Source organism: Legionella rubrilucens, assembly GCF_001468125.1.
Taxonomy (GTDB): domain Bacteria; phylum Pseudomonadota; class Gammaproteobacteria; order Legionellales; family Legionellaceae; genus Legionella_C; species Legionella_C rubrilucens.
On sequence record NZ_LNYT01000020.1, the window covers coordinates 411,295 to 641,980 of the forward strand.

A 230,686-nucleotide genomic window follows, 5' to 3' on the forward strand; every position below is an offset into this window, starting at 1 on the left:
AACTACACCCATGTGTTTGCGGAATACCTTGAAAAAATCAATCCGCAAAACTACATCAGCACCATGGCGAAGGTGAAGCGCAAAGGGAAAATTTTCGTTGATTACCTGCGTAATCAGCGCGGGGCCACGGCCATTGCTCCGTTTTCAACGCGAGCAAGGCGGCATGCACCTGTTGCGGTGCCTTTGCATTGGGAGGAGTTAAGCGGGCGATTTGATGATCATTTTTATACTATTCATACACTGCCAAAGCGGCTTAAGCAACTAAAAAACGATCCCTGGGCGGATTTCTGGACACTTCAGCAAGCCCTGCGTATTGAAAAGTAGTGGCAGGCATTCAGGATTGGCCAGGGTGTTATGCTGTGGTATTCTCGCTCTTTATCAAGGCACAGGGAGCGAAAGTGACGACCTTACTGATTTGTCTGTTTATTGCGGCATTATTACCCTATCTGTCAAAACTGGCGGTGGTCTATGCCATCAAAAAAGAAGGCCGCTACGATAATCATCATCCTCGCCAGCAACAGGCCGGACTCATCGGGTTGGGTGCTCGGGCTGTGGCGGCGCATCAGAACAGCTTTGAAGCGTTGCTGGTTTTTTCCACAGCGGTTCTTGCAGCATTAGCGACTCAGCATACCTCAACGGTTAATCAATATTTAGCCATCACCTTCATTGCGGCAAGGCTGGCCTACCATGCCATTTATCTGTTGAATTGGTCAACATTACGATCCACCATCTGGTTCGTGGGATGGTTGTGTTCTATCAGTATTTTATGGAATTGCATTCCTTAAAGACTCTGTAGACAGGCCTCAATGGCCTGTCTACAATCCCAGCCAGCGTATAAAATGGGCGGTGGTTTTCAGAGTCGCCGTGGGGCGGCTATCAAAAGAAATCAGGTAATCGTCCGTGCCCGGGTTTTCCCCGTTGTCGTCTCGTTTGCTAATGGCTTTAATCTTTCCGAGATTCATCAGTTTCATTTCGGTGATGTAATAGCCGCGCAGGCGTTTTACCTCGGGAATGACGAAATAAAAGTGGCTGAAATCAGATAAAGGCTCCTGTGTGTTGCCGAGCAGAGTAATGAATTCATCCTGGCTTAAGGCAATGTATTCAATTTTATCAATTTGTCTTCTCAGCATGCGATCCAGCGGCGGCGGGCGATGAAAAAATCGCAGGTAATTATCGGCAGTAATCACTACAATCGGTTCATTTTCTTCCCGTTGATTGTTTTTATTGAGGTCTAAAAAAAGAATTCCATCGCGCGTTTCATGCTTCGGCGGCAACAGGTTTTCTTCAACCGTCTGAATGGCGCTGCGGCGCACGGGTGAGAAATTGTCGCAATTTAAAAATTTGGATTTGAGAAACCAATTGTCGCTGGGGTAATAAATCACCATAAGGGAATTGTCCTTAATGGTATCAATGATGGGTTTCGCTAATTGCATGGGCAAAGCCGGGCACCCCCAACTGCGGCCTGCTCGGCCGTATTTTTTGATGAAATTCTCGTCGACATACCAGCCGCTGTGCATGACTAAGTAACGGCCAATGGCATTGTCATTAAAACCCTGATCAAGTCCCGCAAGGCGTAATGACAACCCTTCGCGCCCGTAATAAGCCTGTTCGGTTTTATAAACCCCAATACTGCTGGCTTTGCTGTCGTACTGGTTGGAAAAGTATTGTGTCAACAGCGTACCGGAGCGGATGCCATGGGAAACGTAAGTATGAAACAGCAATTGATTGGTGCTTAAATCAAAAACCCAGAGCCGTTTTTCGCTGGAAGGCAAAGAATAGTCAATGATCGTTAACACCGGGTTGTGTTCAATGTGATAGGTATCCAGGCATTTTAAGGTCGTCAGCACTTTGTTAATGACGGCTTCACTGAGGTGTGGGCTTTGCTGACGCAGGAGCGCATGAATGCTTTGCAGGGTGTGCCCATTGATCGGCGGTTGATTGTTGATAATGGAAATGACTTCGCTCAACACCGGTTCTTCCGCCGGCGTGGTTCTTTCTTTAAGAAACTGCAGAGAGGTCAGTGAGAAACAGGGGAATGTCACTGCCAAAAGCAATAACAGGCTTTTTCTCATGGGAATTCCTTGGTCTATACTTTCTTATTCTTCCTCGTTATAACTAACTATAGCTCAAACTATTTAGGGGTGCGGGATGATCGATGCTGCGAAAATAGTGGAAGGGATACATGCTTTAGGGGAGCTTAGCTTTAATAACAAAGTGCTTTGCGGCATGGAGCCCCTCTCGGCCAAAACCATCGAGGAGGCACGCGGGTTATTTTCTTTCGTTATCCCTTTAAGTCATGAGCAATTCAAGTCCTTTAAGACGCAGTTTGGCGAAGACCGTTTTTGTGAATACAGCATTTCCCTCGATATCAGCGCCTACGCGATTAAAGATCACCGCGGGCGTGACGTACTGGCCATTAAACAATCACAAAGCAAATTTACCCACAATCAGCGTTTAACCCTCTTCACGGTGGAATACCTCGATGATAAAAAGGTGCAGAAAACCCATTACATTGCCAAAAATAAACACGAATTGAATGACGCATTCCGTGCCCTGCGTCTTCAACTGCCCATTCAGCAGATTGAAGAAAAACTGAAGCGTTATTACCGTCTGCGAGCGAAACCGCATCCCAGTTCCTTCTGGGGCAAGGAATGGGGGCTGGATAAATACACTACGCCTTATAGTGCACCGGGGGGAATTGATGCGGTCACGGTCGATGCTTTTTGCAATCACATGACCCATAAAGCTTTATCAGCAGCCCTGGTGCTTGATGTGGGCGGCGGCAAAGGAAGGCTCGCTGATAAATTATTGCGTGAAGCCCAGCGCATGGGCATCGAGCTTCACTATATTTTAATTGAACCGGATCTGTCTCAATGCGAGGCCGCCGAAGCATTACTCAAAACCTATCCTCAGGTGTTGGTTTTCCATGGTACCCTCCAGGATTTTAGGACCAGCCTGAATGATAAGGGATTTGAGGATGAGTTACGTCAAGCCCGGTTTGACGAGCAACGCGTCAAAGGCGGTGTGGATTTAATCATTTCCTGCGGAGGCCCCTTAAACAATCAAGTGGTTTCCTACGACACGGCCTACACCAATGCCTGTGATTATTTAGCGATGTTGGCCGAGGGGGGAGCCGTGATTGCAACGGGACTGACGTCCCTGCTGTTATCGAAAAAAAACCTGGAGTCCATCGGTTTTCAGGTTGAAAACTGCGTGGCGGCCAAGCGCAATCAAACCATCAGCGAGAGCACGACCTACCATCCGGCCTATGTGATGATCAAGCCTGACCAGGACCCGATCAGGCACGAGGTCGCGAGTCCCGCGAAATCGTACGGTTTCCCGGTTGATGAATGGTTAAACCATCCCGTAGTTTTTTAAACTCGGTGGCTCCTTTTTATCCTGCTGGTCTTTCCCTGGGGATGAGAAAAAAGTATTGTCAAAACGGTAAATTACTTGGTTTGACTCAATCGTGTCTTTTTCCGGCAGGATTTCGTCTTTCTCATGGGTGTTTTCAATACCCAGGGACAGGTGAAGGGTGCGGGGATGGGTGGTGGCGGCTGTAATGGATCGGCAGTCAAGATGAGATACAAACTCCCTTCCCAGGACAGTTAAGTTTTTCAAAGTGGTCCCCGCGTTGTTTGCACAACTGACGGCAAGAACAAGATTAGCAAAAAAATCCATGTTCAGTTCTTCCCTTAACTCTTTGGGCAATACGGGAGAACCGGTGTTTTTACATAAAACCGCAGCGAAAAGTAAAAATTGCCCAGTCAGGCCACTAATGGAGCAAGTTGAAAGCAGAATATCATTAAAGAGGACGTTGATTTTTGTGGAGAGGCTTTCCAATTTAGGTTTGCAGCGGACCAACTCGGCTTGGTGAGCCAGCTTAAGCAAAGTTTGGTAGAGGGTTTTTCTATGCCAGCGTTGGGGGGATTTATCGTCTGACGTCAGCTCTTTGTCAAAATCAAAACAATCGGCGATGTCCTTAATTAATTCAGGGTCATAGCCCAACTCATGGGCAATGGTGGTGAAAACGTAAGCGGACCGTGGACTATAGGTGGGATCATCGTCCCAGCTTAACTCATTGGTTCGCCCGCTTCGCAATAAAAAGCCGGCTAACTGAAGGCAACTCTGTTCTTTTGTGCCGAGGTTTTTGGCGAGGGTCTGTACTTCATCGCGTCCCCATTGTTTTAGCAATGCCAACCCACTTTGCACCAGGATCATGGTGCGTAATCCAGAGGCGGTGCCGTGATTGATGTGAAAGGCAATGCTGTTGTAACGCACCTCATAATTTTGAGGGTCATCCAGGTAAGGGTGTTCAATCAGTTCCTGCGATAACTGTTGCCATAACAAAGACGCAGGAGCATTTTGATCTTCCCAATAGAATTTGAATTTTGAAAGATCGCTGTAACTAACGATCACCGGGTATTTTTTTTCTTTGGATAAAGTCAGTTCCTCTGGAAAATCAATGTGCTTCTTTTGTTGATAGAGCAGAATGTTAAGCAGACGGGCCTCGTCATCACGGGACAAATCCAGTAAGACAGGCTCAACCTGGATTGGAATAAAGGGCCTGAACAAACCGACATCGGAGGCAAACTGGCGAACCTTCCCCTGCAGGTCATCCATCTCCTGTTGAGAAAGATAACGTGTAAAGTGATCATTCACGCGTAGCTCAAAAATTTCCGTAGTCAAGCGGCGAGTCTGAATTGTCAGCATAATATTAAGGCCCCAGAAAAGGAAAAGGCAATTTTACATTATATGCGCAGAGTGTGCATGTGTTTGTCCAATTGCCTGTCTTTGTTAATCAGGATACCCAGTGGATTGAGCGGTCATCTCACTCTCTGATTCTGACGTGGAGTGAGGGTTATCCGTGGTGGCCTCGCTTTCAGTCGGGGTAAAGAAATCAAAAAACCACTCATCCGATACGTCCACTTTCTTTTTAGGATTAACCGGCGTTAAGGGAATCTGAACGCGGGTCAGTGTGCTTAAGACATTAAACGAATAAGACGCTTTTTCATCTTTAAGCTCAACGGTTTTCTTAACGCCCTCGGTAGGACCTGTGTAAGCCATTTTTGCCATTGCCGCTACTCTGTTTTTCAGTGTATCGTGGAGTTCTGTCTGCATATTGACATGGTTATGGACCTGAATGAGTTTTGCAATGTCGGGATTAATCACCTTGGACACCAGCAGGCGAACCTGCAGTCTATGATGATTGGGCGCTTCCTGCTCAGGTGTTTTCAATTTAATCAAAGTGTCTAATGCGCTGGGATTGCTCGGGTCGTAGATGCCGTTTTCTTTGGAAATGTAGGCTATCTCATCCACCAGATGATGAGGAATCATGAACTGATAAATAACCCCCTGGCTGCCAAAAGTTGGATCATTGACCAACTCATAAAAGTCATCCACCAATTGTTTACGCAAATGGTCGTGACCTACCAGTAATTGGACCTTATCCAATAAATCATGAATGATTGTTTTAAAATCCAGGCGAATGACCGAACTGTTGTTGTAGAAATAATCCACGGTGGACTCTTCAGAAGCGAAATCGGCGTTTTGCCACAGGCTTGGGCTGCAGGATAACAGATTCCAACTGATGTTCTCACTGTTGTCGACCGAGCGTCCATCACTCATTTTGCTTTTAACTTCTTCAATTTCCGTGTACATCTTACCGCGTGGTTTTGAGTGGAAATCCCTTAACCAGGCGACATGATTGGCTCCCTCGGACAGCTTTTTCAATTCACGGCAAAACAGGTCCAGAGCATAACTGGCTTTGGTGGTGGCATGGTAAATGCTGACATGGGTTTCCGACAACTGGTGTTCTTCTTCAATGCAGGCTCTGGTAGGAATGGCCTGAATGCTTTGAGGGGTCCAGCTGTCCTTCGTCAGAATTTTTTTAGTGTCGGAGTGACCCCAGATTAAAAATTTACCAGTTGTGCTGCGTTGAAAGGGGGTTACCTCGTCGGGCTTTGATTCCTTTTCTTTTTTCAGGGAGGAAGCGCTCTCTTCTGTTGAATAAGTATGCTCGTCCGATTCTATCCATAAGGCTGTGGCAGACGTAAAGCCTGGGAAAACAGCAGGATGGATTTCAAGCAGACGGTAATACGTGTCGCGTAATTCATTGGCCGATTTAGCCGCCAGGACCTGGTTCCCGGTCATGGACAGCATCATGCCTCTTCGTGAGGTTTTTAATTCGCTGAAGGATTGAGTGACCCGTTCACGTAAACTGCCGTCAGTGATGGGCGCACCGGTTTCGGCACACAATTGGCCTGCGTACAACAACAGGCTGTCGGCCAGGTTTCCGATGTCGTTTTTCTGATCCAGCACTTTGTTGAGTTCCCCAACAATGGGTTCGCGTTGTTGGGCATAGCCATCCATATTGACCCGGATTAAATCGCTTTCATGGCTTAATTTTAAAATGCTCGTGAACAAATCAAGCTTATTGCGGGTCTGTTGCATGATATGATCCGGCAAAGGATTAATGTGTTCGTTTTTGCTATGGTAATCAAAACAAAGGGTGATTAAGTCAACAATCGCTGTATTAAACCCCAAATCAATAGCGACCTGCTTGAAAATGACGGCTGAGCGTTGGCCGTAAGTCGCGTCATCCTTCCAGCCTAATTCATTCGTTCGTCCTGAGCGGAATAAGAAGGCAGCCAGTTGCAGACAGGCTTCTTCTTCGCTTGTCAGTGAATTGGCCGTTTGCAGAGTGACAGCATTGCCTTGCTTCTTAATAAGCTGTAAGTAGGCAACGGATAATTTATCCTGACGGATGCCATGACACGTGCCATGGTTAGTATGGTAAGCGATCACATTCTGACGCTCGATATAATCTCTGGGATCATCAACATAAGGTGTTTCGATAATATCGGCAGACAATACCTGGTAAAGCATGGTTTTTTTATCGAGGGATTGGTTTTGCCAATAGTTTTGAAACTGGCTAAGGTTACGATAGGAAAAAAACACTGGGTTGTCTTGAGCAGAGGTTGCCAAATGCTGGGGAAATTTTACTTTACGTTTACCGTGCCCTGTTTCCAGCAGGTTTTTTAAGTGCTCTTCCTGGGATTCATCCATGTCCTCCAGCTCATATTCGGACTGGGCTGTTAAAGTGATTGTTTGTGATGGTTCGTCTAAATTAACCAATTCCTGTTGGAGGAAAAACGCGTTAACCCCCTCACTGAGAGAGGATAGTTCACTGAGCTTTGCGTAGCGGACAAAATGCCCATCAATATGAAGTTCAACCAGATTACTGTTTTGCGCATTGGCGATAATTTTTAGTAACATGAATCCCGGGTCCTGTGTTAAAAATACAACTTCTGTCCAAAAATAGTACTATTTATTCCTTAATGAAATATTAAGGCAAATGGAAAATGAAAAAAAAATCGCCACAGGGTGCTGTTTATCCGCGGTATGGGGCCGGTTATTTCATGCTTTATCCATGCCGATGTGCACCCATTAAAGGCCCATGCACTTAGGCCTGCACTCGCAAGTCTCCTTCATCCATGGTCCTGATGGTTGCCCGTCTGCGCGGCCAACCATGTGGAAATTAGCACAGGCTTAATTTCAATCAGGGTGGCGCCAAGCGTCTATAATTAAACTGAGAACGTTTAAGGCCCTCCATGATCACCAAAGAGCAGGCGAAACAGTTATTGACAAATTACGGCAAGGCACTGCAGGCATTACAGGATAATATCCCTCGCATGAATACACCCTCTGGCTCTTTTTCCCCGGGACGTGCCGATGCTCAAATCATTCCTAATTTGCTGCAGGTCCTTCAATGCATAGCGACGGGAACGCCGTATAAGCCCACGGACTTTGTTAAAGGATTACCCGCTATGGATCGGAGCGGCAGAGATCCCCAGGCGGCTTTTGTTGAGTTGTCCAAACAATTGAATGGCCCTTTTCTCAATTATTACGCCCGCATGCATCCTGAACGTACTCAGTTAGTCTTTGAGCTGGCTAATTTCCATCACGAGGTGGCGCAACATGCCACCAAAATTCTCAGGGAAAAAGACACCCATAAGGCCTGTACGGAAGTGCTCGCTAAAATCAAAGATTTTATCGAGAAACATCCGAATGTTGATGGATTGCAAAAAATGAACGCGATTATGGATAAAAACACGTCCAGTACGGCGAAGCTCGCTGAAATCATTGCGTTAGCGAAGGACAAAAAATCAGATTCGGCATTGACTAAAGCGTTTCACGAAACATTCAGAAAACGGGATCCGGCAGTTGAAGCGTTCTATCAGGACATTGCAAAATTGGATATAAAAAAACCACGCGGCTTGAAGGATTATGTCGACCTCTCTGAGAATCCGCACGTCCTGGATAAAGTGAACAACAAGCGTTATTGATTGATGCTATACACCTGACTGTATCCATTAGCTGACTGTATCCATTAGATGAATGCTCTCTTTGACAGCAAATTGATCACAAGGTACTATTTTGCGCTTTTGGTCAACCTGGTGTCCCTATGCAAAATAAAGTCGAAAGCAGTGTGAATGATGGCATTCGCTGTCCCCTCACCGGTAAACCCTTTCGCCATCCTGTCCTGGCTTCCGATGGCCATCATTATGAGTTGAAAGCCCTGAATGAACGACTGAAAGCGGGGCACAGGAATGGTTATCAGGACCGCGAAGCGATTTTTTTTGCCAGTTATGATTTACCGCTTCGAAATGATCTCGATATCATGGATTTACCCGATCGGTATGACGAGTATGAACGCCAGCCTTATCTTGAGCAATTAACAGAACGCCTGGGTGCACCTTACAAACCGTGGAAGCAGGATGCCTATAAGGCCTTTTTAACAGCGGATGCTCTCCTTTTGATGGTCACTGCCCTGAGTCTATTCAAAGAATGCCGGACGTTAAACGCGGATAGTCTGCTCGTGTTGATGCTGGCAAGCAGTATTCTCGACTATTGCATTCGCCTCGGGAGCGGTCACCAGTACGGTCTTGGCGATGGGTTAAGAAAATTACCCGGTTTCCTCTGTTGGATGGGAGAGGTGCTCAGTAGCGTCGATCCTGATGAACACGAAAGTATTTTTCACCTGTAACGGGATTCATTCCATGAAAAAAGACCTTGCGCGTACTACAATTTGCTGCCCTATTACTCATGAGCCGATGCGTCATCCAGTTTATGCTTATCCCCATCACTATGAATTGTCCGCTTTGCTGGATTGGTTTAAGGAGGGGCACAGGACTTCGCCCTTAACCCGGGAAAAAGTGACTTATGTCATTTATGATAAAGAGCTCAAACGGGAACTGGATACGCTCAATCCAGCGGATCGTTATCAGGAGTATGATGGCACGGCGGCTTTTAAAGAATTGCAGTCCTGTTTAAATCATCCTTACGATCCTTACCGCCAGGAGATGAATAAAACCGGGGCGTTGTTGTTTTTCACCGCCGCTTTTTTTGCCCTGCTGATGAAAACAATGGGCAGCAAAGACGGGCAGGCGCCGCAGGCTGATTTGGCGGATCTGTTCTTGTGCCTTTTTCTGGTGGCAGGTTGCCGCTCGCTGTACAAAATGGTGGAACACCGAGCTCCAGGTTTTTTCAGGCCGCCGCCATCCATGGCGCATGCCCAATCTGAAACCGCACTTGATCTGAATGAAGGGGGGCCGGTAGCATTCAACGTCAAGAATAACAGCTGACTCTTTACTTAAAGAAAAAATCCTGTTAAGAAACAAAGTTTTAAAAAAGGAATTTCGCCATGAACAGGATGTTAAAAGCCAATCTCGCCCTGGTGAGTATACTCTGGGCTGCTGCAGCGCCAGCAGCCGTTTATTTTAATCTGGGGGCCGGTGGTACGTTTTCCTCAACCAGCGATAGTTTTACCGGCAATTCAACCACGGTATTGTATGGCCCGACCGCCATAGGCACCAGTTTATTTTCATTGCCGAATGTGAACTGGCGTAATGAATTAACGAATGGTTTTGATTTAAACGCGGCCCTCGGTTATCGCTTGAATGAAACCTGGCGAGCCGATGTTGAATTTTTATATCAAAACCTGACGCGTCACAATCAAGGCAGTTACGACTGGCAAGAACAAAATCCCCTTACCGGGGCAATCTATGCACGACAGGCCAATAACCCCATCAGCGACAAAAGCAAGCGGGCTCATGTGTATTCGCTGCTGACCAACATCGCTTATGATTTAAACCATCATGGTCAATGGACTCCCTTCTTCAATGGTGGGGTGGGTGTGGCCTGGTTGCAATCGGGTCGGGTAAAAACCAATAACATCATCAATATCGATGATCCGGCCACGCCCCTGATTGAAACCGCGCCAGCGACGCAAACCAGTCCTTCCCTCTATGGTACTGCATTCGCCTGGCAGTTTAAGACTGGCGCCGCTTACGAGGTCAATGATAAAATCACCGCGATCCTGCAGTACCGTTTATTGGGCACATCCAGTTTCAAAGCCAGCGGCAGCGTAATTACCAGCAATCCCGGTACTCCGGGACAGGCTTCGTTTTACATTGCCGAACATGCTGTTAAAGGCTTGCTCACTCAAGCCATTGAACTCAATCTGCGATTCAATGTCTGACATGAAGGCCGGGTCACGGCCTTGATTGTTAAAACATGCCATTGCTGTTGGCGGCATTCTCAGGGATGCTTTGCACAACGTCCCAATGCTCGACAATTTTATTATTTTCCAGCCTGAAAATGTCGATGATGGCCTGGCCGCGAGTCCCCGGCTCTTTGATGGAATGGACATGTAGAATGACATAATCCCCTTCCGCCATGACCCGTTTGATTTCGCTGTGTGACTGGGGGTAGGTGCTTTTCAGGTACTCAAGGTATTGCTTGAAGCCCTCGATACCGTCTTTCGCCAGGGGATTGTGCTGGATATACCAGGGGCCCATGTACGTTTCTGCGGCGGCAAAATCCTTGTCATTAATGGCCTTTTGGTAAAACCGGGTCACGACCTCTTTATTTATTTCCTGTTCATTTTTTGCAGCAAAAGCCAGACTGGAAGCGGCCAGGCAGAGGGCCAGCGATAAACATTTTTTGCTCATGTTATTCTCCTTTATTTATTGATTAAATCGATTATAATTGCCTTTTTTAAATAAAAAAGCGTGATTTTTTGGGTAAAACAATCAGTTTTTTTGATTAATTAAAGGGGCGCAATGGCTAAAATTACTCTGGAACAGTGGCGGGTTTTGCAAGCCGTGGCGGACGAAGGAACCTTTGCAAAGGCCGGGGAAAAACTGCATAAAAGTCAATCAAGTATCAGTTACACCGTGGGTAAATTACAAGACATCCTCGGTATTTGCCTGTTTGACTTGCAGGGACGAAAGGCTGTGCTTACCGAGCAGGGCCTGCATATTCTTAATTTGTCGCGGCAATTAACAAGGGCTGCCAGGAGTCTGGAACAGAGCGTTCACCAGTTTAAATCCAGCTATGAAAAAACATTGCGTCTGGCGGTGGATGAAATTTTCCCACCCGATCGCTTATTGCAGGTTTTAAAAGCCTTTGGCCGTCAGAATACCCATACCCGTATTATTTTAAATCAGGGGTTGTTATCCGGACCCAGCGAAGCATTAGAGCAGGGTGAGGCCGAGATGGTTATTGTCTCTCGTATTCCTGAAGGCTACATGGGTGAGAAGTTAATGGAAATTAATTCCATTCCCTATGCGCATATTGACAGTCCCCTGCATCAAAAAAACATAGGCCTTGAGGAACTTTGTGAGGAGCGATACATCATCGTTCAGGATTCGGGACGGCATAAAAAAAGGAATGAAGGCTGGTTAGGCTCGGAATTTCACTGGAAGGTCAGTTCCATGGAAATGAAAATTCAGTGCGTGGCGCATGGCATTGGTTTTTCCTGGTTGCCTGAAGCGCTGGTCGCGGGTAGAAACTTACCCATTAAACCCCTGCGATTACCTCAGGATAATGTACGGACTTACCCCCTGTATCTGGTGCATCACAATCCCCAGAACATGGGGCCTTCCGCACGAGTGCTCACCGACCTCTTCAGGCAGTACAGTCAATCGCCCGTTACCGTAAATTCAATTGACAGCCGGCAGGGAATACAATAATTTTACCAGCCTGTTGCGGGAGTGCTGCACAAGGATATTTGAATGAAGCCGCTTTATGTTGATCCGGATATTAGAAAAGCGTCCACGCTGTCTTCGGACTTTTATACTTCAACCGACTGGTTTGAGCAGAGCAAGGAAAAAATTTTTGCGAGAACCTGGCAATTTTGTCTGAGTACGGAGGCTTTACGGCTTCCCGGTCAATTAGTGCCCCATACCCTGCTGCCTGGCTTCCTCGATGAACCCTTGCTGTTTGCGCGCGATGAGCAGGATGCTTTGCACTGCCTGAGCAATGTCTGTACCCACCGCGGTAATCTTCTGGTTGAAGCCCCCTGTACCGTCATGCAGAAAATCAAATGTGCCTACCATGGCCGCCGCTTCAGTCTCTGCGGCGACATGCTGCACATGCCGGAATTTGAACAAACGGCGAATTTTCCTTCTGAGCGCGATAACCTGCCTGCTATTCCCTTTGATGCTCTGGAGCCGTTTTTATTTGCTTCGTTGTCCCCTGCGGCGCCGTTTAAGGAGGTTTTTGCCGAAATTCGCGAGCGTTTATTCTGGCTGCCCATGGAAAACATGCGCCTGGATATCCATCGTTCGCGGGATTATCTGGTTAAGGCTCATTGGGCCCTGTACTGTGAAAATTACCTTGAAGCCCTGCATATTCCCTTTGTCCATCATGGCTTAAGGCAGGTCATTGACTGCACCACGTACACCACCGAACTTTACCGTTATTGCAATTTGCAATTGGCGCTGGCCGCCAATGGCGAGGCGAGTTTTAACTTACCAAAGGACGCGCAGGACTATGGCAAGGAGGTGGCGGCTTATTATTACTGGATATTCCCCAACACCATGCTTAATTTCTATCCCTGGGGATGCTCAGTGAATGTGGTCAAACCCATGGCGCCTGATTTAACGAAAGTCTCGTTTCTAACCTTTGTGCTTGATGAGAATCAATTGGGTAAAGGGGCAGGAGGCGAGCTGGATGTCGTTGAGCGGGAAGACGAAGCGGTGGTGGAGGCTGTGCAAAAAGGGATACGGTCACGTTTTTATGATAGCGGCCGTTTTTCACCGACCAAAGAACAGGGAACTCATCATTTCCAACGCCTGCTTTGTGAATTCCTGAATGACTAACTAAGGACAGTGATGCAGGATGCGCCATCACAACCGGGTTTGCAGCGTCAGCTGAGTGCCCGTACGTTAAGCATGATTACCTTGGGCGGCTCCCTGGGTACCGGTATTTTTTTAGCCAGTGGCAATGCCTTGTCGCTGGCGGGTCCAGGCGGTACGTTGCTGGCTTACGTGATCATGGGCATTATGGTCTATTACCTGATGAGTGGTTTGGGGGAGCTTGCCGCCTACATGCCGAGTTCAGGTTCCTTTTATGTGTATGCTTCCCGTTTCATTGATCCTTCCTTAGGTTATGCGCTGGCCTGGAATTACTGGTTTAGCTGGCCCATCACCATTGCGTCTGAAATTGCAGCCTCCGCCTTGCTGATGAATTTCTGGTTTCCTGGCAGCCCGCCGCTGTTGTGGTGTGCAACCTTTTTAGTGTTGGTGATTGGCTTTAATGTGATTTCCACCAAAGCGTTCGGTTTGGCGGAATACTGGTTTTCGTTCATCAAAATCACAGTCATCATTCTGTTTATTGTTGCGGGTTTTGCCATGATTGCCGGTCTGACCGAATACCAGCCAGCCGGGTTTAAATACTGGTCTATTGGCGACGCGCCGTTTCATGATGGCTGGCTCGGTGTTTTAAGTGCCTTTGTTGCTGCTGGTTTTTCATTTCAGGGTACGGAATTATTAGGGATCGCCGCAGGCGAGAGTGACAATCCAGGGGTTAATGTACCTCGTGCGGTCCGATTGGTATTCTGGCGGATTCTATTGTTCTTTGTTTTATCGATTTTAATTATCAGCCTGCTTGTCCCTTATACAGCCGAACAATTGACGGTTTCTGATGTGTTGATGAGCCCCTTCACGTTTGTGTTTCAGCAAAGAGGCATTGCTTCGGCCGCGTTACTGATGAACGGTGTGGTGTTGATTGCCATTCTTTCCACAGCCAATTCCGGTTTGTATGTCTCAAGCCGTCTGCTCTGGTTTCTTGCCAGTGAAGGCCATGTACCCAGGTCTTTTGCCAAAGTCAATCGCCGCGGCGTACCTCTGCGGTCCCTGGCTTTGACCAGCAGCATTGCTTTGCTGGCTTTCTTATCCTCGCTCTACGGTAGCGGCAGGGTGTATTTCTGGTTACTGAATGCCGGCAGCCTGTCAGGATTTATTACCTGGATGGGTATTGCCGCCAGCCATTACCGCTTCCGAAAAGCCTATCTTCATCAGGGGAGGGATCCAAAGAAGCTGCCTTATCTTGCCAAAGGGTATCCTTACGGACCTTTGTTTGCCTTCGGTTTATGCCTGTTGATCATCGGCAGTCAGAATTACAAGGCGTTTATCGGGCAGGCCGTTGATTGGCAAGGGGTTGTCATTTCCTACCTTGGCGTTCCCTTGTTTTTAGGCGTATGGCTTAGCCATAAATGGCTGAATCAAACACGATGTGTGACCCTGGCCGCCTGTCGCTTTGATTAAGAGGCGATTTGTCAATGACGACTGAGCGGGGTAAAGTTTAATTTTAGTATTGCATCAATGGATTGCTGCATGAATGGTGTTCTTCAAACCCGACTGTTTCTCTGCCTGCTGGCCTTTACCATTTTTCCCCTGCAAGCCGAGGAGGTGCCGCTTTGCAGTGGGGATAACCGCCTGTTGTCATTGGTCGACAGGCCTTCCGAAGCTTTAAGCGCCTGCATTGTCCCTGCCAGGTCTTTACTCATTGAATCCGGGTATACTTACCAGCAAGTCACACCCAATGGTTTCAGTCAAAATGTGCCGCAGATGGAGTGGCGGTTCGGTTTAGGAGGCAATACCGAGTTCGATATTTTACCCCCGACTTACAACTGGCAATCAACGCCCCGCCAGGTCGGCTACAGTTTTGTGACATTGGGAGCTAAACGCATTGCCTATTATGACGATCATCAGTTGGTTACGCTGCAGGCGGCTATTTCGCCCCCCTCAGGAGGTAAAAATTTTGGCGGCCGTAAAAATGGCTACACAGTGAATGGCATTTACAATTACAGTTTTGATTCAGGATTAGGGATTGCGGCGCAAGTGGGTTTTGCTTCATTCGTGACTCAACCGGTGGATGGGAATCAAAGCTACCTCAGCATGAATCCACTGATTCTTGCAGGATGGCCATTACAGGATAAAATTAACGTGTATGTCGAAGCCTATGCCCAAAGTCGCACAGCGCCCAATCAGGGTTGGGGCGTGAATGCCGATGCCGGGGTGGTTTTTCTGGTGACAAAAAATCTGACGGTGGATGTGGTTTACAACCAGCGTTTCCATGGCGCTTTAAACAGCCTGGAACGCTCCTTTGGCGGCGGTCTGGTCATTGGATTTTTCTAGTTGGCCCTGGCGTTTTCCAAAGGACCATGAATTAATTCATCGCCATCCTCTTTCTTTAATGAAATAAAAACAGCCACGGAGCATAAGGTTAATATCCCTAAGGCGATAAATGATTCATGAAAGGTTTTAAGGCTTAGGATGACTTCCTTGTTACTGGCTGCAAAAATCCGTACCAGAACGGCAGCCACCGCCACCCCGAAACTTTGTGCGAGCTGCTGGGTCGTGCTCATGATGCTGGTGGCTGCACTGATGTCATCGGGGGCGAGATTGGCATAAGCTAAGGAATTCATGCCGGTGTATTGCAATGAGATCAAAAACCCGTAGGCGAAAGTCAGGGTGGTAATAAGGTAAAGGGAAGTCTTTTCATTGACTAAGGCAAAGGAAAACAGCCCCAGGGCTACCAGTACCGTGTTGAGGATTAAAAGTTTCTTGTAGCCAAAGAGCCTCAGAATCGCAAGCGACAAAGGCTTAACCAGTAAAACCCCTAAGGCTATCGGCGCCAGAAGAAGCCCCGAAAGCTCCGGTGAAAATCCAAGGCTAATCTGAAAAAGGAGGGGAAGCAGAAAGGGGATACCGCCAAACCCAAGCCGTGCAAGAAGATTCCCCGTGATGGAAACCCGAAAGGTGCGCAGGCGAAGCAGACTGACCTTGACCACCGGGTGTGTTTTATTGCGCGAATGCCAACTGTAAAATAACAGCAGCAGCACCGCCACGGCCAGAGTCAACAGCGAATGGGAGTTTCTTGTGTGGGATTCGCTTAGCGTGGACAGGCCAAAGGTCAGCGTGGCCAGTCCACTGCCAAACAGGATAAACCCGATTTTATCGAGACTGGGCACCGGCCTTGGCGGCATAGATGGCAGCAATTTCCGGGCAAGGACTAACGCCAGCGCACCGATGGGCGCATTCACCCAGAATATCCAGCGCCAGGAAAAATGACTGGTGATGAAACCGCCAACAACTGGACCCAGCATCATTCCTATCGCCGCCACCATAACCACAATACTCATTTTGGCAACCAGTTCGTGGCGCTCGCAGGTACGGATAATGATCAGACGACCCACGGGCATGGTCAATGATCCACCCAGTCCCTGCACAATACGGGCTACAATCAATTCCGGCAGGCTTTGGGTAAAGCCACACCAGATGGAGCTTAACGTGAACACGCCAATGGCACACATGAAGACTTTTTTAACCCCGAATTTATCCGCTATCCAGCCGCTGATGGGAATAAAAATAGCCAGGCTGAGCAGGTAGCTGATCAACGCCAGTTTTAAATCGATGGGATAGACCTTAAGGCTTTTGGCCATCACTGGAATGGCGGTGTTAATGACCGTGGTGTCCACCGATTCCATGAACAGGGCAAAGGACACCAGCACGAGGATAAGATTTTTTCTCATCATAACCAGCTTAGCGGGCAATGACTGCCGCCGTCATTCGTGAAATACAGGTTTGTTTACCCTGCTCGTTGTAAATGGCAATCTGCCAAACCTGCGTTGTACGCCCCAAATGCACGGGCGAGGCGACAGCCGTGACCAGCCCTTCCTTCACCGAACGAAGGTGGTTGGCGTTGATTTCCAGCCCCACACAATAAAAGTGCCTGATATCAATCACGGCATTGGCTGCGGTACTGGCCACGGTTTCTGCCAGCACCACATTGGCGCCGCCATGGAGAATGCCGATGGGTTGCCGCGTACGCTCATCCACGGGCATGGTGGCAGTAAGGTAATCCTCGCCAATTTCGGTAAACTGAATGCCCAGTAACTCAGACAGGGTGTTATTGCCGCGGCGATTCAAATCGTCAACACCAAACTCGTTGTACCAGATGGCCATTTTCATCTCCACTTCTTTGTAAAATAAGCATAAACTCTAATACTACGCAAACCAGTAAGAAATTCCTATGACTAATCCATCGTGTATGCGCTGTTTTGTTGCAGGCAAAGTGCAGGGAGTATGGTACCGGGCCTCCGCCAAAAAGGAGGCAGTCAGACTGGGTATTAGCGGATGGGCACGTAATCTGAAGGATGGACGTGTAGAAATTTTTGCCTGTGGGGACGTGGATAAACTCGATCTGTTTTATGCGTGGATAAAAAAAGGCCCGCATTTAGCCCGTGTGCAAGAGCATAGTCGTGAAGACCTTCCCTGGCAGGATTATCAAGGATTTGATTCGTTTTAAGGTGATTGTCATGAAACAATTTACACGTACTTTTCTGTTGGCTTTAGTCTGGTTTTCCTTGTTAGTGGTTCCGTATGCCATTACCTTCTATGTTTGTTACAGCGGTCTTTGTGGTGGGCCGGGTATTGCGTCCCATTATGTCTCCATCGTCGGCTATTACATCTGGCTTTACCCTTTGATTGTTTTCGCCAGCCTGTTTTATGCCCGCAGATTGAATAAAGCATCACGTCCTGACAAGTCCATTATGGCGCTGTTAATTCCGTTTGTCTGCCTGTTGCCGCTCCTGTATGTGATTTATCATACGGGCAGCCAAGCCAACTACAATAAGTTGCAGGCCAATATGTATAATATTCAACCTGATGATTTTGTCTGTGCACCGGAACAATTTGTCAGGCACCCCAAAAGCAATCCGTATCTTGATGACATTTTTTATTTTTTTGAGGGCAAACGCGGTCATTATGGCGTGGCATGGAGTATTTATTCCTACCCCACACGCGAAGCACTTGCCGCAGCATTAAAAGAAAAAGGGATTGATCTGGCGCAGTGCAAAAACCCCAAAGGACAGGGGGTATAACCCCCAGACTCTACTGGCTCTTTGACGATTGTGGAAAAATCACGCGAAATCCTGGCTCAAGAATTTGCCCGAGAGGATTTTTGGATATCTCACTGTCAAACACACGTTGACGCAGCCAGAGTAATTGCTGAAAACTGGCATCAACACCCCGTTCTGTGCGTAACAACTGCCGCACCGACTGGCGATAGTGACGAATAACGTTCTGCCATTCATTGCTGTTTTTCATTGTGAGAAAACGAGCTAATTGCCTGCCTGCAGCCAGGTGTTCAGCCTTGTTTAAATTCACAATAAATTCATCCTGCCAACCTGACTTATTCTGTAACGGCAGACGGGTTAAAAGTTCACAGCGTGTTTTGGAAAACACAGGATGCTGATAGTCAATCATCAGTACCGCCTGAACGAAGTGCTTATCAATGATTTTATCCAGAAGCATCTGGCGAATGGCCTGCTGGTCATTATAGCCCTTAACCGGTGTAAGCCAGGGATGATCAGCATCCTGTAAGGACGTTTCGGGAAAATGCATACCCCATTGATTCAATAAGGAGGCATACCGGGGCGTGGTTAATGAGGACTTGATCTGACCGAGCAAGGGATTGAGCCAGAACGCCGAAGGGATAGAAACCCGGGAATTTTTAAAACTGGATTCGAGATTAATTTCAGTGGTACAAAAGAGGGGTCGAAGCTGTTCCTGTAAACTTAAGTGCTTGACAAAATGTCGCATTTTATCGGATTGACGCAGTTTCTTCATTCCTTTTTTGGCATCGTTTGCCAACAAACTGGCTTCGCTTACCTGAAACAGCAGGACGGTGGTTTCCTCATCAAGTCGATTGGGTGCGAACTCCAAAGGTCGGGATACTGTCCACCAATCATTGTGAGGCGCATTGATTTCCTTAAGAATAGGGCCGCCTGAATTATGGCAGGCCGAGCAGCGCATACGCTGGCCGAAATGGGGTTGATCCGGAGGGTTCTGGCGGTATAAAAAACGGTTGTCGCGATAAGCATCTTTCGAATTTCCACGATAAAACCAGCGGGTTTGACCGCCTTCAATCCCCCGTAATTCATAAAAATTATACAGCGCTTTTTCGTTATCCCAGGCGATAACTTCTATCACTAATTTGCCCGTTTCAGCCTGTTGATCAAGATGAATGAGCCCTTCTTTCTGGTCGGTGAAATAACCAATAAAGAAATCACCGTGCCCTACTGAGGTACCATCCCGCATCGAACCAAAAATGGAAGTAAAGAAGCTGAAGCTGCCTTGTGCAGGATTGTTGCGGCCACGGTTGGCAACCAGACTTATTTGCTGATTCAAGCCATTGTCACGCAACAGGGAAGTGAAAGCAGTAATCGTTTCAGGGCAAGAGGCGCTCGATGAAACCAGTGAAAATAAAGGGTCGTGTTGGATGGCCAGGGTATTATTCTTGAAGTAAATCGGGCAGTGGGCGTGACTGAGGGATACAATACTCAGCAAGAAGAGCAGGTGTTTCTTCATCTTTTTCAATGCAAGATAATAATAGGCGTAATGTATTGATTATTAAGTGGTTAGTAAAGCATTAATTTTTTATTTTTGAAGCTTAAAAAAAGCAATAAAGGCTGTCCTGTTTCTACGGGAGACGCCCATTTGATCTATAATTATAAGAGTAGTCGCTTTGCTGTACGATAATGGTTAAAGAACTGATTGAACAAGGGGCTATTTCTTTTTCTGTAAAAAATCAAGCTATAAATTACGCAGAAAACCATCGCATCCTTCACGACGAGGTGCCGCTTGGCCTTGCCCTTTTTTTTAATCGTCTTGCCCGAGCCGAATCGTTAACCACCGATGAATTGAATGGTTTTTTTGCCGAGCTCGCGGCCATTGAAAAGTGCAGGATGGCCCTGCACGATCTCTTCATCGGTCTGGTTAAAGCCATGGCCGTGAATTATTACCTGTCGATTGAGCCCACCATGACGGCGTTGGTTCAACGGATAGAAACGACGATACAGCAGGGTTTGCCTTTGCCGGTTATGAACGAGGACAAATGGCAGCAGTACCTACCTCTGTTAAACTACCTGCTGCTTACCCGCGATCCCCGTCTGCAACTGGTTAACATCACCCCGACCATGGATTTTCCTGGACAGACGCCCTATGCGAATCAGATCATTCAGTATGATTTGGTCTTTGCCTTTAATGCGTTAGCGTTATGCAATGTTTTTTTAACCCATAAACCCTATTCGCATTGGGATTTGACCAAGCCGATTTTGCCGCCTGGTTTTAAAAAAACCACCAAAAACATGGCGAACCCCAACGAGTATTTTCCGTATAAAAAACGGTTCAAAATACATGAAGGCCGCGTGGGTGACACCTTCTTTTATGCAACCGATGGCAAGAAAATCCTCTGCACCCAACTCCAAAGCCGACGCCATTACAAACCCGATAAAGGAAACAACCTGTCTTCTCACACGTAATCTGCCAGAGCCGCGCTCCCTTGTAAATGTTAATGATAATCATTATCATTTAATTTTGCCCTGAGCCTATGCTTTGATGTTGAAAAAAATTGCCTTGGGAGGTTTGTTTATCCTGTCGGCCAGTTCAGATGCCGCCTTGCCTCATCCGTTTCAAAATGAGCGATTCGCTTACCAGGGGCATGTGTTTTTTAATGTCAGTGATTCAGCACTGGCAGGAGAGCGTTATTTACTCAATCAACAATTATCCAATGTCAAGCTTGAGTCCGATTGGGCTTTCTCTGAAAAAAGCCAGATTAAGGGCTTGTTGATTTACAACACCCTGCCCACGCCAGTCACCCCCGAATTGTATTTTGAGCAACTCTACCTGGATTTGCACGAGCCCGCCCTGGCCAGGTTTTACTTCAATGCCGGTAGAAAATGGCTTCCTTTCGGCAGTTATAAAAATGACCTGATTTACAAGCCTTTGACCAAGGCCATGGGTCAGACGAATGAGGATACGATAATCATGGCCTTTGATAACCGCTTTTATGGCAGTGTGTCGCTGTTTTCGCCTCACTCACGTGTTCGTTCTTCAAGGCTTGATTATTATTACAATCTCAATACAGGTTGGCACAATGACGATTACGATGTGGGTTTCAGTTATCTCTATTCATTCGCTGAGAGTCAATTGTTTCAATACAACAAAGGATTTGGAGGTTACCTGTTTTCGACGATCAATAGCCATGTGCCGGCAGGCGCGGCTTATGTGAATTGGCATTATCGCAGCTATTCAACCTACCTGACCTTCATTTCGGCTTTGCGGCCCTTTGAGAGCAATGAACTCGCCTACCAGAACAAAGGCGCTGTACCCAAGGCTTTGAGCGTGCAAGGCGGTTATGAGTTCCAGGTCAGGGCGGTTCAAGCCAAAGCCAGTGTTTTTTATGATCAATCCTTTGAGGCCCTGGCCTTGCAATTGCCTGAGAAACGAGCTGGAATCGGTCTGGCATTGTTTCCAAAGCCTTACCTCACCCTGCAGTTGCAATATTTTAAAGACATTAATTACAAGCAGTCTGTGATGGCTTCAGGGCTTAATCGGCCGGTTAGAGGTTACCGTGGCAATCGGGATACGTTTGCCTTGCAGGCTATAGTGAATTTTTAAATGGAAGGCATGGTTCCCCCGCTGGCGCGGGGGATGACTGAGAATTGCGCGACCCTATACGCGGCATTGAGTGGTCATGACGCCCACTTGTGCAAAGGCCGTTTTAAAGGTTTTCAAATCCAGTTTCAAATCGTTTGCGGCATACAAAACACCGCAAGCCCCATTTTTGAAATCGGTGGTTGGCGTCCAATAACGGGTGTTGGCGATGACCATGGCATGGTAGGCTTTTTTGATGCCGATTTTTTGGGATAACAGATAAAACGCTTTGTTAAATACGCCGCTGGCCGTGTGAACAATGAAACTTTGCTGGTCCTGTGGATCGGCGATGCGTGATTTGGCGAACGCCACCAGTTCGGGGTAACTGATTGCGCAATAGCTGCCGCTGCTGCGAGCAATTGTCTTATCCAGACAATCCGCCGAACTGCCATCCGAAGAAGGATAATCCATAAAACGCAATGCTTTACCAAAAGAATCCTTCACGATAGTCTCACCAATCCCCCAGGTCACTGCCGTGGGATTTAAATTGGTTTTGCTGAATAGCAAGGGATTTTTTTCTAACAGGTAAGCGCGGGTGGCCTGACCTCCCATATCCGATAAGGACTCATTGAGCGCTCCGGATTGATCATGGTATTCAAGACCCGCGTGTTGCTCGGTAAAGCCATGGGTAACCTCATGTCCGGCGACATCAAGCGAAACCAGGGGATAAAAATCGGTGCCATCGCCAAATGACATGGCCTGACCATCCCAGAACGCATTGTCATAACCGTCACCGAAATGAACACGCATAACGAGAGGTATGGGCTTGCCTCGCGTGTTCTGCAAGGCATTGACACCGTACCAGTCTTGGTACATGTCAATGATGGTATGACCGAAATAGTAGGCATCATCCGTAGGCGAATAGGCGCCGTTGACTGTTTCTTCGATGTTGGTATTGCAGGGATATTGATAGGGAGTCATGATTTTGTCGTCCCAATCCCACCTGGAATTTAAATTAACCAGGCGTACTTTCGAATCATCCATGATGCAGGTGTCGCCGCGCTGAGTCACTTCCAATGCCGGCAAGCCGTCTTTACCATACCAATACTCATGAACTTTCTCATTTCCTCCAGGGCCGGTATCACCGTAGGTTTTGACATCGTTCCATTGACTCAAAACAGCGCCGGATTGTGCGTCAATGACAAAGGTCGGCTGCGCCGGTTTGTTGCCCTCGACGGTCTTAAAGGCAACCAGATAAACCAGACGGGGCGTATGGGGTTCTTCCATACGGATTTGTAATTCATTGCGAATGGGGTGGAGTTCACCGGTATGGGTGGTTTGATAGTCTTTTTTCGCGACCTCAATAGCCTTATCAGCACTGAATGCGGGTTGAGTGTTTAAGTCTAATTCGTTAATCAGCTGGCCGTTTACTTCTCCCTCGGCATTGGCCGCCAGCGCGGTGGTCGTTGATTTGGCAACCATGACCTGGGCGCCAATCACCGGGATTCCCTTGTAGAGTTGCTGAAAACGGGTAATGGTTTTGTTGTTTGCCTGTGTTTGGCTGACTTGTTGCAAGGCATTGTCCTGTGGCGCCGCCTTTTTAGCGGCGGAGACGTTGGCTTGAGGTTGAATGAGGGAAAAGGGTTTTAAACTGGAAAGCGGCGCCTGATAAAGGTCTACGGCGTTACTCGCCGTTAATACAGGGGAGGCGGTACCAAGCGACAAAACGGCTATTTTTTTTAACATATCTAAATCCAAATCAATAGTTAACGCACCCATCATGGCATAAAGGATGACCATGATGCAATAATGTTTATCAGTCTATTCTGTGGAATGATGTTTACTGCCCAAGGACAAAAGCCTGTTGGTGTAAGCAATGGCTAAGGCTGAGATCAGCAGGGTAAGATGAATAAGAACCTGCCACATGACCTTGTCATTGGCCATCCGCGACGGATCAATGAATGTGCGCAATAAATGAATGGATGAAATGCCGATTAACGCCAGGGCCAGTTTAATTTTCATAGCCCCTGCGTCAAGATGATCCAGCCATTCCGGCTGATCGGGATGGGCATCCAAATCAAGACGCGAGATGAAGGTTTCATAACCGCCCATGACCACCATGATGAGCAGGTTGGCAATCATGACCACGTCAATCAGGCTTAATACGCCGAGCATGATTTGATTGTCATCCACCCCATTTAAATGGCTGACAAGATGGTAAAGCTCAGCAATGAAACGGTAGACATACGTGGCTAAAATAACAATCAGGCCGAGATACAGGGGCGCCTGAAGCCAGCGGCTCATAAAAATAAAGCGGCCCACCGCTTTCTTCACTGTGTGCATAAAGACAATACCCATAAGAACTGATAAGGTCTTTATAGTACTGCCTTTAAACGGGGATTGGCCAGTTTTTTAGTAAAAAATTAGAGCAGATAACGAATAACTGCTATCTTTCTATAAACAGACCGTGAAGTGATGATCATGCACCAGATTACGCTGACCTATGATGAATCCATGGTTCGTAAAGCCATTTTCCGCTTCTGGAAAAGAACGGTTGGCCTGGTCTATCCGGTTGCTCTGATCATGATGACCTTGATTTTCTTGATTCTGCTTTATCAGGGCAACCGTTCCTGGTGGATTGGGGCGTTAGGGGCGGTCCTCCTTATCAGTTTTTTAATGATTTTAACCCTCTACCTGGTGCATTTTCGTAATGCCTGGCATAAATTCAGGGAAATGGGCTCGCCCGTGGCGTCGTTTATTGTGGCAGAAAACAGCGCAACAATCTCTTCCAGCGCCGGCACCAGCACCTTTCCCTGGTCCGCCATTAAAGAAGTATGGCGCTATGATGATCTGTGGTTGCTCTTTTTTTCAAAGAGCCAATTCATGACTTTTCCAAGCGCACAGGTCAGCGAAGAAGTCCAGGACTACATCCTTCACCACATTCAACAGGCGGGAGGCCGTATTGACTAGGCGCGCGGCAGGTGTCTCGCGATATCCCGGGTCAGGAGAGTCAGGTTATTGTTCATGCTGGTGACCATGGTATTGGGGTTCACCACGGGCAACTTCTCCGTGTAGGCTACTTTGTATTTTTTAAAGGGTTCATCGCCTTTATAAATCACATATTCAGCCTGTAAAATGCTTTGTCCTTGTGCGGTCACTTTGTATTGGGAAATATCGACCTGCAATTGATAGTTGGGTTTGAATTTAATATCCCAGGGCGCCAGTTCAACAAGAGCACCAGACAAAAAAGTGGACAGATTGGTTTTAATGACCCGCTTGACATTGCCCCGGACCTCTTCTGCCCATTGAAAATCTTCCTGTAATTCACTGAGGTTAGGTGTGTAATAAATACTTAACTGCGGTTTATCAAGGTAATCCGGTACGCTGACTCGTTCGATCCCCAGCCTGACATGGATGTATTGATTGCTTTGATTCACCGGCCCTGAAACCGGATTCAATACATAATAGGACGGATCTTTGCTGCGCGAACAGGCGGTAAGAATCAGACTTGCACTGAGGAGTAGTCCTAAGGTGCGCTTCATGATTTACCCCGCAGCAGGGATTCAGGGTGACGGGAGAGGTAATCGCTTAAGTTGCGCACCGAATAAGCGGCTTTGGCTACTTCCCTCATGCTTTCATTAAAGTAGACAAAGGTCCCCGGCATGCGTTCGGAGATGGCGATGGCTAATTTATCAATGCTGGCCGCCATGTCCTTAATAGCGACAATGGTGTCTTTGAATTCTTTGGAACGAATTAAATTACTGATATCGCGTAAGGTCTTACGTGCAGCGCGCAAGGTATCATTGGCTGTCATGTCGTCTTCGTTAGACGTTTCGGTTGGGAACATTGAATAGCCGTGGAAGGTTCGAATCAACGGCGTTGTTCTCTGTTTGTTTTCCGAAGGCACCAATTCAATGCTGGCTGTGCCGGTGAGGATATTGGGCGCGGTGATTGTCGCCACGATGCCGTTATCAATCAGGATTTGAATGGGGTTGTCTTTCTGGACGAAGGACTTTTCGACGAAAAATTCAACATAAACTGGAATGGCCACATTGGATTTGGATTTATTCGCGGTCAATTCGATGCGTTTGACCTCACCGATTTTAACGCCGCGGTACGTGATGGGGGAGGTCACATTCAAGCCGTTTAAGGAGCCCTTGAAAAACATGGTATAGGTTTCCACTTTACCATGCATGTATTCTTTGTACATAAAAACCAGACTCAGCGCAGCAAGCACGATGGCGCCAAAAACAAATATGCCAATTCCTATGTAGATGCGTTCCTGACGTTCCCTGGGCATGCTTTTCCTTACCGATGGCTATGAGAGATATAATTTTAATATAACGCTGACAGTAATTAACCAAAACAACCCGCGTGTAATGATGCGTGACACGGCTTTTCTCGTAGGTAATATTCTATTGGCCACATCATAATAATAATAACCTGCCGTGAAACTGGCAATGGTTGCATAGAGGATAGTCTTACAGAGTGAATTCAATAAATCAGCCAGAGTAATGACATCGCTCAAACGGATTAAATACTCGTTGATATCCGCCTTGAGGTAATAATAGAAGGTTAAAAAAATGCTGGTTAAAAATCCTAAAGAGACATAGGTATAAAGCAGCAGCGCCGTGACATTGAATCCGGCGACAAGGGGAATGATGTTTTCAAGCAACACCTTTTGCGGATCTTCATGGAGGCTTGGGTGATAAAAATCGATGAGGTTCAAACCGCACTGAGTACAAAGAACAAAGCCAATAGTTAATGGGGCGAAATCATGAATGACGGTATTCTGGGCAATCAGCATGCCTTGATGCTGAAGGTTATACGAGGCCAGCATGTAGTGAATACTGACGGCAAGGGAGGTACCCATCAACATGCTGACAAAAAGCAGGGGAATCACGACCCAGGTTCCGGCTCGCAAGGTTGCAATAAAGGATTCGCGCCAGGTGATGGCGTTCCAGTTACACAGCAGGCTATAAAAAAAATGACCCAAAAACACAAAGAAGAACACAGTGGATTGCAATAAGGCGCCTGCTTTTTCGCCAGTGCGTTGAAATAGAATCAATGCCATAAAATCCCTTGACTATCCTTAATCGGCAAAATAACACCCCCATAGTACACGTGAGTGCCTGATTATTCAAAGGAACATCGGTGCGACCGGGATGACAGGTAATATTCAACAGGCTTAAATCAAAAAACCGTTTTGCTTAGCGATAGGAGCCGATAGTCAAAGGGAGCGTCAATTTTTCTAGCTCTGCTTCTTCCTCCGCTGGCTTAAAAAAGGCAGTGTCCTTGACCGTGGTTAAGGTGAACAGAAATTTACTTCGGGTGGAGGGGCTGTTTATTACGCCAAGCGTTGCGTTGGCGTGTATTTCCTTTGGCGCCACAAGTTCAATCTCCCGGTTATGAATGGCCTCACAGACGGTGGCTTTTTTTTCCACAATGCTGGTGAGGCATTTTTTTTGGTATTTACAGTAATCATCGGCTTTTATTGATTGATAATAATGGTAGCCTAAATAGAGACTGATGAAACCCGCTATGCCAATACCAATGAGAAAACCCGCCGGTCCAATGGTCATGCCCGCAACGGCGGCGGCTTCAAAAGCGGTTAAAACCGCGTTGACCCCGAGAAAATAAGTGCCGAATAAGGTCGTGCAGATTAACGCCGTAGTATTGACCGCGTCGCGAATAAGCAGGGCACGGTTTTTGTTGATGTACTCAGGGATCCGTTGTGTCTTGATAGCCAGGCCGTTTCGTTCAAGCAGCAGATCGGCTGTTTTGTTTTTTAACGCATAAAGGCAGCAATATTTTTTATTTTTAAGTTCGTCTCGATGCAACTCTTTGTAATTGGCATAAATAAACAGGCCGCCCATTAAGAGAGAGAGCAGGGCCATAATGCCTGTACTTATCAACAGGGAAATAACCCCCAGGGTCACGACGCCAATAACGCTCCATAACAAGATCAAGGGATAGCTTGAGGAATCAGTCAGCGGGAGGGATATGGCTTGCAGCAGTTTATTCTTACGACGCATTTTCGGAGCTATCCTGTGCCCGTAGGCAATCAGGGCATCGACGGTTCCCTCGTCCAGAAACTCGTAAAGATCATTTAACTTGTTCGAGTTTAATAGTTGCCGCAACTCACTGTTATTTAATTGATTTAATTCCGACATGGTTATCAATTAACCATCAAGGTCATGTAAGTGGCTTTGCCATTATTCAGTATTTGCCAGGTCATTTCAATAGTGTAAAGGGGGGGGAGCCGCATAGCACGGCTCCTCTGACTTATTGAAGCGCGGGGGTTGCATTGAAGGAAACGTCTTCCTGCGCTTCTTCTTCCTCCGCACTGACATAACTGCGACCCATGATTTCGCAGGCGCGTTTTTTGTCCTTTTCTTCAAGATAAGCCGCAATGGCTTCAACCGGATTTTTATAAACGTCGTCTTCCTCTGAGTCATCCGTTGCCAGGGTATTGAATTCCATGGGGCATTGGCTTTCAATTTTCCAATTGTCCACCATCGCCATGTAGAGGGTATTCAAGAGGACTTCGCCCTGCCTGATTTGGTCAAGCAGGGTGACCTCATACTGATTTCTGGGAATAGAGAACAGAAAGCGCATATACCCTTTCCAACCCGGAAGCTCCGTCAGTGGTTCTTTGGGGGCTGGGGTGGAAAAGGCCTGATAGCTGGAGCGGATAAGCGCAATGAGCGCCTGGCGGTAAGATTCATAGTGGGTTGGTAATTCGGCATTGATAAATAACCACTCCAGGCGCTGGAGCCGTTTACAAAGCGTTCGGATTCGAGGCAAATGTTCCTCAGGCAGCGTCACCCGTCGTAAGGTGTCTTCCGAGAGGGCTTCGATTTCCTGAGGAGGGAGAGTCCAGCGTAACTTCACCGCGGGATCGGTGCCGTCACGAAAATGAACGATTGTTTTATCCGACTTCTGATGGGGTGTCAAAGGGCCTTCGCTGTGGAGTGCAAGAGGCTCCATGATGCCGCTGTAGCGGGGGATGGTAGGATGTTTGCCATTTTCCGTCAGCCGGGCAATCTGGCTGGCAGTCAATACCCCTTCCAGCAGGCGTATTGCCTGAGATTTGCAGGTATGAGACTGGCTTAACGAAGGGCCTGACCAGGTCAGCGAGGGATTGATTTCAAAGGGTTTTAAACGCGGCTCGCGGCCCTCATTGCTGGCGCGAATCTTTTCAGTTTCATAAATTAAGGCGGACCATTTTTCGTAAGCATAGACTCGCTTTTTATCGGCGGCCTTTAATTTAAAAAATTGGGCGGTTTCCTGAATAGTGTCTTCCTGCTCCTGCATCATTTTTTGGCATTTAGCCTGCAAGGCAAGGAACTGTTCCATCGTTAATTCAAAAGTAACGCCGTGCATCCCGGAACCAAAATCCATGAACCGGGTTTCTTCCGGACGAAGCATGCCGTGATTGCCATTCATATCCACATCAAATCCGACAAGCAGCTTGAGTTTCGCTGTCCAGGTATTGCGTGTGGTGGTGGGGACGCCATAAAATCCATAAGTATTGACAACCTCTATAGGCGCTTGATTGCCTTGCAAATCATCCCATTGAGACAGAATAAAGGCGCTATGCCATAAAGGATTGCTGGTTTCGGTATCGAAGGCACAATAAGTCACTAAATATTTCATTACATCATCCTTAATTAGTTGTGGAGCCCGATCAGGTACGGAGCTTAATCGATGACTTTAAACCGCAAAAGTTACCCCCATCGATTACAATATCATTGAACCTTATTTTTTGACAATGGTGGTTATTTGATCAGAGTTGGCAGTTAATTTCCCTGCCAGGGGCAAAAGATAAAGCAGCAGGGGAATTTCAAGATAGGCATGAAAAAGGGCAGCGATGCCATAGACTTGTCGGGTGACTGAGAAGGCATAGAAGAAAAAGGCGGTGAATAATACGAAAACGGCCAGTACTGGTAAATGAGCAGACAATGTCATGCCGGCACGGTTTGGCAGCACCCGCAGCACAAAATAATAATGAATCATTTGCAGATAAACGGCTGCCGCAAACCAGGCGATGGTCAGGGTGTTGTAAGACGAGTTCAGGATGTAATGAGACAAGAACTGGTGGATTTCCTGATGAGAAAAAACAGGCGCATCGACCGTCAGGAAAAGAGCCAGGAGAAAAACAGCGCAAGGATTGACAATAAAAATAATCCAGGCTCGCGATGATGCTTTTTGTACTGACAGAAAGCCCCAGGGGGTCAGGTTATGTAAAAAAGCGAGAATAACTAAAAGCAGGGCTGCATTGAAAATCAGCAGGCTTGTGAACACCGCCAGGACGAGACTGGTCAGCCAGTGGGTGCTGTAATAAAGGCACAGAAATAAAAGAGAGAATAAACAAAAAAGTTCGAAAAGCGTCATCCCGGGAAGAGGGTGTATCAGATGAAACATTTTCACAATGACTAAGAAAGAGAGTATGCTTACCACGAGAATCATGAACGACGCGGGTAACTGCGTGGCAATGTGTTTGCGGATATAAACCAGTTCGTAATAGACATGAGGCGCCCCCAATAAACTGAGGGATAGCAAGTAGGAGCTAAAAGGAAAAATGGATGCTGACAGCATAAACATGACCACCACACTGCTCGTGACTGTATTGTGTGAGTTGGCTGCTTTTTTACTGATTATCAAACGCTTTGTCCCCAAAAAAGAATTCTGGCTATGGATAGCCTTTATTATAGGATTAAACTGTGTGACCAATCCATTGGCCCAGATAGCCTTTAATTATCTGGAACAGACAACGCATGCACCGACCCTGAGCTGGATCATGACTGAGGCGGCTGTCATTCTGGTCGAAGCCCTGCTGATTCGTATTGCCATGTTAAAGCCGCTGAAATCGGGCCTCGGTTATTCCCTGATCTTAAACGGCAGTTCAATTATTATCGGAGAACTATTGTGCTGGTTAAAATTATTGCCTGCCTGTGCCTGATGCTGGCTTCGGTCACGTCGGCATACGCTGATTTGATTGAGCCATCCATTAATGTGAACTTCGTGGAAGGGTACTTTGGCGGCTTCGGAAAATTATCCCTGTCGGCGGTTGTTTTCGGTATTGCCGTGATTGTGCTGGTCGCCGGATACATCCGTAAAAAAAGGTAGCCGCAATCAGCGGTGTAAAAACCTCCCTCATCCCCGTTTTGACTTTTCCTCAAGCGTTGTGATGGGCGACCAGGAACCTGTTTCTCATTTGAGGCTTCACCGATTATGCAGTAAACGGTGTCTCATCTGCTCAAAATGCTACAGACTGCCAGGGTGTCCATTGGCTTGCACAGGGGGCTTCTTGATCGTTCTCGGTTTGTTGAAATCGAATAAAGGCTTCTCGCCTGGCTGTATCAAAAACCACGGTGTAATAAGTGACGCTGGGATCACTTTGATAGTGAGGATCGGTGCCGCAATAATGCACCGTCGCACCGGGAACGGCCTGCAGGGTATTGAGTTCTTTTTCCATGATGCCCTTGAGTGTCTCTACGGAGCTGTTCTGTCGCGCCCGGGCCAATTCCGTTAGATGAAGGTAACGTTCGGCCGAGAAACTGGGCGTCTGCTGGCCATGGTCGTGGCCCAGGTAGAGCGGCCAATTCAACAACCGAAACGTGTTAGCGGCCACCAGGAAGTCCCTGTTATTGTCCAGTTCCGGTTCAACAGTCTCTGCCTCGCCGGGTTTGCGTGAACGAATTTTAAACACATCTTCCGGGAGTTGATCGAGGGGATAATGCCCCTGGACTTCATTATACGGCGAGGCTTCGAAGGACAGCAGATCATTTTCTTTTGGACCGGCAATATTCACCAGGTAACCAAAATCCGGCGCCGTGTGACGGACCCAGTTAGACAATTGATCAAACTGACTTGTCTTAAACATTTGAATCAGCATCTGACCGAAATAAGTTCGTCTTTGAAACACCTTGTACTCATTGCCAACACTGGCCCCGGCATTGATGGCCATAAAATAACCCTGGTCATTCATGAACGTCGCGGCGGAAATCAGGCCCGGTTGCCCAATGCTCATGACGCGATGAGGGTAACGATCGTTGTCCTGGTGTTCAAAAAGAATAACCTGGGGGTAGCGGGTGGTCATGGCCAGATAGTCTCTGGGGTAATCGAAATTACGTCCTGCCATCACCGCTTTATCCGTTAAAGCCAGAAAAGAGCAGGAATCAACAGAAGGACCGTTCTTAAATTCTTTGGCGAAGAGAGTCAGAATAATGCTCTGATCAAGGAAAATAAAATCATCGATGGTCAGACCATGGGTTTTGGCAAAATCGCTGTTGGCCTCGCCCTGTATAAATTCATAAAGTTCAGGCGGGTAGCGCAGTCTGGCTTGTTTAAGCCACATTTTCACCAGGCGTTCGAATTTCCGTTTTTTAACCGGATCATCGGGGTAAAGACTCTGAATGGATAAGGCTTTTTGCGCAATCAGTTTGTCTGCCGTTTTTTCGGCATATTGTATGCCCATGTCATAAAACGAACCGTGAAGTTCAAGGCGCTGCACAGTCGTTTGACCATACAGGTTCAGGCAGGGCATCAGGCAAAGCCAGGAGATTAAAATCCTTTTCATTGGTTTCATCCAAAAGACAATGGCGGGCATTTTAACGAAACGGCGCAACACCCGGGAGAGGTATAATCTACTTCTATAATTAAAGAAAAAGCAACAGGGATAGTCTTAATGAAACGGATTGTGATTTGCTGCGACGGCACCTGGAATTTGCCCGATGCCATGTTTAATGGGCTGCCGTTGAAAACCAACGTTACAAAACTCGCTGAAGCTGTACTGTATGATTACAAAGGCATTCAGCAGATGATGTTCTATGACACGGGTATCGGCACGCATGGCAACGCGTTCATCCGAATTTACGATGGCCTGACCGGCTATCGCTTATCGGAAAACATGCTCAAGGCCTATCGTTTTCTGGTGCAGAATTATGATGACGGTGACGAATTGTTTCTATTCGGTTTCAGCCGCGGTGCATTCACGGTGCGGACCTTAGCCGGTATGATTCGCAATTGCGGCATTTTACGGCGTAATCAGATCGATAAAATGGATCAGGGCTTTAAGCTTTACAGTGCCCGTACCTTGTCGTCTCATCCCCGTCTGGTGGAATCGACCCTGTTCCGCCGTTCCTATGCGGTCAGGGATCGAACGCCGATCCAATTCATCGGGGTCTGGGACACTGTGGGCGCATTGGGCAACCCCTTGTTGCTTAATGGTATTTTAGCTCCCCGCTACCGTTTTCATGATTATAAATTAAGCAGCATGGTGAACCATGCATACCATGCGGTGGCCATTAATGAACAGCGGCGACATTTTCAGCCGGCCTTGTGGGAAAAAGATAAAAACGATACCCAGCAGACCATGGAACAGGTGTGGTTTGTGGGTGTCCATTCCGATGTCGGCGGCGGCTATAGCGCCACCGGTCTATCGGATATTGCGCTTCAATGGATGGCGGATAAGGCGAGGCATGCGGGTCTCGGGCTGTCTGAACTCACCATCAAGCCTGATTTAATGCAGCCCTGCGCTAACTCGCGTACCGGCCTGTACCGGCTTATCCCGCCCTATTCCCGGCCAATCGACCATCCGGCGGGGGAAGGAAAGGAAACCTGTGAAATGCTTCATCCTTCCGTTTTGCAGCGTTACAAGTCCGATGCGGACTATCGGCCGGCCAATTTACTGCAATACCTGCAAAAAAACCCGCAATTGTTAAATTAATATTGTTTTATCCCCCTTACAAAAATATCATGGGATTTCATCCATAAAGGAGTAAGGGATGTTTGACAGGGTAAAAGGATTTACAGGGGCGCTGCTGGCCGGTCTCAGCTTTTTTTATTGTTACCTTTAACACACGCTAACCCGCTGGATTATTACATCCAGCGTGAACGGGCACCGTCATTGCCTTTGGCTGAGAAAAAAATTCATGAAGGCCGTTTCCAGCAATGGATTGATCATCATCACCATGATCGGGGGACATTTACCCAACGTTACTATGTGGATGAAAGCTTTGCTGCTGGACACGATGCGCCTGTTTTTTTCTACATATGTGGTGAGGGGGCCTGTGAAAAACGTCATTTACAGGGTGCCATACGGCATTTTGCTCAACAGTTTCATGCCCGGCTGGTGGCTTTGGAACACCGTTATTACGGCGAAAGCCATCCTTTTGCCACGCTGTCCACGGCAAACCTCCGGTATTTATCCACCGATGCCGCGTTGGATGACCTGGCTAATTTCCAGCAACGCTTGAGCGAACAGCGGCAATGGACAGGCCGCTGGATCGCGTTTGGCGGTTCCTATCCCGGTTCGCTGGCAGCCTACTATCGTTTGAAATATCCGCAGCTTGCAGCAGGCGCCCTGGCATCTTCTGCGCCAGTGATGGCTAAAAGTGATTTCATTGAATACGATGCGCACGTGACGGAGGTCGCCGGTTCCGATTGCGCGGGCAGAATGCGGGAGGCGGTACGAGTTATCGAAGCGGCCTTGAAAGACCCCATGCGCCTGCAGGCAATCAAACAGATGTTTGGTGCCGAAGACATCAAAGAGAGTGTCGATTTTATTTATGTCGTCGCTGATTTGGGTGCCATGGCGGTTCAATACGGCATGCGCGACATGTTCTGTGAACAGTTAGCCTTGCCTGAAAAAACGGTTTTAGAGAACTACGCGGCTTTTGCCCAGGCTATTTTTAACCATTATGGCATCACCGCTGTCGAGCTCAGTGCGCAGGGCGCAATCAGTGAGGACGCGGCTGATTACAACAAAGCGTTTGGCCTGCGTGCCTGGCTTTATCAATCCTGCAGCGAATACGGTTACTGGCAGAACGCTCATCCGAATCCAGACAGGTCAACGCGATCCAGACTCATTAATGCTGAATACCATCAAATGCTCTGTAAACGGTTGTTTGGTCTTACGCAGCCTGCCAACACGGACAGGATGAATACCGCCTATTACTTTCCCTTGATGGAAAGCAGCATTGATAACATTCACTTCACCAATGGCGAACAGGATCCCTGGTCTTTGTTATCCTTAGCCGAACGCAACAACAATGCCGGCAATCCCGGGTTGACTTACAGTTTGATTTCAGGCGCCTCGCATTGTGACGATCTGGTCGCGCCGAGTGAAGCCGATTCAGACGCCCTGATTCAGACGCGTGAACGGACAGCCTTATTGTTGAAACACTGGCTGACAAGTTAAATTCAGGGTGAACTGGGATTGTCTGGTTGTCGTTAAATGCTATCACTGAGGGACGCTGCTCTCAGTGCCTCAGGACACGTATTACATGGAGAGAATAATGGCAAAAGTACTTTGCGTTTTGTATGATGATCCGGTCACCGGCTACCCTCAACACTATGCCCGTGAGGGTATTCCCCGCATCAGCCATTACCCTGGCGGCCAAACCTTACCCAATCCCGAGCGAATTGATTTTAAACCAGGCGAATTGCTGGGCAGTGTCTCTGGCGAGTTGGGTTTGCGCACTTTTCTTGAAAGCCAGGGTCATACTCTGATTGTCACGTCGGATAAGGACGGTCCCCATTCCCGTTTTGAACAGGAATTGCCGGATGCTGACATCGTTATCTCTCAACCATTCTGGCCGGCTTACCTGACGTCAGAGCGTTTGGCCAAAGCCAGGAAATTAAAATTAGCGATAACAGCCGGTATTGGTTCCGATCATGTGGATTTGAGTGCGGCCATGGCCCATGGCATTACGGTGGCTGAAGTGACTTACTCCAACAGCATCAGCGTGGCGGAACACGTGGTGATGATGATCCTGACGTTAGTTCGCCATTACATCCCCTCCTACCAGCAGGTTATTGACGGCGGATGGAATATTGCTGACTGTGTGACACGGTCTTATGATCTCGAAGGCATGGCAGTGGGTTCATTGGGTGCTGGTCGTATTGGTCTCGCTGCCATGCGTCGTTTAAAACCGTTTGACGTAACGCTGCACTATACCGATTATCACCGCTTGCCTGACGCGGTGGAAAAAGAATTAGGCCTTGTTTACCATCCTAATGTGGAGTCCATGCTGCCACACTGTGACGTGGTGACGATCAATGTGCCCCTGCATCCTGAAACAGAACATCTGTTTGACGATGAACTGCTGGCTCAAATGAAAAAAGGGGCGTACCTGATTAACACGGCACGAGGAAAGATTTGCGATCGGGATGCCATTGTTCGCGCCTGCAAGTCAGGACAGCTTGCCGGCTATGCGGGTGATGTCTGGTTCCCTCAGCCAGCACCGCAGAACCATCCCTGGCGTTTCATGCCTCACCATGCGATGACCCCCCATATTTCCGGCACCTCCCTGTCTGCCCAGGCCAGGTATGCAGCAGGAACGCGTGAAATACTGGAGTGCTGGTTGGCGGGCCGTCCGATCCGTGACGAATACCTGGTGGTGAATCAGGGACGTTTGGCCGGTGTCGGCGCTCATTCCTACACGGCGGGTAAGGTGTCTGTGGGGGTGGAGTAAAAGAGTGCATGGTTTCGCGCCATCCCTGGCTAAACGACGTCAGGGAGGCCGTTGCATGAAGTTGTTTCCTGTTTCTCGTCAAACGAGCAGAGTCAGCTATACTATGGGAATTGATTAAAACGTCTTGCTTTAAGCCGGCTGCGGCTTTATCGACCCAATGAATTCAGATTGCTTATGGTGTGGGAAAAATTAACCCGTGATTTTTATAACCGCGACACGGTGGATGTGGCTCAATCGTTGTTGGGCCACTACCTCATTCACCGTGTGGGGGATGAAGAGCGTGTCGGCAAAATCGTTGAAGTAGAGGCTTACCTCGGTCAACGGGATTTGGCCGCGCATTCCTCACGCGGCATCACGCCGCGCACGCGCGTGATGTTTGGTCCTCCCGGGTATGCTTATGTTTATCTCATCTATGGCATGTACCATTGCGTCAATGTGGTGACTGAGCCGGAAGGGCAGGGTACGGCGGTGCTGCTGCGAGCGCTTGAGCCCATTCAGAACCTTGCCAGCCGCACGGAGGGCCCTGGCCTGCTTTGCCGGGCCATGGGAATAGACAGGCAGTTAAATGCCCATGACTTGTTGAGTGACAATTTCTTTGTCGCTAAAAATCCTGCGGTTGAATCCTTTTCCATTATCAGGACCCCCCGCATCGGTGTGGATTATGCGAAAGAATGGGCAAAAGAGGAACTGCGTTTTTACATTAAAGACAACCCTTTCGTTTCCCGGCGTAAATAACGCTGACAAACCGCAATACCTTGGTTATGCTAGTGATTTAATGATTAGTCAGGACAGCCATGGAATCAGGTTATTTGTTGGTATTGGGGTTTTGCACCTGGACGTTGATTTTATTGTTCAGTATTGGTTTATTGCGTGTCAGTCTCACGGTAAGCGGTCAACGACGCGCCAATGCGTTTTCTCCTTTTGGCGATGATGTATCGCCGTTTGCCAATCGCTTATGCCGCGCCCATGCCAACTGTTATGAAAACCTCCCCGTGGTTGTAGGCGTGGTCTTTGTAGCCGCCATGACCCAGCAACTGTCTGTTATTAATCCCCTGGCGCTAACTTGTTTAACCTTGAGGGTATTGCAATCGATTGTTCATGTGTTGTCGACCCGTGTCCTGGCTGTGCTCGTGCGATTTTTATTTTTTGCAGGGCAGGTGTTTATCCTTTTCTACTGGATTATCCGCTTGTTCAGCCAGTCGATAGGCAGCGTTTAAGACGGTTGCCAAAGCATGAAATTAACGATTTTTCTGAGTTGACGGCGTATTAAATACGGCTAAAATGGGTCATTCAAATGAGGAGATGATCGATGCCGTTAGCCACTCTCGATATTCATGGTCTGGTCAGGGAAAAAACAAAGCTTGCTGTTGATCAATGCGGTTATGAGCAATTGCGAAACCATTGCCTTGAGGTCAGACCTTTAGATTCCGTTATTCAGATGGTAGCTCATCTGCTCATTACTGAATGTGAAAAAGATAAAAACGAGAGTAAGGAATTGCTCACGCAGGCTTCCTTTAAACAACAGGAAGAACAAGACAGGATAGAAGAGGTTAAGGATAACCTTGAGGCCACGAAGGACAGGGCGTTGGCTGAATCCTTATCCCAGACGCTTAACCACTTGAACAAACAAATCAGCCAGGGAAAAAGTCATCTTGAAACCCTTCGTTTACGTCATCAGGGAATAAGTAATCAACTGCTTGAGCTGAACAGGCAGATAAGTCAACTGGAAGAAAGCGCTCAGCACAGCCATGGCCACTCGACGGGTGCGCATCATCACGGGCATGCCGCGACTACCCATCACCACGATCACACGCCGCTTGTTCATCATCATGCTCATGCCGTTGTAAGCCATTACCCTGCTGAGGACTGGCAGACATTGACCTCACGGCGTAGTCATCTTGAAGGTCAATGCCGCAACGCGGAGCTTGACGTGTTCAGCGCAAAAACCACCCTCAGTCAATTAGAGGCAGCCTATGACAAAAACAGAACTGAATTAACAGAGATTATTCCTCGACGTCAAAAGGAGAGGCATCAGCGCAGTGTTGACCGGGAAACCCGGACAAAAGCACGCAATGAAGGCACAATGAATCAGCTATCCGAAAAAAAACGCAAGGAACTGGAAAAGGACATTCTGTTTTGCAATAAAAAACTGGAGCAAAAGAAAGAGGACCTTTTAAAAACAGCCACTGAGATCAGTTATCGCTGCTGCATTGATGTCCTGCGTTATGATGCCGACCTCAGCCGACTCGGTGGGCAGCAAAAACCTTTGCTGTGCATTGCCGAGACAATGAAGACCTACCTGCACGAAAAAGAAAAAGAGAAGCACGAGAGGATGAATCTTGAGCAAGCAGAGTCGCTTTACAACACCTTGAGGCAGGCATTGGCAAATGCCAGAAACCGCCTGCAGAGTCTTTTGCAATCCAACCCGCAATTGCTGAAACGAAATGAGCAATTGGCGGCAGAGAATGAGGACTTACGTGCTCAGGTTGCACGGCGGGAACCGGTGCGTCGTCGAACCCTTGTTGCCTCAACGTTTGCTTTCTTCGCTGCGGCTCTTGGCATTGGCATTCCTTTCGCCTTGCCATTGACAACGCTGCCTGTCGCTGCCGGCTTATGGCCCCTGCTGTTTATACCGGGCGGAGCAGCCGCGCTGGTATTGGTGGGTTTGCTCATTACAGTCCTGGTTTATACGCTAATGAATAATGCAAGCCAGAGGCAACTTACAGAAAAAGCCAGCGAAATGAGGCAAAACACCCAAACCTTCCAGGATCAGGCAAAGGAAATCAGTGAACTTAAGGAGAAAAAAATTCCTGATCTGGAGGAGGAGGTTAACAGGAGCTATTTAAGCATCAATGAAATCAAAGGCAAAATAAGCTTGCATGCTGAAACAGCCGCCTTCTATCACAACAAAGCGGGCCAGATACAAGCCATGGATATGCCGTTTGCCGCCAATTCAGAGCAGTTTTTCGCCCTCCCCGTGCAGGGTCAATACGCCCCTTCAGCACCGCCGGTTGATTCGTTGGGTATGGACTAAAAACTGATTTTGGCTATCGCCGGTTGCATGGCAATAGCTGGCGATTAATACCCAAAGGTAGATTTGTCGGAGTAGGTTGGATTCTTGTCCAGGTCGCCCACTTCAGGGACAGGATTCTGTGCTTTGTCAGCTTTCCTGCTCGGTATTTCGGGATCAGCGCTTGACTGGGAAGCTGATTTTCCTTTGGATTCCAGGTACTGAGTGCTGGATCTTACTTTTCCGTCATAGCCTGTTTTTCTCAACCCTGACATCTGTTCATTGGCGGCTCGTTCTTCTGGCGTTTCAACGCGGGATGACATTAAGCCAACGGTCATGAGATTAACCGCGTCAGGGGAAATCAGGTGAATGGCGGCGAGAAATTTCGCCACGTACAATAGCGGATTGAAACCGCGTGTCTCTGCATCACTGGTAACGGCGGTGCCAGTGGCCATTTCAACGTTATCGTGTTTGGTGCGTGTACTGCCATAGGTTTTAAAAAACGCCAGTTTGTCCTCTGGGGAGTCATTATAACCCAGCAATACCCCTGTGTCGGCGAACTGCCGGCGCAATGCGGCACGTTGTTCGTCAATTTCACCGGCACGATCGGCGGCACTCATGCAGCCGCCCATCAACGTGCCGATGCTTTCAGCCAGCAGCCCCTCATAGTTGGCTTTGGCAATCTCTTTTCTGTCGGCTAAATGCTTGATGTAGGAGGGGGCGTTAAGCGGAAAAGCGAGAATAGTGAATACTGTGGCAAGCGTCCATAAGACAAAACGCGTGGTCCAATTGATTAGATGACCAATCACCGGAACGGTGTCGCGAACGTCGCGGGTAAAATTGGAAATCACACGACGCATGGAGCCAAACCAGGTTTCATGCACGGTGCACTTTAATTCAACTGCGGCTTGCAGGCTTAAATTAAGCGTCTCACAGTTAAGCTCGCTGAGATCGCCGGGCAGAGGGTTGTTTCGCAGGTAAGTGCTGAATTGACGAACTGCCGTCTTGACTTTTTCTCCCCGGTGTTTATGAGGTGTAAGCAGCGAATGGTCGCGTGACTTTAGGAAATCGATAATAATGCTTAGGTTGTCATTGTTCAGTTGCTGGTTGCACTGTTCAAAAAGCACGACAGCATTATTAATCAATTGGCGGGCGTGATTGACATCCTTATTGCGAATCCGGGCACGCGAATGCCACATGTTCACGCAATTGTTGGTTTCCAAAAGACTGATCTTGACTTCCCGGTATTGATCATACGGGTAGGTAGTAAGCAATTTTCCCCGCTGACCCGATGGGCCCTCGTATACCTCAATTCCGTTGTCTGTCTGCTTGATTAACGATTTGTTTAAGATCAAAACCTGATGGGGTTTTTCTCTCTTACAAAGAATCAGGCTTTTCGACAACATGGTACGAACCGCCTCATTGGCTTCCTGTTTCGCATCGATGACACTGCCGTCAAAACCACTGACGGCTTTGGTTTGATCAGGGGATAATGTGACTTCATCGCCGATTAATGTCTGATGAAGAATAGTTAAAGGGATGGAACGATTGTCAGCATCCTGGAATAAACACCCCCAATTGTCCATAAAGGTCGTGACTTCCTGTGCCAGGCGAACTCTACTGAAAAGCTGCAGGTGATTGAAATCGGTCAGTTTCTGGCGCTCGATGGGATTTTTTATTTCGAGTGGGTCGGTAATGGCCATGCGTACATGGTGTCCCATGTGCACCAGGCGATTATTGCCATCGACAATAAAGTCGGTGCAATCAAAGGCATTGGCTGGATTGGGGGTAAAACGCGTCATGGGCGTGGAAGACAGGGAAGCAAGCTGTTCCTTGTTGTCATCAAGGAATTTCTTAAACCAGCTGCCGGCCATGTTGTCGTGGTTCAAACCCAGCTTCTCGGCAAAATCGTGAAGCCACATCCGATCTTTTGTTTGCCATAAATCCAATCGGCTATCGCCTCCCCTTATGCGGAATTCGGAGGGGCCAAAGGTCATCGGTTCGGCGTAGCGAAGCATGGTATGAGAAGAACCTTGCGCTTTTCTTTCTATACTGCAATGCGCAATGCAAAGATCCCGTTTCCAGACAAAATCACGGACTAAGCCAATGGCTTTTTCAGCATGGCTGCGTTTCGTAACCACATTGTATTCCACAAGCAGCGAAGCTAAGGCTGCATTAAACCGCTTTAATTCTTTCATGGCGGCGGCAATTTGTTTTTCACCTTCCAAATCAGCTCCATGATTGGCCATTTGATTTTTGAAGTGGAAAATAAGCGTCATCAGAGCGTCTATCGCCTTTTGATCAGGATGCTCAGTCAGTAATTGCAGGGCGCCCTGGCTGTTTCGAAGTCTAAGAGGAATCGCGTGCTTTAATATTTCAATTACCGCATTGGCCGAATCAATGCCCCGGGCGAAAATATCAGAGACATCGCTATTAAAATTCTTTTGTCGATTGGGATCGAAAACACGGATGGTTTTTTTGCCAAAGGCCGAGTTTTGTTTAAACTTGATTTCCACGGATTTGGTATTCAGATGCGCTTTGCGTACATCAATCAGGCGGTTCTGAAGTCCGGTTAATACTGCCTTAAGGTGTTCCGGTTTATCATTGGATGGCGGCAACAGGGGGACTGCGCTGGGTGCCATTAATCTTATCCAGCGAAACTGTGCATCGTTTATTTTATCTTCAAATTGAATACTGGCTACCGCTTGCCGTAACTCCAGAGCCTGCTGTTCAGTTAATGGCATGTCTGATGTTCCAAATTTGCCCATGGTATGTACATAAAATACCATACTTTGCTTAGCTGATTATTAACAGAGGTTATCAATGGGTATTTTTTTTCATTGTTCCGTATCGAAAACCCGCTATGATAGGATTCTTTCACAAGGAGGTTCACATCATGGAAAGCAGGGTACGGCGTTTAGCCTGTTTATTGATTTTTTTGGGCACACTGACGGCGCAGGCTTCTCCTCCAATCGCATATACCGACACAGGGAAAGGCCCGGCTCTGGTTTTTATTCATGCATTTCCAACGGATAAACGTTTATGGATTCCGCAACAATCCTTAGCCAGCCACTTTCGTGTCATTAGTCTTGATCTGTGGGGGTTTGGTCAATCCCAATCCGTCAGTGGCGAAGCCGTCAGTATGAGTGAGTATGCGGATGAGGTGGCCTTGCTGCTTCAACACCTGCGGATTAAAAAAGCCATTCTTGCCGGAGAATCCATGGGAGGCTATGTCGCTTTGGCTTTTTTGAAAAAATACCCGCTTAAGACGGCGGGTTTGATCTTATCGGACACACAGGCGGTTGCGGATACTGTACCCATGCAGGAAAAAAGAGAACAGGCCGCTCAGGACATCCTGCAGCATGGAAACAAAGCCTTTATCGAGGGGTTTTTGCCCAAGGCATTATCAACTCATGCCTCGACGGCATTGCGCATGTGGCTCCACAATGTCTTATCGGCGCAGCCACCCGAGGCCTTGGCCTCGGCATTACGCGGCATGGCGGTACGAGACGATTCAACCCGGCTTTTGGCTGAAACGGACTTACCGGTGCTTTTCATAACCGGCGCGGAGGATACCTTGATTTCACCTGAGCAAAGCCGGACCATGCAGACCATCACCCGGCAGAGCAGGCTTGTGGTAATTGAAGAAGCAGGTCATTTGGCGAATCTTGAAAAGCCAGCGGCGTGGAGTCAGGCGGTAATCGATTTTTTTGTGCCCTCCACCCGTGTTGAAGGCGATAAAAGATGAATTCTAAAGGGCTTTGGTGTAACCTAAGCCCGAGAAAACAGGAGAAGACAGGATGAGGTAGATGACGGCGTATACGGTGTATATGCTTCGCTGTGAAAATGGCAGTCTTTATACGGGCTACACGACTCATCTTGAGCGTCGCTACCAGGCCCATCTGGCAGGAAAATGCAAATACACCCGCAGTTTTAAACCAGTCGAAATTGCTGCTCATTGGCAAGTCTTTGACAAATCCGCCGCCCTAAAGCTTGAGCGTTTTATCAAGACGCTGTCGCGTCAGGAAAAGGAAGCCTTGTTGACGTTGCCCAGTCTTTGTCCATTCATGACTAATATCCCGGATAAACGGGAGGTTGAGGAAAGCTGATGAATCAAAAAGTGTTTGTAAACCGCATTTTGAATATGAAGAAAATCAAGTACATTGGTCTGGATATGGACCATACCTTGCTCCGTTACAACACCAAAAAACTTGAAACGCTGGTTTACACACTGGTTGTGGAAAAATTAATCAGCCACAACCATTATCCTGCAGCTATCCGAACGTTTCGGTTTAATTTCGATGATGCCATTCGAGGTCTGGTGATTGACAGCAAAAATGGCAACCTGCTTAAACTGAGCCGGTATGCGGCCATTCGCCAGAGTTATCATGGCACCCGTCCCATCAGCTATGCTGAGCAGCAGGAAATTTACCGCAGTATCTATGTGGATTTAAGCGATGCCAATTACAAGGCTATCGATACCTCCTTTTCGATTGCTTTCGCTGTGTTGTACAGTCAGTTGGTTGATTACAAGGATGAATACCCCAATCAGTTGCCAAGTTATCATGACATTGCCATGGATGTGCTGAAATACGTTGACATGGCGCATGCCGATGGCAGCCTTAAAAAAGCGATCAGTGAAAACCTTAATGAGTACGTCATCAAGGACAAGGACGTGGTGGAGGGACTTCAATGGTATATCCGCCATGGTAAAAAGATTTTTGTACTGACCAATTCCGATTATTTCTACACCAAACTGATGCTTGATTACGCCATTAATCCCTTTCTCGACGAGGGGAAAGACTGGACCAGTTTGTTTGAGTTTGTGATTACTCTGGCGAATAAACCGCGGTTTTTTTATGACAACCTCCGTTTTTTACACATTAATGCGGCAGACGGCAGCATGACCAATTTGAATGGGCCGATTGTCCCTGGAATTTATCAAGGCGGCTGTGCTAATAAATTCACCCATGATCTTAACTTGAAGGGCGATGAAATTCTTTACATCGGCGACCATATTTATGGCGATATTGTTCGTTTGAAGAAAGATTGTAACTGGCGTACGGCGTTGGTAGTCGAAGAATTGGGCGATGAAATTGAGGCTCAGGCCAACGCTTTGCCGACCACGCTAAAAATCGGTGAAGCCATGACTGTTAAAAAAACGCTGGAGCAGCAGTATGTGGAGCTCTGTACCCAACGCATTGATGAGCACTCCAAAGCCTTTGATGAAGACATCAATGAGTTACAGAAAAAATTAACCGCCATTGATGCGGAGCTGGCGAAACTTCTGCAGGAGCAGCATCAATACTACAATCCCAAATGGGATCGGGTTTTCCGTGCGGGTGCTGAGGAAAGCTATTTTGCCTACCAGGTGGATCGTTTTGCCTGCATTTACATGGCGAAGTTGTCTGATTTGTTGGCGCATTCACCCATCACCTATTTTCGCGCCAATCGCAGACCCCTGGCACATGACATCGATTTTATCGCGGCAACTCCCACGGCGGATAAATACCCCCCGCGCTAGGCAAGACTGCCTGCTGTAATCCCTAACCTCGACTCACCGCCCTCTCAGGAGGGCGAAGCGACGCCAATGGTGCTGTCGGGAGGGTCGAATCATGCGCTGCAGTCATCAACTATTTATTTTTAATCAATCACTGGCTATTAATTCTTCCTTAATCTGTCTTTGTTATTCTAAACGCCTAAAGGGTGTTGCGGGTATTGGTCATGGCGGGTTATAAGGGTTTAGGTAATGGCGCTACGGAACGTATATTAGAGAAAAATTTCTCTCATACACAAGTTGCTGCGGGCGATGACCTGAATCAATCATTCAAATATTGCATAGAAACAATCGATGACGACAACCAGCTTCTCGTTATTTTGACGCCCATCCATTTGATCCCTAATCAACAGGATATTGGCAGTGTACTCACGGGCTTCCGACAGCGCATTCCCGAGTTCCAAACTCGACAGCACCGTTTTCATGTTCTCGCCGGTGTCGTCGGCAACGGCGTAACCGAACGCCACATTGTTAGCATGTATGTGCCGCCCAATGGGGATATTCATTTTTTTGATCCTAAGGCAAGCGATCGGGAAAAATTTTTTTCGGATAAACTCATTGATCAGACGTTCAGCTGGCGTCGGCTGTTTCCTGCTTTATGGAATTCTTTGTCGCCAAGACCCACGTCGTCCTTTACTCTGTCTGATGGGGAGGACATCAACAGGCCGGCAGTTCATTTCGCCTTAGGCACCCAATCGTTTTATGACGGGGTTTCCTGCGGTTATCATCATGCGGCGCAACTGTTGGTGTTAAAACACCTCATCATGCAAGGCAAGCGTGTGACGGTTGACGCCTTACTGGACAAACTCCGCAATCCCGTCCATGAAAGCAGTGAGGCGCTCAAGCAAACCCCTTATGAATCGCAGGCTACGAACCGCTTTTTGGCATTCATGAAGAAAGCCTGGCTTGACACCTACCTGCCGGATAAAATCGAAGAAGAGCGTGAACCCCTGCATTTTGGCCATTATTTTATGGGTTGGCCTTCCCAAAAAGGCACTTTCCGTAAAGTGGTGTACTTCCTCACGCTGGGTTTTATTTTGAATCCCTTAATCAACGTGATCAAGCTGCCGGAACTATTAGCCAATGGCATATCGGAGTCGTTCAGTTTTCTTAAAAACAGTCTGATAAACTGGGCTCCGACCCATCCGGCGACGCAGTTTTTTCGTAGCGGCCTGTTATTAAGCACCATTGGCCTGCAGGGACTGTTCAAAGGCTTGTATTTTGCGATTCGCACAGTCACGTCTCCTGTTACCAGTTTTAAAGAGGCCTGGCGTATTCATCCCGCGCTGGGTATTTTAAGCGCTGTTGTTTCATTAACCGTTTATGCGGCTCTGGTTTACTTTGCCGCGCCTGTTGTTGTGCCAATCCTCATGGCAGCCGGCCCTGCCGCTGCCCCTGCTTTTAATGCGCTGGCTTACCCTCTGGTGCAGTTGTTTGGTTTGATCGGCGTGTCGCTGACGACAGGGACGGCGGCGGCCGGGACATTAACGCTGGGCGCTGTCATTGTTCAGGCTGGCCGATTATTACTGAATAAACTGGTTGATACCGTGGAAAAAAAACTTCCCAAAAAAGAAGCAATCCAAAAGCCCGTCCAGGATTCGAAACTTCCGAATGCCAGCAATGTCAACGAAGTGTTTAAGAAAAATGGAATTGAAACAACCAGTAAGGAAGAGAAGGATGCTTTTGTGCTTGTAAATCCTTCCAAGGCGCCAGTCGATGGCAAAAAAGGGGCTGCTCCTTCTGTAAAGTCTCTCGACATCGAGGAAGCGTCTGAGCCTTCAAAGCTCAGCGACCTGGGTGACCAAACTAGCGATTCCCTGGAGTCCGGTTGGGTTTTTTAACCCGCTTCAGGTAAGCCGATAAGGATTTTAACCACTGGAGCGTTTTCTGATATCCCCTGGTTCTGTCGGTGAAAGGCTTTAATCGCAGCAATTCATATTCGCGATAATACTGGCTGAGTTTGATCCTTAAGGCGGGAAACTGCTGCCCCAATGTCCGTAATTGATCATTTAACGTCGCGGGTGGGGCGACATCAACACCCAGGGCTTTAAAGCGTTTTTTTAATCTTGCGTATTCACGCGACAGGGGATCGTGGTACCGGTGCTGCTGCCATTGATAAATCAGGCTGCCGATCAATAAAAAGGCGAGCAGGGCCGCAATAGACGCCTTGAGCAGGGTTTGACCGTCCCAATGGTTGAGGCCCAGCTCCTTTAAGAAAGCTCGCTGGTTATCGTAATTATAAAAAAGCAGCCACCGCTCCCAAAAAAATTGCAGGGATTCGAGAAACAGCCCAGTCTGCGCAAGCCAGGGGAGCGATCCTCCCTGGGACCACTGCGAGGCGAGCGCGTTCCCCTGTTTGTCACGGATGGCCCGGTCAATCCGCTCGGGGGCAATGTAGAGTGTCGGATCCAGACGCCGCCATCCTTTACCCTCCTGCCAGTATTCAATCCAGGCGTGTGCATCATTCTGCCGCACGGTCAGGTAGTGGGACATGGGATTCCATTGTCCGCCATGATAACCCACCACCACCCGGGCAGGGATCCCCACCGCCCGCAGGATAAAGGCCACCGAACTGGCGTAGTATTCACAGTACCCCCTGCGCTGTTCAAACCAGAAATAATCCATCTGATGGAAGCGCCTGGGGTTGTTAACCGACAGACTGTACCAGAAAGGTTCGTTGTGAATGTACTGCTTCAATTGATTGATAAATGCCTCCGTATCTCCCTGAACGGCGGTGAATTGCTGCTTCGCAAAGGCGCGCAGTCGCGGATTGTTGGCAGACGGTAAATACGTGTTTAATTGCCTGTCTCTGGCAGAAATGGGCAGATAAAAGGGTCTTTTTTCAACGACGGCATAGGCAAACCGCTGATACACGTCGCGATCCCCTGGCTGCACCAGCCCAAGTCCTGGAGCATACAGCAGGTTGGGATTGGCAGCATAAGGGTAATCCTGGTAAAAAAGCCATTTTTTCTGGTGCGGCTCAAGCAGGATCTGATAGTCGGCTGTCTGTCCCTGCGGGATTTTTTCAAGGGGCGGAAAATAGGTGCTGTCCCGTTGGAGGGCAGTCCAGCGCCAGCCATCGTAGTGACTCAGCACAATGCCGCGCCAGTAGAGTGTGGGCAAAAAAGTCGGTTTAAACGTCACCCGCATAACGATTGAATCATCATTAAAAAGCTCATTCATTTTGTCAAGGGTCAGTTCTTCATTAAATCCCAATTGACCTCGTGACAGGGAGGGTACCTGCCAGAGGGGATTGGTTAATCGCGGAAAAAGATAGAAAACCAACAGCGTAATGGGAATGGCTAGCAACAGGTGTCTGATAACCAGTCTGCCGCCCAGGGCCCAGGGGGTTTCAGGAGCAAAGAGTTTAAGCATCAACAACAGATTGGCCAACACAGCGAGGAGAAGGTAAATAAAAATCCATAACTCCTGGTAAATGATGAGGTTAGTCAGGATTAAATAGAAGTTACAGAGAATGATGACGCGTAAATCGCGCAGGTTTTGCAGTTCCAGACTTTTTAAAGCCACAAAAAGCAGCAGGAAGCCAATAAAAAATTGCCCTGACCACAGGGTACCGTATTGCCAGAATAACAAGGCCAGGCATAGTGCAATCAAACCGAGTCTTATTCCGCTTGACGGCAACGGCACGGGATAATAACTCACCAGCAGGCGGTAGCCGATTGCACTTAAAATAATCAGCGACAGCAATACCGGCATGTTCATTCCATGCGGCAAATAACAGAACATCATCACCAACAGGGCCAGACGCAGTGTGGGGGTGTGCGTGGTTAAATCCATCAGTAAGCTGCCAGTTGGCGTAAGCACTGTTTTAAATGATTGGCACCCTGGGAGAAGGCGGTGCGAATCCCCCTTAATTCAAGCCCATACACCAAACCCTGCTGCTCAGCCTCAATTAGCCAATAACTGAGATGCTGTAATTTCTGTTCAATGTCCATGGCCGGCATGTCATCGAGTTTAAACAACCAAAGCCGGCCTTCCGGATTGCTCATTGTTTTAAGATACCAACCCTGGCCTCGAGCGGCAATCTTCCAGGCGATGCGATTAACCTGAACCCAGGGATTACCCACGGGCCTTAAATTTTCCAGATCCTCAATGCCCGTCTGGCTTATTTTATGACTACCCTCCTCGCTGGAGGCTGCTTTTGGCCAGAAACCGGGTGACACGGGCTCGGGGTAAACAGAATAGGTTTTGTCAAAAAAAACATACCCCCAGGTGCGGAAGAGACCAAAAGGAAAAACACTATGGAACTGGATGGGCGGCAGTGTAAAACAACCGCGCCTTTCGCCTGGCAGATAAAGTGTTAATTCCTTCCCCTCTTCAGGCAGGCAATCGATGGTTTGGTGTGTCTGAGGCGGTATGGCGCAGTGCAAACTGAAGCGTTGTCCATGTGCGCTTTTAACCAGCAGCCGCACGGCCACAGGTGAGCCTCTGGGGACATCGACAATCTCCGAGCTGGTAATGGTCAATCCTTTCAGGTTGGCATGGGTGGCCCAGGCACTGATCATGCCGATAATCGCTAAAAAAAACGTAAATAAAAAAATGGCGCTGATTTGGTAGTTGATGGCACAAAGAAACAAGGTCAACAGCACGGCCCCATAGGCCCAGCCAAAACCGGAAGGTAAAATGTAGAGATTGGCGTTTTCCAATCGTTGCGGCTCGCCGGGGGCATTGCGACGTCTTGCCCATTGAAACCAATACTGTTTGATGCGCTCGGTCATGAACGTGTTCAAAGTGGAACCTCAACCTGATTAAGCAACATTTCGGCTGGGGAATGCTGAATGTGGGCCTGTTTAATCACCAGGCGATGATTGACCACAGCCGGCATCACCGCCTGCACATCGTCAGGGCGCACAAAATCGCGCTCCTCGGTTCGGGCATAGGCTTTAGCCGCCCGTACAAGCGCCATGCCCGCTCGCGGGCTTAAACCATGATTAAACCAGCCCTGATGGCGGCTGGCGGCCAGAATGTTCTGGATGTAGTCCAACACGGTGTCGGCGACGTGCACTTGAAGGCTTTGTTGCTGCCAGGTCAGAAGCTGTTCAATGCTACTGACTGGCGGCTGTTCAAAAATTTTACCATTTTCTGGCAGTTTCAGCAGTTGCCGTTCGGCCTCAGGAGGAGGGTAGCCGATGCTTAAGCACATCAGGAAACGATCCAGCTGGGATTCCGGCAGAAAATAGGTCCCGGTCTGATGGGATGGATTTTGGGTGGCAATCACAAAAAAAGGTTCCGGCAGGGGGTGCGTGCCATTTTCCGTGGTTACCTGGCGTTCCTCCATGGCTTCAAGCAGAGCGCTCTGGGTTCGTGGCGTTGCACGATTCACTTCATCGGCAAGGATGAGTTGTGAAAAAATCGGGCCGGCATGGAAGCGAAACTGCTGCGTCGTTGCGTCAAAAATGGACACACCGATTAAATCACTGGGCAACAGGTCGCTGGTAAACTGAATGCGGCGGTATTGCATGCCGGTAAAGTGGGCCAGGGCATGGCTGAATGTGGTTTTGCCCATGCCCGGTATGTCTTCAAGAAGCAAATGCCCATTGGCAAGCAGGCAGCTTATCCCCAACCGAATCACCTCTTCTTTTCCGTAAAGGGCTTGGCTAAGTGCTTGTTCTAATTGTTTAATCATAGAGAAAATCATCCTGATTTCTTTACTATTAGTATAGAAAGAGTTGCCGGGCTTTACAGCCTGGCTTTGAGTAAAAAGTTTCAAAACAAGGTTGGCCTGCGTCTATACTAATAAGAATAAAAGGGTTTATTACGGCAACTCGACAGGACGTTATGGAAAAAAGAGCAGCTTTTAATCATCTGGCTTACGTACAGAAGGTTAGTCTATCGTGCCCAAGAATATTCTGAGAGCGCAGGTCAAGTTGCTTTATGATCAAATCCCCGTGGCCTTGTTCGGAGAATGCCTGGCGGTTACCTCCATTTGTGTTGCTTTATGGACTGTCTTTGACCAACGGGTGTTGATCGGTTGGCTGCTTTACATGTTCATTGCATCGGCCACCTGGCGGGGTTACATTGTCTGGCGTTACCGGCACCATTACGAAGCACGGAGCCAGAAAGCCTGGCTTACTCTGTTTGTGATTGGGGTATTGATTTCAAGCCTTGGCTGGGGATTTGCCGCCGGCGTTTTCATTCCGGTTGACAGTGTGTTTCAACAGAATTTCGTGGTGATCGTGCTGTTGGGTATTACGGCCTCGGCCAGTTCGTATTATTCCCCCATTCGCTCCGTGTACATTGCTTTCCTGTTACCGGCTGTTCTACCCTATGCGTTTTGGCTTTTTGCCCAGGGCGGGGATAATATTCTTCTCGGCTATTGCGTGTTTCTTTATATTTTCGTGATGCTTGGGTCCTCTCACTACTTGAATTCACTGGTGGTGTCCTCGCTGGAATTGCGTTTAACCAACATTGATTTGGGTTTTAATAACCAGCTTCTGGAAAAAAAGGTGGCGGAGCGTACTAATGCACTGGAAAAATCCTTTGATATCCTGCGTGCCAGCCTTGAATCGAGCGAATTTGGTGTGCTGGTGGTCGATAATCATGGCCATATTGAGTATTTTAACCAGACTTTTCTCGACATGTGGGAAATCCCTCAGAACGTCATCACGGGCTACACTTACCAGGATGTCAGCCAGCATATTTTATCCAAACTGGAAAACCCGGACGCCCATGCCCGAAAAATGCAGCATTTTCATGAGCAGTCAGCGCATGAGTGGATTGATGAGTTGACCTGCAAGGACGGTAAATTTTTTGAGCTCTATGTCAAGCCGCATGGCACGGACAAAGGCAAGGCCGGGCATATCTGGCAGTATCGTGACATCAGTGAGCGAAAACAGATGGAGCATCAACTGGCCTATCAGGCTAACCATGACCTCCTGACTAGCCTCCCGAACCGCACGCTGCTCTATGATCGCATTGAACAGGGTATCGTTTACGCGCAACGTTTTCAAAATCATTTAACACTGTTATTCCTTGATGTGGATAATTTTAAAATCATCAATGACTCACTGGGTCATAATGCCGGCGATCAATTGTTGCAGGAGGTTGCTGCCCGTTTAAAGGAGTGTGTGCGTAAAAGCGATACAGTATCCCGCTTTGGCGGCGATGAATTTGTAATCTTGTTCATGAACAGCCGCAGGGAAGACATCACCGTGCTTGCTGATCATATTCTCAATAAAGTGACGCAGCCGATTAAACTCAGTGGCCATGACATCGTTGTCACCACGAGCATTGGCATCAGCACTTACCCTCATCACGGCAAGGATGCCACGACACTGCTGAAAAACGCGGACATGGCCATGTACTTTGCCAAGCGTCAGGGGAGAAATAATTACCAGTTGTACGATGAAGAAATCAATTACCAATCGCAGAAGAAACTCGAAATTCAAAGCCAGATTCGCAATGCAATAAAAAACAAAGAATTTTTCATGCTTTATCAACCGATTATCCATATTGAAACCGGCGAAATCTGTGCCGTGGAGGCCCTGATGCGCTGGCAGCACCCCGATTTCGGCCTCCTGTTACCCAATGATTTTATTATTGCCGCCGAAGAATGCGGATTAATTGTTCCCCTGGGCGAATGGGGGATTAGGACGGCCTGCCTGCAGAATGCCGCCTGGCAAAAAATGGGGCTGCCACCTATCCGCATCGCCGTGAACGTGTCCGGCGTGCAGGTCAAGCGCGAGGGGTTTATCGATACGCTGGAGGATATCCTTAAACAATCCAGAATGGACCCGGGTTATCTCGAAATCGAATTGACTGAGAGCACGCTCATGGACAACACCAAGAAAATCATTTCCCTGTTACTGAAACTGGATTCCATTGGTATTGATTTTGTCATTGATGATTTTGGTACCGGGTATTCCAGCTTGAATTACCTGAAAAAATTCCCGGTAAACAAGCTTAAGATTGACCAATGCTTTGTTCGTGATTGCACCAAGGACAGCAATGATGCGTCCATCGTCGAGGCGATTATTGCCATGGGGCATGGGTTGAAGTTGAAAGTGATTGCCGAAGGGGTTGAAAACAAGGAACAATTGCAACTGCTTAAAAATCTCGGCTGTGATCAGGGGCAGGGCTATTATTTTGCCGAGCCCCTGAAGGCCGATGATTTTGCCGATCTGCTTCGCCAGAATACCCTGCGTGCGATTGCTTCGCGCTAGCCTTTAATAAGGTTTGCGGTAGGGTACATACACCGGTTCCCAGATGTGAGCGCGAATGAGTTTTTCAATGTCGGTCTCTGTTTTATAATCAGCCAATTCACTTTTGACTGCCTCTTTAGCCACAGCCAGAGCAACCTGGTAGGACACTTCCCGCACGTCGTCAAGCGGGGGCAACAGGTTGGCATTCGGGTTTTGCAGGGCTGGCGAGCAACCGGCCAAGGCTCTGGCGGCGGCCATGAACATTTTGTCCGTGACCCGTCTTGCCTGAACGGCGATCAAGCCAAGGCCCATGCCTGGAAAAATATAGACATTGTTGGTCTGATCGATACGGAAATCCTGACCGCGGCGTTTGATTACGCCAAAAGGGCTGCCTGTGCCAATCACGGCGCGATCGTCAGTCCATTGGATTAAATCCTGAGGAACCGCTTCACTGCGTGAAATCGGGTTGGAGAGCGGCATAATAATCGGACGCTCCACATGAGCGGCCATTTCCCGAACCAACTCTTCAGTAAACAGATTGGGTTGGCCGGAAACGCCGAGCAGGGCATTGGGATGCAAGTTGCGAATGACGTCTTTTAAGCTGATTTCAGCATTGTTTTCACATTGCCAGCCGGAAATGGCGGCGCGGGATTTTAACAGTTGCTGTTGGAAGGGCAGAAGGCCGGTCATGCCTTCAAGCAGTAACCCGTTTCGGTCAATCATGTAAATCTGAGAACGCGCTTGCGCTTCCGAAATGCCGTCTTCCACCATGGCGTGCACAATCAGTTCGGCAATGCCGCAACCGGCAGATCCGGCGCCCACAATGACAATGCGTTGTTCGCTTAGGCGAATACCGGTTACCTGAACGGCGGCAAACAAGGTGCCTGTGGCGACGGCGGCTGTCCCCTGAATGTCGTCATTGAAGGTGCACAGCTGATCGCGGTAAGTATTGAGCAAACGGGTCGCGTTTTGCAGGGCAAAATCCTCCCATTGCAGTAGAATATGGGGAAAGCGTTTTTTCAAGGCCTGAACAAAACGATCAACAAAGTCATCGTATTCCTGATCACGGACCCGTTCATGCCGCCAGCCCATGTACAGGGGATCCTGCAGCAAATCGCTGTTGTTTGTTCCGGTGTCCAGTAACACGGGTAAGGTGGACGCAGGATGAATGCCTGCGCAGGCACAATACAGGGCCAGCTTGCCGATGGGAATGCCCATTCCGCCTGCGCCCTGATCCCCAAGACCCAGGATGCGTTCGCCATCCGAGACAACGATGGCTTTGACATTATCAAAGCGAGGATTGGCAAGAATCATGTCGATTTTGTCGCGGTTCGGATAGGAAATGAACAAGCCGCGCGGACGTCGATAAATATGACTGAATCGTTGACAGGCCGAACCCACGACCGGTGTGTAGACAATGGGCATGATTTCAGTGATGTGTTCACAAAGTAAACTATAAAACAGTGTTTCGTTCGAGTCCTGAAGATCCCGCATGTAGATGTATTTTTCCAATTCACTGGTTTTGCTTTTAAAGGCTTCATACGAGCGGGCGCGCTGTTGGGCGAGGTTGCTTTCCTCAGGGGGCAAGAGACCGAATAATTTGAAATCCACCCGTTCCTGGTTGCTGAAACCGGAGCCTTTATTCAGGATGGGGTTGGTTATCAGGGCGAAGTCCGTGGTTTTAACTTCGTAATAGATTTGCCCATTGTCATCCGTTAATTGTTTATAGTCCATCGAATTCTCCCTGAATAATGGCTTTACCTTAAGTCTAGAGTTAAATGTTACTTTTTGTTTAATTTTTCAGTGATTTCTTCAACACTGGCCGGTGACCCGAAATACCCTCCCTGGCCATATCGGCAGCCCACGCGGATTAATTTTTCAACCGTCGCTTCGTCGGGAATCCCACAGGCCATGACGTTCAGTTCAAGGGCTGCTGCCATCTGAATGATGGTATGAACAATGCGTGTTTTCTTTTCATCCTGGACCATTTTTATAACAAAGGAGCGATCAATTTTGACTTCGCGTATGGGAAAATTGGTCAGGTAAACAAAAGAGGTGTAGCCCGTGGAAAAATCCTTAATGGCAATTTGAATGCCCATCTGCGTCAGCGGCATCAGGGTGTGCAAAGCACGGGCCTGATCACTCAGGCATGCCTTTTCAGTTAAGGCCAATTTCAGGTATTTTCCGTCAAGCTGGTGGGCCGTCAGCAAATCCTTAATCATCGTTACCAGTTCCGGATCGCCAATGTCCATGATCGACAGGTCGACTTCGCCGTAGATCGTATGGCCTTCTTTGTGCCAGAGGGATAATTGTTTGATCAATGTTTTTAACGAGAAAAAGGTGACTTTTTTGGCATAGCGGGTATCGTTCATTAATTGGAAGAGTTTTTCTTCATTTAAAATTGCCCAATCGGCCAAATCCAGTTTAACTGAGCCTTCGACGCCTACTATTTTTCCAGTGGCCAGTTCAAGATGAGGCTGGAGCTGGATAACAGCCTGTTCAGCATCCATGATTTGTTCAAATTCATCCAGCATTTCCCGATTAATGGTGGTTCTTTCCTGTATGTCTTTGTGATAGATCGCATAAGGTTTGCCTTCTTTTTTAGCAAAATAAATGCTGTCCGTGGCATGCATCATCAGCGTTTCGGCCTTGGTGCCGTGGGTAGGGTAAAGGGCGGCGCCGATGGTGGTCATGATGTTCATGTTAATGCCTTCAATCATGAAATTGACGGAGGTGTATTCCTGAATCCGATGCAGCAGCTCATCGATATCCTGATTGGGACTTAAGCGCGGCAGGAGAATGGCAAATTCATCATTCCGTAAACGGGCGATCACATTCATGCCCATGTAGGCTTCGAGCATAAAGGGTTCAATCAACAGGCTTTTTAATTTTTCGGCAAACTGTTTAAGAAAACTGTTGGAGTGAAATGTACCGAAACTGTAGCTGATTTCTTTGAAGTCACTGATACTTAACACAAAAACAGCCGCCCGGCTTTCCTGGTTTTCCTGTTCAATTTGAGTAATGGCCTGTTTGATCCTTTCCACAAACAGCTTGTAATTTGGCAGGTTAGTCAGGCTGTCGTGGGTGCTTTCGTATTTGAGTTTGATTTCAAGATCATCTTTTTTGCTGGTTAATTCCCGGGTTTTATCACGAAGGATGGTTTCAGCCTTGTGCACAAGACCATAGCAGAAGGATTGCCCCCAGTAAGCAAACATAAAGGGGGTGAGATCAAGGGCCCAAATGGCTGGATTGGTGGTTTGGGCTAAGACAATGCTCTCGAGGGTGATGCTGCCTGTGATTTGATATGCGACGATCAGTGTTGCGGTTAAAATACTTCCCATCGAAATCAGCAAGCCAAGCAGCGAATAGCGGTTCACATGGCTTTTCAAAACTTCCGAGTTGAGAATGGACATGGTGGAGTCACTTTTTCTTTTTCTTGATAACCTTATTTCGACAGGATTTAAAAAACCTTTAAAGTTGGATTTGCCTAAGCTTCCTGCGTGGGCAAATCCACGGAATTTACAGGTTTATGGCCGGGGTGGTGTCGAAGCGATGCGTTGCGGCATTGAGCTCGATGAGGTGACGTTCCAGCGTTTTTGTCCATTTTTTCAGGCTTTGACAGGTTTCAATTTTTTTCACCCTGAAAAAGTCAGGTTCAAGTCCCTGCTCCTGCAATTGCTTTTTTAACGCGTCATCAATGCCGGCCAATAAACAGCGTTTGACGCTGCTTGCGCAATTATTGACAATGAACGAGTAGGTTTGTTCTTTTTCCTCTTTCATGGCCTGCATGATTTTCCTTTCATCAAGGCCAATGGTGACTGAATCTGCTGCAGGTAAATAAAGGGTCAGATCCGGGTGGCGGCCGGTGGTGACCTGCGATTCCGCCCTGATGAATTGATTTTCGCGCAGGCTGAGATCAATGTATTGGGCGCGCAAGATTTTTATATCGTTCTCATTACGGCCATTGAGGCGAAGGACGGCGTCATCAAGCTGTTTCTTCAACTCATTCTCTTCCTGCTGACGTTGCAACAATTGCTTATCCAGGTTTTGACTATCGCACCGGTAATGTTTCTCCAACTTTTTCTGAGTGCGCAACAGCCCTTCTTCTTTGTGAACAAGCCGCTGCTGTTGCTTGGTCAGTTTATTGATTTCCTTGTTTAATGCCAGAAACTGCGCCATGGATTGGTCATCCCGTTGTTCAAGGTTATACAGATAACGATGGACGGTTTTTTTCCTGGTTAATTGCGTCTGAGTCTTTTGTTGCGCTTTTCGGTTTTTTTGCAACTCATACTGCAGTTGCTGCATCTCCTGTTTATGATTAAGATCCAGGGTCTGCTTTTGCTGAAGCAGCTTTTTTTGTTGCTCACGGTTTTCTTCCAGTTTGAGCTGGCTGAGTGGGAGCATGGCATGCAGGTCGGCGAATTCGGTGAGTTCCCGCTTTAATTTCTGCTGCAGCAGGCTGATCGCGTTGTCCTTTCGGTAGTGTAATGTAGGATGTTTGATAGTGACAGGTTGAGCTGCGGTCTCTTCAAGCAGCATGTCTTCAGTATGGGTTTTAAATTCCGGTTTAATCCCTTTAATCCGGGGCTTGCTGTCAGTTAGTTTGAAAAACAGGTGTGCGGCTTCTTTTAACAATTTGGGGCGTTCTTCAGGCCAGAAGCTTAGAATAAAGCTATTGCAGCGCACCCATTGAGGTTTATGGGAGGCATGGCCCTCTTTTTTATCATCCACCGGCACGGCAATGGTTTTTAAGGTGGCTTGGCCTTTAAGGGGTTCAAGAACCGTTTGAGAATAAGCAAAATGCGCTGAATTCTCAGTGATTTCAAGCTGAAGATTGGCATGCCCGATGTGTTCATTGTTATCCTGGGAAGCCAGTAAAGGCCCGAAATAACTGTGGGTGATGCGCTTACTAAATAATTGGGTGGTCGAAAGCCAGATGTTGACGGTAATCATAAATACAACTCGTTACACAAACCGCCTTATTGTAGCAGTTTTAGATTAAGACAATATTAATGCTGCCTGTCAGGCCGGTTCTTTCATCCACCGCGGGCTGGCCGACGATTGATAATGCATGAACCTGTCCAGTAAAGCCAGAGGTGACTGACCAACAAGAATCCCGTGACGGCAGCGGCTGTTAAAAAAACCTTCAGTGACGGCGTGATCCAGAAACTGAAGAAGCAAATCATAATAACCCGCGGTATTCAATAAGCCACAGGGTTTTTGATGATGGCCGAGCTGCGCTGAAACGACCATTTCAAAAAATTCATCCAGTGAACCGGCACCGCCGGGCAGCATGAGAAAACCCTCGGCCAGACTGGCGATTAATTGTTTCCTTTCGGCCATGGAATGGACGATGTGGAGCTCGGTTAAACGTTCATGAGCAATATCGACTTCAACCAGGGATTGGGGAATGACTCCGATCACTTTTCCTCCCTGGTTCAGAAGGCGATTGGCCAGAATCCCCATGAGGCCAACGGTTGCACCCCCATAGATTAAGGTGATGTTGTTATCAAACAGAGCATCCGCCAGCGCATTGGCCTGTTCGGCATAGACGGCTGAATGACCCAGGCTTGCGCCACAAAAAACAGCCAGCGTCTTCATTGCAAAAGTTCCTGTTAACAGCGATGGAACTGCAAGGATACAATGTTTGGCAGAAAGTCAACAACAGGGGCCCGGGAAAGTAAAAGAAAACATTTGATTTTATGGGAAAAAATCATTATCGTATCCCTTCGTTTTAGCTTGAAGGCCAGGTCCTCAACGTGTTGAAAACGCCGGATTTTGTTGACTTTTCTCAATTGTCCAGGGATGAAGCGGCTTGCTGGCTTCAGGAGTTCAACCTGCGGCTTACCGTCGATGAAGCCCTGACCATTCAGAATAAGCTGTTAAAACGTCCTCCTACCTACGCCGAATGCGTTCTCTGGTCCATTCAGGGCTCCGAACATTGCTCCTACAAAAGCAGCAGAAAACACCTCAAACAGTTCATTACCGACGCGCCGCATGTGATCCTTGGACCTAAGGAAGATGCGGGTATCGTGGCTGTAGCCGCCGACAAGGAAGGACGGCGTTACGGCATTGTCATGAGCCATGAGTCACACAATCATCCGTCGCAACTGGTGCCTTATGAAGGCGCGGCGACCGGTGTGGGCGGCAATGTTCGTGATGTGTGCTGTATGGGAGCCGAAGTGATTGCGGTCGCTGACAGTCTGCGATTTGGCCAGCGTCATCGGCCTAAAACCCGTTGGCTGGAACAGGGGGTTGTACGCGGCATTGCAGGCTATGCCAACCCGTTGGGTATCCCCAATCTGGCAGGCGATGTCGATTACGATGAAGGGTATAATGAAAATTGCCTGGTAACCGTCGTGACCCTGGGTGTTGTCCGCGAAGATCAGGTGATTCATTCCTATGCACCGCCCAATGCGGATGACTATCATTTTGTCCTGGTCGGCAAACCGACAGACAACAGCGGTTTTGGCGGCGCAGCGTTTGCCTCATCCAATCTGGACAGCGAACGGGAAGAAGAAAACAAGGGCGCAGTACAGGAACCGAATGCATTCCTGCAGCGTCACCTGCTGAAAGCCAATTATGCATTCTTTGCCTGGTTGCGTGAGCGCAACCTGATTGATCGCGTCGGATTTAAGGATTTAGGCGCGGGCGGCATTGCCTGTGCCAGCGTGGAACTGGCCGAAGCCGGCGGATATGGCGCTGAAATTGATTTGGAAACGGTGCCCACCAGCATGGCTAATCTCCCCCCCGCGGTCATCCTGTGTTCGGAAACCCAGGAACGTTTCATGTGGGTCGTGCCCAAAAGCCTTCTCCCCGATTTGCTGAGTCATTACAACGAACGCTTTGCTCTGCCGGAAATCTGTGATGGCGCCAGGGCTACGGTCATCGGCCGTTTGCGTCGGGATGATCGCTACCTGGTGCGTTATCAGGGCAAGAATCTGGTCGATGCCTGCTCGAGAGACATTACTCAGGGGATTTTATACGATAGACCCTACGTCAGCCGTCCATGCCATTTTTCCGAGGCGAACAGGCCTTCCAGTGACGATTTAACCGAGGTTCTGCTCCGTTTGCTCGCGCATGAAACCATTGCTTCAAGAGCCCCCATTTACGAAATGTACGATAAACAGGTGCAGGGGCGCACTGTTCTGGAACGGGGATGCGCTGATGCGGGTGTGATGGCCCCTTTCAATGAAGACAAATACCCGGAAGAAATTCAAAAAACCGGCATTGCTCTGGCGGTAGGACAAAATCCCAGGTTCAATAAAATCAGCGCCTATTGGGGCGCTGTCAATGCAGTCACTGACGCTGTGCGTAAGGTGGTCGCGACAGGTGCCTGGCCCTGTGCGCTCACCGATTGCCTGTGTTTCGGCAATCCTGAAAAACCGGAACAGATGGGGGAGTTTGTGGAGGCCGTCAAAGGCATAGCTGATGCGGCGGGTGCGGTGAACATGCTTGATACGGGGGCGAGTTTACCCATTATCTCAGGCAATGTGTCCCTTTATAACGAGTCTTCCGCAGGCGCTATTCCTCCAGGCCCTATGATCAGTTGTTTAGGTCGTATGCCCGATTACACAAGGGCATTGACCTGCGATTTAAAACAACAAGGTTCTGTACTGTACCTCATCGGCGAGCGGCGTCAACAGGGGGGCGGCAGTGTGTATGATGCCCTTCATCAATATTCAGCTACAGACCTCCCTCAGCCGAATCTTGCTGTTTTGCAGGCCGAATTACAGGCTGTTTATGAAGCGATTCAGGGTCAGTTGGTTCTTGCCGCCCATGCCATCACCCGCGGCGGCCTCGCGGTAGCTGTGGCCGAAATGGCGTTTAAAAACAACCTGGGCGTCGATATTACACCGCCTGCGGCCTCCGCATTAGTCCCTTGGTTATTCGCGGAAGAGGGCGGCTTTATTCTGGAGGTACCGCCGCAGCACGCCTATTCAATTGAACAATTATTTAAAGAAAGTGCTGTTCCCTGTGTCGCTATCGGCGAGACAACGGCTTCTTCGACACTGACAGTGCATTCAGCCATTCATTTATCCTTACACCTGGCTCGCAAGGCCTGGGAAAACGGTTTACGCGAAGGAGACTGTTGTGACAAGCATTGATTACAAAGCGGCTGGTGTGGATGTCGAGGCCGGTAACAGGGCTGTGCGCAGTATCAAAGCGGCCGTGGAGAGCACCTTTTCACCGCGCGTATTGACCGGAATTGGTCATTTTGCCTCGATGTTTGATTTAAAACCCTTACTGGAGGAGTATGAACATCCGGTCATGGTGCAAAGCATTGACGGTGTCGGCACGAAAATGATGGTGGCGAAACGGATGCAAAAATTTGATACCATCGGCATGGATTTAGTCAGTGCCACCACCAATGACATCATTGTCCTTGGCGCCAAACCCCTGACCCTGCTTGATTACGTTGCCAATGATAAACTCGACCCAGTCATTATTGAACAAATCGTGAGCGGCATGGTCGTTGCCTGTCGGGAAAATCAGATTTCACTGGTGGGTGGTGAAACCGCTGAAATGCCGGGTACCTACCTGCCCGGGGAGTTTGACTTAGTCGGTGTGATTACCGGCGTGGTTGACAAACACAAGGCGATTACCGGAAAAACCATCTGTGAAGGCGACACGGTGGTGACCTTCCCTTCCAGTGGGCTGCATACCAATGGTTACTCGCTGGCACGCAAACTGTTTTTTGGTGTTCTGGGGCTCGATGTCGACAGTTATCATCACGATTTGGGACGCACCATTGGCGAAGAATTGTTAACGCCTCATCTTAATTACACGCAACCCGTTCACCGTATTTTAGCGCAAGGCCTCACCATCAAAGGCATGGCCCACATCACTGGCGGCGGTTTATTGGAAAATATTCCGCGTATCCTGCCGCCGGGTTGCGGGGTGGAAATTGAAAAAAAACGCATCCCTCATTTGCCAGTTTTTGATGTCATGAAGCAGTTAAGCCGTTTGGATGATGAGCAAATGTTCCGCACCTTTAACATGGGTGCTGGCCTGGTTTTAATTCTTTCGCCTGAGGACTTGAACGCGGTCAGGGAAGTCCTGCAGAAATCCTACTCCCTGCCTGTCTATGAAATTGGCAAGGTCGTTCGCAGCCAGCAACAGGTGACCTTACTATGATACGGATTGGATTGCTGCTCTTTCCCGGTTCCAATTGCGAGCGTGAGACCGCAATGGCGGTAAAACGGGCAGGCATGAATCCGGTTGACGTGTTATGGAATGAACCGCCTGAGACCTTGCGGGCATTGGACGGCTTTATTCTGGTGGGTGGTTTTTCTTATGAAGATCGTTCCCGTGCCGGTATTATCGCAGCGCTTCAGCCCATCATGCAGGAAATCAAACAGCAAAGCCGCCTCGGTAAACCCATTCTGGGTATCTGTAACGGGGCGCAGATCCTCGTCGAGGCCGGGCTGGTACCCGGGTTGGTTGATGCCGAGGGGCAAATGGCATTGACTGAAAACCGGCGTATTCGCCAGGGCCGAATTCTCGGTACCGGTTTCTACAACGCGTGGGTTACCCTGCGTCTGAGCGAAGGTCATCAAGCCAATGCCTTTACCCGTCATCTGAATGCCAACGACAGGCTTCAGCTTCCCGTTGCGCATGCCCAGGGACGTTTTGTCATGCCGGATGGCTTATTGCAGCAGCTCATCACCCGGGGACTGAATCTGTTCCAATATTGCGATGCCGAAGGCCGGATTGTCGATCATTTCCCGGTAAACCCTAATGGCTCCGTCAACAATTTAGCCGCAGTCAGCAATGCCGCCGGTAACGTGTTGGCGATGATGCCGCACCCGGAACGTACGGTGAATGGCGATAAACTGTTGACCTCCATGCGCGACTACATTGAAACAGGCATTCGCTCTTCCGGTTCAGCCGATTGCCCTGCCAGGACGGTTTCACGACCTGATGCGGCTTATCGTCAGACAGCTCAGGCTCACCAATGCCTGGTGAAGTTAACCATCACGGACAACCAGGCCATGACCGTGCAGAAAACCCTGCAGGCGATGGGTTTTCCGGTGCGTGTCCATCGTTATGTGCACTGGGAGCTGGTTGGTCCTGACTCCGGGATGATGCAGGCAATTAAACAGGCTGGTGTTTTGTTTTGCGATCGAAAGGAACAGGAAATGCCTGCTGACGCAATTCATAAGACCAGGGCGCTGTCCTATTTAGTTCGAGCCAAAGACGATGTCCACGGTCAGGACATGCGGCAAACCTTGGTTGACCATTACGGTTTTGAGGCAGTGAAAACGGTTCATCACGGCATTGTCTGGCAATTTGAGAGTGATGAAGCCGATGTCACCACGCTGATTGATAGAATTCTTTCCACCAACATGATAGGGAATCCATACGCTCATGAATGCTATCGCTACGACGCCCCGTTATCAGGATGAAATTCGCGCCCAGTGGCCGTTTCTTCTCGATAAGACCCATTTGCCCATTAATCACCGCACCCAGGGCAAAGTCCGGGATGCCTATGACCTGGGTGAACATATTCTACTCATTACCACCGATCGCCTGACCGCATTTGACCGGCCCCTGGCGTTAATTCCCTGCAAGGGGCAGGTGTTGAACCTCACCAGTGCATGGTGGTTTGAGCAAACAGCCAGTCTGGTTCCCAATCATGTGATTGCTGTGCCGGATCCCAATGTGGTTGTCGCAAAAAAATGCCAGGTTTTTCCCATTGAATTTGTGGTACGAGGTTACATTACCGGGACAACGGACACGTCCTTATGGACCCAGTATCAAAAAGGCGTCCGTCAGTATTGCGGCATTACAATCCCTGAAGGCTTGAAGAAAAATCAAGCCCTGGAGCGGCCGGTACTCACCCCGACCACCAAGGAAAAAATTCATGATCGTCCCATTTCACCGGATGAGATCATTGCAGAAGGCTGGATGACGGAAGCGCACTGGTTAAAAGCCAGTGCGCTGGCGCTGAAGTTATATCAACGCGGTGTGGAATTGGCGGCTCAGCATGGATTGATTCTGGTCGACACCAAATACGAGTTTGGCGTCGATGACGCAGGCAATGTGCTGGTTGTCGATGAAATCCATACCCCCGATTCCAGCCGTTACTGGCTGGCGTCGTCTTATCAGGAGCGGCTGGCGGCAGGCCTTGAGCCGGAGAACATCGATAAAGAATTTTTAAGGTTATGGTTTGCCAAACACTGCGATCCATATCACGACAAAGAGCTGCCGCAGGCGCCCCAGGCGTTGGTTGAACAATTATCCGAACGGTATATTCAATTGTATGAAATGATTACCGGAAAGCCGTTTGCCTTTCCAACTCACGACGAACCGGTCGAGCAGCGCATTTTAAGAAACATTGCCCCTTACTTACGATAGGCGGACACTCATGTGCGGAATAGTAGGGATTTACAGCGTGGAACCCGTGGCTTCCGAGCTGTTAGACAGTCTGGTGCATTTGCAGCATCGCGGTCAGGATGCGGCCGGTATCCTGACCTGCGACCAGCGTTTTTATGTCAAACAGGGGCTGGGATTGGTGAGAGAAATCTTCACGCCCGAGAACGTTCAGTCCCTGCACGGCACCATCGGCATTGCTCACTCCCGCTATCCCACTGCAGGAGGATACAGCGAAGCCGATATTCAACCCCTGTGGATTGGCAGCCCGCGTGGCATTGCCTTAGCCCATAATGGCAACCTGTCCAATTACCAGGCGCTGGCCGATGAAATCCGGCTGAATCAATACCGCCATCTCAATTCCTCACTCGACTCGGAAGTGCTTTTACTGATGTTGGCTGATCAATTGGCCAAAGGGGCTTATGGCTATGAAAACGATGAAGCCTTTTTTGAATTACTCTGTGAGGCCGTGGCTTACCTTTTTGATCGGGTGCAGGGTGCCTACTCGATTGTCAGCGTCATTATCGGCAAGGGGCTGGTTGCTTTTCGCGATCCCCACGGCATAAGGCCCTTAGTCATGGGAAGCCGCGACAATCAGTCCGGTCATCAGGACATTATGTTTGCTTCCGAGACCACGCCTTTTTATGCGCTGGGATTTAAGGATGAAGGCGATATTGACGCCGGTGAAGTGGCTTTTGTCAGTTTAAGCGGGAAGGTGTACCGTCGGGTTATTCGCCGGAAAGACTTTCGACCCTGTGTTTTTGAATACGTTTACTTTGCCCGTCCGGATGCGACGCTTAATCATGTCAGCGTCTATCGGGCGCGTTTGCGCATGGGACAGAATCTAAGCCGGCAATGGCAAAAAAAATACCCGGATATTATCCCCGATGTCGTGATTCCGGTTCCATTTACTGCCAACACGTCCGCCATGGCGTTTGCGCATGAACTGGGTGTACGTTATTCGGAAGGGCTTTATAAAAATCCGTTTATTGGCCGCACTTTTATTATGCCTAATCAAAAGGCAAGAAAGCAGAGCATTGGTTATAAATTAACGCCGCAGCGAACTGAAATAGAAAACAAATCGGTGTTGATTGTTGATGACAGCCTTGTGCGCGGTACCACATCGCGCGAGATTGTCAAAATGGTCAGGGCGCTTGGGGCAAAGAATATTTATTTTGTCTCCACGTCGCCCGCCTTGAAAAACCCCTGCTTCAGCGGCATTGATATCCCTTCGCGCGGTGAATTGATCGCGGCCAACATGAGTGAAGCGGAGATAGCCCGTTTTATTGGCGTCGATATTCTGATGTACCAGACTCAGGAGGATTTAATCGAGGCTGTGACTCGACGTGGCCAGCATCGCATCAAAAAGCCCTGCATGGCCTGTATGGATGGCGATTATTTTTGCCCATCCATCACCCCGGCCAAAATGCAGCAATTGGAACAGCAACGGCAAAAACCACGTCTTGAACTAAAAGAAGAGGAATTGACCAGGTGAATATTCTCGTTATTGGCTCAGGGGCTCGTGAACAGGCTTTGATTCATGCCATGCACCGCTCACCGCTAACCCCATTGCTCTTCTGTTATGGGACATCATTCAATCCGGGTATTGGGCGTCTGACAAGCCATTATGCGTGCGGGGATATCACCGAAAGCGAGGCAGTGGTGACTCAGGCACTGGCATGGGGCATTGAATTGGCCATTATTGGTCCGGAGGCGCCGCTTGAAAAAGGGTTGGCTGATGCCTTGTGGCAGGCAGGTATTGCAGTCATCGGTCCTCGTCAAGCGGCTGCCCGAATTGAGACCAGTAAGCAGTTTGCCCGCAATTTAATGAAAAAACACGCCATCGCCGGTTTACCGGCTTACAGTCAGTTTGATTCCATGCAGGGTATTGAAGACTATTTAAGGTGTCTGGGCGAGGGGCAGTATGTCATTAAAGCCGACGGCCTGATGGGAGGCAAGGGGGTTAAGGTAGCAGGAGAACATCTGCACTTGCTGACTGAAGCCTTGAGTTATTGCCAAAGCCTTCTGGCTGAAGGTCAAACATTGATTATCGAGGAAAAATTAATCGGTGAAGAGTTCTCGTTCATGGCCTTCGCAGATGGCAAAAGCCTGGTGCCGATGCCGCTGGTCCAGGACCATAAGCGGGCTTTTGAGGGGGATAAAGGGCCCAACACCGGCGGTATGGGCAGTTATTCGGCGGCGGATCATGGCCTGCCTTTCCTGTCAACGGCTGACATTGAGGCGGCCTGGGCCATTAATCAGTCGGTTTATCATGCCTTGCAGCTTGAATTGCAACAACCCTACATTGGCTTTTGGTATGGCAGTTTTATGGCGACGGCACGGGGTGTGTCTGTCATTGAGTTTAATGCGCGGCTTGGTGATCCGGAGTCCCTGAATGTCCTCCCGCTGCTTGAAAGTGACCTGGTGGATCATTGCATCGCCATGGTGCAGGGCGAACTGAATGCCGCCGACGTGCGCTTCGCCCCGTATGCGACTGTGTGCAAATACGCTGTACCTCAAGGTTATCCGGATGCGCCCCTTAAACAGTTTCCAATTGATTGCAGCCTGATTCAGGATTCGTCTCATTTTTATCTGGCGGGGGTTCATCAGCAGGGTGATCAATGGGTGGCAACGGGGTCAAGAACCGCGGCCTATGTTGGAATTGGCGCGACATTGGCTGAGGCGGAAAAAAAAGCCGAATCTGAGATTGCCCGTGTCGCAGGTCCCCTGTATCACCGCCGCGACATCGGCACGCCGGAGCGGATTGAAGCCCGCATGGCTCATATGAACCGGTTGCGCCAGTCATGATCCGGCTTGGCATTCTGGGCTCAACTAAGGGAACCAATTTGCTGGCATTGCAGGAAGCGATAGCCAGCAAAAAACTGGCTGCACGGATTGAATTGGTCGTCAGTAATAAAGCCGAGGCCTTGATTCTTGAAAAAGCCAGGCATTCGGCTATCCCCTCCTTTTTTGTTGATCCCGCAGGCTTAACCCGTCCGGATTATGATCAGCAGCTTGATCAGGTGTTTCGCCGTTTTGAAGTGGAATTGATTGTTCTTATTGGCTATATGCGTATTTTGTCAGCCCCCTTTGTTCAAACCTGGCGGCAGCAGATCATCAATGTTCATCCGTCCTTATTGCCTGCTTTTTCAGGATTAATGGATTTGGACGTTCACCGCGCGGTGTTAGGGGCGGGAGAGAAACAAAGCGGTTGTACCGTGCATTACGTGACCGAAGACGTCGATGCAGGGCCGATTTTAATTCAGAAAACCTGTTCGGTTTATGCCGACGACACGCCGGACAGGTTGCGAAGCCGCGTGCAGCAGTTGGAAGGGCAAGCCCTCGTGGCGGCCATTGGTCGCATTGCAGCGAATGCATCGCAGGAAACACTTTATTAACTCATCAGGAATCGAACATGTCAACAATTCTAGTCTCACTGCTTATGGGCTCAAAATCCGATTGGACCATCATGGAAGAGGCCAGTTTAATGCTGAAAAAATTTCAGATCCCCCATGAAGCCCGTGCCTTATCGGCGCATCGCACACCGGAGGCTCTGAGTGAGTACATGCAGTCTGCCGAAGCGCGAGGGGTCGAGGTGTTTATCGCCGCCGCCGGAGGGGCCGCGCATTTACCCGGCGTGGTGGCCTCTAAAACCCTGCTGCCGGTACTGGGAGTACCTATGCCTTCATCAACGTTTCATAATGGCCTGGATGCTTTATTGTCCATTGTGCAAATGCCGGCTGGTATTCCTGTGGGTACCCTGGCTGTAGGTAAGGCCGGGGCCGCTAATGCGGCAATTCTGGCAGCCATGATCCTTGCCAATAAATACCCGCAGTACCGTCAGGCTGTCCGCGAACACCGTCAGGCGCAGGCCCGAAATGTATTGGAATGCGCTGAACTGGCAGACTGCCCGGCTTGATAAACCAGGAGCCAGCCGCTGTCAGGCTGGCTGTTATTCATCCACCCGGGTTAACGGCGGTAAACCCGGCTGAGCCGGTCGTGTCGGTTCCGGCCTTATGAGGATGGGCGGCCTGGGGCGGCGATCGTGTTGTCCGCCGCTGACCTGTTTTAAATGCTCTTTACTCAATTGGCCCTTTTTGGTTTTGTGCTTACTCATCATTGAACCCCTCATTCACTAAGACCCTTGACGGTGCCTGATTCTTGCTTCATCCACATACCGGGGTCTTGATCGATCCCGCCGCTCATGTGAACCCCCTGAGACTTGGCTTAATTCATCAGGATTGATGGATTTACTGGGCTTGTCTGTGGGTTTTTGTGGTTGACGTTTCATTTCACTCCCTCACTGCAAAGACTGTTTAAGTATAGAATATTTGCATTTAAATTGATCAATTAATGATCAATTAATGAGTTGACGCATAGCCATTTGCCGAAAAAGACCGTCTTCGGCCATTAATTGGGAATAAGAACCGCATTGAACCACCTCGCCCTGGTCCATCACCAGAATAAAGTCTGCTTTCTCAATGGTGGTCAGGCGATGAGCAATGACTACGCGGGTGATGTTGAGTTTTGCAAGGCTCTGGATGACGATAGTCTGGGTGACGTTATCCAGTGCACTGGTGGCTTCGTCGAAAAACAGCAATCGCGGTTTTTTCGCCAGCGCGCGGGCAATTAATACCCGTTGCCGCTGTCCGCCTGACAGTGTGCCGCCGCGTTCGGAAATGACCGTGTGCATGCCCATGGGCATTTTTTCAATATCGGCAGCAAGGCCGGCCATGTCGGCCGCGTCCCAGGCTTCATCCAGACTGAGCAGGGCGGAGCCTGCAATGTTTTCAAACAAGGTACCTGAAAGGAGCGTGCTGTTTTGCAGGACGACGCCGCATTGTTCGCGTACGCGTTGCACGTTGAGTTGTCTGATGTCGTGATCATCGAAAAAAAGATTGCCCTGATCGGCTTTTTCAAATCCAAGGAGAAGACGAAGCAGGGTCGATTTACCTGAGCCGGAAGGACCTGTAATTGCCACGTATTGGCCTGGATGAATAGTGAATGACACGTTTTTAATCACCGGTTGTTCTTTGGTATAGGAAAAGCGCAGATGGTCCACTTCAATCTTGCCCTTCAGAACCCCAGGATCCCGTTTGCCGGCATGGGTTTCAGGAAGGGCTTCAAGAATAGGGGCTGCCCGTTTCAATAAAGGAATGCTGTTAATCACCGTACCGGCGATGTCAGTCATGCCCAGCATGCCGGCGGTGAATTGTCCAAGGGTGGCATTAAACGCCAGAAAAAGCCCGAGACTCAGTGTGTCGGTACGATGCAGAAACTGGGTGAACACCACGACAGACAGGAGGGTTAAAAAGAAGCTGTTGAGACTGGATAACAAAGCGCTGGCGTGGTTTGCCCGGTAGGCGGCCTGTTTAATTTGGCTGTTTTTAATGGCCCACTGGGAAAAGGCGGTTTTTTCTCGTCCCGAGCTTTGAATTTTGCCAATGCCGCCAAGTAACTGCACCACCATGCCTGACAAGTCGCCCTGCAGGGTTTCCTGCTCTTTATAATGCCTTAACTGCCTTAAACTGATGAGCAGGGTATAGGCGCAAAGGATGAGAATGATGAGCGTCGCTGTGACGGCAAGCCTTACGTCGTAATAAAACAATAAAAGCAGGCTGAACAATGAAAATATGCCGCTGAGCAGGGAGTTAACCACCACACCGGCTAACAGTGTGCGGATATGGCTGATTGCCATGGCCCGCTGCGTCAGATCGCCGGTGGTGAATTGTTTGAAAAAAGTCACCGGCAGGCGGATTAGACGATCCCAGATGGCCACTTCCAGGTTTAAGTTTAACCGACTGCTTAATCGCAGGACGGTAATGGTGCGTACCAATTCAAAAAGACCAGCGGAAAAGGCGGCAATTAACAGTGCCAGAATAACTTGCTGCAATTGGTTGATGTCGCCTGCGGGAACGACCTGTTCGAAGAGAATACCAGTAAACCAGGGGGTTACCAGACTAAGCAGTGCGGCCAGAGAACCCACGATCAGCAGACGGACCAGATCGCGTTGACCGCCTCGAAAGGCAAACGGGATTAAATCTTTTATTTTCAAAGGTTTCTGCGGCAAGGGACAGTACATTTGCCAGGCTTCCTCGCCAAAAACAGCCGCTTCCCCCGGGGTGAGTTTTTTACTGATTCCCTGAACTGGATCAATCAACAGCAGGCCCCGGGTCAGGGTAGGCAGGGCGAGGTAATAGGCTTTATCATCCGGCTTTTGCAGCAGCAGCGGATGGGTGGCGCCGCGCCACCAGGCGCCGCTTAATTGCACGGGGCGGATGGCCATGCCCGTTTTCAGGTTGATTTCCTGAATCGCATCGACCTGAACATGCTCTGGAAGCGCCAGTTGATAAAAGGCGGCTGTGCGTTGGACACAATAGGTCAGCGTATCTTGCCGCCCGGTTTGAGCAACAGGAGGTTTGCTTCTCAGCGTGGAAATCATCGACAGATACGCCCGTTTCAAGCGATTGTTTTCTATTTTTTTCCTTTGCCGGGCGCGTTCTTCTTCCTGCTGCTCTAACCACTCACTGGCTTGAATCAAGACAGGAAGAATTGATTTAAAGAACTCTTTGGCGGCATTCACCCGTTGCGACGTGCCAATCTGGTTTTCGATGAGCAGGCTGACATTGCCATCGAAAGGGGTATTCTTAAGGTAATTAATAAAATGCTGCTGCCAGGACTTGATGGATGCCCTCTGCTTGTCTTTATTCAGCGAGGCATCTGTCACGGCCTGCAATTCAGCGTCTGTGCCGCAGGAAGCAAGGAACTGCCAGCCGGTTTCCGTTGAGCACCCTTTAAGCCCAGGAAGCACATCGCCCGGTTGGCAATGGCCGATAAGATAACGGCGATGTCGATAAGGGCCTTCGCCTGGAACAAGAAACAGATCAACATGGCCTTTGAGCACTCGGTAGTGCCTGTCGCTTTGCAGGAGATCCATTTCATGGAGAGGCCGATGGTCTGTCATCATCACGCCTCACTCGCCAATAGACGGCAATAAGCGCCTTTGAGCATCAGCAATTGATCATGGGTGCCTCGTTCAACCACCTGGCCCTGTTCAAGAACGATGATTTCATCGGCATCCCGTATGGTGCTTAACCGGTGCGAAATAATCAACAGGGTGCATCCCAGACGGCGTAAGGCGGTATCAATGGCTTTTTCCATCTGCGCATCCAGGGCAGAGGTGGCTTCATCCAGAATTAAAATGCTGGGTTTCTGCAGCATGGCGCGGGCGATTTCCAGGCGTTGGCGCTGGCCGCCGCTGAAATTGGAACCGCCTTCATTGATGACGCTTTCATAGCCCATCTCCCGTTCACCGGCAATCATGTCATGCATGAAGACGGCTTTGCAGGCATTGAGGATGTCTTCGTCGTCGATGGTGGGATCCCACAAGGTCAAGTTATCTTTTAAGGTCGCATGAAACAGGCTGATGTCCTGATCAACACTGGCGATGGAACGAACGCGAATAGCATTCGGGATTTGGCGTAATTCCCTGCCATCAATCAGGATGCGTCCTGTCCACGGCTCATAAAACCCCAACAGTAATTTACCAATGGTGGATTTGCCGCTGCCTGAACTGCCCACCAGCGCCAGGCGGCGGCCGGGTTGAATTTCCAGAGAAAAATCACGCAGCAGCGGCTCGGCGAGCGGGCTGTAGCCGAAGGTGACCTTTTCAAAGATCACATGGCCCGTTAATTTGGCTTCGGGGATATTAGCTTGTGCAGTCACCGGCTCGTAACGTTGGGCCACCGGATGGGAGGTGATGTCTTCCAGATGAAATAAATCGGCTGCAATATCCTGAATGGTGCCGGCGAGCATCACCAGCATTTTGACCGGCTGGATAAAGCTGCGGTATAAAATCTGAAAGGCGACAACAGTCCCGATGCTCAGTTGCCCTTCAATGGCTAACCAGGCCCCAAAGCAGAGGATGCCGGCATTGGTCAGCAAATCCAGCGCCATGGGGAGTGCGGCAAAGCAATCGCGCGTCCAGCTCAGTTGTTGTTCGGCGGTTAAATAATTGGCATGTATGCCGGCAAATTTCTTAAAAAAATCCTGCTCAGCGCCGGACGCTTTGTAAGTTTCTATCATCTGCAAACCGCTGATGGCAGTACTCATCAGTTTATTCTGCGCCTTGGTTTGCCGCTGGCTTTCACTGCTTCGCTTCTGGGCAATCACCAGCAGGGCGATGACATTGATCGCGGTGGCGAGTAACACCAGCAAGGTCAGCGGCACGCTGAGCAAAAAGAGGATCATCAGGTAAATCAACGCCAGAAGGAGGCTCACCATGTTGGTGCCGAATTGTTGCGAGACCAACGACGCCACTGAATCGCTGGATTGCAGGCGATTTAGAATGTCGCCAAGGTAGCGTTGATTAAAGAAAGACATGGGCAGGCGAAGTAAATGCCAGAAAAACGACGCGCCATTCACAAGTGCCATTTTCACTTCGAGCCGGCTTAACATAGTCCGTTGGTACCAGGTGAGCAGGGCGCTGAAAAAACCGGCAATCAACAAGCCCAGTAAAACGGGCCTTTGCCAGTGATTCAGTTGCTGAATGAGGACCTCATCAATGAAAATTTTGTTTAGCCCGGCAATGGCAATGCCTGGAATGGCGAGACTTAAGGTTGCAAGAATAATAAAGCCGACGGCTTCTTTGGAGTGGCGCAGGCGGGTCATCAGATTCGCGAAAATTTTAGGTTTATGCCCTGCCTTGACGAACTGCGGGCCGGGGGTCAGTTCAAGCAGCACGCCCGTAAACCCCTCATCAAATTCTTCAAGGCTTAATTTTCGTCTCCCATGGGCGGGATCATTGATGTAAACATGGTGTCTGCCGGTTCCCTCAAGCACCACGAAATGATTGAATTCCCAATGGATAATGGCAGGCAGGCGGCAGTCGTGAATGTCGGCGGGTTCAAGGCTGTAGGCTTCAACCACCATGCCATGCAGGACCGCTGCACGGTAAATATTGTCAGCACGGCTGCCATCCCGGGATACTCCGCAATCCATGCGCAGGACATCCAGCGGAATCCAGCGATCATAGTAAGCCAGAACAATGGCCAAGGCGACGGCCCCGCATTCCACGGCTTCCATCTGCAGAATGGTGGGTGTCCTTGGTATCGTTTTAAACCTGTTTCCCATGTCCATGCCTGTTAATCTATCCCCAGAAAGGTTTTAATGGCTGGAATGACCAGTGTAATCGGCGGCTGGGATTTGGTAATGATGTCAGCAGTGCATAAGGTGCCATTGGTAATGACCATGTTGGGTCCTTTTGACGTTGTCCATTGATAATGGCTTGGCGTATCGGCTTTCATCAGACGAACACGCACATACAATTGCGGCCCGCTTTGGCTGAAGTCCTCCACCAGCTTTTCGTTGGCCAAGACCGCCATCATGCTGCTTTGGCTGCTGGGAAAGCCAGCCACGTCTTCAACCACGCCGACAATACTGCCGTATTCCTGCTTTTTAACGGTACTGGGGACCACCTGAGCGGCCATGCCCCGCAGGACGACTTTACCCATGCTGGCCGGCACGTAAATGACGGCATCCACGGTTTCGGCATAAGGTTCGATATCCATGATTTTGCTGCCCGGCTGCACAATTTCACCGGGTTTGCCGATGATATTAATAATCTCCCCATCGACAGGACTTACAATAATGCTGTGGACTTTTAATTTTTTCATCAAAAAAGCAACATCCTGTTCTGCCTGTCGCAGGCGATTCTTCAATTCAATCAGCCGTTGTTGATTGGCCTCCACGCGTCGTTTAAATTCAATGATGTTGTCAGCGATTTTTTTGCTGATCTCGTCGCGCAACTGCAGCTCCTTAAAATAATTGCTTTTCAGTTCGGCGAGTTCCTGACGTGAAATCACTTTATCCACCAGCTTTTCCCGCTCCTCCAGTGCCGTTTTTAGAAATTGCAGATGAAGATTGGCATTTTCCAAATCGTTCGCCCAGTTTTTCCGCAGCGTTTCATTGTTCTGTTGTTCCAGTTTAAAATCCTTGTCAATGAAATGTTGCAAATCACTGACCTGTTTTCGCAGCGACAGGACAGTCTGCTGCCTGTTTTCGATGTCCAGCAGCAGGAGCGGCAATTTCAGGGTTGCCAATCGCTGCCCCGTTTTGACCACATCGCCCACCTGGACCTCCACGGTTAATAAACGTCCGGAATCTTCAGCAATGGCATCGTAGATTTTCTGACCGCCGCTGATGAGGATGCCATTCCCGGAAACCCGCGTATCGATGCTGCCGAACACGGACCACGCGGCAATCATGCCAAGCAGCAAAACCAGGGTGGCGAGAATAAGCCAGTTTAAGGGAGGGACAATACGAAAGAGCGTATCCAGTTTTTCCGGATTGTTCAGTCGTTTTAAACTTTTTTCACGAAACAGTTTATCCATCGCTATCCTGAATCATGGCCCTCTGTTTCAGTATATCCCGGATAGGCAATGATTTCGAATCGAGCACGCAGACTTTAGCGGATGCCGTTAGTTTTTACTGGGCGCGGTGGCTGGAAAGGGATTGGTGCCGGGTTTGAAATCGATGAGGTTGGCGCCTCCGGAAATGTCACGTAAATTGTGGTGAAGAATTTTTTTATTTTCTTTGCGGATGTGCTTGCCGGGTTTGTGTGATTTTCGAGACATACGGAACTCCTGCCAATACCAGTTCATCCCAAATTATAGCGCAGAATTGCCCGCTGTCCTTTACAGCCGCGGGTTGCCGCGATAGACTTGAATAATGAATCAAAATTCAAGAGAAGGGTCTATGTCACACGGCGGCGCACGGGTCGGGGCAGGTCGGCCGCGGGGGAAGGGGAAGTTTGGCGAGGCGACCAAATCGGTGCGTATTCCGGTGTCGCGGGTGGGTGAGGTCATGCAATACCTGAACAAGGGCCAGGCAGCCGTCCGTATCCCGCTGTATGCCAGTTCGGTCAAGGCCGGTTTTCCTTCACCGGCCGATGATTTCATCGAGCATTACCTCGATTTGAATGAACACCTGATTAAGCATCCTGCGGCTACTTTTTTTGTCAGGGCGTCGGGTGAATCCATGATCAATGCCGGCATTCATTCCGGCGACATGCTGGTGGTTGACCGCAGCATCGAGGCAGGGCATGGCCACGTGGTGATTGCGGCAGTCAATGGCGAACTGACGGTCAAACGGTTATCGCGGCTGCATGGCAAAACCCGCCTGCTGGCGGAAAACCCCGAATTCGCCGCCATCGATTTAACCCACGATCAGGATGTTGTGATTTGGGGGGTGGTTACCCACGTTATTCATGCGGTGCTCTGATGTATGCACTGGTGGACTGCAATAATTTTTACGCCTCTTGCGAGCGGGTTTTTAAACCGCACCTGATGGGCAAGCCGGTAGTCATTCTGTCGAACAATGACGGCTGTGTGATTGCCCGATCCAACGAGGCCAAAGCGCTGGGTATTCCCATGGGGGTGCCTTTTTTTAAAATTCAGGGCCTGTGCCGGCAACAGGGCGTCCATGTGTTTTCATCCAATTTCAGCCTCTATGGCGACATGTCGCGGCGGGTGATGTCGATTATCGAGGAAAGCTGGCAGCACGTGGCGGTTTATTCCATTGATGAAGCTTTCCTGGATTTAAAAACCTTGCCTCTGGAAGACCAGGAGCCTTTCTGCCGAGACCTGCAGAAAAAAATCCTGCAATACACCGGCATTCCGGTGTCCATCGGCCTTGCTCAAACCAAAACGCTGGCTAAATTGGCTAATTATGTCGCTAAACGCCGCCTGAATGTCCCGGTTTTTAATTGGGTTGGCCAAAACCACTGGCTTTCGCAGATTGAGATCGGTGACGTCTGGGGAATCGGCAGAAAATGGCATAAAACCCTCATTCAGCAGGGCATTCATTGGGCCAGTGATTTGGCGGCCTTGCCCCTGCAGTCACTCAGAGCCCGCTTTAATGTGGTGTTGCAGCGTACAGCCCTTGAGCTGCGTGGCATTCCCTGCCTTGGTTTTGAAGAAAGAGAGGAGCGAAAAAGCATTTTATCCTCCCGGTCATTTGGCTGCCTGCAAAGTGAACAGGACGTGTTAGCGCAGGCGCTAAGCGCCCATTGTGCCCGTGCTTATGAAAAATTACGACAGCAGCATTCTGTCGCCGGCTATCTCGGCATTTTTATCCGTACCAATCCTTTTCGGGCTGATCTGCCCCAGTATGCACCGTCCATGGGTGTGTGTTTGCCTCAGCCTACGGATGACTTGCGGGAATTGACGCGATGGGCCAAGTGGTGTCTGAACCGGATTTACCGTTCGGGTTTTCAATACAATAAAGTCGGCGTCTATCTGGGTGATTTGCAACGCCAGACTGTGCAGCAACTGGGGCTGTTTGATTCGTCGACCCCCCATCAACAGCAGCAGACCAAACGGTTTCTGGCGGTTTATGATGCGATTAATCAAAAATACGGCGGTCACATGATTCGTCTTGGTGCGGAAGGGCATGCCAAGCCCTGGGCCATGCGCTCCGCCATGCGCTCTCCCTGCTACACCACGCGATGGTCCGATTTACTTCTTGTCAAATAGCGGTTGACGCCGTTCAAGGCAAAGCGTAAAAATCATAGTTCACTTCAAATGCAGAGAAAAAACATGCTGAAACCAATGGTTGCCATGCTGTTAGTCACAATGGTCCAGAGCGCTTATGCAGCGACGGATCCCGTTAAACTGGAAGGCCGCTATGAATGCGGCGGCAAAGAAATCGATACCCATGCCGATTTTAAATGCAACATGTCCATTGAAAAAACCGGAGAAACTTACCGCATCAAATCGCTTTGTGACGATGGTTCCTCTTACCTTGGCACGGGCATTTATTTTCCCGAAAAACAACAGTTAACGTTAGTCTTTATTAATCCTAAGAAGGCAGCGGAAACCGGTGTTGTGGCGGCTGAAGTCAAACAGGATGGTTCCATGGCCTCCACCTGGACTTACCTGAATAAAACCAGTATTGAACATGGTTATTGCGTACGTGCCAAAACCTATGCGAAGCAATAAACGCTTAAGGGTTATTCGGTATTGACAGTAACGATTGCTCTATTGCATCAAATCCGTCACACTGGGAAAAATCATTAATTAATTAAGTTAGGGATGATCATGATTAGCCGGAAAGCTGTTTTTTCATCGCTGTTGGTTTTCACCATGGCGCCAACAGTTCCTCTCCATGCAAACATTGACGCTAGCGCACCAAAAACGAACCAGTACTGGTTTCCCAAGGCGCTGGATCTCAGTCCGCTTCGTCAGCATGATGCCCTGGAAAACCCGTTAGGTCCTGATTTTGATTATGCCAAGGCATTTAACGCACTGGATCTCAATGCTGTCAAAAGTGATCTCACCGCGCTGATGACTCAATCTCAGGATTGGTGGCCTGCCGATTTTGGTCATTATGGTCCTTTGTTTATTCGAATGGCCTGGCATAGTGCAGGAACTTACCGCATTTTTGACGGTCGCGGGGGCGGAGACGGTGGAATGCAGCGTTTTGCTCCATTAAACAGTTGGCCCGATAACGTCAGCCTCGATAAGGCGCGGCGTTTACTTTGGCCGATCAAGCAAAAATATGGGAATAACATTTCATGGTCTGACTTAATGATCCTGGCAGGCAATGTCGCATTGGAGTCGATGGGGTTTAAAACGCTGGGTTTTGCCGGGGGACGCATCGATGCCTGGGAGCCGGAGTTGGTGAATTGGGGTTCTGAGAGCGAGTGGCTTGCCAGTCATCGACAGACGAAGGACAAGGTATTGGATAAACCGTTTGCCGCAACTCAAATGGGACTCATCTATGTCAATCCCGAGGGCCCGCAGGGGAATCCCGATCCGCTGGCTGCTGCCAGAGACATTCGCGAAACGTTTGCCCGCATGGCCATGAACGATGAAGAAACGGTGGCTTTGATTGCCGGTGGACACAGTTTTGGTAAAGCACATGGTGCGGCTTCCGCAAAATATTTAGGCCCTTCCCCCGAAAATGCAGCCATTGAAGAACAAGGCTTTGGGTGGAAAAACAGTTATGGCACAGGAAAAGGAAAAGACACCATAACCAGTGGCCTTGAGGGTGCCTGGACGGTTTCTCCGGTACAGTTTACCCACAACTACTTAGACAACCTGTTTCGCTTCAACTGGGTACAAACCAGGAGTCCAGCGGGAGCCATCCAATGGATGCCCGATGATCAAAGTGCCTCCTCCCTGGTACCCGATGCTTCGGATGCAGCCAAAAGACATCCGCCCATGATGTTCACAACGGATTTAGCGCTTAAATTTGATCCGGCCTACAGCAAAATTGCCAAACGCTTCAGGGATAATCCCAAAGAGTTCGAAATGGCATTTGCCAAAGCCTGGTTTAAATTAACCCACCGCGATATGGGGCCGCGCTCCCGCTATTTAGGGTCGATGGTGCCTGAAGAAGTGATGATATGGCAGGATCCAATCCCGGCTGTTGATTATCCTCTGGTCGATGCGCAAGACATTGAGACGCTGAAAACGAAAATTATCAATTCGCAATTAACTGGGCCTCAGCTGGTCAGAACAGCCTGGGCCTCTGCCTCAGTATTCCGCAAAACAGACATGCGCGGAGGTGCTAACGGCGCCCGGATTCGCCTCGAGCCGCAAAAAAACTGGCCTGTGAATAATCCCCGCGAGTTGGCTGAGGTGTTGAGTACGCTTGAAAAAATAAGGGATGAGTTTAATCAGGGTCAAGCCAATGGCAAAAAAATCTCACTGGCTGATCTGATTGTGTTGGGAGGAGGCGTCGCCATTGAGCAGGCGGCAAAAAAAGGGGGTGTTGATATTGTGGTACCCTTTACTCCCGGTCGTAACGACGCGCTACAGGAGCAGACGGATGTCGAATCCTTCGCGGTTTTAAGACCCACAGCCGATGGCTTTCGAAACTACTTTGAAAAAGGCAATGTGAAATCCCCCCCGGAAATGTTAGTTGAAAAAGCCAGCCTGCTTAATCTCACCGTTCCTGAAATGACTGTGCTGGTCGGCGGGATGCGTGTGCTGGGCGCCAATGCGGCTAATGGCAATGACGGTGTGTTCACAACGAAACCAGGTACCTTGAGCAATGATTACTTCGTCAACTTGTTGGACATGTCAACTGAATGGAAAAAATCCTCCACAGTGGAAGGTGAGTACGAGGGGTACGACAGGTCTACAGGGAAATTAAAATGGAAAGCCACTTCTGTTGACCTCATCTTTGGTTCCAATTCCGAGTTGAGGGCTGTGGCCGAAGTTTATGGCAGTAATGATGCTCAGAAACAATTTATCCATGATTTTGTTAAAGCCTGGGTGAAGGTGATGAATCTCGATCGATTCGATCAGGTCAATCATGGCATCAGCGGCAAAAAAACATCCTGATCATCAAGACTGGAAATGACTGCGGAGAGCGCCATGGCACTCATTTCCAGCCCGATGGCAATGCACAGCGATCAAAGCATAAAGAAACAGACATCATCCTGTTTTTTCGTGTTAAGATACATTTATAACGAATCATGGGGCCTATAGACCATGGATGTAGAACTTCTGTCGCGAATCCAATTTGGATTTAGCATCGGTTTTCATATTCTATTTCCGACATTGAACCTCGGGTTGGCGGTATTCCTGATTATCATGGAAGGCCTGTGGCTTAAGACAGGGAATAGCGATTACCTGAAAATTTGTAAATTATGGACTAAAATTTTTGCGCTCACTTTTGGTATGGGCGTTGTCTCAGGAATCGTGCTTGCTTATCAGATAGGCACCAATTTTGGCCCGTTTATTCGTGAATTCGGCAATGTTCTCGGTGCACTGTTTGCCTACGAGACGCTGACGGCCTTTTTCCTTGAAGCAGGATTTTTAGGCATCATGCTGTTTGGCTGGCAACGGGTTCCTCCCTGGTTGCATTTTACTGCGACCATCCTGGTCGCTTTGGGAACAACCGTCTCCGCTTTCTGGATTTTATCGGCCAACTCCTGGATGCAGACGCCTAGCGGCTATGAGCTTATGGATGGTAAATACATCGTTGCAAGCTGGTCGGCTGTTGTGTTTAATCCCTCCTTTATTCCTCGTTTCATTCACATGATGCTGGCCTCTTATGTGACAACCTCGTTTGTGATTATTGCCGTATCCGGTTATTACCTGTTAAAAAACAAAGCCGTTGCGGTTGCGAAAAAATGCCTTTCGTTTGCGTTGTGGTCGGCATTAATCCTCGTCCCCCTGCAAATTGCCGTGGGTGATTGGGTTGGATTAAAGATACACGAGCATCAACCCATTAAAACGGCGGCGATGGAGGGGCTTTGGGAGACTCAAAAGGGTGCCCCGCTGGTGGTGTTTGCCCTGCCATCACAGGAAAAGCAACGAAATGACTATGCCATTACCATTCCCAAGCTGGCAAGCTTCATCAATACCCATGATTGGGATGGGCAAATGACGGGCCTTAACACGGTCTCTCCACAGGATCAACCGCGGGTTGTCCCTGTGTTTTTTTCATTCCGCATCATGGTGGGCATCGGCCTTCTCATGCTGTTTACCGCTGTTGTTGGCCTCTATCTGCGTGTCAGAAAGACGCTTTACACCAGCCGGTGGTTCCATTACCTGAGTTTAGGTTTAGCTCCTTTGGGTTTTGTAGCCAGCGTCTCGGGTTGGTTAACTGCTGAATTAGGCCGTCAGCCCTGGGTGGTTTATGGGCTATTGCGTACCTCCAATGCCGTCTCGGCTATTGGATTGGAGGAAGTGATTATTTCATTCGTGTTATTAGTCATCGCCTATGGCATTGTGTTCGGTTTCTATCTGTATTATCTCCTGAAATTAATAAGTCGTGGCCCCGAAGAGGCCGAAGAGGATAAAACAGAACATCATGCCTTCCAGTACATGACTGATTTATCACGGGAGGATAACTAATGCTGCCTTTAACTTTCGCCTTCCTGCTTGCTTTTATTGTGATCATGTACGTTATTCTGGACGGTTTTGATTTAGGGGTCGGCATTTTATTTCCCTTTACTGCCAATGAAAGCGAGCGGGATCAGATGATGAATTCCATTGCTCCTGTCTGGGATGGCAATGAAACCTGGCTGGTTTTTGGCGGCGCCATTCTTTATGGCGGCTTCCCGCAGGTGTATGGCCTGTTGCTCCCTATCTTATACATGCCCCTGATGCTGATGCTGATTGCCCTCATTTTTCGAGGAGTCAGTTTCGAGTTTCGTTTTAAAGCGGAGCGATCAAAGCCGTTATGGAACTGGTTGTTTTCAATCAGTTCTTTGGCCGCGGCCTTTTTTCAAGGGGTCGTGCTCGGCTGCTTCGTGCAGGGCTTTCCCATCAATGAAGCGCAAATGACCATCAATGATGCGGATTGGCTCACCCCCTTCAGTCTGTTGACGGGGATTGCTTTGGTCAGCGGCTATGCCCTTTTGGGCGCAACGTGGATGATTATCAAAAGCAGCGGCTCCCTGCAAAAAAACATGAACCATTATGCCAAGGGCCTGTTGGTCATCGTCAGCCTGTTTTTATTGTTTGTCAGCATCTGGACGCCGCTCCACAACACTGAAATTTTTAATCGCTGGTATAGCTTTCCCAATGTCATTTTACTAAGTCCATTGCCATTAATAACCCTTGTCGCCATTGTCCTGGCCTGGAAAAATTTAGCCGCAGGTCATGAAAGAAATCCATTCCTGTACAGTATTGTTATTTTTTTCTGTGCTTACGCGGGCATTGCCTTAAGCGTTTACCCCTACTTAATCCCTCATCAGGTCACACTCTGGGAAGCCGCAGCCCCCGATTCGACCTTGAGCTTTATTCTGGTTGGGGTCTGTATCATGCTGCCCGTGCTTCTGGCTTATACGTTGTATGCCTATTATCTATTCCGAGGCAAATCCCAGGACAACTACCATTGAGGCGCGGGCTGTATTCGGACATTGTAGATCCAAAGGAAAAACGGTAAGGCTATGGCCCAAAAACAACCCAGGATGATGTAAAAACAAGGGTGAAGGGGCAAGGCCGCGCCGATTTTTACTCCGAGCCAATAGGCAATGGGCACGCCGGTCAGAGCGAGGAAACCGAACGTTTTGTAATAGGCGAATAGCTTTTCATAGGCAACAATCAGATAAAAGCCAAAGCTCAACCAAAGGGCGATAATCCAGGGGGCGGCCAAGTAAGGGGCCCATGGATTGGCTTTGTAGACGATGAGGCCTGACCATAGCCACAGGCTGTCGACAACAGCACCCAGCACCCCAAAGCTCAGCGTGAAGAGAAGCTGACGGGTGAGGTTAACGCCATTCACTTTCTCCCAGAGCGCTTGAATCAACAGCAACAATAGAGTGAGAAGGGGACCCGTCCAGGGGGCTTCCCTATGAGCAAAATAAACACAGGCCACCCAGCTCAGGTAATAAAGCGCCCCATGTAAAATGATTCCAATGGCTTTTTTTGTCACGATGAATGGTGCGACCTGGCTATTGTATTAAGGTTCAATCTCACACATTATCATTAGATTGAAGTTGGCCTCAATCCTGTTTAAGTGTAAGGAAAAAAAAATGGCTCATTATTTGGTGATTGCAGCAAGCAGTGCGATTGGTCAGGCGGTAACCCAGGCTTTGCTGGCACAGGGAGATACTGTTTTTACTACCGCCCGTGATGAAAGCAAAATAAAACCCGACGCCATTCTTGATGCGGCTGATTTTAAAGCCGTGGAAGACGTGTTCAGACAGGCTGGTGATATTCAGGGGGTGGTGAATTGCAGCGGTTCATTGTTGCTTAAAGCGGCTCATATGACCAGTCAGGAACAATACCAGTCCGTCATAAATGCGTCGTTGACGACGGCCTTTGCGACCGTACGGGCGGCAGGCTTGACCATGAAACAGGGCGGCTCGGTGGTGCTGATTTCCTCTGCTGCGGCCACGATTGGGCTGGCAAACCATGAAGCCATTGCGGCGGCGAAATCCGCACTGATTGGTCTGGCTCGCTCGGCTGCTGCCACGTATGCCAACACGAATCTCCGCTTCAATGTGGTGGCTCCAGGCCTGGTTGCCTCCCCTCTAACGGCTGGTTTATTGAACAATGAGCTCGCATTGAACGCGTCAAAAGCCATGCACCCTCTCGGACGAGTGGGAAGACCGGATGACATCGCCCGAGCCATTCTTTTTTTAATGGATCCCCAGAACAACTGGATAACAGGTCAGGTTCTCGGCGTCGACGGCGGTTTAGGTTCCGTGCGTGCGAAAATGAAAATTTAATCCGGATTTCTGCATGTCAACATTGTGTTTTGTTTTAGGGGATCAATTAACGCGTTCACTGCACGCTCTGCAGGGCCTTGATAAGCAGAACGATGTTGTTTTTCTCTGTGAAGTGATGGAAGAAGCCACTTACGTCAGGCATCATCCTCAAAAAATCGCGTTCCTCTTTTCAGCCATGCGCCATTTTGCTGAAGAATTGAAGGCCGATGGCTACAGGGTACGTTATATCCAATTGGATGATCCGGTGAATACGGGAAACTTTGACGACGAGTTAAAACGGGCTGTCGTTGAGGAAAAGGCGGCCCGTCTCGTTTTAACCCGTCCAGGCGAATGGCGTGTCTGGCAAAAATTTTCCTCCTGGAAAAAAGAGCTGCCTCTGCCAGTCAACGTGTTCAGGGATAACCGTTTTCTATGTTCAATCCAGGAATTTAAATCCTGGGCTCAGGGAAGAAAACAATTACGGATGGAGTATTTTTATCGCGACATGCGAAAACGGTATCAATTATTAATGGGGGCGGATAATCAGCCTGAAGGCGGGCAATGGAACTATGATGTTGATAATCGCAAGCGTCTAAAACAGCCGCCTGATCTTCCTCAACGGCTAATCCACGAAAAAGATGATATAACCCGGACCGTTTTAAATTTGGTCAATAATCGCTTTCAACATCATTTTGGTACGCTGGACACCTTTAACATGGCGGTCACCCGAGCACAGGCTTTAAACGAAGCATGTTATTTCATTGACCACTACCTGCCTGCTTTTGGTCCTTATCAGGACGCCATGATGACCGGCGAGGCAATGCTTTATCATTCGAAATTATCGGGCTATCTTAATGCCGGGCTGTTATTGCCTCTTGAACTTTGCCAGTGGGTTGAGAAGGCCTACCTGGATAAAAAAGTGGCTTTAAATACGGCGGAGGGCTTTATCCGGCAGGTATTGGGCTGGCGAGAATTTGTCCGTGGGGTTTATTGGTTACACATGCCGGATTATGCGAAGCTCAATTACCTTGAGGCCCAAAGGCCTTTGCCGTCATTTTACTGGGGAGGGCCAACCCGGATGCATTGCCTCAGCGAAGTGGTATCCCACACGCGGGAATACGCCTATTCGCATCATATTCAGCGGCTGATGGTGACGGGTAATTTTGCCTTGTTGGCCGGGCTTAACCCGGAGGATGTCTGTGCGTGGTATCTGGCCGTTTATGCCGATGCGTATGAATGGGTGGAGTTGCCGAATACTCTCGGTATGGCCCTGTTTGCCGATGGCGGTATAATGGCCAGTAAACCGTATGCAGCCAGCGGCAAATACATCCAGCGAATGAGCAATTTTTGTCAATCCTGTGCTTACGATCCCAATGACACAATAGGGCAGGCCGCGTGTCCGTTTAATTCGCTTTACTGGAATTTCCTCCATACTCATCGTCAAAAATTACAAAAAAACACCCGGCTTCATTACGCCTACATGAATTGGGAAAAAATGCCCCACGAAAAACAAAAGGCTATTCTGTCCAAGGCTGTGCATTACCTGAAGCAACTGGCCGACAATACTCTGTAATCGCAGAAGACAAGCCCTCTGTGCGGCAGAGGGCTTTCACAAAGCGGCTTGCTGGTGTACCAGGGCTATTCATAGGCAGCGAGTGCCGCTTCGATAGCAGGGCGCTTGCTTAAGGAGTGATACCAGTTCGCGAGATGAGGAAACTGCTTGCCATCGAGGGGTGTTTTGTAAAAGACCTCATAACAATAAATCCAGGGCCAGATGGCCATGTCGGCAATGGTGTAGTCCTTACCGGCGATGAAATCCTGTTGCATGAGCTGCTTGTCCATGACTGCCATGAGGCGCAATACTTCATCGCTGTAGCGTTTTTTTGCATAAGGAACCTGCTCAGGAGCATAAACGGTAAAATGGCCATATTGACCGAACATGGGGCCTACGCTGCCCACCTGAAAATAACACCATTGCAGCACATTAAATTTGGGCTTTAAGGCCTCGGGTAAAAATTGACCGTGCTTTTCCGCCAGGTATTCAAGAATGGCGACGCTTTCAAACAAATGAAAATCATTGTCGCTGTCATGCAGGGCGGGAATTTTGTTGTTGGGGGAAATCGCTAGAAAGTCGGGCTTGAATTGATCGCCTTCGCGAATATTCACCAGCTTGATTTCATAAGGAACCTGCAATTCCTCGAGTAGAATGGTGGGTTTAAAACCATTGGGTGTGGCAAATGAATAAAGCGTGTACATAATTGTCCTTGTCATCACGTGGAACTTTAAACTATAGCGGACGGATGTCTGTGTTGGGAATAGTTTCTTTATCCTGCCAGACGAGAGGAAAGAGGGCATGGTTAAGTGGTGAGCCGGCGGCTAATTCGTCATTGAGACCGGGAAAGTCCGGCGAGGTGGCCCAGCTTCGCGGGGCATACACCATGTCATCGCCAAGAAAGCGGAGCGAAAAAACCCGTCTTCGGGTGTCGTCTACGCCGGCCGCCGCATGCAGGGTCAGCATATGGAAACACACGACATCGCCGGGCTCAACAGCCCAGCCCAGAATAGGGAAATTCTCGCGCGCTGCGTCAATATCAGGTAATTCTTCGAGCGATCCTTCCGGGAACCATCTGGCCTGATTATCCATGAACGTTCGCGGCATCAGCCAGGGTCCGCGATGAGAGCCGGCGACAAATTCCAGGGTCGAGGCACGGCTGACCGGATCCACTGGAATCCAGAAGCTGACATTCTGATGGCCGCTGACATTGTAGTAGGGTTGATCCTGATGCCAGGGCGTCGGTTGACGGGTGTGAGGCTCCTTGACGAGCAGGTGATCATGATAAAGCCTGACCTGACGGCTATTCATCAATTGGGCGGCGACTTGACCCAGAGGAGAATCAAAAATAATCTGCCGGTAAAAAGCATTTTGCTGCCAGGTGCAGAAATCTTCAATGAAAAAGCCGGGATCGTCCGGACGGCTGGCTACTTTAGCGCGTGGGCTTAACGCGGCCAAATTGAGCTCAATGCCCCGCCGCAACTGGTCAATCTGCCGCGCATTGAGCAATTGCCGCAGGCAAACCGCCCCGTGCCGTGCAAAATCATTCGCGGCCTGCCGAAGCATGCGATGCTCGCTAAACGGAGTGAGGCTGTATCCAGCCCTGGCTGAATGCCACGATAAGAAAGATAAAAAGCGCAAGCGACAGGCCGATACGCCAGCTCAGGGCTTTGACGGTGCGCGTGGTTTTCCCCTCATCCCGGATTAAGAAAAAAAGGCCGCTGCCCAGAGAAATCAGGATAATGAGCATGGCAAGAATGATAACAACTTTAGTCATGGAACAATCCTTAAAAAACTTTCAATTAAAATATCACAAGTTGAACATCGGGGGGTATACTCTCATTTTGATTCACAGCGCGACAAGATTAACCCACATCCATTTATTAATTATGACTCATTTATTCACTGGTAATTATCGATTCGCCCCCAAATGGAGCATGACCCTGCTGACGGTGATTGTGATCGCATTGCTTTCGGGTCTTGGGTATTGGCAAATTATCCGGGCTCATGAAAAAGAGAAAACGCTTGAGCTTGAAGCCCAAAGCGCCAAAAAACCGGTCGCTGACTGGCAGCCTGACAGCTCGCCTCCCGCTCAGTATCAGCGTATTCGCGTACGGGGCAGGTTTGTTCCCACGGTGTTTTTACTGGATAATCAATTTTATGACCACGCGTTTGGCTACCATGTTTTCAACCCCTTACTGCTTGAAAATGGCCAGCTTGTTTTAGTTGACAGAGGGTGGATTAAAGGCAACCTTGATCGTAACCAGTTGCCGGAAGTGACAACGCCGCGACAGCGTTCAGTCATTACCGGCCGTGTTTATTATCCGTCGACCAAGCAATGGGTATTGGGTGAGGCTATTGAGCAAAAAAAAGACAAATATTATGTCATTGAAAAAATTGATGCAAATTTAGTCAGCCAAGTTTTGCATAAATCAGTCTATCCGTTTATCATTCGCCTCAATAAAAATGCTGCGAACGGGTACGTTCGTGAATGGCCGGTGGTGACTCTGTCTCCGCAACGTCATTATGGCTATGCGGTACAGTGGTTTGCCATGGCCCTCGCGGTATTGGTAATTTATATCGTACTGAATCTTAAGAAAACCCATGAAAAAAACTAAAAATCAGAAACTGGCTTTAATTCTACTCGCGCTGATGTTTGCAGCGCCGGCGCCCATTGCTTACCTGTTTTTTAAACACCCCCAGTGGTTGGGCGCCCAGACCAATAAAGGGGAGCTGCTTAAACCCGCCGTGTCGTTCAGTGCCATCAATAACAAGGACAAGTGGCATCTGCTGCTCTGGCATCCGGGCGCCTGTGACTCGGGGTGCAGCCAGCAGATCGAGAGGCTTGCGCGCGTGCGCCTTGCCTTGGGACGGCGGCTTTATGAGGTGGAGCAATGGCTGGTTATCAATGACAGCGATCCGGCCTTGCCTGCGGCTTTGCAGAATGCCCTGCACGAGCAGGATATCCATGTCCTGCGTCTTAATCAGGCCCAGCGTCAGGTGATTGAGCGATTGACTGGCGAAGACCGGGTATTCATCGCGGATCCTAATAGTTACCTGATCCTGTCTTACGGGTTAACAGCCAAATCAGAAGACATATTCCACGATTTAAAACAGTTACTGACCACCGTTGAAAAAAAGAGTAGTTAGCATGCAGACAAAAACCACCCGTTATGCCGCCGTCCTGGCGGTTGCCTTAGCCTTGTTTGTGGTCATGCTCGGGGCTTACACGCGTCTGACGGATGCCGGACTGGGGTGTCCCGACTGGCCGGGATGCTACGGGCATCTGGTCCTGCCGAGCGCGAAACCCGCATTAACCGCGGCCCAGCAATCCTATCCCGATAGCCCCATTGAATCGCGTAAGGCCTGGACAGAGATGGCACATCGTTATGCGGCGGGCACGTTGGGTTTATTGATTGTATTTTTAGGATGCCGCGCGATGGTATCCCGCTTTAAAAAAGAAGCAACGCCCTGGGTGTTGCCAGCGGCTTTGATCGGACTGGTCTTTTTTCAGGCCGCACTGGGCATGTGGACGGTGACGATGAAACTCTTGCCGGTGGTGGTGATGGCCCATCTCCTTGGCGGGATCATTATTTTTTCCTGCTTAAGCTGCCTTTGCCTCCAATCCGTTCACACCGCATCCCCCGCACTGCCTCAATGGCGGTTTGCTGTGGGTCTCGGGTTGATTATCGTATTGATTCAAATTGCCCTGGGCGGCTGGGTCAGCTCCAATTATGCCGGTATTGCCTGCATCGGCTTCCCGCAATGCAATGGCCAATGGTGGCCTGCGCTGCATTTTACTCAGGGATTTAATCTGTTTTCACCGGTTGGGGCGAATTATCAGGGCGGTGTGCTTGATAACGAGGTGCGAGCGACCATTCAAACCATACATCGACTCTGGGCATTGGTAACCGCCGCTTACGTGGTTGGGATGTGTGCAATGATGCTGGCCAGGGTTCCTGACCAAACGTTGAGGTTACTGGCCATTGCCGCCCTGGTGCTCGTTGCTGTCCAGTTCACGTTAGGCATACTGAATGTCCTTTACCTCCTGCCGCTTGGCGTGGCTGTTTTACACAATGGGGTTGCTGCTTTGTTAATGGCAACAGTCTTCATGATGTTTTATCTGACGATGAGGAAACAACGCAATGCAGGCTAAGCATGAACTGGCAACACCGGTAGACTGGCGCGATTACCTTGAACTGTGCAAGCCGCGTGTCGTCGCCCTGATGCTGCTGACGGTGGTGGTGGGGATGTACCTGGCCGCACCCGGGTGGATTCCGCTTTCGACGGTACTGGTGTCTCTGGCAGGCATAGGGCTTTGTGCCGGCAGTGCGGCAGCGATTAATCATCTGGTGGATAAACGCATTGACGCCATTATGGCACGGACTAAAAAAAGACCGGTTGCCCACGGCCGGGTGTCGGTTGCTCAAGCCATTTATTTTGCTGCCGTGTTAGGCGTCAGCGGGCTGGTTTTATTGTGGTTATGGGTCAACACGCTGACGGCGGTGTTAACGTTTATTACCCTCATCGGATATGCGGGCATTTACACCGGCTATTTAAAGCGGGCAACACCGCAGAACATTGTCATCGGCGGTTTAGCCGGTGCAGCGCCGCCGTTACTGGGATGGACGGCAGTGACCAACCAGCTTGATCCTCAAGCCCTGTTGCTGGTGCTGATTATCTTCACCTGGACCCCTCCACATTTCTGGGCTCTGGCGATTTACCGCTTTGAAGAATACCAACATGCGGAAATTCCCATGTTACCGGTAACGCATGGTATTGCGTTCACCAAATTAAATGTGCTGTTGTATACCATTCTATTGCTGGTTGTCAGTATTCTTCCTTTTGCAGTGGGCATGAGCGGATTTTTATATCTGGCAGCGGCTTTGGCGCTGGGGGTTCGTTTTCTTCAGTGGTCGCTTCGTCTGTATCGAACCGAGCAAGGCGTTATCGCCATGCGCACGTTCCGCTTTTCAATTGTGTATTTAATGCTTTTGTTTTGTTTTTTATTGATTGACCATTATCTTTAGGGGGAAACATGACCGCTCAGAAAAATCGAATTAATCTGACAGTGATTTTATTACTGGCTTTTGTTGCACTGGTCACCGGCTTTTTTGTTTCACAGCATCTGCATAAAGGCAAAAAAATCGATGCCTCCCAATTTCATGGGACGCTGCTTGAAACGCCGCGCGGCGTGAATGAGTTCGCCTTAACGGGCATCGATAATCAACCCTTTAATAATCAAAGCCTCAAAGGCCAGTGGACTCTTGTATTCTTTGGTTTTACCAGTTGCGGTTATCTCTGCCCGACCACCATGGCGGAACTGGCAAAAATGTACCGTTCCCTGGAGGAAAAAGGGGTTAATCCCTTACCCCGAGTGGTCATGATTTCAATTGATCCTGAGCGCGATGATCTGCAAAAGCTGGCGGGTTATGTAAAATCCTTCGATCCGCATTTCTATGGCGCGCGGGGCGAGAGCAAAGCAATTAAAAAAATGACACGTGAAATGGGTATTGCCTATGCCAAAGTGGCCATGCCGACGGGTCAGGATGCGCAAAATTACGATGTACAACATAGCGGCACTGTCATGTTGTTCAATCCCGATGGGGAGTTAAGCGCTTTCTTTACTACACCGCATCAGGCATTGACACTGGCCAAGGATTACCAGTTATTGGTCGGTTAATGACTCATACAGGATTAAAATGGATGTGCCCGGGATAGGCCAAGCATAAAGGTAAGTTTTGAGCTAGGCTCTGCTTATAGAATAAAAAAATCAGATTCGGGAACAGCGCGTTATGAAAATTGCAATATTGGCCACTAACCCCCAATTGTATTCCCATCAGCGGCTTAAAGCCGCTGGTGAGGAGGCGGGTCATGAGGTGAGTATTATTAATCCACTCTATTGCTACATGAATGTGGCTGCATCCTGTCCTAAAGTCCATTATCGCGGCGGCGAACCGTTGCCGCATTATGATGCTGTCATTCCCCGCATTGGCGCATCCATCACGTATTATGGAACAGCCGTATTACGTCATATGGAAACCATGGGCATGTATACGGTCAATGAATCGATTGCCATTTCCCGCTCGCGTGACAAGTTTCGATCCCTGCAATTGCTGGCGCGTAAGGGGATCCCCATGCCGCTGACCAGTTTTGCCCAATCCCCTGACGACACCGAAGATTTAATTCGCATGGTAGGCGGTGCGCCGCTGGTGATCAAGTTGCTGGAAGGCACGCAGGGTAAAGGCGTGATTCTCGCCGATAGCCATCAATCCGCGGTCAGCATCATTAATGCCTTTAAAGAAATGTCGGCCAATATTCTGGTTCAGGAATTCATTGAAGAGTCGCGTGGTACCGATATTCGCTGTTTTGTGATTGGCGATAAAGTGGTGGCGGCCATCAAGCGTCAGGCGAAGGAAGGGGAGTTTCGTGCCAACGTGCATCAGGGCGGTAAAGCCATTAAAGTCAAATTATCACCCCAGGAACGCGCCATCGCCGTGGCTGCAGCAAAAACCATGGGTTTAAAGGTAGCGGGCGTGGATTTGATTCGTTCAAACCATGGCCCTTTAGTGCTTGAAATCAATTCATCACCCGGGTTGGAAGGCATTGAAAAGGCAACGCATGTCAATATTGCGGCCAAAGTGATTCAGTTCATTGAGAAAAATGCCAAACCAATAAGCGCCAATCATCGCTTTCATGGGTAATTGCTTCTCTTTTCCGAAAGGCCAGGTCAAGGGACGTTTTCTGAATACTCCTCTCCTGCTGGAGAGGGATTAAGCCAAAAAATAAACCCACACTCGTTCTTAATATTCTCTTAAGAAATTTTATTTAAAATGAACCACCTGTTGTTTTGATATGATTGAAACAACCAAATCTCCTGATGTAATCAAGTGAATTGTTGCAAGGCATGGCTTTGCAACAAGGCTTGATTCACGCGTAGGAAGCCTGAGCGGATTACCATCAAGCCATTAACTGGCCTTCGTTTTTTTTTGTTTCTGTTCGCTTTTTCCAATGAGCCAGTCCGGATTGACTTCCAACTCTTCAGCCAATAGTTTCAGCAGCGCTTCATCGGGGACTGTAACGCCGTTGAGCATGGCTTCGGCTTTAAATTTTGGAATTTTAATCAGCTTGGAAAACACCTCAATGCGTTCGTCACTGCGCAGAGGAACACCTATCGCATCAAGCTCCCGATTAAGACGTTCAGCAAATTGTTTGTTAGGCATGGTTTTCCGTCAAAAGTTTCATTAACTACTTCTATAGCATAAAAAAATTGGATTTTGCAATCTTCTTGGCGGTAAGCTATAAGCTTAAATAACAATACCCTCAATTCACAGCAAGGGAATTGAAAAAGAAGGGAGAATGACGTGGGATCATTGATTACTTTGGGTTTATTGGCAATCTTTGCCATCGCATTTGTTCTAGCTGGTGTAAAAGTGGTCCCACAGTCCGAGGAGTGGACCGTTGAGCGTTTCGGACGTTACACTCAGACGCTTCTGCCCGGCCTGGGTTTAATCATTCCTTTTATTGACAGGGTCACTTATAAAGTGAACATGAGGGAACGGGTATTGGATATTCCGCCTCAGGAAGTCATTTCCTCTGACAACGCCATGGTGACGATTGATGCCGTGTGTTTTTTTCAGGTGGTTGATCCCGCCAAATCGGCCTACCAGGTTGATAATCTTGAACATGCCATTCGTAACCTGACCATGACCAATATCCGTACGGTGCTGGGCTCACTTGAATTGGACGGCATGCTGAGTCAGCGCGATGAAATTAATAATCGTCTGATGCATGTAGTGGATGCCGCCACCAATCCCTGGGGCGTGAAAGTGACCCGCATTGAAATCAGAGATATCCGTCCACCGCAAAACTTAATTGATGCCATGGCTAACCAGATGAAAGCCGAAAGGGAAAAGCGGGCTGCGATTTTAGCCGCGGAGGGGGACAGACAGGCTGAAATCCTGCGTGCGGAAGGGGACAAGCAAGGTCAGATTTTAAGAGCCGAAGCCGATAAACAGGCAGCATTCCTCGCGGCGGAGGCCAGAGAAAGAACAGCCCAGGCGGATGCGAATGCCACTAAAATGGTTTCTGTGGCCATTGCCGAAGGGGATATTAATGCGATCAATTATTTTATCGCCGAAAAATACGTCGATGCCTTAAAAACAATCGGTAATGCTCAAAACAGCAAAATGGTTTTCCTGCCGGTGGAAGCAACCGGTGTCATTGGTGCCTTGGGTGGTATGACTGAAATGCTTAAGAATATCAATCCCAAGAATGTGAACAAAGTTCAATTGTAAGGTCTCTTCATGGCATGGTTATTATATTGGCATTGGTTGGCACTGGCCCTGTTGCTTATCATTGCTGAAACGTTGGGTGCCGCAGGTTTTCTCATTGCGCTAGGCATGGCAGCGGCTATTACGGGGTTTCTCACCTGGCTGCTGCTGATCAGCTGGCAGTGGCAATTGGTCTGGTTTTCCATCTTCAGCATTTTCCTAGCCTATGCCTGGTGGCGTTTTCTTAAACACCGTACGGCTTTGAAACCGCCTTCTCTGATTAATCGTCCCTTTGAATCGATGGTGGGACGGACAGTGACCCTGGTGGAAGCCATTGAAAATGGCCGCGGTAAAATCCGCATCAACGATGCGCACTGGTTTGTAACCGGGCCGGAGTTGCCTGCCGGAACCCGTGTTAAAGTGGTTGGTATCGAAGACGGAACCCTGCTTATCGTCGAGCCGCTTACACCGTAAGCGGTTCTTCCTGCCGTAATTGGCAAATGTCGACCAAGCCCTCCACCCATTGCGGCATGTCATTTAAACAGGGAATGACAGTCAGTTTTTCACCCCCCAGTTTCATCCATTGCAATTGAGCGCGCAGGCCGATTTCTTCCAGCGTTTCCAGGCAATCGGCGACAAAGGACGGGCAGGCCACGGCAAGTCGCTTTATTCCCTGTGAAGCCAGTTCCGCCAGCACCTCATCCGTATAAGGTTTAATCCAGGGCGTTTTACCTAATCTGGATTGAAAGGCAATCTGGTAGTAGCCGGCAGGCAAACCCAGTCGTGCTGCAAGCAGTTGGCCGGTAGCGAAGCATTGCGCCCGATAGCAGGCTTGATTAGGCGCGGCAAGCGGAGGGCAAATGTCAGTACAAACTGTTTCACAACCACTGGCTTTGAGATGACGCTCCGGGATCCCATGGAAACTTAACAGTAAATAATCATGCTCATCCAGGTAAGGTTTAATCCGCTGTGCCTGTGCTGCAAGAAAGCGGGGATGATTATAAAAATCCCGAATGATGTTTAACGAGGGTTGAACCGGTTTTTCGGCCAGTAAGGTCAATACCTTCTCAATGGACGAACCGGTTGCCGCTGAGGAGTATTGAGGATACAAAGGCAACAGGGTGATATGGGTACACTGTTTAAGCTGCTCAAGGGCCTCCTCAATGGAGGGATTACCATAACGCATGCCCAGTGCGACCTGACATCGATTCCCTACAACGGATTGCAATTTCGCGGCTAAATTTCGGCTATGGATAAGCAAAGGAGAACCTTCTTCTTTCCAGATGGCTTGATAAGCATGAGCCGAGCGGCGCGGTCTGAATGGCAGAATAAGCCCATAGAGAAGGGGGTAGCGAATGAGCGCGGGTAAGTCAATTACACGTCGATCGGCTAAAAATTCCCGCAAATAGCGACGCACGGAACGCGTGTTGGGTGCATCGGGCGTGCCGAGATTAATTAACAGGAGACCTTGCTTCATCATGTTCAAATCCAGCATTAAAAAAGGCAATGATACATGATGTTCGGTAACACAGCAGCAAAAAGCTACTGTGTCACTGCATGGAGCGGCTTAAGCTGAAGTGGTTTCAGACAATGCCACCACATTGGAAGCATGTAAGCCTCGATCGCCTTTTTCTACATCGTAACTCACTTGTTGCCCTGGGATCAGTGTTTTATAGCCTGTACCATGAATGGCAGAAAAGTGAACGAAAATATCTTCACCGCCCCCTTCGGGCATGATAAAACCCCATCCCTTGGCATTGTTAAACCATTTGACTTCGCCTGTAGCCATGACTCCTCCTTTTGCTAAAGCTTATCAATCGTCGACTGGATTATCTTCCAGCTGAGCAATTGCATTCGTCCCTAAATGACAATTGTAAACCATAAAAAGCATGGGTTGTTTCTCTCTTGCAAGAGATACAATCCACCATAACGCAAAAGTAGCACCGGGAACAATAGTTTTTTAAAAAAATTCATTTTTTTGTTGACATTGTTAAACATTGAAAACACAAGGGTTATTAGTGAGTGCCTGTCCATTTAAACCCGTCTGCAGGTTGTCTGTATGGGAACAGAGATCATGCGTTTAACATGAGGCTTATCCTGCTGAAAACCAATTCCCCATAAGGATACGACTGCATCAAACCCTTGAGTATACCTTGCGTCGGCAACAAGAGCGGGCTTGCTGCGGGCCAAGATTAAATAGTCATCACTGAACCAGGAAAAAACAGCCAGATCGCGTCGCTGACCTGGCGACAGCGGGAAAGGCAATTGCTTAACTGAAAATAAGACGGCAGGCGAGGCGGGTATTAACGTGTTGTTGCCCCAGAGTGGAATCATGGCGGTGGCGATAAAAAGGCAGGGTGGTTCTTTGGCGATAATCCGCCAACGGGTAGAGCTTGCCAGTTCGGGCATGGCGCGCAGCCGGGTTAAATTCAGATGGTGCGTTTTCGCATAATCCTGCACCAAATGAATAGCCCGCTGGTGCTGCACGCTGTTAAAAACCAAAAACAGGGCTGCTGCAGCAAGGCCGAGCCGGACAGCCTGCGGTTGCTGATGAATGACTGACCAGGCAGTGCCTAAAATCAGAGGTACTGTAAACCAGGGATCAATGATGGACACAATATCCCAGCTGATGCGCCGAAGGCTAAAGGGCCACAGGAGCACGGTGCCATAACTGGTGCAGGCATCCAATAAGCCATGCGTCGCGTAAGCCACCAGCGAGACGGCGATAACCAGACGCCAATGGTGACGGTAATAGGAAAACAGCATCAGCAGAAGAATGCTTAATAAAGCACCTGCTGGAATGAAAGCCAGTGAATGGGTAAAATGGCGATGCCAGAGTTCAATGCGCAGAGGATCGCTTCTTGAGCCGAATAAGATATCGAGATCGGCTGTCATGGCAGCCAAAGCCCCGACTTGCCATGGGATATGCCGGCTGTACCTGCCAAAAAACATTTGAGCACACGCCGCGCCCAGGGCGCCCTGAGTGATTGGATCCATGGCTGATTATTCCAATGAGTTATTCCCTATCATACACTCAGTTAAAGACGGTGACACAGCATGGCTTTCCTCGAGGCGTAATTTTGTTACACTGCGCTTTTACTCTTTTTCCGATTACCATGTCTTTTATTGTTGATCCACGGCTTGAACAGTCGTCACTCTTTCTTTTCGACGCGCCTTTATCGCGAGTGTACCTTAAAAACGAGGCGACTTTCCCCTGGTTAATTCTCGTGCCTCGTCTACCGGGACTGAGCGAGCTTCATCAACTGACTCGTGAGGACAGTCAGCAACTGATGTGCGAAATCAACAAAACCTCAGAACTGGTCAGCCGGTATTTTGAAGCGGAAAAGATCAATGTGGGTGCCCTGGGCAACATTGTGCAACAATTGCACATTCATGTCATTGCTCGTTACAAAGACGATCCGTTGTGGCCACACAGTGTGTGGCAAACGGCTGCGGGTAAATGGTCGATGCCTTATGACGAAGTCAGAGCAGAGGAGTTAACCCGTGCTTTGCGTGAGGCGTTTGCCTGCTCAATGGAGTAAACAGGATCATTCAAATGAAAGCGCCAGCATTGTCCAATGGAAATTCAATACGTTCATTTATTTAGTATATACTTAACTTAAGACCACACCATTGGAGGGCGGCCATGGCAATAGACACCTCACTGGCCAATCACATTCTGGTTGCGATGCCCTCTCTGACTGACCCTAATTTTCAACGCACCGTTGTTTACGTTTGCGAGCATCATGTGCAAGGCACAGTGGGTTTAATCATTAACCGCCCGATGCAGTACCCGTTAAGCCTTGTCTTTGAGCAAATGCAAATCGAACCGGCGAGAAAAGAACGAAGCATGCAACCCTTGCTTTATGGCGGTCCTGTGCAACCGGAACGTGGCTTTGTTATTCATCGCCCGATTGGCGGATGGCGCTCCAGTTTATCCTTGCGGGATGATGTCACAGTGACCACGTCAAGCGACATCATTCGCGCCATTGCTGCCGAAACGGGTCCTAAAGATGCCTTGATTACCTTAGGTTACACCGGTTGGGGAGAAAACCAGCTTGAACAGGAAGTCATGAATAATGTCTGGTTGGTCTGTCCCTACAAATCCGAACTGCTTTATGATGTCCCCTTTTCTGAACGCTGGGAATACGCAGGCCTGCTGATTGGTGTTAAAATGAGTCAATTGTCTTCTGATGCAGGGCATGCTTAATCCGCTGCTCGTTTTCCCCATGGAGTGTTTGAATGCCAGACGGTGTTTATCTGGGCTTTGATTTTGGTTACAAACGCATTGGTGTGGCGGTAGGGCAAACCGTCACGTTAAGCGCCAGGCCTTTGCCGACCTTGGCTGCCAGACAAGGCATTCCTGATTGGCAGCTTGTGACCAGACTGATTGAGCAATGGCAACCTCAAGCCCTGATTGTCGGACTGCCGACCTGCATCGATGGCAGTGAACAATACACCACGCCTCTCGCCCGCCATTTTGCCAAACAATTAAAAAAGCGTTTTTCTCTACCTGTGCATCTGGTCGATGAACGGCTCACGACAGTGGAGGCCCGTTCGCAGTTGTTTGCCGAAGGGGGATATCGTAAACTTAAAAATTCTCAAATCGACAGTACTGCTGCCTGTATTATTCTTGAGCAGTGGTTGCAATATCCACATTAAACGAGTTCACCATGAATCATTTTCTAGATATTAATCAGCTTTCAACAGCGGATGTCGAGGCCTTATTGCAACGTGCCTTCCAGTTTAAAAAACAAGGTCAATTCCCGGATTATTCTTCACATGCGCTGGCTAATCTTTTTTATGAAAACAGCACCCGGACGCGCATCAGCTTTGAACTGGCGGCCAAGCGGCTGGGTGTGACTGTTGTTAATCTGGATTTGCAGAGCTCCTCGGTCAGTAAGGGAGAGTCGATTGAGGACACGATTAAAACCCTGTCCGCCATGGATATTAATCTCTTCGTTATCCGGCACACACAGGAAGGTCTCCAGGAAGCGCTGGCGCAGCAATTACAGGACAGCCCTGTGCAGATCATCAATGCTGGCGACGGCAAACACGCGCACCCGACTCAGGCCATGCTGGATTGGATGACCATTGCTGAGAAAAAGAAAGATCTTAAGCAATTAAAAATTGCAGTAGTAGGGAATCTTCGCCATTCACGAGTGGCTAATTCATTGCAGGCTCTCTGCAAGCTCATGGGTGTGGGCGAATTAATGCTGGTTGCTCCCGAGATCTGGCAACCGGAGGAAGTTCATTATGGACGCCTCACCGAGAGCTTGCGTGAAGGGATTAGCGGGGCGGATGTAGTGATGTGCCTTCGCGTACAACGCGAGCGTCTTGGTAAAAAAGAGCACATGGATCTCTCAACCTACCACCACTTCTTTACCTTGACTCAAGAGCGTTTGGCTCTGGCAAAACCGGATGCCATTGTCATGCATCCTGGACCAATTAATCGCGGCGTGGAAATTGAAAGCGAAGTCGCTGATGGGCCGCAATCCGTGATTCTTGAGCAGGTGCATAACGGTGTATTTATGCGCATGGCCATTATCGAATCGCTGATTCAAAAGCAGATCGGATTAAAAGCCGCGAATTAACGAAGCCGTTAAAAACACGCCAATGATAAAAACAATGACTGCAAGCAGCGCATCGAAAAAGAACGTGGGGATATAATCCCCCGTTGTGATCTGCTTTTTGAGCTTATGATAACGGATAAAAGCGACAGGGCAAATCAGGGCCCCGAGCGCGACAAGCAGAATGCCGACCATCGCAGAGTAACTTTGCAGGCTGGGGGACACGTTGTTCATCAGCGGCAGATGGGCTTTATGAAAAAAACTGGCTGCCTGCCGCAGGAACAGGGAAAATTTTTCCACAACAAAACCAAATGCCATGATGCCGATACTGGTTCTTATCCAGGCCAGAAACGTCCGTTCATTGGCGAGATGATCGCGAACAGTGGCGGTTTCAATCTTGGCTTTGTTATTCATCATGGGAGTCCTGTCAAGGTCTAAGCTTTTTCTGAAGCCGGGTATCTCGATTGCACAGCCTTCCATTCTAGGAATTTACTGCGGCATCTGCAAACATTGTTTGAACGACAGAGCCTGTTGCAAGGCGGATCGTTTAACCTGCTCCTCACCTTTCATGTCGGCAATGGTACGGGCCACCTTCAAAAAGCGATGGTAAGCGCGGGCAGACAGTTGCAGTTTGTCCAGCACCTGCGACAGGAACGCCTTTTCTTCCTTGCCCAGGTAACAGACCTGTTCACAGGCTTTGCTTTCAAGCCGGGCATTCAGCCTGCCCTGCCTTCTGATTTGCAGTGCGCGTAACGCCTGCACCTGAAGCCGGATGCGCTGACTTTCTCCTTCCTGGGTTGGAGTGGCCTTGAGTAATTCCTGGTGTGACAACGCCTGCAAATTCACCTGCATGTCGATGCGATCGAGAAGCGGGGCTGATAATTTGCCCAGGTAGCGTTTAATTCGATCCGGTGTACACAGGCAATTGGCCCTGGGATTGCCCCATTGCCCGCAGGGACATGGATTCATGGCGGCAATGAACTGGAATTCCGCCGGAAAGTCAGTCTGCATGGCAGCACGTGAAATCGAAATAAGCCCTGATTCAAGGGGTTGGCGCAAGGTCTCCAACACCTGCTTATGAAATTCAGGCAACTCATCAAGAAAAAGGATGCCGTGGTGTGCTAACGAAATTTCCCCGGGTTTGGGCGGACTGCCTCCGCCTACCAGCGCGACGGGCGAGGCCGTGTGATGAGGGGAGCGGAAAGGGGGAATACGCCAGTGTTCATAGGGTGGCAGTTTGCCTCGAAGCGAATGGATCGCGGCACATTCTAAAGCCTGCGTTTCGCTCAATTCAGGAAGCAGGGTGGTGAAGCGTTTCGCCAGCATGGTTTTGCCGCTGCCCGGCGGCCCGTTTAATAAAAGGCTATGACCGCCGCAGGCTGCGATGACCATGGCCTGTTTGGCGTGGTACTGCCCTTTGACGTCTGACCAGTCCAACCCCGGCTCAACGGCTGAAGGGGGAGGCAGGACCGGTAGCGTATCAAGCGGTGTCTGGTGGAGAAGATAATCACAGACTTGCCGCAGGCTGCCCGCACTAAACACCTGATCGTAACCGGTGAGCGCGGCTTCACGTGCATTCGCTTCGGCAATGATTAAGCGCCGCTGTTCACGTCGGGCAGCCACCACGCTGGGAATAATCGGCGTGTGGCCGCGTAATTCGCCGCTTAACGCCAGCTCACTGATAAACTCATGGGAGGCCAATGCCTCCGAGGGAATTTGCCCCGATGCAGCCAATATGCCCAAGGCAATGGGTAAATCAAAGCCGCTGCCGGTTTTGGGTAAATCAGCCGGCGCAAGATTGACCGTGATTTTACGGCAGGGGAATTCAAATTGGCTGTTAATGATGGCACTGCGTACGCGATCCTTGCTTTCTTTCACGGCGGTTTCAGCAAGACCGACGATAGTAAATTGCGGCAGGCCATTGGATAAATGCACTTCAACATGCACCGCCCTGGCATGAATGCCCTGTGCGCTACGAGTATAGGTTAACGCGAGATTCATTGATTTCCTTAATGATTGGACTTAAATGTCAGTTGAGGTACAGAGTCCTTCCAATGCCCTGTACAATCGAACCGCTTAGTGCGTGTGATGTTTAGCCATCAGGGCCTCCACCTGCTCATTCAATGCGTCCAGTTTTTCACGGGTTCTGGCCAGTACTTTGGTTTGAATATCAAATTCTTCACGCGTAACCAGATCCATACGGTCAAAAGCGGCCTGTAAAACATCCTTGAATTTTTGTTGAATCTCTTTTTCAAAATTCTGTAGACTGACAGGCAAGGTAGAAAAAAGTTTTTGGGCTAAATCATCGAATTGTTTTGGATCAAACATGCTAATCTCCCGGCGAGGATTGTTCTTTGGGTGCCAGTCTAACAAAAATTAGACCTTGCAGTCATGTATTTATTAAATGAGTAACTAGGGGACGTTGTCATGAAAATGCTAACCGCGATTATTAAACCATTCAAACTGGATGATGTGCATGAAGCGTTGATGGAAATTGGAGTACCGGGCATCACCATCTCCGAAACGCGGGGTTTTGGGCGTCAGAAAGGACATACCGAATTGTATCGCGGAGCGGAGTATGTGGTGGATTTCCTGCCGAAAATTAAAATTGAACTCGCCCTGCCGGATAACATGGTCGAACCGGCCATTGACGCCATCTGCAAGGCTGCTTACACCGGCAAAATTGGCGATGGTAAAATCTTTGTATACAACCTTGAGCAGGTCGTGCGTGTACGCACCGGCGAGGTGGGTGAAGACGCAATCGGTTAATCCCGAAGCGTCCTGTTTATAAAATCCCATTCACCCTGGCTCACAGGCAGGACCGATAAACGGTTCCCTTTTCGCAGCAGGGGCATGTTTGAAAGTTCGGGGTATTGCTTTAAGGTATCCAGCGCAATCAGATGATTGAATTTTTCTTTAAAGCGGATATCCACCATATACCAGCGGGGATTCTCCGGTGTGCTTTTGTCATCGGGGTGCTCGCTTAAGGGATCAAACGCGGTGTGATCGGGATAAGCTGTGCGGGTGACTTCGGCAATGCCGGCAATGCCGGGGGGATTGCAGTTGGAGTGATAGAAAAAGACCTGATCGCCAAGCTGCATCTGATCGCGCATGAAATTACGCGCCTGGTAATTGCGCACGCCATCCCAGTGTGTGGTTTGGCCGGGGGCGTTTTGCAAGTCATCAATACTGAAACAGGAAGGTTCCGACTTCATCAGCCAGTAGTTAGGCATTAAATACTCCAGTAAACGTGTTTGGGGGTAATGGTGGCATGCAGACGGATATCCCATTGCTGAGGGAAAAGATACGCTTGCCGCTGAAATTCATAGGCTACGCCAACCAGCAGAGGAGAGGCGGTGCCGGCTAAGGTCCTGTCATAATACCCGGCCCCCATGCCAATCCGTGCGCCCAACAGGTCAAAGGCGACAAGCGGCAGGAAAATGATATCCAGTTCATGAGGTGAGATGGCTTCGCTGCGTGCAACATCCGGCTCATTAATTCCAAATCGATTGGTAATAAAAGAAGTCGCTGGCGTAGCGGGCAAAAACGACAGGGTTTTGTCGTCATTCAAACTGGGAAAGTAGCAATATTTTCCTTGCATTGGCGCGGAACGCCAGATGGCACTTAGATCAATCTCTCCCTGCGTGGCCTGGTAAAGGGCGATGCGCCGGGCCTGGCGGTATTGTTGAAGTGCTTTAATACGCTCACATACCTTAAGGGATGCGTTTTGCTGATAATCGAGCGAGAGCCTGCCACGCAAACCACGTAAAGCCTGCCTCAATGCATTTTTTAACGGATCAGCCATAACCTATGCTTTTTTGTTTCATTTTTTTATTATTGCCCAGATATGGCAATGACTCAACATTTGTCATAAAAAGCCATGACGGCTTGAGCGTGAAAATTTTTTGCAAATACTCTAGGAAAATTTAAAAAAATAAGTTATACAGCTGGAAAATTTTGTTGGGTTCTTTATTCAAAATTTTTTAGCTGAGGGTTAACTATGACTGAATTATTTGAAGGCGAAGAAGAAGACATCATCGAAGAGGAATCGTTTGTCAATGACGGGGACGACATCGACATTGATGTGGACGCGTTAGCGGCTGTGGATGGCACGCTGGATGCCCGTCGCCGGCTGGAAAATATGCTGGAAGAAAAACGTCTGCGTGAAGAGCTTGACGATTTTCTTGATTACTGAACATGCCGCCTCTTTCGCCTGATCACACGGCACTCAGTCCGTTTACAAGGGACGACAGGATTTATCTCGGTGAAGGGCTTTTTGAAACCCTGCGTGTGCAGGCTGGAAAGCCCTGTTATCCTGACTTGCACTGGCAGCGTTTGCACGATTCCGCCGCCCGTCTCCACATTGCCATTGAACTGCCTTATGCCGACTGGCTGCAACGCCTTCAGCAATGCCTGCTTGAACCCAAAGAGCCGGTGAATGGCGTGAAGGCCTTATTAAGCGGCGGACGGGCAGCCAGAGGGCTTTTAACGACAGGCACTGATCCTCAATTAGTACTGACAGCGTTCCATTATTCACCGGTTACCACCCCGCTCACGCTGGTATCCTCCAGTTGGCAGCGGGATCGCAACAACCCCGTGTATGGCTTCAAGTCGATTAATTACCTCGAAGCGATTATGGCCCGGCGCCAAGCGGCAGAGCGTGGAGCTGATGAGGTGCTTTTTTACAACATGGAAGGCGAGGCGACTGAAACCACGGTTGCCAATCTGTTTATGATTAGCGGCAATCGCCTCTATACTCCGCCATTGTCCTGCGGTTTGCTGGCGGGGATTATCCGGCAGCGGCTACTGACTAAAGCGGGTGATTGGGGGGTAGTCTGTCAGGAGTCGCCTTTAACGCAGCACCAGTTGTATGACGCCGATGCGCTTTTTGTCTGTAATGCGCTTCAGGGCGTGCAAGCCGTTCAACGGCTCGATAACACCGCTTACGACAGCCATCATCCGTTGTTTCTTTTGTTACGAGAAAAACTTAAGGACGATGCGCTCGCTTAAATGAGTCCTGGTTTTCTTTTGTTATTAGCAGGGCCATTAAGACTTTTGGGCTAATCTGGAAAGCCCATCCATTGCCGCATCCCAACTGTCCTCGGAACAATTACTGTCCTCGGAACAATCAGGAGCCAGTAGATTGACAATGTGATTAAGTTCATCCTTCAGGTAACTTCCAAACGAATGGTGGTGAAAGCGTAAATGGGTTGTGTTTCGCAGGAGCGTTATTATTTCTTTGATGCTGGTTGTTTGCGAAATGCTGCTGGACAATTGGTTGGCATTATCCCTTCCCTGCTGTCCATGGCGAAAGAAACTGAACAGACCGCGCTTAAGGCCCCGATCGTGCAAGCCCAGTGTATGATAGCTCAGGTAATCCGATGATGCCTTTAAAACGGCGTTTTGGATTTCTTTATACAGTGGCGTTTCGTCATAAAGCTTTGAAGTGGACAGGGGCGATGTTGAGTGAGCAGGAGCGAGCGGGTTGAGGTCGTTGAGTGATAACGCAGGTTCTGAGTCCAATCGTTCTTCGACCTCCTGTTTACCGGAATTGACTTTCTCTTTGAATAAATCCTGATTCAGCGCCCTGATTTTGTTAAGCGGCGTTAAGCCATCACATTCGATGAGACTCCCTATCTCATCGGAATTAGCCGCGTTATATAACTTTCCATTCTTGATGCGATAGAGAATATGTTCATTTTTTTGATTCGCTTCATCAAAATAAGAGAGGACAAACGAGAAGTAACCTGGCATTTGTCTGGATGCGGGCCGCAATACAAAAGACGGGATGGACTTGTCCTTCTCGAACATGTCTTTAACCGCCTTATCGGCTTTCGTGCGATCGGTTAAATCCTTACGGAAATAAGGTGAGCACTGAATTTCAATAATCGCTTTGGATAGAAGTTTTACCGTCTGCGTGGCCTGGATGCCTTCCACTCCCTGCGCTGTGAAAAAAACGGCCCTCTTGTTTTGGGATTCAAACAACCCTTCCCGGTTGCACTCGAAAATACGCACCGTGTTCGGTTGGGCGGTTCTGAAGCGTAATCTTCCCTCAGGCATGTAATGATCATCGGGATTGAAGGCTGAAGTGCCATCGTTTATCAGGTTTTCGCGTGGCTCAGGTTTGCCGTCAAAACGCAGCATCTCGACCGTGGAGGCAATGATGCGGGTATGAATGCCTTTCTCCTGAAAAAGAAGCGCCAGTTTGGCGGCCACACTGTCGACACCGCCGCCCCCTGCCTCGCAGGCCCAGAGGACAATTGTTAAGGTATCGTTTTCCTGTAATTGCGAGTCAGCAAGAATGAGATCTCTGAAATTTTCCAGAGACCATTTTTGTTTCGTAGCGGTGTTGACGTTGATATAGAGTCCGCTAAACCCGTTAGAACCCAAACTGCTATGTCCTGTGATATAGACTGTACTGCCGTTGCCAATCCGTTCAAACACGGGTTTTTCATGCGCGCGCGCCTTACTGTCCTTATGCATTTTGACTACGGGTAATCCCGTAATGGCATGCAGTGCCAGGGCTGTACCGCCTTCCTGAGGGAAGGCCTCCCGCCGTTGCGGAGTCTGACTGCTGATAATCAGGCTTTGCTGGGGGTAAAAAATAATTTTTTTGGTGTCCAGGCGGTATTCTTTTTCGCCGAGGCTTTTTAGAAAAGTAAGGTGTTCATTTTTTCTGACCAGGGGTGCACAGGGATAAGAGATGAGCAGGGGCTTGTTACTTCCGTCGATGGCGTAGTGGTTAACGCCTATGCGGGCAGGTTCGCCTGCATAACTCGTTTTGATTAATCGCACCTTTTTTCCACGCGCGCCCGCAAAGCAGCCGGCGACAAAATCCGGGTGGCTTCCTGACGTGATAATTGCCTGCCCATCGTCTTCATCGATCAGGCCAAGCACAGTCTTATTTAAATGGATTTTTTTCGCATACTCTATCCCCATTTCGTAGGCCATTGTTTTCTCTGAGCTTACTGCAGGTGCGTGTGCATTGTTAGTCTCAAAACATACTGCTTCAAAATCAAAAAATGAGAACATAATAATCAGCTTCTGGTTGCATAGAGCAAGTTTACCGAAATAGTCTATTAGGTGAGAAGTAGTTTTGAAAAAATTAGCCGAGAGGCGTTCGATTAATTCGTTTGATTACACCGCTGAATACCGTGTCATGTCGCGATTAAGCGATGTTAGTATCATTTTATTCAAAACGCACTAGAAAATTTTGTGCTATGCTTTCTTACACAATTTTAATTTTTTCAATAAAATTTGTGCTACATTAATTTTTATTAATAACAAAACAAGGAAGAAAAAAATGAATGGAAATAATCAAGATTTTTCTCAAAAAAACAACTCAAGAAGCCACGAAGAAACGCCAATACAAAGAGCTGCAAAAGATCTCCTTGATGACGGAAAAAAATTAGCAAATGAAGTTTATGAACAAGGGATGAATAAAGTCAACGAAGCTGGCACCAATGTGAAACAATACACCGATGATTTGCTGGTTAGAGTGAAAGAAAATCCTTTGACTTCCATACTGATTGCAGGGGGTATCGGCTTTTTATTGTCTTCATTTTTGAAAAATAAATGAAACTGTTAACCGAGTTGGAAGGCTTTATTACCGGCAAAATTAGCCTGGTGAAAACGCTGGTTTCGCTGATCAGGCTTGAAGCCCGATTAGCGGGACAGAGCGTTTATCCTCTCCTGTTAAATGCCTGTCTCTTACTGACGTTGCTGATTTCAACCTGGGCAACAGTGGCGGTATTAATCGGGTACGGGCTTTTATTGGTGTCTGGAAGTCTGATTGTCACGCTGATGCTGATTCTTTTGATTCATCTTGCCCTATTAGCCCTGTCAGCTGGACGATTGAAAACGAACCTGCACCGCATGAGTTTTGCCAGGACCAGGCATTATCTGAATGCGCCTAAGGATAAACCCCATGCACGAATCCCGCAAAAAACTGATTGAACAGATTGCCCATCAGGAAGCCGCTCTTTATCGTTGTTATGATAAGGTACTTGCACATAAGCAGTACTTAAGTTCGGTGATTGAGCGTCAGGAGAGCCTCATCGTTTTGCTGGTCATCCCGTTACTCTGGGGATGGCGGCAAGGCCGGGTGCATCAGGGGTTTCGTCAATTGTTGCGTCTCACCATGTCAACTCTTCTGGTGCAGGCTGCCGCTTTGTTCAGAAGAAAACTGGTGCAGGTTGCCAGACGAAGCCTGGTTTACACTCCGCCTGATGTTGGCAAGCCCTAACAAACCAGTTAATCTGAATACTCCTCAATCCGCTAATTAAAAAGGACTCAATGATGCGACTGATTAACAACATTGGTTTTATTCTTCTTGCCGTTTATTTAATTATCGTAGCCATCATTGCGATTGTACCCGGCGTGATGATTCCATCGTTTATTGTGGGTGTGATTGCTCTGGCAGCAGCGATTTTTATATTAATTGGCCGGTAGACTTAGCCGCATGCCGTTCTGGTGGTTAGTCACCTGGCATTGACAACGGGCTGCCGGGCTGTACTTTGCCCGCGTGTTGTGAACGCCATTTGAGTTTAATCACCAGCCCCACTCCCAGGCAGGCGATCAGAGAGAACAATGGCCAGGCATAGCTGTAGATGGAGTGGGCATTAATCAGCGCATCCATGCCCGCATGACCGCAATAAGTATAAATGACTTCGCCCGGTGCAAGGAATATCAGGGTGGTCAGTAAATAATGGCTCAAACGGATTCGGGTCATCCCCAAGCCATAATTCACCAGATTAAAAGGAACAAGAGGAACCAAGCGCAGCAGGGCCACAAACTGCCAGCCCCGCTTTTCAACCCCTTGAATCAGCCTGTTGTGACGCAGTCCTTTTTTATGGGCAAGCCAGTCATTGGCTAAATAACGGCTGATGCAGAAAGCACAACCGGCACCTAAGGTTGCACCGGTAAGATTTAAAAAGGTACCCATCACCGGACCAAACAGGGCACCGCCAGCTAAAGTAAGTACCATGGTTGGCAAAAAAAGGAGGGTAGCCAAGCAATAGATGAGAAGAAAAAACAAAGGTCCAAGCCATCCAAGATTCTTAATCTGGTTCAGCAGGAACGGAGCGTGCTGTTGGAAACTGCAGGCACAAGCAACAAAAACCACCAGGATAAAAACGATGAATACGCTTCTCATTAACCAGCATGGCGAGGCAACATGCTGCACACTTTATTACAGTCGGGCCATTTGAGCAAGGTGTTAAATTATCTTCTTGCTTCGATCCTGCAGGTAATCAGCAGGTAAGTGGGAAATTTTAGCCGAATGCGCAAAAAATTGCGGCGAGGGACTGGCCAACTGTTTTGGGGAAGGCTTTAAGTCCCGGGGGCAGTCATGGATTAGTTTTCCTATCTGTTGATGCCATTCCTGGTATTGATTGTCTGTCAAGTAAACCTGAAGGTCGACAAGAACAGCATTGGCCTCGCGTAAGGCGTCTAAATCGTGTGGATTGATTTTCTCAAGCGCCACGACAAAGGCATTAACCGCGGTCAGCGAATCACGATATTCCTGTTGGAACTGGTTACTGCTTCCGGCCAAAGAAGCATTTAATTTGTATTGCCTCACTTTTTCCATAGTCCATTCTTCATCTCCCGGTTCAAAAGCGCCCAAGGTGCTTTTTTCCCATTGGCACAATGCTTTCTGCCTTAACTGGATTTGCTTCTCCAGGGCGGCCTTAAGGTTATCACTCAGGTAATTTTTGAATTGGGCGATGAACGAGTGTGCCTTGTCGAACGTGTCAGGGCGACTTTTCGGATGGTCAATTAACTGGATGAGACGATTTAAAAGGATAGCAGAGGCCTCATTTTCTTCTTTAGCCCGATGGTTCTTTGAAGCATTCAGGAGTCTCGTAAACTGCTCCTCAATCTGTTTTTCAAGTTCAGCGGGGTGATAACAGAAGTCGGTTATTTCATGGGACGGCAGGTCCTCTGTACCATAAATAGCCACCTCCCCTAAAACATACTTTAAATCCGCCACGATAGTTGGACAAAACGGGGTAACCCGTTTCACTATCCAGCTGATGATAAAAGGGCTAGGGTTTTTGATTTGAACGTACATTTGTTTGATACGGCGTGCGTTGAGCAAGGCCATTTCCGGGCTGATGATCGCGCCCAGGATAATCTCGACAGCATAACGTTCGGCATGTTGGAAATCATAACCGTTGATTGGGAATATAGGTATGGTAGGAGTAAACGGGTCAAGGCCTGAAAGATAAGTATTGTAAGCGGCAGGAATAATAGCGGGTTTCCCCAGTATTTTACCGATTAACCGAAAGGTTTCTGCCCCCTCGTGTCCTTTGTGCCAGGTGTGCTCCGATTTTTGATCGGCATTTTGGCAATAAGTTGCCAGTAACTGTTCCGCTCCCTGTCTGGCCAGGTGCTTTAAAAAAGGATGCTGTACCGGTTTGATGTAGTCGAGAATGTCCTCAAGCATTTGCATGTAAGATGAACCATCGCCCTTGGCTACCGAAAACCTGCTATTCAGTTCACGGTTCTGTTTGGTGTTGGTTCCCAGCAGTGGTTCAATTTGTTCCTGGAGGTAGCGTTTTTTGTTGATATAAACAGTTAATAACAAGTTAATGGGTGACTCGCTGCGGGTTTCAGACCACAATTTAAATAACTCTCCAAAAAAATCAATCGGCTGTTTTCCTTTGCCTAAGAGTAAATGCGCCGATGAATTTTTGGTACTCAACGAGGTGGGAAGCGAGGGGATAGCGCTTGATAAAATTAACAGGAGTTGAATGGTATACACTGGCGTGGCGCTGTGTTTTACAAACAAGTCCATGACTGTTTTTGCCCAGAGATGCTGCTCAATGAATTCATACGAATTCGGCATCTCTTTCGGATCGCTTTGGTAGAGGCTGTAGAAATAACTCAAGGTGTTTAAAGGTTGATGCTGATAGAGTTTTTCAAGCAGATGATAGTAAACCAAGGGGTCCACGCTGGTTTTAATTAAATCCAGACGCTTAAAGAGAGGGGCTAATTCTTTTTGGTCGGTGGTTTCCGAGATGGCGTCCAATTGGTGATCAAGAGCCAGCAGGGCTGCACGGGGATGATGCAGCAGAGCCTGTTCAAACTCAGACTCGGTCATGAAGACTTCGCTCTTAGTCAAAACTTCGCTCTTAGTCAAAACTTCGTTCTTGGTCAAGACTTCGTCTTTGGTCAAGACTTCGTCTTTGGTCAAGACTTCGTCTTTGGTCAAGACTTCGTCTTTGGTCAAGGCTTCGTCTTTGGTCAAGACTTCGTCTTTGGTCGATTCTTCAAAAGCAACGACCCCCAATGCAGGAGAGGTGTGCATCAGGGGCTCTTGGACTTGACGGGTGATTTGTTGCTCCGTCGGTGATTGGTCAGAAAAGGAAGTCTCAAGCGTCGCATAAGTCTCCGTATGAGGCGTGGTGTCTGCCTTATAGGACAGGGTTTGCTCCATCCTGAGGTGGTCTGTCTGTACGCCCGCTGGGGAGAGAAGGTCACGCTCATCCAGAATATTAAATTGTTCGAGCAAGGGTGCTTCCAGTAAGGCTTGTCTTAATGCTGAGCCCTTAAAAAAACGCCAACCAGCCGGCAAAAAATAAGTCAACCAGTCCAGTGCCCATTGAAAGTGAGGTTCCCAGGTGAATCCCTGCTGGTGATTGTCACTTAATAACTCCGCCCGTTTCTTTACAAAAGTATGGTATTTTTCCTCAACTTTGTCCTGATCACCGAGCGTGGCCAGACTAATTAATTGATTCTTTATCTCTATTCGACGGGTAGGGACGTTGGCAATTTTTTGCTTCCATAGCCTCAGAAGCTCTTTTTTCTGGATAAGGTTCATCGTGCGTTAGAAATGTTCAATTCGATTTAATTATATTAACCCAAATCGCGATTAGTCATTGTAAAGTTATTGTAAGGCTTTGCATCATTTGCTTAAGTGTCTGCTTACTGCCGGGCGCGCATTGCAATTTTTTTTAAAAAACAGTTGGAAAATTAATAAAACCTTAATATTGTAGAGTTAGTCTATTTGTAAGAATTACTGCAGGAGCTATGCATGATCAATAGCACGCAAAAAATGTTAAGCCGTATGAGCCATACTGAAGCAAATCAAAAAGCAGTATCGTCTGAGTTGGATTGTGCAGCAAAAACCCAGGCAGAAGCACAGTCGCCTACTCTGGCTGATTTCATGAATTGCCTCACGAAGAAGGACAATTACGATCTGACGCCTTTTTCCTGATTGCCGTTTCTCTTGAATTATCAATCCTGAGCGATATACTTGATATATCCCGGATAATAATGAGGTTTTTATGGCAGGCGGTTTTTCTCCTACTTCTCATTGGCGTGACTCAGCGAGAAGTGCCCGCTTTTTTATCGTCGATGCCCGCGCCGCCTTTCCCATTTTTCTTTTTCTTATGCATATTCGCGTGTGGACAGCCGTTCTGGTGTTGATATCCGCCGTTTTTTTTGGTGTGATTGAGCATTATGGCTTCACAGTCCCTGTTTTTTTACGCTGGCTCAGGAGTTTTGCGGCTGGCCGGGTCAAATCCTCCCAACCCTGGTGGCGATAAATGGAAACCGATATTCGTAAAAGCATGGCCTTGATTGCCGCCGGCATGAATGCCAAATTCTACTTAAATGATCGTTTTGTCAGCTTTGAAGAGGTTTTTTCTGACACGGGTTTGTTGCCTGCCATTGCCCGTCGGGCTGATCAGCTGTGTTCGCTGTGTTTAGGTTATGGGTTGGGGGCGACATTTGACGAAGCGGAAAATGCCCTGCTTGGCATTCGCGTCACATTTGACGAAGTGACACCCAATGCTCTAAGGTTACTGTGTATGACGGATGTCGTGAATGAACTCATTCAGGGCGGTCCAAGCCGGGATTACACGCCGTTGGACGAGTTAATGTATGACTAGGACGCGGTCATTAAAAAAATAGAAAAAAAGCAGCGTTGTTAAGATTTCCTTAAGGGCAAATCTGTTAATCTGTAAGCATCAAGTTTTAGGAGTGACAACATGGCAAACGAAAATAATAGTCGCGCTTCCACTTTGGGGCTGTTTTCTACTCCTAAGCCGCAGGCATCAACCCACAAAACGATAAACCCCGCAGAAGTAGCCGGGTACTGTCATGAGGGTTTAAATGATGCAGAAAAAATGAAAGGTCCGATAGAAAAGATTATCGCCATGCGTCCCAATACCAGTAATGTCGAGGCTTTAAGACGGGTTGACATGATGAGCAGCGCCTTCCTCACAGCGGCCAATAATCTTAAAGCGCTTGAAAAACAGGACCAACTGGGACACAGGGAAGAAGAAACCAGTTCTTCAAGCTTACGCTACAATCCCTGATTCCAATCTTTTACAGCATTCACTCACTAATCCCCGTGAATGCTGTTATACTTTGCAGTACTCTTCCAAATAAGAAAAAAGCATTTTGCTAACCTTGCCGTATGAGAGACGATGACGTTCAGGAACAAATAGACATTCTTATAAAGACCCTCAATGAAGCGATTGATAATGGTCCCTGGGAGGATTCTAATTTTTTACGGGTTGTCGGCAAAAATTTACGGGAAATCCGTGATAATTTCATTCGGCAGGTGGGGTTAAATCCCGAAGAAAAATTAAAGTCTGCCGTCAATGCGCTGCAGCGCAACCTGCACAACGATCAACAATTGGTTTTCGTCAGTCTCTACTCCAGTGAAGGTCAGAATTTGCAGTCCTGGGAACGAATCATCGCCAATCTGCAGCGCCAGATTATTTCGCGTCCTATTTATGCTGACGAAGCAGATATCGTTAATCTCATGAAGTCGAAAGAGAAAAAAATCAACGAGGCCTATGTGGCGATTTTTATCAACCAAAGTGATTTGTTGATCCTGCCACCTGATAAAACCCCGTTGGATAAACTGGGACGGCCGTTGATTACACTCAAAGACAAAGCCATTAATCTTGATAATATCGTCCGTTTTGTTCATTTTTCCGGCGTCTATACTTATCTCAAAGGGCGGCTTATTAAAAATCCTGCAACAGAATCAGACAGATAGTCGCACCCGGCTTAAAGTATGTATATACTTGGACTAGGTAATTTTTATTTCTGACTTCAATGGCTCAGCAAGCACAGCAGCAAGGCGGCAGTGGCGATAATTCAATGGCTCCGGTCTGGATTATGATCCTGCTTTTTGTTACTGCCTACATTATTTGGGCAACGGGGCATCAGTACATTGTTGCCTTCGTGTTTAAATTAAATATCTGGCAGGCGAAGCTGGTTTCATTTTTTATTACCGACAAGACCCTGCAGAATAATATTTATCTGATGCAAACACTGGACCCGGCCTCAGTTGACTGGAATCGCTTTCTTGAACTGACCGGCAGCGTGGGTGATTATATCCGTTATCCCGTGGTGGTGATTCTGGTACTCCTCGCTATTTTTCTGTACCAATCCAACATCACCTTAAAATTTCGCCGTGCACATGATATGAAATCCCTGCGGGCGCAGGAGCAGCATAACTGGCCGGCCATTATGCCGGTGGTGAAGGAGGATTTGGTTTCGCAGGATTTGAATAAAGGGCCCTGGGCGATGGCACTGACACCCATGGAGTTTGCCCGCAAATACCAGTTATTAAAAAAAGACGATGCCATATTGGATAATCCTGTACCGGGTCAGGAAATGACGGCTGGTATAAGGCGGGGCGATGCCAAACGGGTTTTTACCCTGCAGTTGGGCCCCTATTTTGACGGCTTCGATCGTTGCCCCCAGCATGCCATGGCTCTGGCGGCTGTTTTCATGGCCCGCATGAATCGGGACAGGGGAGCGGGTGCTGCCATTCTTGAAGGCATTGATAAAGGCAGTTCGGAGGGGAAGATTGATTTTTCCATTGCCAAACCCGTGATTAAAAAATACCTGAATTCAGAACTGGTGCAGGAAGTGTTGGCCAAGCATGCCTATCTTCTGACGGTTATGGCCTCCTTATTGCAGGAAGCTCGGGAAGACGGGGTGGTGCCAAGCTCGGAATTTTTATGGTTGAAGCCCATTGATCGGCGATTATGGTATATGCTTAATTGTGTAGGCCGACAAACTCCTTTTTCCGAAGTCGCAGGCCCGTTTGCTCATTGGCGCGCGGAACAGGCGATGGGAAGACGCTCACTGGTCCCCATGATAGACGAAGCGATTAAAGCACTTGAAGTGGCCGTGAAAGAGGTCAAACTGTCGCCGAAAGAATTGCAGGAATTAAAACCATGATGCGCGGTATTGATACACGACATGAAATAGATCCTTCGCAGTTGCTCCGGGATACGCGAACCATGGGGCAGCGGATAGCGGATTTTTTTGCTGATCCCAGCAATATCTCCATTGTCCTGATTTCCCTGGCTGCCGTCGGGTATTACATTTCTCAGGCCGCAAGCCTTATTCTGATTTTGGGCGGCATCAGTTTCCTCTACAGCTATACCCGCAAACAGATGCTGCCTTTCCGCCTGCCCAGAATTGCGCGGGTCAAAGATTACAATGACTTAAAACCCGGCATCAAAACGCCCAACATTGCCCGCGGCATTGCGTTTTTTGGCAATGACCGGAAAACAAACGAGGAATTGTGGTTTGCCAACGAAGACCTGCGTACCCATGCCCTGATTTTCGGATCCACCGGTAGCGGTAAAACGGAAGCCCTGGTCTCTTTAGCCTTTAATGCCCTGGTGCAAGCCAGCGGTTTTATTTATGTCGATGGGAAAGGGGATAACTCTCTCTATGCCAAAGTATTCTCCATGGTTCGCAGCATGGGGCGTGAAGATGATTTATTATTGATCAACTTCATGACCGGTGCGCGTGACATTGTGGGCCCGCAGGAAAAGCGTCTGTCCAATACCCTCAATCCATTTTGTCAGGGGTCATCCAGCATGCTGACCCAATTGGTCGTGAGCCTCATGGGTTCCTCCGGGCAATCGTCCGATGGGGATATGTGGAAAGGCCGTGCCATCAGCTTCGTGGAAGCCTTGATGAAGCTGCTGGTGTACATGCGTGATGAAGGCGCTATTCTGCTCGACGCCAATACTATCCGTAACTATTTTGACTTAACCCGTCTTGAAGCGATTGTCATTGATAAGGTTTTCCCTCGCGATGAACAGGAAAGCGTTAACATAGAATCCGTTCCCAAGCTGGTGACCGATCCGCTGCGTAACTACCTGTTCAACCTCCCGGGTTACAACAAGGAGAAAAAGGGTAAACAGGTTTCGCAGGTGCTGGAGCAGCACGGCTTTATTACCATGCAGTTAGTGCGGGTGTTTTCTTCACTGGCCGATACTTACGGACATATTATCCGCACCAACCTCGCGGAAGTGGATTTCAAGGATGTGGTTTTAAACCGTCGTATTCTGGTGGTGCTGTTGCCGGCGCTTGAAAAATCGCCGGATGAATTGGCTAACCTGGGTAAAGTGATCGTTTCTTCCCTTAAAGCCATGATGGCAGCCGGTTTGGGGGAGGAAGTGGAAGGGGATTACCGGGATGTTATCGAACGTAAACCAACCAATTCCCCGACACCCTACATGTGCATACTCGATGAGTACGGTTATTATGCGGTGCAGGGGTTTGCTGTGGTGCCAGCCCAGGCGCGTTCATTAGGTTTCTCAGCCATTTTTGCCGGGCAGGATTTGCCAGCTTTCCAGAAAGCCTCTAAAGAAGAGGCGGCTTCCATCGGTGCAAACACCAACATCAAGATCTGCATGAAGCTTGAAGATCCGACAGAAACCTGGGACTTCTTTACCAAGACGGCGGGTGAAGCCTACGTCACCAAGGTGGATTCCTTCCAGACGAAGGATACCAGTTTCTCCAACAGTTACATGGATACCAAAAGCTCATCCTATGAGAAACGAGCCCGTATTGATTTGCTGGATCTCAAAGAGCAAACCGAGGGTGAGGCCCACATCTTTTTCAAATCCAAAATTGTACGTGCCCGGATGTTTTATGCCAATCCCAAACCGGTTAAACAGTTAAAACTGAATCAATTCCTGAAGGTGGAGCCGCCACCGGATGATTACCTGGCTAAACTGCAAAAACAATTGTCCAGTTTCCAGCGGGTGCTGGACAGTGGTGATTTGAGCATTAAAAAAGAAGTGGAAAACGAAGAGATTTCACTCATTACCAGGGCCCTGCGCGAATCCAACGTCGTGGAACCCATTGAGCGCGGCGTCAGTGCCCTGTTGGCATTCCACGGCTACAATGAACCGGAACCGGTGGAAGAACTCATCGAGGAAGAAGAGGAAGGGGTTCTTACCATTTTCAGTAAATTGCGCCGCAGCGCGAATGCCTTACCGCTCCTGGTCAAAGATGTCGAGCAATTTTCTCAGCCCTTATTGCCCATCAATGAAACGCGGAATTACCTGTCCATTATTGAACGGGTGAGTGGGGCGAAGGATAAATATTCAGGCACCGTGGCCAATGAATTAATTAAAGACTTCCAGATGGCAACAAGTTATCCGCCGGCCGAACGTGATGAGGTTTCAGCTCCGATTCTCGCCGAAATGGCCCTTTCGCTTACGGAGAAGATCATCAGTGAGCGCGAAAAGGCAAACAATACTGAGTCCACAGAATAACGGTAACACCGTTCTGAAATTCCCCCTATTGCTACCAAATATTGATCATCAGGGTTTAAATTTGACCACAAATCCTGTCCCCGCCCTGTTTTTTCAGGAAGTGCTTGTAACGCAATGATTTGTATGTTTTTATTTGATAAGACTCAATCAATCCATACATGAAAAGAGGGCTATAGTGAGATTTTGGCGTGTGACCTCAAAAGCCTTTTTAACCGGGCAGGCTGTTTTGTTTGGTGTGCTGCTGTTATCGAGCTGCCAGCGCGGTGGCAATTATCAGCCCCTGGAGGAAGACGTCTACCGTCTCCCTAAAAAAGTAGCAGGAACATCCGATTATGCCGTGATAACCATGCAGAAGAATTTCAATAAACGCGGCGTTAAAGTCATTACTATCGGCTCCGACTATTTAGTCAGTATCCCTTCAGCCGCGCTCTTTGCTGATCAATCGCCTCGCATTCGCTGGGAATCCTATGCTTTGTTGAATCAAGTGGTGCTATTTCTAAAACAATTCAGAAAAGTCGGCGTCAATGTAACCAGCTACAGCAGCCAGTATGTATCTTCACGCCGCGAACAGGCTTTGACGCTGGCGAGGGCCAGAGTTGTGGCTAATTACCTCTGGTCTCAGGGTATTGACAGCCGTTTCATATTCACGGAAGGGGCGGGGAGCGACAAACCGGTTGTCTCATTTTATCAGGGAGGAGACAAATCACCCAACTCCAGAATTGAAATTACATTCAGAGATGCAATTGTTTAGAGGATAAGATGCCACAAGATGCGTTAATGGCCGTTCATGTTCGCAATGAATATTACCGTAAAGGCCACCGAAAGGTCATGGGGATTCTTTTGGTTTCGTTAGCGATTAATCTTCTGCTGGCATTCCTGTTAATCTGGATTGTCAACAACCCTCCGGCACCACGCTACTTCCCAACCAGTTTAAACGGGCGAGTCATGCCTCTTTTTCCTTTAAATCAGCCTAATCAATCCGATGATGCGATGCTGGCCTGGGCAGGGCAGGCGGCTGTGGCGGCGTTCAGTTATAATTTTGTCAATTACCGCGAGGAATTACAGGCTTCGTCCGGATTTTTTACCGCCGATGGCTGGCGTTTGTTTTTACAGGCATTGGAAGAATCGAATAACCTCGATGCCGTGCAGGCTAAAAAACTCATTGTTTCTGCCGCCGCGATAAGTCCGCCGACGATTTTGCGTAAAGGACTTGTAAATGATCGATTCACCTGGCGCGTGCAGATTCCGATTCTGGTAACCTACCAGAGCGTGACTGAATATACACAACAAGCCAATATGGTGAGCATGTTGGTTACACGCGTATCCACATTGAACTCTCCGCGTGGTATTGGTATATCCCAATTTGTGGTTAGCCCTTTAAGCAGTTAAAGAAAATGGGCAGGAATATCGGATTTCGCTTTACAGCGAGCAGGGGTGGATGATAAATCTATAGTTGCATTCCTTCGGGAAAATGAGCCATCATGTTGCTGAAAAATAAGTAAATCAAGAAGTCATGGTTTAATGGGGAAAAAATGAGTCGAGAGACTTGGTTGTCAATAAAAAATTCCAAATCATTCTACGTCTCAAGCTACAGGCGTGCCTGTACTATGGTTATTGGTTCCCTGGTAATCAATCTGGCTTTGATTAGCGGGATTTACTACGCCTATTTTAATCAGCCCGAGCGAGAATACTATGCCTCAAACGGGGTAACGCCGCCTGTCAAGCTGTCACCGCGGGACACCCCTAATGATTCATCAGTCGCATTATTGCCGCCGGATCCTGTTAACGACCAGCCCGTTAAAGTGATACCGGAATAAGACGAGGAAGATATGGCTCAACAAGAGTTAAAAGAAGTCCGCTTTCAGGAGAAGTTTGCACGAGATGGGCAGCAGAAATTGATGTTTGCCCTGCTGGTTGCTGTGGCTGTTATTTTTATTATTGGCTCCATGCTCGCTTACATTGTCACGCACCCGCCTGAACCGAAATACTTTTCAACCAGTATTAATGGCCGTATTACTCCGTTGACTGCCTTAAATGAGCCGAACCAGTCGGATTCCGCTGTTTTACAATGGGCAAACCAGGCAGCTATTGCGGCATTTACCTATAACTTTGTCAATTACCGGGATGAACTGGAATCAACCTCGGGCTTTTTTACAACCGATGGCTGGCAGCAGTTTCTTCAGGCCCTGCAGGATTCCAATATTCTTGATCAGGTCAAGGCAAAAAAATTGATTGTTTCCGCCGTAGCGACACGGGCCCCGATTATTTTACAAAAAGGCGTTTTAAGCGGCCGCTTCTCATGGCGCGTGCAAATGCCGATTTTGGTTACCTATCAGAGTGCGAGCGAATTTTTTCAGCAAAACAATGTGGTCACTATGCTCATTACGCGGATTTCAACGCTTGATTCGCCTCGTGGAATTGGTATTGCACAATTTGTTGTAGGACAAGCCAGCGGTGGAGTAACCTGATGGAAAAAACAAAAGTTTTACTTCAGTGGGTCAGTCTATCCGGTCTTTTGGCAGTCAATGCCTTGACCGTTGCCCCCTATGCTGCCGATCAGACTGATTCGGCTCAACAGGCTTTGCAACAATTGCGATTACTGCAACAACGCTTGTCTCAGACTGATCAGGGCAATCAGGCCGGCCTGCCGGAAGGCGGACAGGCTGTTCAGGGCGGTCAGGCGGGCAATCGGCCGCCGATGACCACCACAACCACCGCAGCGGCTAATCAGGGGCAGACACCGCCGCAGCAAAACAATCCACAGGATCCAACGATCACGGCTAACGACAAGGAGTTAATCGATACCAAGGCGTTTGAAGGGGTTACCCGGCAGTTGTTTCCTTTAACCCCTGAACAGATTGTGCGTTTGAAGCAGATTTACGAAGCCTCGGAATTTGCGGAAGCTTCCCCGGCGGGAACCCCGCCCAAGCCGACGGCCACGTCCCAGTTTGTGAATTTATCGCCAGGTTCAACTCCGCCCGTGATTCGTCTGTCGCAGGGCTTTGTCTCTTCCCTGGTTTTTTTAGATTCCACGGGGGCTCCCTGGCCTATCAGCGCTTACGACCTGGGCGATCCGACAGCGTTTAATATTCAGTGGGACAAAACCAGCAACACCCTGATGATTCAAGCACAAAAACTCTATAACTATGGTAATTTGGCCGTCCGTTTAAAAGGACTCAATACCCCGGTCATGCTGACATTAATCCCCGGACAGAAAGCAGTGGATTACCGTGTGGATTTACGTGTTCAGGGCTATGGCCCTAATGCCAACAACACGCCGATTGAAGAAGGAATACCCCCAAGCGCCAATGATGTTCTGCTGCATGTGCTGGATGGCGTTCCTCCACAGGGCAGTCAACGGTTAACCGTCAGCGGCGGGGATGCCAGAGCCTGGCTGTTAGGCGATAAAATGTTTGTGCGGACCAATTTGACTATTTTATCCCCAGGGTGGATCAGCAGCATGACCAGCGCCGATGGCATGCATGCCTACGAGATGCAGAAGTCGCCTGTATTATTAGTGTCCTGGCATGGGAAAGTCATGCAACTCAAGGTAGAAGGGTTATAGCAATGGCAGGAAAAAAAGAAAATCTGAAAGCGCTGTTCACCAACACCCGATCCAGGGTCATTATTATATTCACTTCCCTGCTTTTGGTGATAGCCGTCGTGGTTGGACTGGTCAAATTCACCTCGTCAACGGATGTCGGGCCTCTGGGAACCTCCACCGTGACCAGTGCACCAGGAAACATTCAATCCATTCCGGGCGCGCTCGATCCCACAGCGCAATATGCCAAGCTGCAGCAGATACAGAACGTCACCCAGGCTGAAACTGCGCTTAAAAGCGGCGGAAGCGCAATTCCTACCATCATTCGCACTCAGGAACTAGGAGCGGGAGTGCAATCGGTCGGTCCTCAGCAGGGCGAAGGCAGTGTCGGGTTTTCTACCTTAGCCCGTGAAGAAGAGGGCGGACCACAACAAAGCCTGTGGCTGCAGGATCTGAAAAACAGCAATTGCAGCAAGGCCACCGTTCAGCAAGTGGTTAGTCAGGGCGCGGCTATGACTGATCTGAAGCGCGCCTGTACCTGTACTCAGTTAAAAGACAATGGCTATCAGATTGGCGATCTGGAACCCGTGTGTTCCTGTAAAGAATTACGAGCGGCTGGATACAATGCCCGTCAATTAAAAGACGCGGGCTACAGTGCGGCCCGCTTGCGTGCCTGCGGGTTTGATGCCTGCGAATTACGCAACGCCGGCTTTACTGCTCAGGAAATGAAAGATGCCGGTTTCAGTGACGGCGAATTGAAAGGCGCCGGCTTTTCGGATGACGACATTGCCCGGGCCAGCGGTTTGCCAGAAGGAATAACCGAGGCGGACGTTCGCAATGCCGGATGTCAGGTCGCCGCTTTGCAGAAACTCAGGGCAGCCGGTGTCAGTGCCGCCGCCATTCGCCGCATCAGCGGTTGCAGTGCTGCGCAACTGAAAGCCGCAGGCTATACTGCGGCAGAATTACGGAATGCCGGTTTCAGTGCCGCAGAGTTAAAAAATGCAGGCTTTACGGCGGCCGAGTTAAAAGCCGCTGGTTTCAGCGCCAGGGATTTGCTCAATGCTGGCTTTACTCCCGATGATTTGGCGAAAGCGGGTTTTACCCCGGCTCAAATCATGGCGGCTGAATCGGAATTGCCCCCCGGCATCACGCCGGACGACGTCAAAAAAGCCGGCTGCGATGTGGAAGCATTGCGCAAGGAGCGGCTGGCGGGTGTCAGCGCCAAATTAATCAGGCAGTACGCCGGCTGCAGTGCAAAAGCACTGAAAGAAGCGGGTTTCACCGACAATGATTTGGCCAATGCCGGATTTACCCCGGCTCAAATCAGTGCGGCAAATCCACTGGACGATAATGCCATTCGTGCAGCCGGTTGTGATCCGGATAAGTTAAAAGCCTTATTCAATCAGGGTGTCTCCGCCAAACGCATCAAGGAATTAAACGGTTGCAGTGCAGCGGCTTTAAAGGCAGCCGGTTATGACGCCAAAGCCCTGCTGGATGCGGGCTTTACACCTCAGGAACTGCTGGCCGCCGGATTTACACCGCAGGAGATTAAACAGGCGGCTGCCTCCTCCGATGAGGCGATCCGTGCTGCAGGCTGCGATCCCGCAAAACTGCGTCAACTGTTCGAAGCCGGCGTTTCTGCCAAGCGTATTCGTGAATTAAACGGCTGCAGCGCTGCGGCGCTCAAGGCGGCCGGCTTTGATGCCAAAGCGCTGTCAGACGCCGGTTTTACCCCTCAGGAATTACTGGCTGCCGGATTTACTCCTCAGCAGTTGGCCGCGGCAGGCATCGACCCCTCTGCAATCATTGCCGCAGGACGCACTGCCGATTGCAGCGTCGCCTCTTTGCAGGCTGCACGGGCGGCCGGAGTCTCTGCCGCTACCATTAAGCAAACACTGGGATGCAGTGCCGCTGCAATGAAAGCCGCAGGGTATACAGCCGCGGAACTTCGTGCAGCCGGTTATACGGCAGCGGAACTTAAAAACGCTGGTTTTACAGCGGCTGAATTGAAAGCCGCCGGGTTCTCTGCGAAGGAATTGCGCGCAGCCGGTTTCACCGCGCAACAATTAAAAGACGCTGGTTTCAGCGCCAGTCAATTGCGTGATGCTGGATTCAGTGCGGCGGAATTAAAAAATGCAGGCTTCACTGCTGCTCAATTGAAGGCCGCAGGATACAGTGCCAGGGAGCTTAAAGACGCCGGTTTCAGCCCTGAAGAATTAATGAAGGCGGGCTTTTCTGCCAAGGAGTTGAAAGAGGCCGGTTTTACCGCGGCGCAATTACGACGGGCCGGTTTTACTAATGATCAATTGAAAAACGCGGGCTTTACTGCGTCTGAGTTGGGAACAGGCACGGATACCGGGGCGCAACTTCCGGGTCTTGAAGGAATAACACAACCAGGACTGTCGTCCACCATGGTTGGCCTGCCCGGAGGACAGGGCCGTCCCCAGACTGCTGCCTCGGTGGAGGCCGCCAATGCGCAACAGTTGCAGGCCATTCTCAAGAAGCAAAACGAGCAATTAGCCGATCAACGCTACCAGCAGCAGATTCAGCAACGTACCTCGGAAATGCTGTCTGTGGCTAACCAGTCGTTACAGACCTGGCAAAAAATCGGTGTGCAGGTTTATACCGGCGGCGAAGAGGAAGACAAAAAAGAAGCCGCACAGGCGGGTTTAGCCGGTTTTGGCCCGAATCAGGCAGGGGCTTCCGCCATTCCTCAGGCCACCACCGCAACAGGACCCGCGCCAAAAGCATTGATCAAGACCGGCGATATTCTGTTTGCGGTACTCGATACCTCGATTAACAGCGATGAGCCCGGGCCGATTCTTGCAACCATTGTATCCGGACGTTTTAAAGGGGCGAAGCTTATTGGCAGTTTTAACCTGCCCAGCAATTCGGACAAGATGGTTATCAGTTTTAATACCATGTCCGTTCCTGGCGCAGCAAAAACCACTTCCATCAGTGCCTTTGCCATTGACCCCAACACAGCGCGAACGGCTTTATCAAGCCGCACCAATCACCATTACCTGCTGCGTTATGGTTCGCTGTTCGCCTCCTCTTTCCTCGAAGGCTTCGGAAATGCCTTCCAATCGGCCAATACGACTGTAACCATTGGCGGTACTGGAGGCGGCGATAACATTACGATTCAGAATGGCGTAGGGCGTTCAGCACTGGAGAACGCAGTCATTGGTCTGGCCACCCTGGGTAAGCAATGGGGGCAGGTCGCGCAGCAGCAATTTAACCGTCCAACAACGGTTGAGGTATTTTCTGGAACAGGGTTGGGTATATTATTTACTCAGGATTTAACCTCCCTTTAACGTGAAGAGAAGGTAAGAAATGGTTGATAATAATCAAAACAATGATGAATATCAGTTTGCTGATTTGGATGTGGTCAATCCGGATGGCGGTGATGATGATTTAGAAGCCATGCGCGCTGAAGGCGAGCAGCGGGCTCCTAAAAAAGATGTCCGCAAAAACGCATTGATTGTGATTGCTTTGATTGTGGTCGCCATGATTATTTACAAATTCATGGGAGCCATGTTTTCCAGAAAACCGGAGCCTGTGACGCCGACACAAACGGTGACAACACCGGTGACGCCAACGCCTGTTACGCCGGTGGTTACTCAACCGACGCCGTCTAGCCTGACTCCTGTTCCTACCCAACCCCAACCGACGGCCGCGGTGTCTGATGAGATCAACCAGAAATTGTCCGCGCTTGAATTGGCACAGCAGGGCATGCGTTCGGAAATCACAACCATCAACAATCAGTTGAATGGCCTTTCAGGCAATGTAAACGATTTAAGTAATAAAATTGCGGCCTTAAGTCAATCCGTCAGTTTATTGGCGGCCAAAGTTGAGCAACAATCCCAGCAAATTGCGGTATTAACGGTTCGGACCAAACCGAAACCAGTTCCGCACGTGGTGCGAAAAGTAACCCCTCGACCAGTCTATTATATTCAGGCAGTGATTCCCGGCCGGGCGTGGTTAATTGCCACAAATGGGTCTACACTTACGGTAAGAGAGGGTTCTGTTATAGCAGGGTATGGAACTGTAAAGCTGATTGATGCGACCCAGGGACGAGTGGTTATGAGTACTGGTCAGATCATTCGATTTAGCCAGCAAGACAGTTGAGACGAATATGGCTAACCAATCAATTACGAACTGGATTACAAGCCAGGCCGATATTCTAAACAATATCGCCTCCAACCTTGCTCCTGTTCAGAGACTATTAACCGGTGCGGCCTATCTGATAGGCTTGTCCTTTGCCTTTAAGGCCATATATAGTTTAAAGGTGTATGGTGAAGCCAGAACGATGATGTCTTCCAATACCAGTGTGAAGGAGCCTGTGGTTTATTTTATTGTCGCGGCGGTATTTATTTATTTCCCGACGGCCATGGACGTGATGCTCATGACCACGTTTGGAAATACCAACATTCTGGCCTATGCCAATGCCAGCGCCAATCAAAGCACCAATGCGCTTTTTGGCAGCGGCAGTCCTGTCGCCTGGGCCTTGAGGATCATTATTCAGACCATCGGCCTGGCAGCCTTTATACGAGGCTGGGTGCTTATTGCCCGCTCAGCTTCGCAGGGACAACCGCCTGGCGGTACGGGCAAAGGATTAATGCATGTGTTTGGCGGGATTCTTGCAATTAATATTGTGGGAACGGTTAATGTCATTAATGCAACAATTTATGGTTCATAATTTTAAATGTGTTTAAACAGGAGAGATGAAAGTGAATACCCCAGCGAAAAGAAACAGTTATATTAATTACGCTGTGATGGCGACCGTGTTTTTGTGCCTAGGCATAGCAGGGGACGCCATGGCAGCATCGAGTCAGTCGATTGGCGGCATGGCTTCGACCATTTATGGTTCATTCGGGCAATTGGCGAAATTAATCACTGCCGGTTCTTACCTGGCTGGTCTGGGTTTTTCGGTGGGTGCCATTATGAAGTTCAAACAGCATAAAGATAACCCAACCCAAATCCCAATCGGTACACCGATTGCTCTGGTGTTTATTGCCGCGGCGCTTCTCTTCCTGCCCACTATCCTCGGTGTGGCTGGTGTGACCATGTTCGGTGGCTCTGGTGGTACAACAGCCGGTCCTACTGGTACTGTATTCACCAGCAGTGGCGGTTAATCTTAAGTAAACAGTAACATCGCGGTTAAATCAGGAAGCCCAGTGCTTCCTGATTTATAATGAAAGCAAACAGGCAAGATTGATGGTTATGAATCAGGAACAAAGCAAGCTTAAATTAGTAGCGAGTGCTGGAGCCTGGCGCTTGTATTCAGCCAGAAAGGCGGATGAGCGTTTTCGTGCTTTTGAACAAAAAGTTTTTCAGCGCGATCGCTATACCTGTCAATTTTGTGGATTTCAGGCGAGGCTATTCCAGGAAGTGGTTAATCTGGATAATGATTACACCAACAACCGCTTATCCAACCTGGTTACCGCTTGTTGTTTTTGCGCTCAATGTTTCTTTATTGAATCGGTGGGAGTGGGCGGTTATGGCGGCGGTACTCTGATTTATCTCCCGGAATTGTCGCAGACCGAACTGAACAGTTTGTGTCATGTGCTTTTCTGCGCGATTACCAATGATACCGGTTACAAGAGCAGTGCCCAGAATATCTATCGCAGTTTTAAATTCAGATCCCAGATTGTTGAAGAAAAATTTGGGGAAGGGACCAGTGATCCAGCCATATTTGGCCAGCTGATCATTGACTCCGGCGCTACCGCGCCAGAGACATTGGATAAACTTTTTAATAATATTCGGCTTCTGCCTTCAAGGGCCAAGTTCCGCAAGCAGATTGAACGCTGGGCGGCCAGTGCACTTGAAGAGATTACGGAGTCGAGCTGATTGTTCATGTTCAATAGTAACAATGACTGGTAAAGAATAGGGAATAACCATGGGGAATTGGGCCGAATCATTTTTTGAAGGTATAGATACCTTTTTTGCCTGGTTAAGTACCTCGCTAAAACAAACCACGGAGTCGTATTGCGAACTCGAAACCGCGGACAGTCCCACGGTATTGGTTAATCATGACGGGTCGCTGATTTCCTTAATCAAAGTGGAAGGGGTGACAGCGCTTGCAGGTGCCGAAGAATTCGATCAGCTGGTGGAGGGGTTATCGAATGCATTTCAGGGCGCCATGAGCCGTCCTGGCCATGCTTTCCAGGTGTATTTCAGTCATGACAAGCAGAACATCCGCAAAGTCATTGAAGACATTTATGCTCCAGCGGAAGCGACGGCCAAACGGCTGGAGTTAACCCTGGATGATCTATTCACCGAGCGTGTGGATTACCTTTCGCAATATTGTGCGGAAGAGCGGCTTTACTTTGTGTTATTTACACGCCCTTTTAACCTCGCGCAGGATCAATTGAAAACGGCCAATAAAGCCAAACTGAAAATGCTGAGGGACATGAAGGCCCCTTCTTTTAAAAACACCCAGACCATATACGCCGCCATTCCTGAATTAAGGGATACGCATGATGCCTATGTGCGTTCGGTCTTAAACGATCTGGATGCCTTGAATATTTATGCCCGTCTGGTTGAAGTGCATGATGCCGTGCAGGCTATCCGTATGACCGCTGATCCGGACTTTACAGCGGATGACTGGCGGGCTACTTTACCGGGCGATAAGATTCTTCCCCGTGAGATTAATCGCTTTGAAGGCGATGTGTCCGATTTGCTTTGGCCTTCACTGGCTAAACAGGTGATACCCCGCGATGCGGAAAACCTCGATCTGCGCACAGTAAAAGTGGGTACGAAAATCTATTCTTCGGTGTTTATTGATCTTTTTCCCAAAGATGTGCGTCCTTTCCTGACCCTGTTTGCACGGATATTACCGTCGCACATACCCTGGCGTATTTCGTTCCTCGTTGAAAGCGAGGGCTTAAATACTATTAAATTAAAAGGCATGCTGTCAGCCATTCTTTCCTTTACATCAGCACAAAATCGTCTCATCAGCGACTCGGTGAACCTGTTAAAATACCTGCAATTGAATACCGATGACGCCATTGTGCGTTTGCGGGTGGTAGCCACCACCTGGGCGCCGGAGGGCAATATTCCCTTATTACGCCGGCGCAGTTCGGAATTGGTAAAGGCCATACAGGGTTGGGGGTCCACCGATGTCTCGGAAATTTGCGGTGATCCGTTTGCCGGCTTTGTATCCAGCATGTTGGCTGTGACGACACGGAGTGCGGCGGTTCCTTCGGTTGCGCCCTTGTCGGATGTCATTACCATGCTCCCCATCACACGCCCGGCGTCGCCCTGGGAGACTGGTGCATTATTATTCCGCACACCCGACGGTAAGCCCTGGCCGTTTCAACCCGGTTCTACCCAGCAGACAACCTGGATTGATCTGGTGTATGCACGTCCTGGTTCTGGTAAATCGGTGTTATCCAACGCGTTAAACTTAGCCCTTTGCCTGCAGGGAGGCTTAACGCGCCTGCCCCGCATCGCCATCATTGATATCGGGCCGTCAAGCAGCGGGTTAATTTCCCTGCTTAAAGAGGCGTTACCCGCGGCCAAACGTCATCTCGTGGCCTATTACCGTTTGCGCATGACACCGGAATACTCCATTAATCCCTTTGATACTCAATTAGGCTGCCGTTACCCCACCGCGACGGAACGCTCCTTTTTAGTGAACTTCCTCACGTTGCTCACCACGCCGCTCGGGGCGAATAAACCCTATGACGGGATGCCGGATCTGGCCGGTATGGTGGTTGACGAGTTGTATAAAAGCCTGGCTGATGAATTTAACCCCACCCCGTATGCGCCTGGGGTTGAAGAATTTATCGACAGTATTTTAGAGGAAATTGGGTTTGTGAGGGATTCGAAGTCAACCTGGTGGGAAGTCACCGATGCCTTGTATTCCGCCGGGTTTGTCCATGAAGCCATGCTCGCACAACGTTATGCCATGCCGCTGCTGGCGGATGCGGCGTCCATCTGCCGTACACCCTCCATTGAGGACTTGTATGAAAAGGTCGTCGCTCCCACCGGTGAATCCCTTATCAGCGCGTTTTCGCGTATGATCTCCGGTGCGGTACGCGAATACTCCATCTTATCACGGGTCAGCAGTTTCGATATCGGCGATGCCCGCGTTGTGTCTCTTGACCTCGATGAAGTGGCTAAAAGCGGGGGTGATGCAGCCGATCGCCAGACGTCCGTCATGTACATGCTGGCACGCTATGTTCTCGCGCGTCATTACTATTTAACTGAAGAAAGCATGAACAATGTGCCGGATCAGTACCGCGAATACCATAAGACCCGTGTGCTTGAAATCCGTGAAGATCCCAAACGCATTGTGTATGACGAATTCCACCGTACATCCAAGTCCGCTGCCGTGCGCGACCAGGTCATCATTGACATGCGCGAAGGTCGAAAATGGAAGGTACAGATTGCCCTGCTCTCGCAATCCGTGGATGACTTTGATTCGGTGATGATTGAATTCAGTACTGCCATTTACATTATGGATGCCGGTCCCTCCCAGGCCGTGGAAAAAACCACTCAGATTTTCGGCCTGTCAGAGACGGCAAAAACTGCCCTGCGCACCCGCGTCCATGGGCCGCGTCAGGGCGGGGCTACGTTCCTTGTGCAATACGCCACCAAGAACGGGGTAAACATCCAATTGTTGACCCTGACTCTGGGTCCTGTTGAATTGTGGGCCTTCAGTACCACGGCGGAAGATGCCTCAGTACGTAATCAGCTTTACCGTCATTTAGGTCCTGCGGAAGCACGCCGATTGCTGGCTGCTTTGTTCCCTAATGGTTCTGTGGCTAAAATTATCGAGGAGCGACTGGCTGCCATGAAGGCAGAAGTCGGTTTGATCGAGGACGATGCCAAGGATAGTGTCATTGAACAGTTGGTCAGCGATATTCTCAACGCGTACACCAAGGATCCTAACGTGAAAATGCTGCCCAAAAATTAATCATAATTTGGGCAGGGCGATGCAGAAGGGTGGGATTAGAATGGATTTTAGCCAATTACGTTTAGATACGCCCAGAATGAAATTAGTCCCTATCAGCGAAGAGTATGCGAGCGCTGTCTGTGAGCATTTTACCGCTGAGATTACCCGCTACATGTGGCCTTCCGCGCCCAAGACTCGGCAGGAGATTGCGGATCACGTGCAATTAAAGCAACTGGCCATGCACAAAGGCGAGGAAATAGCCTTGATTCTTATCCGTAAAGAGGGCCGGGAGTTCTTAGGCTATGCCAGTCTTCATGAGGTTCAATCCCGCTCACCAGAACTCGGCATCTGGATTAAGAAGAGCGCGCAGGGGCATTATTATGGCTATGAAGCGTTGTCGGCTCTGATAGAGTGGGCGGCGGCTAATCTTCACTATGATTACCTGAAATACCCGGTGGATAAAAGCAATTACCCCAGCCGAAAACTCATTGAAAAGTTGGGGGGTACGCCACAGGATGAGTACGTGAAATGCAGCGAGTCCGGACGTGTTCTGCACGAATTGGAGTACCGAATTTACCGTGCGCCGCTTGAAAGCGGGTTGTAATGCGCTCAATATAAGAAGCCTCTGATGGAGGCTGCACGGCGAGACAGGATAGAGGTTCAGGACGTCTCCAATTGCCTGCCGCGATGTTACGCCGTTTCCACGAAAATCCCACAACGCCATCAGAACCCGTCACTGCTTATCCACGGCATGTTAGGCTATCTCTTCGTTTAAATTAAACCCGGTTAAAATGCCAGGACTAAATGGATTGATCTGATTTTCTGTCTTGAGCTGGTATCGTCCTGAATTGCCGTTGATTTCAAACAGGATCTGCAGGCTCGCGCTGTCATTGCTGTCAACCAGCACATTGACCTTCTGGAGAATTTTAAAGAATGCCCAGGGGCCTTTCTCTTCCAGTTCAAAATGGTTGCCTTCAATGGAGTAAATGGCCAGTTTGGCATCCGATTGAGGCCAACTGAAGAAAGTGTAGGAGTCGCTCGTCTGGCTGTCGGTGAGTTTGGTTTCACCGATGGATAACTGGATATTGGCTACCACGGGATCCAGATTAATTTTTTGCAGGGTGAAATCGATTTTGCTGGTTTTGGCATGCTCAGGGAAAAACATGTTACTGATAACATTGGCCCGTATCAATTCATTAATCAAATCGGTGGAAATCGGCATCACGTACCCGTTTAATTCTTTGGATTCCCATTGGGGCTTGGAGGTATCCAGGAAGGGTTTTAAATAATGATTCACGAAGGAATTCAAGGTACCTTCCGGTGCGAAGAAACGATCAAACTCCATCAGCGACACTTCATTGTCCGGGTTATTGGCATCCAGCGGGTAACGGTTGGCGATGGCTGATTGATAATCCGTAAAAACCAACCGCTGCCATTGGTGATTCAAATAGGTACGGCTTTCAGTAATAAAAATAAACCAGGTGTCATCGGCAATTTGCTTCGCCCAACTGGATACAGGCTCCGGAAGCTGACGGGCGCGATTGTAAAGCGCGCTTAACGGATCGGATAAGGATTCGCCGCTAAAGCGTGAGCGCGTCAGTTCAAAAACGGTGCGTCCCTGATCATTGACCAGCGCCAGCGTGGTAATGAATTTTTCCAGTTCGCTGATGTTTAAACTCAAATCATGCGTGGCGGAATTGCTCATTAAGTTAAGGGAGGTAAACTGGCCTGCCACCTGCTGATTGAAAACAGAAGCGCTTTGATCCGGCGACGGGCTGGTCTGCTCCTGAATCAGTTCAACGAGGCGTTCAATGGCATTGGTTTGCGTCAGCGTCTGAGTCAACAGACGGGCCTGCTGATAGCCTTGGTAATGCTGAGGATGTGTGCGGCGAATGAAGTTCTGCCACCAGGTCGCGTATTCAAAACAATAAGCCTGTTCGAGTTGCGAGGGCAGGTTTTGCAAATCCTGTCGGGCCAGAATCCAATTTTCATTCTGAAGTTGCGCGCTGATGGCTGGCAGTTTCGCCATAACTTCGTTGAAGCCTTTTTTGGTGTAATAAACCGGCAATTCCCTGTTGGTCAGATCAAACCCGGGTATATCGATGATTTTTTTGTCTTTAGGGAAACTGTCCTTCGCCAACGAATAATACAGGTAAGCCGCAGGCAGGGCGTTGAGGTAATTTCGTACATCACTGACCAGTTGACGATTAATGGCGATGGGCTGCAGCGGCTGCTTCAATGCTTTTTTAAGAAGCAGAAGCTCTTTGTCATTCATTGGCGCGGCATGATTTGCTTCATGATTGGTTCTGAACCACTCTATCACGGCGGTTTCCGAAAAATGCTCCGGCTCAGCCAGCATCAGGTAAATTTTTAAAGCCTGATAGCGCGCCAATTGGCTTTGTGACGGGTTGGCAATGATTGCTTCCAGATCGGCTATCATGTCCGGTAAGAAATTGTGGTGCAGTCTGTTCTTTGCATTGGAATGCAGTTGGCTTTTAAGTTGCTCAATGATGGTGAGGGACAACAGATTAACCGGAATGGAGTCTATTTTATTTTCCGCCTGCGACAGATGATACAGTGCCGATGTTTTGCCATTGGGCTGTCCGATCAGCGTTTCATAGGCTAATAATTCCTTACTGGCTTCATCAAGCAGTCTGGATGTCGTCCAATGTTGATAAGAGACGCCGCAGAGGGACAGGCCGACAACCCCTGCCGCAATGCCTGCAATCAGTTTATGCCTGCCGCTCATACCAGGCACATGGCTTTTTGTGTGTTCCTGCAGGGCTTTGATGGCTCCCTCGATAAAATAGGGTCGGTAGTTGCTGGACTGTTGAAATCGGTCCTGCACGGTTAACGCATATTCATGCTGAATTTTACGGTTCAAGCGATCAATGGTTAAACCGCCCTGTTGCGCACTGGTAAAATACAGTGCCTGCAGACGGAAGAGCTGATGGTTCAATTGTTGAATCAAGGCCTGCACAGGCACCCGCAGGCAGGCTAACTGCAAGGGAAATTCCCGGATTAATGTCCGTTTGGCGCTGGAACGTGCAGGGTGCAGTTTATTGATAATTTGCTGGCCCAGGACTTCGATCATCTGGTCAAACTGGGACTGATACCTTTCTATGAATTTGTTGCGGGTCCCCGTGTTTTCCAATGAAAATCCCAGGGGCTTGGCGAGTTCGCTGGGGTGCTCAGACTGGAAAAATTCACAAAAACCGGCCAGCGTATCCAACTGGGTGAACAGAAGGGCCATGTCCGTGCAATACCCCAGGGCGCTGCCAAAACGTTCAAGTAATTGCATGTGTGATTTGCAATGTTCAACGAGTTGCGCCGGTTCAACCAGCAATAATTCGCTGCTGTTGATGCACAGGATGAGGCCATTGATTTTGACATTGCTGTGGCAGCGGTTCAATTGCTTAAGCGTATTGGTTAACAAGCTTTCACTGCTGTGAAGCCAGGTTTCGCCCAACTCCAGAATAACCCCCTGATTATTGTAAAACAGGTTGGCTCCCTGCTCGTTCTCGATGGGGCAATGGATAAAATTGGCCTGCTTTAAAAGCGCCGTTTTACCCTGGCCGGTTTTACCAATCAATAACAGAAAAGACAAGGGGGTTTGTTGGGGTTTTAACTGCACGAAAATTCGTTTTAATGCTTCGCAAAGCAGGTGGAGCGATTTATCCATTAGTCATCCAGTTTGGCTATGAGATGATGTCCTGTCTGGACAGTTTTGGCTTTATTTTCCAGCAAGATGTAACTCACGAGGTAACCGGCAATAAGCAATCCCAATGAGAGAAAACAGACCGTCAGCAGCGGTTTACGGCTCGTGGGGCTAAAATCGGCTTTTTTCTGTTCTTTAAACAGATGATGCGATTGATTGACCCGGTGCTGTTGAATTAATTGATAAAGTTCTTCGATTAGGTTATCAAGCACACTGCGTCCATTGGCCTGCCCATGCTGTATGCCTTCAAAGCCGGCAATCAGGCAGTAATAGGCCAACTCAATTAAGTCGAGGTATTGGTTGGGCCGTTCCTTGATGAAATGGACAATATCAAAAAACCGTTGTTCAGGACCGGTGCCATCCTGAGATGCAGGGGTGAATGCCGCAAAGATGGCGGGTTCTTTATGCAGGCGCAGGTAGCTCTTTCCCAGCAATTCATCAATGGTGGCACAGAGTAAGTAACGGGCTATGGCTATGAATTCATCACTGTAGGATTTGCCAAGCACGCGGCTATGAAATGCCAGTAATTCGTGTTCAATATTGCCGCGAATGGTTTGTACCGGCGGCAAAGACGGGCTGACCCCCAATCGTTCCAGCAGTGATAAAACAGGTCCTGCTGCGGCAACGAGCGGATTGGTTGTAAAAGGAGCAACAAATAATTTGGAGCGAAAATAGCCTTGAGGCATTTGCTGAGTGCCCGGTAATGACAGTTGACTCACAAGAGAGGCCGAATAATGCTCGGCTGCCATGGCTTCACTCCCAATTAATTGTGCAGTTGTCCTCTGGGGAGGCTGATTGTTATTCTTGTTTGGCCAGTTACACCAACACAATCCTAAGGATAATACGTTATCTCCAATGCCTTGTCGATATGGGAAAGCGGACAATGATGAAAGACAGGAGAGTCTTATTCGACGGCTTCAAATGCATCAGAAAAATAGCGATTAACCCATGCCTCACCGAGGTGGTCGTAACAGTCGGTGAGGAAATTCGCCAGTTCGTCCGGCGTCAATTGATGTTCTTCGCCTGGAGGTTCGACCTCATGATGAAAATAGGCTTTAAAGAACGTCTGACAGAAATCCATGTAGTCGCGGGTATGGAGAATAAAGGTATGCCACATGGCATCCAGAGGAAGCAGCGGACCAAAAAAATAGGTGGGCTGCTTCGTTTTTTGCCGGTAAGCGTTTAACCATAGCCAGGCCAGTAAATCGCTAAAAAGCTGTTGGCTGGCTTTAAGATCAAACTCGGGATGGTTGTGCGCGAAATGGCGTACCACGGTTGCATTTTGATAATGCAAAACAACCTGCAGTGTCGGAACTTCCATCAGCGACAACAGGTTCCCTGCCAGTTTTTATTGGTAATGAAGCGCACGATGCGGCAGATTTTTTCTTGTTTACTCATGAGGTCCTCTTATTTTTATTATTTGCACAGACAGTCATTTAAGCATCCAATTGATCAGTAATCAACCCACAAGGACGCGGCATTCAATAGATATTATCTATTAATGTTATAGAAATATTCAATTTTACTTATTATTCCTGCCCGACTAAATTTACAGTGAAACCGATGAATTGAGGAGAATAAAATGATCACAGTAGGTAATCCATTTCCAACGTTTGAGTTAAAGGCAACCGTAGGGAACGATGTTCATGATGCGTTTACCGTCATCAGCAATAACACCTACAAAGAAAAATGGCTGGTGGTTTTTTTCTGGCCTAAAGATTTTACCTTTGTATGCCCGACTGAAATTGCTGAATTTGGCAAGCTGGCCGGTGAATTTGCCGATCGGGATGCGCAAATTTTAGGCGGAAGTACGGACAGCGAATTCGTGCATCTGGCCTGGCGCAACAACCATGCGGATTTAAAAAATCTGCCATTTCCCATGCTCGCTGACATTAAACGGGAACTGACTCAGGCTTTAGGCATCCTGGATGAGCAGGAAGGGGTGGCGCAACGGGCCACGTTCATCGTTGATCCGCAAGGCATTACCCGTTTTGTCATGGTCACCGATTTGAATGTAGGCCGTAATCCACAGGAAGTGCTTCGGGTACTGGATGCCCTGCAAACGGATGAATTGTGCCCTTGCAATTGGAAAAAAGGGGAAGAAACCATCCATGTTTAATGCGCCGAAGCCCATCAATAACGGAGAGAACCATGTTGCAATCCATTAAAGATCTGTTGCCGGAATTTGCCAAAGATGCCCGCGTCAATGTGGGCAAGGTCCTTGACCTTGAGCAGACAGACGGTTTAAGTCAAGAACAAATCCTCGGCTCAGCGCTGGCAGTCGCTTATCATCTCGGCAATCAGCCGCTGGTGGCTGGCATTAAAGCCTTGCAGGGTGATTTTACCATCGAAGAAGCGGCAAAAAATGCCGCGAGCATCATGGCGATGAACAACCTTTATTATCGTTTTGTTCATTTAAGCGAATTACCGGAACTGGGGAAAATCCCTGCGGGGCTTCGCATGCAGGGCATGATGAATCCCGGAACGGATAAAGTGACATTTGAGGTATTGAGTCTCGCTGTGTCGGTATTGAATGGTTGCGGTGCCTGCATCAGTGCCCATAGCCGGCAATTGCTGGAACATGGCTTAACGCCTGCAGCCATCGCGCGCGTGGGGCGAATCAGTGCCGTGATTCATGCCGTGCACATCAGCAGCCAATTATAAACAAGCAACGCGCTTTGGCGCGTTGCCATCCCATTATCGCCAGCCAAATCCCGCTTTAAGCCGGCCCAAGCAATATTTCGCCTGTTCAAGATCGTTGTCCTGCAACGCCATCTCCAGATCGTCAATGGCAAAACGCACAGCCTGGATGTTGACGCGGACCATGCCGCGAAGAAGAAAACCAATGCAGGCAAAGACCAGCATGCTGAGGTAGGGGTGGGTGCAGACAAAATGCGGCAAGGCAGTCATGAGTGTTCCTTCAGTGGCGATTCTCATTTCATCATAGGGGCAAATGCGGCCTGACGCCAGGTGACCTCAGCGAGTCAAACCACGGCTTGTTAAAAAGCCATGGATTGACTGGGCGAGCCTGTTTGACTGGCTTCTGCCTCGTTGACAATCCAATCCAGGGTTTTGGGGTGGGTACTGGATTCAGCCGCCTGCATCTCATTGTCATTGAAAAGGTCGGATGCCGCTGCATTTCCAGAGCCGCTTCTGAGAACAGTTAACGCCGGATCAATCAATGGCGGCGGTGGATAGGCATTGACCAGGTAGTCGGTTTCCTCAGAAGACTGATTGACCATTGAAGTTTTAAAACGGCGATTAAAATAATCCGAATGACCATGGTAGTAATCGACGTACTGGAAATCACGGGCCTGGTTTAATTTTTTTCGTAATGTCGCCACCCGGTCATCCACGGGTTTTATCCCAGGCAGGAAACTGAAAAAATTTTGCAGACGAATGCGCCAGGAACCCGGCAATTGCTGATGGAGATCACGGTAAAGGGATTTGGTCATGGTTATGTACATCTAAAAAGCACTTGGTCAATAATACCATAATAAGTGCATCATGTACTATATTTATCCAAAAACGGTCCTGTCCCTTGAGACGCAGCGCCGGGCTTTCACGCTTATATCTCTGCCCGGCTGATGACTGATGGTACGATCCTGGCGTGTTCCTTGTAATCGTGAACATCATTGCCGTCTTCTCTAAGGCCGCATCCGGTGGTATTCATGCTTCTGGTTTTGTCACGTGCATCAGCAAAGGCATCCTGAACCAGCCGCGCGGTCACGCTTTCGCCGGAGGTCTTGTGCCAGGCGTCAACGCTTTTGGGATCGACAAACGAGCCGACATTTCTTTCCGCATCCTGGGCATAACGACGTAACACGTCAATGTTGCCGACGCGATACGCTTCAATGGCCTGGCTTAAGATGAGAATTTTATAATCCCGCTTGGCGTCCTGATGGTACAGTCGCATCTTCGATTGACGCTGCATTTTGATTTCCGCGAGATGCATTTCCATGCGCCCTAAAATGCCAGTGTCCGGGGTGAATTTTTTTAAGGCTTTGCTGTCGGAAAACTCTTTTTTCTCAGCCAGGTGGTCTTCTTTCGCAAGCTTGCCCATCACTTCAAGCGGTTTTCCCTGTCGAAGCAATCCTTCTTTGGGTAGAAACGTCATGCTGCTTGATGGCAGGCAATCATTGGCCCTGACCCAGCAGCCTAGATCGGAGGATAATTTTCGTTGTGCATTTTCGCGGGCAACCTGTGCCATGCTGTAATCTTCTGCTGTTCGACACCCGTGTATAAAATCAGTTCCCCAAAAGACGCGGACATTGTCATGGCTTTTGACAAATTCACGGGCTAAATGAATGGGATTATCGGGCGTGGTGGCAGCATCCGCTCTGTCGTATTGTCGTGCGTGGGCAAAAAAAGCATCGGTCTTTCCGTCTTTGTCCTGGCCGATAATAGCCAGCCCCATGCACCCGATAAGGCTTTCCGTCCACACCATCTCAACCGGGTTGTGTTCGATGTCTTTCAAAACGATGCCGGGTCCGGGACCGGGTTCACTGCCATTTAAGCCGATGGTACCGGGTACGGCAGTCTCAAACCATTCGTCCTTGCCCGTATGGTCAGAGTCGCCGAAACTGATGTCTTCACCCCAATGACTTCCGCATTGAGCCAGTTGTAAGCGGCGATCGGTACTCCCTGATTCTGTGCTTATCATGCACGTGCCTCCCTGTTGTCATTATTTGCAAGTATAGATCATGGTGATTAACATGGGTCTGGCAAAAAAAAGTCATCCGGATTAAAATTTGCCCTTTTCAACGCATGAGGGAGAATCCTAATGAGAAAAAATGCCGTACTGTTTGTCCTTTTGGCCATGACCGTTTTCGCACAGTCGGCAGGGGCTGCGGCGCTTGAAGACCGGTACGCCCATGATCAGCAACTGGTTCTTGATGAGGTGAATAAATACCGGCAGTCGAAAGGGTTAAAGCCGCTGGTGATGAATAAATTCATGTCGCATGAGGCGGCTATCCACAGTCAGGACATGGCCTCTAAACGCATGGCGTTTGGCCACATCGATTTCAACAAACGCATTAAGCGCATTTATGACAACATTCAGCTGTGCCGTGCCGGTTCGGAAAACGTTGCGTATTTTAAAGTGGGCCCCCGAGAAGTGGTTCGCCGCTGGCTGACCAGTCCCGGCCATCGCCGTAACATTGAAGGCAATTTCAATATGACGGGTGTGGGTATTGCGCATGATAAACGCGGGTACATTTATTACACGCAGATTTTTGTCCGCACCGACAACCCAGCGTATACCCAAATCGCCAAAAAGTAACACGCAGCGGGCCGATGCTGAACAAGCCATCGGCCCGTGGTTTAATTAAGGGTACCGCAGGCGATGCGGGCGCCGCCGCCGCCCAAGGGTGGGTTATCGCTGTAATTGTCGCCTCCGGCATGAATCATCACCGCCAGACCGTTCAAATCACTGGTTTTTAATCGTGGAGCCAGCAGCGGGGTATTGGCTTGCCCCTCGCTGTTGACGGCTAATACGGGTAAATCGCCTAAATGCCCATTCCCATAAGGGCCGGCATGCGTGTTGGTCTTGGCTGGATCATAGTGTCCCCCGGCTTTCATGCCCTTGTCGCCGCAATCCGCCTGTTGATGCAGGTGAAATCCATGCAGTTGCCCTGCAGGAAGCGCCTGGAGCGCTGGTTTAATCAGTAAACCGTATTGGCTGTCTTCAAAAACAACCTGACCTATTTTTTCGCCGGTTTCCGTGGCGTACAAATCACTGGTTAATGTTGCGGCATGCGCGGAAGAGAAAAGAAAGAGGCCGGCAGCAAGCAATGAATTGGTTTTCATGATTTTCCTTAGACTCTGGACAGTTGATAAGTCTAGCATTTTCTGTCAAGGCGAGGCTAGTCGTCTTTATTAAAGGACATCATGCCGATGAAACCGCCCAAAGCGACTAAGCTGAAGGCAATGAGCAACTCACGGGTGGGCGTTGCCATCCCGAGGAGGATTAAAACCAGCATGGAGAGTACGGGATTACCATAAGACAGCAGGCTTAACAGTTTAACATCGCCTTTTTTTATGCCGAAATCCCAGAAAAAATAAGCCAGACCCTGAGTGGTCAGCCCCATCAACAGCAGAACGGCCCATTCCCTGCCATGGGGGAGGATGGTGGTTTCGTAAGTCATGTGAAGCGCACCGGACGATACCGCGGCCAATCCACAACAAAGACCAATCATGTCCACGGGCGCCTCATGGAAGAAGCGGGTTGTCACGCTGTAAAGCGCCCAGACCAGCGCACCCGTAAATGCCAGAATATAGCCTTGCAGGTATTGACGATCAAACCCTGTTTCTCCCTGACATAAAAGAATGTAGACACCGGCAAAACCAAAGCAGGCGGCAAGAAGGTGCTTGATGCTGCGTTGTTCGTTGGGTAAAAAGCCGGTCAGGAGCAGAATGAGAATCGGCCAGAGGTAATTAATCAGATCCGCATGGGAAGCCGGGGCGTATTTGAAGGACGCCACGTACAGGATTTGATTGCCGTAAATACCGATAAAGCCAAGCAGGTACAACGGCCAGGGTTGTTTGAGCGCCGCCCATTGCCCGCGCAGGGTGAGCTGCATGGCTGACAACAGGAAGCTCACCAGAAAAGTCAGGCTTAAGGTTTCAAACAGGGGCAGGGATTTCACTGTGGCTGTGAATGGCGCGGCCAATACCCAGAAAATCAAGGCGCAATAGCCAATGCAGGTCGGGTATTTTTTAATGCTCATTGTGTCCCGGGCAGGTGGATTAAAAGAATGGTAGCAACTTAAGCTAAAAAGGCAACTGGAATTATCAGGGACTTCCAAAGTAATACTGTCGTTATGCTTTTGAAAACCTTATAATCTTTTTTTTAAGTTGCCGCGATGGATTACCGTTCATGGAATTGAGAATTGACAATACCCCGTTTAAAGCCATCTTTCAGCCCCTGGATTTAGGATTTACCCACCTTAAAAACCGCATTCTGATGGGCTCCATGCACACAGGACTTGAAGAAGACAAGGAGGGACTTGACCGTCTCGCTGCCTTTTATCGTGAACGGGCTTTAGGCGGGGCAGGGTTAATTGTAACCGGCGGATTTGCCCCCAACCGTTCCGGCCGTTTAGCGCCGTTTGCCGCCAAACTCACCAACAGCAAAGAACAGCAGCGCCATGAAGTCATTACTCATGCCGTGCACGATGCGGGCGGAAAAATTGCCCTGCAGATTCTCCATGCCGGGCGTTACGGTTATCACCCGTTCATTGTGGCGCCAAGCGGCATTAAATCGCCAATCAGCCCCTTCAAACCCTGGGTCATGACCAAACGCCGGATTGCCAAAACCATCCAGCACTTTGCTCGCTGCGCAAAGCTTGCTCAGGGCGCTGGTTATGACGGGGTTGAAATCATGGGCAGCGAAGGCTATCTCATCAACCAGTTCATTGTCACCCACACCAACCACCGTCTCGATGACTGGGGCGGCAGTTACGCCAATCGCATTCGTTTCCCGGTCGAGATTGTGCGTGAAGTGCGGCAGGCTGTCGGTGAGAAATTCATTATTATTTACCGTTTATCCATGCTGGATTTGATAAGCCAGGGCAGCAGCTGGGAAGAAATTGTTCTTTTGGCCAAAGCGATTGAAGACGCAGGGGCGACGTTAATCAATACCGGTATTGGCTGGCATGAAGCCCGTATTCCTACCATTGCAACCATGGTGCCTCCCGCGGCTTTCACGGCAGTGACTAAACAACTGAAACCGGAATTACGCATCCCTGTAATTACCTCCAATCGCATCAACACGCCGGAATTAGCCAACCAGGTATTGGCGGAAGGCTATGCGGACATGGTGTCCATGGCCAGGCCTTTTTTAGCGGATGCGCATTTCGTCGAAAAAGCCAAACGCGGTGAAAGCGCTGCGATCAACGTCTGCATTGCCTGCAATCAGGCATGCCTCGACCGGGTGTTTGTCAATAAAACGGCATCCTGTCTGGTGAATCCCAGGGCCTGTAATGAAACCGAACTTGTGTATCAGACAGTCCATCACCCCAAACGCATCGCGGTGGTTGGCGGCGGGCCCGCCGGCCTGGCTTTTTCGGCGGTAGCCGCTGAGCGTGGACATGACGTCACCCTGTTTGAAAAAAGCGATGTACTGGGCGGTCAGTTTAACCTTGCCAGGCGTATCCCCGGTAAGGAGGACTTTCAGCACACCATTAATTATTTTGCCCACCAATTGCCCAAACTCGGGGTGGATATCCGCTTCAATACAGCGGCCACGCCGGCTTTGCTGCAGGGGTTTGACGAAGTGGTGCTGGCCACGGGTATTACCCCAAGGATTCCGCAAATTGACGGCATTCATCATGAAAAAGTCATGACTTACATTGATGTGATCATGGAGCGGCGGGTGCCCGGCCAACGGGTTGCCATTATCGGTGCCGGCGGCATTGGTTTTGATGTGGCGGAATGGCTGACGCACGAGCACCATGGCCATGAAGCGAAGCATTTTTACAAAGAGTGGGGCATTGATTTGACTGTCAGCCATCGCGGCGGACTTGAAGACGCTTTGGTGAGTCCAAGTCCGCGCGAGGTGTATTTACTGCAGCGCAAAAAAGAAAAGCACGGCAAAAACCTGGGTAAAACCACAGGCTGGATCCATCGTTTAAGCCTTAAACACAAGGAGGTCAAGATGCTGGCGGGAGTGACTTACGAGCGCATTGACGATGAAGGCCTGCATATCCTTGTTGGTGAGGAAAAAACAGTCTTGCCGGTTGACTCCGTGGTCATTTGTGCCGGACAGAATGAACTGCGGGATTTATATGAACCTTTACGCGAAAGCGGTCAATCCGTGCATTTAATCGGAGGAGCCTTCAAGGCACTGGAACTGGATGCGCGCCATGCCATTGATCAGGCCTGTCGTCTGGCGGCCCTGCTATGAAGCACATCGCGGTCATTATTAACCCGATTGCCGGCAATGGGGCTGGAAAGAAAATCTGGCAGGCTCTGGAGCCTGGGCTCAAAGCGCTTTTTGAAAAAATCACTCACCGCATGTCCAACTTAAGCGATGACATCAGCGGGTTAACCCGCGATCTGTTAAGCGAGCGTCCTGATTACCTCGTTATCATTGGCGGCGATGGCACCTTAAGCCAGGCCATCAACGGCATTATCGCTGAGGATCAATTGCTTTATCCTGAGCTTAAGACGGCTTACTTCAATTGCGGTTGCGGCGGTGATTTTGGCAGGCAGTTTCCTCCCCAGCACATTACAGAATTTCTGGAGCATCTCGTCCATAATCAAGCCATTAACACCAATGTGGGCAAAATCACGTTCAATGATAAAATCCGTTATTTCATCAACATCGCCAGTTGCGGGGTATCGGCCGAAGTGGTTGTCAGTGCATCGAAAACCCCCTGGCTGAAACGGGTCGGGGGCGGAATTTATTATTTTATCCATGGGTTTAAAACGTTATTGTCCTTAAAACCGGTGGATGTGCGGATTGAATACGATGATCATCCTGCCGAAGAAGCCAGGATGTCCATGATTGCCCTCTGCAATGGCCAGTTTTTTGGGGGCCGGATGCACGTCGCGCCCATGGCCAGACTGGATGATGACTTGCTGGATGTGGTCATGTTCCTAGATGCCACGCCTTTACGCGCGTTGTTAAAATTTCGAAAAATTTATTCCGGCAGTCATCTGCGGGAGCCCAAAGTTCATTATCGGCAGGCGAAAACCGTGTTGATTGAGACGCTGGGAAAACCGGTGCCGGTGGAGGCGGATGGGGAGGTGCTGGGTTATCTGCCCGCCCGCTTTGAATTAATTCCCATGCAATTGCAGTTGATTATTTAAAAAGTTGTATCATAATTAAGAGGGTCAATTTAGATTAAAAAACTGTCAGTTAGATCAAATTTTAAATTTTTTGTAAATGTATCTTCCTGTTTTTTTAGTAATATTCCATGCCAAGAATTGCACACACTAACAAAATTAGTGCATCGCTGTGCTGATTTTGCTATTATAGTGAGCAATTTTTACATTAGTTAACCCCTTTTTTCAGTTACGATTTATATTTTGGAACCATTTATGACACAAGAATTAGCAAGCTTCGCTGCCCTCGACCTATCGGATGTTTTACTGAAAGCCCTAGAGGACATGAAGTTTCAAGCGCCATCTCCTGTTCAAGCACAGACGATTCCGTATTTGCTTGAAGGCAGGGATGTGATTGCGCAGGCACAGACGGGTACGGGGAAGACGGCAGCATTTGCTTTGCCTATTCTTAAGCGGTTATCGTTAAAATCCAGGGCAACCCAGGCGCTTATCCTGGCGCCAACACGCGAACTGGCCATTCAGGTGGCTGAGCAGTTTGAAGCGTTAAGCGTTCATCAGAAAGGCACGACCGTGTCTGTTCTTTGCGGCGGGCAGGAGTACAGCCGTCAGCTGAAGCAATTGCGTGACGGTGCACACATTGTGGTCGGAACGCCGGGACGAATCCTTGATCACATCGATCGCGGGACCCTGCAGCTTCATCAACTGAAGACCTTTGTGCTTGATGAAGCCGACGAGATGTTGCGTATGGGTTTTATTGAAGACGTGGAAACCATCCTTGCCAAGCTGCCTGACGAGAAACAGATTGCGCTGTTTTCAGCGACGATGCCGTATCGAATTCGCCAGATTGCCAACAGCTACCTCAATGATCCGGTTTCCGTGGAAATTAAAGCGGCTACTGCCACGGTCAAAGCCATTGAACAACGTTTCCTTTTTGCCTCCCCGGTCCAAAAACCGGATGCCTTGCTTCGGGTTTTAGCGGTTGAAGATTATCAGGGTGTTATTGTGTTTGTTCGCACCAAGAGCAGCACCGAAGAAGTGGCCGCTTCGCTGCAGCAGCAGGGGTACCGTGCCATGGCGATTCACGGCGATATAACCCAGGCTTTGCGTGAGCGCATCATTGCCCAGTTCCGTCAGGGCGCTATCGACATTCTGGTGGCGACGGATGTGGCGGCACGCGGTCTGGACGTTGACAGGGTAACGCATGTCATCAATTATGATGTTCCTCATGACTGCGAAACCTACGTGCACCGCATCGGCCGTACCGGACGTGCCGGTCGAAGCGGCGTGACGGTGTTATTCATTACGCCGAGGGAATCGCGCATCCTCAATACCATTGAGCGTCATACGCGTCAGCGCATTGAGAAAGTCGTGGTGCCCAATGACTACATGATTCAACAGGCCAGGCAGGAACGGTTTATGGCCAATATCAAATCGCGTTTTGGACATGAACACGCTCCGGGTTATTACCGCATCATCGAAGAGTTTCTCAAAGCCAATCCTGAAGCTTCCGCGATGGATGTTGCGGCGTCCCTGGCCTTGATGCTTAATCAGGATAAAGCCTGGCAACAGGAGTTGCCGAAACCGTCTCGACCGGCCAAAGAAACCCGGCAGCGGGATGGCGAGTTTAAAAGCGAGTTTAAATCCGCCCGTCCTTACGAACAGCGCCAGGGTTCAGAGCGTAAAGGCTTTGGCAAGAAAAACATCCGCGACGATTACCCGCAGGAACTGTTCCGCATCGATGTGGGCCGTATCCACGGTGTAAAACCCGGTAATATTGTCGGTGCGATTGCCAATGAAGCCGGCTTGCAAAGCAAGTTCATTTCCGGTTTGAAAATCCATGATGATCATTCCACCGTGCGTTTACCCCAGAACATGCCCAAAGAAGTCTTCCAGGACTTGAATAAGGCCTGGGTCTGCGGCCGTCAACTGAAGTTAACGTCCCTGGGCACGGTGTGATTTAAAGCCGATTAGGGCGCTTTTAACGGACCTAATCGGCTTTTACCCTTTACTGTCTGGGGCCGTTGGAGGGCAATAAGGCCACGACTGCCACTGCCGCCAGAGCCGTTGCGGCAAGACTGCCGTAGAATACGTAAGGGTTATTGGCCAGCGATGGCTCTTTCATTGATTCGATTCGCTGCGTAATCACGTCCCTGACCTTATCCAGCGGCTGGCTGCAATCAATGCCCTTGGTTAAACTGGGCACCAGTTCCTTCAGGATGTGTTCATTCAGCCTCTGCACCCACTCAACCATCTGGGCATGATTCACAAAGTGTTCGGAAGCACGCGCCAGGGCTTCAAACACCGCGGCGGAAAAATCAACCGCTGCTTCCTTATCCCAGTTTTTCAGGCCAAAGCTGGCTTGACAATTGTAGCGGCGCTCATCCTTTTCCTGTTGCGTATAACCTGCGCGCGCTTTTTTCATGTCCTGTTCATCGCTGAGAATCGCAAGCAGGGTCATAAGAAACTGATGCGTAAATTTTTTTTTAAAATCCATAAAATACACCCTTAAAATGAAGGAAGCCTATTTTAAACAGGGATTGGTCGAGGGAGCCAGCAATAACACACCGAAACTCATTTCAGGAGTTTTTTATTGCAGGAAAATCCAATATCATCCGATTGAGCAACAATACCCCTTGTGGCCTACACATTAAGGAAGACGATGATTGTAATCTTTGTCCATGGCTGGAGTGTGACCCATACCAATACGTATGGCGAACTGCCTCAATGGCTTGAGAGTCAGTGCCGAGAGGGCGCGTTGGCTATTCAGGTAGGAAATATCTATCTTGGTCGCTACATCAGTTTTAACGACACGGTGACGCTTGATGACATAGCCCGCGCTTTTGAGCATGCCGTGCGTGAGGAAATGGGGGACAAACTGCGCCAGGGGGAGCGTTTTGCCTGCATCACTCATTCCACCGGCGGGCCGGTGGTGCGTCAATGGATGGATTTGTATTATAAAAACACTCTTTCACAATGCCCGCTGAGTCATCTGATTATGCTTGCTCCGGCTAACCACGGTTCGGCGTTGGCGCAATTGGGTAAATCCCGGCTGGCTCGAATCAAGTGTTTTTTTGAAGGCATTGAACCCGGACAACCTGTGCTTGACTGGCTTGAACTTGGAAGCGAGAAGAGTTGGAAGCTCAATGAAAGCTGGCTTCATTATGATTGCACGGCACATGGCATTTATTGCTTTGTTCTTACCGGTCAGAGCATTGATCGCCAATTGTATGACGCGCTGAACTCCTACACGGGTGAAGCCGGATCGGATGGTGTTGTCCGTGTCGCCGCGGCCAACATGAATTACAGCCTGCTGCAGTTGCATCAGGAAGGGGATAACGGCGAAAACCTCGTTGTTACCCAATTGACACGAACAAAGCCCATGGCCATGGGCATTCTCCCGGGGTGTGCCCATTCTGGAAAAAAGAGGGGTATCATCCGCAGCGTGACGATGGCCAATGCAGCTAATCACCCGACGGCGGTCTGGGTTTTGCGATGCCTTAAGGTCAAAAACCGTGACGGTTATACTGCCCTGGCGAATGCGCTTGGCAGGCTGACGGAAGAAACCCAGAGAAACGAACACATCGAACAGGTCAGGACGCTTATCCATAAGCGGGAATACGTCACCAACCGCTACTCAATGATTCTGTTTAAACTGATTGATGACCGGGGTAATCCGCTTGATGATTATGATCTTTACCTGACAGCCGGACCGCAATACAGCGAAGGGGCGCTTCCCAAAGGGTTCTTTGTTGATCGCCAGCGAAACCTGCGCAACCCGGGAAAACTCACTTATTTTCTCGACTACGATATCATGGAAACCGGTATCAATACGCCCAAAATGCAGGGTAATTTGGGATTTCGGATAAGAGCCTACCCTGAGGCCAGTGATCGGGCTCTGGCTTATTACCGCTTGCTTGATTTTCATTCGTCGCTCGCGGACATTAACAAAATCCTTCATCCCAATGAAACCGTCATGGTTGAAATCAAGCTTCAGCGGCGGGTTGACAGCAGTGTCTCCCGTATCACCAACAACCTGATTCCGGCTAAAATCAGTACGAAGCCGACAGGCCGCCACGTCAAGTAACGAGGTGCATCAATCCGGCTTTAAGGCACTTGGTGGCGTGTCCTGCTGCGTCGCCAAAACCGTTTGTGGAAAGGGACTGAAACAGGTCGCAAAAAAACCGATCATTTTTCCAGGCAGTGAATCCTGAGCGGTCAGACGTTTGAGGGTGGTGGCGGGCTGATTGGTGCCGGTTAAAATCAGATTGACATAACTCAGGCAGTCCGTTTCACCGGGTTTCATGCGGGTGGCGATAAAGCGTTTGGTGCAGGCGTGAGTCGCCTGCAGGTGCTCATGCAATGCCATCATGTGCAACAATTGCCTTCCGTCTACCTGGCGATTTTCGCGTTGCACAGCGGGTTGTTTAAGATCCGAACCGCCGAGTGAAAATTCAAGGGCTAAGTGTTTATCGCCAATGGTCAACTTAATTAAGGCATGATGACCGACATAACCCTTTAAGGCATCGCTGATGAACCGGGCCTCGAAGGTCACGATTTCATAAACCTGCGGGCTTTCCAGAAACGTGTCCAATTCATCCTGATTATTGTTAAAATATTCTTGAAGCAAGCGGTTTTTAATCTTGTCCAGGTAATGGTGAAACGGCTGGTATTGACTGCTGGCTAAATGGTCCAGTGAACGCCCAAGGCCATCGAGTGTGTATTTAATCTGCCTGAACATTTCTTCTTTAAGCAGCTTTTTAGGGGCACGGAAGCCTATCATTGCACCGACAAAAAAACCGGTAATAAAACCGATAAGGACATGTTTGAATGGGTTTTCAAGCCGGACTCCGGCACGCAGAAAGCCTGAAAACCCGCCTATCAAGCCGCCTAATATCCCAAGCATCAAAGCGGCCAGGGCGCCGCCCACATTCAAAATACCCTGAATGAGTTGCGTCTGGGCACTGTTTGTGCCGGCAATGTGAACCAGGGCCTGGTAACGTTGCTGTAGTGTCTTTAAAGACGCGTCCACCCGGGCGGGATCCTTCAGGCTCAAGAATGCATGGCATTGATCCGTCAGTTCAATGGCGGCTCGAAGCACGTCGCTGACATAAGGCGTTGGTTTTTGCTTAAGCGCTGCCGCTAAAAGCAGAAGAAAATATTTGATTTCATGACTGGGTAGAGAGTCAATTTTATTTTTGAAAAGCCGGAGCTGGGTTTGATAAGCCTCGTTGTGCATGGCGTTCAACGTGATGATCAAAATCATTATAATGTGGATAGAGGGATTAAATTGCAAGTGATTGTTGACAGACGATGTGATTCGCCGCGTCAGTGTCAATTATTGGAGCTGAATGTAAATTAAATTGATCATTTTGACGCCCCTATACTATAATCCTCGAGTTTTTTTTAAAAAATAAGGCTTTAAATGAATGTGTTAATCCTGTTGTTTACCCTGCTTTTTTCCGGGTTTGTGTCCGCCGCACCGTTAAAAAATATTGTTGTGTTTGGCGACAGCTTATCGGATAACGGCAATCTTTATGAGTACATGGAGCGTAAACTGCCGGAATCGCCGCCTTATTATGAGGGCCGTTTTACCAATGGACCGGTATGGGTAGAAAAACTGGCTGCGCTTTCTTTTCCCAAAGAAGGCCAAGGCCGTTTACTCGATTATGCCTTTGGCGGTGCCGGGGTTTCCAATGACAGCGAAGACGATGGCATTTTGTTTACCCTGAAACGGGAAATTGACAGCTACCTGCTCGCGCACCAGGATAAAGCGGATGAGAACAGCCTGTTCATCGTCTGGATAGGGGCGAATAATTACCTGGGTATTCCTGATGATGCCGACAAGACGGTGACAGAAGTCAATACAGGCATCAAGCGCGGTCTTGAGCGTCTGGCTCAAGCAGGGGCCAAACATGTTCTCGTGCTGAATCTGCCTGATCTGGGTAAAATCCCTGTGGCCCGTTTGTTTGATGCCACCGAGGTGTTGTCTGCCATTTCCATGGATCACAACAACCGCCTGATGCAAACCGTGGAAGCGCTTAAAAAAGAGTACAAAGACGTCCAGTGGCTGCAATACGATGTGTATCAGATGATGGGTGAGGTACTGGCTGATCCAGGCCAATACGGTTTCAATAATACGATTGAAACCTGTTATGACGTGATCGTGGACAAGCCGTCTCAGCAATCCATGCTAAAAATTGCGCAACGCCTGACGTTTCAGGGCCAGGTGGATTGTTCAAGCTACCTGTTTTTTGATCCCGTACATCCTTCCGCCCCGGCGCATGACATGATGGCTTTGCGAGTCCATGACCTGCTGAATGCTGCTGGTATTCAATTTGCTGATTAATCCTTCCCTGCCGCGGCCGTCAGACTGCCGCGGCATTTTTTCATCCTCCTCCTTTTCAAGAGTTGAATCTGCCTAAAATTCCGGCAGGAATTTTGCATTAATCCCTTACAACTCCCGTTATGCACCGACTATGCGTGTCCTTTTGGGATGTCTCTTATTGGGCTTTTTATTGATTGCCAGGGCAGAAGTATCGACTTTGGAAATCAATGTCAACCAGAAAAAGGTGGCTTTACCGTATTGGGCTCCTGACATGAAATCCAAAGGCGGGGTAGTGATTCTCTTTGGCGATCCGCCCGTGTACGGTATTCAGTTTGGTAAATCCTTAGCCGAACAGTTGGCCAAACGGGGCTGGTCGGCGGTGGTGGTTACGGCCGATTCGGGAACAGGTAAAGACAGCTGGATTGATCAAGTGCCGGAAGCCCTGGCCGCTTTGCGTCAGAAAAACAATAACCGCATGATGGTGGTGCATTACGGCAACAAACTGCGTGTGACCCTGGACTATTTTTCCAAACCGCAGTCAAAAAAAGTGAATGGTTTAATTCTCATCTCAGCTTACGATAAGCCGGAACAAAAGGACATTCTCGACCTGCTTGAGAAAGTGAATTTCCCTACGATGGATATCGTCGGGCAATTTGATTATGGCTTTGTCCTTAAGCAGGCAAAAGAACGGCGCAATCAGGTGGGCGGGGCAGAAAAAAACTATCAGAACTTAACCATGCCAGGGGCGCGCCACCAATACTGGTATGCCATACCCATGTTGGTAGCCTACCTCAATGGCTGGATGTTGAAACAGGACGCGGAAGAGCCGGTGAAGCCGCCAATCAATCTGCGTTAACCTACCACCCTTTGCTTTCGCAGATTAATTCATAGGCCTTGGTGATTTTTTGCGTTTTGTCATTGGCCATTTTAATCATTTCTTCCGGCAATCCTTTGGCCATCAGTTTATCCGGGTGATTGCGGCTGATTAGGCGGCGATAGGCCCGTTTAACATCCTGTTTGCTTGCCTGCGGCGATACCTCAAGCAGGGCATAGGCTAAGGTCAGGTTATTCTGTGATGAATAACTGCTCTGTTGCCGGCCAGAATGGTGGCGATTGTAGGATTGACGGTTTTGCGACGAATAACCGTTTGAGCCGCTGGCGCCTGATTGAGAGGAACCGGCATTGGCACCTGAATAAGAGTAGGAGCGCGTGGCCTGAGGGCCAAAATCCTCATAAAAGCGGTATTGCTTGTGCAGGGGGGCGAAGCCAAGACGGCTGAAGACCATATCCAGTGCTTTGATTTTGGGGGGTGACAGGCCATCGGTCATGGCCGCCCGGTACTGGATGTCCATGAATAGTTTAAGCAGTTCCGGATTATCCCGGCAAGTCAACTGCAGCCTGTTCAGGGTACGGCCCAAATCAAAAGAAGGTTGTTTTCCTTCACGGAAAAAGCGCTTGGCCAGGGCCTTTTGTTCGTAACTTAAACGCATTTCATCCATCAATGTGCGGGCCATGGCGATTTCACGCTCGGAAACCCGGCCGTCTGACTTGGCGATGTGTCCCATCACAAGAAAGGTGGTTTCAAAAAAAATCTTTTGCACGGCCTGACGCTTTTCTTCGTGGTATCGCCAGTGAGGACGGGAAAAATGCTCGACTAAGCCGCGATCGAACACGTTGCCAATTAAAATACCTAAAAAGGCACCTACGGGCCCTGCAATCTGGTAGCCAAAGAAGGCTCCGAGGATTTTCCCCCACCAGGTGTGGGTGGTAAAAAATTGGCGAAAATTCATTAAATCAGCGTTCCGTTATCTCGTTAAATCAGGTTGAGAGGCCGGCGAGATGAGTTGGCCCCAAGGTTGCCATTCCCAACCAATATTACTATTTTAGCGTTTTTTAGCGGGGGAGGGAATTTTTTGGACATTTCCAATGCTGTCTTTTTACTTCAGGCAGTATCCTTACACCGGTAAGAATTATATACTTGCTCTTTTTAAGGTTAGTGTATGCGGGTTATTTATTCAACAATCTGGTATCTATTAGTTCCATTCCTGCTGCTGCGGTATTGGTGGAAAGGCAGAACCTTACCTGCTTATCGTCAGCGTCTGGCCGAACGATTCTGCTTAGACAGAATGCCGTCGCTACCCGTGGACATCTGGTTGCATACCGTGTCATTGGGTGAGGTGATTGCTGCGACGCCTCTGGTGGACGAATTACTGCGATTACAAAAGCGGATTCTAATCACTACCATGACGCCCACGGGTGCCGAGCGGGTCGCTCGTCAGTTTGGTGATCAGGTCACGCATCGCTATGTCCCTCATGAGCTCCCATGGACCCTGCGTCGTTTTTTTAAAGCCTTCAAACCGCGCATGGGTATTATTTTTGAGACAGAAATCTGGCCCAATATGATCCATTATGCCACAGAGGCTGGTGTCCCGCTGGTTCTGTTCAATGCCCGTTTATCGGAACGATCCATGCGCTCCTATAAAAAGGCAGCGTCTTTTTTCAAGCCCTATTTAAACCAGTTTCACGGTATTTATGCCCAGGGACAGGAGGATGCCCAACGTTTTATTGAGTTAGGCGCTGAACCTGGACGCGTGAAGGTATTGGGCAACATTAAATTTGATTTGGAAACCAAACATGTCAATGCGGATATCTTCTGGCAATTGAAAACCCGTTGGGGCAGCGAACGAACGGCGGTGGTTATTGCCAGTACACACGAAAACGAAGAAGAACTGATCCTGTCTCACTTGAGACAATTGCAGCAGGCCATTCCTCAGGTCGTGCTAGTTCTTGTGCCGCGACATCCTGAGCGTTTTCCAAAAGTCATTCAGTTAGCCCGACAAATGGGTTTTCATACCGGCCAACGCAGTGAGTTGGATAGTATCCAGCCTGACAACGAGGTGGTGGTGATTGATTCCACCGGCGAATTGTTAGCCTGCTATCAGATTGCCGATTATGCGTTTGTCGGCGGAAGCTTCGTGCCGGTTGGCGGCCATAATGTGCTTGAACCCATCGCCATGAACGTACCCGTATTCAGCGGCCCCCATACGCATAATTTTAAAATGATCATGGCAGCGCTTGTCGCCGCAAACGCCGTGAAAATCATTGATAACGCAAACGATTTGATGGAAGGTCTGGCCAGACTTCATGCGAATCCCGGTGAAAGAGCCCAATTAATCAAAAATGCCAGCGACGTGCTGAATGCCAACCGCGGCGCTGTGGCGCGTTACGTTGCTGTCGTGCAGGAAGTCCTGGATGAGTAATTGACTCGTCGGATAATCCTTTCTGTGTGCCAGTGCACCCAGAAAGGTTACTTCTTTCGTTGATTCTTAATTGATTCATTAAGGGATTAATTCCTGAGACAGGAATTAATCTTAAAGACAACAGGGGATTACCCGCCCTGGTTTTGGCGTTCTTTAATTTCAGAGAGCGTTTTGCAATCAATGCAAAGCGTCGCTGTAGGGCGTGCTTCAAGGCGACGCAGGCCGATTTCGATACCACAGGCTTCGCAATAGCCAAAATCATCGTCGCGCAGGCGTTCCAGCGCATCTTCAATTTTTTTAATCAGCTTTCTTTCGCGATCACGGGTGCGCAGTTCGACACTAAATTCTTCTTCCTGGGTGGCGCGATCAGATGGATCGGGGAAATTAGCCGCTTCATCTTTCATGTGGGTTACTGTGCGATCCACCTCTTCCATAAGGGACTGACGCCAGGCTAACAATATGGTCTCCATGTGTGCCTTTTGTTTGTCATTCATGTATTCCTCACCCTCAGTTTCCTGATAAGGTGTAATACCCATGCTTGTCACGGCGTTGGTTTTCACGTTATGTCTACTCTCGTTAGTTGTATCCACTCTATGCGCTGGCATCGTTGCCTCCCACTGTCTACATCCTGTCATCTAACTCATTCATGCAAGCGAATGAAGGGCGTTAGGTATATCAAAAATTACAGGCAGCTTCAACCATTATTACGTTTTCCACCGCTTACACGGTCATTCCCTTGCCAGTCTTGCCAACAATGTATCGCTTTATACCCATAATCTTTAAGCATAGACGCTACAGCCGACTTTTGATCGTACCCGTGTTCCACTAATAATAGACCGCTTGGACAAAGCCTCGCAAGACTCTGGCTGATAATATGCTGTAGAGCCTGCAAACCGGTTTCGCCGCTGATTAAGGCCGTTTGCGGCTCAAAGCGGACATCGCCTTCATGCAGATGAGGATCGGCGCTGGCAATGTAGGGAGGATTGGAAACAATGGCATGGAATGCAGCGGGTTCGTGAATATTGGCAAACCAGTCGGAATGAATGAACTGGATGTTATCCAGACCTAGACTGGCGGCGTTTTCACGAGCGGTTTTAAGTGCGCCTTCACTGAAATCACTGGCAACAATCTGCCATGAGGGTTTTTCTTTGGCCAGCGCCAGAGCGATGGCACCGCTGCCAGTACCCAGATCAAGAATTCTGGCCTCCGGCACCTCGTGCAATTGCGACAGGGTGATTTCCACCAGCAATTCGGTCTCTGGCCGCGGAATGAGCGTGTCTTTCGTCACTCGAATCGGTAAGGACCAGAATTCCTTGATGCCGGTAAGATAAGCAATGGGATGACCTTGCCGGCGTTGTTCCACCAGGGCTTTGAATCGATTCCATTGCAGGGACGTTAACGTGACTTCCGGGTGTGAATACAGGAAGCTGCGGGATCGGATAAGGACATGGGCTAAAAGCACCTCGGCATCAACACGGCAATCCGGATTATCCGGCTCAAGTATCGCCATGGCCTCGGCCAGGGCTTTCTTAATGTCCATCATGACGCCCGATTTCCGCGAGCAGTTCGGCGTGGTATTCACGCTTCAACGCGTCGATAACCGGAGTCAGATCGCCGGCAATGATGTCGGTTAACTGGTAAAGAGTGAGGTTAATACGATGATCCGTCAAACGCCCCTGCGGGAAATTGTAGGTGCGGATGCGTTCAGAGCGATCGCCTGTGCCCACTAGGGATTTGCGGGTTTCTGCCTGTTGCTGACGCTGCTTGCTTTGTTCGGCGTCCAATAACCGCGTTTTTAACAGGGCCATGGCTTTGGAACGGTTCTTGTGCTGCGAACGTTCATCCTGGCATTCGACAACCACGCCTGTTGGGATATGGGTAATGCGGATGGCTGAATCTGTTTTGTTCACGTGCTGGCCGCCGGCGCCGGACGAGCGGTAGGTGTCAATGCGCAGATCGTCTGGGCTGATGTCAATGTCATCAATTTCATCGACTTCCGGCATGATGGCGACTGTGCAGGCGGAAGTATGGACGCGGCCCTGTGATTCGGTTTCAGGTACCCGTTGCACGCGATGGGCGCCGGATTCAAATTTCAGCTGGGAATAAACGGCATTGCCGCTGATGCGGGCAATAATTTCCTTATAACCGCCGTGTTCCCCATGACTGGCGCTGATGACTTCGACTTGCCATCCCACGGTTTCAGCATAACGGCTGTACATGCGAAACAAATCGCCCGCGAAGATGGCTGCTTCGTCGCCGCCGGTGCCGGCGCGTACTTCCAGATAAACGTTGCGTTCATCATCGGGATCTTTGGGGATAAGGTGCCATTGCAACGCCTCATCCAATTGCTCAACATGCTGCACGGCCTCGTCGATTTCCTCCTTCGCCATGGCAGCCATTTCGGCATCGTTGCCGTCAATAAGCTCCTGAAGTGAGGCGACATTGTCGCGGGCGGTCACATAGTCATTGTAACAGCTGGCTACCGGTTCGAGTTGGGCATACTCTTTAGACAGGTTTTTAAATTGGTTTTGATCGGCAATAACCGATGCCTCGGATAACAGGCGGCCCACTTCTTCAAAGCGTTCCAGCATCTGTTCGAGTTTCAGTTCAAGAGATTTCTTCATAAGGTACAAGCGCTTTGGAAGGATTAAATAAATAGTGCACCAGATCCAGCAATTCCTCGCGGTTATCCCAAGCCGCCTGCCTTAATCCGACAGTCGGGAAATGGGTTAATTTATTCACCAGACGGGTACTGAATTCCTGCAAAACCTCGGTTTGATTCATGCCCAGAGAGAGCTTTTTCATGGCGCGTTGCAATTCTTCAGCCGCCAGGTTTTCCATGGTATCCCGGTAATGGCAGATGACGTCTTTCGCACGCAGCGAGCGATGCCAGCGAATGTAATTGTCCAGCTCACAATCAATCAACTGCTCAGCCTGAAGCGCGGCGCTGCGGCGTTCGTCCATTCCTCGGGTAATGATGGTCTGCAAATCATCGATGTTGTAAAGGGCGACATTCGCCAATTCGCTGACATCGGGTTCAATGTCGCGCGGCACAGCCAGATCAAGGAAGAACATTGGGTTGCCCTTGCGTTTTTCAAGGGCATGCGCCACGAGACTGCGATTAATAAAAGGAAGCGGGCAGGCGGTGGCTGAAATCACGACATCGGCTTCGGCCAGATGCTCGGGGATATCGCCAATGGTAAGCGCTTTGCCTTGATAGGCGGTGGCCAGTTGCATGGCGTTTTCGCGGGTACGGCTTGCAACTAAAAAATCAGAGACGCCTTCTTTGTGCAGGTATTTCACCACCAGGTTGGCCGTTTCCCCCGAGCCAATTAAAAAAACCCGCAGGGACTGAACGTCGCTGAAAAACTGATTGACCAGTTGCACGGCCGCATAAGCGACAGACACAGGATTGGTGCCAATGCCGCTTTGGCTCCGGATGCGTTTGCTGGCACTGAACACGTACTCAAAGACATGGCGTAAATTATTTTTGACTGCGCCTAAACGGCAGGCCTGCTGGTAGGCCTGTTTCATTTGCCCAAGAATCTGTGGTTCTCCAAGCATCATCGAATCGAGGCCGCTGGCCACGCGGAGGGTATGGCGTATGCCGTGATGTCCGTAATGGAGATAAATATAGGGTGACAGGACTTCCGGCGAGAGCTGATGCTCATGCGCAAGCCAGGGAACGAGACTTTCCGGATCGTTGGTGTCGCAATAAATGTCCATGCGGTTGCAGGTGGACAGGATGGCTGCTTCATTAACTGCAGAAAGGCCCACCAGCTTGTGAAGCAGTGTATCCTGTGTCGCTGGTGTCAGCGCGACTTTTTCGCGCACATTCAGCGGGGCTGTTTTATGATTAAGTCCGCAGGCAACAAAGACCATCGAAGTTTTACTATTAACCCGGCAATGTTGAGATTGTAAACCATAACTTTTTTAAAATGTAGAGTAAAGCGAGGATGAATCGCCGAAAACTCAAGTCCTTTGCTGATTTGCCGTTAACAAGATAAACCTTAAGGCGTTTCCTGTTAAGGAGATTTAGATGGATATCATCTTCCAGGGCAACCACAACAGTGAAGAGGCGGCAGAAAATTTATTAAGTGTCCTGCGCTTGTTCAAGGAACGGTATAAGATCAGCCATTTTCGTGAGATGCACTTAACGGTGACTCTGGTGGATGATCATGGCGATGATGTCGAGCTTGTCGATAGTCAGACCTCGCAGGTTTACCGCGTTTTTGAAGTCTACCGCAAAGGCCATGAGCTTCAGACTGGACGAAAGCCCCGTCCCATGCTGCAATTAGTGGTTGATAACACACGCTAGCAGGATAACATGCTTACCGGCTTACTGGCATTTCTACTCACATTAGTTTTAGTCATCGGTCTTCATGAAGCCGGGCATGCCCTGGCGGCTTTGCTGTTTAACGTTAAAATTCAACGCATTGCCATCGGCTTTGGCAAGCCCCTGCTTTTGCGGCGGGATAAACGGGGCATCGAATGGGTCTTCGCGTTGTGGCCTCTGGGTGGTTACGTGCGTTTGCTGAATTCCCGTATTCAACCGGTCAAGGAGGATGAGCACCCCTTTTGTTTTGATAAAAAACCAGTCTGGCAACGCCTGATTATTTTATTGGCTGGTGCGATGGCTAATCTTCTAGTGGCCTGGGTGGCCTTCACGCTGATGCTGATGGTGGGTTATAAACAGTATGACGCCGTCATTGACAAGGTAACCCCGCAAAGTCTCGCGGACTCCGCGGGCTTTAAAGCAGGCGATCGCATCCTGACCATCAATGGCTATGGGGCACAATCGCTGCAGGAGGCCGGCATGCGGTTGATAGCGTCCCTGGGGCAGGCGGACATTCCGGTCACTGTCGAAAATCAGCATCAGCAACGGCCGCTGCAATTGGATTTAAGCCGCTGGCGGTTTCCAACGGTTAAGGGTTCGCTGTTTTCCCTGTTGGGGTTTGAAATGGTCTCACCGGCTCAGAGTGAACGCTCTGTGCCCGGCATGTCTTTTTTTAATGCCGCCACGGAAGCGGTAAGCCGGATAATTGATTTGCTGGTTTTTTTTATGGTGATGCTCAAGCAGTTATTCACAGGGCTTATTCCCTTTACTCTGCTGCTGGGGCCTGTGGGCTTTTTAAATGCCTCTCTTCATTCTTTTCTGCAGGGATTCTCCGTGTTTCTTTCTTTTATTGGCTCTCTCAGTTTGACAGTGGGTTTCGTTAACCTGTTGCCTTTACCCGGACTGGATGGCGGCTCCATGGTCTATGCGGTGCTTGAAAAACTGCGCGGCAAGCCGGTTTCCATTGCCATGGAAGTGCTGCTGCATCGTCTGGCCCTGATTTTCTTTATGCTGGTTTTTGTTCAGCTCATTCTCAATGATCTTAAACGTTATGCCCATTGATTACGCCCGGGCGCAGCATAACACGTCCACGCGTTGTACCCCTTGCTGTTTTAAGCCTCGCGCGAGTTCACTGGCCGTGCTGCCCGTGGTGAGTAAATCATCCACCAGCGTGACATGGGCATAGGGCATGGGTTTAACCGTGAAGGATTGTTTCAGGTTATTGCGGCGTTGCCGCCCGCTGAGTCCTGCTTGCGTTGGCGTATTGATTCGCTTGTGGCAATGGGTCAGGGAGTAGGGAATCATTAACTCGCCAGCCAGTTTTTTGGCTAATTCCGCGGTCTGATTAAACCCGCGTTGCCGCAAACGCCGGGCATGAAGGGGGACTGGAATCAGGCAATCGGAACGGTAGTGTTCAGGCAGGGCTGCTTTCATTAATTTAACTAAAAAGGATCGAAGATGCAGGGCCTGACGGTATTTGTAATCATGCAGCAGGCAGCGTAACAGGCTGTTAAAGCGATAAGCAGTGAACACGGCATCAAAGTCTGGTCTTTTTTTAACGCAATGGCCGCACACCGCGAAAGCGGAATCAACCAAGGGATGCCGGCAATAACGGCAAGCTGGCCCAAGCGGGGTTAATAACTGTTCGCAAAACGAACAAACAGTGAACAGGCCGGTATGGTTTTGGCAGCAAACCGCACAAACAGAAGGCAATCGCCATTGCTGTGTTATACTCTTGATTTTCTGATACACGCGTGTTGGACTTCCATTAGTAAAGCTTTGCCATAATGAATCTTAAAAACGAAATTAGCAACTCATTTAATACCCACGCCGGCGAGTATGATCGTGCCGCCAAAATACAGCATGAAATAGGCAACCGCCTGTTTGAGCGCCTCGATTACCTGAAAATTAATCCGCGCTACGTGCTGGATTTAGGCTGCGGTACCGGTATTTTTTCCCGCCTGCTTAAAAAAAGGTATGCGGATGCCCACATTATCGGTATTGATCTGGCTGAGAAGATGCTCAATGAGGCCCGAAAGAAACAGGGCTGGCGACGTAAATGGGCGCTGGTGAATGCCGACATGACCGCGCTGCCTTTTCCCGACGGTTTATTTGATTTGGTCTTTGCCAACCAGGCGATACATTGGGTTTCGCCGCTTAAGGATGTCCTGCGCGAAATTAACCGGGTTATGAGTCCGGATGCGAGCCTGCTGTTTTCGACCTTGGGCCCTGATACCTTTAAAGAACTGAAACAGGCCTGGGCCGGTGTCGATTCCCATGCCCACACCAACACCTTTGCCGACATGCATGATGTGGGTGATTGTCTGCTGGCGGAGCATTTTTTAAACCCCGTTGTGGATATGGAATGGGTAACAGTGCATTATTCTTCCCTTAAAGCCCTGGTTGACAGTCTGAAGGCGCAGGGGGTGCGCAATATCAATCAGGACCGTAATAAGGGATTAACAGGCAAGGGTGCGAGGCAGGCGTTTGAGCGGGCTTATCAGCAACTGTGTACCGACCAGGGAAAATACCCGCTGACGTATGAAGTGGTTTACGGCCATGCGTTCAAGGGACAGGCACAGCCAATCACGCAGAGCGGGGAGGTTTTTATTCCCATCACCAGCATTCAGCGCAAGGCTCGATAGACAATCGATCGCACCGATACAGAGGCGTGCGCATTGACGCATTTGATGGTACTGTTTCATACCAGCTTAATCAGAGGGAAGTTAAGATGGGAAGTGATTACATTGTTTATGCCATTCCAGTGTTTTTTTTACTGATTGGCATTGAATACGTTGTTTCGAAAGTTCGCCGTCAACCCCTTTATGAAATCAAGGACTATGTCAGTAATTTAAGCAGCGGTGCGCTGGAACAGCTATGCACCGCGCCTTTGCAGGTTCTGCTCCTGTGGGGGTATCACAGCCTTTATCAGCACGCCGCCCTCATGACCATCAATCCGCGTTCCGCCATGGCCTGGTTTGTCCTGTGGCTTTCAGTGGACTTTCTTTATTACTGGTATCATCGTGCCACTCATCGCGTGACTCTGTTATGGATGGGGCATTCCGTTCATCATCAGAGTGAACATTACAATTTATCAGTGGCCTTGCGTCAGGGCGTTGTGCAGACTCTGTTTTCACCCTTTATCTATCTGCCGTTGGCCCTCATTGGTTTTCCAACCTGGATGTTTGTCACGGTATCGAGTGCTATTACACTTTATCAATTCTGGATCCATACCCAGACCATTGGCCATTTGGGCTGGTTTGAAAAATGGTTCAACACCCCTTCGCACCACCGCGTCCATCACGGCCGCAATCCCCAGTACATTGATAAAAACTATGCCGGCAGCCTCATTATCTGGGATAAACTGTTTAACACCTTTGAGCCAGAGCGTGAGTCTCCGGATTACGGGGTCACGGAACCGCTGCAAACCTGGAATTCATTCTATGCCAATATTAACGTGGCGATGGACATGATTTATTACGGTCAGTTTTTAAAAAAATTCAGCCAGCGCCTGGCTTTGTTTATCCAACCGCCTGAAAAAATAGTCAGCCTTTTGGGAACGCGGCGTTTTAATCAGGTGAAACGCGAATCGCGGCGTTATCAGGGGCCGGTTCCTGTGCTTTATCTGCTGGTGAATGCCATGGCCTTAGTGATTGGGTTCACGGCTTTTCTCGCGGGCATCCGTGAAGCATCGGCAAGGGTCATTCTGCTTCATGTGTTTTCCCTGATAACCATTTACCTCCTGGCGCGGGTGTGTAACGGTGCGCGAACCATTCACTGGCCGGAGCTGGCGCGCGCCCTTGTCCTTAGCGCTCTTTTATTCGCGATAAAAGTACCGGTCCTGATTGCTCTTCTCAGCAGCGCAGTGTTTTTTGGTGTCAATGAGCGGCTTTTTGCCAATCATGGGTTGCCTTTCGATTCTCTACCCAAACCTTTGCAGGATGAAAACCGTTTAACTGTTGATTAAATTGGCTTACAGCTATAATTTATACAACCCGATTAAAAAAACAGAATGCTTTAGGAGCGATTATGGAATTTGTCAGCCGTTACGTATCTCATCAACCGGATTTTAAGGGCATGGTGAGTTACTCCGACGAAGAACATCGCGTCTGGCAGTTACTCTATAAACGGCAGATGACTATTCTTCCGGGCAGGGCCTGTGATGAGTTCCTGCGGGGATTGGAAAGCCTGGGCCTAGCCGCCGACCGCATTCCGCAACTCCCGGAGATCAGCGAACGTCTGCGCGGGTTGACCGGTTGGGAAGTTGCCCCTGTGGCAGCGCTGATCTCGGCGCGTGAATTTTTTGAATTACTGGCACAAAGGCGTTTTCCCGCCGCAACGTTTATTCGGGCGGAAGACGAGTTGGACTATGTGCAGGAGCCGGATATTTTTCATGAAATTTTCGGGCACTGCCCGATGTTAACCGATCCGGTGTATGCGGAATTTGTGCATAATTATGCCTGTAAAGTATTGGAATTTCCGGAAGATGAATGGCCTCTGCTGCAACGCCTGTTCTGGTTTACCGTGGAATTTGGTTTAATCAAAACGCCAAAAGGATTACGGGCTTATGGCGGCGGTATCTTATCCTCCATCAGTGAAACCCCTTACAGCATTGAAAGCGATATTCCCATGCGGGTGTTGTTTGATCCGGTTGTGGCTTTTCGCACCCCTTACCGCATTGATATGCTGCAGAAAGTTTATTTTGTTATTGATACTTATCAACAACTCTACGATTTTGTAAATCAGAATATTGGCAGCCTGATTCGCCGTGCCCGGGAACTGGGTGAGTACCCGCCTTTTTTCCCCGTGGATACCAACAATCCCAGTATTCATATTCTTGCCTGTTAATCAGGCAGTAGAGACTGATTTCCGCATGCAGCCATGCAGGCAGTGGTGCAATTGTAATGCGCGTTCAGTCTTGTTAATATCGGTGAACGTTTTGTGTTCATTGATGGCTTATCAAGGAGCAATCGATTGATCAAAGTACTAATTGTTGATGACCATGCCTTGGTTAGAATGGGTATTCGACGATTATTAGACGACTTACCTGACATGGAAGTGGTCGCTGAAGCAGAGAATGGGGAGCAGGCTCTCACCCTGGTGAAGACCTGCAAACCGGATGTTGTGCTATTGGACATGAAAATGCCTGGCATTGACGGCTGGGAGGTCACTCGCCGTCTTAAAAAATCCAATCCGCAAATTAAAATCATCGCCGTCACCGCCATGTGTGCCGAACCGCTGCCTACCCGCATTCTGCAACTGGGGGCCATGGGCTATCTGACCAAAGAATCCGGTGCTCAGGAAATGGCGGCCGCCATCCGCAAGGTGGCTAAAGGGGAAAAATATTTAAGTGCCGAAATTGCCCAGAAAATGGCAATTAACAGCCTCGAAGCCGTTGAAGAGTCGCCGTTTGATCGGTTGTCTGAACGCGAAATGCAGGTGATGTTCATGATTACCAGCGGCATGACGGTACAGGATATTGCTGATCGTCTGTTTTTAAGCAGCAAGACCATTAATGGTTACCGCTACCGCATGTTCGATAAACTGGGCATTAAAAACGATGTGGAATTAACGTTCCTGGCCATGAAACACCGAATCATTGAAAAACCCACGGATGCTTTGCACGATGACTGAGGCCGGGTGCTGACGCCCGCGGCGTGTGCTATCTATAGTTAAATTATGAACGAGTTTTTACCTTCTTCCGAATTAACGGCTTTGCTTGCCAACTTAACCAGTGAGCCTGGCGTTTACCGCATGATGGATGCCGAAGACACCATTTTGTATGTCGGTAAGGCCTCCAATCTGAAAAAACGGGTAAGCAGCTATTTCAGCAAACAGACTACCGGCGCCAAAACCCGATCGCTGGTGAATCAGATTGCCCGTATTGAAGTCAGTGTGACCCGCAGCGAAACGGAAGCCCTGTTGCTCGAAAGCAACCTGATTAAAACCCTTCGCCCCAAGTACAATGTTCTGCTGCGCGACGACAAGTCCTACCCTTACATCCATGTGGTCCGCAGCAATGGCTATCCGCGCATGGAACTCTATCGCAGCAAGAAAAAACCCCAAAAAGGCGATTTTTTCGGGCCTTATCCCAGCGCAACCGCTGTGCGGGAAACCTTAAGCAGCATTCAGAAAATTTTCAAAATCCGCAATTGCCGCGACAGCTATTTCAGCACCCGTTCCCGCCCCTGCCTGCAATACCAAATCAAACGTTGCACAGCCCCCTGCACCGGTTATATTTCCGAAGAAGAATATCAACACGCGGTCGATGACGCCGTGCGGTTTCTGCAGGGCAAGTCCCAGGCTATTCTCGAGGAAATGGGGGCGCGGATGGAGGAAGCGGTCAAGCGTCTGGCCTTTGAAGAAGCGGCTCTGTTAAGGGATCAGATTAAAAGCCTGCGCCTGGTGCAGGAGCAGCAGGGGGTTGTGCAGTTACGCGGCGATGCGGATGTGATAGTCATGGATGCTAAACCCGGGTTTGCCTGCATTCAGTGCGTTACTGTTCGTGACGGGCACGTGCTGGCCAGCCGCAGTTTTTTCCCCTCGGTACCGCAACGGGTTCTGGTGGTGGAGGAGCCGCGTGATTTGCGGCAGCAGGTTCTTGAAGCGTTTGTGTCGTTTTATTACGTGGATGCACCGGAGCGCATCCCGGGTTTGCTGATTCTTGCAGAGCCGCTGCCGGAACTTGATGCGATTCGCCTGATGCTGTCGGAGTTGCGCGGCAAGGAGTGTCAGATTCAGATTAACCCGCGTGGCATCAAGGCACGTTGGCTGGATTTTGCCGTCAATAACCTGCGGTTGGCAGTCAGTGAGTATGATGCTTCACGTCTGACCATGAAAAACCGCTACGAGGCGCTCGCTGCTTTTTTACGCTGTTCTGCCCCCATTAGACGGATGGAATGTTTTGATATCAGCCATACACAGGGGGAAGCCACCATCGCCTCCTGTGTGGTATTTGACACGGAAGGGCCTCGCAAAAAAGATTACCGCCGTTTCAATATCACAGGCATTACGGCCGGCGATGATTACGCGGCCATGCAGCAGGTGCTGACCCGCCGTTTTAAGCGGCTTAAGGAGGAGCGGCATTTTCCCGATATTTTAATCATTGATGGCGGCAAGGGGCAGGTGAATGTCGCCCAGAAAGTCCTCACTGACCTTGGCGTGGAAGGGGTATTTCTCCTGGGTATAGCTAAAGGACCGGATCGCAAGGCAGGTCTGGAGCGCCTTATCCTGGTGGCTCGTAATGAAGAAATCATGTTACCGGAGGATTCGCCCGCCCTTCATCTGCTGCAGCATATTCGCGATGAGGCGCATCGCTTTGCGATAACCGCTCACCGTAAAAAACGACAGACTGCCCGGCTTGAATCGTCGCTGGAAACCATTGAAGGGGTGGGGCCGAAACGGCGTCAGGCCTTATTGCGCCGTTTTGGCGGCTTACGCGAACTGGCCAAAGCCCCTCTGGCTGAGATTGCCAAAGTGGCGGGAATCAATGATCAATTAGCCCTGCGGATATTTAAGCATTTTCGTGACGGTTAATGCGGATTGCCTAAGACGGCAAAAATTTGCCGGGGAAGCGGTTCACCCTTAAGCCTGATAGTTGTTATTGTAATCATTAATGAAAATTTTCAGTGTTTCAATGGGAAGGGGACGACAGTAATAAAAGCCCTGCGCATAACGGCAACCCAATTGTTTTAGCAGCTGATTCTGCTCCGCGTTTTCAACGCCTTTTTGAATCACTGTCAGCTCGAGCTTGTGGGCAAGTTCAATTAACCCGCTGATGAATGCGCTCCGTTTGGGTTCAAGTGCCAGGGAGTGAAGCAGGCTGTGATCGATCTTGACGTAATCAAACGGCGTTTCCAGCAGACGTGACACGTTGGAGTGCTCCGTACCAAAGTTATCCAGGCTTAAACAGATTCCCTCTGATCGCAGGGCTTCAAGGTTCGCATCGAGATGGCGGTATTGCAGGCTTGAAATCTGCTCAGCAATGTCAAGAATCACCGAGCGGGCCGGGATATTGGCTTTCAGCAGGCTGTCGCAGAGGTTATCAATGAAATACTGATCGTTGAGTTGGGACAAGGCGATATTCAAAGCAATTTTAGCATCGGAAAGCGGGGCGATGATGGCGGCGAAATCCTTTAAAGCCTGCTGGATGGTCCAATAACCTAAGGATTGAATGCAGCCGGTTTGTTCAGCCAGGGGAATAAATTCACTGGGGGAAATTAAGCCTTTTTTCGGATGGCGCCAACGGATAAAAGCCTCATAACTGACAATTTCATTGGTTTTTAAATCAAACATAGGCTGATAATCAATGTAAAACTCGTTTTTTGCAATGGATTGGCGAAGGTCACGTTTCAGCAAAATGAGACGGCTGTTGATTTCATTGTACGTTGCGTTGGAAAAAATAGTGTATTGATTCTTGCCGTTTTTCTTGGCCCGGTACATCGCCGTATCGGCATTGCGCAGCAACTCATTGGCTGTCTGTCCCCCGGTTGGGTAATAGCAGATGCCGATACTGCATCCGGTTTCAAGGTGGTATTCGCCGATTTCAAAGGGGGTCGACAGGGCCTGATTGATTTTACCGGCTATTTTTTCGATGTCAGTTTGTTCAGTCAGTTTCAGCAGCACCACGAACTCGTCGCCGCCCAGACGGGCAATGAAATCTGTCTTGCGGATGCAGCCGGACATGCGTTTGGCCAGGTTTCTGAGCAGCTGATCGCCGACATGATGCCCAAGCGTGTCGTTGATGGTTTTAAAATTATCCACATCGATTAACAGCAACGCCAGTTCCTCTTTGTTCTTTTTCGCTTTTTCCATCCATTGATCCAGGGTGGTTTCAAAAAATTGTCGGTTTCCAACGTTGGTCAGCGGATCATAACTGGCCAGATCCCGCATTTTCTGCTGGGCCATTTTCAATTCGGTGATGTCAGTTGCATAAACGTTAATCTGATCAAAATCCTGAATCCAGACCACAGTAAACAGGTACATTTTGTCTTTGACTTCCATTTCCATACGAACCACATCGCGCTTCTGCTTGGCTTTAAGGCAGGCGTCCTGGAGTTTTAACGGTAATTTAGCCGATCCTTTGTACCAGTAATCCAGTATTTCCCGACCGGAACTGTTGCTGTAGAGAATATTGCCATCGTATTGAATGCGAAATACCGGGTTAGGATCCTGATGGGGAATACTCGCTAAAAACTGCAGTTTACGTTGAGACAGGAGACGTTCTATTTCAAGGCAGATGCGCTCGCTTAACAGGCGAAACAGGGTTTTACTGTGGTGATTAAGGATAATTCGTTTTTCCGATAACAGCACCAGCAAGCCAACGACGGCCCCTTCGGAGTTGAGCAGCGGGCCGCCAATGTAAGAGTTGATGCTCATTTCCTGCAATAAAATGTCTTTGGGAAACCGCTCCTGCACGTCGCCGTCAAAATGATGGATGCTTTTGGATTCTTTCACTTCTTTACAGGGGGTATCCTGCAGTGCATAGGACACATTTTTGCGTTTGATGCCGCGATAATAGTAACTGACACTGTGAGCAATGTCATCGCTGTCGATCAGATCGACGCAGGCATGATCGGCATTGAAGGCATCGGAAGCCAGTTTGGTCACATCATCAATCACGTCGTTGATGCCGCCGTGGTTGGCAATTTCAGCCAGGGAGCGTAAAACCCACTCGAGCATTTTCGATTCGGTGATGTCCACCAGCTTAATCAGTACATTGGGTTCCTTGTCGACCATCAGGGTGCTGACCATGACATTAAAGGCAAGACTAGGACGATGATTGTCCTTTTCCTCTACCCAGGTAAACTGCTGCGGCACGCCTTTTTGCGTTTCATGGCAATGATGAGCCAATTCGGTAAACAGTTGTTTCGGTCCCAACTGCCTCATACTAATCGCTTTCTGTAAGGTTTGCCCCAATACCCTGCCTGGATCTTCAAGTAAAAAATGATGAGCGGCCATTTCGTTCAGAAAGAGGATTTTGTTTTTTTTATCAAGGACAAAAATACTGTCGCTCATTAATTGAATGGCGTGTGATAAGTCGTGCCGGGACGCAAAATTGCCTAAACCGACCTCGGATGCAATCGCCTCCTCAATGATGAGACTCGTGTTACCCATGGATGTTAGACAGAGGACCACTTATACTAAGTATAGAGGAATTTTACAAAATTTATCCTTAGTCTAAACTTTTTAAACAGAGGGTCGAAGTAATGTCAAGAGTACGCTGAAATTTAAGCACGCTTTTTGCATCTTAAACGTTATAAACAGTCGGGGAATAACGTCATGAAAAAAATAACGATGGCTCTGGTAGCGTTTTTATCGGCGATATCCTCTCACGCAGCGCCCTATTACGGGACCGGATTATGTGCTTATCCTCAATACCAATGCATTAAAGTGACCTCAGGGCAAAGCTGGGAAAAACTCTTCCCGGATGAGCAGCAGCGCGATATTGTTCAGCGCATAAACCGCACGTACAACCACCTCTGGGCCGGCAAGGAGATTGCCGTACCGCGCAATCTGGCCAACAAAACCCTGCTTGATTTCTCGCCTTTCCCCTTGAAAATCAAGGCTGAAGGGAATAAACAAATCATTGTGGATCAGGACAAACTCGCCTGGGCCGCCTACGATGCCGATGGTCGTCTGGTGAAATGGGGCCCCATTTCGTCTGGCCGCGACAAATGCTCAGACAGCAACAACTCCTGCCGCACCTTAACCGGTATCTTTTATTTCTTCAGCAAGGAAAATGAAAAATGCCGTTCCGGGGTCTTCCCCATCGGCCGAGGCGGGGCAAAAATGCCTTACTGCATGTATTTCCACAAAGGATTTGCCATGCATGGCTCCGATGACATACCTGGCTACAGAGCAAGTCACGGCTGCGTGCGCATGTTCACTCGCGATGCCTTGTGGATGAATCATGAGTTTGTAGAAGTATCCAATGATAAAACCGGTTTTCTGGGGACTAAAGTAACAGTCAGGCCTATTTTGGATAGCACAAGCGGGAAAGCGCAATGAAAACAATAACCAAGTACGCGACAATGATAGTGTGTCTGGGATTATCTGCTCCAGGTCTGTCCATGACTGCCGAGGAAAAAGCGGATAAAGACAACCGCAACCCCCCGGGCTGCCTCGATACAGGTTACCAGTTTGAATTGAAGGCCCTGCATCTTTTGCCGGAGGCAGCCGGTGCCAAGCAATCCCTGTATTTTTTCTTTAACACCCTGCCACAGAAAATTAACCTTTACCAGATGCGCGATGATGAAAGCTCAAGGAGCCTTTATTTAAATCATGCCATCAACAGCCGGCAGTGGGCGGCGCTTTCAAGCAGTGAAAAGGAAGTGAAATTCATTTGTACGGTGGATGATCCCAGGCTTCGTTATGGCCGGGTCGTGGATTGCAGCCAAAGCCTTAAGATTTGCGAATACACCACGGTGAAATATGGTTTGAATAACAAAGGGAACTTTTGGCTGGTGAAAAGTAATTCAAGGAATGCGGCTGTCAGAGAAGTTGTCAGGTATGGCATCATTCCTGCAATGACAATGTAAAAACAGCGCCAATTGCAACGAGAATAAAAAAGAGGGGAACTGCCATGAAATCACTGGTGCCATGGTTTTGTCTGGTTGCTGCAACGGGAAGTCAAGCCCTGTGGGCTGAGGAAGGCTTGCTCAACTACCGTCAGGGGAATTACTTCGTTGCCGGCAAAAATTTAACGCCCCAGATCGGAAAAGACCCGGTTGCCGATTATTACATGGCACGCATGCGGCTCTATGGTTTCGGTGAATTAAAAAATGACAGCCTGGCGCTGCGTTATTTCCTGCAATCGGCTGAAAAAGGCTTTCTTCCCGCCCAGCAGCTCATGGCCCACTATTATCTGATTAAAGAAAATAATCCGGAAAAAGCCCTTTACTGGTTTAAAAAGGCCGCCGCCGGCGGCGACACCCAGGCACAACTTTACACCTCGGCTGCCTATCTTTTTGGTTATGGAACCCCAAAGAATACCGATGCAGCCCGTCGTTACATCATTGACGCGGCCAAAAAGGGCAATGCGCTGGCTCAGTATGCCTTAGGACTCGACTTCGCAGGCAGCCGTGACCATCGCAATAAAAAGCTGGGGGCTATTTGGCTCAACAAGGCGGCAGAAAGCGGCAATGTGAATGCCCTGGTAAAACTGGCTGAACTGTATGCCAATGGCATGGGGGTTGCCAAAGACGTCAATAAGGCACAGGAACTGTTACAACGGGCTGCGGCTCAGAATGATTTAAATGCCATGCTGGCATTGGGCAATCTCGCTAAAAAAGACAATAACCTTGAATCAGCAAAGACCTGGTATGAAAAAGCCGCAGCCGAGGGCAGTGCTGATGCGCAGTTTGCGCTGGCCCAATTATACCTCGATGAAAAAGGCGGTTTGTATGATGCCAAAGTGGGTTTTATGTGGATGCTCAGAGCCGCGCAAAACAACAAGGCAGATGCCCAGGCTGGTCTTGCTGTCTTGTATAAAGACGGTAAAGCGGTGGGAGCTGACAGCCAGTTGGCCGAACAATGGCAGGCGCAGGCTGCCGCTACACGATTGAAAGAGCAACAGACGCCAGCGCATCTGTTGGTCGCCAGATGGTTAAGTAATGGCAAAGCAGACAATTTTGCAGCCAGCAATTACAACCTGGGCGGTATTTATAACGCCTGGCAAAACCCCATGGCATTAAAGGAAAATAACTACAATCAATACCCGCGAATGGACGAGGTGACCCGCCAGTCCCTCTACAAACCCAAATTCAAACTGGCTAATCCTCAGGACATTGCCATCAGTGAATATTTCGACGTGTTGGCGCCGATGCTAAGCGGCAATGAAGCCAATGACTGGTCATTCAAGCGTTATCCCATTAACCGCCAGATTCAGGCGTTGAAAGACAGTGAGGCTTTTGCTCTTAAACATCCAAAACAATTCCGCGTGGCCAAGGGGGTTGTACCTTACCCTGTTCCCGAAGAAATACCCACCTTTGATTACGTGGAACATTTAACTCAGGGCTGGGAGCATCAGGCCAATTATCAGTCGGTGTTAACGCAATTGTATGATCAGGCCATTCTGGGCGAGTCCGATGCCCAATATGAGATAGGCCAGCTTTATCAGTACGGGATTGCTGTGGCTAAAAATCCCGAACAGGCCGTTGTCTATTTCGAACTCGCGGCGTCCCAGCAGGACGTGAGGGCGGAATACAATCTCGGTATACTTTATCTTGAAGGGCAAACCAACCCGGTTGATTACCAGAAGGGAATCGACTGGATGACCGATGCCGCCTTCAAAGGCAACCCTTATGCTCAATACGCACTGGCCAATATTTATGAAAAAGGCTTTAAAGATCCCCAAGGCAATCTGGTGGTGCAACCCGATCATCAACAGGCGATGGCCATGTATTATCTGGCTTCATCCAATCAGTTCGGCGAGGCGCAATACCGGTTGGCAGATTACCTGGTTAAGGAAAACAATGCCGGATTAAGCGTAGCGGCCAGGCAAAACCGTAACCAGTTAATTAAACGCCTATTGCAGGGCGCTGCCAAACAGGGGGTTGCTGAAGCAGTTCTGCCGCTGGCCTTCTACCATGCCATGGATGCTGATCCGGCCAGACAAAAGCAGGCTTTTGAAACGGCGAGACGCGAAGCGGATGCAGGTAATCCTGAAGCGGCGCTGTTGCTGGCTATCCTCTATGAGCGCGGCATTTCCGTGCCCAAGAATCCGATCGAGTCACGCTACTGGTACCAAAAAGCCTCGTTAAATCCCGTAACGGCTTTCATTCTGGGTACCTATTACGTGGAAGGTCAGGGTTTCAACAAAGACATTGAGAAGGGCCGTGCCTTGCTGCAGCAGGCAGCAAATGCCGGTTTTTCCTATGCCAATCTGAACCTGGCCATCCTTAAAAAACAGGCCGGCGAATCCTTCCTTGCGGAACTGGATAAGGCGAGACAGCAAAATAACAGCGTAGCCGGGTTGCTTCTTGCGGATTATTTCCTTGAGAAAGCCGATAATCCGGACAACATGAAACAGGCGCGCGACATTTATCAACATTTTGCTGATAAAGGGGATAAAGACGCGCAGTTGAAACTGGCTTACCTGTATGACCGCGGCCTGGGTGGAGAAGCCAATTCGCAATTGGCAGAACAGCTTTATACGGCGTCGGCCGAGCAGGGGCAACCGGTGGCCCAATACCTGTTGGGGCAATTTTATCAAATGGGACGCGGCGGTTTAAAACCGGATTATGCCAAAGCCAAACAATGGTATACCGCCGCGAAAAAATCCTTTGTACCGGCGGCAGTGGCGTTAGGGTTCGTCTATGACACCGTGGACGATGATTACCTGAATGCAGCCGACAATTATCAACAGGCTGCCAGACGTGACAATATTCGCGGAATGTTCAATCTAGGTCTGGTGTATGAGTACGGTAAAGGTCAACCAGTCAATTACGCCAAGGCAGAGACACTTTATCTGGCCGCTGCCGAAAAAGGGTACAGCCCGGCCATGAATCAGCTGGCGGGAATTTATTTCCGTGGCGATAAAGGCAAACGCGATGAACAGAAAGCCTTGTACTGGTATAAAAAAGCGGCGGAACTGGGTGATAGGGATGCCAGCTACCAGTTGGGGTTGTTGTCTGAAACCGGGGTAGCGACCAAACTGGATTTTGGCGATGCAGTCCGGTTTTATCAGCAATCGTCTGATCTCGGCAATGCCAAGGCCAAAATGGCGCTGGCACGCATGTATCAGTATGGATTGGGGGTTGAGAAAGACATTAATCATGCCGGTGATTTGTACAAGGAATTAGCGGCCAATAACAATGCCTATGCCCAATACCGGCTGGCCATGCTTTACCTGGACGGGGCTCTGGGTGAAAAAATGCCGGAAAGAGGGAAACAACTGCTTAAAGAAGCCAGCGATAATGGCAGTCAGCAGGCCCAAAAAGTGCTGCAATGGCTGGATGCGCAGCAGGCGACCCGCGTCAGTTTCATTGAGCCTGTCATTTTAAACCAGGCACCGGTTCTGGCAGGGCAAACCGCTGATTTAATGTACTTAGACGCCTTAAGCGAGTGGAACCGCGGGGATGAAACCTTATCGCGTATGATTCTTAATCGTTTGATGAGTCAATTCCCTCACTACATTCCTGCCAAACGGGCCTATGAACAATTGAATCAACAAAACCAGATCAGTATTTTTGGTTGAAATATGCCCATGTCATAGGTAAACTGCGCGCACTTTAATAAAAGGACGCGCAGTATTATTATGGTTTTATCACTATTGCAAATAAAGGAACAAATCAAAACCGCTCAACAGGCTTTCAGAAAAGCCGCTTCTGATTGGTTGATGCAGCAACCGATACCCCTTGAAGAAAAAGCAAAATGGCAGGATTGTTTTAAACGCCGCACCCGAGAATCCTTGCTGAATGCCACGCGCCACAATGGCCTGCCACTGGTGGCAAACGATTCTGAGGCCCATCAGGTTTATGGCGAGGCGGAAACCAGCGAGGTCCGGCCACCGGTAGTGAGACGTCAGTATGGGGTGAGCGGGGAGGCGTTCTATGAGCAATATTGCCATCTGGTTAATCTGTATGAACTGTTGCTTCGTGCGGAAGAAATTCTCACAACCGTTCCGCAATTAATCAATTTAGAGGATTTAAGTTACTTTGCCCTGCTGGCTGGCAACATGGATCTGGAGCTTAATAAAGCGCCCGAGAATGTGGATATTATTGCCGATTACCAACAACGCCTTTCCAAAGCACGGGTTGATTTTGCAGTGGCTGACCATGAGGCGGCTCTTGCTCTGCATTTATACGAAAAGCATCATCAGGATTGTCAGAGGGATTTTATTGATATTCTGGTCCTGCTGCAAAATGAACTGAAAGCCCTCTATCAGCGTTATCCCAATACCAGCGTTTTCAAATACGTGATGTATGATCACTGGCAGACGGTAGTGATTGCGACAGGCAAAGCCCTGTTTGGCCGTTCCTGCTGCCGTCATCCGTCCATCGACAGCCTTAAAATCCTGGACAATGGCTTTAATGAACTGATTGAATCGGCAGCACAGAGAAGGGCAGATGCCTGCCATCAATTGCAATCCGACGTTGATCACTACAAGGAAAAGATAAAAGGGGCGTTGTCGTCGGCTGAACGGAAACTGGGCGGCATGGCAAGCCGCATGAGACTTCAGGATCAATTGGCCCATTGGCGAACGCCAACCGACCCTGCGCTTGGCATTTCGCCATATGTCAATGCCATGTTTGGTTTTTGGCGTGCGATGCGCGGCAATGGGTGGATCGATCGGCGAATGCTTACATCGGAAGCACCCCGTGTGGATGCCAGTTTGAATCAGGACGATGCAGAGACCACCTCGATTGTGCCCTCGTCCTGACAGTGAGTCTGAGCATTGCATGTAAAAAATTCAATGTTCACTTTTCGGCGGCGTCATTTTTAAAATTCACTACACTGTTATTGACGTAGAGGATTGATTTGAGGCCGCCATGTTGACCGAAACCATCAAAAAGCACTATTACCAGGCCCTGTTGGACCATAACCCGCAGTATGAGGGCGTCTTTTATGTGGGCGTGACCACTACGGGCATTTTTTGCCGTCCCACCTGCCCTGCAAGAAAACCCAAATACGAGCATTGTGAGTTTTTTCTGACCGCGCAGCAGGCTCTGCTGGCTTCTTACCGCCCCTGCAAACGCTGCCGTCCCCTGTCGCACCCTAATCAGGTCTCCGATGTGGTGCAACACCTGGTGGCTGCAGTCGAGGCGAATCCTGAAAAGCGTTGGCAGAATGGCGATCTTCAAGCCCTGTCGATTGACGCGGTCAAAGCAAGGCGTCAGTTTAAAAAGCGCTTTGGCATGACCTTTGTGGAGTATGCACGCGCACGCCGCCTGGGGCTTGCGGTCAAAATAATCAGGGCAGGGGAGTCTGTTATCGAAGCGCAACTCGCCGCAGGCTATGAATCCGGCAGTGGATTTCGCGATGCGTTTGCACGAATTATGGGGGCGGCGCCATCCAAAAAAGGCCATTTCGCCCTGTTGAAAACCGCTCTGCTGGATACCCCCTTAGGCCCGATGATGGCGATTGCCAGTGATACCCAACTTTATCTGCTGGAATTTATCGAACGCCGAGGTCTTGAACGGGAAATTGAACGCCTGCGTCAGAAGGCATGTGCCGCGATTTTACCCGGCAGTGCACCGCCGATCGACCAGATTGATCAGGAGTTGCAGGCTTACTTTGCCGGAACACTGACCGAATTCACCACGCCTTTGTGCCTCATGGGTTCTCCCTTTCAACAACAGGTCTGGGACGCCTTGCGCCAGATACCCTCCGGTGAGACCCGCTCCTACACCCAGGTGGCTCAAGCCTTGGGCAAACCCTTCGCCTGCCGCGCGGTCGCTAATGCCAACGGGGCGAATCAAATCGCCATCGTTATTCCCTGCCACCGCGTCATTAACAGCAATGGCGAACTTGGCGGTTATGGCGGGGGCATCGCCAAGAAAAAATGGTTGCTTGAGCATGAACGGCAGGGAGTCAACGTTATCCTGTGAGCAGCATGCAGGCAAATAAGGCTGCTTATAACGAATGGGCCCGCAAACCCTGAAAAGGGGGTTGAGAGCGCTTTTAAGCCGGACAATGTGTTAAATCAGTGTAAATTTAATTCATAATAAAATTCGAATTGACAGTGTATAGGTATACTTTTCATTTTATGAACGAGGTTATCATGTCTGACACACTGGACGAGTTAAAAAAGATTATTAGTGAGCAAGAGGCCGCGTTAATGCTTAAAGCCCAGCAACAGAAATTGAATTTAAAGGAACAATTAGCCTTCGAAAAGCTTCAAATCCGATTGATGGATGAAGAAGGAATGCAGGAACTTCCTGCGGTAGAAACGTTGCAAAAGATGTATAAATCAGGGCTTGCTTCCTTTGAGATTCAATCGGAAAGCGACCGGTCATTTGCTGCGATAGCTGCAAACTTTGAGCGCAAGTACGGCAAGGAAAATATTAAAAATAATAATTTGTGCTTTGAGGATCATTCACGGGCGAATGTTTTTTTTCATTCTCAGGCTAATCTTGGGTATGCCTTTCTCTTTAAGGAAGCCCATTCTGACAACTATGCCTTTTCGGACGGCGACAATCATTACAAGATGGGCACGAAGGCAGAAATCATGGATTACTGCCGGACTCATGCGATTAAACCATCGCCATTTGACAAGACGCTGGATGTTCAGGATGAGCACGCGCCTGCAAGCCGGCGTATCAGCTAGAGTACAGGGGTTCTAGCCGCTAACCGTCGAAATTTCCGGACTGTTTTTAGTCACTTCGCGCTGCCTTAAGCACCTCAACAGAACTTTGTGTATTATTGCATTAAGATCAATGGAGGTATCGCTACGAGAGATAACAGAGAAGGTAAAGATAGGTTTGTTCGGATTTTTAAGTCATAAACATCGTAGTAATCCACAAGGCTTGCATAGTATTTGCAAAGAAGACTTATCCGCTTCAGTCAGCGATTTTCGAAGGCCCCGCTCAGCATTCAAGACATTTCTAATAATCACCTTTAAGGTTTTATTCAAATGACCATCTCAAGTAGAAAATACCACCAAAGAGCGTCGCATTGATGAACTGGTTACCGTACTTAATGATGCAGATACGCTTATCGTCACAGAACTCAGCCGTTTAGGCAGAAGCACAGCGGAAGTCATCGGCCTTGTGAATGAGTTTATTAAAAAACAAGTTCGCGTAATCCCCACTAAGCAAAACTTGGATATTAAACAACATGACATGATATCTAAAGTCAGGATTACTCTGTTTTCATTATTTTCTGAACTTGAGCGCGATTTGATTAGCTTATGAACAAAAGAAGCGTTAGCTGCTAAAAATCCCAAGGCACCATTTTGGGTAAACCAAGAAGCACAATGCAGAAAAGTAAATTTGATAAGGACGTTGAAAAAATTAAAGAGCCATTAGGGTATGGCTTATCAGCTAGAAAGATTGCTACGGTGTTAGCTTATACAAGTCATATTGCGCTCAACACTTATATTAATAAGCGTAACTTATGTTAAAAACAACTTAATGAAATCGAATTATTACCCCTAAAAACAATGAGCAAGTTGAACAAATGGCAATAATTGCTCAAAAAGAATGCTTTGTGATAAAATGCTATGCTTTTTTAATTATATAAGGTGCGTTTATGAATTATTTTGTCTCCTTGTTAATCTCTTTGTGTTTTTCCTCCAGTGTAATGGCTGGTGTTACTCCTGAAGTTAGCTTGCGCGATAAAATTGGTCAAATGCTTCTTATTGGTTTTGATGGAAAAAACGTAAACGCCCAATCAAAAATAATAAAAACTATTGAAAAAAATAACATCGGCGGAGTCATATTATTTGATTATGATTACCGCACCAAAACTTATGATAAAAACATTGAAAGCCCAGGACAAGTAAGACAGCTAAATAGTGATTTACAGTATTTTACGGAGCAAGGTAATTTAAAACACCACAGGTCAAAATTACCTCTCTTAATTTCTGTAGATTATGAAGGAGGAAAAGTTAATCGACTGGGTGAAAAATATGGGTTTCCGCCAACAATATCAGCTGCAGAAGTTGGAAAAAGAAGTTTTGAGGAAGCAGAATCCAGTGCAAACTCTATGGCTCAAACATTAAAAGAAGTTGGCTTTAATTTAAATTTTGCTCCGGTGCTCGATGTAAATGTTAATCCAGATAATCCAGTCATTGGAAAAAAGGACCGTAGTTTTTCTGCTGATGCATCAATGGTGGGTAGTTATGCCAGCATTTATACTCGCCACTTTTTAAATCAAAAAATCCAATGTGTATATAAACATTTTCCAGGTCATGGTAGTTCTACCAAAGATTCACATCTAGGTTTTGTTGATGTTACTGATACTTGGCAGACTTATGAATTACAACCTTACCAGCACTTATTAAATTCAAATGAATCTTGTGGCGTGGTTATGACCGCACATATAGTGAATCGCCAATTAGATGAGACAGGGCTGCCTGCTACATTATCTAAGAAAATATTAACAGGCCTTTTGCGTCATCAATTACATTTTAACGGTGTCATCATTACTGATGATATGCAAATGAAAGCCATTAGTGACAACTATGGGCTTGAGCAAGCTTTAGTGCTGACGATAAATGCTGGCGCAGATATGTTGATTTTTGGCAACAATTTAACTGTTGAACCACAAGATCCTGAACAACTTATTGATATCATTGAAGCTAAAGTTCTCTCGGGTGAGATTAGCCCAAAAAGAATAAATGAAGCATATAAACACATTGTTGCTTTAAAGAAATCAATTGTAACTCATAACTCGACAGCGTTTTAAAAGATATGGATCAAAGAAACATGACTACAAGATTGTTATCCTTGGACGTATTTGGGGGAAGGTATTTTAAGTACCTTTACCTGCGATTGCATCCGCATTGATTGGGAATATTATTATTAGCATTTTTCTCATTTTTTCGCGGACAAAAAATCAATTACAAGGGATGATTGTTGCTGGGATAATTTTATCGGCACTAGGTTGGCTACGGGGTTTTATTTTTCCAATTAACAAATCACTCTGGTCTAGCTCCTATGTATTATGGACAGGCGGTTTGGCCTTGCTAGTATTTGCTCTCTGTTTTGCACTCATTGAAATCAAACAATGAAGCTATTGGTCAAAACCATTCACCCTTTTTGGCAAAAACGCCATGCTGGTTTATGTTCTTCACGTTTTGCTCTTAAAGTTTCAAGCCAATATTCTGGTTCATAATAATGATGGTGACCCCATAAACCTGCCTCTATCAAAGATTTATTATTTGGAAATCTTACATTACAAAATGCCTCGCTTTGTTATGCAATACTGTACACGCTATTTTGGCTGCTTGTATTAAATACATTGCTGAATGGAGTTCAATACTGCTCGGCCAAATATCGTCTGTTAATTGACAACTGTTATAAGCGATAAAACCATTGAACTTGATGAAATAATAAACGAAGTTTCCTCAGGTGACTCAAAAAGATAATTATGATTAAAACCCGTCCGGAAATTTCGACGTTTCCTGCCGGGAATCCCAGTATATAAGCTGATCCAGGAGCAGCTTACCCAGTTAATCTACAACGGCCCAAGCTGCTGCCTCTGGCTGAGAGATTCACCATCCCTTGAGTAGCCGTAACCTGGCCAGGAGTAATCAACTATAATTAATAGTAGGGTGATTACAGGGGAGATGAGGATGAACAATGCACGGTTGAGTCCAGTCGCTCTGGGTTTGGCGCTTGGCATTTTTTGGGGAATTTCCATTCTGATTATGGGATTAATTGCTACTTATTATGCCTATGGCAGACCCTTTGTTGCGTCGATGGGGCTTCTTTATCCCGGTTTTGAACCCACTGTACTTGGCAGCCTGATTGGGGCAGTGATCGGATTTATTGATCTCTTTATCGGCGGTGTCATTATTGCCTGGCTTTACAATGCCTTTGCAGGAGTTTGCTGCCGTAAATCCGACAGGGTGGAGTAACTGCGGCTTTTGCCGCATGAGGTAGCGTTATGAATACATGGATTAAACACATGTCCTGGCAGGCAGTGGTCCTGCTGGGAGGGCTGATGATCAGTACGGCCAGTTCCGCCTGGCAAAATCAGGGGTATAACCGGGGAAATTTTGGTTATTACAATAATAATAATCAATACAACCCGTATTATCGCGGTAACATCTACCGTGGCCCTAATTACCATTACTATAAAAAATACCACCAGAAAAAGTATTACAATCACTGGCGCTATAAACAAGGTAATTATTATAACAACTACTGGTACAACCCAGGCATTATCCGCACCTGTAAAACCTATCAGGTCTGCACGAACTATGGCGGGTGTACGTTGCAACAGTATTGTTATTGATTGATGGTCCCCATGCACAAAGCATGTTATATGAATGTCAATCCGTTACTTGGTGGCGGGGGTGAGAACAGCAGTATACTGGGGTTATGCAAGGATTTGTTTGTTTTTAGACCCATGCTGGGATGTGCCTGTGGCGGCGTATGTCGCAGCGCTTCTTTACCGAAATGATGCCATTCGGGTAATGGATTAAACTCTTCGAATTTGAATTGCATACGTTCACCATGACTTCTATTCACTCGGGATGGGACTGTTCTTGCATGAGTGCGAGGTCACATCCCGTTGGGGGGAGGGCAGCTCTCAAACCGCAGATAGAAATAATGAATTGAGAGACGTTTATTTAACGCCACAGGATGAAGTTTTTGACTTAGGCTTTAGGGTCCGAACCGGAGAAGCCGGTTCGGATGTTTACGGACTTAGAGCGACGGAAACACCGGGATTAAGCTGCCAGGGCTTTGACGCGTGCGCTGAGGCGGCTTTTAATTCGGGATGCTTTGTTTTTATGGATCAAGCCTTTGCTGGCGGCCTTATCAATGATAGGCTGGGCTTTTGCGTAAGCAGCACGTGCAGCTTCTTTATCACCGGCTTCCACAGCTTTCAGAACATTTTTAATGAAAGTACGGTACATGGAACGCGCGCTGGCGTTATGTTTGCGTAACTTTTCGTTTTGGCGAGCACGTTTGATCGCTGATTTAATATTTGCCACTTACAAATCTCCACTCATTTTTAGATGTCACAAAAGAAGCTAATCATGCACAATGCCTTAGAATTTGTCAATATATTCTGGCAGATTAGCAAGCAAAAATCATGGTTTTTCAGCCTGTTAGCAAAACAAAAAAACCAAGGCAATGACCTGACAGCTCGCACAGACGGTTGGATACAGGGGAAAATGAGAAAATCTTGCGTAAAAGAAAGCAATTCCCCCTTATCGGGTATATGATAGTCGCAGGTCAAAAACCCATTTTACACTATGTCAGCGACAGAAACCATGATTCCCAAACGACAAAGTTTATTGCGCTCCACTTCGCTTGTTTCCTTAATGACGCTGACGTCGCGTCTGATGGGGTTTGCCCGCGACATGCTGCTTGCCTATTTTTTTGGAGCACAGGCGGGGATGGATGCGTTTTATGTGGCTTTTCGTATTCCCAATTTCATGCGCCGCCTCTTTGCCGAAGGCGCTTTCGCCCAGGCTTTTGTGCCGGTGCTGGCGGAATATCAGCAGACCCGGCCTGTGCATGATGTGCGCCTGTTCATTGCCCGCATCACCGGGCATCTAAGCCTGGTGCTTTCCTTAATCACCGCCATTGGCGTCATCGCCGCCCCTGTCATTATTTTCATTTTTGCACCGGGGTTTGGCGAAGGCAGTACCCGAACGCTGCTTGCCACCGAAATGCTGCGCCTGACGTTTCCCTATTTAATGCTGATTTCATTGACAGCCATGGCCGGTGCGATATTGAACACCTACGGTTATTTTGGCGTGCCGGCGTTTACACCGGTGCTGCTGAATGTGTTCATGATTCTGGCGGCTGTCTATTTAACCCCGTACACCGATCCGCCCGTTGTCGCCCTGGCCTGGGGTGTTTTACTGGCGGGGATTGCGCAATTGCTGTTTCAAATTCCGTTTCTTTACCAACGCCAGTTGTTGGTTAAACCGCGCCTGTTCTTTGGTGATGAAGGGGTTAGGCGTGTTTTGAAGTTAATGGTTCCTGCCTTGTTCGGGGTGTCCATTGCCCAGCTTAATTTAATGATTGATTCCATCTTTGCCTCCTTTCTTCAGGTCGGCAGTGTGTCCTGGCTGTACTACACGGACAGGCTCACTGATTTTCCTCTGGGGGTCTTTGGGGTAGCCATTGCGACTGTCATCCTGCCGCATTTGTCACGAAAACATGCTGAACAGAGCCTTGAAAAATACTCGCGTGCCTTAGACTGGGGCCTGCGCAGCATTTTACTGATTGGGTTGCCGTCGGGCATCGGGCTCGCGCTGTTTTCCATGCCAATGATTGCCTGTTGCTTTGCGTATGGCAAATTTTCGGCAGTTGACGTGCTGCAGACACAAAAAAGTTTGATTGCTCTGGGTTCCGGCGTGCCTGCCTTTATGATGATTAAAGTCTTGGCATCCGGGTTTTATGCCCGCCAGAATATCAAAACCCCGGTTAAAATCGGCGCCATCGCCATGGTGGTGAACAGCCTGCTGTGTGCGGTGCTGATTTGGCCTCTGGCCCATGCCGGCTTAGCCTTGGCCTCGACGCTGGCGGGTTATTTAAACTGCGGTTTATTGTTGATTCTATTAAGACGCCGGCAAATCTTTACGCCGGTCAAGGGGTGGCCGAAATTTATAGCCCAACTGCTTTTTGCTAATGGCGTCATTGCTGTCTATTTATGGTTTATGGCGGGTGATGTCAGCCAATGGCTGGCAAAACCGCCCTTATTGAGGCTGGGCACCTTATTCACCCATATTTTTGCGGTATTATTCATTTACGTGGTGTGTCTGTATCTTGCAGGAGTAAGGCCGGCGCAATTTCGTGGTTCAATGAAGGAGTGATTATGCACGCTGAAGCATTTTATCAGACTCAGAGCGAAGGGGCTGTCCCCCTGATGCTCATTAATCCATCCCAATGGCATGAGGGCAAAATCGAATTGAGCGATGGCGAGCGCTGTCAATTGCAGTCTCAGGCATTTAAAGCCAGACTGGGGCAGTTGTGCCTGATTTACACGCCGTCCGGTCAGCTTGCCAAAGCGTTTTTAGGGCAAGGGGAGGCCAGTGAAGCCCAGGCCATGGCGTATGCCGCTACCCTGTTGCCGGAAGGTGATTATGAAACGGCTCATTCCTTATCGATTTTTGCTCAGGTGAATTGGGCTTTGGCGCAATACCGATTTGATCGGTACAAAAAGCAGGAGCGGCCGCCGCGTCGTCTGGTTGTGCCCAAAGAAGTCATGAAGACACTTAAAACCGACGTGGAAGCAGTTTTTTTAGTGCGTGATCTCATCAATACCCCGAGTAATGACTTAAGCCCTCTGCAATTGTCTGAAGCGGTGGCCGAATTGGCCAGGCAGTACCAGGCCGATTTCTGCCAGTGGGTGGGCGATGAATTGCTCGCGGCCAATTTTCCTGCCATTCATGTGGTTGGCCGTGCCTCCGAATTTGAACCCCGCTTAATCCAGTTAACCTGGGGTAAAGCTGAGCATCCCAAAATTGCTCTGGTGGGCAAAGGTGTCTGCTTCGACAGCGGCGGTCTTGATATTAAACCGGCCTTAAACATGCGTTTAATGAAAAAAGACATGGGGGGGGCAGCCAATGCCTTAGGGCTTGCGCAATGGATTATGGCCAATCAGTTGCCTGTGCGGCTGCAGGTGTTAATCCCCGCTGTTGAAAATGCGGTGGGTTCACGCGCGTTTCGTCCAGGTGATGTGCTGACCATGCGCAACGGCCTGACGGTGGAGGTGGATAACACCGACGCGGAGGGCCGTCTGATTCTGGCCGATGCCATGGTCAAAGCCTGCGAGGAAGAGCCGGAATTACTGATTGATTTTTCGACCCTAACGGGAGCTGCGCGGGTCGCGGTGGGTACCGAAATAGCCGCCCTGTTTACCGGGAATGATGAACTGGCCATGACGTTAAGTCGTCTGGGTGAGGACATTGACGACCCCGTCTGGCGCCTTCCCTTGTTTTCAGGCTATGACAACATGCTGGATTCCACGGTAGCCGACGTTATCAATGCCAGCCCATCGCCCTATGCTGGAGCGATCACGGCGGCGTTATTTTTAAAGCGCTTTATCCATTCCCCGACACAATGGATTCACTTTGACATCATGGCCTGGAATTTAGCGAGCAAACCCGGAAAGCCGGAAGGCGGTGAAGCCATGGGGATGCGCACGATCGCTCATTACCTGAAGGAAACATACGGCTAAAGCCACCCAGGCCGAAGTCAAACCGCGGCCGGGGTGATACGGGTCTAGTTCATCAGAAAGGAAATGCTCAGTTTTTCGGGTTGAGTTGTCGGCTCTGTGGTATGAACAGTTACCTGTTCGTCTCCACTCTTTGATTTATGCCGTTTAGGGTGTGTTTCGGTGATCTCGACAACAGAGTCACTCGTCTCAGGCGTTATGGCGTTGACCACTTTTTTTGCTTTTTCAACGGTTTCGTTCGTCTTGGATTTTAGTATCTCCAACACCTTCATTATCTGGGTGCTCGCTCCCGGTTTTGTCAAGTCTGCGTTAGACAATAGGGTGGCAGTCTGGTGGAATTGGGTGCCTAACTCCATCATTTCTGCCTGTAGTGTCTGATTTTTAATCTCAGCGGCAGAGTACCCTTTCCCTACAAAAAAAGCCGGGGCAGCTTTTTGTGATGGCGATGGTCGAGCACTGGCCGGTTGTTGAGACGCTTTCGTCTGGCGAGGCGCAGGCTCCGGCCCAATGAATTTTCGCTTGGGGTTTTCAGGCGTTGTTGCTTCGGAGGCAGGTAACGTCTTGCTGAGCGATTGTTTTTCATTAAGCGCTGAATTTTTAAACGACTCCGTGATGAAATTCAACGAAACAGTAGCGGACTGTAGCATCTCGTTGAGACGCTTTATTTCAGCAGGGTCTTTAGCCTTTTTCAGTTGAGATTGAATGGTCATGATCCTGCTGTTTGCCCATCGCTCACTCGCGGCGTACGCCTCAAGGAATAACGCTTTAATGTCGTTGGCCGCTGCACTGTTGGTGTAAAAGAACCATCGAATCGGGGTGGAACCAGAGAAGTCAATGACGTCAAAAAAAGTATTTCCTTGAACATCAAAGGGTAGGGGATCGGATGTCTTGCTTTGAAAAACGGCCAGATAAGGGCATTTTTTGTCTTTAAAATCGGCAAGCACTTTTGTGGCCGCCTGAGGGGTAAGGCGAGCTAACGGGATAACATAAAGATTTTTTGGATCATATGAGCTAATGATCTTCGCTGTCGGTTCATCCTTTTCAAACAGAATGTTCTTCTGCTCAAGGACCTTTTTTTCAAGTTCAAGCATGTTTTTGTGTAATGTCATGCTTTTAGGGTTCGCCAGCGGGGTCAAAGGCTTGATCCTGTCTTTAAGTAGGCTATCAATGTCCATTTTTTCGATTATGGCAATATGGCCTCTCACGCTGGGATGGAGGTTATTGGCGATGAATTTTTTTTCAGGGAACATGGCGGCCAAATAAAGAAGATGGTTCCCGAGTCCTCCTGCTATATCGATGACATAGTCTGTGTTTTCTGAGGTAATGAGGTGGTGGAGTATGTCATGAAGCCGGTCCCAACTCTTCGGAGTCTTGCTAGTCGAGGTGACTGTTGGCTGCTCGCTTTTCCCGTCTTGATTCGGTTGATTGGTTTTCATTGTTTTCCTACTGAGTTGTGAAAGGCGGGTATTGTAGAAAAAGCAGGCATAAAATAAATAAGTCTGCGGTGGAATTAAACAATTGCAATCAATCTCTACGCAATATTTACAATCGCGGTGGAAGGTATAAAATCAAGCCATATCAATGGCATGGGTTTGCAGCTCGCATCCCTTGGCACGGTATTCGCGATAGTGAAGTCGGCTTATGTCTTTCGCGGACTCCTCCTCGGGTACAATTTCAATGACCCGTCTGAACCGGCCGTAAAATGAGGGTATGGAATCGGACAGATTGAGTAGAATTTCACGGAAACCGCGCGGTTCCTGGTCATGGCCAATTTGTACCGGTGGCGGTGGTTCGGGGCCTTCTCCCTGCAAATGATGGGGAATAAAGCTGTCTTCTTTAAAAGTCCAGAGCAATTCATCAAGCCTCTCGGCATCCTGTTCATTTTGACAATAAACAAACACCTGATGCCCGCGTAAGTAAGCTTTCTCGAGCAGGCGGCAGGCGAAAAGCCATTTCGCCTGAGGCTCGCGGGTGTTTAACAGGTAAAAATCAACGCGTGGAACTGACATGGCGCAAAAACTCAACAAGTAAGGGAACGGGGCGGCCAGTGGCCTGACGCTTCTTCCCGGAAACCCAGGCGGTTCCTGCGATATCCAGATGCGCCCAGCGGTATTTTTGAGTAAAACGCGACAGAAAGCAAGCCGCGGTAATGGCACCGGCACTGCGGTCAAACGCACCGTTAATCATGTCCGCCAGAGGACTTTCCAGCGCTTCCTGGTAGGCCTCATCAAGCGGCATACGCCAGGTTTTTTCATTGCTTTGGTCAGCGGCTGCCAGTAAATCGGCGGCCAGCGCGTCGTCTTTGGTCATAAAGCCCGTGGTAATAAAGCCCAGGGCAATAATGATGGCGCCGGTTAAGGTGGCGATGTCTATGACCATGGCAGGGTTAAGCCGTTCGGCGTAACTTAAGGCATCGGCCAGAACCAGCCGTCCTTCGGCGTCCGTATTCAGAATTTCAACCGTTTGTCCGGACAGGGTGGTCACGATATCACCCGGCTTGACCGAGGTGCCGCTCGGCATGTTTTCAGCGCTGGCAATGAGGCCTGTGACATTCACCGGCAGCTTGAGCAGGGCGCAGGCTTTCAATGTGCCTAACACACTGGCAGCGCCTGACATGTCGTATTTCATCTCCATCATGGCATCGCCCGGTTTGATGGTCAAACCGCCGGAGTCGAACGTGATGCCCTTACCTACCAGAACAATGGGTTGTGCATTGCCGCCGCCCTGGTATTGCAACTCAATAAAACGGGGTTCCTGATGGCTTCCCTGCGCGACAGCGAGCAACGCGCCCATGCCGATTTGGCGGATCTCATCGGGTCCCATGACCGACGCTTTGATATCGGCATGTTCGTTGGCCAGCGCCAGAGCCTGCTCGCCCAGGTAGGCGGGGGTACAGCGATTGGCGGGTAAGTCGGCTAAGGTGCGGGTCAGTTGCACGCCTTTGGCAATGGCTTCACTGTGCTTAAGGGTTTGATGGCTGACGCCAGGGAGACTGAAATGAACGGACTCCAGAATGAGTGGTTTTTTTTCTTTGGTTTTAAATTCATCCAACTGATAGCATTGAGCATCGACTTGCAGCACCATCTGCTGAAGTTGCCAGTCGGGGGTCTTATCGGCCACGGGCGGCAGACAAAGGGTGGCTGAGGCCACGCGCTGCTTCAATAGGGCAGCCATGATGTCGCCCAGGCGTTTTTGCAGGGCATCCCCGTTAAATTCTGCTTTTTTCCCACAATTCAACACCAGTAAACTGTGATGATTGATGTCCGTTTGCCAGGCTGAATCGCCTTTGTCCTTCAATCGGCTGAAAAGTCGCGAAATCAAGCCCTGGAGATGGCCATCGAGCATCTGAGCAAACGCATCCCACTCGCCGTCGCTGAAGAGGCCCAGTACGAGGCATTCGGCGTCGCTCAGCGAGGGCGTGTCAATTAATCCATAATTCATTGTGCTTCCTTAAGACAAAGAGTGCTAGTTTACCTAGGCTTGGCTTGTAATGCCATCTCCTTTATGTGAATTTCCACAAAGGAAAACCTGACGATCAGCGCAGATCATGGTAAGCTAGAGTGATCATAAACAGCGAGACCCGTGTGAATACCCGTAATCCAAGCCTTTTGCCGAGAGCCAGACTGTGTTGATTTTTCGTTACCTGGCTAAAGAAGTGTTCGTGACGTTAGCTTCCCTGACCACTATCCTGATGCTTATCTTTATGAGCAACCAGTTTGTGCGCTACCTAAATCGTGCGGCCAATGGGCAAATCCCGGGCATGATTATCATGAAACTGATGATGCTCGAATTGCCTAACCTCATGGGCCTTCTGCTGCCCCTCGGTTTTTTCGTTGCCTTGCTGATTGCCTATGGCAGGATGTATGCCGAAAGCGAAATGACGGTTCTGCAGGCCTGCGGGTATGGGCCTGACCGTTTATTGAAGCACAGCGTTTACATGGCTCTGGCGGTGGCCCTGCTGGTGGCTTTTATCATGATCTGGGTCAGTCCTGTCATTGCCAAGGAGCGCTCTTCCCTGCTGCGCGCCACCGGGGTAAAGACCCTGATCCAGACGATTCTGCCCGGTCGCTTTCGCGCCATTTCCAACGGACGGCAGGTGTTTTATGTGGAGTCCATGAACCGGGAGCACACGGAAGCAAAGAATATTTTTCTGGCAAGGCAGGTGATTAAAGACAATCAACCGCGCTGGGATATCTTATGGGCGGAACACGCGTTTGCAGAGACGGATCCTGAGACCCTTGAAGATTACATTGTCCTTGCTAAAGGCACCGAATATGAAGGCGCGCCGGGTCAGGCCAATTATCAGGTGGCTGAATTTACCCAGTACAAAGCCCGCCTGCCCCACCCCACCATCGAAATCAAAGACGATCTGCGAACTGCCAAAACGGCTGATTTACTGCCGTTTTTTAACAGCGATAACCGCAAGGCCGCTGAATTGCAGTGGCGGCTCTCAGTCCCCCTGATGGTTCTCACCCTGACCCTGGTGGCTGTGCCCTTAAGCCGGGTCAACCCCCGGTCAGGAAAATACGCCAAACTGCTGCCGGCCATTTTACTCTACATTGTGTATGCGAATTTCATGTTTGTTGCCCGTGATTGGGTGGCGGCAGGCAAAGTACCGCAATGGATCGGCATGTGGTGGCTGCATGGCGTGGTTCTCCTTATCGGCCTGTTACTGGTCGGCTATAATCGGGTGAAGCCGGCATGATCTTAATCGAACGCTACATTGCCAGAACGGTTCTGGCCTCCATAGGCTTGGTCACCCTGATGCTTGCGGGACTTCAGGTATTCATTCTTTTTGTCAATCAACTGGATGATCTTGGCCGCGCCGATTTTGGTCTTGTCAATGCGGCCATTTTTGTGTTTCTGCAGATGCCTTATCAGGTGTATCTCTTTTTTCCCATGGCCAGTCTCATGGGCTGTTTGATTGGTCTTGGCATGATGGCCAATCATCGCGAACTCATCGTTATGCGGGCGGCGGGAATGTCCATCGGCCAAATCACCCTGGCGGTCTTGAAGGTGGCTTTTTTAATCATTGTTCTTGTAACTCTGGTTGGCGAAACCGTGGTGCCTAAGCTCGCCTATTTTGCCAATGATTTGCGGACTCAGGCCTTAAGCGGCGGTCAGGCTTTGCGCACGGCTCAGGGAGTCTGGCTTCGTAATCAAAATGACTTTATCACCATTGGCAGCATTGAAAAGAATACGTTGCACAGTGTTTTTCAGTTTCGCTTCGACGAACGGCATCATTTGCGCTTTGCCCGGCGCATGGAACGTATTGAGTACCGGGATGGGCATTGGAAAGCGTATGGCATTGCCCAAACCGACATTTTCCGGACAAGGACCGTGGCCAGCACCGCCAAAGAGATGGTTTGGGATGTGTCGGTTAAGCCTAAGTTATTGAATTTAACCAGCAGCGAACCGGATGAAATGACGTTGCATGAGCTGCGCCAGTATCTGCGCGAACAAAAACAAAGCCATCAAACCGCCAGCAATTATCAACTGGCTTATTGGCAGCGCCTGATTCAACCCTTGACGACGGTGGTGATGATGGTTCTTGCCATTCCGTTCATCTTTGGCCCGCTGCGCTCGTCCACCATGGGATCCAAATTGCTGCTCGGCATTATGGTGGGTTTTGGCTTCCATATCCTTAATCGTTTTTTTGGCCCGATCAGTCAGGTGTTTCAGTGGCCGCCTGTGCTGGCAGCCATCGGCCCGACCCTGCTCTTTGCCGTGCTTGGGCTGTTCATGATGGCTAAGGCGAAATGATGACAGGAATTCGACACCTGCTGGAAGCGCTGCTTAATCCCCTGTGTCTTTTTTTAGTTGTTTATACCCTGTTGCTGATCAGGCTCTGGCGTCAGGGCGACAGGTTAAGCAGGATTGGTTTTTCGCTGCTTTACCTGATGCTTTTATTTGTCAGTACAGGCTGGTTGCCTAAAACCCTGACGGCCGGGCTTGAACAGCAATACCCGGTTGTAAAGCAAGTGGACCCCCGCGTGCGTTGGGTGGTGGTCTTCAGTGGCGGTCAGGCTGAGGTGGCAGAACAACCGGAACATCTGCTGCTTTACAATGCCAGCATCAAGCGCCTGCTGGAAGGGCTTCGCCTTTATCGCCAATTACCCGACGCTACTCTGCTGCTTTCGGGCGGCGGTTTCGGCGGTGAGAGGGCAGAGTCTGAGCGCATGGCGCAATTGGCTGACTGGTTTAACAAGCCTCTGAAGCCCGTGGTGCTGGAGACCATGTCGTTAAATACCGCTCAACAGGCGAAGGCAATCAAGCGGTGGGTTCATGAGCAGCCTTTTTATCTGGTGACTTCCGCCATCCACATGCCAAGGGCCATGGCCTTATGTCGAAGCCAGGGCCTGAAACCAATCGCTGCCCCGGCTGACAGAAGCCTTTACTGGCAAGATGAACGCTGGGAAAAACGGTACATACCCAATCCGCAGAACATGGTTTATTTGAGTATTGCCCTGCATGAATTGCTGGGCATGGCCTGGGCATCCCTGCGAGGGGACATGGCCTGATTAGTCTTTCAGGTATTTTTCGATGATGGATTTTTTAAGTTCAATTTCACAGTCGTCCATGGTCAGGGGGCGCGAGTAATAATACCCCTGGATGCCGTCAATACCCAGAACCTTCAAGGTGTCTAACTGTTCCTCCATTTCAACGCCTTCGGCAATGACACTGATGTTCAGTTTATGGGCGATGGTGATGATGGCGCTGATAATGGTCTGGTCCAGGTAGTCATGCTGGCAATTGTCAATGAAGGCTTTGTCGATTTTAATTTTATTGACCGGTAAATGTTTTAAATAAGATAGACTCGAATAACCGGTGCCGAAATCATCAATCACCAGATTAATGCCGCTTTTCTTAAGGGAATCGATCTCCTTGTAGAGCCGTTCGTTGTATTCAATAAAAAAGGTTTCCGTGATTTCCAGTTCAATGCTGGAGGGGGGGAGCTGGATTTCATCGAGAATGGCATTGATGACATTGCTTAATGAATGACGCAGGAATTGCACTGTGGAGACATTGATGGCAATGGGACCGGGGAGAATTTTCTTGTCTTTCCAGATCTTGGCCTGTTGGCAGACCGATTTGATAATCCATTCGCTGACCGGGATAATCAACGGACTTTTTTCGAGCGTATGGATGAAATCCCCCGCCGCCAGCACCCCTTTTTCCGGGTGATTCCAGCGCAACAGGGATTCAAGGCCAATGATTTCACCTGTAACCCCGTCATAAAAGGGCTGGTAGACCATGAAAAATTCCTGTTTGTCATAAGCACGCTGCAACTCTTTGCCCAGACCGTGAATCTGCTGGTATTCCTCATAAAGGGCGGTGGAATAATAGTGGTATTGGTTCCTGCCTTTTTCTTTGGCCTGGTAAAGCGCAGTATCAGCTTGCTTAAGCAGGGTTTCGATGTCATGACCGTCTTTAGGGTAAATACTGATGCCCATGCTGGAGGTGATCTGAATCAAATGGTCATCGATGGGGATGGGTTTAGACATTTCCTTAAACAACCGCTCGACAATGGCCGTGACCTGATCGGTCGAAATATTGGCTAAAATCAGGGTGAATTCATCGCCGCCGAGTCTTGCTGCAATGTCGCCTTCCCGAAGGCTTGCCGTCAGGGTGTTGGCAACATGAATCAGAAGCTTGTCGCCATTGTCATGCCCCAGGGTATCATTAATGACTTTGAAATAGTCAATGTCTAAAAAGACCAGGGCAATTTTACCCTGCGAACGCGAGGCCTGTTTGGTCATGTGCTGGAACATTTCATACAGCATGTTACGGTTGGCGAGCCCCGTTAAGGGATCGTGGGTGGCCTGATAATACAATTTGGCGTTTTCAAGCGAGGTCATGGCTTGGGACGCCAGCAGGTTTAAACTGTCCAGATGATTGGGAGTGAAGGTATGGCTGCTGCTGTTATTTTCAAGGTAAAGCATGCGTGACAGCTGTCCTTTATAGAACAAAGGCATCATCAGCAGCGATCGTGGATTTTCCCGCTGCACATAAGGATCCTGGAAAGTCAGTTCTGATTGGATGGCGTCATTGAGAATGATGGGTTTTTGCGTGTGCTGAACGTAGTTTAAAATGGAAACCGGGTATTTCGGCAGCAATCCCTCTTCTTTTTTCGCATTAAGGTAAATGAGTTGCTGTTCAAGATTGCCTTCAGCTTCCACGACCCATTGATCCTGTACCTGAGTCAGGATCAGACTGCGTTGCGCCCCTGCATTCTCAGACACAATCACTAAAAATTTCTGCAATAATTTGTCCAGACGGATTTCACTGGAAATCAATTGGGTAAATTTCAGGATGGCCAGCATGTCGATGCTTTGGGTATTCACCTTGGGCGATACCGCGGCGGCAGGGGTGATGCTGAAATTAGGCAGAGAGTAATCAAACGTCAGCATCGGGTAATTTTCTTCCAGTAATTTAACGCGTGAAACCGCGCCCCAGTCTTTATAATGGCGATAGGCATTGTGCAGGTACATGTTGGCAATGCGACTGACTTTGGCGGTCATGCAGTGAAAACCAGCGCGTTCCGAAGCAATCGCCGCGATCAGGTTTAAACCGCTTTGGTTGGCAGTTTCCATGGTTTGCTCATACAGGGCGATGACGGGCTCATACCCTTGCTCCAGGCGTGCAAATTCACTGCGAAGCAGTAAGGCATAGGCTTTAAAATTATCAGGACACCAGGCCGCGTATTCTTCGATGAAGCGGGTGAGGCCGCGTAATTTTTTTAAATAGTTGTGCCGCTGCACATGCGATATTTCCGGCAGATGATAAAACATGGCCAGCGCTAAAAACAGTTTGCCGTCGAGGTGGCTTATCATCCCTGTATTGAATTCAGCATAACGAAGGTGATTCTCCCCGGCCTCAATGGCTTCTTCATAGCGTCCGAGCATGAAGTACAGAAACGTCAGGGAGCTGTAAAAAAAGCTGAGTTCAGTTTTATTTTTCCCTTGAATGATGTCTTGCTCATAGGCATTCAACGTCTGGTCAGAAAACAGTGAGACGTTTTCCAGGCATTGAGCCCCATACTCCCAGAATTTGATGAAATTAAAAAAGTCGGAGATCGAGACCCGAGACATAAACGCCAGGGCCGATTGAATGTTTTTTTTCATTTCATCGAGTTTTTTACCGGTGGTTTGCGAGTGGATGACCAATAACAGATTGCTGTAATTGCTGTACACCAAATCACCGACCTCACAGCAAAGCCTGAAGGCATTAATGATGGTGTTATTGCAGAGGCTGATGGGATTCTGATAAGGCTCAATGAACGCACCAATAACGAATTGATTTTTACCTTCAAAATTGGACCCGCCGTATTTTTGTTTAAGTCGATTGTAGAGTTTGACGAAGGCGATGGCTTCATCGTACCAGTTCAGGGAGTGCATGATGATGAAGGCAAACACCGGCAGTGACATGGAGGTGCTGTCCGTGTACCCGTACTTCAAACTCAGGCTGATGTTTTTGCAGGTCAGGATAACAAAAAGCTGTTGATTGGTGATGAAGGCGCTGTTTAAAAGCTGGGTAATCAGATTGACAATGGCCTGCTGCTTGGCGTCTTCCATCAATGGCAGATCGATATTTTCAATCCGTGTTTTCCGCAGCTTGAATTTGATTTTATAGATGTCCATGAGCAAGTGAATGAGTTTGGGTTTTTGGGGAATCCTGATTTCAAATTTACGAAGTGCATTCAAACCAATTTCCAGGGCTTCCGTGTGCTGACCCAGGGTGGAGAGCATTTCAATTTTCAAACGATAAATGCCCAGCCGATCCAGTTCATCCCTGGTATTCTCCAACAGATCAGAAAAAAAAGCGTCGGCTGCATTGAAATCGCTGATGAGGTATTTGCAGACTGCCTGTTCGCGGTAGACGGGAAAGACAAGGTCGTAGTGTTTTGTCCAGTTGACCGGCTGCAAAAGCGACACGGCGGCGGAGAGGTAGTCGTTGGCGGCAAAATAGGCGGAAGCCAGTTTGGCCTTTTGCCCGGCCCATAAATTATAACGGGCCAATTGCAGACGCTCCTCCGGATTGTCAATCAAAGGCAGGCTTTGATTGAAATGCTCCATGACATCAAATAACCGCTCGTCGTCCTCAGTCAACGGCTTGTCTTTTAATAATAACCGCCCGATTTTTAAATGAAGCACCGGTCTTTCCGCTTCATCAATTAATTCATACGCCGCCTGCTGAATCCGGTCATGGGCAAAGCGGTAATTCAGGGTGGTAATATTAATTTTGGACAGGTTGTCCCGAAGTCCTACCAGTCCCATGGTTTTATAGCTTTCTTCAAGCGGGTAAATTAAGTTGGTCTTAATGGCCTGCCACAGGTTTTCAGCAATTTGACTGGTGCTTTGTTCATTAATAATCTGTAACGTTCTGAAATCAAACTGATGACCGAAACAGGCGGCCAGTTTTAAAATTTCCTGCGTCGGTTTTGACAGCAGATGAATTTTGGAGGTCAGAAGAGAAATCACATTGTCCGTGGCGCTGGTTCGCTGAATTCGGGTTAAATCCCACTCCCAAAGGCCCTTATCGTAGGAAAAGGTGAGTAATTTCTCCTGATAAACAATCTTTAAAAATTGATTGATAAAAAAGGGATTGCCCTGTGTTTTATCGTAAATGCATTGCGCCAGCGTTTGAATTTTATCACTTGAGGTTGATAGCGTGTCCTGCAGGAGTTCCTGAATATCCTGAAACAGCAGGGGTTGTAATTTCAACGTGGTCAGCGACACCTTGTGTTTATGCAGGTTATTGATGGTGAGTTGCAGCGGGTGCCGTTCATCCACCTCGTTATCGCGATAAGCGCCAATAATGAGTAAATGGTTGGTGTCATGATCCTGCAGCAGGTTCTCAATGAAATTAAGGGAGGAATTATCCGCCCACTGCAAATCATCCAGGAAAAGAACCAGGGGGTGCGAGGGCTGAGCGAAAACACGGACAAAATTTTGGAAAACGAGGTTAAAACGAATCTGGGTATCCGTGGGGTTTAATTTGGGTACCAGCGGTTGCTGACCAATAATCAATTCGACGTCGGGAATGACATCGACCACCACCTGCCCGACATTGCCCAGCGCGGCAATTAACTGGTTGCGAAGCAGTTCCAGTCGGTCTTCGCTTTCAGAAAGCACCTGTTTGACCAGGCTTTGAAAGGCGGTGACGATCGCACTGTAAGGCATGCTGCGCTGCAGCTGATCAAATTTTCCATCAATGTAATACCCCTTGTGCTGAACAATGGGTTTATGGATTTCTTTCACCAGCGAGGTTTTACCGATCCCGGAATAACCCGCAATCAAGATAATTTCCTTGGTGCCTAAGCTGACGCGTTTGAAGGTATTAATTAATTGTTGCACCTGTGGTTCGCGGCCATACAGGTTGCGGGAAATATTCAGATGATCGCGAATATCATTGGTACCTAAGGTAAATTCCCTGATAAGGCCCTTGTTGCGCCATTGATTGCGGCATTCCTGCATGTCGGCGCGCAAGCCGACAATGCTTGAATACCGTTCTTCCGGCATTTTTTCCAGTAATTTATTAATGATGGCTTCAAGCATGGGGGGAATATTGGGACGCAATTCCATCAGTGAAGGCGGTTTTTTGGCAATGTGGCAATGCACCAGTTCCAGGGTATCCATGGTCTGGAAAGGCAACTGATTAGTCAGCATCTGATAAAGGGTGATTCCTAAGGAATAAAAATCCGTACGGTAGTCGACTGGACGGTTGATACGCCCCGTCTGCTCCGGTGAAATATAAGACAGGCTGTCTTCAAATTCATTTAAATTCAAATAGTCCAGGTTTTCTTCGGAAAGGCGGGTGGAGGCACTTAAGTCGACCAGTTTAAGCTTTAATTTTTCAGGGTCAATGATGATGTTGGATGGCTTGATTTCCTTGTGAATGATGTTGCGCTGGTGTAACTCCCAGATAATATCAATCAACTGAATGGCAAGATTAAAAAAATCCTCGATTTTAAGTTGATTGGTCATGAGGTAGGCGTGCAGTAGCTGGCCTTTGACACCTTCCAGAACCAGGACAGGGGCTGGCGTATGCTGCAGAAAATCATAAGCCTTGATGATCGTTGGCGCTTCAATGCTGTTTAAAAGATGAAATTCATGCTGCAGGATAGCTAAATTGTCGGTCGAGGCATAATAATTGTTGGGTATTTTTAACAATACCTTGCACTTATCTTTCAGGCGCAGGGCATGATAAGTATCAATACTGTGGTTATGTCGCAATTTTTCCTGTAATGCGTAGCCTGATATAGAAATCATCGAATCCCTGTCCCTCACTGTAGCGGTCAGTTCGCTAAACCAAAGCAAAATGCTTCATTCTCAATTATAGAAGAGATTGGGGGGGATGATTGAACAAAAAATTCAAAGGCTTGGGGGTGAAATTTGACAAATTGGACAATCATTACTAATCTTATTGTGCATTGCAACAAAGGAGGAAGCCATGCATACGGAACATTTCGAACAATTAAAAACCACGTTGAATAATTTGCAGAAGCCAGTACAGGAATTAGCCGCGCTTCATGCCAGAACACTGCAAAACCTGTCTTACATCAAACCCGAAGAATTCTCCAGAATGCAAAATCCGGAAGAAATCTGGGACAGAAACATCAAGCTGTTTATTCAAAACAGTCACAAAGCACTCGATTTTATGCAACAGGCTTTCACCATTTTTGAAAGACACTGGCTTTTGATGTCTGACAACATTAAAACCACAACCAGCGAGGCCCTGCAAAATGGCCAAGCCATTGCCCGTACGTTAAGCTCAGGCATCAAGAGCACCGGTAACGGCACGTCAAGACCCAAAACTACCGCTGCCAGAAGATCCACCCAGTCCACTTCAGCCAGCAGAACGACGTCTTCAACCAGTAAAACCGCGTCAGGTAAAACGGCTTCTGCGTCCAGAACAACGTCTGGAGTGAGCAAATCCACATCGGCTAAGAAATCAGCTTCAAGCGCAAGCCGACGTTCAGTGAAAAAGGTGGCTTCAAAAGCCGGAAGTACCACAAGCAAATCAGCCAGATCGGCAAGTGGTATTGCAAAAAGCAGTTCAATTAAAAAAACGGCATCAGCCAAAAAGCCGGCTACAGCTAAAAAAGTAACGGCATCCAAAGCCAAAACAACCACGGCAAGAACCATTGCCAAACCATCCACATCAATCAAAAAAACAGCCACTGGCAAGAGCAGCACCGCATCACGCGCTAAAACCACAGCCAGACCGATGACTGCAAAAAGCACGACTTCCGTCGGAAGCAGCAGACCGGGTACGTCATCCAGTCTGATGCATGGCACCAATGGCGGCGCAAAACACGGGATTGCCACCAAGCCAGCAACGATGGCCGGCAGCACGGCAACAAGGCCCGGGATGCAGCCTTCCAAGCCGATTAGCTCGTCCATGGCCTCTTCCAAGGACATGAGCAAGCCAATCATTAACCCATCGGCTACTGTCCGCGATAACAAAACGGTTACCAGCGAGCACAACAAGTATGGTTCCATGAACATACCGTCTCACTTAAGCCGCGACAGCAACCTGCCTAAAAAATAGCATTTCACGGACTAACAAAGGCGCCTTTTAAAGGCGCCTTTTATTTTGTAGGCTGTTGTCAAATTACTTGCTTGAATTCTTGCGTCTACCTCCTTGTAGCCATTACACTTTTCACTCGCTAAATCTGAATTAAGTCGTTTTGTCTTAACAGTGTTTGGGGGAATGAGGCGTTTCTCTAAACCATCAGTAGGGGATGAGGCTGTGTTTTTAAACAGGATTAAAGAGGGCATACGCAAAGGTTCAATTATTAAAGACGAGGAGGAGAGTGAAAAGGAGTATTCCAATTTTCTTTCTGCGAAAGCCATCATTCTGGCTTATGATTCCGTGACTGAGATTCCCGAAAAATTGGCAGAGGCGCGCATTGCATTTGTACACAGTCTCTTTACGATGTCGGATACACGGTTTGAGCAGGCCGCGAAAACGCTGCCTGATTGGGGTGATATTTTAAGTGCCAAACATCGCCAGACATTAAGGGAACTTATCAATACCAAAGCGGTTAATCATCCTCACGCGGCAAGAGCTGAACGCCTCTTTTTAGCCACGGAAGAAAGGATTCAGTATTACCGTAAGAAATACGATGATTTCATTGCCGAGCGCAGAAAAGAAATCGAGACGAACAACCAGCGTTCCCAGATTCAATTTCTGCTTCTTGAGTATGCGGCTTCAGGCATGGATAAATGCCTGAATATGAGTGTTGCAGAACCCTCGGAAGTCAAACTCACCCGCGCGACCAGGTACCTGAAGGACACGCAGGGTATTGAACTGCATCCGCTTCAGTTTCGCGATAATCTGCAATCCTATGGGGCTAATCTTGTCAATTTTTATGATCTGTTGAATTCGGCAAGAAAATCGGTGGCAGACTATTACCCTCCCGAATACCAAAAGGAATTTGAGGTATTCTATAAGGCGCAGGAAGAACGCCTGTTTCCTGATCCCCGCATGGCCAGAAGCATCGCCGCGGTCAAAATTGTCGCGGCTTATCAGGAAAACAAGATCGACCCGGCACATCCCGATTACCCCTTTCTGTGTAAAGAAATTGAGTCGTGTTTAGAGAGTACGCCGCTTGAGGTTTGCCTTGCCTACATCAAAAAAAAGGATGAACCGGCGGAGGCTTATTTTAAGGAGTCGCTGGGCACCCTTTATCAACTCATCAGGGAATACCATGACAACACAGTGCCTTGCACGGTTCATCCTGATAAATTAGCCCGTTCCTTCCAATCGCTCGCCACGCTCACGAAGAAGAGCCCCCCACCGTTCCTTAATCAACGACCTGGAAACAACAGTACCCCTCCGCGGAGAGATGCGGAGGCGACTGCGGCAGTAAAGAACGCGCCGCTCATCGTCGAAAAAACGCCGGAGTCAGAGAAGCTGATGCCGGTTGCAAAAACGACCTCACTGTTAAATCTTGAGCAAAAAAGAAAGCCCTTGCCGCCGTTGCCAAAATCCTACAGTGCCAATGATGTGGTGACGACAATTACGCCTGCTCCTGATTCGCAGTCAGGCCATCCTGAGAAATCCTCTGCTCAGTATGCCAATTCCAACATGCATTTTTTTCAGAAAAAAAAGATGCTGGCGGAATTCTTTGCCAAAAATCCTCCGCCTGCCATCCCCAGCCGTTCGGGGATGGGCAGTGGTCATTATGAAAAATAATCATTTTTTCAATGGGTTAAAATAAAATAACCGCTGTTTCTGGAAAATAAAACTATACTTCTAATGAATAAGGAACTAACAAGAGTAAAGAGGATAGTATTATGAACGCCATTGATTTTTTAATTAAAGAGCATAATCGGGTACGAAAGATGCTGGCCGATATCAATGATGCTTCGCACCGTGAAGAAACACGGCGCAAACTGTTTGCCGTGTTATCTCAAGATTTAATCCGGCATGAAAAAATGGAGCATGCCGTTTGGTATCCGCATTTCAAGGACAGACTGGATGACACCGTAAAGCACCTGGTCAGTGAGGAAAAGGGCGCTGAAAGAGCCATTAAACAATTGGATGACACAACGACTACCCAAACCTGGGAAGAAAAATTTTCCAAATTTAAAAAAGACGTGGAGCACCATGCCAGTGAAGAGGAACAGATTCTGTTTCCCAAGGTTAAAACCCTGCTGAGCGAGGAAGAGCTTGAAAAAATAGGACAGGACATGTTTCACTTTAAACAAGATCATCACCCGTCCACGCATTAACGGACAATCCGATGAAAATCATCGTAACCACCCTGAGGCAGCGTCTGGCAATCGCTGCCGGTGCGGTTTTTTTTCATTTCCCGATTAATTTTGCTCAGGATGAATTTCCTTGTCGCGACAGGGTATAAACTTTAGTCAAAACTCGGTAAAATAGGCCACTTTATCTTTTTTTGCAGTTACTATGCCAAAACGCACTGATATCCAATCCATCCTGATTCTCGGCGCCGGTCCAATTGTCATTGGTCAAGCCTGCGAATTTGATTATTCCGGGACCCAGGCGGTCCGCGCATTAAAGGAAGAAGGGTACCGCGTTATCCTGGTCAATTCCAACCCGGCCACCATCATGACTGATCCCGAGTTGGCGGATGCCACTTACATTGAACCCATCCAGTGGCAGGAAGTGGCGCGGATCATTGAAAAGGAAAAACCCGATGCGCTATTGCCCACCATGGGTGGTCAAACTGCGCTGAACTGTGCCCTGGATCTGGTTCGGGAAGGGGTTTTGGCTCGCTATAACGTGGAAATGATTGGTGCTACCCGTGAAGCCATTGATCGGGCGGAAGATCGCGATCAGTTTCGCCAGTTAATGAAAAAAATTGGCCTGGACATGCCGCGCTCAGCCATTGCCCACAGCCTTGAAGAAGCTTTTCAGGTGCAGGCACAGCTTGGATACCCGGCCATTATCAGACCTTCGTTCACCATGGGCGGCAGCGGTGGGGGCATTGCCTATAACCGGGAAGAGTTTGAGGAAATCTGTCTGCGCGGTCTCGAATTGTCGCCAACCCATGAACTGCTCATCGATGAGTCTGTGCTGGGCTGGAAAGAATTTGAAATGGAAGTGGTACGGGATAAAAACGACAATTGCATTATCGTGTGCACCATTGAAAATTTTGATCCCATGGGGGTGCACACCGGCGATTCCATTACGGTCGCACCAGCACAAACCCTGACTGATAAAGAATACCAGCGCATGCGTGATGCGGCGATTAAAGTGCTGCGCGCTGTCGGTGTGGATACCGGCGGCTCCAATGTCCAGTTTGCCATCAATCCCGAGGACGGGCGCATGCTGGTTGTGGAAATGAATCCCCGTGTATCGCGAAGTTCTGCCTTGGCTTCCAAAGCCACAGGTTTCCCAATTGCCAAAGTCGCTGCCAAGCTCGCCGTGGGTTATACCCTCGATGAATTGGCCAACGAGATTACCGGCGGTAAGACGCCGGCCTCATTTGAGCCCAGCATTGACTATGTTGTAACCAAAATTCCCCGCTTTAATTTCGACAAATTCCCGCAGACTTCACCCATCCTGACCACGCAGATGAAATCGGTGGGTGAAGTGATGGCCATTGGCTCCAATTTTCAGGAATCCTTGCAAAAAGCCATCCGCGGTCTTGAAATTGGCCGTAGCGGTCTTGTTCCGCTCTTTAAAAAGGGGGATATGCCGCGTTTACAAGGTCATTTGCATGAGCCGACTCCGGATCGCCTGTGGTATATTGCTGACGCATTCCGTCAGGACATGTCGCTTGAAGACATCCATCAGGAAAGCCGCGTGGACCCCTGGTTTTTATCCCAGATCCAGGAACTGGTAATGCTTGAGCGCTCCTTGTACGGCAAATCCATCAATGAACTTGATCAACAGACGCTGCGTTTAATGAAACAGCGCGGTTTTGCCGATGCCTACCTGGCGCGTTTGCTTTACTGCAATGAAGAACAGGTGAGGACGCGGCGGTTGGAGCTCGGGGTTGTCCCGGTTTACAAGCGAATTGACTCCTGCGCCGGTGAATTTCCAAGCGACACGGCTTACCTGTATTCCTGTTATGAAACCGTTTGCGAAGCACGTCCGCAATCCGATAAGAAAAAAATCATGATTTTAGGCGGCGGACCCAATCGCATCGGGCAGGGCATTGAATTTGATTATTGCTGCGTCCATGCGTCCTTAGCCCTGCGTGAAGCGGGTTATCAGACCATTATGGTCAATTGTAACCCGGAAACGGTCTCCACCGATTTTGATACCTCCGATCGCCTTTATTTCGAACCGGTTACCCTGGAGGATGTCCTGTCCATTGCCGCGGTGGAAAAACCCGATGGCATCATTGTCCATTATGGCGGCCAGACCCCGCTGAAACTCGCACGGGATCTCCAAGCCAATGGCCTGACCATCGTTGGCACCTCGCCGGATGCCATTGATCAGGCCGAGGATCGCGAACGTTTCCAGAAGCTGGTGGCTGAACTGAAGCTTGACCAACCCGCCAATGGCACCGTGCGCAGCGAGAAAGAAGCGCTCGAAGTGGCCAAGCGAATCGGGTATCCGCTGGTGGTTCGGCCCTCGTATGTGCTCGGCGGCCGGGCCATGGAAGTTGTTTATCATGAAGATGATCTGAAGCATTACCTTAAGCATGCGGTGGCTGTATCCAACGATTCGCCGGTGCTGCTTGACCAGTTCCTCAATGATGCCATTGAGGTCGACATCGATGCCGTCTGTGACGGCAAAGATGTGATGATTGGCGCCATCATGGAACACATTGAGCAGGCGGGTGTGCATTCCGGTGATTCGGCCTGCACGCTGCCTCCCTTCAGTTTAAGCGTTGTCGTGCAACAGGACTTGATTGAACAGGTTCGGCAGATGGCGTTAAAACTCGGGGTTGTCGGCTTGATCAATGCCCAGTTTGCCATTCAGGCCGATGACATTTATGTGCTTGAAGTGAACCCCAGAGCCTCAAGAACGGTGCCATTTGTCTCCAAAGCCACCGGCCTGCCTCTAGCAAAAATAGCCGCGCTGTGTAAAATCGGCGTGTCTTTAAAGCAGCAGGGATTGAGCCAGCATTACCCCATGCCTTCGTTTTATTCCATTAAATTACCGGTTTTCCCCTTCATTAAATTCTCAGGGGTGGATTCAATCCTTGGACCCGAGATGAAATCCACCGGGGAAGTGATGGGAATCGCCCGCCGCTTTGGTCAGGCGTATGCCAAGGCACAATTGGGCGCCGGGTGCAATATCGTCAAACGCCGCCGTGCGTTCGTCTCGGTTCGGGATGCGGATAAGACGCGGGTAGGAGAAATTGTAAAACGGTTGATTCAGTTAGGTTTTGATATTATCGCCACACGGGGTACCGCACTGGCATTGCAGGCGGCCGGTGTGGAATGCCGGCGTGTATTCAAGGTAGCAGAGGGACGACCGCATGTGCTAGATTTTATTAAAAATAATGAAATTGATTTTATCGTCAATACAACGGAAGGCAAACAGGCTATCGCCGATTCTTTTGCAATCAGACGCAGTGCCTTGCAACACAAGGTAAGCTACACGACCACATTGTCGGGAGCTGAGGCCGCCTGTTTGGCTATGAAGTATGAAGACCGCGAAACGGTCTCTCGTTTACAGGATTTACATTAGAGGTGGTTATGTCAAAGCATCCCATGACTGTTAAGGGCGCCGAAGCGCTGAAAAGTGAATTGCACCGTTTAAAAACGGTAGAGCGTCCACGCATTGTTGAGGCCATTGCCACGGCGCGCGCGCATGGCGATCTGAAAGAAAACGCGGAATACCACGCCGCCCGCGAACAGCAAAGTTTTAACGAAGGCCGCATTCAGGAACTGGAAGCCAAATTATCCAATTGCCAGATTGTGGACATCAGCAAGCTGTCCAATCAGGGCAAGGTTGTTTTCGGCGCCACCGTGAAAGTCTGCCATCTGGTGAATAATATGGAAATCTGCTACCAGATCGTGGGTGAAGACGAAGCGGACATCAAATTAAATAAAATCTCCTACAGTTCACCCATTGGCCGCGCGCTCATTGGAAAACAGGTCGACGACACCGTGGTTGTTCAAACCCCGGGCGGAACGGTCGAATACGACATCATTGAAGTGCATTACGTCTCTGAGTAGCGTTCGAATCAATCAGGCCCCCAACTTCTTTCGAAGGAAGGGGGCTGGCATACATCAAGGCAGGAAATAAAAAGGATTTGGCAGTTTGAATTCTTTTTTGGCAAAACCACCCATCAAGTCGCTGTATTGATCGCCAATGGTGGCAATGATGGTATAGCCTTTCTTGGTGATCAACTCACGGGCATGGGCTTTAAAGGGCACAATGGATTGTTGCTGATAATTGTCTGGACGAACGTACAGACCAGACCAGTGTTTATAACCGGCCTTCAATAAATTGGTTTCGGTGGCTTTCAGTTCCGAGTGATTTCTTCCGGTGACGAAAAACACCTTGACGCCATGCTCAATGGCGTCTTTGTAAAGCGCGAGCATGGGCTTGATGGCTGGTGCTCTGGCTTTCAGAATTTGCTGGTGGATGGCCTGACGGTCGGCGGTAAAATCATTTTTGATGATGTCATCGTAATTGCTGAGGCTGGTTTCATCAATATCCAGCACAATGGCCAGCTTTTGTTTAATCGCCTGATGGTCGTTGGCTTTGACCTGAGCCATGATGTAATGGTGGGCCCTGGCAATTGCCTGGGTCAGTTCCTGGTTGTAAATACCGGAATCATGGTAGGTCTTGATTTCGTTTTTTACAATGCTTAAGTTGGGCGGTTCAGCGAACGCTGAAGGACTGAGTGAAAGAATAAGTGAAACGGACAGGAGTAACTTCAGGAAAAAGGAAGACACGGCGTTCATCATGATCCTACTAAATCAGGGTGAGCGTATTATATAATGTTGATTTTGTTTGTCAATTGTACAATATGATTTCATTAAGGTCATTCTCTTGTCAGGAGCCAATTCCCTCTCTCAGCATGCCTGCCTTGCGCTTATCACGATAATTTCCTTCAATGTCATCTTAAAATGAGGTATCATTGCGCATTTGCTTTAAATAGAACTAATTTGGTACTATATTAAAGGTAACCAAAAGCGAATTAAGACCTATTTGGTACTAGATTATTTGATGTGGGGGTGGTATGCTGCGCATCAGCAAATTGGCCGATTATGGAACAGTCATGATGGTGTATCTTGCCCGGCGCGCCCCGGCGCTTTGTAATGCCAGGGATATTGCCCAGCATACGCACATCGCTGTTCCCACGGTCAGCAAATTACTCAAACGGCTTACGGCAGCCGGTTTACTCACGTCCGTACGCGGTGTGAGCGGAGGGTATCGATTAAAGCTTGCGGCTTCCGAGATATCCGTAGGACAGATTATCAGTGCTCTGGAAGAGCGGCTTGGTTTAACCGAATGCAGTTTGCAGCAGAATGTCTGTTCTCTGCAGAGTGTTTGTCACATACAGGGCAATTGGCAGTTAATCAGCCAGGCAATCGAAGCGGCGTTGGACAGTGTCAGTCTCGAAGTACTGGCGAAGCCCACGCTGCCCGCGGTGGAACTTGACCGCATCAGGCAATTAGCAAGTGGAGTTAGTCATGGCTAAAAGCAACGAACAGATTCATTCTCTCCTTGAAAGGGAATACCAGCACGGCTTTGTAACCGACATTGAAGTGGATACTTTTGAACCGGGTCTCAATGAAGAGATCATTCGCCGTCTGTCTGCTATTAAGGGAGAGCCTGAATTTTTGCTTGAATGGCGTTTGAAAGCGTTTGAATACTGGCAGACCATGCCCCATCCGGAATGGGCAAGCGTTCACTATCCGCCGATTGATTATCAGGCCATTTCCTATTATTCCGCGCCAAAAAACCAAAAGGACGCGCCGAAAAGTCTGGATGAAGTTGACCCTGAATTGCTTCGCACCTATGAAAAACTCGGTATTCCCCTGCGTGAGCAGGAAATGCTGGCTGGCGTTGCCGTTGATGCGGTGTTCGACAGCGTATCCGTGGCCACGACGTTTAAGGCCAAGCTCGCAGAAGCCGGGGTCATTTTCTGTTCGTTTTCCGAAGCCGTGCGTGAATACCCTGAGCTGGTACGCCAATACCTGGGTTCCGTCGTGCCGTATCGCGATAATTTTTATGCGGCTTTAAATTCCGCCGTGTTCAGTGACGGCTCCTTTGTGTACATCCCCAAAGGGGTTCGCTGTCCTATGGAATTATCCACTTATTTCCGTATCAATGCCGCCTCCACCGGCCAGTTTGAGCGCACGTTGATTGTCGCTGACAGCGACAGTTATGTGTCGTATCTTGAAGGCTGCACCGCACCCATGCGCGATGAAAACCAGCTGCATGCGGCAGTGGTTGAACTGGTGGCCCTGGACGGTGCGCAGATTAAATACTCCACTGTACAAAACTGGTACCCGGGCGATAAAGACGGTAAGGGCGGCATTTACAATTTTGTCACCAAGCGCGGCGCCTGCCGGGGGAAACGCTCCAAAATTTCCTGGACGCAGATTGAAACCGGTTCGGCCATAACCTGGAAATACCCCAGTGTGATTCTGCAGGGGGATGATTCGGTGGGCGAGTTTTATTCGGTTGCCCTCACGAATAATTGCCAGCAGGCAGACACGGGCACCAAAATGATTCACATTGGCAAGAATACCCGTTCAACCATCATTGCCAAGGGCATCAGCGCAGGCCGCTCCCACAATGCTTACCGCGGCTTAGTCCGCATAGCGCCCACGGCGGTCAATGCACGCAATTTCACCCAATGCGATTCCATGCTGATGGGGAGTGAGTGTTCGGCTCATACATTCCCCTACATTGAGGTGAAAAACCCAACCGCGCAGCTTGAACATGAAGCGACCACCTCCAAAATCAGCGAGGAGCAATTATTTTATTGCCAGCAGCGGGGCATCGATACAGAAGATGCGGTGTCAATGATTGTCAATGGCTTTTGTAAACAAGTGTTAAAAGAGTTACCCATGGAGTTTGCCGTCGAAGCGACCAAATTGCTGGGTATCAGTCTGGAAGGGGCAGTAGGCTAATATGTTAACCATCAAGAACTTAAATGTTGCCATCAATGAGCAACCGATTTTAAAAGGCATCGATCTGGCGATTAAGGCCGGGGAAGTCCATGCCATCATGGGTCCAAATGGCTCAGGAAAAAGTACCCTGTCGAAAGTGCTGGCTGGCCATCCGGCTTACCAGGTCACGGCAGGCGAGGTAGACTACCTGAATCAGGATTTACTGGCGATGCCCCCGGAGGCACGTGCTCAGGCTGGCGTCTTTATGTCGTTCCAGTATCCGGTTGAGATTCCCGGCGTCACGAACATCAATTTTCTAAAAGCCTCGGTGAATGCCGTACGCAAAGGCCAACAGAAAAATACCCTGGATGCCATTGAATTTTTAAGTTTTATCCGGGAAAAATGCCAACTGCTGGACATGGATGAAAGCTTCCTGTACCGCAGCATTAATGAAGGCTTCTCTGGCGGTGAAAAAAAGCGTAATGAAATTTTGCAAATGGCAGCCTTGGAGCCTAAACTGGCCATTCTCGATGAAACCGATTCAGGATTGGACATTGACGCCTTGCGCATTATTTCGCAAGGCGTCAATGCCATGCGTTCTCCCGAGCGTGCGATTATTTTAGTGACCCACTACCAACGGTTGCTGGATTACATTGAACCCGACTTTATCCATGTTCTGGCCAATGGCCGTATTGTTAAATCCGGTGACAAATCGCTTGCGCTCGATCTCGAGAAAAAAGGATACAGCTGGCTTGAGGAGACGGAGCAGGTATGAGCGAGGTTTTAAATTTTTATCAGCAGCAAGCCCAGGCTGGCCTGTCGCCCATTGCCTGGCTGGCTGATTTGCAGAAGAAAGCCTTGCGTGATTTTACTCGTCAGGGATTTCCGGCAAAGCATCAGGAGGACTGGAAATACACCAGCCTGGACGGTTTTTTGCAGCAGCCGTTTACGGAAGCCAGTGCCTTTTCCTCTGCTGTTGAAGCGGAACGTGCAGAGAGTCCCTGTGCCTTGCGTTTGAGGGTGCACAATGGTCAGGTGCTGGATACCGGAGCTCTGGCGTCGCAATTACCGCCGGGGATGCTGGTGCAATCCCTGCAGGATGCCCTGCAAACCAATCCTGAGCGTATAAAACCCTGGCTGGGACAAATCGTGCGCCATGAGCATGGCTTTCAGGCCTTGAATTCCGCCATGATGCAACGCGGCGTGGTCATCTACCTGCCGGCAGGCGCCATCCTTAAGGAGCCCTTGTTCATCGAACATTGGCAGGATAATGAACATCAAGCGGTGCATACCCGCCAGTTGATTATTGCCGAAGCGGGCAGCGAGGCCACAGTGGTTGAGTATTTTCAGGGCCGTACGGGCTGCTGTTACCTCAGCAATGCGCTGACGGAAATCCGTGTTGATTCAGGCGCCCGCCTGACCCATTATAAAATTCAGAATGAAAGCCGCGCGGCTTACCATATCGGCGAAGTGGCTGCGCACGTGGCTGCTCAAGGGCAATTCAACAGCCAATCCTTAAGTCTTGGCAGTAAAATGGCCCGCAGCGATACCCGCATTACCTTTAAAGGGGAAAACGCACAGGCTTTGATGAATGGCATTTACATGACTTCGGATAATCAGCAGGTGGATCATCACACGGTGGTGAATCACGACGTGCCCCATTGCCATAGCGAACAGGATTACAAAGGCATTCTTTCCGGCCGTTGCCGTGCCGTATTTAATGGCAAAGTCATTGTCGCAAAAAATGCCCAGCATACCGAAGCGCACCAGCAGAACAAAAACCTTTTGTTGTCCGCTCAGGCTGAAATCGATACCAAGCCGCAATTGGAAATTTTTGCTGATGATGTGATTTGCTCGCACGGAGCCACGGTAGGGCAGTTGGATGAAGACGCCTTGTTTTATCTGGCCACCCGAGGTATTGAGCGCTCAGAAGCTGTTCATTATTTAATCCATGCGTTTGCCGAGGCGAATTTACGCTTAATTCCCCATCGCCAATTAGCCGACTGGATGGCGGCACTCATCAGTCAACAGTTGAGGGCCTTATCATGAACACAGCCACTGCCTTGATGAGCGATGTCGAATTACAGACGATACGATCTCAGTTCCCTATTCTTCACCAGAAGGTGAATGACTGCCCCTATGTGTACTTTGACAATGCCGCCACTACCCAGAAGCCCAAGGCTGTCATTGAAGCCATGAACCATTACTACACTCAGGACAATGCCAATGTGCATCGCGGCGTGCACACCCTTTCTGCACGCGCCACGATCCAGTATGAAGCGGCGCGCGGCAAAGTCCAACGTTTCATCAATGCCAGCGCACCGCAGGAATGTATTTTTGTGCGGGGTACGACGGAAGGCATCAACCTGGTTGCCCAAAGTTATCTTCGTCCGCGCATTGCCGCCGGCGAAGAAATTCTGATTACCCACATGGAACACCATGCCAACATTGTTCCCTGGCAAATGGTCTGTCAGCAAACCGGGGCCCGATTGCAGGTGGCGCCCATTTCCCAGGATGGGGAAGTGCTCCTTGATGCGTTTGAAAAAAAATTGAATGCCAAAACCCGTTTGGTGGCCATCAGTTATGTATCCAACGCCTTAGGTACCATTAATCCGGTGAAGCAGATGATTGACATGGCGCATGCCCATGGCGCACTGGTGCTGCTGGATGGTGCGCAGTCGACTGCGCATTTACCCATTGATGTGCAGGATCTGAATTGTGATTTTTATGCGTTTTCCGGTCATAAAATGTACGGTCCAACCGGTATTGGCGTATTATGGGGCAAAGAGCATCTGCTGAATGACATGATGCCTTATCAGGGCGGCGGTGAAATGATTCAGTATGTCACGTTTGAGACCACGGAATACGCGCCCCTTCCTCATAAATTTGAAGCAGGGACGCCTAACATTGCCGGTGTTATTGGTCTTGGTGCGACCCTTGATTATTTATGGTCTCTGGACATGGAAGCCATTGCCGCGTACGAGGCCCATTTACTGGCGTATGCTACCCAGGCGGTGCAATCGGTTAAGGGATTTAAAATCATAGGAACCGCCCGCCATAAAGTGCCGATTGTGTCCTTTGTCCACGGAAAAATTCACGCCCACGACATTGGGACTATCCTTGACAGCGAAGGCATTGCCGTTCGCAGCGGTCACCATTGCGCGATGCCGTTAATGGCCTTTTTTGATGTGGCGGCCACCTCGCGCCTGTCCTTGGCATTTTATAATACCAAAGAGGAAATTGATCGTTTTGCCTGTGCGCTTGAACGCGTTAAAGAGGTGTTTGCATGAGTATGGAGCTGCGAGAGTTATATCAGGAAATTATCATTGATCATAACCGTAACCCAAGAAACCATCATGCGATGGACGATGCGACGGCGACCGCCAATGGCTTTAATCCGCTGTGCGGCGATAAGCTGACCCTGTATGTGAAAGTGGAGAATGATTGCCTGAGGCAATTGAGCTTTGTGGGTTGCGGTTGTGCCATTTCTCAGGCCTCCGCGTCGCTGATGACCGAAGCCTTGCAGGGAAAAACCGTTAGCGAAGCACATGAATTATTTCAACGTTTTCATGCCATGGTCACCCGGGATGAGGATGGCCACTTAAGCTCCCTGGATAAACTGGCCGTTTTAGCCGGTGTCAGGGCGTATCCGGCCCGGGTCAAGTGTGCCACCTTAGCCTGGCATACGCTGGAGTCGGCATTGAACAAAAAGACAGCAGTTGTCAGTACGGAGTAGGTCATGTTTGGTTTTAAAAAAAAGCAGGATCTGGATGTGTTAAAGGACAATGCCATTGCTGCCTTAAAAACCGTCTATGATCCTGAAATTCCGGTCAATATTTATGATTTGGGATTAATTTATGATGTCAGCATTGATGAGGAGCACCACGTCCAGGTCAAAATGACGCTGACGACGCCCGGCTGTCCGGTCGCCCAGACGTTTCCAGGTACGGTTGAGCAGGCAGTGAATAAGGTGGAAGGCGTTAGCGATTGCACCGTGGAATTGGTCTGGGATCCGCCCTGGACTCAGGAGCGAATGACTGAAGCGGCGCGTCTGGAATTGGGTATTTTTTATTAATGACCACATCAGGCGAGCCTGACAGCCGCTGGCAACCGTCGGCTGATCTTCATCTATTGCGAAAACGCGCACAGGCCATGCAAGACATACGTGATTTTTTTCATCAGCGGGGCTATCTCGAGGTTGAAACACCCATCATGTGTCGTTTTGGCATTACTGACGTGTACTTAAGCAACGTGATGGCAACTTTTAGAAATAAGCCTTATTGTCTGCAGACCTCACCGGAATACCCCATGAAGCGGTTGCTGGCTGCCGGCAGCGGTCCGATTTATCAGTTAGCCCGTGTTTTTCGCGATGATGAACTGGGGCGCTGGCATAATCCGGAGTTCACCCTGCTGGAATGGTATCAACCGGGCATTGATCACCATGCCTTGATGACGGAAGTGGATGCCCTGTTGCAACGGATTTTATCCTGCCCCCCCCTGATTAAGAAAACCTACAGCCAGGCTTTTCTTGAAACCTGCGGCCTTAATCCGTTTGCAGCAGAAATTGACGATTTCAAGTCAACCCTGGCCCGTTATCAGCTGGACAACGTGCTGGATGAGGGAGAAGAAGACCGGGATCAATACCTGTTTTTACTGATGAGTCATGTGGTTGAACCGCAGTTGGGCCAATTGCCGGCACCGGTTGCTGTCTATGATTTCCCGGCATCTCAGGCCGCGCTGGCGCAATTGAATGCGCAAGGGTTTGCTGATCGTTTTGAAGTGTATTTTCGCGGCGTCGAACTGGCCAATGGGTTTCATGAATTAACGGATGCCAGAGCACAGCAGCATCGTTTTGAGCAGGATTTGGCCAAGCGACGGAGCAAGGGCTTACCGTTGCCCGCGGTGGACAGCTACCTGCTGGCAGCCCTTCGGCATGGCTTGCCGCCGTGCAGCGGCGTGGCCCTCGGTGTTGACCGCATGCTGGCGCTGGCGTTTAATCAATCCTCGTTAGCCCCTGTCATGGCCTTTGATTTTTCCCGCGCCTAGGTGCTGTATTCTTCATGCAGAGCACGGGTGATGTCTTCAAATCGGAAACGGTAGCCGGCTTTGAGCAAGCGCGTAGGAACGACGCGTTGGCCTTTCAACACCAGCATCTCGCCCATTTCACCCAACAGCAGTTTGATGGCCATGGCTGGCGTTTTTAAAAAGAGCGGCCGGTTCATGGCTTTGGCCAGCGCACGGGCAAACTCAGCCTGACTGACAGGGTTGGGGGAGGTGATGTTAACGGCGCCATGCAGGGCAGGATGGGCCAGCAAAAACCGCAGGGCATCGACGACATCAAGGTAGTGTACCCAGGAAAGAATCTGAGTCCCGTCGCCAAGGATACTCCCCAAACCTAAGTTAAACGAGGGAGCCAGTTTTTTAAGCATGCCTTCATGGCGTTTCAGAACCACACCAAAACGGGTGATGGTGACGGGTAAATGGATGTCATAGGCTTCATCCAGTGCCTGTTGCCAGCGCACACCCACCTCCTGCAGGAAATCTTTCGGATGTTGCTCATCAATCACACTGTCTTCATCGAACGCTGTGGGATCGCCATTAGCCTGCGCCCCGTAAATGCCTACGGCATTGGCACAATAAAAATGAGGCGAAGCCTGCTGTTGTTTTATCCAGCGTATCAGGGTGTGCGTGCTGTCCACCCGTGAACGGATGATTTGTTGCTTAACGGTGTCACTCCAGCGCGAAGCCCCAATGTTATGGCCGCTTAAATTCATGACGGCATCAAATTCGGTTGCCGGCAAACTATCAAGCGTTGACCAGTCTGCATGTGCGACAGAGGCTGGAAAAAGGCGTTGCAGACGGGTGATGTCCCGCCCAAGGGCTGTGACCTGATGCTCGTTTTTAATGGCGTCTATCAACTGGCGGCCAATGAATCCGGAGGCCCCGGCAATCAGCAGTTTCATTGGTTACCCCCTTCATCCTTAAGGCTTTCAGTAATGGCTTCCCTCAAAGGCGTCAACGGCATAATCTGGGGGAGTGTGGTTTGCAATCGGTTAATCAGCAATCGTTTGGAAGCCTGCATGAATTCGCGCTTCATTTCACTCGCGGCTTGCCAGATTTGCGTAAAAGGCAGGTAGGGGGCGGGGGGGAGATGGCTTATTTCAGCGGTTAGCCGTTGCAATTCCCCCATTTTATTAGGCTCCCCATCGGCAATGTTTAATATCAGGGACTGATTTATTGTTTCACCCAAGGCTGCCAGGATGTTTACCAAATCGCGGACATAGATATGATTACTGAATGGGGCTTCGTCGGGATTAATTAACGGGGATTGTTCCAGCGCGCTGGCTGTCGGCAAACGATGCGGGCCGTAAATGCCGGCTAATCTTAAAATAAGGCAGGGAATGGCGTGCTGTTGACAGAACGCCTGCCATTGCCTTTCCGCATCCAACCGTCTCATCTGCCGCGGCGATTGACCAAGACAGGGCGCCTGCTCGTCAATCCAGGCACCCTGATGGTCACCATACACGCCGCTGGTGCTGCAATAGAGTACTTTGCTAACGGACAGATGGGCGTGCAAAAGGAATTGCTCAAGCAGTTTATCCTCTGTACCGTCGGAGGAAGGGGGAATAAAATAATAAAGCACGGTGTCTTGCAAAGGCCAGCTCAAACCCTGCTTAATGTCATGGTTCAGATGCTTAAGACCTGGCAACGGTGGCAGGGTTTGGCTTCGCGATAAAGCCGCCACGTCATGTCCCTGAGCCAGCAGATGTTTCGCCAGATAATGGCCGCAATAGCCATAGCCGATAATTAAATGCTTCATGGAAGGAGTAATCCTTACGAAAGGCCTGTTTATTTATTATGGCCAATATTATCAAGGGACGGTTAGGAGAATTCAATTGGATGAAGCTGTTTTAAACAGAAATAGGGGACGGGTTTTACTGTATTTCACCCGATGTACCCTCTGCGCCAAAACGGCAGAGGCTTTGAAAATCACACAACTGGCAGAGGCTTTCTTTGGCGGGTTTGGGTGGGCAATGGCCCTGGACAAATTCATCGGCCAGAGCGCTCAATTGCTGCCGCCAGCGCAGACGGCAGTCTGACCAGGACTCCTCCCTTTTAAGGGAACTGATGCCTGCCAGTTCCTGTTTCTCCTCGCTTAAGCCCCGGCATTGCAACTGACCGTTTTTAAGTTCAGCAAACAAAATGGTATTGATGCTGTCACTGAGCAGCGCGTAAAGCAGCAATTGGGGTTCGGTGGGACGTTCTTCATTCCAGGGGGTGCTTTGGATACTGCTTTTATAGTCGATGACCCATTGTTTGCCGTTTTCCATTCTGTCCATGCGGTCAATGCGTACCTTAAAATCAATCCCTGACAAAGGCAGGTTGAAGTGTTCTTCCAGCGCCTCTACCGCAAAAGCAGGGCGTTGCCTTTCCCATTCAAGGCTGGCATGCACGAGGCGTTTAAGACGCTTGACTTCCACCGTCTGAATCAGCGGCGGGAACGAGTGTTTTCTGGTACGGGTGTAAGGTTGAAGTGCCTGCTCGATTGCCTTTTCAATGAATTCATCCAGCGCCTCCCCTGTTTTACTGAGCAGTGACGCCTGATCCTTCAAAAAAGTCCAGAGGATTTCCATGACCTGATGAATGATTTGTCCTCTTTCCCTGGCATCGGGCCCGTCGGAGACTTCGGCGGCCGCTTTGGCATGAAGGCGGTGGGCCGCGAACGCACGGAAGGGGCATTTGGCCTGATTGGCCAGTAATGCTGTACCGCCGGCAACCGCTTCCCCATCCTGGACGGGAAAAAGGTATTCTTCCGTTACGCTTTCCAGGGCAGAGGGCTTAGCCTGAATCGATGGTATGGAAAAAGGCTCGCAGGAAGGAATGCCTTTCAGCAGCGGGCTCGGCCGGTTGGGTTTGTCCTGTGTCTGGCTGGGATAGCTTAAGATGCACTCTGCCGCCGCGTTGCGGAGCCTGTTTAAGGTTTTTTCTGCCAAATCAAATTCGCGGTCAGGCAGAGCGTAGGGCATCTGCCTGTCACGTTGCAGGGACAGCGGAATAAAGGCGGAAGGCCTCGTTTTCTGCGGCAGGCAATCCTCCGTGAGACCGCTGACCCACAGGCAATCAAACGCAAGCCCTGCCGCTTCCAGTAATCCCATGATTTGAATGGGGGCGGACGTGCTTTTTTGCGGTTGAAAAATGCTCCCCTTCGCCAACTCGGTCAACACGGTCAGGGCCTGCTTTTTTTCCATGGGAGGGGCGAGAAATTCCAGGGCCTTAAACTCATCCAGCAGCAGTAAAAAACGCTGATAACATTGGTAATTCGCGGAATCCAGCGGGTATTCGCCCGGGAACTGCAACTGACTAAGCCGCTGATGAAAATGATGAACCCATTGCTGCGGCGTCGCCGTGGCGGGATAGGCGTGCAGGTTTTTCAGCAACGCAGCGAGCTTCGGTGCCTCCGAAGCCAATTGGTGAAGGAATAGCGAAAAATCAAGCCGCATTTCCCGCAGCAGGGGACTGTGTTGGCCATGGTGTGCGCGTTTCAGGAATTCACTTTGCGAATGACCCAGGAAAGGAGAGTACAGCAGGAGAGTGGCCTGCTGACGGGTCAGGAGGTCACTCTCCAGGCTTAACCAGCTTAGGGCATGGCTGACTAAGGAGTAATCGCTAAGGGTTCGTCCCAGCGACAAATTAAAGGCATCAGCGGGAAAATGGTCGGTCATTAACCGGTAAAGCGCCGGAGCCTGCTGCTGCAAATCAGGGACAACAACGCCAATCCGCTGCCGGCCCTGGCTTACTTGCTCATGAAGCCAGTAAAGCAGTTGCCGGTATTCATCGGTATTGTCTTTGGCTGCATAAACCCGGGTTTCATTATTTGATTGTAACCAGTCAATGTGATGCTGCGTGACATCCCGGGCGGCAAAATAAGCCTGCAAAGCCTGCTGCTGTGGCGTGTAATCGTCAAAACACGCCCAGATGAGGGTGTCAGGCAGGTGGTTGCCGGACTGCGTTAAAAAATAAGGCACCCATTGCTCGGCTGTTATCGCGTGAAGGGCATGCAGCCGCTGCTCCATCCGGGTTCGCCACTGTTGAAACAGACGGGTTTGCGCGGTGCTTTCAAAGGCTGGGTGCGGGTTGCTTATCTGCCATAAATGACAACGGGCCCAGCTGTCCTGCACCTGTTGAATCAACCCCTGGTTGGGGGCAGAGCCTAAGTGTTCTGTCAGAATCTGTTGCCATAAAAAACGGCATTGCTCCGTGCTTAGCAAGCGCGGGGCCGGATGATTGTTCTGGGCAAAACGCTTGTACAGGGACACTAAAAACGCCTGATAGGAAATACAGGCTGGCTTGGCCAGCACAGGGGATAATGCTGCTGAGGCGTAGTCATTGAGCAATTGCATGGCCAAGCGGTTGTTGGGGGTAATGACGCAGGCCCCCTCAGCCATCTTAAGCAGCAGCTCCTGTCGATTATTGAGAGTCGTCATCCGTGGTTTTTACTGCCTTTGATGCGTGAATCTGATGTTGTTCGACGGCTCTGATGCCCGGTATAAAACGCTGGTTAAAATAAAGGGCGGCTAAAGCAAGCAGGGGAATAAGCCATAAGCCTAAAACCAGCAGCATGGACAGAAAAATCACGCCAAAAATGACAAAATAGTCCTGCCAGTGCTGCGCGCGGCTCATGAAGGCAGGATCGTAATAATAGGTATGGAGAAACGTGCCGAAGCTTATTGCCAGCAGGACGAGAACAGCAATGAGCAAGCCCCAGAGCACGGCTCGCCACCAGCGGCCAGGTTGAGCCAGGGTGTCGCCAAAAACCGCCCCGGTCAGGCCGCCAATGAATACTGCATAAAAAAGAGCCGGAAATACCGGGAGAATTTGCCGCCCATACAGGCTTAAGACGGTGTATTTGGCAAAAAAAAGAAACAACAGGGCGAATACCCCAAAAAACACAGCCCCGATAACCCGGGTATTGAGCGATGATTGATTAGCCAATGGTTACCCCTTTTAATGGTGACGCGCCCGCAGTTTGCGTTTATAGCTTCTCTGGCTGCGGTTGTACCTTAACCGTTGCGGATTGTTTTCAATGTGCAGCAGGGTATAAATGATTTTATTTCGCAAGAACACTGCCGCCAACCCGATGATTAAGCCCAGCCCCCATCCTGCCAGTATATAGCTCTCGGCCACGACAAACAAATACATCACCACGATTTGTTCAAAAGATGCTTCATTAAAGGCATTTTGCGGTAGATCTTTCATCAGATAAAGGAGACCTAAGTCATAAACAGGTATAGCGGCCATGGCCATTAAAAAGCCTAACAAGAAGGCTTTATGCCAGCAGGGCTGTCTTAAGCTTAAAAGACGGCGCCCAAACAATGCGCCAAAAAAGGCAGCGACCAAGCCTCCTAAAAAAATGGCCTTAACGATGTGCATCGATTGGTCAAATCCCAAAGCATAAAGCACTGTGCTGACTACAATCGTCAATACAATGGCAATCAGGGCAAAATAAACGGCAGCCAGCAGGCGTGGATTAGGGATGTGCACTGATTCGTGTGAAAAATGTCTCATAATGATCAACACCTGTAAATCCGCGGTACATCTGGGAAGAACCACTGGAGAAAAATTATGTCACTCGTGTTAATTTTAGCGCAAAATTGCTTAATTGATTTTTTTATCTACAATTAAGATATAAAAAGAACAGTGGCTGGGACTATATGGATATAACACCTTTCTTTAAATTGATGGTTGATCGTGGGGCATCGGACCTTTTCTTCAGCGTAGGCGCACCGCCCAATATTAAAATAGAAGGCATTACCTCACCCATTGGGCAGGCACCGCTTAAATCCCAGCAAATGGCTGAAATCGCGGCCTCCATCATGAATGACGAGCAACGCAAGGAATTCGAAGCCACCATGGAACTCAACATGGCGATTTCCATTGGCGGGATAGGCCGTTTCCGGGTCAATCTTTTCAGGCAACGCGGTGAAACCGCCATGGTCGTTCGTTACATTAAAGGCATTATTCCGACCATTGAAGAATTGCAGCTACCGGCAGTATTAAACTCCATTGTTATGGAGCTTCGGGGATTGGTGCTGGTGGTGGGGTCAACCAGTTCAGGGAAATCCACCACGCTGGCGGCGATGATTGATTATCGCAATGAAAATCATCGCGGTCATATTTTGACTATCGAGGATCCGATTGAATACCTTTACAAGCACAAAAAGTCGATTGTTGACCAACGGGAAGTGGGTATTGATACCCTGGATTACGACAATGCCTTAAAAAATGCCATGCGCGAAGCACCCGATGTCATCCTCATCGGGGAAATCCGCGATCGCAACACCATGAAGCATGCCATTTCCTATGCTGAAACCGGGCATTTGTGCTTATCCACCCTCCATGCGAACAACGCCAACCAAACCATGGACCGCATCCTTAACTTTTTCCCTGAAGATGCAAGACACCAGTTGCTGCTCGATTTATCATTGAACTTACGCGCCATCATTTCACTGCGGCTGATACCGGGCTTGCACAAACAGCGGGTTCCCGCCGTGGAAATCATGATTAATTCGCCTTACATCGCCGATTTGATAGAAAAAGGCAAGGTCGATGAAATCAAGGAAGTCATGGCGCGCTCGCGCGAACAGGGCATGCAGACCTTTGACCAGGCCTTGTTTGATTTATACAAGTCCGGCAAAATCAGTAAGGAAAACGCCATCCGCTTTGCTGATTCTAAAAATAACGTGGGCCTGCAGATTCGCCTGTCGGAAGAGCGCGGCATTGGCGGCGAAGTGGATTTGACCATTGAGGAAGATGAAAAATCCAAATTTTGATCAGGCAGGGCTTTTCAATCAGCCTCAAAACTGATAAAATTATACTCAACTATGCTGTATTGCCTCGAGTATCATGCCGGAATGGGTAGACCTAGACCATATTAAAGACAAAAAAGTGCTAAAACGCACAGGGCATGTCATTTATAAGGCAAAACTTAGTACCCAATCTACTTCCCAAAGCATTTTTTATAAAGAAAACAAACACGGTGAAACGCTGGCTTCGCAAATGGAAGTGGCTTTCAGCGGGCTTGCCTCACGTTTCTTAAAACCCCGGCTGACAGCCGTTCAGGCGTTGGTCAAAGATAAGGGCAAAATTACCGGGGTGTTGTCAAAGTACCTTGGCTACACGGCCGGTGAGCGCGAAGGGGACGAGGCTGAGTTTTATGCCATTGGTCCAGATGGCACCATCGAGCTTCAATCCAGGGTTTATCCTGAGCCCAATCAAATTCCCATTCATTTTTTTAATGACCTCCCACCCGGATTTTTTACCCGTTTAACCAGCGCTTTCAAGGAAGGAAGCCTGACATTCGATATGGCTTCCTTAGCCAGCGTGCTTGCGACTGCTTACACGCTCGAAGAAGATGATCTGCATAAGGGTAATTTTTGTTTTTACATAACAAAAAAACTGACTGAGAAAGGCTATAAACCCCACGTTGTTTTCATGAAAATCGATCATGACCTGATGATGGCCGACAGCGTGATGTCGCATGGGCATGCCCGGGTGGCTAACTGGCTCTATCAGAAGAACGCCTTTAGCATTACCGAGCGGGATTTACTTCATTTTCCCAAATTGCTGGATTCACAGAATCATTACTGGCCGACCAGCCGCCGGTTGTTCGTTAAACCGTTTGATCCGAAAGTTTACAATGATAGCAACGAAATTACCGCGTTTTCGCGTTGTCGACCAATCCTGAATTTGTACGCGCCAAATGGCAGGAATTTTACAAGCATATTCTTATTCCCCGCCAACTCATTGAAGACGATGTGGCAAAAGGCTTTGATCACAATAACCCCGCTGATCGCGCCCAAATCACCTTAATTACCAATGCAGTTGTCGCAAGGCAGGCCCGTTTGCGGGCGGTGCTTTTTTCGATTACCGAATTTCGCCATTTTGTTGAAAGCCTTCATGTGGACGGCGATAATCCCCTCGATACCATTGAGAATGAAATTTTTACTGGTGTCGCCCCCCTGACTAAAGAAAAATTACAGGTTGAGTTTAAGAAGGAAACGGCTTTTCACCACACGTTATGCACCGATAAAGGCAAGGGTTTCAAGGAAAAAGACACCCCCCTGCATGCCGCCATTCGCCTTGGCGATTACCGTTATGATGAAACCTGGGATGCATTTAGCCAGTTTGCCCGCAAAAAAAATGAAGACGGCATGACTCCCATGCAGCTGGTGATGAGCCAGATTTCGCAGGCGGAAGAAAAAAAACCAGCCTCAGACGATCCCAGGAAAAACCCGTTTTTTATAGCCAATCATTTACTCAGGCAGGGAGTTAAGCACTCCATGTCCCACGATCTCCGCCAGCAATTGTCGGATTATAGCCTCCCTACAGCCCATCTGAGCAGGGCACAAAAAGCGGCCAGTCTGGCTGAATTGCTGTCGGTGTTTCAAACCATTGGTGAAGACGAGCGCTTTACCCTCAAAATGAGGAAGGATTTGGCCATTTCCGCTTTAGAAACCTTCATTGAAGCCCAGGCCGATAACCCTAAGCTGCGCACGATTTTATTCGATTTCAGAAAGGCGCTGAATGTCGATAAGGCGCCGCAACTGCAATACATCAGGCAATTACGCTCCGAACTGTGGATTATCCGCCAGATTCGAGGCCTGTTTGGCGGGACTCATACCCAGGTCAGCCTGACTGGTCTCGTGGATCAGCAACTGGCGAAACCCATCATCCAAGCCCCCAGAGAGAATGGATTATTTAGTAAGTCCTGCCGGCAGGATGAAAAAACCGTGGTTCAACTCCATGCTCAGTCGACCCCAGTCCTGATGGTCTGAATTCAAAGACTTGTTATTTTTCCTGCTGAACGGTAAGTTTAACGTTTCAGTTAACGACAGCAGGATTATGAAAAAATTACTTTTTCTATTGCTTCTCGTCACCAGTTTGTCTGGTGAAGCCGCGCCTGAACAGGGCCGTGTGCAGCTCCAATTGACCACGATTGAACGGGATAACCAGTGCCCCTCCTTTCTTCATAATGCCGATGTGGTGGTTGACTATGATTATGATTTTTCACGCAACCGCGGTTTGGCTTACTTAAGGCAGTTAAAATCAGAAAAAGTCAATTACACCCTGCATCCTTTGGGATTAAGCAGCTATTATGCCTTCATGTCGGACATTTCCCCGACAACCCAGCCAATTGGCGATGAGAAAGTGATTGTGTATCGCATTATTTTTCACATCTACAAGCCGTTTAAAACCCGCGTTATGCTTATGCTGGGCGAGCAGGGGGAATGCATCATGAGTTCCGAGGTCACTGCTTAGCGCCTCATGGCGTCTTGGCAGGGGTTGGCGTCGGGGAAGGCGTGGGGGTAGTCTCGGCTTTGGCAGGCGAGGTATCGGGCAGGCTGATTTTTTGGTCGGAGGCTTTCGGCGCTACTTTTTTAAGCAATTGTTGCTCGGCTTCTTTTTTCATCACAATGATACTGATGCGTCGGTTATTGGGGTTAAACGGGTCGGCTTTGTCGAACAGCACTGTTGAGGCGAAGCCCGTCACTTCAAGAACCTTGTCTTCTTTCATCCCGGCCTTAACCAAGGCCCGGCGTGCAGTGTTGGCGCGCAGCGTCGACAGTTCCCAGTTCGTCAATTCCAAATCTTCGGGATTCTGATACGGGTGACCGTCCGTATGACCCTGAATGCTGACCTTGTTTGGCATTTTATTAAGGAGCTTGGCAATTTTAATGAGGATCTGCTGCATCTGCGGGTCCATTTTATCGCTTCCCATATCAAACATGGGGCGGTTTTTATTGTCTATCAGTTGAATGCGTAAGCCTTCGGAAACCACATCCATGAGCAACTGATCTTTGAGATCGGCCAGTGCCGGATCTTTGGCCATGGCCAACATGATGTCGGATTTCAATTTCTCAAGCTGCTTCATCTCCTCGGCCTGACTCCCTGGATCCTTGATCTTGGCTGATTCCTTTTTTTCATTGATAGGCTGATTACTGGCTGAAACCTGGCCGTCTTTCTTTTCAATGTTTTGTCCTCCGCCCTGCACGCTGATGTCACGCGAACCCATGCTGTCGCCGCCGAGCAGGGCGATTTTTAACGGTTGTTTGAAATACTCGGATAAACCTTCTTTCTGCGCTTTATTGAGGGAGGCCAGCAACCACATGAGCAAAAAGAACGCCATCATGGCCGTGACAAAGTCGGCGTAGGCAATCTTCCAGGAGCCGCCATGATGACCATGCCCGTGTTTCTTGATTTTACGGATAATAGGGGGATGGGCTTCCTTATCCTTGTCTTTGCTGTCGTTGCCGTCCACACGAACCTCTTGTTACTTATTCACTTTCGGGTTTGGCAATCGTCGATGCTGATTTGATTTGTTCATTCAGCTCGTTAAACGATGGCCTTGAAGCAGAAAACAACACTTTGCGTCCAAATTCGGTGGCAATAATCGGTGGATTGTTGTTCATGCTGGCAAGTATAGTGACTTTAATGCAATTCAGCATGAGCTGGGATGAGTTGGCGCGTTGTTCCATGGCATTGGCGACCGGACCGACGAAACCATAACCCAGCAGGATACCCAGAAAAGTCCCTACCAGAGCATGCGCCACTAAAACCCCCAGTTCCGCAGGCGGCAGGTGAATGGATTCCATGGTATGCACCACCCCCAATACCGCGGCGACAATCCCGAAAGCCGGCATACCGTCTGCCAATTTGGTGATGGCCTGGGCCGGGATCATTTCTTCGTTATGGTGGGTTTCAATCTCGCTGTCCATCAAGGCTTCCAATTGATGAGGCTGGAGATTGGAGGTAATGATCAAGCGAAAATAATCGCAGATGAATTCAATGATGTGGTGTTTGGCCATCAGACGCGGAAAATTAGTGAAAATGGGACTGTTCGCTGGATCATCGACATCGGTTTCCAACGACATCAATCCTTCCTGACGGGATTTGTTCAGCAGCGCATAAAGCAGCGCCAGCAAATCCATGTACATCACTTTCTCTGATTTCTGGCCCTTGAATACCGCCGGCAAGGCTCTGCCGATTGCTTTTAAAACAGAGGGGCTGTTGCCCACAATCAGGGCGCCTACCGCGGCGCCACCGATAATAAGCAATTCCAGCGGCTGAAAAACGGCCGCCAGATGCCCCCCGGCTAAGGCAAAGCCGCCAAAAACACAAAGCAGAATCACGATGTAACCGATAATAATAAGCATGTAATAATTTCCTATCTAGCGTAATGCAGGATGCTTACATACAATCTCCATTTTAAAAGCAAAAAACATACCTTTCTGATTGTGTTACTGATTCATGTAGTCATGAACCACTTTGCCGTAAGGCAGGGTCAAATCCGATTGCAGGTGCACGGCATTCACGACCCGCTTAACCGGCAGGGACGCGACAGGGGCTAAGGCATGATGGAAGAGTTCCAGTTGTGCCGGTCCTGTCCATGCGCCTTTGACCGTCAAATCGGTAAGATAGTACTCCACGAGTTCGCAGATGCGGGTCGTACCATCGACGTGAGGAATGATTTTCAATAAATAATTGGGTGTTGACATGGATTCGGCCACTTTTTTACTGTCCAGCGCCTGAAACTTGTAGCCCATGGTGGCAGTGGCAATGCGGGTGTGGCCATAATCCAGCGTACCGACTAAGACTTCTTTGTCAACAACCAGCGTGGGTTGGGCCAGTTTTTTGGGGAATCCCCAGATTTCCCGACCACCGGCAATGGGGGGCAGATCATCTAAAAACATGGCATGGGTATAGCCGCCGTTTTTGCCCTGAAAACGCACGGGAATAACCTGGCCTGATTCAGTGTAATCGCCAAAACCAGTGGAGTCCGGCATGCGGATAAATTCAAATTTAACCAGAGGCTCCGTGACTTCCAACGGTTCAGGCACCACTTCGCGCAGCAAATCCATGTCGGTTTCATAAGTCACAATCAAGTATTCGCGGTTAATAAATCGATAAGGACCGCGGGGATAGCAGGGGCAGGTAAACGGCATGGCAAAGGCCTGATCTTTGACATCGGATTCCTTCATGATAAAACTCCTGTGAGATGAGTGGGTGTGACTGCCATATCATAGACTTCAATGCCTGACAGTTCGGGTATTTCGGCAAGCCAGGGTGATTTTTCAAGGCCGCGGCGGCCATCACGGTAGCCGGCGGCAATGCGTTGCATCACGGATTTACGTGAGAATTCATAATCCTTCGACGCTAAATCCGTGTCGTCACCCGGGTAAAGGAAGCGAACCAGCGCCACCGTTTTATCACAGCCGCAGCTTAGGCAGTCTTCCACCTCGGGATTTTTCTCCTTGGCTTGTTCAGGAATAAATTCAGACAGCAGTTTAATGCGGTATTTCAGCGAGTGGATTTCTTTGTGCATGTTGACAATTTCAACAAAGCGGCTTGAATACTCGATGTCTTTTTTACGCTTCAGCACTTCATCCATGGAAGACGGTTTTAACCCCAGTGAGTTAAACAAATGAACCATAAAGCACAACAGGGTTTTGGATGGATTCTGGCTCAATACATAACTGATTGGGGAGTTGCTGGAAATCCCGCCGTCCCAATAGAATTTGCCTTCAATTTCAATGGCAGGAAAACCGGGGGGCAGGGCGCCGCTGGCCATGATGTGTTCGGGGCCAAGGGTTTCTTTCGCCGAATCAAAGTAGACAACGGATCCGGAGCAGACTTCAACCGCACCGACGCTCAATCGAGTTTCACCCGCATTGATGCGATCAAAATCAATCAACCGCTCGAGGGTGCCTTTCAGTGCGGAAGTATCGTAATAGCTGATTTTGTCGATGGCATTTTCCATGCTCAATTCCGGCTGGGGGCAGCGCGGCGTAAAGAATCCTGGCTGCCCAAACCATAAAGCGGATTGAGCGGACATGAAATGTTCCCAGCGTCGTCCGGCATGATCGTTGTGCCAGGCATCCACATCAAAAAAGGTGGGTGTGGTGACACTTTCCCAAAACGACAGCATTTTCTGGAAACGGTCCTCTGGCGGATTGCCTGCGGCCAGGGCGGCATTGATCGCGCCGATGGAGGTCCCGACAAACCAGTCTGGAAAATAATTGGCTTCCTGCAGCGCCTTTAGGACACCCACCTGGTAAGTGCCAAGGGCGCCGCCTCCCTGTAAAGAACACGCCAGATAATCATGCTGGCGGTTCGGTTTAAGCCGCGCAGCCACTATTCCATTACCCAGCCGTGACTGACAATAAGCGATTGGCCTGTGAGCGCATTGGATTTAAAAGAGGCAAAAAACAAAGCGGTCTCGGCCACGTCACCCGTCGTGGTGAATTTACCGTCCACGGTTTCTTTCAACATCACTTTTTTAATCACCTCTTCCTCGGAAATGCCCAATTCTTTGGCCTGTTCGGGGATTTGTTTGTCAACCAGCGGGGTGCGGACAAAACCCGGGCAAATGACATTAGCGCGTACGCCATGTGCAGCGCCTTCTTTGGCCACGACGCGGCATAAGCCTAAAAGACCGTGCTTGGCTGTCACGTAAGGGGCTTTTAACAGTGAGGCTTCCTTGGAATGGACAGAGCCCATGTAGATAATGCTGCCGCTATTGGCTCGGTACATGTATTTCAATGCCGCGCGGGTGGTTAAAAAAGCACCGTCGAGATGAATGGCCAGCATTTTTTTCCAGTTAGAAAAAGACAGCTTGTCGACGGACTCGATGATCTGAATGCCGGCATTACTGACCAGCACATCAACACCGCCAAACTGATCCGCGACGGCATCAATGCCGTTATTGACCTGTTCTTCATCGGTTACATTCATGGCGACAGCCATGGCTTGACCGCCTTTGGCCTTAATTTCATCGGCCACCACCTGGGCCTGGTCCAGGTTTAAATCGGCAATGGCGACCTTGCTGCCTTCGCGGGCATAAAGGTGGGCAATTTCCCTGCCAATGCCGCTGGCAGCCCCTGTGACCACAGACACTTTATTTTTTAATTGCATACTAACATTCCTTGTTGTTATCGTTCTTATCAAGCGCCTCTTTAAAGCGGTTGTCAATGCGTCAACCTGAACAAACCCATTGGTTTTTCAGGTTGAAATTTATTCCGTTTATCCGATCGATTAAACCAGTAACAGAATCAGTATAGCAATGAATTTTTATTTTGCCTCAACACATCCTGATAAGGATTGAGGCAAAAGGACTATTAGTAATAATAGTAACGATAGTAACGGCGTCTGTCTTCCTGTTGGCCGATTTGGTTGCCGATCAATGCACCAGCCCCTGCGCCAATGGCAGTACCCAGGGCGTCGCCGCCAGAAACGGCATAACCTATGCCGGCACCAATACCTGCGCCTGCGGCTGTGCCTACCTGTGTTGAGGTGCATCCACCAAGGATTGTTGTGGATAATCCTATAAAGAGTACTATAGGCAGTGTTTTTCTCATGGTAAATTTCCTTTCTTTTTGTTACTTCATTAGTCATATTAGTACAAATTAAATCAATTTGTGCATTATTTGTTTTTCCTGGTTTGTGGATTCGAACTTGAGAAATTATCGGGGCACCAGTAGTATTGGGTAATTCAAACGTGAATCAGGGGGGGTTATGTTTCGTGGCAGCATTGTGGCTTTAGTCACGCCGTTACTGGATGACAAGGTGGATGTGAAGCGTTTGCGGGAGCTGGTTGAGTTTCACATCAGCGCCGGCACGCATGCCATTGTCGCAGCCGGAACAACGGGAGAGGCCGGCACATTAAACCGCGATGAAAAAATACTGGTGATCAAAACCGTGATTGACCAGGCGCGCGAACGCATTCCTGTCATTGCCGGTACCGCTGCCAATGCGACGAAAGAGTGCATCCATTTAACCCAAATGGCCATGGAATGCGGGGCTCATGCTGCGCTCATCATGACGCCAGCCTACATTAAACCCACTCAGGAAGGACTTTATCAACACTACAGTCGGATTGCCTCTGCTGTGGCTATTCCCATTATTCTTTACAATGTTCCGGGCAGAACAGCCTGTGATTTATTGCCGGAAACCGTGGCTCGTCTTGCCAAAATTTCCAATATCATCGGCATTAAGGAAGCAACGGGTAATATGTCGCGTCTGCAGCAGATTTTAAGGCTGTGCGGTGACAGCATTGATGTGTACAGTGGTGACGATGAAACCGCGGCGCAGTGGCTTTTAGCCGGAGCCAAAGGGGTGATTTCCGTCACAGCCAATGTGGCTGCCCGCCAGATGGCGAAGCTTTGTGATGCAGCCTTTGATGATGATCAGGCCGGCACCCTGCGTCTGAATGAGCAGTTGGCGCCATTGCACAAGTTGTTGTTCATCGAGTCCAATCCCATTCCTGCCAAATGGGCCTTGAGTAAAATGGGCTTAATCAGCAGCGAATTACGTCTGCCCATGACCTGTTTGAGTGAGGCGCATCAACCTGAGCTTGAACAGGTATTGAAAAAATTACAATTGATATAATGAAGAGGTTTGTTGTGAAAAAAGTCAGTTTTATCGTTTTTTTAGCATTGATTGCCGGCGGGTGTTCGCATTTTAAAAACAACAGCGATCAGAAATACCTGCAGAGCCGTAATGGGCCGGGCCTTGTGGTGCCGTCACCGTTGACGAGCGACAATGTCAGCCATTTTTACGATTTACCCGCTCAGGATAAGAAAGCCAATGTGAGTATTGAGCCGCCATCTGCTAAGATTGAATAAAGCAGCAAAGGAGCGGCCAACTATTGAGGTTGACGCGTATGTCTATGGAAACCAATGAGTCAGAAATAATTCAGGATATCTCCAGAAGGCTGGTGGAGGCGCAACGTAAAATTCGCATTTTAGACAGCATCAAATGGGATGAAAGCATCAAGAAAGACTTTTTCCAAAAGAAAGCCCAACAGTTGCCTTTAATCAACCGGGATTACTACCTGGGAAAACCCTTACCTTTTGATGCCGTTGAAAAGCAGGAAGAATTCCGTCTGATTTTACGCGACACCATCAATCAACTGGGGCAGTATTCGCCCGTTACCCGCCTGATTAAGCGCCAGTGCGAGGAGTATTGCCGCGCCGTGCAGATGCTGGAAGCGCGTGGTACTCCTGCCTTTTCTGAATTGTCAATGGAGCTGTATGGCAGCCCTGACGATGCCTTTTACTCAGGAGGTCCCCGCCTGTCTGAGCTTGGTACACTTCTGTTTGACGTGTTAACCGCCCTTGATGTGCAATTGCAATCCGATGCGGACATGAAACGGTATACCCCGCAGGAGGCGCAGGCCATACTCGAGTCGCGCTTAAGCTCCTTCTTTTCCCAACATCCTGGCAAGATTACCGTGATGGTCAGTGACGACATGGTCGCTGATGCGGCCGCGGGCGCTGACAGCATCAAATTAAGCCAGCAGGCCATGTTCAGCGACAGGGATCTTCGTTACCTGGAAGTCCACGAAGGCTGGGTGCATGTCGGCACCACCTTAAATGGCGCCACGCAGCCTTATTGCTTTTTTCTATCGAAAGGCTCGCCTTCGAGCAGTGTGATTCAGGAAGGGTTGGCTGTGATCACAGAGGTGGTTACCTTTTCGTCTTATCCTGGCCGCATACGCAAAATTACCAATCGGGTGATCGCGCTGGACAAGGTCAGGCAGGGCGCTACCTTTGTTGATATTTACCGCTATTTTATCGAGTGCGGATTAAGCGAGGATGACAGTTACAATCAAACCGTGCGCGTATTCCGCGGCAGCACGCCGGATGGCGGGCCATTTACCAAAGATCTTTCCTATGCCAAAGGCTTCGTGATGATTTATAACTTCATCCGTTTTGCCATCAGTCAACGGCACATCGATTCCATTCCGTTATTGTTTGCCGGAAAGCTGGTGCTGGATGATTTGCCGCTGCTTAACGAATTGCGCAACATGAATCTGCTTACGGCACCGGTTTATCTCCCGCCGCCTTTCCGTGATTTGGCCGCCTTAAGTGCGTGGATGAGTTTTTCCCTGTTTCTTAATAAATTCAGTTTGAATGAAATTCAGAAAAGTTTCCGTTTCCTGTTAGGCTGACCCAAGGAGAGACCATGGGATTATTGGTTGAGGGACAATGGCGTGATCAATGGTATGACACTGCCAAAACGGGCGGTGCCTTCAAACGCGAGTCGGCGCAGTTTAACCGGGCGATTGAAGCAGATGCCCAGGCGCTATTTCCGGCTGAGAAGGATCGTTACCACCTTTATGTTTCTCTGGCATGTCCCTGGGCACACCGAACACTCATTTTCAGAAAGCTTAAAAAGCTTGAGGACTACATCAGCCTGTCCATTGTGCATCCGCACATGCTTGAGCACGGTTGGGAATTCAAACAGGGCATGGGAGCCACGGGCGATACGCTGTATGGTTTACGTTACCTCTACGAGATTTATGTCAAGGCGATCCCGGATTACACGGGACGGGTTACCGTGCCGGTACTCTGGGATAAAAAAAACAAAACCATCGTCAGCAATGAATCCGCGGCTATCATCCGCCAATTTAATTCAGCCTTTAATCACTTAACGGGTGATGAACAGGATTTTTATCCAGAGGCCTTAAGGTCCGCAATCGATTCGGTGAATGATACCATTTACCGCACGGTCAACAACGGCGTCTATCGCTGTGGTTTCGCCACCACTCAGTCCGCGTATGACGAAGCCTATACTGAATTATTCGCGACCCTGGATGATTTGGAAGCGCATCTGCAACATCATGCCTGGCTGGTGGGGGAGCAATTAACGGAGGCGGATTGGCGGCTGTTTACGACACTGGTTCGGTTTGATGCCGTCTATTATGGTCATTTTAAAACCAATCAATGCCGTATCTGTGATTACCCAGCCCTGCAGGCCTATCTTGCCAAATTGTATGACATCCCCGGTATTCGCGACACAGTGAATTGGACTCACATCAAACAGCATTATTATTTCAGCCACAAAACCATTAACCCCACCCAGATCGTGCCTCTGGGACCTAAACTGTGGTTTGAATGTTGATTCAGGGCAGCTAAATACCGAACGTGCCCATTGTATTCAATGCTGGCAGAAACAGGCTGATTTATGCTTTAATAAGCATCATCTGATAAAGGCTTAAGAGTTGATATATGACCTTTGTAGTCACTGAAAATTGCATTAAATGTAAATACACCGATTGCGTGGAAGTATGCCCGGTCGATTGTTTTTATGAGGGGCCCAATTTCCTGGTTATTCATCCGGATGAGTGCATTGATTGTGCATTGTGCGAACCCGAATGCCCGGTTCAGGCCATTGTCTCTGAAGATGATTTGACGGAGGAGCAAAAACAGTTCCAGGCTTTGAATGCCGAACTTGCTCCGCAATGGCCCAACATTACATCCAAAAAAGAAGCGCCTGAGGATGCCAAGTCCTGGGAAAATGTCACTGACAAGCTTCAGTACCTCGAAAAAGAGTGGCCGAAATAAATCCCGTCGTCGCAGAGGACGCGATAGCGGATTGCCAACGGGTTTTAGGTGCAAAAGGGCGCCTCAGTACGGCCATTCCGGGCTTCGTAGCACGGCAGGCGCAGATTGAATTAGCCTCAGCCATTGCCAAAGCCATCATGGAGCAATCAACCCTGGTCGCCGAGGCGGGTACCGGAACCGGTAAAACCTTTGCCTACCTGATTCCCTGCCTTTTAAGCGGCAAAAAAGCGCTGATATCCACTGCCACCAAAACCCTTCAGGATCAACTGTTTCAAAAAGATTTACCTCTGTTAGTCAGGGCGCTTGGCCTTTCTGTCCGCGTACAGAATTTAAAAGGCCGAGCCAATTACATTTGCCGCTACCGAACGCAATTGCATACGGAGGAAGGGCGTTTTGTCAATCCACAGTGCGTCAATGACATTCTCAATGTGCATGAAAAATTACCCTTGTTAACGGCTGGCGAACGCTCTGAACTTCCGGAAATCAGTGAAGATTCTCCGGCCTGGCCTTATGTGACCTCGACCGCTGAAAATTGCCTGGGCGGTGAATGCCAGTTTTATCAGGACTGTTTTTTAGTCAAAGCCCGCAAACGAGCCATGGAAGCGGATATTGTGGTGATTAATCATCACCTGTTTTTCGCGGATTCAAGGCTTAAAGAGGAAGGATTCGGCGAATTATTACCTGGCGTGGATGTGGTGGTGTTTGATGAGGCCCATCAATTGGCAGAGATCGCAGCCAATTTTAACGGCGAACGCTTGGGTACACGTCAACTTACGGATCTGCTTGAGGATTTATTGCGCGAATGGCCGGTGCTGGATTTGCCGAATCGCCCGTTCAAAGCCATGAGTACCGAGCTTGACAAAATCATTGATCAATTGCATCTGACCTTGACTGGTTATGAAGAACGCATGGCCTGGGAGGATGTGTCGAAAAAGAAGGGTTTTATCGCTGCCTGGGAGTCTTTGCTTCATTTTTTCCAGCAATTGGCGGCGGCCATTGAAGAGGCGGGTATTGAACGCGAAGCCGGCGTTGCACGTTGCATTGCCCGTCTTCAGGACTATCAGGCTATTATGCAGCGGTTTGCGGACAAAGACTCAAGCCATATCCGCTGGCTGGAGCGTTTCAAGCATACCCTGGTGTGGCACGCTACCCCCTTTGATGTGGCTGACTCATTCCATCAGTTGCTGGCACAAAAACAAGGCGCCTATGTGTTTACGTCCGCGACATTAACCATGGCCGCTTCCTTTGATTGCTTTTTAAAGCCCCTGGGTTTGACCGGGGCGGAAACCCTGACACTGCCGAGTCCGTTTGATTACCAGCAGCAGGCCCTGCTGTACCTTCCCCGCCATTTGCCGGATCCCAAAGATCATCGTTACTATGAGGCCCTGCTCGACAAGGCAGTGCCCGTGATTAACGCCTGTGGCGGGCGCTGCTTTTTCCTGTTTACCAGTCACCGGGCATTAAAATTGGTTGCTCAACTACTGCACAATACTTTAAACTATCCGCTTTTAATTCAGGGTGATGAAGCGAAACCTATTTTACTGGCGCGTTTTCGGCAGATGGGTAATGCGGTTTTACTGGGGACATCCACATTCTGGGAAGGGGTGGATGTGAAAGGCGAGGCCTTGTCCTGCGTCATTATCGACAAGTTGCCTTTTGCGAGTCCGGTGGATCCGGTGATTCGTGGTAAAATGGCTTATTACAAAGCACGCGGTCTGTCCGGTTTTGATGAATTGTCGCTGCCGGCAGCGGTGCTGGCATTAAAACAGGGGGTAGGCCGGCTCATTCGTGATGTCACGGACAAAGGCGTGTTGATGCTGGCTGACCCCAGGCTGACTGGTCGGGAATATGGGCGGCAGATTTTTGCTAGTTTACCTGTGCTGCGAAAAACCCGTGAGCTTACCCGGGTGCTTCATTTTATTAACGAATTGGCTTTAAATCATGAACTTGCTGGCGATTGACACATCCACTGCAGAGGCTTCCATTGGCTTATCGGTTAATGGACGCTTATGGCATGAAAGCCATCAGGCTGAACGCCTGCATGGCCAATTCATTCTGCCTGCCATTGAGCGTCTGTTAAACCAGGCGGGTTGCTCCCTGCCGCAATTGGATGGCATCGCTTTCGGGCGGGGACCTGGCAGTTTCACCGGTTTGCGTATTGCCTGCAGTGTGGCTAAAGGTCTGGCTTATGCTCATGATCTGCCGCTGTATCCTGTCAGCAGCCTGGCGGCGATAGCGGAAGAGTACCTACATCAGCACCAGATCCCCTGGGGCGGTCAGCCGGTACTGGCCTTGCTGGATGCCCGTATGCAGCAACTGTACTGGGCCTGTTTTACTGACGCCACCCTTGACGTCGAAGAGCAGGTCAGCGATGCGGCCGATATTCCTGTACCGGATACGGAATCCATTGTGCTTGCCGGCGCCGGATTTGACGCTTACCGTTCGCAATTGAGCGCGCAAATCATCGATAAAATAAGCATTGAAAAATCAATTTTTCCCCAGGCACCGGCCATGATTCGATTGGTGCAGGCTCAGAAAATCAAGGCGGTTGACGCAAAAGAGGCTTCACCCGTGTACATTCGTA

219 protein-coding genes (2 of these 219 running past the window's edge) are annotated in these 230,686 nt (G+C 49.1%); 139 read left to right on the forward strand and 80 right to left on the reverse strand.

The genetic code is table 11. The features are described from left to right. Positions 1–324, forward strand: partial view of a DNA ligase D gene (gene ligD / locus Lrub_RS09605; RefSeq protein ID WP_058531894.1) — the end only. 2,157 nt of this gene lie to the left of the window's left edge; only the last 324 of its 2,481 coding nucleotides appear in the window; its start codon lies beyond the left edge, outside the window; the stop codon is at positions 322–324. 74 nt (positions 325–398) lie between these two features. After that, positions 399–785: an MAPEG family protein gene (locus Lrub_RS09610; protein WP_058532269.1), complete on the forward strand. Its 387-nt coding sequence runs from the start codon at positions 399–401 to the stop codon at positions 783–785. A gap of 30 nt (positions 786–815) precedes the next feature. Here the strand turns inward: Lrub_RS09610 and Lrub_RS09615 are convergent, their stop codons facing one another. Next, the gene (locus Lrub_RS09615) at positions 816–2,072 is read right to left on the reverse strand and encodes a murein L,D-transpeptidase catalytic domain family protein (RefSeq protein WP_058531895.1); all 1,257 of its coding nucleotides are present in this window, start codon (positions 2,070–2,072) and stop codon (positions 816–818) included. A gap of 76 nt (positions 2,073–2,148) precedes the next feature. Between Lrub_RS09615 and Lrub_RS09620 the strand changes: the two genes are divergently transcribed. Next, entirely contained in the window at positions 2,149–3,378 is a 1,230-nt protein-coding gene (locus tag Lrub_RS09620; protein ID WP_058531896.1) for a class I SAM-dependent methyltransferase, read from the forward strand. On the opposite strand, the gene Lrub_RS09625 is transcribed toward Lrub_RS09620, so the two are convergent. Both Lrub_RS09625 and Lrub_RS09630 read right to left on the reverse strand, forming a co-directional pair. Next, positions 3,355–4,713, reverse strand: a complete 1,359-nt coding sequence (locus tag Lrub_RS09625) for a SidE phosphodiesterase domain-containing protein (RefSeq protein WP_058531897.1) — start codon at positions 4,711–4,713, stop codon at positions 3,355–3,357. The two genes, Lrub_RS09620 and Lrub_RS09625, sit on opposite strands and share 24 nt — an antisense overlap. A gap of 84 nt (positions 4,714–4,797) precedes the next feature. Next, positions 4,798–7,278, reverse strand: a complete 2,481-nt coding sequence (locus tag Lrub_RS09630) for a SidE phosphodiesterase domain-containing protein (protein WP_058531898.1) — start codon at positions 7,276–7,278, stop codon at positions 4,798–4,800. Between the two features lie 335 nt (positions 7,279–7,613). Between Lrub_RS09630 and Lrub_RS09635 the strand changes: the two genes are divergently transcribed. The 4 genes from Lrub_RS09635 to Lrub_RS09650 all read left to right on the forward strand — a co-directional run bounded on the left by Lrub_RS09635 (position 7,614) and on the right by Lrub_RS09650 (position 10,543). Beyond that, on the forward strand, positions 7,614–8,348 hold the full coding sequence (locus Lrub_RS09635) for a hypothetical protein (protein ID WP_058531899.1): 735 nt from the start codon (positions 7,614–7,616) through the stop codon (positions 8,346–8,348). 119 nt (positions 8,349–8,467) lie between these two features. Further along, positions 8,468–9,049, forward strand: a complete 582-nt coding sequence (locus Lrub_RS09640; RefSeq protein ID WP_058531900.1) for an RING finger protein — start codon at positions 8,468–8,470, stop codon at positions 9,047–9,049. A 67-nt stretch (positions 9,050–9,116) separates the two neighbouring features. Next, a complete protein-coding gene (locus tag Lrub_RS09645) occupies positions 9,117–9,647 on the forward strand; it encodes an RING finger protein (protein ID WP_058531901.1) in 531 nt (176 codons plus the stop codon). 59 nt (positions 9,648–9,706) lie between these two features. Further along, entirely contained in the window at positions 9,707–10,543 is an 837-nt protein-coding gene (locus Lrub_RS09650; RefSeq protein ID WP_237760793.1) for an outer membrane protein, read from the forward strand. 28 nt (positions 10,544–10,571) lie between these two features. On the opposite strand, the gene Lrub_RS09655 is transcribed toward Lrub_RS09650, so the two are convergent. Then, entirely contained in the window at positions 10,572–11,015 is a 444-nt protein-coding gene (locus Lrub_RS09655; RefSeq protein WP_058531902.1) for a nuclear transport factor 2 family protein, read from the reverse strand. A gap of 111 nt (positions 11,016–11,126) precedes the next feature. Here Lrub_RS09655 and Lrub_RS09660 point away from each other — a divergent pair, with 111 nt between their 5' ends. From Lrub_RS09660 to Lrub_RS09675, 4 genes are all read left to right on the forward strand, one after another. Further along, positions 11,127–12,038, forward strand: a complete 912-nt coding sequence (locus Lrub_RS09660) for a LysR family transcriptional regulator (protein ID WP_058531903.1) — start codon at positions 11,127–11,129, stop codon at positions 12,036–12,038. Positions 12,039–12,080: 42 nt separating this feature from the next. After that, entirely contained in the window at positions 12,081–13,169 is a 1,089-nt protein-coding gene (locus Lrub_RS09665; protein WP_058531904.1) for an SRPBCC family protein, read from the forward strand. A 12-nt stretch (positions 13,170–13,181) separates the two neighbouring features. Continuing rightward, complete coding sequence (locus tag Lrub_RS09670) at positions 13,182–14,615, forward strand: amino acid permease (RefSeq protein WP_058531905.1); 1,434 nt, start codon at positions 13,182–13,184, stop codon at positions 14,613–14,615. Positions 14,616–14,684: 69 nt separating this feature from the next. Next, positions 14,685–15,488: a transporter family protein gene (locus Lrub_RS09675; RefSeq protein WP_058531906.1), complete on the forward strand. Its 804-nt coding sequence runs from the start codon at positions 14,685–14,687 to the stop codon at positions 15,486–15,488. On the opposite strand, the gene Lrub_RS09680 is transcribed toward Lrub_RS09675, so the two are convergent. Continuing rightward, positions 15,485–16,885, reverse strand: coding sequence for a DHA2 family efflux MFS transporter permease subunit (locus tag Lrub_RS09680; protein ID WP_058532271.1), 1,401 nt, complete (start codon positions 16,883–16,885; stop codon positions 15,485–15,487). The two genes, Lrub_RS09675 and Lrub_RS09680, sit on opposite strands and share 4 nt — an antisense overlap. Positions 16,886–16,895: 10 nt before the next feature. After that, positions 16,896–17,318, reverse strand: coding sequence for a hotdog fold thioesterase (locus Lrub_RS09685; protein ID WP_058532272.1), 423 nt, complete (start codon positions 17,316–17,318; stop codon positions 16,896–16,898). 67 nt (positions 17,319–17,385) lie between these two features. Here Lrub_RS09685 and Lrub_RS09690 point away from each other — a divergent pair, with 67 nt between their 5' ends. Both Lrub_RS09690 and Lrub_RS09695 read left to right on the forward strand, forming a co-directional pair. Then, the gene (locus tag Lrub_RS09690; RefSeq protein ID WP_058531907.1) at positions 17,386–17,661 is read left to right on the forward strand and encodes an acylphosphatase; all 276 of its coding nucleotides are present in this window, start codon (positions 17,386–17,388) and stop codon (positions 17,659–17,661) included. A gap of 10 nt (positions 17,662–17,671) precedes the next feature. Further along, positions 17,672–18,235 (forward strand): hypothetical protein, encoded by a 564-nt coding sequence (locus Lrub_RS09695; RefSeq protein ID WP_133134049.1) that lies wholly within the window; start codon positions 17,672–17,674, stop codon positions 18,233–18,235. A gap of 10 nt (positions 18,236–18,245) precedes the next feature. Here the strand turns inward: Lrub_RS09695 and Lrub_RS09700 are convergent, their stop codons facing one another. Continuing rightward, positions 18,246–19,724 carry a hypothetical protein gene (locus Lrub_RS09700; protein WP_058531909.1) on the reverse strand — a complete coding sequence of 493 codons (1,479 nt, stop codon included), beginning with the start codon at positions 19,722–19,724 and terminating at the stop codon, positions 18,246–18,248. A 170-nt stretch (positions 19,725–19,894) separates the two neighbouring features. On the opposite strand from Lrub_RS09700, the gene Lrub_RS09705 reads away from it, so the two are divergent. Further along, positions 19,895–20,677 carry a hypothetical protein gene (locus tag Lrub_RS09705; RefSeq protein WP_058531910.1) on the forward strand — a complete coding sequence of 261 codons (783 nt, stop codon included), beginning with the start codon at positions 19,895–19,897 and terminating at the stop codon, positions 20,675–20,677. Between the two features lie 76 nt (positions 20,678–20,753). Next, complete coding sequence (locus tag Lrub_RS09710) at positions 20,754–21,815, forward strand: LbtU family siderophore porin (RefSeq protein ID WP_133134048.1); 1,062 nt, start codon at positions 20,754–20,756, stop codon at positions 21,813–21,815. 54 nt (positions 21,816–21,869) lie between these two features. On the opposite strand, the gene Lrub_RS09715 is transcribed toward Lrub_RS09710, so the two are convergent. Both Lrub_RS09715 and Lrub_RS09720 read right to left on the reverse strand, forming a co-directional pair. Then, positions 21,870–23,537: a M4 family metallopeptidase gene (locus tag Lrub_RS09715; RefSeq protein ID WP_058532274.1), complete on the reverse strand. Its 1,668-nt coding sequence runs from the start codon at positions 23,535–23,537 to the stop codon at positions 21,870–21,872. 75 nt (positions 23,538–23,612) lie between these two features. Beyond that, the gene (locus tag Lrub_RS09720; protein WP_058532275.1) at positions 23,613–24,134 is read right to left on the reverse strand and encodes a TIGR00645 family protein; all 522 of its coding nucleotides are present in this window, start codon (positions 24,132–24,134) and stop codon (positions 23,613–23,615) included. 138 nt (positions 24,135–24,272) lie between these two features. On the opposite strand from Lrub_RS09720, the gene Lrub_RS09725 reads away from it, so the two are divergent. Further along, positions 24,273–24,761, forward strand: coding sequence for a YcxB family protein (locus Lrub_RS09725; protein ID WP_065235761.1), 489 nt, complete (start codon positions 24,273–24,275; stop codon positions 24,759–24,761). On the opposite strand, the gene Lrub_RS09730 is transcribed toward Lrub_RS09725, so the two are convergent. The 6 genes from Lrub_RS09730 to Lrub_RS09755 all read right to left on the reverse strand — a co-directional run bounded on the left by Lrub_RS09730 (position 24,758) and on the right by Lrub_RS09755 (position 30,356). Beyond that, on the reverse strand, positions 24,758–25,333 hold the full coding sequence (locus tag Lrub_RS09730; RefSeq protein WP_058531912.1) for a PqiC family protein: 576 nt from the start codon (positions 25,331–25,333) through the stop codon (positions 24,758–24,760). The two genes, Lrub_RS09725 and Lrub_RS09730, sit on opposite strands and share 4 nt — an antisense overlap. Further along, positions 25,330–26,091, reverse strand: a complete 762-nt coding sequence (locus Lrub_RS09735) for an MlaD family protein (RefSeq protein WP_058531913.1) — start codon at positions 26,089–26,091, stop codon at positions 25,330–25,332. The genes Lrub_RS09730 and Lrub_RS09735 overlap by 4 nt, the downstream gene beginning before the upstream one ends. A gap of 18 nt (positions 26,092–26,109) precedes the next feature. After that, a complete protein-coding gene (locus Lrub_RS09740; RefSeq protein ID WP_058531914.1) occupies positions 26,110–26,865 on the reverse strand; it encodes an ABC transporter permease in 756 nt (251 codons plus the stop codon). A gap of 136 nt (positions 26,866–27,001) precedes the next feature. Further along, the gene (locus tag Lrub_RS09745) at positions 27,002–27,964 is read right to left on the reverse strand and encodes a hypothetical protein (protein WP_058531915.1); all 963 of its coding nucleotides are present in this window, start codon (positions 27,962–27,964) and stop codon (positions 27,002–27,004) included. A gap of 112 nt (positions 27,965–28,076) precedes the next feature. Next, positions 28,077–29,450 (reverse strand): hypothetical protein, encoded by a 1,374-nt coding sequence (locus Lrub_RS09750; RefSeq protein WP_058531916.1) that lies wholly within the window; start codon positions 29,448–29,450, stop codon positions 28,077–28,079. A gap of 102 nt (positions 29,451–29,552) precedes the next feature. Then, positions 29,553–30,356, reverse strand: a complete 804-nt coding sequence (locus tag Lrub_RS09755; RefSeq protein WP_133134046.1) for a hypothetical protein — start codon at positions 30,354–30,356, stop codon at positions 29,553–29,555. A gap of 19 nt (positions 30,357–30,375) precedes the next feature. Here Lrub_RS09755 and Lrub_RS09760 point away from each other — a divergent pair, with 19 nt between their 5' ends. Both Lrub_RS09760 and Lrub_RS14805 read left to right on the forward strand, forming a co-directional pair. Further along, the gene (locus tag Lrub_RS09760; RefSeq protein WP_156413038.1) at positions 30,376–30,756 is read left to right on the forward strand and encodes a hypothetical protein; all 381 of its coding nucleotides are present in this window, start codon (positions 30,376–30,378) and stop codon (positions 30,754–30,756) included. Further along, complete coding sequence (locus Lrub_RS14805) at positions 30,723–30,923, forward strand: hypothetical protein (protein WP_133134045.1); 201 nt, start codon at positions 30,723–30,725, stop codon at positions 30,921–30,923. Before Lrub_RS09760 ends, Lrub_RS14805 begins: the two co-directional genes overlap by 34 nt. Before the next feature lie 130 nt (positions 30,924–31,053). Here the strand turns inward: Lrub_RS14805 and Lrub_RS09765 are convergent, their stop codons facing one another. Further along, positions 31,054–32,376 carry a C45 family peptidase gene (locus Lrub_RS09765; protein WP_058531919.1) on the reverse strand — a complete coding sequence of 441 codons (1,323 nt, stop codon included), beginning with the start codon at positions 32,374–32,376 and terminating at the stop codon, positions 31,054–31,056. Positions 32,377–32,484: 108 nt separating this feature from the next. On the opposite strand from Lrub_RS09765, the gene Lrub_RS09770 reads away from it, so the two are divergent. From Lrub_RS09770 to Lrub_RS09795, 6 genes are all read left to right on the forward strand, one after another. Further along, positions 32,485–33,525, forward strand: coding sequence for a DUF2235 domain-containing protein (locus Lrub_RS09770; RefSeq protein ID WP_058531920.1), 1,041 nt, complete (start codon positions 32,485–32,487; stop codon positions 33,523–33,525). Positions 33,526–33,642: 117 nt separating this feature from the next. Next, the gene (locus Lrub_RS09775) at positions 33,643–34,998 is read left to right on the forward strand and encodes a S28 family serine protease (protein ID WP_237760794.1); all 1,356 of its coding nucleotides are present in this window, start codon (positions 33,643–33,645) and stop codon (positions 34,996–34,998) included. Positions 34,999–35,095: 97 nt separating this feature from the next. Further along, positions 35,096–36,274 (forward strand): NAD-dependent formate dehydrogenase, encoded by a 1,179-nt coding sequence (locus tag Lrub_RS09780; protein WP_058531922.1) that lies wholly within the window; start codon positions 35,096–35,098, stop codon positions 36,272–36,274. A gap of 174 nt (positions 36,275–36,448) precedes the next feature. After that, complete coding sequence (locus Lrub_RS09785) at positions 36,449–37,009, forward strand: DNA-3-methyladenine glycosylase (protein WP_058531923.1); 561 nt, start codon at positions 36,449–36,451, stop codon at positions 37,007–37,009. A gap of 59 nt (positions 37,010–37,068) precedes the next feature. Beyond that, positions 37,069–37,491, forward strand: a complete 423-nt coding sequence (locus tag Lrub_RS09790; RefSeq protein ID WP_058531924.1) for an MAPEG family protein — start codon at positions 37,069–37,071, stop codon at positions 37,489–37,491. Positions 37,492–37,583: 92 nt separating this feature from the next. Further along, on the forward strand, positions 37,584–39,308 hold the full coding sequence (locus Lrub_RS09795; RefSeq protein WP_058531925.1) for a hypothetical protein: 1,725 nt from the start codon (positions 37,584–37,586) through the stop codon (positions 39,306–39,308). 44 nt (positions 39,309–39,352) lie between these two features. On the opposite strand, the gene Lrub_RS09800 is transcribed toward Lrub_RS09795, so the two are convergent. Continuing rightward, on the reverse strand, positions 39,353–42,028 hold the full coding sequence (locus Lrub_RS09800) for a hypothetical protein (protein WP_133134044.1): 2,676 nt from the start codon (positions 42,026–42,028) through the stop codon (positions 39,353–39,355). Positions 42,029–42,180: 152 nt separating this feature from the next. Between Lrub_RS09800 and Lrub_RS09805 the strand changes: the two genes are divergently transcribed. The 4 genes from Lrub_RS09805 to Lrub_RS09820 all read left to right on the forward strand — a co-directional run bounded on the left by Lrub_RS09805 (position 42,181) and on the right by Lrub_RS09820 (position 46,682). Beyond that, positions 42,181–43,032 (forward strand): alpha/beta fold hydrolase, encoded by an 852-nt coding sequence (locus Lrub_RS09805; protein WP_058531927.1) that lies wholly within the window; start codon positions 42,181–42,183, stop codon positions 43,030–43,032. A gap of 61 nt (positions 43,033–43,093) precedes the next feature. Next, positions 43,094–43,393: a GIY-YIG nuclease family protein gene (locus tag Lrub_RS09810; RefSeq protein ID WP_058531928.1), complete on the forward strand. Its 300-nt coding sequence runs from the start codon at positions 43,094–43,096 to the stop codon at positions 43,391–43,393. Beyond that, positions 43,393–44,808 carry an HAD-IG family 5'-nucleotidase gene (locus Lrub_RS09815; protein WP_058531929.1) on the forward strand — a complete coding sequence of 472 codons (1,416 nt, stop codon included), beginning with the start codon at positions 43,393–43,395 and terminating at the stop codon, positions 44,806–44,808. Before Lrub_RS09810 ends, Lrub_RS09815 begins: the two co-directional genes overlap by 1 nt. 200 nt (positions 44,809–45,008) lie before the next feature. Next, positions 45,009–46,682, forward strand: a complete 1,674-nt coding sequence (locus Lrub_RS09820; RefSeq protein WP_058531930.1) for a hypothetical protein — start codon at positions 45,009–45,011, stop codon at positions 46,680–46,682. Here Lrub_RS09820 and Lrub_RS09825 read toward each other — a convergent pair. Genes Lrub_RS09825 through Lrub_RS09835 form a run of 3 tightly spaced genes read right to left on the reverse strand, consistent with a single transcriptional unit; the run spans position 46,648 to position 50,488 of the window. Next, positions 46,648–48,639 (reverse strand): transglutaminase TgpA family protein, encoded by a 1,992-nt coding sequence (locus Lrub_RS09825; protein WP_058531931.1) that lies wholly within the window; start codon positions 48,637–48,639, stop codon positions 46,648–46,650. The genes Lrub_RS09820 and Lrub_RS09825 overlap by 35 nt on opposite strands. Continuing rightward, positions 48,639–49,580, reverse strand: a complete 942-nt coding sequence (locus Lrub_RS09830) for a DUF58 domain-containing protein (protein ID WP_058531932.1) — start codon at positions 49,578–49,580, stop codon at positions 48,639–48,641. Before Lrub_RS09830 ends, Lrub_RS09825 begins: the two co-directional genes overlap by 1 nt. Before the next feature lie 8 nt (positions 49,581–49,588). Next, positions 49,589–50,488 (reverse strand): AAA family ATPase, encoded by a 900-nt coding sequence (locus Lrub_RS09835; protein WP_193392353.1) that lies wholly within the window; start codon positions 50,486–50,488, stop codon positions 49,589–49,591. A 208-nt stretch (positions 50,489–50,696) separates the two neighbouring features. On the opposite strand from Lrub_RS09835, the gene Lrub_RS09840 reads away from it, so the two are divergent. After that, the gene (locus Lrub_RS09840; RefSeq protein ID WP_237760795.1) at positions 50,697–53,024 is read left to right on the forward strand and encodes a putative bifunctional diguanylate cyclase/phosphodiesterase; all 2,328 of its coding nucleotides are present in this window, start codon (positions 50,697–50,699) and stop codon (positions 53,022–53,024) included. 3 nt (positions 53,025–53,027) lie between these two features. On the opposite strand, the gene Lrub_RS09845 is transcribed toward Lrub_RS09840, so the two are convergent. From Lrub_RS09845 to Lrub_RS09860, 4 genes are all read right to left on the reverse strand, one after another. After that, positions 53,028–54,737, reverse strand: a complete 1,710-nt coding sequence (locus Lrub_RS09845; protein WP_058531934.1) for an NAD-dependent malic enzyme — start codon at positions 54,735–54,737, stop codon at positions 53,028–53,030. Between the two features lie 47 nt (positions 54,738–54,784). Continuing rightward, positions 54,785–56,416, reverse strand: coding sequence for a bifunctional diguanylate cyclase/phosphodiesterase (locus Lrub_RS09850; protein ID WP_058531935.1), 1,632 nt, complete (start codon positions 56,414–56,416; stop codon positions 54,785–54,787). Between the two features lie 106 nt (positions 56,417–56,522). Continuing rightward, on the reverse strand, positions 56,523–57,956 hold the full coding sequence (locus Lrub_RS09855) for a coiled-coil domain-containing protein (RefSeq protein ID WP_058531936.1): 1,434 nt from the start codon (positions 57,954–57,956) through the stop codon (positions 56,523–56,525). Positions 57,957–58,025: 69 nt separating this feature from the next. After that, positions 58,026–58,604 (reverse strand): LOG family protein, encoded by a 579-nt coding sequence (locus Lrub_RS09860; protein WP_058531937.1) that lies wholly within the window; start codon positions 58,602–58,604, stop codon positions 58,026–58,028. 158 nt (positions 58,605–58,762) lie between these two features. Here Lrub_RS09860 and purL point away from each other — a divergent pair, with 158 nt between their 5' ends. From purL to purE, 8 genes are read left to right on the forward strand one after another with little or no spacing between them, the layout of a single operon-like run. Further along, positions 58,763–61,111, forward strand: a complete 2,349-nt coding sequence (gene purL / locus Lrub_RS09865) for a phosphoribosylformylglycinamidine synthase subunit PurL (RefSeq protein WP_058531938.1) — start codon at positions 58,763–58,765, stop codon at positions 61,109–61,111. Next, the gene (gene purM, locus Lrub_RS09870) at positions 61,098–62,141 is read left to right on the forward strand and encodes a phosphoribosylformylglycinamidine cyclo-ligase (RefSeq protein ID WP_058531939.1); all 1,044 of its coding nucleotides are present in this window, start codon (positions 61,098–61,100) and stop codon (positions 62,139–62,141) included. The genes purL and purM overlap by 14 nt, the downstream gene beginning before the upstream one ends. Beyond that, positions 62,138–63,412 carry a phosphoribosylformylglycinamidine synthase I gene (purQ, locus tag Lrub_RS09875; RefSeq protein WP_058531940.1) on the forward strand — a complete coding sequence of 425 codons (1,275 nt, stop codon included), beginning with the start codon at positions 62,138–62,140 and terminating at the stop codon, positions 63,410–63,412. Before purM ends, purQ begins: the two co-directional genes overlap by 4 nt. Continuing rightward, positions 63,375–64,364: a phosphoribosylaminoimidazolesuccinocarboxamide synthase gene (locus Lrub_RS09880; protein WP_058531941.1), complete on the forward strand. Its 990-nt coding sequence runs from the start codon at positions 63,375–63,377 to the stop codon at positions 64,362–64,364. The genes purQ and Lrub_RS09880 overlap by 38 nt, the downstream gene beginning before the upstream one ends. A gap of 10 nt (positions 64,365–64,374) precedes the next feature. Continuing rightward, positions 64,375–65,874, forward strand: coding sequence for an amidophosphoribosyltransferase (gene purF / locus Lrub_RS09885; protein ID WP_058531942.1), 1,500 nt, complete (start codon positions 64,375–64,377; stop codon positions 65,872–65,874). Further along, a complete protein-coding gene (purD, locus tag Lrub_RS09890; protein ID WP_058531943.1) occupies positions 65,871–67,187 on the forward strand; it encodes a phosphoribosylamine--glycine ligase in 1,317 nt (438 codons plus the stop codon). Before purF ends, purD begins: the two co-directional genes overlap by 4 nt. Further along, entirely contained in the window at positions 67,184–67,777 is a 594-nt protein-coding gene (purN, locus tag Lrub_RS09895; protein ID WP_058531944.1) for a phosphoribosylglycinamide formyltransferase, read from the forward strand. Before purD ends, purN begins: the two co-directional genes overlap by 4 nt. A 17-nt stretch (positions 67,778–67,794) precedes the next feature. Continuing rightward, positions 67,795–68,298: a 5-(carboxyamino)imidazole ribonucleotide mutase gene (gene purE / locus Lrub_RS09900; RefSeq protein ID WP_058531945.1), complete on the forward strand. Its 504-nt coding sequence runs from the start codon at positions 67,795–67,797 to the stop codon at positions 68,296–68,298. A gap of 33 nt (positions 68,299–68,331) precedes the next feature. Here purE and Lrub_RS14810 read toward each other — a convergent pair whose 3' ends face one another. The 6 genes from Lrub_RS14810 to Lrub_RS14820 form a co-directional block, all read right to left on the reverse strand. Continuing rightward, a complete protein-coding gene (locus Lrub_RS14810; RefSeq protein WP_156413039.1) occupies positions 68,332–68,499 on the reverse strand; it encodes a hypothetical protein in 168 nt (55 codons plus the stop codon). Positions 68,500–68,514: 15 nt separating this feature from the next. Continuing rightward, complete coding sequence (locus tag Lrub_RS14815) at positions 68,515–68,670, reverse strand: hypothetical protein (RefSeq protein WP_156413040.1); 156 nt, start codon at positions 68,668–68,670, stop codon at positions 68,515–68,517. Between the two features lie 66 nt (positions 68,671–68,736). Then, positions 68,737–71,346: an NHLP bacteriocin export ABC transporter permease/ATPase subunit gene (locus Lrub_RS09905; protein WP_058531946.1), complete on the reverse strand. Its 2,610-nt coding sequence runs from the start codon at positions 71,344–71,346 to the stop codon at positions 68,737–68,739. Then, positions 71,346–73,511 carry an NHLP family bacteriocin export ABC transporter peptidase/permease/ATPase subunit gene (locus Lrub_RS09910; RefSeq protein ID WP_065235743.1) on the reverse strand — a complete coding sequence of 722 codons (2,166 nt, stop codon included), beginning with the start codon at positions 73,509–73,511 and terminating at the stop codon, positions 71,346–71,348. Before Lrub_RS09910 ends, Lrub_RS09905 begins: the two co-directional genes overlap by 1 nt. A gap of 11 nt (positions 73,512–73,522) precedes the next feature. Then, positions 73,523–74,770, reverse strand: coding sequence for an NHLP bacteriocin system secretion protein (locus tag Lrub_RS09915; protein ID WP_058531948.1), 1,248 nt, complete (start codon positions 74,768–74,770; stop codon positions 73,523–73,525). Positions 74,771–74,857: 87 nt separating this feature from the next. Continuing rightward, positions 74,858–75,013 (reverse strand): hypothetical protein, encoded by a 156-nt coding sequence (locus tag Lrub_RS14820; RefSeq protein WP_156413041.1) that lies wholly within the window; start codon positions 75,011–75,013, stop codon positions 74,858–74,860. A 121-nt stretch (positions 75,014–75,134) separates the two neighbouring features. On the opposite strand from Lrub_RS14820, the gene Lrub_RS09920 reads away from it, so the two are divergent. The 6 genes from Lrub_RS09920 (at position 75,135) to cydB (ending at position 82,239) form a co-directional block, all read left to right on the forward strand. Then, a complete protein-coding gene (locus tag Lrub_RS09920; protein ID WP_058531949.1) occupies positions 75,135–75,659 on the forward strand; it encodes a LexA family protein in 525 nt (174 codons plus the stop codon). Beyond that, a complete protein-coding gene (locus Lrub_RS09925) occupies positions 75,659–76,912 on the forward strand; it encodes a Y-family DNA polymerase (RefSeq protein WP_058531950.1) in 1,254 nt (417 codons plus the stop codon). Before Lrub_RS09920 ends, Lrub_RS09925 begins: the two co-directional genes overlap by 1 nt. Before the next feature lie 63 nt (positions 76,913–76,975). Continuing rightward, positions 76,976–77,377 (forward strand): hypothetical protein, encoded by a 402-nt coding sequence (locus Lrub_RS09930; protein WP_133134042.1) that lies wholly within the window; start codon positions 76,976–76,978, stop codon positions 77,375–77,377. A gap of 144 nt (positions 77,378–77,521) precedes the next feature. Continuing rightward, entirely contained in the window at positions 77,522–79,729 is a 2,208-nt protein-coding gene (gene katG / locus Lrub_RS09935; protein WP_133134057.1) for a catalase/peroxidase HPI, read from the forward strand. 150 nt (positions 79,730–79,879) lie between these two features. After that, positions 79,880–81,250 (forward strand): cytochrome ubiquinol oxidase subunit I, encoded by a 1,371-nt coding sequence (locus Lrub_RS09940; RefSeq protein ID WP_058531953.1) that lies wholly within the window; start codon positions 79,880–79,882, stop codon positions 81,248–81,250. Continuing rightward, the gene (gene cydB, locus Lrub_RS09945) at positions 81,250–82,239 is read left to right on the forward strand and encodes a cytochrome d ubiquinol oxidase subunit II (protein ID WP_058531954.1); all 990 of its coding nucleotides are present in this window, start codon (positions 81,250–81,252) and stop codon (positions 82,237–82,239) included. The genes Lrub_RS09940 and cydB overlap by 1 nt, the downstream gene beginning before the upstream one ends. Here the strand turns inward: cydB and Lrub_RS09950 are convergent. Next, positions 82,230–82,775, reverse strand: coding sequence for a DUF2878 family protein (locus tag Lrub_RS09950; protein WP_058531955.1), 546 nt, complete (start codon positions 82,773–82,775; stop codon positions 82,230–82,232). The two genes, cydB and Lrub_RS09950, sit on opposite strands and share 10 nt — an antisense overlap. Before the next feature lie 100 nt (positions 82,776–82,875). Between Lrub_RS09950 and Lrub_RS09955 the strand changes: the two genes are divergently transcribed. Together Lrub_RS09955 and Lrub_RS09960 are read left to right on the forward strand one after the other, a co-directional pair. After that, on the forward strand, positions 82,876–83,574 hold the full coding sequence (locus tag Lrub_RS09955; protein WP_058531956.1) for an SDR family NAD(P)-dependent oxidoreductase: 699 nt from the start codon (positions 82,876–82,878) through the stop codon (positions 83,572–83,574). A gap of 13 nt (positions 83,575–83,587) precedes the next feature. Beyond that, positions 83,588–85,126 (forward strand): cryptochrome/photolyase family protein, encoded by a 1,539-nt coding sequence (locus tag Lrub_RS09960; RefSeq protein ID WP_058531957.1) that lies wholly within the window; start codon positions 83,588–83,590, stop codon positions 85,124–85,126. Between the two features lie 65 nt (positions 85,127–85,191). Here the strand turns inward: Lrub_RS09960 and Lrub_RS09965 are convergent, their stop codons facing one another. The 3 genes from Lrub_RS09965 to Lrub_RS09975 are packed head-to-tail and all read right to left on the reverse strand — an operon-like array spanning position 85,192 to position 86,882. Continuing rightward, positions 85,192–85,809 (reverse strand): glutathione S-transferase N-terminal domain-containing protein, encoded by a 618-nt coding sequence (locus Lrub_RS09965; protein ID WP_058531958.1) that lies wholly within the window; start codon positions 85,807–85,809, stop codon positions 85,192–85,194. Between the two features lie 31 nt (positions 85,810–85,840). After that, on the reverse strand, positions 85,841–86,671 hold the full coding sequence (locus tag Lrub_RS09970) for a phytanoyl-CoA dioxygenase family protein (protein WP_058531959.1): 831 nt from the start codon (positions 86,669–86,671) through the stop codon (positions 85,841–85,843). 10 nt (positions 86,672–86,681) lie between these two features. Next, positions 86,682–86,882: a twin transmembrane helix small protein gene (locus Lrub_RS09975; protein ID WP_058531960.1), complete on the reverse strand. Its 201-nt coding sequence runs from the start codon at positions 86,880–86,882 to the stop codon at positions 86,682–86,684. Between the two features lie 112 nt (positions 86,883–86,994). Here Lrub_RS09975 and Lrub_RS09980 point away from each other — a divergent pair, with 112 nt between their 5' ends. From Lrub_RS09980 to rimK, 6 genes are all read left to right on the forward strand, one after another. Then, positions 86,995–87,723 carry an SURF1 family protein gene (locus Lrub_RS09980; RefSeq protein ID WP_065235764.1) on the forward strand — a complete coding sequence of 243 codons (729 nt, stop codon included), beginning with the start codon at positions 86,995–86,997 and terminating at the stop codon, positions 87,721–87,723. After that, entirely contained in the window at positions 87,710–88,255 is a 546-nt protein-coding gene (locus tag Lrub_RS09985; protein ID WP_058531962.1) for a hypothetical protein, read from the forward strand. The genes Lrub_RS09980 and Lrub_RS09985 overlap by 14 nt, the downstream gene beginning before the upstream one ends. Position 88,256: 1 nt before the next feature. Continuing rightward, positions 88,257–89,261: a COX15/CtaA family protein gene (locus Lrub_RS09990; RefSeq protein WP_058531963.1), complete on the forward strand. Its 1,005-nt coding sequence runs from the start codon at positions 88,257–88,259 to the stop codon at positions 89,259–89,261. Beyond that, positions 89,251–90,135 (forward strand): heme o synthase, encoded by an 885-nt coding sequence (gene cyoE, locus Lrub_RS09995; protein WP_058531964.1) that lies wholly within the window; start codon positions 89,251–89,253, stop codon positions 90,133–90,135. The genes Lrub_RS09990 and cyoE overlap by 11 nt, the downstream gene beginning before the upstream one ends. Positions 90,136–90,143: 8 nt before the next feature. After that, entirely contained in the window at positions 90,144–90,788 is a 645-nt protein-coding gene (locus Lrub_RS10000) for an SCO family protein (RefSeq protein ID WP_058531965.1), read from the forward strand. 112 nt (positions 90,789–90,900) lie between these two features. Continuing rightward, a complete protein-coding gene (gene rimK, locus Lrub_RS10005; RefSeq protein ID WP_058531966.1) occupies positions 90,901–91,809 on the forward strand; it encodes a 30S ribosomal protein S6--L-glutamate ligase in 909 nt (302 codons plus the stop codon). Between the two features lie 264 nt (positions 91,810–92,073). Here rimK and Lrub_RS10010 read toward each other — a convergent pair whose 3' ends face one another. Beyond that, positions 92,074–92,328, reverse strand: a complete 255-nt coding sequence (locus Lrub_RS10010; RefSeq protein WP_058531967.1) for a hypothetical protein — start codon at positions 92,326–92,328, stop codon at positions 92,074–92,076. 141 nt (positions 92,329–92,469) lie between these two features. On the opposite strand from Lrub_RS10010, the gene Lrub_RS10015 reads away from it, so the two are divergent. Next, positions 92,470–93,402: an SPFH domain-containing protein gene (locus Lrub_RS10015; RefSeq protein ID WP_058531968.1), complete on the forward strand. Its 933-nt coding sequence runs from the start codon at positions 92,470–92,472 to the stop codon at positions 93,400–93,402. A 9-nt stretch (positions 93,403–93,411) separates the two neighbouring features. Beyond that, the gene (locus Lrub_RS10020) at positions 93,412–93,852 is read left to right on the forward strand and encodes an NfeD family protein (protein WP_058531969.1); all 441 of its coding nucleotides are present in this window, start codon (positions 93,412–93,414) and stop codon (positions 93,850–93,852) included. On the opposite strand, the gene hemH is transcribed toward Lrub_RS10020, so the two are convergent. The 3 genes from hemH to Lrub_RS10035 form a co-directional block, all read right to left on the reverse strand. Continuing rightward, on the reverse strand, positions 93,842–94,855 hold the full coding sequence (gene hemH, locus Lrub_RS10025) for a ferrochelatase (RefSeq protein WP_058532277.1): 1,014 nt from the start codon (positions 94,853–94,855) through the stop codon (positions 93,842–93,844). The two genes, Lrub_RS10020 and hemH, sit on opposite strands and share 11 nt — an antisense overlap. Positions 94,856–94,945: 90 nt before the next feature. Beyond that, positions 94,946–95,167: a cold-shock protein gene (locus tag Lrub_RS10030; protein WP_058531970.1), complete on the reverse strand. Its 222-nt coding sequence runs from the start codon at positions 95,165–95,167 to the stop codon at positions 94,946–94,948. A 245-nt stretch (positions 95,168–95,412) separates the two neighbouring features. Continuing rightward, positions 95,413–96,375, reverse strand: a complete 963-nt coding sequence (locus Lrub_RS10035) for a metal-dependent hydrolase (RefSeq protein ID WP_058531971.1) — start codon at positions 96,373–96,375, stop codon at positions 95,413–95,415. Positions 96,376–96,494: 119 nt separating this feature from the next. Between Lrub_RS10035 and Lrub_RS10040 the strand changes: the two genes are divergently transcribed. From Lrub_RS10040 to Lrub_RS10055, 4 genes are all read left to right on the forward strand, one after another. Further along, positions 96,495–96,920, forward strand: a complete 426-nt coding sequence (locus Lrub_RS10040; RefSeq protein ID WP_058532278.1) for an HIT domain-containing protein — start codon at positions 96,495–96,497, stop codon at positions 96,918–96,920. Positions 96,921–97,024: 104 nt separating this feature from the next. Next, positions 97,025–97,588, forward strand: a complete 564-nt coding sequence (locus Lrub_RS10045; RefSeq protein WP_058531972.1) for a YqgE/AlgH family protein — start codon at positions 97,025–97,027, stop codon at positions 97,586–97,588. A gap of 32 nt (positions 97,589–97,620) precedes the next feature. Continuing rightward, the gene (gene ruvX, locus Lrub_RS10050; protein WP_058531973.1) at positions 97,621–98,040 is read left to right on the forward strand and encodes a Holliday junction resolvase RuvX; all 420 of its coding nucleotides are present in this window, start codon (positions 97,621–97,623) and stop codon (positions 98,038–98,040) included. 11 nt (positions 98,041–98,051) lie between these two features. Continuing rightward, on the forward strand, positions 98,052–98,972 hold the full coding sequence (locus tag Lrub_RS10055) for an aspartate carbamoyltransferase catalytic subunit (RefSeq protein ID WP_058531974.1): 921 nt from the start codon (positions 98,052–98,054) through the stop codon (positions 98,970–98,972). On the opposite strand, the gene Lrub_RS10060 is transcribed toward Lrub_RS10055, so the two are convergent. From Lrub_RS10060 to ubiK, 3 genes are all read right to left on the reverse strand, one after another. Then, a complete protein-coding gene (locus tag Lrub_RS10060; protein ID WP_058531975.1) occupies positions 98,955–99,365 on the reverse strand; it encodes a YidH family protein in 411 nt (136 codons plus the stop codon). The two genes, Lrub_RS10055 and Lrub_RS10060, sit on opposite strands and share 18 nt — an antisense overlap. 72 nt (positions 99,366–99,437) lie before the next feature. Further along, positions 99,438–100,949, reverse strand: a complete 1,512-nt coding sequence (locus tag Lrub_RS10065) for a YifB family Mg chelatase-like AAA ATPase (RefSeq protein WP_058531976.1) — start codon at positions 100,947–100,949, stop codon at positions 99,438–99,440. A 75-nt stretch (positions 100,950–101,024) separates the two neighbouring features. Further along, positions 101,025–101,276, reverse strand: a complete 252-nt coding sequence (gene ubiK, locus Lrub_RS10070; protein ID WP_058531977.1) for a ubiquinone biosynthesis accessory factor UbiK — start codon at positions 101,274–101,276, stop codon at positions 101,025–101,027. 99 nt (positions 101,277–101,375) lie between these two features. Here ubiK and Lrub_RS10075 point away from each other — a divergent pair, with 99 nt between their 5' ends. Next, positions 101,376–101,717, forward strand: a complete 342-nt coding sequence (locus Lrub_RS10075; protein WP_058525665.1) for a P-II family nitrogen regulator — start codon at positions 101,376–101,378, stop codon at positions 101,715–101,717. On the opposite strand, the gene Lrub_RS10080 is transcribed toward Lrub_RS10075, so the two are convergent. Continuing rightward, complete coding sequence (locus Lrub_RS10080) at positions 101,714–102,181, reverse strand: EVE domain-containing protein (RefSeq protein ID WP_058531978.1); 468 nt, start codon at positions 102,179–102,181, stop codon at positions 101,714–101,716. The genes Lrub_RS10075 and Lrub_RS10080 overlap by 4 nt on opposite strands. Next, entirely contained in the window at positions 102,181–102,753 is a 573-nt protein-coding gene (locus tag Lrub_RS10085; protein ID WP_058531979.1) for a 5-formyltetrahydrofolate cyclo-ligase, read from the reverse strand. The genes Lrub_RS10080 and Lrub_RS10085 overlap by 1 nt, the downstream gene beginning before the upstream one ends. A 195-nt stretch (positions 102,754–102,948) precedes the next feature. Here Lrub_RS10085 and Lrub_RS10090 point away from each other — a divergent pair, with 195 nt between their 5' ends. Continuing rightward, positions 102,949–103,143 (forward strand): PA3496 family putative envelope integrity protein, encoded by a 195-nt coding sequence (locus Lrub_RS10090; RefSeq protein ID WP_058531980.1) that lies wholly within the window; start codon positions 102,949–102,951, stop codon positions 103,141–103,143. Positions 103,144–103,145: 2 nt separating this feature from the next. Continuing rightward, a complete protein-coding gene (locus Lrub_RS10095) occupies positions 103,146–103,958 on the forward strand; it encodes an aminotransferase class IV (protein WP_058531981.1) in 813 nt (270 codons plus the stop codon). Positions 103,959–103,994: 36 nt separating this feature from the next. On the opposite strand, the gene Lrub_RS10100 is transcribed toward Lrub_RS10095, so the two are convergent. After that, the gene (locus Lrub_RS10100) at positions 103,995–105,980 is read right to left on the reverse strand and encodes a hypothetical protein (protein WP_133134041.1); all 1,986 of its coding nucleotides are present in this window, start codon (positions 105,978–105,980) and stop codon (positions 103,995–103,997) included. A gap of 271 nt (positions 105,981–106,251) precedes the next feature. Between Lrub_RS10100 and Lrub_RS10105 the strand changes: the two genes are divergently transcribed. Genes Lrub_RS10105 through Lrub_RS14825 form a run of 4 tightly spaced genes read left to right on the forward strand, consistent with a single transcriptional unit; the run spans position 106,252 to position 107,399 of the window. Next, the gene (locus Lrub_RS10105; protein ID WP_058531983.1) at positions 106,252–106,527 is read left to right on the forward strand and encodes a hypothetical protein; all 276 of its coding nucleotides are present in this window, start codon (positions 106,252–106,254) and stop codon (positions 106,525–106,527) included. After that, a complete protein-coding gene (locus tag Lrub_RS10110; RefSeq protein WP_058531984.1) occupies positions 106,524–106,904 on the forward strand; it encodes a hypothetical protein in 381 nt (126 codons plus the stop codon). Before Lrub_RS10105 ends, Lrub_RS10110 begins: the two co-directional genes overlap by 4 nt. Further along, positions 106,876–107,193 carry a hypothetical protein gene (locus tag Lrub_RS10115; protein WP_058531985.1) on the forward strand — a complete coding sequence of 106 codons (318 nt, stop codon included), beginning with the start codon at positions 106,876–106,878 and terminating at the stop codon, positions 107,191–107,193. Before Lrub_RS10110 ends, Lrub_RS10115 begins: the two co-directional genes overlap by 29 nt. A 50-nt stretch (positions 107,194–107,243) precedes the next feature. Then, a complete protein-coding gene (locus Lrub_RS14825; RefSeq protein WP_156413042.1) occupies positions 107,244–107,399 on the forward strand; it encodes a hypothetical protein in 156 nt (51 codons plus the stop codon). 25 nt (positions 107,400–107,424) lie between these two features. On the opposite strand, the gene Lrub_RS10120 is transcribed toward Lrub_RS14825, so the two are convergent. Continuing rightward, positions 107,425–108,102: a TVP38/TMEM64 family protein gene (locus tag Lrub_RS10120; protein WP_058531986.1), complete on the reverse strand. Its 678-nt coding sequence runs from the start codon at positions 108,100–108,102 to the stop codon at positions 107,425–107,427. 63 nt (positions 108,103–108,165) lie between these two features. Beyond that, entirely contained in the window at positions 108,166–110,772 is a 2,607-nt protein-coding gene (locus Lrub_RS10125) for a hypothetical protein (protein ID WP_058531987.1), read from the reverse strand. A gap of 213 nt (positions 110,773–110,985) precedes the next feature. Between Lrub_RS10125 and Lrub_RS10130 the strand changes: the two genes are divergently transcribed. From Lrub_RS10130 to Lrub_RS10220, 19 genes are all read left to right on the forward strand, one after another. Then, positions 110,986–111,168 (forward strand): hypothetical protein, encoded by a 183-nt coding sequence (locus Lrub_RS10130; RefSeq protein WP_058531988.1) that lies wholly within the window; start codon positions 110,986–110,988, stop codon positions 111,166–111,168. 70 nt (positions 111,169–111,238) lie between these two features. Beyond that, positions 111,239–111,499, forward strand: a complete 261-nt coding sequence (icmT, locus tag Lrub_RS10135; RefSeq protein WP_058531989.1) for an IcmT/TraK family protein — start codon at positions 111,239–111,241, stop codon at positions 111,497–111,499. Beyond that, complete coding sequence (locus tag Lrub_RS10140; RefSeq protein ID WP_058531990.1) at positions 111,500–111,844, forward strand: type IV secretion IcmS family protein; 345 nt, start codon at positions 111,500–111,502, stop codon at positions 111,842–111,844. Positions 111,845–111,943: 99 nt separating this feature from the next. Beyond that, entirely contained in the window at positions 111,944–112,273 is a 330-nt protein-coding gene (locus Lrub_RS10145) for a hypothetical protein (RefSeq protein ID WP_058531991.1), read from the forward strand. 101 nt (positions 112,274–112,374) lie between these two features. Continuing rightward, complete coding sequence (icmQ, locus tag Lrub_RS10150) at positions 112,375–112,965, forward strand: Dot/Icm secretion system protein IcmQ (RefSeq protein WP_058531992.1); 591 nt, start codon at positions 112,375–112,377, stop codon at positions 112,963–112,965. A gap of 59 nt (positions 112,966–113,024) precedes the next feature. Further along, entirely contained in the window at positions 113,025–114,161 is a 1,137-nt protein-coding gene (icmP, locus tag Lrub_RS10155) for a type IVB secretion system coupling complex protein DotM/IcmP (protein ID WP_058531993.1), read from the forward strand. After that, positions 114,158–116,503 (forward strand): TraM recognition domain-containing protein, encoded by a 2,346-nt coding sequence (locus Lrub_RS10160; protein WP_058531994.1) that lies wholly within the window; start codon positions 114,158–114,160, stop codon positions 116,501–116,503. The genes icmP and Lrub_RS10160 overlap by 4 nt, the downstream gene beginning before the upstream one ends. 190 nt (positions 116,504–116,693) lie before the next feature. Continuing rightward, positions 116,694–117,254, forward strand: coding sequence for a type IVB secretion system protein IcmN/DotK (gene icmN / locus Lrub_RS10165; protein ID WP_058532279.1), 561 nt, complete (start codon positions 116,694–116,696; stop codon positions 117,252–117,254). A gap of 8 nt (positions 117,255–117,262) precedes the next feature. Beyond that, complete coding sequence (locus Lrub_RS10170; RefSeq protein WP_058531995.1) at positions 117,263–117,892, forward strand: type IVB secretion system apparatus protein IcmL/DotI; 630 nt, start codon at positions 117,263–117,265, stop codon at positions 117,890–117,892. Positions 117,893–118,035: 143 nt separating this feature from the next. Further along, positions 118,036–118,320 carry a type IVB secretion system protein IcmM/DotJ gene (gene icmM, locus Lrub_RS10175; protein WP_058531996.1) on the forward strand — a complete coding sequence of 95 codons (285 nt, stop codon included), beginning with the start codon at positions 118,036–118,038 and terminating at the stop codon, positions 118,318–118,320. A 12-nt stretch (positions 118,321–118,332) separates the two neighbouring features. Then, positions 118,333–118,971: a type IVB secretion system apparatus protein IcmL/DotI gene (locus Lrub_RS10180; protein ID WP_058531997.1), complete on the forward strand. Its 639-nt coding sequence runs from the start codon at positions 118,333–118,335 to the stop codon at positions 118,969–118,971. Continuing rightward, positions 118,971–120,068, forward strand: coding sequence for a DotH/IcmK family type IV secretion protein (locus Lrub_RS10185; RefSeq protein WP_058531998.1), 1,098 nt, complete (start codon positions 118,971–118,973; stop codon positions 120,066–120,068). The genes Lrub_RS10180 and Lrub_RS10185 overlap by 1 nt, the downstream gene beginning before the upstream one ends. Positions 120,069–120,070: 2 nt before the next feature. Further along, the gene (gene dotG / locus Lrub_RS10190; RefSeq protein WP_058531999.1) at positions 120,071–123,358 is read left to right on the forward strand and encodes a type IVB secretion system protein DotG/IcmE; all 3,288 of its coding nucleotides are present in this window, start codon (positions 120,071–120,073) and stop codon (positions 123,356–123,358) included. Between the two features lie 19 nt (positions 123,359–123,377). After that, on the forward strand, positions 123,378–124,172 hold the full coding sequence (gene icmG, locus Lrub_RS10195; RefSeq protein WP_058532000.1) for a type IVB secretion system protein IcmG/DotF: 795 nt from the start codon (positions 123,378–123,380) through the stop codon (positions 124,170–124,172). 7 nt (positions 124,173–124,179) lie between these two features. Beyond that, positions 124,180–124,743 (forward strand): hypothetical protein, encoded by a 564-nt coding sequence (locus Lrub_RS10200; RefSeq protein WP_058532001.1) that lies wholly within the window; start codon positions 124,180–124,182, stop codon positions 124,741–124,743. 76 nt (positions 124,744–124,819) lie between these two features. Next, complete coding sequence (locus Lrub_RS10205; protein ID WP_058532280.1) at positions 124,820–125,179, forward strand: hypothetical protein; 360 nt, start codon at positions 124,820–124,822, stop codon at positions 125,177–125,179. 82 nt (positions 125,180–125,261) lie between these two features. Then, positions 125,262–125,894 carry a type IVB secretion system protein IcmJDotN gene (icmJ, locus tag Lrub_RS10210; protein ID WP_058532002.1) on the forward strand — a complete coding sequence of 211 codons (633 nt, stop codon included), beginning with the start codon at positions 125,262–125,264 and terminating at the stop codon, positions 125,892–125,894. A 49-nt stretch (positions 125,895–125,943) separates the two neighbouring features. After that, a complete protein-coding gene (locus Lrub_RS10215) occupies positions 125,944–128,967 on the forward strand; it encodes a type IV secretion protein IcmB (protein ID WP_058532003.1) in 3,024 nt (1,007 codons plus the stop codon). 40 nt (positions 128,968–129,007) lie between these two features. Continuing rightward, entirely contained in the window at positions 129,008–129,550 is a 543-nt protein-coding gene (locus Lrub_RS10220) for a GNAT family N-acetyltransferase (RefSeq protein ID WP_058532004.1), read from the forward strand. Between the two features lie 150 nt (positions 129,551–129,700). Here the strand turns inward: Lrub_RS10220 and icmF are convergent, their stop codons facing one another. The 3 genes from icmF to Lrub_RS10235 form a co-directional block, all read right to left on the reverse strand. Continuing rightward, entirely contained in the window at positions 129,701–132,628 is a 2,928-nt protein-coding gene (gene icmF / locus Lrub_RS10225) for a type IVB secretion system protein IcmF (protein ID WP_058532005.1), read from the reverse strand. Further along, positions 132,628–133,413, reverse strand: a complete 786-nt coding sequence (icmH, locus tag Lrub_RS10230) for a type IVB secretion system protein IcmH/DotU (protein ID WP_058532006.1) — start codon at positions 133,411–133,413, stop codon at positions 132,628–132,630. Before icmH ends, icmF begins: the two co-directional genes overlap by 1 nt. A 155-nt stretch (positions 133,414–133,568) precedes the next feature. After that, on the reverse strand, positions 133,569–133,985 hold the full coding sequence (locus Lrub_RS10235; protein ID WP_058532007.1) for a glycine-rich domain-containing protein: 417 nt from the start codon (positions 133,983–133,985) through the stop codon (positions 133,569–133,571). A 261-nt stretch (positions 133,986–134,246) separates the two neighbouring features. On the opposite strand from Lrub_RS10235, the gene Lrub_RS10240 reads away from it, so the two are divergent. Continuing rightward, on the forward strand, positions 134,247–134,783 hold the full coding sequence (locus tag Lrub_RS10240) for a peroxiredoxin (RefSeq protein WP_058532008.1): 537 nt from the start codon (positions 134,247–134,249) through the stop codon (positions 134,781–134,783). 32 nt (positions 134,784–134,815) lie between these two features. After that, positions 134,816–135,328 carry a carboxymuconolactone decarboxylase family protein gene (locus tag Lrub_RS10245; protein ID WP_058532009.1) on the forward strand — a complete coding sequence of 171 codons (513 nt, stop codon included), beginning with the start codon at positions 134,816–134,818 and terminating at the stop codon, positions 135,326–135,328. A gap of 33 nt (positions 135,329–135,361) precedes the next feature. On the opposite strand, the gene Lrub_RS10250 is transcribed toward Lrub_RS10245, so the two are convergent. The 3 genes from Lrub_RS10250 to Lrub_RS10260 form a co-directional block, all read right to left on the reverse strand. After that, positions 135,362–135,574 carry a hypothetical protein gene (locus Lrub_RS10250; RefSeq protein WP_058532010.1) on the reverse strand — a complete coding sequence of 71 codons (213 nt, stop codon included), beginning with the start codon at positions 135,572–135,574 and terminating at the stop codon, positions 135,362–135,364. Between the two features lie 89 nt (positions 135,575–135,663). Continuing rightward, the gene (locus Lrub_RS10255; RefSeq protein WP_133134040.1) at positions 135,664–136,119 is read right to left on the reverse strand and encodes a hypothetical protein; all 456 of its coding nucleotides are present in this window, start codon (positions 136,117–136,119) and stop codon (positions 135,664–135,666) included. Positions 136,120–136,232: 113 nt separating this feature from the next. Next, positions 136,233–137,327, reverse strand: coding sequence for a hypothetical protein (locus Lrub_RS10260; RefSeq protein WP_058532012.1), 1,095 nt, complete (start codon positions 137,325–137,327; stop codon positions 136,233–136,235). Positions 137,328–137,447: 120 nt separating this feature from the next. Between Lrub_RS10260 and Lrub_RS10265 the strand changes: the two genes are divergently transcribed. After that, complete coding sequence (locus Lrub_RS10265) at positions 137,448–137,945, forward strand: CAP domain-containing protein (protein WP_237760796.1); 498 nt, start codon at positions 137,448–137,450, stop codon at positions 137,943–137,945. Between the two features lie 41 nt (positions 137,946–137,986). On the opposite strand, the gene Lrub_RS10270 is transcribed toward Lrub_RS10265, so the two are convergent. Continuing rightward, positions 137,987–138,472, reverse strand: a complete 486-nt coding sequence (locus Lrub_RS10270; protein WP_058532013.1) for a superoxide dismutase family protein — start codon at positions 138,470–138,472, stop codon at positions 137,987–137,989. A gap of 56 nt (positions 138,473–138,528) precedes the next feature. Continuing rightward, a complete protein-coding gene (locus Lrub_RS10275; protein WP_058532014.1) occupies positions 138,529–139,392 on the reverse strand; it encodes a DMT family transporter in 864 nt (287 codons plus the stop codon). 149 nt (positions 139,393–139,541) lie between these two features. Here Lrub_RS10275 and Lrub_RS10280 point away from each other — a divergent pair, with 149 nt between their 5' ends. From Lrub_RS10280 to Lrub_RS10290, 3 genes are all read left to right on the forward strand, one after another. Further along, the gene (locus Lrub_RS10280) at positions 139,542–141,569 is read left to right on the forward strand and encodes an NADPH-dependent 2,4-dienoyl-CoA reductase (RefSeq protein WP_058532015.1); all 2,028 of its coding nucleotides are present in this window, start codon (positions 139,542–139,544) and stop codon (positions 141,567–141,569) included. Beyond that, complete coding sequence (locus tag Lrub_RS10285) at positions 141,566–142,477, forward strand: diacylglycerol/lipid kinase family protein (RefSeq protein ID WP_058532016.1); 912 nt, start codon at positions 141,566–141,568, stop codon at positions 142,475–142,477. Before Lrub_RS10280 ends, Lrub_RS10285 begins: the two co-directional genes overlap by 4 nt. Before the next feature lie 231 nt (positions 142,478–142,708). Then, positions 142,709–144,409 (forward strand): DEAD/DEAH box helicase, encoded by a 1,701-nt coding sequence (locus Lrub_RS10290; protein WP_058532017.1) that lies wholly within the window; start codon positions 142,709–142,711, stop codon positions 144,407–144,409. A 49-nt stretch (positions 144,410–144,458) separates the two neighbouring features. On the opposite strand, the gene Lrub_RS10295 is transcribed toward Lrub_RS10290, so the two are convergent. Further along, complete coding sequence (locus Lrub_RS10295; protein ID WP_058532018.1) at positions 144,459–144,947, reverse strand: hypothetical protein; 489 nt, start codon at positions 144,945–144,947, stop codon at positions 144,459–144,461. A gap of 165 nt (positions 144,948–145,112) precedes the next feature. Between Lrub_RS10295 and plaB the strand changes: the two genes are divergently transcribed. Continuing rightward, positions 145,113–146,537 carry a phospholipase PlaB gene (plaB, locus tag Lrub_RS10300; RefSeq protein ID WP_058532019.1) on the forward strand — a complete coding sequence of 475 codons (1,425 nt, stop codon included), beginning with the start codon at positions 145,113–145,115 and terminating at the stop codon, positions 146,535–146,537. 9 nt (positions 146,538–146,546) lie between these two features. Here the strand turns inward: plaB and Lrub_RS10305 are convergent, their stop codons facing one another. Beyond that, the gene (locus Lrub_RS10305; RefSeq protein WP_237760797.1) at positions 146,547–147,710 is read right to left on the reverse strand and encodes a hypothetical protein; all 1,164 of its coding nucleotides are present in this window, start codon (positions 147,708–147,710) and stop codon (positions 146,547–146,549) included. A gap of 165 nt (positions 147,711–147,875) precedes the next feature. On the opposite strand from Lrub_RS10305, the gene plaA reads away from it, so the two are divergent. Together plaA and Lrub_RS10315 are read left to right on the forward strand one after the other, a co-directional pair. Next, positions 147,876–148,799, forward strand: a complete 924-nt coding sequence (gene plaA, locus Lrub_RS10310; RefSeq protein WP_058532021.1) for a GDSL family lysophospholipase PlaA — start codon at positions 147,876–147,878, stop codon at positions 148,797–148,799. Positions 148,800–148,929: 130 nt separating this feature from the next. After that, positions 148,930–149,634, forward strand: coding sequence for a DUF3530 family protein (locus Lrub_RS10315; RefSeq protein ID WP_058532022.1), 705 nt, complete (start codon positions 148,930–148,932; stop codon positions 149,632–149,634). Position 149,635: 1 nt separating this feature from the next. Here Lrub_RS10315 and djlA read toward each other — a convergent pair whose 3' ends face one another. Continuing rightward, positions 149,636–150,568, reverse strand: coding sequence for a co-chaperone DjlA (gene djlA / locus Lrub_RS10320; protein WP_058532023.1), 933 nt, complete (start codon positions 150,566–150,568; stop codon positions 149,636–149,638). Between the two features lie 210 nt (positions 150,569–150,778). Here djlA and waaA point away from each other — a divergent pair, with 210 nt between their 5' ends. Next, positions 150,779–152,038, forward strand: a complete 1,260-nt coding sequence (gene waaA, locus Lrub_RS10325; RefSeq protein ID WP_058532024.1) for a lipid IV(A) 3-deoxy-D-manno-octulosonic acid transferase — start codon at positions 150,779–150,781, stop codon at positions 152,036–152,038. Between the two features lie 128 nt (positions 152,039–152,166). Here the strand turns inward: waaA and dksA are convergent, their stop codons facing one another. The 4 genes from dksA to hemA all read right to left on the reverse strand — a co-directional run bounded on the left by dksA (position 152,167) and on the right by hemA (position 155,920). Then, positions 152,167–152,574 carry an RNA polymerase-binding protein DksA gene (dksA, locus tag Lrub_RS10330; RefSeq protein WP_310790366.1) on the reverse strand — a complete coding sequence of 136 codons (408 nt, stop codon included), beginning with the start codon at positions 152,572–152,574 and terminating at the stop codon, positions 152,167–152,169. Positions 152,575–152,732: 158 nt separating this feature from the next. Next, positions 152,733–153,581, reverse strand: coding sequence for a peptide chain release factor N(5)-glutamine methyltransferase (prmC, locus tag Lrub_RS10335; protein ID WP_058532025.1), 849 nt, complete (start codon positions 153,579–153,581; stop codon positions 152,733–152,735). Then, positions 153,568–154,662 (reverse strand): peptide chain release factor 1, encoded by a 1,095-nt coding sequence (gene prfA, locus Lrub_RS10340; RefSeq protein WP_058532026.1) that lies wholly within the window; start codon positions 154,660–154,662, stop codon positions 153,568–153,570. Before prfA ends, prmC begins: the two co-directional genes overlap by 14 nt. Then, on the reverse strand, positions 154,646–155,920 hold the full coding sequence (hemA, locus tag Lrub_RS10345) for a glutamyl-tRNA reductase (protein ID WP_058532027.1): 1,275 nt from the start codon (positions 155,918–155,920) through the stop codon (positions 154,646–154,648). The genes prfA and hemA overlap by 17 nt, the downstream gene beginning before the upstream one ends. Before the next feature lie 157 nt (positions 155,921–156,077). Here hemA and Lrub_RS10350 point away from each other — a divergent pair, with 157 nt between their 5' ends. Together Lrub_RS10350 and Lrub_RS10355 are read left to right on the forward strand one after the other, a co-directional pair. Continuing rightward, complete coding sequence (locus Lrub_RS10350) at positions 156,078–156,356, forward strand: hypothetical protein (RefSeq protein WP_058532028.1); 279 nt, start codon at positions 156,078–156,080, stop codon at positions 156,354–156,356. 9 nt (positions 156,357–156,365) lie between these two features. Beyond that, positions 156,366–157,436: a M50 family metallopeptidase gene (locus Lrub_RS10355; protein ID WP_058532029.1), complete on the forward strand. Its 1,071-nt coding sequence runs from the start codon at positions 156,366–156,368 to the stop codon at positions 157,434–157,436. Here Lrub_RS10355 and Lrub_RS10360 read toward each other — a convergent pair whose 3' ends face one another. Beyond that, positions 157,437–158,126, reverse strand: a complete 690-nt coding sequence (locus Lrub_RS10360; protein ID WP_193392354.1) for a ComF family protein — start codon at positions 158,124–158,126, stop codon at positions 157,437–157,439. A gap of 35 nt (positions 158,127–158,161) precedes the next feature. On the opposite strand from Lrub_RS10360, the gene bioC reads away from it, so the two are divergent. The 5 genes from bioC (at position 158,162) to uvrC (ending at position 163,910) form a co-directional block, all read left to right on the forward strand. Beyond that, entirely contained in the window at positions 158,162–159,019 is an 858-nt protein-coding gene (gene bioC, locus Lrub_RS10365) for a malonyl-ACP O-methyltransferase BioC (protein ID WP_058532030.1), read from the forward strand. Between the two features lie 86 nt (positions 159,020–159,105). After that, a complete protein-coding gene (locus Lrub_RS10370; protein WP_065235744.1) occupies positions 159,106–160,341 on the forward strand; it encodes a sterol desaturase family protein in 1,236 nt (411 codons plus the stop codon). A gap of 62 nt (positions 160,342–160,403) precedes the next feature. Next, a complete protein-coding gene (phhA, locus tag Lrub_RS10375; protein ID WP_058532031.1) occupies positions 160,404–161,222 on the forward strand; it encodes a phenylalanine 4-monooxygenase in 819 nt (272 codons plus the stop codon). Positions 161,223–161,348: 126 nt separating this feature from the next. After that, positions 161,349–162,008, forward strand: a complete 660-nt coding sequence (gene letA / locus Lrub_RS10380; protein WP_058525608.1) for a two-component system response regulator LetA — start codon at positions 161,349–161,351, stop codon at positions 162,006–162,008. A gap of 45 nt (positions 162,009–162,053) precedes the next feature. Then, a complete protein-coding gene (uvrC, locus tag Lrub_RS10385) occupies positions 162,054–163,910 on the forward strand; it encodes an excinuclease ABC subunit UvrC (protein WP_058532032.1) in 1,857 nt (618 codons plus the stop codon). A gap of 48 nt (positions 163,911–163,958) precedes the next feature. On the opposite strand, the gene Lrub_RS10390 is transcribed toward uvrC, so the two are convergent. Further along, a complete protein-coding gene (locus Lrub_RS10390; protein WP_133134039.1) occupies positions 163,959–166,490 on the reverse strand; it encodes a bifunctional diguanylate cyclase/phosphodiesterase in 2,532 nt (843 codons plus the stop codon). Positions 166,491–166,655: 165 nt separating this feature from the next. Here Lrub_RS10390 and Lrub_RS10395 point away from each other — a divergent pair, with 165 nt between their 5' ends. The 10 genes from Lrub_RS10395 (at position 166,656) to Lrub_RS10440 (ending at position 178,280) form a co-directional block, all read left to right on the forward strand. After that, entirely contained in the window at positions 166,656–167,384 is a 729-nt protein-coding gene (locus Lrub_RS10395; RefSeq protein ID WP_058532283.1) for a L,D-transpeptidase, read from the forward strand. Further along, positions 167,381–167,914 carry a hypothetical protein gene (locus tag Lrub_RS10400; protein ID WP_058532034.1) on the forward strand — a complete coding sequence of 178 codons (534 nt, stop codon included), beginning with the start codon at positions 167,381–167,383 and terminating at the stop codon, positions 167,912–167,914. The genes Lrub_RS10395 and Lrub_RS10400 overlap by 4 nt, the downstream gene beginning before the upstream one ends. A gap of 44 nt (positions 167,915–167,958) precedes the next feature. After that, a complete protein-coding gene (locus Lrub_RS10405; RefSeq protein ID WP_058532035.1) occupies positions 167,959–171,573 on the forward strand; it encodes a tetratricopeptide repeat protein in 3,615 nt (1,204 codons plus the stop codon). 60 nt (positions 171,574–171,633) lie between these two features. After that, positions 171,634–172,758: a Rossmann-fold NAD(P)-binding domain-containing protein gene (locus tag Lrub_RS10410; protein ID WP_058532036.1), complete on the forward strand. Its 1,125-nt coding sequence runs from the start codon at positions 171,634–171,636 to the stop codon at positions 172,756–172,758. Positions 172,759–172,867: 109 nt separating this feature from the next. Further along, positions 172,868–173,926, forward strand: coding sequence for a bifunctional transcriptional activator/DNA repair enzyme AdaA (locus Lrub_RS10415; protein WP_058532037.1), 1,059 nt, complete (start codon positions 172,868–172,870; stop codon positions 173,924–173,926). Between the two features lie 173 nt (positions 173,927–174,099). Continuing rightward, positions 174,100–174,645 (forward strand): hypothetical protein, encoded by a 546-nt coding sequence (locus Lrub_RS10420; RefSeq protein ID WP_156413043.1) that lies wholly within the window; start codon positions 174,100–174,102, stop codon positions 174,643–174,645. Positions 174,646–175,033: 388 nt separating this feature from the next. Further along, the gene (locus Lrub_RS15135) at positions 175,034–175,231 is read left to right on the forward strand and encodes a recombinase family protein (RefSeq protein ID WP_237760806.1); all 198 of its coding nucleotides are present in this window, start codon (positions 175,034–175,036) and stop codon (positions 175,229–175,231) included. A gap of 337 nt (positions 175,232–175,568) precedes the next feature. Then, entirely contained in the window at positions 175,569–176,726 is a 1,158-nt protein-coding gene (locus Lrub_RS10425) for a glycoside hydrolase family 3 protein (protein WP_058532039.1), read from the forward strand. Between the two features lie 889 nt (positions 176,727–177,615). Then, positions 177,616–177,900, forward strand: a complete 285-nt coding sequence (locus tag Lrub_RS10435) for a bacteriophage holin (RefSeq protein WP_058532041.1) — start codon at positions 177,616–177,618, stop codon at positions 177,898–177,900. Between the two features lie 29 nt (positions 177,901–177,929). After that, complete coding sequence (locus Lrub_RS10440; protein ID WP_058532042.1) at positions 177,930–178,280, forward strand: hypothetical protein; 351 nt, start codon at positions 177,930–177,932, stop codon at positions 178,278–178,280. Positions 178,281–178,716: 436 nt separating this feature from the next. Here Lrub_RS10440 and rpsT read toward each other — a convergent pair whose 3' ends face one another. After that, positions 178,717–178,983 carry a 30S ribosomal protein S20 gene (rpsT, locus tag Lrub_RS10445; protein ID WP_058532043.1) on the reverse strand — a complete coding sequence of 89 codons (267 nt, stop codon included), beginning with the start codon at positions 178,981–178,983 and terminating at the stop codon, positions 178,717–178,719. A 45-nt stretch (positions 178,984–179,028) separates the two neighbouring features. Here rpsT and Lrub_RS10450 point away from each other — a divergent pair, with 45 nt between their 5' ends. From Lrub_RS10450 to Lrub_RS10460, 3 genes are read left to right on the forward strand one after another with little or no spacing between them, the layout of a single operon-like run. Then, a complete protein-coding gene (locus tag Lrub_RS10450; RefSeq protein WP_058532044.1) occupies positions 179,029–179,217 on the forward strand; it encodes a hypothetical protein in 189 nt (62 codons plus the stop codon). 30 nt (positions 179,218–179,247) lie between these two features. Beyond that, positions 179,248–180,819, forward strand: a complete 1,572-nt coding sequence (gene murJ / locus Lrub_RS10455; protein ID WP_058532045.1) for a murein biosynthesis integral membrane protein MurJ — start codon at positions 179,248–179,250, stop codon at positions 180,817–180,819. A 2-nt stretch (positions 180,820–180,821) separates the two neighbouring features. Further along, the gene (locus tag Lrub_RS10460) at positions 180,822–182,186 is read left to right on the forward strand and encodes a leucyl aminopeptidase family protein (protein ID WP_058532046.1); all 1,365 of its coding nucleotides are present in this window, start codon (positions 180,822–180,824) and stop codon (positions 182,184–182,186) included. Positions 182,187–182,230: 44 nt separating this feature from the next. Here Lrub_RS10460 and Lrub_RS10465 read toward each other — a convergent pair whose 3' ends face one another. The 3 genes from Lrub_RS10465 to Lrub_RS10475 form a co-directional block, all read right to left on the reverse strand. Continuing rightward, a complete protein-coding gene (locus Lrub_RS10465; RefSeq protein WP_058532047.1) occupies positions 182,231–183,619 on the reverse strand; it encodes a hypothetical protein in 1,389 nt (462 codons plus the stop codon). A 132-nt stretch (positions 183,620–183,751) separates the two neighbouring features. Next, positions 183,752–184,192 carry a DNA polymerase III subunit chi gene (locus tag Lrub_RS10470; RefSeq protein WP_058532048.1) on the reverse strand — a complete coding sequence of 147 codons (441 nt, stop codon included), beginning with the start codon at positions 184,190–184,192 and terminating at the stop codon, positions 183,752–183,754. Next, positions 184,173–185,624 carry a leucyl aminopeptidase gene (locus Lrub_RS10475; RefSeq protein WP_058532049.1) on the reverse strand — a complete coding sequence of 484 codons (1,452 nt, stop codon included), beginning with the start codon at positions 185,622–185,624 and terminating at the stop codon, positions 184,173–184,175. The genes Lrub_RS10470 and Lrub_RS10475 overlap by 20 nt, the downstream gene beginning before the upstream one ends. 184 nt (positions 185,625–185,808) lie before the next feature. On the opposite strand from Lrub_RS10475, the gene lptF reads away from it, so the two are divergent. Genes lptF through Lrub_RS10490 form a run of 3 tightly spaced genes read left to right on the forward strand, consistent with a single transcriptional unit; the run spans position 185,809 to position 188,704 of the window. Beyond that, positions 185,809–186,888 (forward strand): LPS export ABC transporter permease LptF, encoded by a 1,080-nt coding sequence (lptF, locus tag Lrub_RS10480; protein ID WP_058532050.1) that lies wholly within the window; start codon positions 185,809–185,811, stop codon positions 186,886–186,888. Beyond that, positions 186,885–187,946, forward strand: a complete 1,062-nt coding sequence (lptG, locus tag Lrub_RS10485) for an LPS export ABC transporter permease LptG (RefSeq protein ID WP_058532051.1) — start codon at positions 186,885–186,887, stop codon at positions 187,944–187,946. Before lptF ends, lptG begins: the two co-directional genes overlap by 4 nt. Continuing rightward, positions 187,943–188,704, forward strand: a complete 762-nt coding sequence (locus tag Lrub_RS10490; RefSeq protein ID WP_237760798.1) for an ElyC/SanA/YdcF family protein — start codon at positions 187,943–187,945, stop codon at positions 188,702–188,704. The genes lptG and Lrub_RS10490 overlap by 4 nt, the downstream gene beginning before the upstream one ends. On the opposite strand, the gene Lrub_RS10495 is transcribed toward Lrub_RS10490, so the two are convergent. Further along, the gene (locus Lrub_RS10495; protein ID WP_058532053.1) at positions 188,705–194,455 is read right to left on the reverse strand and encodes an EAL domain-containing protein; all 5,751 of its coding nucleotides are present in this window, start codon (positions 194,453–194,455) and stop codon (positions 188,705–188,707) included. 181 nt (positions 194,456–194,636) lie between these two features. Here Lrub_RS10495 and Lrub_RS14830 point away from each other — a divergent pair, with 181 nt between their 5' ends. The 5 genes from Lrub_RS14830 to greA all read left to right on the forward strand — a co-directional run bounded on the left by Lrub_RS14830 (position 194,637) and on the right by greA (position 201,802). Continuing rightward, a complete protein-coding gene (locus Lrub_RS14830; protein ID WP_133134038.1) occupies positions 194,637–195,737 on the forward strand; it encodes a hypothetical protein in 1,101 nt (366 codons plus the stop codon). Between the two features lie 162 nt (positions 195,738–195,899). Next, a complete protein-coding gene (locus tag Lrub_RS10505; protein WP_133134037.1) occupies positions 195,900–197,387 on the forward strand; it encodes a hypothetical protein in 1,488 nt (495 codons plus the stop codon). A gap of 101 nt (positions 197,388–197,488) precedes the next feature. Continuing rightward, positions 197,489–197,926, forward strand: a complete 438-nt coding sequence (locus tag Lrub_RS10510) for a hemerythrin domain-containing protein (protein WP_058532056.1) — start codon at positions 197,489–197,491, stop codon at positions 197,924–197,926. Between the two features lie 181 nt (positions 197,927–198,107). Then, positions 198,108–201,311: a carbamoyl-phosphate synthase large subunit gene (carB, locus tag Lrub_RS10515; protein WP_058532057.1), complete on the forward strand. Its 3,204-nt coding sequence runs from the start codon at positions 198,108–198,110 to the stop codon at positions 201,309–201,311. Between the two features lie 8 nt (positions 201,312–201,319). Further along, positions 201,320–201,802, forward strand: coding sequence for a transcription elongation factor GreA (gene greA / locus Lrub_RS10520; RefSeq protein WP_058532058.1), 483 nt, complete (start codon positions 201,320–201,322; stop codon positions 201,800–201,802). Positions 201,803–201,856: 54 nt separating this feature from the next. On the opposite strand, the gene Lrub_RS10525 is transcribed toward greA, so the two are convergent. Then, complete coding sequence (locus Lrub_RS10525; RefSeq protein WP_058532059.1) at positions 201,857–202,537, reverse strand: HAD family acid phosphatase; 681 nt, start codon at positions 202,535–202,537, stop codon at positions 201,857–201,859. Between the two features lie 278 nt (positions 202,538–202,815). Here Lrub_RS10525 and Lrub_RS10530 point away from each other — a divergent pair, with 278 nt between their 5' ends. Genes Lrub_RS10530 through epmA form a run of 8 tightly spaced genes read left to right on the forward strand, consistent with a single transcriptional unit; the run spans position 202,816 to position 209,743 of the window. Beyond that, a complete protein-coding gene (locus Lrub_RS10530; RefSeq protein WP_058532060.1) occupies positions 202,816–203,277 on the forward strand; it encodes an SUF system Fe-S cluster assembly regulator in 462 nt (153 codons plus the stop codon). Next, on the forward strand, positions 203,270–204,718 hold the full coding sequence (gene sufB / locus Lrub_RS10535) for a Fe-S cluster assembly protein SufB (RefSeq protein WP_058532061.1): 1,449 nt from the start codon (positions 203,270–203,272) through the stop codon (positions 204,716–204,718). The genes Lrub_RS10530 and sufB overlap by 8 nt, the downstream gene beginning before the upstream one ends. A gap of 1 nt (position 204,719) precedes the next feature. Then, on the forward strand, positions 204,720–205,472 hold the full coding sequence (sufC, locus tag Lrub_RS10540; RefSeq protein WP_058532062.1) for a Fe-S cluster assembly ATPase SufC: 753 nt from the start codon (positions 204,720–204,722) through the stop codon (positions 205,470–205,472). Further along, complete coding sequence (gene sufD / locus Lrub_RS10545) at positions 205,469–206,746, forward strand: Fe-S cluster assembly protein SufD (RefSeq protein WP_058532063.1); 1,278 nt, start codon at positions 205,469–205,471, stop codon at positions 206,744–206,746. The genes sufC and sufD overlap by 4 nt, the downstream gene beginning before the upstream one ends. After that, the gene (locus tag Lrub_RS10550) at positions 206,743–207,987 is read left to right on the forward strand and encodes a cysteine desulfurase (protein WP_193392355.1); all 1,245 of its coding nucleotides are present in this window, start codon (positions 206,743–206,745) and stop codon (positions 207,985–207,987) included. Before sufD ends, Lrub_RS10550 begins: the two co-directional genes overlap by 4 nt. Further along, a complete protein-coding gene (sufU, locus tag Lrub_RS10555; protein ID WP_058532064.1) occupies positions 207,984–208,433 on the forward strand; it encodes a Fe-S cluster assembly sulfur transfer protein SufU in 450 nt (149 codons plus the stop codon). Before Lrub_RS10550 ends, sufU begins: the two co-directional genes overlap by 4 nt. Before the next feature lie 3 nt (positions 208,434–208,436). Further along, positions 208,437–208,772, forward strand: a complete 336-nt coding sequence (locus Lrub_RS10560; protein ID WP_058532065.1) for an SUF system Fe-S cluster assembly protein — start codon at positions 208,437–208,439, stop codon at positions 208,770–208,772. Next, positions 208,772–209,743: an elongation factor P--(R)-beta-lysine ligase gene (epmA, locus tag Lrub_RS10565; protein ID WP_058532066.1), complete on the forward strand. Its 972-nt coding sequence runs from the start codon at positions 208,772–208,774 to the stop codon at positions 209,741–209,743. Before Lrub_RS10560 ends, epmA begins: the two co-directional genes overlap by 1 nt. Here the strand turns inward: epmA and Lrub_RS10570 are convergent. The 5 genes from Lrub_RS10570 to Lrub_RS10590 form a co-directional block, all read right to left on the reverse strand. After that, positions 209,740–210,660: a TIGR01777 family oxidoreductase gene (locus tag Lrub_RS10570; protein WP_058532067.1), complete on the reverse strand. Its 921-nt coding sequence runs from the start codon at positions 210,658–210,660 to the stop codon at positions 209,740–209,742. The two genes, epmA and Lrub_RS10570, sit on opposite strands and share 4 nt — an antisense overlap. Then, positions 210,657–211,517, reverse strand: coding sequence for an SDR family oxidoreductase (locus Lrub_RS10575; RefSeq protein ID WP_058532068.1), 861 nt, complete (start codon positions 211,515–211,517; stop codon positions 210,657–210,659). The genes Lrub_RS10570 and Lrub_RS10575 overlap by 4 nt, the downstream gene beginning before the upstream one ends. Positions 211,518–211,632: 115 nt before the next feature. Beyond that, positions 211,633–214,182, reverse strand: coding sequence for a PD-(D/E)XK nuclease family protein (locus tag Lrub_RS10580; RefSeq protein ID WP_058532069.1), 2,550 nt, complete (start codon positions 214,180–214,182; stop codon positions 211,633–211,635). Continuing rightward, on the reverse strand, positions 214,166–214,690 hold the full coding sequence (locus Lrub_RS10585) for a hypothetical protein (protein ID WP_058532070.1): 525 nt from the start codon (positions 214,688–214,690) through the stop codon (positions 214,166–214,168). Before Lrub_RS10585 ends, Lrub_RS10580 begins: the two co-directional genes overlap by 17 nt. Positions 214,691–214,702: 12 nt before the next feature. Beyond that, entirely contained in the window at positions 214,703–215,263 is a 561-nt protein-coding gene (locus Lrub_RS10590) for a hypothetical protein (RefSeq protein ID WP_058532071.1), read from the reverse strand. Between the two features lie 146 nt (positions 215,264–215,409). On the opposite strand from Lrub_RS10590, the gene Lrub_RS10595 reads away from it, so the two are divergent. The 3 genes from Lrub_RS10595 to Lrub_RS10610 all read left to right on the forward strand — a co-directional run bounded on the left by Lrub_RS10595 (position 215,410) and on the right by Lrub_RS10610 (position 219,016). Then, positions 215,410–216,528, forward strand: a complete 1,119-nt coding sequence (locus Lrub_RS10595; RefSeq protein ID WP_058532072.1) for a PilT/PilU family type 4a pilus ATPase — start codon at positions 215,410–215,412, stop codon at positions 216,526–216,528. 897 nt (positions 216,529–217,425) lie between these two features. After that, positions 217,426–218,532, forward strand: a complete 1,107-nt coding sequence (locus Lrub_RS10605) for a hypothetical protein (protein ID WP_156413044.1) — start codon at positions 217,426–217,428, stop codon at positions 218,530–218,532. A gap of 67 nt (positions 218,533–218,599) precedes the next feature. Further along, positions 218,600–219,016, forward strand: coding sequence for a hypothetical protein (locus tag Lrub_RS10610; RefSeq protein WP_058532075.1), 417 nt, complete (start codon positions 218,600–218,602; stop codon positions 219,014–219,016). Between the two features lie 4 nt (positions 219,017–219,020). Here Lrub_RS10610 and motB read toward each other — a convergent pair whose 3' ends face one another. From motB to Lrub_RS10640, 6 genes are all read right to left on the reverse strand, one after another. Beyond that, positions 219,021–220,016 (reverse strand): flagellar motor protein MotB, encoded by a 996-nt coding sequence (gene motB, locus Lrub_RS10615; protein WP_065235746.1) that lies wholly within the window; start codon positions 220,014–220,016, stop codon positions 219,021–219,023. Between the two features lie 16 nt (positions 220,017–220,032). Next, positions 220,033–220,911 (reverse strand): flagellar motor stator protein MotA, encoded by an 879-nt coding sequence (gene motA / locus Lrub_RS10620; protein WP_058532076.1) that lies wholly within the window; start codon positions 220,909–220,911, stop codon positions 220,033–220,035. Positions 220,912–220,995: 84 nt separating this feature from the next. Further along, the gene (locus Lrub_RS10625; RefSeq protein WP_058532077.1) at positions 220,996–221,736 is read right to left on the reverse strand and encodes an acetoacetate decarboxylase; all 741 of its coding nucleotides are present in this window, start codon (positions 221,734–221,736) and stop codon (positions 220,996–220,998) included. Then, positions 221,733–222,890, reverse strand: coding sequence for a patatin-like phospholipase family protein (locus Lrub_RS10630; protein WP_058532078.1), 1,158 nt, complete (start codon positions 222,888–222,890; stop codon positions 221,733–221,735). The genes Lrub_RS10625 and Lrub_RS10630 overlap by 4 nt, the downstream gene beginning before the upstream one ends. Further along, positions 222,890–223,669, reverse strand: a complete 780-nt coding sequence (locus Lrub_RS10635) for a 3-hydroxybutyrate dehydrogenase (protein ID WP_058532079.1) — start codon at positions 223,667–223,669, stop codon at positions 222,890–222,892. The genes Lrub_RS10630 and Lrub_RS10635 overlap by 1 nt, the downstream gene beginning before the upstream one ends. Before the next feature lie 203 nt (positions 223,670–223,872). Continuing rightward, on the reverse strand, positions 223,873–224,112 hold the full coding sequence (locus Lrub_RS10640) for a glycine zipper domain-containing protein (RefSeq protein WP_058532080.1): 240 nt from the start codon (positions 224,110–224,112) through the stop codon (positions 223,873–223,875). A gap of 157 nt (positions 224,113–224,269) precedes the next feature. On the opposite strand from Lrub_RS10640, the gene dapA reads away from it, so the two are divergent. The 7 genes from dapA to tsaB all read left to right on the forward strand — a co-directional run. Further along, the gene (gene dapA / locus Lrub_RS10645) at positions 224,270–225,142 is read left to right on the forward strand and encodes a 4-hydroxy-tetrahydrodipicolinate synthase (RefSeq protein ID WP_058532081.1); all 873 of its coding nucleotides are present in this window, start codon (positions 224,270–224,272) and stop codon (positions 225,140–225,142) included. Positions 225,143–225,156: 14 nt separating this feature from the next. After that, entirely contained in the window at positions 225,157–225,378 is a 222-nt protein-coding gene (locus Lrub_RS10650) for a hypothetical protein (RefSeq protein WP_058532285.1), read from the forward strand. A gap of 38 nt (positions 225,379–225,416) precedes the next feature. After that, positions 225,417–226,706 carry a flavohemoglobin expression-modulating QEGLA motif protein gene (locus Lrub_RS10655; protein ID WP_058532082.1) on the forward strand — a complete coding sequence of 430 codons (1,290 nt, stop codon included), beginning with the start codon at positions 225,417–225,419 and terminating at the stop codon, positions 226,704–226,706. A gap of 14 nt (positions 226,707–226,720) precedes the next feature. Further along, positions 226,721–227,659 (forward strand): glutathione S-transferase family protein, encoded by a 939-nt coding sequence (locus Lrub_RS10660; RefSeq protein ID WP_058532083.1) that lies wholly within the window; start codon positions 226,721–226,723, stop codon positions 227,657–227,659. A 107-nt stretch (positions 227,660–227,766) separates the two neighbouring features. After that, positions 227,767–228,102 (forward strand): ferredoxin FdxA, encoded by a 336-nt coding sequence (fdxA, locus tag Lrub_RS10665; protein WP_058532084.1) that lies wholly within the window; start codon positions 227,767–227,769, stop codon positions 228,100–228,102. Further along, complete coding sequence (locus tag Lrub_RS10670) at positions 228,090–230,063, forward strand: DNA repair helicase YoaA (protein ID WP_272946955.1); 1,974 nt, start codon at positions 228,090–228,092, stop codon at positions 230,061–230,063. Before fdxA ends, Lrub_RS10670 begins: the two co-directional genes overlap by 13 nt. Continuing rightward, positions 230,044–230,686: the 5' portion of a tRNA (adenosine(37)-N6)-threonylcarbamoyltransferase complex dimerization subunit type 1 TsaB gene (gene tsaB / locus Lrub_RS10675; RefSeq protein WP_058532085.1), read on the forward strand. The gene runs 32 nt beyond the window's last position; 643 of the gene's 675 nt are visible here — the first part of the coding sequence; its start codon is at positions 230,044–230,046; its stop codon lies beyond the right edge, outside the window. Before Lrub_RS10670 ends, tsaB begins: the two co-directional genes overlap by 20 nt.

Excerpts from the sequence above, each read along its gene's own strand:
- Lrub_RS09615 (WP_058531895.1), bottom strand. The coding sequence starts at position 2,072 with ATGAGAAAAAGCCTGTTATTGCTTTTGGCAGTGACATTCCCCTGTTTC.
- Lrub_RS09620 (WP_058531896.1), top strand. The coding sequence starts at position 2,149 with ATGATCGATGCTGCGAAAATAGTGGAAGGGATACATGCTTTAGGGGAG.
- Lrub_RS09625 (WP_058531897.1), bottom strand. The coding sequence starts at position 4,713 with ATGCTGACAATTCAGACTCGCCGCTTGACTACGGAAATTTTTGAGCTA.
- Lrub_RS09630 (WP_058531898.1), bottom strand. The coding sequence starts at position 7,278 with ATGTTACTAAAAATTATCGCCAATGCGCAAAACAGTAATCTGGTTGAA.
- Lrub_RS09635 (WP_058531899.1), top strand. The coding sequence starts at position 7,614 with ATGATCACCAAAGAGCAGGCGAAACAGTTATTGACAAATTACGGCAAG.
- Lrub_RS09640 (WP_058531900.1), top strand. The coding sequence starts at position 8,468 with ATGCAAAATAAAGTCGAAAGCAGTGTGAATGATGGCATTCGCTGTCCC.
- Lrub_RS09645 (WP_058531901.1), top strand. The coding sequence starts at position 9,117 with ATGCGTCATCCAGTTTATGCTTATCCCCATCACTATGAATTGTCCGCT.
- Lrub_RS09650 (WP_237760793.1), top strand. The coding sequence starts at position 9,707 with ATGAACAGGATGTTAAAAGCCAATCTCGCCCTGGTGAGTATACTCTGG.
- Lrub_RS09655 (WP_058531902.1), bottom strand. The coding sequence starts at position 11,015 with ATGAGCAAAAAATGTTTATCGCTGGCCCTCTGCCTGGCCGCTTCCAGT.
- Lrub_RS09660 (WP_058531903.1), top strand. The coding sequence starts at position 11,127 with ATGGCTAAAATTACTCTGGAACAGTGGCGGGTTTTGCAAGCCGTGGCG.
- Lrub_RS09665 (WP_058531904.1), top strand. The coding sequence starts at position 12,081 with ATGAAGCCGCTTTATGTTGATCCGGATATTAGAAAAGCGTCCACGCTG.
- Lrub_RS09670 (WP_058531905.1), top strand. The coding sequence starts at position 13,182 with ATGCAGGATGCGCCATCACAACCGGGTTTGCAGCGTCAGCTGAGTGCC.
- Lrub_RS09675 (WP_058531906.1), top strand. The coding sequence starts at position 14,685 with ATGAATGGTGTTCTTCAAACCCGACTGTTTCTCTGCCTGCTGGCCTTT.
- Lrub_RS09680 (WP_058532271.1), bottom strand. The coding sequence starts at position 16,885 with ATGAGAAAAAATCTTATCCTCGTGCTGGTGTCCTTTGCCCTGTTCATG.
- Lrub_RS09685 (WP_058532272.1), bottom strand. The coding sequence starts at position 17,318 with ATGGCCATCTGGTACAACGAGTTTGGTGTTGACGATTTGAATCGCCGC.
- Lrub_RS09690 (WP_058531907.1), top strand. The coding sequence starts at position 17,386 with ATGACTAATCCATCGTGTATGCGCTGTTTTGTTGCAGGCAAAGTGCAG.
- Lrub_RS09695 (WP_133134049.1), top strand. The coding sequence starts at position 17,672 with ATGAAACAATTTACACGTACTTTTCTGTTGGCTTTAGTCTGGTTTTCC.
- Lrub_RS09700 (WP_058531909.1), bottom strand. The coding sequence starts at position 19,724 with ATGAAGAAACACCTGCTCTTCTTGCTGAGTATTGTATCCCTCAGTCAC.
- Lrub_RS09705 (WP_058531910.1), top strand. The coding sequence starts at position 19,895 with ATGGTTAAAGAACTGATTGAACAAGGGGCTATTTCTTTTTCTGTAAAA.
- Lrub_RS09710 (WP_133134048.1), top strand. The coding sequence starts at position 20,754 with ATGTTGAAAAAAATTGCCTTGGGAGGTTTGTTTATCCTGTCGGCCAGT.
- Lrub_RS09715 (WP_058532274.1), bottom strand. The coding sequence starts at position 23,537 with ATGTTAAAAAAAATAGCCGTTTTGTCGCTTGGTACCGCCTCCCCTGTA.
- Lrub_RS09720 (WP_058532275.1), bottom strand. The coding sequence starts at position 24,134 with ATGCACACAGTGAAGAAAGCGGTGGGCCGCTTTATTTTTATGAGCCGC.
- Lrub_RS09725 (WP_065235761.1), top strand. The coding sequence starts at position 24,273 with ATGCACCAGATTACGCTGACCTATGATGAATCCATGGTTCGTAAAGCC.
- Lrub_RS09730 (WP_058531912.1), bottom strand. The coding sequence starts at position 25,333 with ATGAAGCGCACCTTAGGACTACTCCTCAGTGCAAGTCTGATTCTTACC.
- Lrub_RS09735 (WP_058531913.1), bottom strand. The coding sequence starts at position 26,091 with ATGCCCAGGGAACGTCAGGAACGCATCTACATAGGAATTGGCATATTT.
- Lrub_RS09740 (WP_058531914.1), bottom strand. The coding sequence starts at position 26,865 with ATGGCATTGATTCTATTTCAACGCACTGGCGAAAAAGCAGGCGCCTTA.
- Lrub_RS09745 (WP_058531915.1), bottom strand. The coding sequence starts at position 27,964 with ATGTCGGAATTAAATCAATTAAATAACAGTGAGTTGCGGCAACTATTA.
- Lrub_RS09750 (WP_058531916.1), bottom strand. The coding sequence starts at position 29,450 with ATGAAATATTTAGTGACTTATTGTGCCTTCGATACCGAAACCAGCAAT.
- Lrub_RS09760 (WP_156413038.1), top strand. The coding sequence starts at position 30,376 with ATGGATGCTGACAGCATAAACATGACCACCACACTGCTCGTGACTGTA.
- Lrub_RS09765 (WP_058531919.1), bottom strand. The coding sequence starts at position 32,376 with ATGAAAAGGATTTTAATCTCCTGGCTTTGCCTGATGCCCTGCCTGAAC.
- Lrub_RS09770 (WP_058531920.1), top strand. The coding sequence starts at position 32,485 with ATGAAACGGATTGTGATTTGCTGCGACGGCACCTGGAATTTGCCCGAT.
- Lrub_RS09780 (WP_058531922.1), top strand. The coding sequence starts at position 35,096 with ATGGCAAAAGTACTTTGCGTTTTGTATGATGATCCGGTCACCGGCTAC.
- Lrub_RS09785 (WP_058531923.1), top strand. The coding sequence starts at position 36,449 with ATGGTGTGGGAAAAATTAACCCGTGATTTTTATAACCGCGACACGGTG.
- Lrub_RS09790 (WP_058531924.1), top strand. The coding sequence starts at position 37,069 with ATGGAATCAGGTTATTTGTTGGTATTGGGGTTTTGCACCTGGACGTTG.
- Lrub_RS09795 (WP_058531925.1), top strand. The coding sequence starts at position 37,584 with ATGCCGTTAGCCACTCTCGATATTCATGGTCTGGTCAGGGAAAAAACA.
- Lrub_RS09800 (WP_133134044.1), bottom strand. The coding sequence starts at position 42,028 with ATGCCATTAACTGAACAGCAGGCTCTGGAGTTACGGCAAGCGGTAGCC.
- Lrub_RS09805 (WP_058531927.1), top strand. The coding sequence starts at position 42,181 with ATGGAAAGCAGGGTACGGCGTTTAGCCTGTTTATTGATTTTTTTGGGC.
- Lrub_RS09810 (WP_058531928.1), top strand. The coding sequence starts at position 43,094 with ATGACGGCGTATACGGTGTATATGCTTCGCTGTGAAAATGGCAGTCTT.
- Lrub_RS09815 (WP_058531929.1), top strand. The coding sequence starts at position 43,393 with ATGAATCAAAAAGTGTTTGTAAACCGCATTTTGAATATGAAGAAAATC.
- Lrub_RS09820 (WP_058531930.1), top strand. The coding sequence starts at position 45,009 with ATGGCGGGTTATAAGGGTTTAGGTAATGGCGCTACGGAACGTATATTA.
- Lrub_RS09825 (WP_058531931.1), bottom strand. The coding sequence starts at position 48,639 with ATGGATTTAACCACGCACACCCCCACACTGCGTCTGGCCCTGTTGGTG.
- Lrub_RS09830 (WP_058531932.1), bottom strand. The coding sequence starts at position 49,580 with ATGACCGAGCGCATCAAACAGTATTGGTTTCAATGGGCAAGACGTCGC.
- Lrub_RS09835 (WP_193392353.1), bottom strand. The coding sequence starts at position 50,488 with ATGATTAAACAATTAGAACAAGCACTTAGCCAAGCCCTTTACGGAAAA.
- Lrub_RS09845 (WP_058531934.1), bottom strand. The coding sequence starts at position 54,737 with ATGGACTATAAACAATTAACGGATGACAATGGGCAAATCTATTACGAA.
- Lrub_RS09850 (WP_058531935.1), bottom strand. The coding sequence starts at position 56,416 with ATGTCCATTCTCAACTCGGAAGTTTTGAAAAGCCATGTGAACCGCTAT.
- Lrub_RS09855 (WP_058531936.1), bottom strand. The coding sequence starts at position 57,956 with ATGATTACCGTCAACATCTGGCTTTCGACCACCCAATTATTTAGTAAG.
- Lrub_RS09860 (WP_058531937.1), bottom strand. The coding sequence starts at position 58,604 with ATGAAGACGCTGGCTGTTTTTTGTGGCGCAAGCCTGGGTCATTCAGCC.
- purQ (WP_058531940.1), top strand. The coding sequence starts at position 62,138 with ATGATACGGATTGGATTGCTGCTCTTTCCCGGTTCCAATTGCGAGCGT.
- Lrub_RS09880 (WP_058531941.1), top strand. The coding sequence starts at position 63,375 with ATGAATGCTATCGCTACGACGCCCCGTTATCAGGATGAAATTCGCGCC.
- purF (WP_058531942.1), top strand. The coding sequence starts at position 64,375 with ATGTGCGGAATAGTAGGGATTTACAGCGTGGAACCCGTGGCTTCCGAG.
- purN (WP_058531944.1), top strand. The coding sequence starts at position 67,184 with ATGATCCGGCTTGGCATTCTGGGCTCAACTAAGGGAACCAATTTGCTG.
- purE (WP_058531945.1), top strand. The coding sequence starts at position 67,795 with ATGTCAACAATTCTAGTCTCACTGCTTATGGGCTCAAAATCCGATTGG.
- Lrub_RS14810 (WP_156413039.1), bottom strand. The coding sequence starts at position 68,499 with ATGATGAGTAAGCACAAAACCAAAAAGGGCCAATTGAGTAAAGAGCAT.
- Lrub_RS14815 (WP_156413040.1), bottom strand. The coding sequence starts at position 68,670 with ATGAAACGTCAACCACAAAAACCCACAGACAAGCCCAGTAAATCCATC.
- Lrub_RS09905 (WP_058531946.1), bottom strand. The coding sequence starts at position 71,346 with ATGATGACAGACCATCGGCCTCTCCATGAAATGGATCTCCTGCAAAGC.
- Lrub_RS09910 (WP_065235743.1), bottom strand. The coding sequence starts at position 73,511 with ATGGGAAACAGGTTTAAAACGATACCAAGGACACCCACCATTCTGCAG.
- Lrub_RS09915 (WP_058531948.1), bottom strand. The coding sequence starts at position 74,770 with ATGGATAAACTGTTTCGTGAAAAAAGTTTAAAACGACTGAACAATCCG.
- Lrub_RS14820 (WP_156413041.1), bottom strand. The coding sequence starts at position 75,013 with ATGTCTCGAAAATCACACAAACCCGGCAAGCACATCCGCAAAGAAAAT.
- Lrub_RS09920 (WP_058531949.1), top strand. The coding sequence starts at position 75,135 with ATGTCACACGGCGGCGCACGGGTCGGGGCAGGTCGGCCGCGGGGGAAG.
- Lrub_RS09925 (WP_058531950.1), top strand. The coding sequence starts at position 75,659 with ATGTATGCACTGGTGGACTGCAATAATTTTTACGCCTCTTGCGAGCGG.
- Lrub_RS09930 (WP_133134042.1), top strand. The coding sequence starts at position 76,976 with ATGCTGAAACCAATGGTTGCCATGCTGTTAGTCACAATGGTCCAGAGC.
- katG (WP_133134057.1), top strand. The coding sequence starts at position 77,522 with ATGGCGCCAACAGTTCCTCTCCATGCAAACATTGACGCTAGCGCACCA.
- Lrub_RS09940 (WP_058531953.1), top strand. The coding sequence starts at position 79,880 with ATGGATGTAGAACTTCTGTCGCGAATCCAATTTGGATTTAGCATCGGT.
- cydB (WP_058531954.1), top strand. The coding sequence starts at position 81,250 with ATGCTGCCTTTAACTTTCGCCTTCCTGCTTGCTTTTATTGTGATCATG.
- Lrub_RS09955 (WP_058531956.1), top strand. The coding sequence starts at position 82,876 with ATGGCTCATTATTTGGTGATTGCAGCAAGCAGTGCGATTGGTCAGGCG.
- Lrub_RS09960 (WP_058531957.1), top strand. The coding sequence starts at position 83,588 with ATGTCAACATTGTGTTTTGTTTTAGGGGATCAATTAACGCGTTCACTG.
- Lrub_RS09965 (WP_058531958.1), bottom strand. The coding sequence starts at position 85,809 with ATGTACACGCTTTATTCATTTGCCACACCCAATGGTTTTAAACCCACC.
- Lrub_RS09970 (WP_058531959.1), bottom strand. The coding sequence starts at position 86,671 with ATGCTTCGGCAGGCCGCGAATGATTTTGCACGGCACGGGGCGGTTTGC.
- Lrub_RS09975 (WP_058531960.1), bottom strand. The coding sequence starts at position 86,882 with ATGACTAAAGTTGTTATCATTCTTGCCATGCTCATTATCCTGATTTCT.
- Lrub_RS09980 (WP_065235764.1), top strand. The coding sequence starts at position 86,995 with ATGACTCATTTATTCACTGGTAATTATCGATTCGCCCCCAAATGGAGC.
- Lrub_RS09985 (WP_058531962.1), top strand. The coding sequence starts at position 87,710 with ATGAAAAAAACTAAAAATCAGAAACTGGCTTTAATTCTACTCGCGCTG.
- Lrub_RS09990 (WP_058531963.1), top strand. The coding sequence starts at position 88,257 with ATGCAGACAAAAACCACCCGTTATGCCGCCGTCCTGGCGGTTGCCTTA.
- cyoE (WP_058531964.1), top strand. The coding sequence starts at position 89,251 with ATGCAGGCTAAGCATGAACTGGCAACACCGGTAGACTGGCGCGATTAC.
- Lrub_RS10000 (WP_058531965.1), top strand. The coding sequence starts at position 90,144 with ATGACCGCTCAGAAAAATCGAATTAATCTGACAGTGATTTTATTACTG.
- rimK (WP_058531966.1), top strand. The coding sequence starts at position 90,901 with ATGAAAATTGCAATATTGGCCACTAACCCCCAATTGTATTCCCATCAG.
- Lrub_RS10010 (WP_058531967.1), bottom strand. The coding sequence starts at position 92,328 with ATGCCTAACAAACAATTTGCTGAACGTCTTAATCGGGAGCTTGATGCG.
- Lrub_RS10020 (WP_058531969.1), top strand. The coding sequence starts at position 93,412 with ATGGCATGGTTATTATATTGGCATTGGTTGGCACTGGCCCTGTTGCTT.
- hemH (WP_058532277.1), bottom strand. The coding sequence starts at position 94,855 with ATGAAGCAAGGTCTCCTGTTAATTAATCTCGGCACGCCCGATGCACCC.
- Lrub_RS10030 (WP_058531970.1), bottom strand. The coding sequence starts at position 95,167 with ATGGCTACAGGCGAAGTCAAATGGTTTAACAATGCCAAGGGATGGGGT.
- Lrub_RS10035 (WP_058531971.1), bottom strand. The coding sequence starts at position 96,375 with ATGGATCCAATCACTCAGGGCGCCCTGGGCGCGGCGTGTGCTCAAATG.
- Lrub_RS10040 (WP_058532278.1), top strand. The coding sequence starts at position 96,495 with ATGTCTTTTATTGTTGATCCACGGCTTGAACAGTCGTCACTCTTTCTT.
- Lrub_RS10045 (WP_058531972.1), top strand. The coding sequence starts at position 97,025 with ATGGCAATAGACACCTCACTGGCCAATCACATTCTGGTTGCGATGCCC.
- ruvX (WP_058531973.1), top strand. The coding sequence starts at position 97,621 with ATGCCAGACGGTGTTTATCTGGGCTTTGATTTTGGTTACAAACGCATT.
- Lrub_RS10055 (WP_058531974.1), top strand. The coding sequence starts at position 98,052 with ATGAATCATTTTCTAGATATTAATCAGCTTTCAACAGCGGATGTCGAG.
- Lrub_RS10060 (WP_058531975.1), bottom strand. The coding sequence starts at position 99,365 with ATGATGAATAACAAAGCCAAGATTGAAACCGCCACTGTTCGCGATCAT.
- Lrub_RS10065 (WP_058531976.1), bottom strand. The coding sequence starts at position 100,949 with ATGAATCTCGCGTTAACCTATACTCGTAGCGCACAGGGCATTCATGCC.
- ubiK (WP_058531977.1), bottom strand. The coding sequence starts at position 101,276 with ATGTTTGATCCAAAACAATTCGATGATTTAGCCCAAAAACTTTTTTCT.
- Lrub_RS10075 (WP_058525665.1), top strand. The coding sequence starts at position 101,376 with ATGAAAATGCTAACCGCGATTATTAAACCATTCAAACTGGATGATGTG.
- Lrub_RS10080 (WP_058531978.1), bottom strand. The coding sequence starts at position 102,181 with ATGCCTAACTACTGGCTGATGAAGTCGGAACCTTCCTGTTTCAGTATT.
- Lrub_RS10085 (WP_058531979.1), bottom strand. The coding sequence starts at position 102,753 with ATGGCTGATCCGTTAAAAAATGCATTGAGGCAGGCTTTACGTGGTTTG.
- Lrub_RS10090 (WP_058531980.1), top strand. The coding sequence starts at position 102,949 with ATGACTGAATTATTTGAAGGCGAAGAAGAAGACATCATCGAAGAGGAA.
- Lrub_RS10095 (WP_058531981.1), top strand. The coding sequence starts at position 103,146 with ATGCCGCCTCTTTCGCCTGATCACACGGCACTCAGTCCGTTTACAAGG.
- Lrub_RS10100 (WP_133134041.1), bottom strand. The coding sequence starts at position 105,980 with ATGTTCTCATTTTTTGATTTTGAAGCAGTATGTTTTGAGACTAACAAT.
- Lrub_RS10105 (WP_058531983.1), top strand. The coding sequence starts at position 106,252 with ATGAATGGAAATAATCAAGATTTTTCTCAAAAAAACAACTCAAGAAGC.
- Lrub_RS10110 (WP_058531984.1), top strand. The coding sequence starts at position 106,524 with ATGAAACTGTTAACCGAGTTGGAAGGCTTTATTACCGGCAAAATTAGC.
- Lrub_RS10115 (WP_058531985.1), top strand. The coding sequence starts at position 106,876 with ATGCACGAATCCCGCAAAAAACTGATTGAACAGATTGCCCATCAGGAA.
- Lrub_RS14825 (WP_156413042.1), top strand. The coding sequence starts at position 107,244 with ATGATGCGACTGATTAACAACATTGGTTTTATTCTTCTTGCCGTTTAT.
- Lrub_RS10120 (WP_058531986.1), bottom strand. The coding sequence starts at position 108,102 with ATGAGAAGCGTATTCATCGTTTTTATCCTGGTGGTTTTTGTTGCTTGT.
- Lrub_RS10125 (WP_058531987.1), bottom strand. The coding sequence starts at position 110,772 with ATGAACCTTATCCAGAAAAAAGAGCTTCTGAGGCTATGGAAGCAAAAA.
- Lrub_RS10130 (WP_058531988.1), top strand. The coding sequence starts at position 110,986 with ATGATCAATAGCACGCAAAAAATGTTAAGCCGTATGAGCCATACTGAA.
- icmT (WP_058531989.1), top strand. The coding sequence starts at position 111,239 with ATGGCAGGCGGTTTTTCTCCTACTTCTCATTGGCGTGACTCAGCGAGA.
- Lrub_RS10140 (WP_058531990.1), top strand. The coding sequence starts at position 111,500 with ATGGAAACCGATATTCGTAAAAGCATGGCCTTGATTGCCGCCGGCATG.
- Lrub_RS10145 (WP_058531991.1), top strand. The coding sequence starts at position 111,944 with ATGGCAAACGAAAATAATAGTCGCGCTTCCACTTTGGGGCTGTTTTCT.
- icmQ (WP_058531992.1), top strand. The coding sequence starts at position 112,375 with ATGAGAGACGATGACGTTCAGGAACAAATAGACATTCTTATAAAGACC.
- icmP (WP_058531993.1), top strand. The coding sequence starts at position 113,025 with ATGGCTCAGCAAGCACAGCAGCAAGGCGGCAGTGGCGATAATTCAATG.
- Lrub_RS10160 (WP_058531994.1), top strand. The coding sequence starts at position 114,158 with ATGATGCGCGGTATTGATACACGACATGAAATAGATCCTTCGCAGTTG.
- Lrub_RS10170 (WP_058531995.1), top strand. The coding sequence starts at position 117,263 with ATGCCACAAGATGCGTTAATGGCCGTTCATGTTCGCAATGAATATTAC.
- icmM (WP_058531996.1), top strand. The coding sequence starts at position 118,036 with ATGAGTCGAGAGACTTGGTTGTCAATAAAAAATTCCAAATCATTCTAC.
- Lrub_RS10180 (WP_058531997.1), top strand. The coding sequence starts at position 118,333 with ATGGCTCAACAAGAGTTAAAAGAAGTCCGCTTTCAGGAGAAGTTTGCA.
- Lrub_RS10185 (WP_058531998.1), top strand. The coding sequence starts at position 118,971 with ATGGAAAAAACAAAAGTTTTACTTCAGTGGGTCAGTCTATCCGGTCTT.
- dotG (WP_058531999.1), top strand. The coding sequence starts at position 120,071 with ATGGCAGGAAAAAAAGAAAATCTGAAAGCGCTGTTCACCAACACCCGA.
- icmG (WP_058532000.1), top strand. The coding sequence starts at position 123,378 with ATGGTTGATAATAATCAAAACAATGATGAATATCAGTTTGCTGATTTG.
- Lrub_RS10200 (WP_058532001.1), top strand. The coding sequence starts at position 124,180 with ATGGCTAACCAATCAATTACGAACTGGATTACAAGCCAGGCCGATATT.
- Lrub_RS10205 (WP_058532280.1), top strand. The coding sequence starts at position 124,820 with ATGGCGACCGTGTTTTTGTGCCTAGGCATAGCAGGGGACGCCATGGCA.
- icmJ (WP_058532002.1), top strand. The coding sequence starts at position 125,262 with ATGGTTATGAATCAGGAACAAAGCAAGCTTAAATTAGTAGCGAGTGCT.
- Lrub_RS10215 (WP_058532003.1), top strand. The coding sequence starts at position 125,944 with ATGGGGAATTGGGCCGAATCATTTTTTGAAGGTATAGATACCTTTTTT.
- Lrub_RS10220 (WP_058532004.1), top strand. The coding sequence starts at position 129,008 with ATGGATTTTAGCCAATTACGTTTAGATACGCCCAGAATGAAATTAGTC.
- icmF (WP_058532005.1), bottom strand. The coding sequence starts at position 132,628 with ATGGATAAATCGCTCCACCTGCTTTGCGAAGCATTAAAACGAATTTTC.
- icmH (WP_058532006.1), bottom strand. The coding sequence starts at position 133,413 with ATGGCAGCCGAGCATTATTCGGCCTCTCTTGTGAGTCAACTGTCATTA.
- Lrub_RS10235 (WP_058532007.1), bottom strand. The coding sequence starts at position 133,985 with ATGGAAGTTCCGACACTGCAGGTTGTTTTGCATTATCAAAATGCAACC.
- Lrub_RS10240 (WP_058532008.1), top strand. The coding sequence starts at position 134,247 with ATGATCACAGTAGGTAATCCATTTCCAACGTTTGAGTTAAAGGCAACC.
- Lrub_RS10245 (WP_058532009.1), top strand. The coding sequence starts at position 134,816 with ATGTTGCAATCCATTAAAGATCTGTTGCCGGAATTTGCCAAAGATGCC.
- Lrub_RS10250 (WP_058532010.1), bottom strand. The coding sequence starts at position 135,574 with ATGACTGCCTTGCCGCATTTTGTCTGCACCCACCCCTACCTCAGCATG.
- Lrub_RS10255 (WP_133134040.1), bottom strand. The coding sequence starts at position 136,119 with ATGACCAAATCCCTTTACCGTGATCTCCATCAGCAATTGCCGGGTTCC.
- Lrub_RS10260 (WP_058532012.1), bottom strand. The coding sequence starts at position 137,327 with ATGATAAGCACAGAATCAGGGAGTACCGATCGCCGCTTACAACTGGCT.
- Lrub_RS10265 (WP_237760796.1), top strand. The coding sequence starts at position 137,448 with ATGAGAAAAAATGCCGTACTGTTTGTCCTTTTGGCCATGACCGTTTTC.
- Lrub_RS10270 (WP_058532013.1), bottom strand. The coding sequence starts at position 138,472 with ATGAAAACCAATTCATTGCTTGCTGCCGGCCTCTTTCTTTTCTCTTCC.
- Lrub_RS10275 (WP_058532014.1), bottom strand. The coding sequence starts at position 139,392 with ATGAGCATTAAAAAATACCCGACCTGCATTGGCTATTGCGCCTTGATT.
- Lrub_RS10280 (WP_058532015.1), top strand. The coding sequence starts at position 139,542 with ATGGAATTGAGAATTGACAATACCCCGTTTAAAGCCATCTTTCAGCCC.
- Lrub_RS10285 (WP_058532016.1), top strand. The coding sequence starts at position 141,566 with ATGAAGCACATCGCGGTCATTATTAACCCGATTGCCGGCAATGGGGCT.
- Lrub_RS10290 (WP_058532017.1), top strand. The coding sequence starts at position 142,709 with ATGACACAAGAATTAGCAAGCTTCGCTGCCCTCGACCTATCGGATGTT.
- Lrub_RS10295 (WP_058532018.1), bottom strand. The coding sequence starts at position 144,947 with ATGGATTTTAAAAAAAAATTTACGCATCAGTTTCTTATGACCCTGCTT.
- plaB (WP_058532019.1), top strand. The coding sequence starts at position 145,113 with ATGATTGTAATCTTTGTCCATGGCTGGAGTGTGACCCATACCAATACG.
- plaA (WP_058532021.1), top strand. The coding sequence starts at position 147,876 with ATGAATGTGTTAATCCTGTTGTTTACCCTGCTTTTTTCCGGGTTTGTG.
- Lrub_RS10315 (WP_058532022.1), top strand. The coding sequence starts at position 148,930 with ATGCGTGTCCTTTTGGGATGTCTCTTATTGGGCTTTTTATTGATTGCC.
- djlA (WP_058532023.1), bottom strand. The coding sequence starts at position 150,568 with ATGAATTTTCGCCAATTTTTTACCACCCACACCTGGTGGGGGAAAATC.
- waaA (WP_058532024.1), top strand. The coding sequence starts at position 150,779 with ATGCGGGTTATTTATTCAACAATCTGGTATCTATTAGTTCCATTCCTG.
- dksA (WP_310790366.1), bottom strand. The coding sequence starts at position 152,574 with ATGGGTATTACACCTTATCAGGAAACTGAGGGTGAGGAATACATGAAT.
- prmC (WP_058532025.1), bottom strand. The coding sequence starts at position 153,581 with ATGATGGACATTAAGAAAGCCCTGGCCGAGGCCATGGCGATACTTGAG.
- prfA (WP_058532026.1), bottom strand. The coding sequence starts at position 154,662 with ATGAAGAAATCTCTTGAACTGAAACTCGAACAGATGCTGGAACGCTTT.
- hemA (WP_058532027.1), bottom strand. The coding sequence starts at position 155,920 with ATGGTCTTTGTTGCCTGCGGACTTAATCATAAAACAGCCCCGCTGAAT.
- Lrub_RS10350 (WP_058532028.1), top strand. The coding sequence starts at position 156,078 with ATGGATATCATCTTCCAGGGCAACCACAACAGTGAAGAGGCGGCAGAA.
- Lrub_RS10355 (WP_058532029.1), top strand. The coding sequence starts at position 156,366 with ATGCTTACCGGCTTACTGGCATTTCTACTCACATTAGTTTTAGTCATC.
- bioC (WP_058532030.1), top strand. The coding sequence starts at position 158,162 with ATGAATCTTAAAAACGAAATTAGCAACTCATTTAATACCCACGCCGGC.
- Lrub_RS10370 (WP_065235744.1), top strand. The coding sequence starts at position 159,106 with ATGGGAAGTGATTACATTGTTTATGCCATTCCAGTGTTTTTTTTACTG.
- phhA (WP_058532031.1), top strand. The coding sequence starts at position 160,404 with ATGGAATTTGTCAGCCGTTACGTATCTCATCAACCGGATTTTAAGGGC.
- uvrC (WP_058532032.1), top strand. The coding sequence starts at position 162,054 with ATGAACGAGTTTTTACCTTCTTCCGAATTAACGGCTTTGCTTGCCAAC.
- Lrub_RS10390 (WP_133134039.1), bottom strand. The coding sequence starts at position 166,490 with ATGGGTAACACGAGTCTCATCATTGAGGAGGCGATTGCATCCGAGGTC.
- Lrub_RS10395 (WP_058532283.1), top strand. The coding sequence starts at position 166,656 with ATGAAAAAAATAACGATGGCTCTGGTAGCGTTTTTATCGGCGATATCC.
- Lrub_RS10400 (WP_058532034.1), top strand. The coding sequence starts at position 167,381 with ATGAAAACAATAACCAAGTACGCGACAATGATAGTGTGTCTGGGATTA.
- Lrub_RS10405 (WP_058532035.1), top strand. The coding sequence starts at position 167,959 with ATGAAATCACTGGTGCCATGGTTTTGTCTGGTTGCTGCAACGGGAAGT.
- Lrub_RS10410 (WP_058532036.1), top strand. The coding sequence starts at position 171,634 with ATGGTTTTATCACTATTGCAAATAAAGGAACAAATCAAAACCGCTCAA.
- Lrub_RS10415 (WP_058532037.1), top strand. The coding sequence starts at position 172,868 with ATGTTGACCGAAACCATCAAAAAGCACTATTACCAGGCCCTGTTGGAC.
- Lrub_RS10420 (WP_156413043.1), top strand. The coding sequence starts at position 174,100 with ATGTCTGACACACTGGACGAGTTAAAAAAGATTATTAGTGAGCAAGAG.
- Lrub_RS10425 (WP_058532039.1), top strand. The coding sequence starts at position 175,569 with ATGAATTATTTTGTCTCCTTGTTAATCTCTTTGTGTTTTTCCTCCAGT.
- Lrub_RS10435 (WP_058532041.1), top strand. The coding sequence starts at position 177,616 with ATGAACAATGCACGGTTGAGTCCAGTCGCTCTGGGTTTGGCGCTTGGC.
- Lrub_RS10440 (WP_058532042.1), top strand. The coding sequence starts at position 177,930 with ATGAATACATGGATTAAACACATGTCCTGGCAGGCAGTGGTCCTGCTG.
- Lrub_RS10450 (WP_058532044.1), top strand. The coding sequence starts at position 179,029 with ATGCACAATGCCTTAGAATTTGTCAATATATTCTGGCAGATTAGCAAG.
- murJ (WP_058532045.1), top strand. The coding sequence starts at position 179,248 with ATGTCAGCGACAGAAACCATGATTCCCAAACGACAAAGTTTATTGCGC.
- Lrub_RS10460 (WP_058532046.1), top strand. The coding sequence starts at position 180,822 with ATGCACGCTGAAGCATTTTATCAGACTCAGAGCGAAGGGGCTGTCCCC.
- Lrub_RS10465 (WP_058532047.1), bottom strand. The coding sequence starts at position 183,619 with ATGAAAACCAATCAACCGAATCAAGACGGGAAAAGCGAGCAGCCAACA.
- Lrub_RS10470 (WP_058532048.1), bottom strand. The coding sequence starts at position 184,192 with ATGTCAGTTCCACGCGTTGATTTTTACCTGTTAAACACCCGCGAGCCT.
- Lrub_RS10475 (WP_058532049.1), bottom strand. The coding sequence starts at position 185,624 with ATGAATTATGGATTAATTGACACGCCCTCGCTGAGCGACGCCGAATGC.
- lptG (WP_058532051.1), top strand. The coding sequence starts at position 186,885 with ATGATCTTAATCGAACGCTACATTGCCAGAACGGTTCTGGCCTCCATA.
- Lrub_RS10490 (WP_237760798.1), top strand. The coding sequence starts at position 187,943 with ATGATGACAGGAATTCGACACCTGCTGGAAGCGCTGCTTAATCCCCTG.
- Lrub_RS10495 (WP_058532053.1), bottom strand. The coding sequence starts at position 194,455 with ATGATTTCTATATCAGGCTACGCATTACAGGAAAAATTGCGACATAAC.
- Lrub_RS14830 (WP_133134038.1), top strand. The coding sequence starts at position 194,637 with ATGCATACGGAACATTTCGAACAATTAAAAACCACGTTGAATAATTTG.
- Lrub_RS10505 (WP_133134037.1), top strand. The coding sequence starts at position 195,900 with ATGAGGCGTTTCTCTAAACCATCAGTAGGGGATGAGGCTGTGTTTTTA.
- Lrub_RS10510 (WP_058532056.1), top strand. The coding sequence starts at position 197,489 with ATGAACGCCATTGATTTTTTAATTAAAGAGCATAATCGGGTACGAAAG.
- carB (WP_058532057.1), top strand. The coding sequence starts at position 198,108 with ATGCCAAAACGCACTGATATCCAATCCATCCTGATTCTCGGCGCCGGT.
- greA (WP_058532058.1), top strand. The coding sequence starts at position 201,320 with ATGTCAAAGCATCCCATGACTGTTAAGGGCGCCGAAGCGCTGAAAAGT.
- Lrub_RS10525 (WP_058532059.1), bottom strand. The coding sequence starts at position 202,537 with ATGAACGCCGTGTCTTCCTTTTTCCTGAAGTTACTCCTGTCCGTTTCA.
- Lrub_RS10530 (WP_058532060.1), top strand. The coding sequence starts at position 202,816 with ATGCTGCGCATCAGCAAATTGGCCGATTATGGAACAGTCATGATGGTG.
- sufB (WP_058532061.1), top strand. The coding sequence starts at position 203,270 with ATGGCTAAAAGCAACGAACAGATTCATTCTCTCCTTGAAAGGGAATAC.
- sufC (WP_058532062.1), top strand. The coding sequence starts at position 204,720 with ATGTTAACCATCAAGAACTTAAATGTTGCCATCAATGAGCAACCGATT.
- sufD (WP_058532063.1), top strand. The coding sequence starts at position 205,469 with ATGAGCGAGGTTTTAAATTTTTATCAGCAGCAAGCCCAGGCTGGCCTG.
- Lrub_RS10550 (WP_193392355.1), top strand. The coding sequence starts at position 206,743 with ATGAACACAGCCACTGCCTTGATGAGCGATGTCGAATTACAGACGATA.
- sufU (WP_058532064.1), top strand. The coding sequence starts at position 207,984 with ATGAGTATGGAGCTGCGAGAGTTATATCAGGAAATTATCATTGATCAT.
- Lrub_RS10560 (WP_058532065.1), top strand. The coding sequence starts at position 208,437 with ATGTTTGGTTTTAAAAAAAAGCAGGATCTGGATGTGTTAAAGGACAAT.
- epmA (WP_058532066.1), top strand. The coding sequence starts at position 208,772 with ATGACCACATCAGGCGAGCCTGACAGCCGCTGGCAACCGTCGGCTGAT.
- Lrub_RS10570 (WP_058532067.1), bottom strand. The coding sequence starts at position 210,660 with ATGAAACTGCTGATTGCCGGGGCCTCCGGATTCATTGGCCGCCAGTTG.
- Lrub_RS10575 (WP_058532068.1), bottom strand. The coding sequence starts at position 211,517 with ATGAAGCATTTAATTATCGGCTATGGCTATTGCGGCCATTATCTGGCG.
- Lrub_RS10580 (WP_058532069.1), bottom strand. The coding sequence starts at position 214,182 with ATGACGACTCTCAATAATCGACAGGAGCTGCTGCTTAAGATGGCTGAG.
- Lrub_RS10590 (WP_058532071.1), bottom strand. The coding sequence starts at position 215,263 with ATGAGACATTTTTCACACGAATCAGTGCACATCCCTAATCCACGCCTG.
- Lrub_RS10595 (WP_058532072.1), top strand. The coding sequence starts at position 215,410 with ATGGATATAACACCTTTCTTTAAATTGATGGTTGATCGTGGGGCATCG.
- Lrub_RS10610 (WP_058532075.1), top strand. The coding sequence starts at position 218,600 with ATGAAAAAATTACTTTTTCTATTGCTTCTCGTCACCAGTTTGTCTGGT.
- motA (WP_058532076.1), bottom strand. The coding sequence starts at position 220,911 with ATGCTTATTATTATCGGTTACATCGTGATTCTGCTTTGTGTTTTTGGC.
- Lrub_RS10625 (WP_058532077.1), bottom strand. The coding sequence starts at position 221,736 with ATGAAGGAATCCGATGTCAAAGATCAGGCCTTTGCCATGCCGTTTACC.
- Lrub_RS10635 (WP_058532079.1), bottom strand. The coding sequence starts at position 223,669 with ATGCAATTAAAAAATAAAGTGTCTGTGGTCACAGGGGCTGCCAGCGGC.
- Lrub_RS10640 (WP_058532080.1), bottom strand. The coding sequence starts at position 224,112 with ATGAGAAAAACACTGCCTATAGTACTCTTTATAGGATTATCCACAACA.
- dapA (WP_058532081.1), top strand. The coding sequence starts at position 224,270 with ATGTTTCGTGGCAGCATTGTGGCTTTAGTCACGCCGTTACTGGATGAC.
- Lrub_RS10655 (WP_058532082.1), top strand. The coding sequence starts at position 225,417 with ATGTCTATGGAAACCAATGAGTCAGAAATAATTCAGGATATCTCCAGA.
- Lrub_RS10660 (WP_058532083.1), top strand. The coding sequence starts at position 226,721 with ATGGGATTATTGGTTGAGGGACAATGGCGTGATCAATGGTATGACACT.
- fdxA (WP_058532084.1), top strand. The coding sequence starts at position 227,767 with ATGACCTTTGTAGTCACTGAAAATTGCATTAAATGTAAATACACCGAT.